Here is a 230,686-nt window from a genome sequence, read left to right as displayed (position 1 = left end):
TAAATGAAGCGCTTAAGCATGCAGGTTTGAAGAACCGTCTTACTGTGAACATTCAATATGTTGACTCACAGGACATCGAAAGCAAAGGCGTGGACTTGCTTAAAGACTTAGACGCAATCTTAGTACCGGGTGGCTTCGGCGGCCGTGGTGTTGAAGGTAAAATTTTAGCTGCTCAGTATGCCCGTGAAAACAAGGTGCCTTACCTAGGTATCTGTTTGGGTATGCAAGTAGCGCTTATCGAATATGCGCGTAACGTTGCTGGTCTTGAAGGTGCGAATTCAACTGAATTCGATGCTAACTCAGCGCACCCAGTTGTTGGTCTAATCACTGAGTGGTTGGATAAAGACGGTAACGTTGAAGTACGTGATGAAGCGTCAGATTTAGGTGGCACAATGCGTCTTGGTGCGCAGCTGTGTCATTTGAAAGAAGGTTCAAAAGTACGTGAGGTGTATGGCAGTGACCAAATCGTTGAACGTCACCGTCACCGCTACGAAGTGAACAACAATTACGTTGAGAAACTTGAGCAAGCGGGCCTAGCATTCACCGGTCTCTCAGAAGATAAAAAGCTGGTGGAAATCATTGAAAACAAAGATCATCCTTGGTTTATTGCGGCGCAGTTCCACCCGGAATTCACGTCAACACCGCGTGATGGTCATCCATTATTTGAAGGGTTTGTGGCAGCTGCACACAGCTTCCAGAAGCAATCTTCGTAATTGATTGAAAAAAGCCGTGCCTTCGCACGGCTTTTTCGTTTTTACACTTGGGACAAGAGGAATCAATCGAGATGTCAGAAATTGTTAAAGTGATTGGCCGTGAAGTTATGGACTCACGCGGCAACCCAACTGTTGAAGCCGAAGTACACTTGGCGAACGGTGCGTGGGGCCGTGCTTGTGCTCCTTCAGGTGCATCAACTGGTACACGTGAAGCACTAGAGCTTCGTGATGGCGACAAGAGCCGCTACCTTGGTAAAGGCGTACTTAAAGCAGTAGGCTATGTAAACAACGAAATCGCTACCGCACTTAAGGGCCAAAATGCACTTGAACAGCGCGCTATCGATAACATCATGCTTGAGCTTGATGGCACTGAAAATAAAGAAAAACTAGGTGCAAATGCTATCCTAGCTGTGTCACTAGCGAATGCTAAAGCTGCTGCACAATTCAAAGGTGTTGAGCTATTCGAGCACATCGCCGACATCAATGGTACATCTGGCCAGTACTCTATGCCTGTGCCTATGATGAACATCATTAACGGCGGTGAGCACGCGGATAACAACGTAGATATCCAAGAGTTCATGGTTCAGCCTGTAGGTGCGCCAAGCTTCCGTGAAGCACTGCGTATGGGTGCTGAAATTTTCCACAGCTTGAAGAAAGTACTCAGCGCACGTGGTCTTAACACTGCAGTGGGTGATGAGGGTGGTTTTGCACCTGACCTTAAGTCTAACGAAGAAGCACTTGAAGTAATTGCTGAAGCGATTGCAGCGGCAGGTTACGAGCTAAACAAAGATGTAACGCTTGCGCTTGACTGTGCATCTTCTGAGTTCTACCACGACGGTAAATACGACCTTAAAGGTGAAGGTAAAGTATTCGATTCTGAAGGCTTTGCTGACTTCCTTGCTGATCTTGCTGCGCGTTACCCAATCGTTTCAATCGAAGACGGTCTTGACGAAAGTGACTGGGCTGGTTGGAAAATCCTAACGGATAAGATTGGCGACAAAGTACAGCTAGTGGGTGACGACTTATTCGTAACGAACACCAAGATCTTGAAGCGCGGTATTGATGAGAACATTGGTAACTCAATCCTTATTAAGTTCAACCAAATCGGTTCACTGTCTGAGACACTTGATGCAATCAAGATGGCGAAAGATGCTGGCTTTACTGCTGTTATCTCACACCGCAGTGGTGAAACCGAAGACGCAACTATTGCTGACTTAGCGGTAGGTACAGCGGCAGGCCAGATCAAGACAGGTTCTCTTTGTCGTTCAGACCGTGTTGCTAAGTACAACCAGTTGCTTCGTATCGAACAGCAATTAGGTGACAAAGCGCTTTACAAAGGTCGCTCTGAAATTAAAGGCCAGTAATTCACATAATTACTAGGCAATAAAAAACCGCGGTTTATCCGCGGTTTTTTTTCGACCAGATAAAACCTAGTTCATGCTGCTCGTTGTTGCGCGATTGCGCTGTTGATTAACATAGTCTTGGCCAGCTTTTTCCTGCTGTGCTTTTTGCTCTGCTGTTAGGCAAACGCGCTTAGGAATATTTGAACCCGTCGGCTTGGTCATTTCACAGAACATACCATCTTCGTTGCTTGCTACTTGATCTTCTGATTGCGACGCACAACCAAATAAAAGCACTGTAGATAGTGCCACTACTGAAATCCTGAGACTCATTATAATTCTCCTTAAAAAACTGAAGCACTCAGCAAGCTCATGCTGAGTGGAGGACCCGTTATAAATAAAAAAAATGTTAGTTACCAGTGATTAATTGTAAGTTCATCGAATATGACTTGAAAATTAACAATTTGTTCATATAGTTAACCTTATGTATTAATCTAGGTTGTTGTATAAACAATCGACTCTATGGATAGGGGATAGAAAGTATGTACTGGTTGTATTTTTATGGGTGCAAAGAGCTGGACGAGCTCAGTACAGATCAAAGGAATATGTTGGTGGAGGCTGCATTCAAAGGCTTCCGAAAGAAGCATCCAGTGGATCGTTTGATGCGTCTATCGCTCATTATGCTAATGATGGTTCCCGCAGTTTTATGTGGTGCAATCTTTGCCGTTGAAGCGGGGTTAGCGATGAGTGTTATATCATTCGTGCTGCTTCATATCATAATCGCACAACACGACAGTAAACTTGCGTGTGCATATTTGCATCAGCATTATCATGAGCTAAGAAGAACCGTTGGTCCTTACTAACGTTTTATTATGGCGCGAATTGCTGGGCTAGAATTTGTCGCGTAAAGTGCGTTTTTAAGTAAAAACCTCGCGGCAGAGTTTGGATTCGCTGGCCATTTTTGCCAATCGCCTCTGTTAAGGCTTTACTGTTCGCTGCTTTGGGGCGCAACTGCAGGACTTCCCCATAATGCCCGTTGACTTGCTCAATTTGCCCAAGCGCAATCATGTCTATAAGCTCTTCCCAATCACGTTTTAGCTGCGCGAATTGACTTTCATTAGGCTGCCACAAAAAACCACTGCCAACGACCCTATCCACAGGAGCTATGTCACGCTCAGCCAGTATAGGTAACCAAAGCACATGCTTGAGCTTTTTGTATACCGTACTTTGTTCAAAAGTAAGGCCGGTCACATCAGTCAGTGGCGCTACACTTATAAAAGTCGTTTCCAATGGTTTACCACTGTTTGAAATAGGCAGTGTTTTCAATTCGATACCTAATTCAACAAAATCAGGCTCGGGCAACGAACCTGCGCTGGCTCCTAGCACATACTCCAATAATTGACCTACCCAGCCTTTTTCCCTGAGCAGGTGCTCAGGGGTTTTAAAACCATGGGATAGGGCGAGATCGCCCAAGGTCATGCCCGCGATGGCATTCACGCGTTCTAGAAGCTGTGCTAGCGTTTTTGGAGGAGTAATCATAGAAATCTAATGAGCGGATTAACAATGGAATTGTAACAAAGAAAAAGAGAATTCCCAGTGCTGTTATTTTGAGCAAAAATAAATGGCTTGTTTTTTGTTCGCTTTATTTTGTCCCTTTTGTTTATAAGGCATTGAAATGTATAGTTTATTTTAAATTTCATTGCTTGAGGTCTATCTATGTCTGTTGTTTTAATCCACAAAATACAGATGTATAAACAATTTTATCCACAGAATCTGTGGAGAAAGTGAGTTTTTAACTATGCGATTGTGGATTTGTTTCAATTTTATCCGCGAATAACAAAACTTATGCACAAGTTGTGAGTAACTTGGTGTTAAATTCGAATATTGTTTGCTGTAACTGAGTGATTGTGGAACAATCGATAAAAATCGACTTACAAAAGAGGCACTAAGGTGATTGATGCCGAGGGTTTTCGTGCCAATGTCGGAATTGTAATTTGTAATAATCAAGGCCAGGTATTTTGGGCTCGTCGCTACGGACAACATTCGTGGCAATTTCCACAAGGTGGTGTGGATGATGGTGAAACGCCTGAGCAAACCATGTACCGCGAGTTACACGAAGAAGTGGGCTTGCTGCCTGAAGATGTAGAAATCATTGCAAGTTCACGTCACTGGTTACGTTATAAGTTACCAAAGCGATTGATTCGTCGCGATTCGACACCGGTTTGTATAGGACAAAAACAAAAGTGGTTCCTACTTAAACTAAAATGCAAAGATGAGGATGTAAACTTACTGAAGACGCATCATCCAGAATTTGATGATTGGCGTTGGGTAAGTTACTGGTATCCGGTGCGTCAGGTTGTCGCATTTAAGCGCGATGTATACCGCCGGGTGATGAAAGAATTTGCTCCATTAGCGATGCCATTTAACCGCAAAGAGCCATCGCAGCAGGGGCAGTGGCGTAACCGCCGATAGGGAGAGTACATAATATGCTTGCCACCATGCGCACAATTGTCGAGCAAGTTGCTCAGCAGCCTAGTTTAGAAAGTGCGCTTATGGTGTTTGTAAGCCAAGTCAAAAAGGCCATGAAGACAGAGTGCTGCTCGATCTACTTTGCAGATTATAGCCGCGATAATTTTGTTCTTATGGCTACCGATGGTCTAAACCCCGCTGCTGTGGGCCAGTTTAGAGTCGGTTTCACTGAAGGTTTGGTCGGTTTGGTAGCACAGCGCGAAGAACCGATAAACCTTGCTTACGCTAAGTCTCACCCACGATTTATTACCTCCGACTTGGTTAAAGAAGAGCAGTACAACGCGTTTTTGTCTGTGCCTGTGGTTCATCAAAAGCGGGTATTGGGCGTGATTGTGGTGCAGCAAAGTGCGGCACGGGTGTTCAGTGAAGACGAAGAGTCTTTTTTAATCACACTTTCAGCACAACTGGCGCCACAGCTGGCTGATGCGCAAATTCAAACCTTGCTGAATCAAGATGATTTAAGTCATCGCTCCACTATGCTCAAAGGGATCTCTGGCTCTGCTGGAATTGCCATTGGTGATGCCTATGTGGTGTTACCAAAAGTGGATTTCTCCTCGGTGGAGATGCGCAAGGAACCTGACAAACTCAAGCAAAAAGAGCTGTTTTTACAAGCCGTTGCTGCGACTAGAAAGGAATTCAGTACGCTTGCGCTGTCAATGCAAGGGCATTTGCCCAGTGAAGCGGTTGCGGTGTTCGAGGTTTATTTGCAGTTGCTTGATGCTCGAAGTCTAGGCCGAGATGTTGAAATAGAAATTGCTGATGGTTGGTGTGCAAAAAGTGCCTTAAAACGTGTTATCGAGCGCTTGGTGCAGCAGTTTAATGCCATGCAAGACCCCTATATAAAAGAGCGAGCTGTTGATGTAAAAGACATTGGCTTGCGTGTTTTGCATCATCTATTAAATACCGAGAAAGCCACTAAGCCATACCCAGAGAATACCATTTTGGTGGCGCATACCTTGACGCCAGCAATGCTCGCTCAAGCTCCAAAAGAGCGGTTAAAAGGGGTAGTGAGTGTCCATGGTGCAGCGAATTCGCATGCGTCAATCCTGACAAAGGCAATGAACATCCCCACCATTTGGGGTATCAACGATATTCCACTGCTGCAATTCGACAATAAAGAATTGATTATCGATGCTTATGCTGGTCGGGTGTATTTGAGCCCCAGTGAGGCGCTTAAGCAAGAATATGCTAAATTGCAACATCGCGATGCCAAGCTACACGACCAATTTGAGTCAGAGTATCACCTGCCTTCAACAACCCCGGATGGTTTTACCGTTGATCTCATGCTCAATGCTGGGCTTGACCCACACAGTGAGCTAGATAGCGCCCGGTATTGTGATGGTGTGGGTTTGTATCGCACTGAATCTTGGTTTATGCAAAAAGGTACTTTCCCGTCGCAGCACGAGCAAGAGCAGTGGTATCGTCAGGTATTAAGTAGCTATCACCCAGCTCCAGTAACCATGCGTACACTGGATATTGGCGGTGATAAGGCGCTCGATTATTTTGATATTGAAGAAGAAAATCCATTTTTAGGCTGGCGTGGTATTCGCGTCAGCTTGGATCATCCAGAGTTATTCTTGGATCAACTCAAAGCCATGATCAAGGCGAATTCTGGGTTAGGGAACTTGCGTATCTTGCTTCCTATGATCAGTGAACTTGGGGAGGTAGATGAATCTTTATCCCTGCTTGAGCGCGCCTATTTCGAGTTACAACAAGACTCTCCAGAAGAGTACAGTTACATCGACAAACCGCTTGTTGGTGTGATGATTGAAGTTCCTTCAAGCATTTATCTGCTAAAAGAGTTTGCCGGCAAAGTTGATTTTTGTTCGGTGGGAAGTAATGACCTCACACAGTACTTATTGGCTGTTGATCGTGCCAACTCTCGCGTTGCAAATTTATTCGACCCATATCACCCTGCTGTTTTGCGCGCCATCAATAGTATTGCTGAGCAATGCCAACAGGCGAACTTCCCATTTAGTTTATGTGGAGAATTAGCCAGTGAGCCCGAAGGGGCAATTTTACTTATAGGTATGGGCTTTGACAGCTTAAGTATGAACTTTAGCTCATTGCATAAAGTGAAGTGGGTGATACGCCGGGTAGGGGTAACAGCATGCCAAGCTTTACTTAAACAATGCTTGTTAGCCAGCAGCGCTAAACAGGTGCATCGTTTAGTGCGTGATTTCATGCTTGAGAACGAGTTGGGACAACTGCTGTATAGTCAAAACAGCGGTGAAGACTGAACATAGTGCATGGGAAGAAAGACCAGAGGAACGCTTGGTGGTTATCACAGTCGTTCCTTGTGAATGAGTATGAAATTCCACTTATAACCTGATATATTAGTCATATAAAAAAACAGAATAAGTAACTTTAATGGCAGATCTGATTTGGCTCTTTGTACTGTGCACACTACTAGGGAGCATCGTTGGCTTTCTTGCTGGCTTGCTGGGTATTGGTGGCGGCCTGCTCATTGTTCCCGCCTTGAGCGCCTTGTTAGTTCATTTTCATGTAACCGATGTTGAACACGTGTTGGTGATTGCAATCGCCACATCCCTTGCCTCAATTTTGTTTACTTCTACCTCGTCAGCCTTGGCTCACCACAGAAACCAAAATGTTCCATGGGAAGTCGCGCCCTGGGTGCTTGTGGGCGTGTCTACGGGAGCGCTGATTAGTGGCTTTATGGCCAGTTACATTCCCCAGCAGGGACTTAAAACTATTTTCGCAGTGTGCGTCATGTTTATTGCGCTACGAATGATTTACTCCACCCATAAGGCTACGAGTACACGCAGTATGCCCTCAGGCGCTGTTGTTGCAGGTTCAACGTCTATTCTTGGTGCGTTGTCGGGGTTAATCGGAATCGGCGGCGGAGCTTTGATTGTGCCTCTGTTAAATTATTTCTCCGTGGATATGAAAAAAGCCATAGGTTGTGCGGCTGTTAGCGGCATTGCCATTGCGCTGTTTGGCTGCTTGGGTTACATTGCCTCGGGGTGGCAAGTGAAGAGTATCAGTGATGGCTTTTTAGGCTTTGTGTACTTGCCAGCACTGGCAGGGATTGTAGCTACTTCTTGGTTTACCGCTCCCTTTGGTGCACGCGCTACCCATTTTTTACCGGTATCACACATAAAAAAAATCTTCGCTTTACTATTGGTGATCATCGCCTTACGTATGGTGTTTAGTTAGGCAAAAATAACATTATGGCTTTAGAGTTTCCGCAGATAGACCCCGTAATTTTTGAAGTGGGTCCCGTTGCCGTTCGTTGGTACGGATTGATGTATTTAATCGGCTTTGCTTTGGCTATGTTCTTAGCAAATCGTCAGGCAGCCAAACCTGGTTCAGGATGGACTAAAGAGCAAGTGAGTGACTTGCTCTTTTACGGCATGCTGGGGGTCATATTAGGCGGGCGTATTGGTTACGTACTGTTCTACCAATTTGGCTATTTCCTCGAAAACCCTTTGTATTTATTTAGAATTGATCAAGGTGGCATGTCATTCCATGGTGGTACGCTTGGTGTACTTACCGCGGTCGCATGGTTCGCTAAGTCTCGTGGTAAATCATTTTTAGAAGTGGGCGACTTTGTTGCTCCTTTGGTACCTTTAGGGCTACTAGCAGGGCGTATCGGTAACTTCATCAATGGTGAGTTATGGGGACGCACGACCGATGTGTCTTGGGGGGTTATTTTCCCAACTGGCGGGCCAGAGCCTCGCCACCCGTCGCAATTATATGAAGCATTTTTCGAAGGCCTTGTGCTGTTTTTAATTTTACAGTGGTTTATAAGAAAACCGAGACCGGCTGGCAGTGTTGGTGGTGTTTTCTTACTCGGGTATGGCGCATTCCGTTTTGCTATTGAATACTTCCGTGAACCTGACGCGCATTTAGGCTTATTTGGCGGCTTTATTTCAATGGGGCAAATTTTATCTTTGCCTATGGTTATTGTTGGTGCTGGGTTATGCTATTGGGCATATCGCACTGCGCCAATCACAGCACAACAGAAGAATTAAACGACGATGAAGCAATATTTAGAATTGATGCGTCATGTGAAAGAGCATGGCTTTAAAAAGGAAGACCGCACAGGCACAGGGACTATAAGCGTATTTGGTTATCAAATGCGTTTTAACCTGCAAGAAGGTTTTCCACTAGTGACTACCAAAAAGTGTCATTTGAAATCAATCATTCATGAATTGTTGTGGTTCCTCAATGGTGATACCAACATCGCTTACCTAAACGAAAATGGTGTGCGTATTTGGGACGGTTGGGCCACAGAGGATGGCGAACTCGGCCCTGTGTATGGTAAGCAGTGGCGCAGCTGGGAAGGCCCCAACGGTGAAGTCATTGATCAAATCAAAGACGTGGTAGAGCAAATCAAAACTAACCCTGATTCGCGTCGTCTAATTGTGAGCGCATGGAACCCAGCACTGCTGCCCGACACGCAATATAGTCCAAGTGAAAATGCAGCCATGGGCAAACAAGCATTACCACCTTGCCACACATTGTTTCAGTTTTATGTGTTAGATGGTAAGTTGAGCTGCCAGTTATATCAGCGCAGTGCCGATATCTTCTTGGGTGTGCCTTTCAACATCGCCAGCTATGCATTGTTGACTATGATGATTGCCCAAGTGTGCGATTTGGAACTAGGCGACTTTGTGCACACCTTTGGTGATGCGCACCTGTATCTAAACCACTTAGAGCAAGTGGATGAGCAGCTGTCTCGCACACCGTATGCCAAACCAACAATGCGTATAAATCCAGAAGTAAAAGACATTTTTGATTTTACCTTTGATGATTTCGAGCTAGTTGATTACCAAGCACATCCACATATTAAGGCGCCAGTCGCTATATAATGAAAAAAACGGCCGTAATGGCCGTTTTTGCTTTCTCAGGGTCATGTATAAAGTCGTACCTAGCCTATCTCTTCAAGTGAGGGTAGAGCACCGAAGGCTCCTTTCCTTTGGCACGTTTTTGCACCACACTGGGCTGCAAATTTCACCGCTTCAAGCATGATGTTTTGAGTAGCGACTGTGTGAGTGAACAGCGAGTCTTTATTGTCCAAGTGTTGGCTCAAGTAAAAAAGAAATGCTCCGATGAAGCTATCGCCAGCAGCTGTTGTATCCACAGGGGTAATAACTGGTACGGGCACATTAGCAGTAAACAGTTTGCTATATAAATGCACTGCACGTGGGCCATCTGTCACAACTATAAGGTTTACGCCATAACCTAATAATCGACTGACATATTTTTCCGCGTCTTCGTTATAGTATTGTGCGAGGTAATTAGCTTCGTCTCGAGACAGTTTCACTATGTTTGCAAGGCGTAAACACTCATCAACACGCGCAGGTAGTAATGCTGCTTCTTGCCAAAGCTGTTGCCGTAAATTCACATCAAAACTCACACAGACTTGGTTGTCTTTGGAGCGGTTGATGGCATGTACGGTGTTTAAATACATACTTTGGGTAGTGAGGGTATTTGAGCAAAAATGAAAGATTCCGATGGTCTGCCAATCTATTAGGTCGATATGTTTTTGCTGATACCGAGTGTCGGCAGTATCGTTACGATAAAAGTTAAAATGGCGCTCACCATCAGGGTCTAAGCTTACCAGTACAATAGCTGTGTTGGCGTCAGCGATACGTGCGGTGTATGTCGCATCCACACCATAACTCTTGAGTTCGTTGTATAGATGCTCGCCAAATGTATCTCTGCTGATACCGCCAGCAAAGTAACTGTGGCCGCCTAGTTTGGCATAAGCAACAGCCACGTTTGCAGGTGCTCCGCCAGCAAGCGGAAGATAAGTTGTGTTGGTGTCATCACCAGGAAGAAAGTCGACTAACACTTCCCCATAACTCAGTAGTGAAAACATCCTGACTCCAAAATCAAATCCCTGTAAAAAGGGGCAGGGGATAAGTGCCATATCCTTGGGTGCAATGACATCGCAACTACCCCCTGCATTTGTTGCTAAAAATTAGAACTCATATCTCAGTGTCAAAGAACTGGTTCTGCCATTGATTGTACGAGCTCTTATAATGCCATTGCCTGGAACTGAACCTTCCTCTGCTTCGGTGATGCCTGTTGTATCGAACAGATTGTTAATGTTCACAGACACTGTCATTGCGTCAGAAAGCATGTACGAAGCAAAGGCATTCACTTGTGTGTAGCCGTCGAATTCAAGATCGTTGTTATCTTGTGCATACGCATCTGTGGTACCCGTTAAGCCAAGACCCGCAGAGCCTTTTTCAAAGTTATAGCGAGCGAGTAAAGAATAGACTAAGTCAGCTTGGCGACGCGGGGTGTTCCCCACAACGTCTGGGTTAATTGCGTCTTTAGTTATCTCGGCATCGGTCCATGTCAGGTTACCGCGAATATCGAAATCGCCGATGAAATACGTGCTTTCTAACTCCACACCATAGGCTTCGTATACACGGTCAAAGAACTTTTGGCTGGTTGCTTCAAAGTTTTGCTCTTCTGTTTCAGCACTAAATGCGGTAGCAAACAAAGAGAAATCATCATGGCGATACTTAACGCCTAACTCGTACTGATCGACCTCGTCCACGGCATCTTGTTTTGCAACGGTGCCATCGGGATTAATTTTACCAAATGCCAAACGATCGGCATTGGCGCGACCACCGTGGCTGGCACGAATAAAGATCGCTAGATTGTCGTCTATCATATAATTGGCACCGACAGACCAAGAAGTGTAGCTCCAGTCATAATTAACAGGTGACGCGTTGGCATTATCAATTGAAGACACACTCAATTCAGCTTGTGAGATTACGCCGTCTCGGTTCATATCAACGCTGGATTGCACCGCGCCTGCGTAATAACCCGTAGCCTCACCACTGTCATGACGAACACTGACATCAATCAAGAAGTCCCCCAACTGGGAGGATACTGCCAGATAAGGTGCGCTGATGTCATATTCAGTGTCGTAATTGCGTTGGCAACAGTTACCCCAATATGGCACACCGTATGCGTATAAGCCGTTGTCGGAGTAAGCAGTACCGTCGGCAGCTGTTACGTCCAATAACGCTGCATTGTCGCCTTTGAGCTCCATTAGATAAGAGTTCCACATCCACGACATACTGATATTTTGCAGCGCTTTATAGTAGCCGAAGGTAATGCTGGTGTCCTCGATGACCTTGGTGAGTTTAAGATCATTGACTAAGGAGTCAAAATCACTCATTTCTACGTCAAAGGTGTGAATTCGCATGATATTGCCACCATTGAAAGTAGCACCTGCAGATGGGCCATTGGCATAGCTGAGCGTAGCCCCTTCTCCGGCGATTGATTCTGCGATACTTGTACCATCTGCAACCTCGGCAGGGAATGGCGATAAGAATGAGCCTTTAACACTCGACTTCCTAAAGCGATTCTCGATCTCCCAGTCATTCCCCAAATCAAATGAGGCTTCAAAGCCTATAGCATTCACTTGAGGATGCATGCCATCGCGCATATCACCACGGCGTAATTCACCGTCAGCGCCTAGCGATAATGTTGATAAGAAATAAGCTGAATGCGGTGTGTCGGTTTGTGAGTCAAATCCTGGTAACGAGCTGCCGTCTGCATACATTGGCATGGGTAGGTAACCAATGGCTTTGTCATCTAAGTGTTTTAGATACAAGCGCACATAACCCGAATCAAATTCCTTGGTAAGGTTTGCTTTGATTTGCCCACCATTGTTGGCTGTGTAACTAGCATCCCGAGGTCCTTCACCTTGACGGAAAAAGCCACCAATATGGAAGTAAGTCGAATCATTGAGCTCGCCGCCATATTCGAAGTCAGTGCGGAAGGTGTCGTAGTCCAAACCAAATGTTGTCGCGATGCTACCCGTATCGCCACCGCCTGTTTTACTGATCACGTTAATAATCCCGCCAGGGGCATTACTGGCCATAGTAGACGCCGAGCCACCTCGAATTGACTCTACCGTTTGCATGGTACTGTCTAAACGCAGGAAAATATCAGCATTACCAAAGGCGATATCGCCAAACTGCATAATGGGCAAGCCGTCTTCTTGTAGTTGCAAGAACTTTGCACCACCTGCCGCAACGGGTAAGCCACGCACCGCAATGTTGGCATTACCTTCACCACCAGAGGATTCCGAGCGCACCCCAGGGATTGCGCGAAATGCTTCAGCGGTCGAGCGTGGCGTGGTCACCTCAAGTTGTTCGTTTGAAAAACTACTTACAGATACACTGGATGCCATAACAGTTGAGTTACGTGGCACGCCGGTAACCATAATGCGTTCAAAGTTAAGGCCTTTTGCCTCTTTGTCTACTTGCTCTGTTTGTTCCGCTTCAGCAGCATTTAAGTTGCTACAAATAGCCATGGCCAGAGAACTTAATAAAAACGTTTTGAATGTTGCACGTTGCATTTACTCACCCCAGATTCTCATTGTGTGTTGTTGATGTTCTTAACCGTACTACAAGTTTAACTTAATCGATTAAGTTAATTAATAATAAAAATTTTGTATCTAGGCAAGCTGTTTTTTACTCAGTTTGCCTAAGGTTCATTTAAGTATTTGGTTATAAAAGGGAATTTAATCTTGTTTTGATTTCAGGTTGAAAGCACTGCCAATAGCGAGCACGGCTGCAAAGGCTGTAGCTAGGTAGAACCCAAAAGAAACATGACCAAATATATCACTGATTAAACCCATCAATAATGGTGCAATTGCTGCCGATGCGGCGGTGAAGAATAAGATTACACCAGCGATTGCACCGTGTTGCGATGGCTGAAAGTGGCTGATGCCTTTTGAATTTAGAGTGGGGTAGATCACTGACATAAACAAGCCGGATAATGGCAGCAATACAACAGCAGCCGCGACGCCAAAGATAGCTGTGCCCAAGTAGCACAAGAATACCGCGGTCGAAAACCAGAATAATACGCTTTGCCAGCTAAGGTGGCGCAGTACCCAGACCCCCAAGAAGCGCCCACCGGCTCGCAATATAAAGAAAATGGTCAGTGCATAAGTGGCGAGCCACATCATGGAACCCTCATAGTCACTCAGTAGTGTAGGCATCCACACGTAAATAGCCACTTCGGTGGCAACGTACAGTGCCACTGCGGCAGAAAATCCCAAAGCATAAGGGTCTTTCATTAACAGCAAAGAGTTCTTAAGGTTAATTTGCCCGCTTAGGCTCTTTTGGGTTATTGGATATTTTGCTTTTAAGGCCATTAGGCTTAATACGACACACAGCGCTCCGGCGCAAAGGTACAAATATTTCCAAGATACGCCGGCAGTTAGCAGGTAGCTGACAACCGCAGGGCCGACAATGGCCCCTACACCGAAGAACCCCTCTACTTTATTCATAGTTGCCGTATGTTCTTGATGGTTTGTGGAGATATCACCAATCAGCGCAAGCGCGCCGGTTTTAAAAAGCCCAATGGCTAAGCCAATGAGCGCCAGCAAGGTAAGGAAGTATAAAAAGGAGCTACCCGCGGCAAATAAGAAACAGGCGACAGAAAACAACACCAAACCGGTGATGATTGTCGCTTTGCGCCCCCACTTATCCGCCAGGTAGCCCAAAAAAAGCCCCCCTAGGGCTATGAAAATCATAGGAATATAATGAAAAGCACTGGCCTGCGTCAGCGTTAGCTTGTAGGTACTGATTAGCTCAGGGATGATCACGCCTACAGCATCAGAGGTCATCGCAAAGACGAAAAACATCATGTAGGTCAGGATTTTTATTTGCGCTACAGAAGTGCTTTCTATGACCGATTGATTTACTTCTGGGTGTGAGTGACTGGATGATTGCATCTGCATTTCCTCTTATCAGAGCGGCCCTAATTACTGCAAACTACGAGCGCCTATCGTCTTATTGTTAATGTCATCTATTTTCAAACACTAGGACCAACAACTTAAAATTATTCTTGATCAAATGTAAATTGTATATAACATATATCTTAATCGATTAAGTTATTCAACCTCTAATTTATGGTCGGCGTATGAAAAACAATGTTCAGCTTATCACCTATGTAGATAGATTAACGGGAGCAGGTGTTCCTGAACTGGCGGCTACCCTTGAAGGGCCCTTGAGTCAGTTATTTTCCGGCGTACATTTGTTGCCATTTTACTACCCCATTGATGGCAGTGATGCAGGGTTTGATCCCATCGACCATACCTTGGTGGATGAGCGATTAGGGACGTGGCACGATGTGAAACAACTTGGCGCAAACACGGAGTTGATGGCGGATCTCATCGTTAATCATATGTCAGCACAATCGCCAGAATTCAAAGACGTGTTAGCGAAAGGGCGTGAGTCGGCTTATTGGGACTTGTTTCTCACTAAGGATAAAGTCTTTCCAAACGGTTTGACCCCCGAATTACAAAGTAAAATTTATCGCCCACGACCTGGAAGCTGCTTCACAGCCTTTACCCTACCTAATGGTGAGGTCGCAGAGTTTTGGACTACTTTTACTGATAACCAGATTGATATTGATGTTCATTCACAAGCAGGTAAGGCGTATTTGCATCGTATTCTTAATACTTTTGCGAACAATAACATTAAGATGATCCGCCTTGATGCGGCTGGATACGCCATTAAAAAAGCAGGCACTAGCTGTTTTATGCTTGATGAAACCTTCGATTTCATCGGCGCCTTATCTGAGTATGCACAATCATTAGGGATAGAAACTTTGGTTGAAATTCATTCCTACTACAAAACGCAGATAGACATAGCTGAGCGAGTAGGCATGGTTTACGACTTCGCCTTACCACCTTTGGTCTTACACAGTATTTTCAATCAAGATGTCACAGCACTGGTAAATTGGCTTACTATTTCTCCGCGCAACTGTATTACCGTGCTCGATACTCATGACGGCATCGGTATTATTGATGTTGGGCCTATGGAAGGGCAACCAGGTTTACTCAGCGATAATGAAATCGATACTTTAGTTGAGACCATTCACCGCAAAAGTCATGGTGAAAGTAAAAAGGCAACCGGTGCAGCGGCAAGTAATGTTGACCTATACCAAGTCAACTGCACCTATTACGATGCATTGGGCAAAGATGATTATGATTACCTCGTTGCTCGGGCGATTCAGTTTTTCAGCCCAGGCACACCACAAGTCTATTATGGCGGCTTGTTAGCACAGCACAATGATATGCAACTGCTCGCGGCCTCCAATGTTGGCCGAGATATTAACCGTCCATATTTGGACAGTGAAAAATTAACGCTCCAGATGCAGCGTCCTGTTGTCCAGGCGCTTATGAAACTGATCGCACTACGCAATGACAGTGCAGCTTTTGACGGTCAATTTGATGTGCAGGGGCAGGGTTCAAGGCTCACTTTGCGATGGCAAAATGAAGCACAAGTGGCGACATTGAACTTAGATTTAGCCAAGCGTAGTGGTGTGATTGAGTTAGAATCAGACGGTCACAGCCGCATTGTGAATTTATCCGATTTAATATCACTTTGATGGCTACTTACTGTTTTTTTTGATCATTTAGTGATAAAAGTGCATGTCATCATCTATTAGTAACGCACCGCTTTTATAGCTGCTTTTTGGGTTTGGCATGGCACAGAAGAAAATATGGACGCTGAAAAGCATCGCTAAAGAGTTAGGGGTATCGAATGCGACGGTTTCCAATGCATTTAATCGCCCCGACCAACTTTCTGAAAAACGCCGAGAAGAAATTCTCGCGTCATGTAAAAAGCTAGGCTATAGCGGACCTAACAGAGCTGCGCAATCACTGCGCAGTGGGCGATTTAACATTGTTGCCTTGGTTTTGCCAGACAGTGTCGAGTACATGATCACTGACCCTGTGGCCAGTGACTTTGTTAAAGGCGTGTCTGCTGTGTTGGAGAAAAACAAAGTCAATATTTTGTTGTTCTCAGGTGCGTCAGACAGCATAGACAGTGTTTGCGACTTTGTTGACGGCTTTATCTGTTATGGTTCCCCACGCAATGCCAATTTGATTGAAGAATTAAAAAGTACTGCCAAAAAGGTTGTTACATCAGACTTTGATATTGACCGCCGTGCCAGCGTTATAGTGAATAACCAACAAGCAGCTTACGAAATTGCTAAACTGGCACTGCATGGCAGCAAGGACCAAGTCGCAGTTCTTGGGCTGCGTTTAATAGACTCCGATGTCACCTGCCGCGTCTATGACCTAAATGATGCGCAAGACAAAGCATCTATTTCACTGCAGCGTTTGCGAGGCTATCAACTCGCGCTGGAAGAGCAAGGCATCACCCTTGCGTCAGATCGTTTATGGAATATTCCTGAAAGTAATTATCACTTTGCCTCTATTGCTGCCAAAGAAGCACTGAACTCACTGCCTAGACCCAACGTTTTATTGTGCATGAGTGATCTGATAGCGCTTGCAGCGATAGCTGAAATTAACGCATTAGGTCTTCGCATTCCTGAAGATATTCGTGTGGTTGGTTTTGACGGGGTAGAGGAGGCGGCGCGCTCGGTGCCACCACTGACAACCATACACCAAAATAGTATCGATAAAGGCATCAAAGCAGCAGAGCTATTTATTGAGCGCGCGACTGATGCTGTGGTGATCCCCTATCAGGTTGAAAAGCGACAAAGCTGCTAAATATTTTCACTGATTAGATCGTTACCTTCTACGAGTAAAGGCTTTGTGGCACTGTTTTTGCTTTTGAATTGCTAATTATTCATTTTGCAAAGCAGCGAGGCTGGTGTGCGTATCATTTCTATCTTAATGGGTTGTGCTCTGTTGCAAGCATGTGCGCCGAGCCAACGGATTGAAGTCGTCCCTAGAGTTGCTGAATCCCACCCTGTACAACAGAATTCGATTCATCAACACAGTGTCCGTTTAGCCAACAGCATGGCATCGTCATTACGCTCAATTCCCTACGGTGCGAAGGTGGCAGTCGGCACATTTTTGCCGCCAAAGACACTAAAAGCAGAATCTGTTCCTTGGCAACAGCAAGATATTGCGCTGCAATTGCAAGAAAGCTTAATGACAATTTATACGCAAATGGGGTTTACGGTTGTTGAATATCGTACCCGCAATCATATTGCTTTGGAGTCTCATGCTGATGTGATGCTTAGCCGAGACGTGGCGCAATTAGCCCAGCGCCAAGAAATCGACTTTTACGTCACTGGCACGCTCACGGAACAAGAAGACGCGTATGTTGTAAACGTACGCATGATCGATTCGGATAATAATCAAGTAGTGGCGGCGGCAACAGACTATTTGCCTAATACAATCTTAATGCATGCCGATAAAGTGCGTATGACCAATGGCCACTTGCAACGCCGAGCCTACTAACGAGGATTCACCATGAACAAACTAACTTTCACATTATCACTGGGTCTTGTTGCAATGCTAAGTGGTTGCTCGGGTACGAATGCATGGTTTTCAGATGAAGAAGAGATGAAACAGTATGTCATTGCCCAAAATGAGCAGGCTAATCAACAAGTACAGTTAATAGGTGCATCTTCTGACGATACTTCAGGGCAAGAAGTAAATGTATACCAAACAATGGCAAGCCCAATTCAAGTGCATGGCCAGCGTGAATTGAACACTAGCCGTAGTGTTAAAAACGTCAACCACTACGTTCAAGCCTTGATGCAAGATATGATCAGTAACATTGATACAGGTGCGTTGATGCAGCCTATGGCTGTGACTAGTTTTGTGTTTTTAGACAGTGATTACCAACAGGGTAATTTATTGGGCAACCAATTAGCTGAAAGCTTTATGCACGAACTGCACGAGTTTGGTGTACCGGTAATCGACTACAAAACCATGGATTACATCCGCGTAACGCCGCAGGGCGATTTTACTTTTAGTCGTGACTTTTTAGAGTTAGAACAAGACCACCCAATGTCGCATGTTTTGGCTGGGACGTTAGTGAAACACCAAGGAGGGGTTTTGGTAAATGCGCGTATCGTCGGTTTGAAGTCAAAAATGGTGATTGCATCGGCGCAAGGCTTGTTGCCACATGATGTGGTCGATTCACTGCTAAGCACCTCAAATTATGCGGGTGTAGAGCTCAAACAAGCGAATTAATCACCCTTAAGCCAGAGAGCTATTATCTCTGTGCTTGCTTAAATGGCATTAAAGTTCCCGCTCAGTTAGCCGATACAGTAAAAAAGCTAATTGAGTAGGGAACATGAGTTTACATTTATTACTTCCTAGCCTGCTTGTGTTGACGGTCAGCGGTTCAGCGATAGGTGCTTCATCGCGTGTTGATATCAATCCACTAGAAATCAAAGTAGACACAAAACTACACAGTGCACATCACAAACAACTGAGTGACTATACGCAACAGTTAGCGCTTAAACTAAGCGACAGCATGACCAGCCAATATGTGAGCCACATTGCTGTTGCAAGCTTTGTCGATTTTGACCACACCCTTCATCATACCAATCCTTTGGGTAACCAACTTGCTCAGGAGTTGCTAGGTGATTTACAGCGTTTCGGCTATTCAACCGTTGAGCACAAACTCACTCCTTATATCGAAGTGAATCAAGGGGGAGACTTTGTACTATCTAGAGATAGCAAAGCGCTCGCAAAAAATATCGGCATCGATCACATCCTGACAGGCACCTTGGTGTATCGTCAAAACGGCGTAGTCGTGCATGCTCGTGTGGTGGGAACGCAAGATCAAGTCGTCAAAGCCAGTGCCCGACAGTTTATTCCCTACTTTGTTATTAGTGAGCTAGTGTCGAACGGGTAGAGCATGACAATTCGCTCATAACTTGTTGCTATTCAAAGTGAATTTAGCTGATAATGGGGGCCAGTGGCCCCTTAGTTAAATGGATATAACAACCCCCTCCTAAGGGGTAGTTGCAGGTTCGATTCCTGCAGGGGCCGCCAGATTAGCCAAAGTGCTGTTCTAAATCGTCTGAACCGCCAATGTGCTCACCATCAATAAAGATTTGCGGCACGGTTGTTCTGCCACACACTGCTTTAAGCGTGGTCATCGTTATCTCATTGCCTAACACGATTTCTTCGTATGCCATACCTCGTTGCTGCAAAAGCGATTTCGCTTTGGTACAGAATGGGCAACCAGGCTTTGTAAAAATGCTTACAGGTTGCGGTTTGGCTTGCTGTGGGTTGATGTACTCGAGCATGGTGTCGGCATCAGATACTTCAAACGGGTCGCCTGGCTTGTTTGGTTCAATGAACATTTTTTCGATGACACCATCTTTGACGAGCATAGAGTAGCGCCAGCTGCGCTTACCAAAACCTAAATCGTTTTTGTCGACTAGCATGCCCATTCCATCCGTAAATTCACCATTACCATCAGGCAGTAAAGTGATTCTCCCAGCTTCTTGGTGTTGTGCCCATGCATTCATTACAAAGGTATCGTTTACCGACACACAAACAATATCATCGACACCATTGCGCTTAAATACTTCGGCAAGTTCGTTGTAGCGCGGCAAATGAGTCGATGAACACGTTGGTGTAAAGGCCCCAGGTAAAGAGAAAACAATGACGGTTTTGCCTTTAAAAATGTCTTCGCTGGTAAGTTTTTTCCATTGTTCGTTATTGCGAATAGCAAACGAAACATCTGGGATGCGCAGGCCTTCGCGATTTTTTAATTCATTCATCATGTCAAACTCCTCTAAATCAATGGGGTAAGTCTGACATGTAATTATCAATCGGTAAAAAGCTATTAATTTATTGTAATAATCTATTTATTGGATTAATATGCAAAAGTTAAGGCGTAATATGCTGCGCCTTAACTTATTGAAATGGCAGGGTGCTTAGTAACCTTTGACGAGTTATTTCACCAGAACGAGATCGTTGAGTTGGATGTTACTCATTGGTCGTTTAGCGGTGTTTACAGCCACAGCACTGTGTTGATAAAGCTGTTTAATCTCAACGCTGTAGAGCGAAGTAACTTGTTTGGGCAAATGCTTACCTTCGTAGGTGATGGCATTACTGCTGTAGGCCAAAGTAAGATGTTGACCTTCGGTTAGTCCATTACTGCGACCCAAGTTTATGATTACTTGGTCACCATCGATGTGTTTTATTTGACCCTTAGCAGGTAAGCATTGAAGCGTTTGATTGAGGTCATACATTACTTGTTCGCTCAGCTCAGAGATAGTTCGGCCATATTTGCTTTGCCAAAACACACCACTGTTTACGTCGACCAGCGCAGTTTTTTCAAACTCCCACAATGCTTGAGTCTGGTAAGCCTTTTGCCAAATTTTTTCGAAGCTTAAACCATCAAATAAAATGAATTCCACATTGAAGTAGCGCTCATAGCTATCGTCTTTCCAAAATGCATAGCCTTTGTCATGTTCGCTTCCCACAGAGGTGTCTGTGATTTGTGAAAACAACACATACTGGCTATTACTGGCATCGCTAATGTAGTCAATGACATTTTCATCATAGGCGAATTGGTTGCTGAAAAAGCTTCTGACAGAAATAGGATCTTCAAAGAAGGGGGTCGGTTGCATGCTAAGGTCTGCTTGGCTCATCAGTGCATAAAGTTGTTTGGTGAAGGCATTAGGGATGTCAAATATTTGACCATCTCGCGCCTGTTGCGGGTTTTCCATGCCTGTGCGGGTTAGTGCAAAGTGATTTATTAAACTGCTTTGGGCGCACTGGGTTTCTTCGTTCAAGACTTCAATTTGCAAGGTGACACTCAGGATTCCATTCTCTTGTTGCTCTTCGAGGACGTGCATTTGACCAACCGCGCCTTGGCTTCGCAAAGAGAGTTCATCTTGGGTGAGGATCCCGTTAGTAAGTGTTTGCACACTTGAGAGAGACAGGCCAGAGTACAGTAATGCTTGCTTTATGGCATCGTTGATAGCATGCGAGCGCGCAGTCTCAGTGGAAATGTCTTCCATAGAAGCGCTGCCCGTTGTTTGTAGCCATTGGCCGTGAACTTGCGCTGTGCTAAAGGCCATTAAAATAACTGCTAAGAATACCATTGGGCGCATAATGAAAAGCCGCTCTTTAATTACATTGGTTTAGAAAAAGCAAAGAGTGTACCAAGTTAGTTGTATCAATTGATAAGTGTGGCATTCATTGTGCATATCTGATGAGTAGTGAAAACGTTTGTCGATGGAGAGAGAAATGCTACGACATACCGCAATAATTTTATTTGTCCTGGTTGGCCTTTCGGGGTGCAGCACTGTGTTTGACAAGCATGTGGAATACGGCGTGCAGCAACCTGATAATTACCCAATTCTTCGTGCCATTGGGTATGCGCCTATCGCGCCGCAGCCAGGACAAAGCTCAGAACAAAAATCAATTATGGCGATGAAAGCGTCAAAAATTGAGGCATATCGTGAATTAGCGGAGCAAGTGTATGGTCAGCAGGTCAAGGGCAATACATCGATTGCGAATGCCGTAGCAGGTGATGACCATCTCCAAGCCAAGGTGCAAGGTATCATTCGAGGCGCCCGTGTTACACGTAGTTATGTCGTCGGCGACAGCTATGCAACCGAGCTCGAGCTGGATATGAAATTAGTGTATGACTTATACATTACTGAAACTAAGCCTCGCAAAGTCAAAAAAGTCACTTATTACTAGTCGAATTAGCCTTGCTCAAAAAACGCGATGTTACCGCTGGTTACATCGCGTCCGCCAAAATGGCCTTAATTCACGTAGTTTTCTGAGGATACTAGTTACTCTCGCTGTGTTAAAAATCGGAAATTTGAGTGTGAAGTAGTGATGTTTCGCTGCTATGCTGTAGTAAAAAACTACAAATAGAATTTTCGACTTTGACCAATTACTTACGTCCGTTGCACAACGCACTCTCCCGTAGTGAACCAAATCCAAGGGCGCCGCTGTTTTCATCATTGGGTTCGATAGATGTTTGCTTGCTAGCAGCGTGGAGGGTGAATGATTGATCTAGACGATACCTCCTCTACACCTCCCCGTTTATCTTTGCACATCTACGTATGGTTAATGATGCTTGTCGTTACATTAGTGAGCTTGCTTATAGGCTATGTAATCGCGAGCGCTAGCCTAAAATCCAGTTTACATGAGCAGTTAACTCAGCAAAGTGATGACCATGCGGCGGTCTTAGCGTTATCCCTTAGCCAATTACAAAAGACCCCACGCAAGTTAGAAGGATTTATTCGACAAACCTTCGATAGCGGCCACTTCAGTTTACTACGATTGGAAGACAATCGAGGGCGAGTCATTATAGAGCGTCGCCAAGGCGATACGGAAAATTCACTGGTGCCACAGTGGTTTCATCGTATGAGTGCATTCGAGTTTGTCCCCAGCAAAGCTGTTATCACCGAAGACGAAGCGCCTTATGGCGTTCTGTATGTGCAAGCGCAGCAGGTGCGTGCTACTCAGGCTTTATGGGGAAATGCTAAGTTATTTATCTGGGTGGCGGTATTGGTTTTACTGTTTAACTGTGTTTTAGCGTCGCTGTTTATACGCTGGTTACTAGAGCCGTTAAAACAGCTCAATAACCAAGTCGATGCGATTGCACAAAAACAGTTTAAACAGCTTCCACCCGCCAAACCAAAAGAAATAGCCAACTTGATGATGGCGATGAATTACATGGCGAAACGCTTGAGTCAAAGTATGAACGACAGCAATGAACGCCTCAAGCGAGCACAATATTTAGCTCAGCATGATGAAGTGACTGGGCTTGCAACTAAACGTTACTTTCTTTCTCGCTTAGAACAACAGATAAAAAAGAGTAACAGTAGTCAGATGATTATTCTTGTTCGCATCCTTAATTATGAACAATTACGTGACAGCATCGACAAGCAAGAATTTATTGAGGCTCAACAACGCTTAGCGAATACCTTGATCCGTTTTGCGCAAACTCATCAGTCGGTTCTGCACGAGTGGCAATTGGCACGCATTGAACAAGATGAGTTCTGTATTTATTTTGATGCAGTAATGGATGGAGAGCAAACCAGCAAAATACTCACTGACTTAAGCACGCAATACAGTAATGATTACCAGGGGATTGTGCAGTTGCGCCACTGTATGTTGTGCGTCTCAGAGGTGGAGTCTTCACAGCAGTTATTTGATGAAGCACACCGATTACTGAAGCTATCAATTGCCTCCGGTCAAAATGTGTTTCGCATCCTTCAACCTACACCAGAAGAGGCGTTCAATGCGGGGAAAGAGCTCGAAATAGCCATAAAAAATGAGCAATTTGAGCTGGCGATGATGAAGGTTGAAAACGAAAATGGTCAGTGCGTTCAATATGAAGTAGGTCTTAACATCATTGTTGGTGGGCAAACCTATTCGCGCGCGTATTTCGGCGCTACACCTGCAAGCTTAGAATTAGACTCACAACTTGATTGGAAAACTGTGAGAACATTATTCAAAGAAAAGTTATGGCTCAAATATCCGCAAAACCTATGTATTCAGTTAAGCGAGCAGACACTCCAAGACGAAGTAGCTTACACCAGCATACTGGCCCTCATCGCCAGTGAACCAGCCTTAAAGCAGCGTGTGACGTTAGAATTTTCCCACCTGATATTACAGCGTGTGTCTGGGCCAGTAATGAGTTTTTGCAAAGAGGCCAAGGCCATAGGTTGCCACTTGGGGCTGTGTGAGGTGAGAGACGCCAATATTGAGCCTCGCATGCTAATTCAATCTGCAATAGACACAGTGAAATTATCGAATGAATTAGTATACAACTTAGAAAATGACCAGCAGACGCAAAATCGGGTTAGCGAAATCAGCGCGCACCTTAGCCCGTTTAATGTAGATATTGTGGTTGAAGAACTTGCGCATAGATTACCTTGGCCGCTACTCAAGCGTCTAGGAATCAAAGCACGAGTAGTGCATGAGTAAGATTCAGTTTACTTAGGCTTTTAAATTGCGAACTAGGGTGTTGTCGCTTCGTTGGATACCGCCATCGGCGGCGTAGGTAATAGAGCTTGGAGCACCAATCAAGATATCTTTAAGTTGTTTAACACTCAGCTGCGCTTGATGCGCTGCATGGGCATTAACTTGGTTTTGCTCTTTACACTCTAGTAGCAAGTTTTGGGCTTGCTCAATTAGTTGTTGCTCAAAGGGGTCAGGCTCAGGTTTGGTAGCTAGCAACTGGGCGATATGTTGATCTTGTTTTTGAATATGATTCAGTGCATCGGCCTTTTTAGGCGTCAACTCCTTCAACTCAGCACCGCTTCGACCTGCTATTGCTGATAGCTCGTCTTTGAGCAAAGCAAGCAAACCCGACAGACTCGAAATCTGTTGATTAAGTGCCAGAGTTAAAGCTGAATCAGCCATACAAGTCGAACTCAAACGCCGCGATATTTTTCGCTAGTTTCTCACCGTCGATCTGATATTTGCCTTCGGCGATAGCTTTTTTCAGCTCAGCGACTTTTTGCTCATCGAATCCTGAAGAGCGTTCAGCTTTTTCTTGCAATGATTTCATTTGACGCGCTTGAGGTGTCAAGCTAACAGAATCTGTTGCTGCTTTAACGTTCGCTGTGCTACCCGCGTCAGTGGATTGCGACTGACTCGTTTTTTGCTGTTCAATTTTATTTTGTGGTGTATTGTACACCGAGCCTTGTTGGCCTTTATTTACTTGATTAACCATCTGTAATACCTGAGCTAGATTGACCTTTGCATAGGTTATCGGCCATTCGCGTCCTAACTTTAGCACAAAATTTAAATATTAACTGTAACAGTTTCAACCGCTGTAACCTGTGCATTCACTTGGCGTCCCGATTTTATATTGCGGACTCGAACATTGTCACCAATAGTACCATCTTCAAGGGCTTCGCCTGTGGTTTTTATGGTTAAACCGTTCACTGTGGCGATGATATTCACATTGTCGCCTTTACACACCATGCACAACTGATTGGCGTTAATAGGTGAGCCCTGACGGATACTGCGCTTACTGCGACTGCCAACAATTAATTGCGGCTCTTCTACATATTGGGCGCGAACAAAATGTTGCGGTCGCATCGCGATAGTTACGCTTTGCGCATCGATCAATTGGCCGCGGCCAATGTTTTCTTTTGCTATCACCACTGGTGAAAGTTTTTCAATGCGAACATGGACATACTGAGTCCATAAAGCCGGAGAATTACATTTAAGTTGTACGGCTACCTGCCGATTAAATGGGGGAGGGGTAGCTGCAACTAGCTCCGGCTGTTGCTCGCAATAGCGCTCGGGGATACGCGCATCCAAATCCACGGCCTGAACTTGGAGTTCCTGATCAGGCTGTATTTTCGCTAAGGTGCTTATATATTGTTCAGCAAGAGTTTGCAGCCGTGCGTGGTCGTATAGAGTATTTTCACCTGTACGAGCCATTGCAACACTGCTCAAACTCAAAGCTAAAAGTAACCATAAGCTCTGGAATAATTGAATTTTTTTGAACATACTCATTGTGTTTCGACTATGCTTATTGGGTAAAACAAGGTATAAGTACGGGGTGTCAATTTACAGGCACACGGCCGTATTTATGCTGATATAGTTTATAAGAAGCAAAAAGCGTTCCCATCTGGCGCGAACACGTAGTAGTAAAGTTAATGCTAGGAGAATCCGATGGCTGGCATATTAGACTCCGTCAATCAACGCACCCAGTTAGTGGGGCAAAATCGCCTTGAACTATTATTGTTCAAATTGAAAGGACGCCAGCGATTCGGTATCAACGTCTTTAAAGTACGTGAAGTACTTCAATGTCCACCGTTGACCAACATGCCAAAGAGCAACCAATATATTCGCGGAGTTGCTCACATTCGAGGCCAAACCATCTCAGTCATCGATTTATCAATGGCGGTGGGTGGTCCGGCAATTACAGATTTAAAAGATTGTTTCGTCATCATCGCTGAGTACAACCGTACTGTGCAGGGGTTTCTTGTCGGTGGCGTTGAGCGTATCGTCAACATGAATTGGGAAAAGATTATGCCACCGCCTTCTGGGGCCGGTCGTTATTCTTACCTTACCGCTGTCACTGAAATTGATGGTGAGCTTGTCGAAATTCTTGATGTTGAGAAAATTCTTGCTGAGATAAGCCCAGTTAATACCGAAGTCAGCGAAGGCATTATCTCCGATGGCGAGATGCAACGAGATATTGGCGAGCGTATTGTATTTATTGCTGATGACTCGGCCGTAGCTCGTAATCAGGTAAAACGAGCGCTGGAGCCATTAGGTGTGCAAACTGAACTTGCTAAGAATGGTAAAGAGGCCTTGATTCGCTTGCGCGAGATAGCTAAGTTGGATTGTCAAAATGACATCACCGAGCGGGTTGCTTTGCTAATATCAGATGTGGAAATGCCGGAAATGGATGGCTACACCCTGACTGCAGAAATCAAAGCTGATCCAAAACTCGCACCTTTGCACGTTATTCTCCATACTTCATTGAGCGGTGTCTTTAACCAAGCCATGATCCAAAAAGTAGGGGCGGACGATTTTATTGCTAAGTTCAATCCAGATGAATTAGCAACAGCAGTGAAAAAGTGGGTTCACTGCGACTAGGTTCCCAGCATATTGGCCTAAGTTAACCTGATTTTAGAGAGTGTAATTTGGAAAATAAGCACCTAGAGCTTAGCGAATACAATCAATTTCGAGCTTTCTTGGAACAGCAGTGTGGTATCGTCCTTGGCGAGAATAAACTGTATCTAGTAAAAAGCCGCCTTGCGCCTTTGATGGCACGTTTTAATGTGGATAGCTTGTCGCAGTTAGTGGTGAAAACCCTCAGCCCCCATGAGCGGCAACTTCGTGCCGCTGTCGTTGATGCCATGACCACCAATGAAACCTTGTGGTTCCGTGATTCCTATCCATTTGAGTTGTTGAAAACCCGCTTATTGCCGGAGTTCAAAGACTTACGTCGCCCTGTAAAAATTTGGTCAGCGGCAAGTTCATCGGGGCAAGAACCCTATTCGATTGCCATGTCGATTGCCGAGTACCAACAAAGCCGTCCGGGTATGTTGGGATCTGGCGCTCAAATTGTCGGCACGGATATTTCTAATACCATGCTCGATATTTGTAAAAATGCAGAATATGACTCGCTGGCACTGGCTCGTGGTCTAAGTGCAGAGCGACGGAAAAAGTTCTTTACTGATAGCGGCAATGGCATGGCGAAAGTCAATGATAACGTCAAGCGTATGGTGAGTTTTCGCCACCTTAACCTGCTAGATTCTTACGCCTTGTTAGGCAAGTTCGATATTATCTTTTGTCGTAACGTATTGATTTACTTTTCACCCGAGTTAAAGTCAAAAATTATCAACCAATTCGCGCAGGCGCTTAACCCTCGTGGCTACCTGTTTTTAGGTGCCAGCGAATCTATGACAGGGTTGAGCGACCAATTCGAAATGATCCGTTGTAATCCGGGGATCATCTACCAAAAAAAGTCTTAAAAACATAGCCTTAAAACCTATGGTACAAGAATTGCTGTAGTCCTCTCCACAGAGTCAAAAAATTGGAGAGGCTATGGCTATCAGTTTCGATAAAGCATTTGGCGTGCACCCGCATGCCATGCTCATACGTTCTCAGCGTGCTGAATTATTAGCATCAAATATCGCGAATGCCGATACCCCTGGGTACAAGGCAAAAGACATCGATTTTGCCTCCGCCTTAAAAGCGGCAAAAACTGGGCAGATGCATGGCAATAGCATGGTCCGCACTCACCCAGAGCACCTCAGCGCAAGTACCAATATTTCCACTAGTGGAACAAAATTTCGCGTTCCAAATCAACCAGATACAGGTGATGGTAACTTAGTAGATATACAAGTGGAACGGAATTTGTATACACAGAATGCAATAGAGTATCAGGCCAGCCTTAGCTTTATGACCTCAAAGATTATGGGTCTTAAGAAAGCGCTAGGCGGTCAAGGAGCATAACCATGAGTTTATTTAACGTATTTGATGTTTCAGGGTCGGCAATGAGTGCACAAAATGTGCGTCTTAATACAACGGCTAGTAACCTCGCAAATGCCAACTCGGTTAGCTCTTCTGTGGAGCAAACATACCGCGCTCGCCAACCTGTTTTTGCTGCAGAGCTACAACAAGCTGTAGGCAAACAACATGGTGAATCTGTTGGTGTGAAAGTGTTGGGTGTAGTGGAAAGTAATAAGCCACTGCAAATTGAATACAACCCAGGCCACCCAATGGCAGACGAAAATGGCTATATCTACAAGCCGAACGTCAATGTTGTTGAAGAAATGGCAAACATGATTTCTGCTTCACGCTCTTATCAGACCAACGTGCAAATAGCTGATTCAGCCAAGCAAATGTTGACAAAGACATTACAGCTTGGTCGTGGATAAAGTGAGGGATAGAGCATGACTACCAATGTGCAATCTACCGCCGGTCTGGGTTCTCTGTATTGGGACAATACAGGGCCTAAAACCGAGGAAAAAAACGATGAGTTAACGCAAGAGGACTTTTTCAGCTTGCTAACTCAGCAATTGTCTTATCAAGACCCCAGTAAACCGGCGGACAATGACCAGATGATTGCGCAAATGACCAACTTCACCATGGCTGAAGGGATTTCAAAGTTAAATGAAAACTTTGCTTCTTTGGCAGCCTCGATGACATCTAACTCAGCATTGCAAGCATCTACCTTGGTGGGCAAAAAAGCGTTGCTTGAGTCAAATACTATCGAGCTTAACAGCGGTGAAGTGAGCAAAGGTACCGTGCTTGCCCCAGAAGCGGTCGATAACTTGACCCTAACTATCAAAGATAAATCAGGGCAAATAGTCGACACGATTGATCTTGGTACGCAGGCAGCAGGAGCGATTCGATTTGAATGGGAAGGGGTAGACAAAGATGGTCAGCCATTCCCACCAGGTGAATACCAAATAGTTGCTGAGGGCAGCGTTAATGGTGAGTTTAACTCATTGCCTTTAGCCACATTTAAGAATATTGAAAGCGTTAATATTAATGGCGCGAATGGGATTATCGTCAACACCAAAGAGGGCGCGGTAAGGCTGTCTGAGGTTGCTGAGATTTCTGTATAAAGACTTTGCCGATAGGCACTTATCGAAGAGGTGAAACATGAGTTTCAATATAGCACTAACAGGGCTTGCGGCAGCCCAGAAAGACCTAGACGTTACAGCGAACAACATCGCTAACGTTAATACAACTGGTTTTAAAGAGTCTCGCGCCGAGTTTGCAGATGTGTACGCAGCTTCGGTATTCAGTGCAGGTAGAACAAAAAGCGGTGACGGTGTGCAAACAACTATGGTTGCACAGCAATTTCATCAAGGATCACTGAAGTTCACCAACAATGCGCTCGATTTGGCAATTACCGGTGACGGCTATTTTGCGATGACAGAAAGCATTGCATCTGCGGATTTAACGTATACCCGTTCTGGTGCATTCAAGTTGAATGACAACAACTTTATGGTAGATGCCAAAGGCAACTTCCTACAAAGTTTCCCTGTTGACCCATCTACCGGTGATACATCTTCGGTTAGTTTGAGCACAGCAAACCCAATTCAGATCCCTGATTCATCTGGTTCACCTCGTGCAACACAAAACTTGTACTTGTCATTTAACCTTGATGCCACAGCAGATTCTCCAGGGTTACAGTTTGATCCGAATGAAAGTGCAACTTACAACTCATCGACTTCAACCACTATCTATGACTCTTTGGGTGAACCGCATATCTTGCAATATTTCTTTGTTAAAAAGGATCCAGCAACAGACCCTAACGAATGGGAAGTGTATGGCACTTTGGATGGCAAAGTAATCGATCCCGCAACAGGTACTGAACAGGCTGCTGCACCTTATACTCCGCTTATTGAGATGGGGTTTGACGCAAGTGGTTTGCCTGCGACTACAAACGGCGCGCCAAACATCAATGCAACCACGTTTGACGAAGTACTGTTGCCAGCAGGTCCTGCGACAGGTTTATCAACCTTACTTGATAATGGCGCAACTTTCCCGGCAACAGGTGTTGAATTGAACTGGCGCGACGAAGGTAACACAGCGAATAAGGTACCTACTCAGTATGCAAGCCGCTTCGAAGTTAAAGCGTTAGACCAAGATGGTTCAACTGTAGGTCGTTTGGCAGGTATTGATATCGGTACAGATGGTAAGGTGGTAGCATCATACAGTAATGGTGACTCTACATTCCTAGGCCAAATTGCGATGGTTCGTTTCCCGAACTCGCAAGGCTTGAATCAAGTAGGTAACACTAGTTGGAAAGAGAGCATCGATTCAGGCGAACCCATTGCTGGTGAGCCAGGTACAGGTACGTTAGGTACAATCAATTCATCGGCACTTGAGCAGTCAAACACCAACCTAACAAACGAGCTGGTTGATTTGATCACTGCACAACGTAACTTCCAGGCTAATTCTCGTGCGTTGGAAGTGAACTCAACGCTACAACAGAACATTCTGCAGATTCGATAATCTGACAAGGTATCAAAAAGGCCACTTCCTCAGTGGCCTTTTTTGTGCGTCAGTTATTTGTTGTTGGACGCAAATCATGAGTGCAAGCGAAAAGCACTTACAATATTTAAAATCTTTTAATTTCAATATCCTGCTGCTTGATTTTACATTGTTAGCTCATCCTAAGATCTTCACATTTCCGCATTGGTATCAATCTTGCTTTTGTATTGCTAGTAAAGAATGATTGGAGCAATCTAATGGACAAAATGCTGTACATAGCAACCTCCGGTGCGAAGCAAAGCTTGATTGGGATGGGGGTTAAAAGTAACAACCTTGCCAATGCGAACACTACGGGCTTTAAAGCGGATATTGCTCAAGCGCGGTCCATGCAGGCATTCGGAGAGGGTTTACCAACTCGAGTGTTTGCGCTGCAAGAGCGCGCGGGTACCAATACCACTGCTGGTGGTATTTCTGAAACTGGGCGCGATCTCGATATAGCTATGAGCGAGTACGCTTGGCTTGCCGTCATGGATGCCAACGGACAAGAGGCTTACACCAAAGCTGGCTCATTAGTCATGACCCAAGAAGGGATACTGCAAGATAGAGATGGCCGCCAAGTTATTGGTGAAGGTGGGCCTGTCATTCTTCCAGTGCCCATTGAAAAAATTAGTTTCAGTGCCGATGGCACTATCCAAGTTCGTCCTCAAGGTGCGCCAGCCAACTTCCTCGAGGAAGTCGATAGGCTGCGTGTTGTAGAAGCAACGGGTCACCAAGTCGAGAAGGGCAATGATGGTCTATTCCGTCCTCGAGATGGTCAAATTGTTGACGTTTCTGAGAACGTGTCCATTGTGCCTGGTGCATTGGAAATGTCTAACGTTAATCCTGTTCACGAGATGGTCGACATGATCAACCATCAGCGTCAGTTTGAATTACAAGTCAAGCTAATGAAAACCGCAGAAGAAAATGATTCGCGTGCGGAATCATTGCTGCGCATTATCTAAGCATTAGCGAGGAGTTAATACCATGAACCCAGCATTATGGATCAGTAAAACGGGGCTTGATGCCCAACAGACCGATATCTCGGTTATCTCTAACAACCTCGCTAACGCGAGTACGGTGGGCTACAAAAAAAGCCGCGCTATTTTTGAAGACTTACTTTATCAAAATATTAACCAGCCGGGTGGACGTACATCTGCGGATACTGAAAGCCCATCAGGCTTGATGTTAGGCGCCGGCGCTAAAGTGGTTGCCAACCAAAAGAACTTCTCGCAGGGCAATATGCTCAGCACAGAAAACTCTTTGGATTGGATGATTCAGGGCCAAGGCTTTTTTGAAGTGCTATTACCAGATGGCAATATTGCCTACAGCCGCAATGGGCAATTCACTACTGATGAAGATGGCCGTATCGTTACCAGTGGCGCAGGTTTCCCAGTGCAACCGGAGATGAACGTACCAGACGATGCACAATCAATCACCGTATCACAAGATGGTGAAGTATCAGTGCGCATTGCAGGCCAACCAGACAATGTGGTGATTGGTCAGCTGGTGATCAGTGACTTTATTAACCCATCAGGTCTAGAGCCAATGGGTCAAAATCTATATACGGAAACAGCGGTAAGCGGTGCACCTGTGCAAGGTAATCCGGGTTTAGATGGCCTTGGCATCATAGTTCAAGGTGCGTTGGAAACCTCTAACGTAAACGTAACGGAAGAATTGGTAAACCTGATAGAAACTCAACGAATTTATGAAATGAACTCGAAAGTGATTTCTTCAGTTGACCAGATGTTGAGTTACATCAATCAGCAACTATAGAGGCAGTTAATTATGGCTAGGTCTGTGACAAAACGAGTGACGAAGTCGTTGACGAAATCCGTAACCGGGTCAATCGCAGTGTTTGCGACCTTAGTGCTGACGAGCGGATGTGTATCAACGCAAAATGAGACTGTGGTTGAAAACGACCCTTATTATGCGCCTATGTATCCGCAAGAAACGCCTCATAATATGACCAGCTCAGGTGGGTTATTTAATCCAATGCTGACCAACGATCTCTATGCAGATCAAAAAGCGTTGCGTACTGGTGACATCATCACCGTGGTATTGCGAGAGTCGACTCAAGCGTCAAAAACAGCAAAAACGGAAACGGATAGGCAAACTGATGTTAGCCTTGACCCAGTGATAGGTTTAGGTGGCAGTCCTGTAAACATTGGCAGCGACAGTATTGAGTTAGGCATCGGCTCGAATAACTCATTCACTGGTGATGCAAAGTCTAATCAGTCCAATAGTTTAGCAGGCAATATATCGGTCAATGTGATGCGAGTTTTACCAAATGGAAACTTAGTGATTCGCGGTGAGAAGTGGCTAACACTGAACACCGGACAAGAGTTTATTCGCTTAGAGGGGATTGTTCGCCCCGCCGATGTTTCCGCCGAAAACACGGTTGAGAGTAGCCGAATTGCCAATGCGCGTATTCAATATTCAGGCAAAGGCGATATCCAAGAAAGTCAAAGTGCAGGTTGGTTATCTCGATTCTTTATGAGTACGTTGTTCCCGTTTTAAGGAGTATGGTTATGCGATGGCTAAAAATACTGTGTCTTTTTGCGCTTAGCGTGACTTCTTCAGCCAGTATGGCTGAAAGAGTCAAAGATGTTGCCATGATTGAAGGTGTACGAAGCAACCAATTAGTGGGTTATGGTTTGGTAGTCGGCCTTCCTGGCACCGGCGAAAAAAGTCGATATACGCAACAAAGCTTTAAAGCGATGCTGAACAATTTCGGTATCACTTTGCCAGCGAACTTACAGCCCAAAATTAAGAATGTTGCAGCAGTGGCTGTGCATGCGGATATGCCTGCTTTTATTAAACCAGGGCAAACTATGGATGTGACTGTCTCATCCATTGGCAGTGCGCAGAGTTTACGTGGCGGTACCTTATTGCAAACTTTCCTCAAAGGTGTGGATGGTAATGTGTATGCGATGGCACAGGGCAGTTTGGTTGTAGGTGGTCTTGGCGCTCAGGGTCTTGATGGCAGCCAAGTGGTAGTGAATACACCGACTGTGGGCCGTATTGCCAACGGTGCGACCGTAGAGCGTGCAATTCCAAGCCCTTTTACACAAGGCGACTTTATCACCTTCAATTTAAATCGTCCTGATTTCACCACCGCCAAACGTTTGTCAGACACCATCAATGATTTAGTGGGTCCAGAAACTGCAATGGCGATGGATGCAGCGTCAGTTCGAGTGATGGCGCCGCGTGATGTTTCTCAACGTGTTGCTTATTTATCCACGCTGGAAAATTTGGAATTCAAACCTGCGGATAATTCGGCAAAGATCATTGTTAACTCACGTACAGGTACCATAGTGATTGGTAAGAACGTGAAGTTACAACCGGCGGCAATTACCCATGGTGGTTTGACGGTGACCATCGCTGAGAACCAAGAAGTGTCGCAGCCTAATGCATTGGCCGGAGGTGATACAGTGGTGACAAATCAAAGCATCATCGACGTGCGTCAAGATGATTCGCGTGCCTTTGTATTTGACCCAGGGGTTAGTTTGGATGATCTCGTTCGCGCTATAAATGAAGTTGGTGCAGCGCCAGGTGACTTAATGGCGATTTTAGAAGCACTGAAAGAAGCTGGTGCCATCAATGGTCAGTTGGTGGTAATTTAAGCCAACGCATCTTTCTATCACATCAAGCCCGCAGCTAGCGGGCTTTTTGGTATATAAATTGCAGCTGTTTTTGCATGTCGTCACAAGATTGTCAGCATGATGGATGCAAATCAATTACAACAGCAAAGTGTTTTTGACCTAACTAGCTTAGATAAGTTGCGTCAAGATGCCCTCAAGCAGCCTAAAGGTAGCGATGGCGAGCGCGCGGCACTGAGGCAAGCAGCGCAGCAATTCGAGTCAATTTTCACGCAGATGCTGCTCAAAAGTATGCGCAAAGCAAACGAAGCATTCGAAGACGAAGACAACCCGTTCAATGCCAGCAGCGTCAAATACTTTCAAGATATGCATGACCAGCAATTATCCAGCGAACTGTCAAAAAATGGCTCGCTCGGTTTGGCCGACCTAATTGTGCAACAGCTCTCACCTGAGCAAAACAATTACATGCCTGCAAATGTGCTTAGAAGCGATTTTAAACCGGGGTCAATCAATAAAACTAAAACGCTTAGTGAGACACAAGACGTGGTCGCTACAAAGCAAAATAAATCGGCTCCCGAGTTTGGTAATAGCAAAGATTTCATTAATGGGGTGTGGGAGTTTGCTAAGCAAGCAGCCGAGAAAATTGGTGTGCATCCTGGTGTTATGGTTGCTCAAGCCGCGTTGGAGACAGGTTGGGGTAAACACATCATTAAAACCAGTCAGGGCGAAAGCTCTAACAACCTATTCAATATTAAAGCACACCGTGATTGGCAAGGTGACAGCACATCAAAAACCACTTTGGAATATGAGCAAGGTGTCGCCGTGAAACGCAAAGAGCCGTTTCGTGTGTATGACTCGTTGCAACAAAGTTTTGACGATTTTGTGTCGTTCCTTAAGTCAAATCCTCGCTACCAGCAAGCCCTTGAGGTTGCTCACAAGCCTGCTGAATTTATTGATGCCATCAGCGAGGCAGGCTATGCCACGGATCCGAATTATGCGAACAAAGTAAAAAGTGTTCTCGCACAACCTGAATTAAAAGCACTGGTAGGTGATCTACTGGGTCTTGGAGACTAAATCATGTCATTTAGCTTACTTAATATTGCAAGCTCTGGCATCCGCGCCAACAGCGAATTACTGAATACCACCAGTAAAAATATAGCGAACGTGAATACCGTTGGCTATGTTCGCGAGCGCACAGAGCATGGCACCACATTTGATAACCAAGTTGGCCGCGGTGAAACGTATCGACTATTGAACGAGTTTGCGCAACAGCAGCTAAACCGTGATGTGTCTAACCGCTCTTTCTTCGAACGCTTTATGGAAGAAGCGCAGCGTGTTGATAGTCAATTCTCTGAGGAATCAAACAGCTTATCGACGCAATTAAATGGTATGTTCAATAATCTGCAAGAAGCACTAAACCAGCCCTCAAGCAGTGTAACGCGCTCTTTATTCTTCACTAACGCGCAAAACTATGTTGACCAGTTAAATCGCTTAGGTGGCATGGTTGCTGAGCAACAAAATGTCGTTAACGATCAATTATCTATCCTTGCTGGTGAGGCAAATCAGCTGATCGAGAAAATCGGTGAACTCAACATTGAAATCGCCGGTATTCATGGCACAGATGGTCAAGACCAAGCGAATTCAGTGTACAACGAACGTGATAAGGCAATAAAAGACCTTTCTGAGTTGATGAACATCGAAACTCTAGACGGGCAAAATGGTGAAAAGCTGGTGTTTATGGGCACCGGCGAGGCCTTAGTAATGGAAAACGGTACCTTTAATCTGTTTTCTTTACGCGGCGATCCAGACCCCAATTTGAAAGAGTTGCGCTTGGATGTCACACGCGGTGATGCGATAAGCCTAGAAGTAGATGCGAGTCTGTTAAAAGGTGAAATCGGTGGTTTATTGGCCTACCGGGATGAGGTGTTGGTACCCGCACAAAACCAATTAGGGCAAATGGCTTTGTCATTGGCTGACGCCTTTAACCAACAAAACCGTCTTGGTATGGATGGCAACGGTGAAATTGGCCAAGATCTGTTTGTATTGCCCACAGCGAACGGTCTTGCACATAGCACCAACACAGGCACTGCGAGTTTAGTCGCTGGGTTAGAGCCGGGGTTAGGCTCTGCTATTCCGGCAACTGATTTCCGCATTACCTACACGTCTGCCACAACAGTAGAGATAGTACCATTAAATAACAAGGGCGAGCCTGTAGGGACACCATCAACAGCTAATGTTGTCGCTGGTGTTATTGACTCAACAACTATCACTAGCGGCGAGTCATATGGTTTGCAAATAAACGTAACGGGCGCAGGCGCAGTAGGTGATGAGTTTGATATTAAGCTAAACGCTGCAGCGGCAACGCAAATGGAGTTGGCAACCATGCGCCCCGAAAAGTTGGCGCTCGCTTCTCCTGTTCGCACTGAAACGTCGATTAATAATATTAGTGAAGCAACAATTTCTGCCGGTTCGGTTACTGATATCGAGAACTCAACTGGCATCACAGTCGGGCCGCCGCCGAGTTTGACTAATGGCCCAATCACGTTAGTGAAAACAGCCAACCCAGACGAGTACACCATTACGGATGGCAGTGGCACAACGACATTTACGATTACGCCGCCAGCTGAAAATATTCTCGCTCAGGCAGGTGCGCCTTATGATACCTATGGTTTTGATTTTAATATCGAAGGCTCGCCTCAAGCGGGGGATGAGTTCTCATTGGAGTTCAATACCGGTGGTTTTGATGACAACCGCAATGGCCAGTTATTGGCAGGTTTACAATCTAAAGAGCTGGTACGAGAAAATGTGCAAACATCAACCACTGCGGATAACTTGAAAACGTTTAACCAAGCCTTTGCTGGCATTGTGACTGATATCGGTATTGTCACTAACCAAGCACAAACAAGCTTTGCTGCTTTTTCAGCATTGGAGCAGAAATCAAACGCATGGTACGAGTCTATGGCAGGTGTAAACCTGGATGAAGAAGCGGCAAATTTATTGCGCTTTCAGCAAAGCTACGCAGCATCAGCGCGCGTGCTGACAACCGCTCAAGCGGTGTTTGACACATTATTAAGTTCAGCGAGGTAATAGCGATGCGTTTATCTAATAATCAAATTTTTCAAAACGGGCTTAGTAGCATTTTAGAGAATCAGGTCAAGGTCTCTCGCTCTCAGGAACAAATCAATACGCAACGAAAGGTGCTGACAGCATCTGATGATCCCTCCGCTATCACTCGTGCTATTTTGTACGGTGATGCTATAGAGGTAAATGAGCAGCTAACCAAGAATCTCAACTTGCTCACTAGTAGGTTGGAGACAGAAGAAAGTGTGCTGACAAACATTAAAAACTCGATTCAGCGTGCGCATACACTCACTATTCAAGCGGGTGACGGTGCATATTCTGTAAAAGATAGAGAGGGTTTAGCTGAGGAGTTATCGGCTTTACAAGAGAATCTGCTTGATTTGATGAACGCTAAATCTGAAGATGGAAAGTTTATCTTTTCAGGCTATCAAGATAATAAACAAAGCTACCAGTTCGATAGTGCTACGGGTCGCTATGTGTATGGTGGTGATCAAGGTCAGCATAAGATTACCGTCGCCGAAGGGGTGAGTATTCGTTCATCCGATAATGGTTTCGACGTATTCGAGAAGGTCCCTGCGCGTTTGAATGTCACGAGTAACACAGCGACTACAGCAGGCGCAGTGACGGGAGCGACGGTCTATGTTAAAGAGCAAAACGCCTTTAATCAGTTCCACCAATCTCTTTATAACTCCGATCCAACTGCGCCAGCAACCGCAAATACCTTAACGGTAGATATCGCAGCTGGTCCACCGGATACCTATCAAGTGTTGCAAGATGGAGTAGCGTTAACACCGCCTGTTACCGGTAACTATGTAGCGGGCGAGCCAATCAAATTCGGTGGCCTAGAAATTAAACTACAAGGGGCTGCTCCGGGCCAAATCAATTTTGACCTAGAAAAGCCTGCGCGTGAAAATGTACTCAATACGCTCGAAGACTTGATTGCAGGCATTACAGCGCCAGGTCTGAGTAATGATGATTATCAGCAAGTGTTGGCAGATGGGTTAGTGCAGTTGAGTAATGCACTGAATCAGGTGTCTTTGACTCAGGCTGGGCTTGGTGGGCGCTTAAACACTGCACAGCGTATTGAGATGTCTAATGCCGATGTAGATATCAACAACAAATCGGCTCGTGCTGATTTAGTTGAAGTGGATATGGCTGAGGCCGTTACCGAATTGACGCGTCACGAAACTGCACTGCAGGCATCGCAGGCTACTTTTAATAGATTATCTAACTTATCTTTATTCGATTATCTAAGATAATAAAACACAATTTGGAAAGGGCCGCTTAGCGGCCTTTTTTTTATTTTTTGTATCCGACCTTATGTGGCAATCGCTGCTTGTTAATAGACTTCACTAATCTTTAATTCCTGTTTTATATATATAAAAAACAATAACTTGAAAAAAAGTTAAAATTTTTACTAAAGGAAAAAATTTACCGCCCGATAACCTAAGTAACTTAGCAAAACGTCAAAAAACAAGCTTTCGCTAAAGATTTGACAGTTTGAGAGTAAATTAACAGTTTACTGGGAGAATTATCATGGCACTTTATGTAAATACCAATGTAAGTTCACTAAACGCTCAACGTCAGTTGATGAACTCAGGTCTTGAGTTGGATACGTCGTTCAAGCGTTTATCTTCTGGTCTTCGTATCAACAGCGCAGCTGACGATGCGGCAGGTCTACAAATCTCAAACCGTTTAGGCTCACAAATCATGGGTCTGAACCAAGGTAACCGTAACGCAAACGACGGTATCTCACTTGCACAAACTGCTGAAGGTGCAATGGACGAAGTAACCAGCATGTTCCAGCGTGTTCGTGTACTTGCTCAACAAGCAGCAAATGGTTCGAACACAGATGAAGACCGTTTGGCATTGCAAGAAGAGATTCGTCAACTTTCATCAGAAGTTAACCGTGTTGCGTCAGACACAACATTTGGTGGTCAAAACTTGCTAGATGGTACTTACTCAGCATTTTTCCAAGTGGGTGCGGACGCGGTACAGACAATTGGTTTTAGCATGCAGAACGTGGGTGGCACAGCTAACTCACTAAGCGCAGCGGGTGGTTTTACATTATCAGGTATTGCTAGTATCGCTTCAGCTGTAACTGGTGCAGCACTATCAGCTAACCTAGCTGGTGTGAGTGACGCAGGTGGTTCGGCAGCAGCAACATCATGGAACTTTGCAGGTGTATTCACTAAGTCGGGCATCAGTGTGTCAAGCCAAGGTAATGCGCAAGCGGTTATGGCGGGTATGGATGCGCTTATCGCAGTGGTTGATAAGAAGCGTGCAGAGCTAGGTGCGGTACAGAATCGTTTCCAATCTACGATTCGTAACCAAGCGAATGTTTCTGAAAACCTTAATGCAGCTAAGTCTCGTATTAAAGATACTGACTTTGCGCAAGAGACAGCTAACTTAACTAAGAACCAAATCTTACAACAAGCTAGCCAAACTATCTTGAGCCAGGCGAACCAGCGTCCTCAGGCGGCTTTAAGTCTACTAGGTTAATTAGGTAGGTTGGCGCCCGTGCTGATGGGGTATTTGCAAGGGCGCCGAATTGGATTTTAAAGCGGAAGCTAATTGCTAAAAAAATCCTTAAGTTGGTCAGACGTCAAAACGTTGACCAACTTCTCTCAGTATAAGCAGTTATTATGCCAATGTAAGCATTTTTACATGGCAGCCAATTTCACTCTCAAACACTAGGGCCTTTTTAGGCCCTTTTTTCATTTTGGCCTACTTATTGCTCAGTTAGTTACATACGCGGCTAGCGCGGGCAAAAACGGCAACGAATTGCCCAGCTCCCTCTGACAGCGGCGTAAAGTTACCGCCAAAGCGTTATTTGGCGAGAGCATATCGCCGCTTACAGCGGTTAATGACAAATTGAGAGTGAAGAGAGGCTACTATGGCTTTATATGTAAATACTAATGTCAGTGCGCTAAATGCACAGCGCCAGTTAATGACTTCTGGAGGCGAGTTAGATACTTCGTTTAAACGTCTATCTTCTGGTTTACGCATCAACAGTGCAGCGGATGACGCAGCGGGTCTACAAATTTCAGACCGACTGCAAACTCAGATCCTGGGCTTAAACCAGGGTAACCGAAATGCGAACGATGGTATTTCACTCGCGCAAACTGCTGAAGGTGCGATGGAAGAATTAACTTCCATGTTCCAGCGCATTCGCGTTCTTGCACAACAAGCGGCGAATGGCTCGAATACGGATGAAGACCGTTTAGCACTTCAGCAAGAGATTCGTCAGTTAGCATCTGAGACCAATCGAGTGGCTTCAGATACTACATTTGGTGGTCAAAACTTACTCGATGGTACCTATTCAGCATTTTTCCAAGTAGGTGCTGACGCAGTCCAAGTTATCGGTTTTAGTATGCAGTACGTTGGTGTAACGGCGAATTCAATGTCAGCGAACGGTGGTTTTACCATCTCTGGTATAGCCAACATTGCTTCTGCAGTAAATGGTGCAGCTTTATCAGCAGATCTCGCAGGTGTAAGTGAAGCGGGCGGCTCAGCGGCGGCTACATCATGGAATTATGCAGGTGTATTTACCGAAACAGGCATTAGTGTATCGACTCAAGGTAATGCACAGGCGGTTATGGCGGGTATGAACGCGATGATCGCTGTCGTAGATAAAAAGCGTGCGGAACTCGGTGCGGTGCAAAACCGTTTCCAATCAACCATTCGTAACCAAGCAAACGTATCAGAAAACGTGAGTGCAGCGAAATCGCGTATTAAAGATGCAGACTTCGCACTTGAGACTGCAAAATTAACGCGAAACCAAATCTTGCAACAAGCGAGTCAGACGATTCTTGGTCAGGCGAACCAGCGTCCGCAAGCGGCACTGAGCTTGTTACAAGGGTAAGAAGTTAATACTTTATTAGTATTTTAAAAATATTTTTAAAAAAATATTCAAGTCTCCGTTTTATCTGTCGATACAAGAGCTAGAGAACTGCAACTCTAGTTCTTATCGTGAATTTAAGCTGAATAGGGGTATTTCGCTTAAGTTCATAAAAACTAAGATAAAGCGGAGGCTAATATGGCTTTATACGTAAACACTAACGTGTCTTCATTGAATGCTCAAAGGCAGTTAATGAATTCAGGTAACGCGCTAGATACTTCTTTCAAGCGTCTATCTTCAGGTCTACGCATCAACAGTGCTTCTGATGATGCTGCGGGTCTACAAATCTCAAACCGCCTAGGTAGCCAAGTAAACGGCTTAAACCAAGGTAACCGTAATGCTAACGATGGTATTTCACTTGCACAAACTGCTGAAGGTGCGATGGACGAAGTAACGAGCATGTTCCAACGTGTTCGCGTTCTAGCTCAACAAGCAGCGAACGGTTCAAACACTGATGAAGACCGTTTAGCGCTACAAGAAGAAATTCGTCAACTAGCTGAAGAAACAAACCGTGTTGCAGCGGATACGACGTTTGGTGGCCAAAACCTTTTAGATGGTACATTCTCAGCGTTCTTCCAAGTAGGTGCTGATGCAGTACAAACCATCGGTTTTAGCATGCAGAACGTGGGTGGCACAGCTAACTCACTAAGCGCAGCGGGTGGTTTTACACTTTCTGGTATCGCAAGTATCGCTTCTGCAGTTACAGGCGCTGCACTATCTGCAAACCTTGCGGGTGTGAGTGATGCTGGTGGTTCTGCTGCAGCAACGTCATGGAACTTTGCAGGTGTATTCACCAAGTCAGCAATCAGTGTTTCTACCCAAGGTAACGCGCAAGCGGTTATGGCGGGTATGGATGCACTTATCGCAGTAGTTGATAAGAAGCGTGCAGAACTAGGTGCTGTGCAAAACCGTTTCCAATCTACAATTCGTAACCAAGCTAACATTTCTGAGAATCTATCAGCAGCACGTTCACGTGTTCGTGATACTGACTTCGCAGCAGAAACAGCAGCGTTAACGAAGAACCAAATCTTGCAACAGGCAAGCCAATCTATCCTAAGCCAAGCGAATCAGCGTCCTCAGGTCGCACTATCGCTACTAGGTTAGTAGAGCGACTATAAGCCATAACTGATCTATAACAGGTTATGGCTTATACTCCTACTTAGTTATGTTGGAGGATTATCATGGTTGAGATTAATTCAAATCAAGATGTGGCAAGCATTTTGCAAAACGTTAAAGTGCAAAATCGTCAGCCAGAAGTAGTGACTGACACATCGAAGCCAGTAGCTCAAAATGATCCGCAAGCCCAAATAAAAACGACTGAGCAGACCTCAGAAGTAGGTAAAGCGCAACAGGGAGAGAGCGTTTCACAGCAAGTGGCTCAGCAACAGCAAGAGCGTATTGAAGAAATCAAAGAGAGTTTAGAAAAGCTCAATGAGTTCATTCCTATTCGTTCTACTAACTTAATCTTTGAGTTTGATGAACTGGGCGAGCCGCCTGTCATCAAAGTTGTTGACCGCGACAGTGAAGAAGTTATACGCGAAATCCCACCTCGAGAATTTCGAGATATGGCTAAAGCTTTAGAGGATTTTGCCGATAAATTAGATAATCGCGGGATGATTTTTAACCAGTCCGCGTAGTAGCAGTTTTTTAGGAGGTTTTATGCCATTAATTACATCAGCCGGTGTTGGTTCGGGCTTAGATTTAGAAAGTATCATTAGTGCTTCTGTTAATGCTGAAAATGCTCCTAAAATGCTGTCTTTCATTGAGAGAGAAGAGCGCCTTCAAGTCGAATTATCTTCTTTGGGTGCGGTTAAGTCTGCACTGTCTCAGTTGAAAGAAACCATGGAAAAGCTGGCTGATCCAGACAACTTCAACAAACGCATTGCCAACATTACCCAACCAGCCAGTGGTGACATTATTTCCGTTTCACCCTCTAGCGACATTTCTCCGGGTGACTTTGACGTACAAGTGACTCAATTAGCTCAGGGCAGTCGTGCAATGTCAACACCAGGAGCCTTTGCAGACTCTTCTGCAGTAGTAAGTGCAAGTGGTGGTACATTGAGCTTTGCTGCGGGTGCAAGTAGCTTCGATTTAACACTAGAAGCGGGCGCGACATTAAGCGACTTACGCGATGCGATAAATAACGCTGATAACAACTTTGGTGTAACGGCGAACATCATTAATACTGGCACAGAAGCTAAGTTAGTTCTTACTTCAAACGAAACCGGTGCGGGAAACGATTTAGTCATCACCAATGACAATGCAGAGCTTGATAGTGTCTCTACGGTAGCGAATGCAGGCGGTGCAGGTGGTATGACAATTGCCGCAGGTGATGAAGCTCAAGATGCGATTATTAACGTTGATGGTATTGAAATCGTCAACGATTCAAATGTATTTAAAGATGCTGTTCAAGGCATGACTATTACGGCGAAACAGGTCAGTGAAACTGGCGAGTCGGCTAAATTGAATGTAGCTGTTGACCGTGAAAGCGTAACTAAACTAATTGATAAATTTATTGAAAGTTACAACAACCTTGTTGGCACTATTGCTTACCACACGAGTTACGATGAGGAACGAGAGGTTGGGCTTCGTGGCGACGCAACAATGCGTTCTTTAAGTGACCAATTGGTTGGTACCTTGTCCTCAACATTAACCGATGCTGGCCCATTTACGAGTATCTTCGATGTAGGTTTAAGCGTTGATAACAAAGGTTATCTAGAAAAATCAAGTTTGGTTCGTAGCTTAAACGAAGCTATGGACACTAATTATGACGATATTGGCAAGGCATTTGCAGGTCCGAATGGAGTAGCAACGAAACTCGATGAGCTGCTGGGTGCGTTTGTTGATTCAGGCGGGATCTTAAAAGACCGAGAGCAAGATTTAAATAACCAGCTCGACGACTTAGAAGATGATGTAGCAAACCATGAGTACAGAATGGAAGAGTTAGAAATTCGCTTGCGTAAGCAATATTCAAACCTTGATGTTCTACTGGCGCAAATGCAATCAACGCAGCAATATTTAGGCGCGCAGTTGGCAAGTTTGCCGGGTTTCAAAACCAATAAATCATCTTCATAAATAAGGCGGTAGATTATGTACAACGCAAAAGTTAAAAATTATCAAAAAGAAGCTTTAAAAACTCGCTTAGCGGGTGCAGATCGCTATGAAGTGATTCAAATTCTAATGGCGGGTGCTTTGGAAAAAATGGTTCATGCTAAGGTTGCCATCGAGCATAAAAACCTTGAAGCAAAAGCTGAACACCTTGGCAAAGCCTCTTCTATTATCGACGCTTTACGCGGTTGCCTAGACTTCGAAGTAGGCGGCGAAGTGAGTGAGAATCTATATGCATTGTATTCTTACATGCTTGACCAATTGATTGATGCTAGTGTGGAGAACAACGCTGCTAAAGTAGAGGAAGTCAGTGTGTTACTTAAAGAAATTAAATCTGCGTGGGATGCAATTCCAGCGGATGTGCGTCATCAAACATTAAATTCTGAGCAGTCTCAGGCAAGTGCTAATGCAGGGTAATTGCCACCCGAGTAAAGCGCTTTTTGCGTCGCTCACCGCCGCACTGGACAACGGTGAGCTTGAGCACGCACAGGACTTACTCCAAGAGCTCACCGACACAATCAAAAGTGTTTCTCCTGAGGAGCTTTCGCAGAACCTTGATTCCTTTTCCACTTTAAATGAACAACTGCTTGAAGCGATTACTACACTTGAAAGTGAGAAAGGTCTAGCGAAAGACCAATTGTCGCAATACAAAGCGAATACCAAAAAGCTCAAAGCCTACACGAAGTAATCAGTAGGCTCTTGGCACTTTCCTTGCTTTACGCTAGTTTATTGTTATAACAGTCAAAAATGGCGAGCGATCAGTATATGGCCAATCAGCAAGACGAATTACAAACGTTGCTTTCCCAAGCCGAAGAATCAATCAAACAAACTCAAGAACACCAGCAACGAGAAGCCGTGTTTGCTGAGCAAGCAAATGAACGTTTTGCGAAAAACCTCGCCGCCTTTGAAAAATTCTATCCTGATATTGCCCAGGCTATTATTGAATTTCAAACACGCGAAGACTTTTGCCTGCACGTTACCAAATCCGGTCACGGCAATTTTGTTCCGCTTGGCGAGAATGTACCGCTGTACGGTGACGATCCTATTGCGCAAACCAAAGAGCAAGTCGATAAATACACCGAAAAAGCGAATTTTGGCCGCACTGACTATTCAGGCACGAAAGAGTGGGAAAGCGATGATCCGCGTATGCATATACAGTATATGCGTCGTTTGAGTTCAGTGCTTTCGCGCATAGAGCCAAAAAATTTTACTGAGTTAAAGAGCCTGCCAAAACATTATCCTACTGCTTTGATATTTGGGATTGGTCTTGGTTATCACATTCCTGAGTTGTTGAGTCGCCACAGCTTTGATTACATGTTCATTTGTGAGCCTGATCTAGAGCTTTTCTTCGCCAGCTTATTTTGTATCGAGTGGTACGATGTAATTGAGAAGATAGACAATCAAGGTAGCTGCCTATTTCTGAGTTTGGGCGTTGACTATGATGAATTCTTTGATGAAATCTATCGCATCTCCAATGATATAGGCCCATTCTCAGCGATTAACTCATTTTGCTACCAGCACTATCCATCCGCCAAGGTAAATGAGCTCATTAAGTCATTTTTCAAGAACTACTACCAGCTCAGGCAAGGATATGGATTCTACGATGACGCAATCACAGGACTTGCTCATGCCGTCAGAAATGTAGAGTCGGGGGCGAATTTTCTGTTTGCTACAGATAAAGCAAAGCAGTTAGTGCAAGATATCCCCGTTTTTGTTGTTGGCAATGGCCCATCGCTAGATGAATCGATAGAGCTTATTCGTGCCAACCAAGACAAGGCCATTATTTTTGCCGCTGGTACGGCGCTACAAAGTTTGTTGAAAGCCGGAATCACACCTGATTTTCATGTATTGGTAGAGCGCCCTAAGCTGACGTATGACATATTGAAGAAGATTGAGCCCGAGCAAGGTTATGGCGACCTCAATTTGTTGACAGTTGATGTTATTTACCCAGATACATTAGACCGCTACAAGTGGTCTGGTATTGGCCTAAAAGGGCCGGAAGCCGCGACTGTATTTTTGAAGTTATTTAGCCATATTTATTGTGGAATGCCGATTACTGAACTAGTGGCTAGTGGGCCGTATGTTTCAAATACCGCGTTCTCCTACGCCGCGATGATGGGTTTTAAAGATATTTATCTTATTGGTGTTGATAACGGTTATAGCTTGAATGGGCAAACACATTCCAAGTTATCTGTATATGAAAATGCCACACTGAAAGCGCCCAAAGGCGCAAACATCCAGCTTGAAGGGAATTTTGATACTGATGTGATGGCAACGCCATTAATGGCTATGTCGAAAAATAGTTTTGATAGATTACTTACAACACTCCAAGGGAAGCTTCACGCGTATAATGTCGGCAATGGCGCTAAACTTCGCCATGCCATAGCCGTGCGGGAAGCTGACGTGTTGCTTGAGCAGACTATCCCAAATAAACAGCAACTTATTGAAGACATCAAGAGTGAGTTTTTCAAACCTGTAAATTTTGGTGATATTGAACAGCTAATGAGCTTTGATGACTTTGATGAGTTGTGCGATTACATTATTGAAGTGGGTCATCGTGAAGTAAAAACACGTGATGAGGCAAATGAAATTCTAAAAGCCCAACAACGTGTTGTTTATGCATATAAAAATTCTAAGTCTCCGCATTTGTTCCAGTTGTTAAAAGGAACTTTATTGTATTTCCATTGCCCGATGGTCTCGTTTTTATATCAATATGAAGATGAAGAGGAAACACTCCGTCACTTCCATGAAGCTCAGTCTTTGTGGTTGGAATTTGTGAAAGATGCGAAGGCAGATTTCCATGCGAACTGGCGCACAAAGTGTAATTGGACACGCCCAGAGTTTGAAAATAACTAACAGTTGCTCACCTTGTTGGGAGTGAAAGTGCTTACTCCCAATAAGGTTACCCATTCATTCAATAAGTTAAATAAGCTTATTTAGCTACCATTTGCCATGTAAGTGCCGTACCGCGTTGAATGTCTTCAGCGGCAACTTTATTGAGGATTCCGTTTAAGTGTTTTGGCGCAATACCATGTCCTGGCCGAATACTGCGTGTGTTTTGTTTCGTAAACTTCTCGCCTTTTTTAATATTTTCAACAACATAAAGTGAGCGATAGTTCTTCCTTGGTGATGAGCAACTGTAATCAGTTTGCCCGCACGCAGCGTAAGCATTTCTAACCGTCGTGACAAAATCAGCCATTTCACTGATAGGCAGTGAAAAAGCTGAATCAATGGCACCATCATCCCGAGAGACAGTAATGTGCTTTTCTACCATGCAGCTTCCCTTTGCTGTAGCTAGCATCGCTGCTAGAGCGTCTATGCTGTGATCGGATAAGCCGATTGGAACATTGAAGGCGTAGATCATGTCATCGATGGTGTTCAAATTGAAGCTACTCGGTGGTGCTGGGTAGTTGCTTATGCAGTGCATAATTCCTACTTGGTAATTTCCGTGTTGGTAGCAAGCTTCGAGGGCTTCGCTGATCTGCTCTTTGTCAATAATGCCGGTAGAGATAATCAAAGGCTTATGTGTTTTCGCAACCGCTTCAATCAAAGGAATATCCATCGCCTCAAACGATGCAATTTTGTATGCGGGGCAGTTAAGTTCTTCGAGAACTCTTAATCCCTGATATGAGAAAACAGAAGAAAACAATGTGATGCCACACTCTTTGGCATAGTTGAACAGAGGAACTAGCCAAGCTTTGGGGGTAGCTGCTTCTTTGTATAAATCAAATAGGGTGCGCCCTTGCCACAAGCCACTTTGTACTACGAAGTCATTCGTTCTCAAGTCGAGCGTCATGTCTTCAGCAGTAAAATATTGAATTTTAACAGCGTCAAACCCTGCTAAATGGGCCTCTTTAATCAGTTGCTTTGCCCGAGAAATTTCATTTTTATGGTTCCCTGAAACTTCTGCAATCAAGTAGGGATCTGCGCCATTGGTGATAAGCTTATCTTCAATAATTAGGTTTTTGTGTGTATCTGTCATAACTTATTTCAACTTAGAACTGAGGTAAAGGCGTAGGTTTTGTTGATGAGAAAGAGCGAAGTTTCCAGATACATCTTCATCAGCCGCTATGCTCTCGATTACCGTACTGCCAAGGCGAATTTTGGCATTGTCGCCAATGTGTAAATGATTCGACAGAGTACTGTTTGCGCCAATCCACACGTTTTCACCTATGGTTGTGCGCCCAGCGATATTGGTGTGGCCACTGATTTCAGTGCGATCGCCAATCACAACATCGTGCGCAATGTTAACGCCAATACCTACATGACACTGCTCGCCAATTTGTGTTAATCCACTAAAATGCAGCGCTCTGGAAACATTCGAATTGGCATGAATATGACTACCAGATTTAATTTTAACGCCGCCAAAATGCTTGATATGGATTTTTTTATCCTTCACCATTTTCGGCAACATCCCCTCTGTACCGATAGTGCAATTAGGACCGATATAGACACCGGATTCTAAAATCGTATTTGCGCCAATATAGGCACCAGCTTCAATGGTAACATCATTATCAATGTGCACTGGCGAGCAAATATGAGCTCTTGGAGATATATTGGCTTGCTCAGAAATGAAATGCTCGACCAGTTGCTCTTCATAAATAAAGTCATTGTGTAACTGGTGGAAAAGCGCACTGGCCTCGCTCGTAATCAATACGGATTTAGTCGTCTCTGTAAACAGCTCTGGGGCAATGATACAGGCGACTTTTGGGTTTTTAGTGGCCTGTACAAAATATTTTCTAGCTGTCGCAAGTACCATGGAACCTGACAGCTCTCCCCACGTAAAATCTGTTCCAGTTATTTCAATTTCGCAGTCAAAATTGTGAAAAGAACAGTCTTTGAACTGCGCTAAAATTGACATGTTTTTCTTTATTTTCATAGGCATGATATCGCCTTCGCAATTCTTTTAGCACCATTTGCATCTAGACATTCACCTTGCTTTAACGCAGTGGCGTTGAGCAAATAGTGTATTAAGGTTGATAGATTAGCATCGCTAAGTGCCTGCTGTAATGACCCAATATACAATCCGACTTCCAACTTTTGCCAAGAGCTGGCTATCTTCACTTGGTTATCTGCGACATAACCATATGCGAACGGCATACCCAAATAACACATTTCATAACTCAATGTGCCAGCAGTGATGAGTGCTGTATTACAATGCTGGATTATACGCAGCAAATTCGACTGATTAATATGAAGTGTTATGCCTTGTGGTTGCTCTTGCGCGTGTAATGCTGCACTGAGAGATTTGTCGCTGCAGGCCAAATGAATAGGATAGGGGTAAACGTGAGAGAGTTGCTTAGCTATTTGATAGCTCGCGCCATTGTCATTACCGCCGCCAAAACAAATAAACAGACCTTTTTCTGTTGGATAAAACGCTTTACCAGCGATGTTAGGATTTAGAACGGCGTAATCAACACCAAGTAACAATTTTACTGATGCTTCAAGGTCACAATCTTGATACCACGAATGGGTGGCCGCTGGGTTTATATTGATAATGAGTTTTGCACTGTACTTCCCTTCACAGCGGTTGTCGTATTGCGCCAAAGCAAGACCACTATCTGTGAGTACTCGTTGATAATCATAATTGCAGTGATAGTGATCAACTAACACTGTGTTGATGCCATTTACTTTGCAATGCGATGCGCTTTGACTAGCGTCTAACAATGGTTCTACAACAAGTACATCGTCAAATTGATGCTCAAGAGGCATATCACACAGCGTGGAAATCAATGCAACAACGTGAGCACCAAGAAGTCGCAGTTCTTTCGCTATTTCATTGCAGCGGGCGAAATGACCTTTGCCTACTTTGGCACAGACATTAAACCTAATTGCGACTGTTTTCATGAGATTTCATGGCTTCGTAAAATAGCTCTGCTCTAGTCCAATCGTCTGGGGTATCGATGTCATGAACAAGGTAACTTGGTAATGTGTGGATAATCGCGTTCGCAGAATTAATTACCGGATTAATCGTCTTGTTGTGTGTAGTTCTATACAAATAAAACTGGCCTGCATCGTGGTATACAGGTTTTAAGTCCTGAGAGCGACTTTTCTGATGCTCAGGGAACATGAGCTCAGGCCCATTGCCTTGATATAAAAAACCTCGATAAGGACTGTAATTAAACTCCGTTGCTGAAAAGCAAGCATGTTTATCTGCGGCATCTTCCAAGGCACTATATGCCGCCCTAAGAATTTCAGCACTTAGAAATGGACTGGTTGCGTAAATACAGCAAATGTAATCAACGTTCATCCCCTGATTTTCGTAGTAGTCCAAGCTGTGCTGGATCACCGATCTAGTAGGGGTATGGTCATCAGCAAGGTCCAGTGGGCGTGTAAATGGTACTTTTGCACCTGAACGTAACGCTTGCTTGGCAATCTCTGGGTCATCGGTTGAGACGATGACTTCATCGAACAAGTTGCTATCAAGCGCTGTTTGTATGGCGTAGTCTATAATTGGCCGGCCGCAAAATGGCTTGATATTCTTATGTGGGATTCGCTTACTTCCACCTCTTGCTGGGATAATCGCTATTTTCATAGTACAGCGCTAACCGTGAAAGTGCATGAGCGTGTCAGCCCTTAGGCCCAGTCTTAATGTCTCTAAGGAAACCACTTCTTCATAAGCTATATTGCCCATATTCACTTCCGCGCCGTATTGTTTGAGCATCCAGACTTGCTGGGCTTTTTTCGGTGTCTCAAAGATTAATTTATTGAATTCAATGCCCGAGTGAATAACTTCATCCACCAGCCCCATACGAATTTCACCGTCGGCTCGATACAAACCTGCAGTGCCACTTTCACGGCCTTCCAATATTACTTTTTGTGCTCCAGCCGCAATTTCACTTTTAATTTGCTCAACCCATTTTGACGGGGAAACAATGACTTTATCGTCTTTGCTGCCGACTTCAGAATACACGGTAAAGTCTTGCGCAAATTGGTTGATGATTTCGTTCTTTTCTTGCTGCGCTAATGTAATGCTACCATCGGAAATCTCAATTAAATTCAGCTCCAATTCTTTAAGTAACTGGGTATATTCATCTAATTTACCTGTGATGTAGGCGTATTCGAACAAGGTGCCACCTAAACAAGGCTCGATATCGAATGATTTAATGAGGTCAATTTTCTCTTTTAATTGAGGTGTGATTAAGGCTGTGCCCCAGCCTAATTTGATCACATCAATGTAACTACCACAGGTTTGCAATGTGTCCTGTAGTTGTGCCAGCCCCATTCCTTTGTCTAGCACATTGGTGCGACCTGAAACACGTGGTTTCTGAGGACGTTGTTGTATTAAAGCCATTGTCGAATCCTAATCACGTCAATAATTTATTGCACAATTTGATGCAGAAACTATGCCTAAGTTTACACAAATTTGTTACGCTTTCTTATTCTAGGGTAGAAGAAATGATTTATACACTAGGTAGATCAGTTCCCTATAGATTAAGTTAGATAGTGTTTGTTTTAAATCAAGGATTTATTAATGACGCAGCTCGACACTGAAATTGTAATTGTCGGCGCCGGATTAGCGGGGTGTACTGCTGCGCTTGAGGCTGCAAACGCAGGCTGTAAAGTCATTTTGTTATCGAAAATACTCCCTATTCATTCTCATTCCGTGAGTGCACGAGGTGGGATGAATGTCGCTGTTAATGAGCAATCAGCCGCTCAACATGTCAATGACACGCTCAAATCAGGTGCAGGCGTTGAAAATCGCGAAGCGGTTGAGTACATGTGCAACCATGCGATTGAGACTTTGCACTGGTTTGAAACGCTTGGTGTGCATTTCGATAAAGCTGAAGATGGTAGTTACAAAACCAAAAAATTTGGTGGTTGTTCGAGTAGTAGGGCATGTTTTGTTAAAGGCAGAACCGGACTAACGCTCATGAATACCTTGCTCAAACACATCCGAAAACATCCCCAAATAACCGTTATTGACCAAATCCATGTGAGTGACCTCGTAAAACAGAACGAGCGGGTTGTCGGCATCTGTGGGTGGCATAAACGTGATGGCGCTGCTGTAAACGTTTACGCTGATGCTGTAGTCCTTGCTACGGGAGGAGGCTTAAATGTTTACAAAGAAACGACCAATGCAGTTGCGACTACAGGAGATGGATTGGCTATGGCCCTGCGTGCGGGGGCCGCGCTCAAAGATATGGAGTTTGTTCAATTTCATCCTCTGGGTTTAGGCCATACTGGAATACAGGTACCAGAGCCCGTTTTAGGTGCTGGTGGCTATTTGCGAAACAGTCTGGGTGAGCGGTTTATGCAGCGCTATGAGCCACAGCAAATGGAATTGGCGGGGCGTGACAAGGTATCTATTGCTATTGAAAGAGAGTTACAGCGTCTAGGTGATGATGTAGTTTATCTCGATTTACGCCATATCGATGAAGAACAACAGTTTGCACTCCAAGAAGCACGGTCTCTTGTCGGTACTTTTTTGGGCTTAGATATTGGCGCAGACCTTATTCCTGTTCGTCCATCTGCACACTACCTCATGGGAGGAATAGCTTGCGATCTGGATGGCCAAGCTGAAAATGCTCAAGGGCAAATAATCCCAGGATTGTTTGCGGTGGGAGAAGCAGCATGTAGCGGGGTGCATGGTGCTAATCGCATTGGTGGTAACTCACTATTAGAAGTCGTGGTGTATGGTCGTCGTGTTGGTCGTGCAGTATGCGCCCAAAGAGGACAAAGTCCAGAGATTGCCTCAGCATATGCGCCCACTATCTTTGTACAGCAATCAGATAGCGCAGCTAAAACTCCCTCAGAAATACTTAACCAATTACAGCTTAGTATGAGTAACTTTGCAGGTGTGATCCGCTGTGAAGCTGGACTGAAAACTCATATTGCATTTTTAAATCAACTGAAAATCACGGCTTTGAATTTGAAGCTTACCGATGACTCAATTACCTACAATCAAGAGCGAGCATCGCGACAGGAGCTGATGAATATGCTGGATGTCGCTTTAGCAATTTCTTTAGCTGCGATGGCAAGGACTCAATCGCTAGGTGCTCATTATCGTGAAGATGATTTAACAGAACATCACCCTATTAAGTACAATACCTGTGTGTATTTAAATGACAAACAACTTCAAGTAATGCAGCGAGTTGCCGATATATGAGTACAGTAACGTTATCGATTTTTCGCTACGATATTAATCACACTAAAGTGTCTCATCAGCAAATGTACCAGGTGAGCTATGAACCTCATGATGTGCTGCTCAATTTGTTGTTTAGAGTACAGAAAGAGCAAGATAGTAGTGTGTGTTTTGACAAAAATTGCCGCATTGGTTTATGCGCTAGTTGTCGTGTAAATGTCAATGGAGAGCAAGTGCTTGCGTGTAGCGAAAATGTCGCCCAACTCGTTGCCAAGTATGGCGATACTCTTATTATTAAACCTTACAATAGTAGTAAGGCGGTGCGGGACCTGATTGTTGACCCTCAGTACGACCGCTTGCATCTAGATAACTCGGAAGATAAGCATGAATAATGGATTCCTAGGCGCTGAAACGCGCTTTAAGAAACCACCTAGTGAAACACTTGTGAACAGCGCTTTCGCGTATGAATTGGAGTGCAGCCGTTATGTGATGAAGGGCTTGAGTATTGCGGATTTGGCGCATGTAATGAACCTTTCTCAAGATGAGGTTATTCAGCCAGATGTTGCCCTTGCCTTAATCAAAGGCCTGCAAGATGTGCACTTACGAGGCACTGACGTCATTCCTTTAGACCCTGCAGTAGGCGACAGCTACAACAATCGTGACAAGTATTTGCAAAGCGAGCTACCCGCACTGAGTGGTTATATCCATATCGGTCGAGCACGTCGCGAGGCAAGTACCTTGGCATGGCAGCTTTGCTGCCGTGAAAAGATGCTAAATGTGCACAAAGCGCTTACTAAGTTGGTAGCAACATTTAATGATGTGATCGCACAACATCACACTACCTACATGGCGGATTTCACGTATTTACAGCACGCTCAACCAACGACTTTGGCTCATTATCTCCAAGGTTTCCAAATGCCATTAACACGTGACTTAGACCGTGTTGAGAATGCGTTGAAAATGGTTAATCAAAGCCCTGCGTGTTCGGGCAGCGTTAATGGCTCGCAGATCCCGATGGACCGCTATCGTATAGCTGAACTGCTTGAATTTCCAGCCGTAATTGAACATACGCGCGATGCGATGTGGGCGCCAGACATGTGTTTGGATCTTATGCTGCCATTGAATTCAATAATGACGACTCTCGACAGAGTTAGTGAAGAATTCATTGTTTGGAATAGTGCTGAATTTGCCTATTTAGAATTAGATGATGCTCATACTCGTACCAGTGTCATAATGCCGCAAAAGAAAAACCCTTACGGGTTGGCGTATATTCGTGGCCAAGCTCGCGCACTAAATGGCACCATGATGTCTTTGCTATCTTGTAACCAAACCATAAGTGGCCAACCGGACAACCGCTTGTATGCCTACGGCGAACTGCCGCGAGCGATGGACTATGTTGAGCAGTGCCTTGCGTTGTTTGAAGAAACTCTTAGAGCGGCACGTTTTGACAAAAGCCAGTTAGCCAAAGCTGCAGCGGACAACTTCATTATTTCCACTGACTTATGTGACATGTTAGTCAAACATGCCGGCTTGGATAACCGCAGTGCCCATAAGATCATAGCCCGAGCGGTGAGAAATGCCCTTGAAAATGCACAAACTAAGCTGACGTTATCCGCAGTAATGACAGCTGCATCCCAACTGGCAATTGTACTTCCTGCTATTTCACAAGATGTGTTCGACGAAGTGAGTAACATACCTTCTTTGATTATGCTGCGACAGGGGGTGGGCAGTGCTCATCCCGATTCTGTGAAATCCCTAGCATCTAAAACAGCGCGGCGTATTTCACTCGCCGAAGACTATGCCAACGAATTGAATTTTGAACATTTTGAACAGCGATTTTTGAATCGCGTTAATGAATATATTGCATTCCTTGAGGGTCAATGTGAGCGCTAATTTATATACAGACATTCAAGGTCATCGTGCTGATAAAGTTTGTCTTCATCAAGGTGATAAATCTCTTACTTATGGTGAGTTTTACCGAGCAATAGAGCATTTTGCGAGGGCTCTTCAAGCGCGTGGCGTAAAACAAGGTGACCGTATTGCAGTCGAACGCTTTTCAGGAAGTGATTTACTTACTGCGTATTACGGCAGTGCATTGCTTGGTGTGAGTGTTGTGCCACTGCCTTTTGTGGACGAAGAGCGCATTATAGGCGCTATGCAAGCCAGCGGAGCGGTATTGAAACTTGATAGTATGCCCAGTGCCGATGAGTCAGTTAAAGATGACTTGAGCTTTGGAAACAATGACGAGGCGATGGTAATTTTTACTTCAGGTACTACGTCATCAAAGCTCAAAGGGGTGCGACTGGCGCACCAAGGTATCAGCGAAATTTGCCACTACATGAATGACACTATGCAGATGAATGCCCAGTGTATTGAGTTGGTATTTGCTTCACTCGACCATGCATTTGGTTTTGGTCGCTGTCACAGCATATTGCAGATGGGAGGCACTCTGGTATTGCCTACCAGCCTAAATAACCCCTTTAGTGTGTTTAAGCTTATTGAGCAACATCAGTGCAATGCTTTTTCATCCGCACCTTCGATGATTGCCGCTTTGTTGCGTTTGGGCGGTGAGGAGCTGTCCTCTTTGGTGGAACGTATTAAGTGGATTCAAACAGGGGCAATGCGTTTTGATCCTCTGTTTAGGAAGCAATTGTGCGAGGCGTTGCCGAAAACACGTATTTTCTTACATTATGGTTTAAGCGAGGCTATGCGTGTTACCTTCTTTGAATTGAACACGCATTTACACAAAGCTGGCACCGAAGGACTTGCATCCGGCTGTTCCAGGATTCGTATCGTCAATGAATGCGGGGAGGTGTTAGCGCAAGGTGAGTCCGGCCGTATTGCCATTCAAGGAAGCAACTTATGTTTGGGTTATTTAGATGACGAATATTGGCAAAGCCAGTTGCTTGATGGTTGGTTCGCAACGTCCGACTTAGGTTATTTAGACGAGGATCAATTTCTCGTGTTTCTTGGCCGCTATGATGATGTCATCAACTATAATGGCGTGCTAGTTCATCCAGATGAAATTGAGTCCAAGTTGGTGTCTTTATTTCCAAAAAATGCTTTTTGTGTTGTTGGTATTCCTGACCCCGGTAAGGTGAAGGATGCCATCGTAACCTTGTGCGTAGAGGGTGAGACCTCCATTTCCATGCGCGATGTGGCTAATCATATGCAAGGTAAAGATGCCAACCTGATGCCGAATAAATTAGTGAAGGTAGATACGCTACCTAAAACTCGCTCAGGTAAGGTCAGTCGAGCAGAATTAATAAAACAGTTAGTGAGTTAAAAATTTACATGAGTTACAAAGAAAAAGTAATTGAATTAGTTGCCAAGCAACACGCTGATATTGAGCTTGATGATGAAGCGCTTGCGTCAAGTTTTGCCGAGATTGGCATCGACTCTATCGATTTGATGACGATTATTTTACTCATCAAAAAAGAGATGGGAGTAGAAGTGAGTGATGATGCGTTGTTGGATATAACTTCTTTACGCGATTTAATTACCTACCTAGATAAACAAGACTAAAGCACGAGGGCCTGCATCTTGGCAGGCCTTAGAGTATTCCTTATTGCCACATCGCTTTGACGTTGACTCGTTACGCCTAACTTTGTTCGAGCGCCTGGCGCACCAAGTGCACAACACTATCTTGTTCTTCAATAGAAAGAGTGGGGTACAGTGGTAAAGAGATGCACTGCGAGTAATAGCTTTGTGTATTTGGAAGCGGCTTAAACCCTAACGCTTGATAGTATGGTTGTTGGTAAACAGGAATATAGTGAACCTGCACGCCAACACCAAGCTCCCTCAGTTTAATAAACACCGTTAAGCGCTTGCTGGGATCCACCTTAATAACATATAGGTGGTAACTACTGACGCCATCGACTTTTTGCACCAAAGGCTGCACGTCAGTGCCAGCAAAACACGCGTCATAATAACGAGCAAGCTCGTTTCTTTTGGTGACCCAAGCGCTTAGGTTTTTGAGCTGGCTGACACCTAACGCTGCGTTTAAGTCCGACATGCGATAGTTAAAACCAAGCAAATGCTGTTCATAGTACCAAGGTGGCATACTAGGGTCATTCTCGACTTTGCGAATACCATGGGAACTGTATAAACGCATAGTGTCAGCGAGTTGTTTATTTTGCGTCAGTGCCATGCCACCTTCTGCTGTGGTGATCATTTTCACTGGGTGAAAGCTAAATACACTGATATCAGAGTACTCACAATAACCTACTGGCTTACCTTGATACTGGCCGCCAAGTGCATGCGATGCATCCTCGATAATTTTTATACCAAACGGCGCAACCAATTCGGCAATACGTTTCATGTCACACGATTGCCCAGAAAAATGCACAGGAATAATAACTTTTGGCAGTGTACTAGAGGCTTTTGCATCAGCGAGTTTATGCGCTAACGCTTCGACACACATGTTGCCGGTATCTGGGTCAATATCGACAAAATCAACATCAGCACCACACATGCGTGCACAGTTAGCAGACGCTACGAATGTGTTGGCGGACGTCCAAACGGTGTCGCCACTTTTTAAACCTAATGCCAGACATGCAATGTGCAGTGCTGAGGTAGCACTGTTCACTGCAACCGCATAATCAGCACCACAGAATGCGGCAACGTTACTTTCTAGTTCTTTGACTTTTGGTCCCTGAGTCAAAAAGTCTGAACGTAAGCATTCAATTATCGCGCGCTCATCCTCCGCGCTGATAGTTTGACGTCCATATGACTTCATAGCATCGCCTTGGTATTAAAGGCGATGATTTCTTCTTGAGTTAAGAAGTGGTCGTTATTAAGTGAGTTGTATTCATATCCCGGTTCAACTGGTTTTCCATGTTCACCAAGAGCATTAACAGTAAAATCATTGTTTCGGCTATGGAATTTAATGCCAGGAGCAATTACGAAGTGGTCATCATACTCGTAAGTGTCGTAGCTAAGCTCCGCTGGGCACATCACCTCATGGACCTTTTCACCTGGGCGAATACCTATGATTTTTTGCTCTAAATTAGGCGCCATGGCAGCAGCTAAATCAGTGATTTTGATGGACGGGATCTTGGGCACGAAGATTTCGCCCCCTTGCATACGTGCAAAATTCTTTAATACGAAATCGACGCCTTCTTGTAAGCTGATCCAAAAGCGGGTCATATCAGGGTGAGTAATCGGGATGTGGTCGCGCCCCTCATCAATAAATTTTTGGAACACAGGCACAACTGAACCACGCGAACATACTACGTTTCCGTAGCGCACGACAGCAAAAGTAGTTTTATGACCACCAGAAATATTATTTGCTGCAACAAACAATTTGTCGGATGCCAATTTTGTGGCACCGTATAGGTTTATTGGGCTCGCTGCTTTATCGGTTGATAACGCGATAACCTTTTCAACGTCGTTGTCCAAAGCAGCATCAATGACGTTTTCGGCTCCATTGATATTGGTTTTGATACACTCCATTGGGTTATATTCAGCTGCAGGCACTTGTTTAAGTGCAGCGGCATGAATGACGTAATCAACACCACGCATTGCTTTGCGTAAACGTTCTTTGTCTCGTACATCACCAATGAAGTAGCGCATACAAGGCTCGTTATAGTCTTGTTGCATCTCAAATTGTTTTAACTCATCTCGAGAATAGATGATGATTTTCTTTGGTTTGTAGCGCGCAAGTAGCGTGCCTACGTATTTTTTACCAAAGGAGCCTGTGCCCCCAGTGATCAAAATGGACTTGTTGTCGAACATAACCAAAACCTGCTTTGGATGAGTTTTTAATAAGTGTTGTTGAAAGTCAAAGCACTTAATTAATAACGTTTATTTGGCGATTTTCATATTACTTTAGCTTACTAAGCACTAACTATGCCAATAAAGTTCAAGGAAATAAGTTACTGACTAGGAGTTGTTTTTTACAGTGCAGTAGTATCTCTGCCACGCAGAGACATATACGGCATGCACTAACTGTGTTCTATAAGCTATAATTGTACAATTCGTGAGCACTAGGCGGAGAGTGAAATGAAAATAGGTCAGCCTTCGAGCGCGTTGAATACGCAAGCACTCAATCAACTGAACAAAAATGACCAACAGCTGGCATCTGGTAAGCGCGTTAATTCTGCGGCTGATGATGCTGCTGCCTTGCAGATTATTGAGCGCCTGACTGCGCAGCAAAATGGCTTTACTCAAGCCAGTCGCAATGCCTATGACGGCATTTCTTATGCGCAAGTGAGTGAATCGGCCTTGGGCAATGTGAACGATGCTGTATCGCGTATTCGCGAACTATCTATTCAAGCTGGGAATGGAGCACTCAATGACAGTGACCGCCAAGCCTTGCAAGAAGAGGTGTCACAATTGCAAGAAGAGATATCATCCACACTCGAGCAAGCAAACTTCGCAGGAAAGCCTTTATTTGATGGGCAAAATGTGGCGTTTCAAATTGGCGCTGATGCCAACCAAACGAACACCCTGAAAGCGCCTAATAGCGACTTTCTTAGTGCCATTAATTCGATTGATATATCAACCCAAGCGGGTGTTGAGTCAGCCTTGCAAATATCAGATGATGCGGCACAATTGGTTAATGAACAACGTTCGCAACTGGGTGCGTTTGAAAACGCGCTTTCAAGTAACATTCGTAACTTGTCGCAGCAAAATGAGAATATCGCCGCTAGCCAAAGCCGGATTGAGGATGCAGATTACGCGCGCATCGTCAGTGAGCGCACTGCCAACGATATTTTGAGCCAAGCATCGATAGCTTTGCGTGGTCAAGCCAACCAAAATGCTGCCTCGATTTTGGGCTTGATCTCCAACTAGAGTTTAATTTAAATCAACAAATCCTAGGAAAAGTGACTGATTTTTGGCATGTACGTCAAAAAAGTGCCACTTTTCCTTGAATCCTCCCCCCACTGCAATACAATCTATTGTTATTACAATCGCTTAGTTTAATGGCGCCGGGATGATCCTGATTCTTGATGATAATAATAATAGAGCCCAAGGCTTAAGTTACGCGTTAACCTTTGTTGGTGAGGCAAATAAAGTCATTCCTCACACAGAGCTAGCACAAGCAGCCAAAACCGCCCAAGAAGCTATTGTGGTGCTTGGTGCATTGAACCAAGGTGAGCACCAGCAGCTAATCAAAGCACATCCGGAATTACCTTTTTTACTTATCGGTGAAACGCTCAAACCACTGCTTGATATTGCCAATGTGATTGGTCTTATCAGTGAGCCATTTAACCAAGATATCACTACTCAACTTTTGCATGATTGCCAGCAATATTTGCGCATGAAACCCTGTGCGGGCGCAGCAAAGAACCCCAAAGCCTTTAATGGTTTGGTGGGAGACACAGAAGCGGTGAATCATGTACGTTTTCTTATTTCGCAAGTGGCGAAAACAGACGCTAATGTATTGATCCTAGGTGAATCGGGTACTGGTAAAGAAGTGGTCGCCCGCAATGTACATCTGTTGTCTGGACGCAACAAAGGGCCCTTTGTGCCCGTGAACTGTGGTGCTATACCAGGTGAGTTACTTGAAAGTGAGTTGTTTGGTCACGAGAAAGGTGCGTTTACTGGCGCTATTTCCGCGCGAAAAGGTCGCTTTGAACTCGCCCAAGGAGGCACACTCTTCCTTGATGAAATTGGTGACATGCCATTACAGATGCAGGTTAAACTACTGCGAGTATTGCAGGAGCGCAGCTATGAACGCGTCGGTGGTACTAAACCGATTCAAGCGGATGTGCGTGTTATCGCGGCAACACACCGTAACTTAGAGGAAATGATTGAAGCGGGCGATTTCCGTGAAGATTTATATTATCGCCTCAACGTTTTCCCAATCGAAAACCCAGCGCTGCGTGAACGAGCGCAGGACATCGGCTTATTGCTCAAAGAACTCACCAAGCGCGTACAACAACAAAGTGGTCAGGGCGTAAAATTCACGGATAGAGCCGTGGAAAGCTTACAAGCCCATACTTGGCCCGGCAATATCCGTGAGCTTGGGAACCTAGTAGAGCGCATGGTGATTATGTTCCCTGATCAGGTGGTAGATGTGCCCGACTTGCCAAGTAAGTATCAGCACGTGGATGTCGAAGCATTTGTACCAGAATACCCAGAAGAGCTGCTCGAGCGCCAAGCGTTGAACGATATATTCGGTGCTGGTTTCGTCGAAGAAGAGGACGATCCAAGTATCAATGAGCACAGTCGCAGCACCGATATGGGCATGTTACCGGATGAAGGTATCGTGCTTAAAGATTACCTTGGCGAACTAGAAATCAGTCTTATTACTCAAGCCTTGGAACGCCATGATTACGTGGTAGCTCGGGCCGCGGAGATCTTAGGTGTTCGCAGAACCACATTGGTGGAAAAAATGAAGAAGTACGACCTTAATCGGGATTGATTGTTTTCGTTTGTAAAAGGCCGCACATTGCGGCCTTTTTTGTACTTAGAACTTGGATTTAGTCAAATGAAACATGGCTAAAATGCGGGTTCTCAACAAGGACTTTAAGTTGTGATATGTCGTCCAACACCACCAGTTGCTCACATTCCTCAACCAGAACTTTGATACACTCTTCGTGCTCAGTGTTCTTGGCTGTATCGAGCGCTATGCCTTTGGTGGTGCATCCCGATTTTAATGTTAGTTCAATCGGGTAGTTAAACATGCACACTATTTCTATGTAGTCATACTGACTGCAACCGATCAAAAGCGATGTCCTATTAAGATGATATTAGCGTTAGTTTAGTCTCAATTTGCAGCTTCTTTCTTGTTTCATCGTTACGTTATTTAAAACTGTGTTTATCCCGACCCACGAGAATACTCATGACCTCATCTTTTACGTCGTGGTTAAAGATCACTGTTGCGGATTCGTCTCTCCACGGCATCTCGCCAATAGTTTTAGAGAATTGTGTCCCCAATAGCATCGCATTACTTTGAGTCGCAGTGATTTTTAATTCACATGCATTGGTTTTGCATTGTAGTTCTTGTATTTCAAATCGGTTATTCGCATCAGCGGCAATCATATCGCGAATATTGTTTTCGTAATCGTAAGCCCAGTAATCATCGATTGCTTCCTTATTGAACCTTGTTCGAAAATTTTCCTCTATGTCAGCGATGCTTTCTCCCTTTTTTATCTTTTTCGCAAGCGCTAAAAGAGCATCTGTATCTGATAGTTCAGTGACTTTTTCAACATCTGCTACTTGCGTCTCTTTAGGAGTTCGTTTTAGGAGGGGAGATGTTGTATCTACAGACGACGTTGATAGAGATTTAAGCGCTGATATTTCAGTATTTAGCGAAGCAATTAATGCTTTCTGGCTTTTTGACTCTTGTTGACTGGCCAATAATTCAGCCTTGATCGCTTGTAACTCTTCGTCTAGCCGAGAGTTTTCCTCGCTAATCGCGATATATTCAACTTTATTTTTGTCGTTGGCTTCTATGGAACTAAGTGCTGCCCAACCACCTCCCAGTGTTGTGGTGGCAAGAATACCAATGATTATGTTTGGTGCTTTCATAAAACTTCCTTGTTTGTTTCGATGGAGCATTAAAAGCTCGTGACTTTATAAAAAGTGGCTGGTTGCACTATAAGTTTTGCGTTGAAAGTAATTGCTTGCGCACAGCATCGCGAATTTGAGTATGTAACTCAAGCACTCGTTCTATGTTATCAAGACTCAGGGCGAGGTTTTCTAGCATCACAACACTCACGTTAAACTCTGGATAGTGCAACGACATCGACATGTAACCTTCTACATAGCCAGTGTGGCTTAACTCAGTGAGGCCATCGTCGAGATTAATACGAAGGCCATAGCCGTAATGCATATTCGGCCAGAAAAATCGCATTTGTGTGTGCGCACGTGTCATGAGTGCATAACTCTTTGGGTCTAGCAATGCACCTGAGTGGAGTAGCTCTTGAAATCGGGCAAAAGCTCTCGCCGACGCTATAAGCCCGCCTGCAGGAAGCAAGGCCTGGTCAATAACAAGGTTAGAAGGTGAAGGTGGTTGTGCTTCGTTCAACCCGGTAGCGAGCGAAGTTAGGCCTTGTTGAATTGTGTCGATTGAACCGGTTTTTGCGTAGAGCGCATTGAGGGTGTTGTCTTTAGCAAATTGGCTTATTTGTTCGCTAAAAGGTTGCTTGTTCACCTTTTCTAAAACTTGTCCAAGCAATGAGTACCCTAGATTAGAATATTGAAATTGACTCCCTGGCGTAAAGCGTACGGGTTTCCCCAGAGCGTCTACCCCTGAAGTATGGCTCAATAAGTGATGCAATGTGATGCGCTCATCATAGCGCTGAGCGTTATCTGCATTAGAAATCCCAGAAAATAGATAGCTGTTTAAAGACTGAGATAAGTCTAGTTTGCCAGCGTCCACAGCTTGCAAAATCAAGGTTGCGGTCACTTGTTTCGACAGCGATGCCACCACAAAGCTCGAATGTGCATTGAGATTTTCGCCAATGCTTAATTCATAAACAGTATTGCCATCTTCCAAGACAATGATGTTGCCGCTAAATGGCACTGAGGATGCGTTCATGATCTCTTGTATTACAGAGCGCATTTTGTGTGGGTATGTGCCGCTATTAGATTGTAGTTGTGTTGATACAGCTCCAGCGCAGGTTAGGTGGCTGATAAATAGCCAACAGCAGGCTAGCAACTTTGAAATCATTTCAATACGCATAAGTCGTCCTATACTCGATTACAGCAACGGATCGTGATGCTTTCTTACTGAAATGTAAAGGAAATGGTCGTTTTGGTTCTTGAGGCCACTAATAAAATCAGTTGCTGCGAAGAACAGATCAAGGCGTATGGTATAGGTTTGCTTTGAGCTGCTCTTCGCAGTGCGGAAAACGTATCGCGTTGTGTGGCTTTGCAAGTGCTTATTTATACATAGCCAAGACTTCTTCTTTGCGATAACAGTCGTCATGATGATCGTTGACCATGCCGCAGGCTTGCATGTGTGCATATACGGTAGTCGGGCCGAGGAACTTAAAACCGCGCTTTTTTAAGTCTTTGGCAAAAGTGTCGGATTGTTCGCTGGTGGCGACATAATCTGCTTTTGAACGAATCGAATTGACACGAGGCTTGTGGCCTACAAACTGCCATTGGTAATCACTGAAACTGCCAAATTCATGCTGAATTTCCAAAAAGCGCTGAGCATTATTGATAGTGGCGAGGATTTTGAGCTTATTGCGCACAATGCCTTCATCTGCGAGTAGTCGCTCAATGTCTTTATCATCAAAGGCAGCAACTTTGCGGGCGTCAAAGTTGGCAAAGGCTTTGCGATAGTTGTCACGCTTTTTCAAAATGGTATACCAGCTCAAGCCTGCTTGGGCTGATTCTAAGGTTAAAAATTCAAACAAAGTGTCATCGTCATAGACGGGTACACCCCATTCTTCGTCGTGATAGGCGACATAATCTGCTTTTGTTAAATCGACCCAATGGCAGCGTTCACACATGTTCTGTTCCTTGAAGTGGTTCTGTTGATTTACCATAGCAGTTAACTGTTTTTATATACAGTGTCATTTTTTTGTTTTTGTATGCGCTGCATGTAAGCCTATGTAAATTAATGAAATAAAAGTTGGTACGCTTTGTGCTTTTGTTAAACAAACCCTGTGTTTAAGAGTGAATAACAATGGCTTTAGCGAGTGTATTAACCCCGCAAATATTTCAACATGGACATTTTGGCTCCTCATTGGCGCACGAAGCCTATGTGGGCGAGCTCAGTGATCTGCGACTCCAAGCGAGTTGGTTGAGTCATCTTGTTGATACCATGCCCGCGGGTGTGGTGGTGCTTGATGGTCAGGGGATGATAGCTAAAGCCAATCAGATCGCTAGTAACATGCTTGGTGAACCACTCGAAGGTGAGAAGTGGTTTAGCATTATCCAGCGTTCATTCCGCCCACAGCAAGATGATGGTCATGAAGTGTCATTACGCGATGGGCGTCGCATTAAGCTAGAGATACGCGCGTTAGCCCCAGAGCCTGGGCAACTGATTCTAATGACAGACTTAACGGAAACACGCCAGCTGCAAGCACGTGTTGCTCATATGCAGCGTTTAAGTGCACTGGGTAAAATGGTGGCTACACTCGCTCACCAAGTACGCACTCCCTTGTCTGCTGCCATGCTTTATGGTGCAAACCTTGGGTCTGAGCGACTTAACAGTGAATCACGCGCCCACTTTCATGACAAGCTGATGTCGCGTTTAAAAGACTTAGAAAGCCAAGTAAACGACATGCTGCTGTTTGCCAAAAGTGGCGAGCAGCAAGTGGTTGAACCTATGTCCCTGGGGCAATTACTGAGTGAAGTTAAACACGGGGCAGATGCCATGCTCTGTGAGAATGGCGCTCAACTACACGTGCAATTACCCGAACCAGATGTGCAAGTGATGGGGAACCGTACCGCTGTTGCTAGTGCGATTAACAATTTAATCCACAACAGTTTGCAAGTCATCGAACAGGATGCGCACATTCACTTGAGCGCAGCTCGTTGCCCTGAGGACGACACCAAAGTCGATATTATTCTGCGCGATAATGGTCCGGGGATCAGCGATGAATTAAAGAACAAAATTTTTGAGCCCTTCTTTACCACCAAACGACAAGGTACAGGTTTAGGGCTTGCCGTGGTTGCGTCAGTAATGAGCTCTCACAAAGGGCAAGTGAGAGTTGTCGATGCACCACAAGGCGGCGCTCAGTTCATACTTAGCTTGCCAGTTTTTGATGCTCACCCACAGGAGGACAAACATGAGTAATTATGTCTTAGTGGTCGAGGATGATCCCGGTTTACGCGAGGCGTTGACCGACACATTGTCATTAGCCAACGTACAGTGTCTCGCTGCCAAAAGCGGTGAAGATGCGATTATGATGCTCAAAGAGCATGAAGTCTCTTTAGTTGTCAGCGACGTACAAATGCCGGGTATCAATGGCATAGAATTATTGAAAAGTATCAAACTCAATTATCCTGAATTACCGGTGTTGATGATGACGGCCTATGCCACCATCGACGATGCGGTTGAAGCAATGCGCCTTGGGGCCATTGATTACATGGCTAAGCCCTTTGCACCTGAGGTGTTACTCAATCTTGTGAGCCGCTATTTACCGGCTGAAACACCTGCGCACAAAGGCCCGATTGTGGCGGACGCCAAAAGTTTGGCGCTTATCGAGTTGGCCAATAAAGTGGCTGACAGTGAAGCCAGTGTGATGGTGATGGGCCCAAGTGGAAGTGGTAAAGAAGTGCTTGCGCGCTATATTCATGATCAATCAGCGCGCGCTAATGAACCCTTTATTGCCATTAACTGCGCAGCTATTCCAGAAAATATGTTGGAATCAACCCTATTCGGTTATGAGAAAGGTGCGTTTACTGGTGCTATCAATGCTTGCCCCGGTAAGTTTGAGCAAGCGCAAAATGGCACCATATTACTCGATGAAATCACAGAGATGGATTTGAGCTTGCAAGCCAAACTGCTGCGTGTACTACAAGAGCGAGAAGTAGAGCGTTTGGGGAGTCGCAAAACAATCTCCTTGAATGTGCGTGTACTTGCTACGTCAAACCGTGATTTAAAAGAGGCGGTGAAAGAAGGCGTATTTCGAGAAGATTTGTTCTATCGCCTTAATGTTTTCCCCTTAAAGTGGTTACCCCTTTGCCAGCGCCCAGGAGACATTATTCCATTAGCTGAGCATTTGCTTGAGCGTCATTGCCAATCGGCGAAAATGCCTATAGCTAGGTTGAACGATGCAGCCAAGCAGCGTTTGTTGGCGCATGCGTGGCCTGGCAACGTGCGTGAACTGGAAAATGTGATCCAACGTGCCTTGATTCTAAAGTCGGGCGATGTGGTTGATGAGCAAGCAATCTACATCGAGGAGCTTGCGAGTGCGCCAAGCCCAGTCGCTCACGTACCTGAGCCAGACGTTCAGGCAATTATGCCTACTGTTGAACATCGTTGTGAGACCAGTGAATTTTCCCTCGATGAACAATCGACCTTTAAAGACGAGCTCAAAAGCAAAGAGCACAAAATCATTTTAGATACGCTCACGCGCTTCAATGGCAAACGTAAAGACGTTGCAGATGCATTGGGTATAAGCCCGCGAACCTTGCGCTACAAGATTGCGCAAATGCGTGAGCAGGGTATTCAACTGCCAGCTTAAACCACTGAAAAGCCCAAACTAGCGTTGGGCTTTTTAGTTCTTCGTCAAATATACGCCAGCCTAAAAACTCATCACCGTCAAAAAAATAAACGCATAAAACACTGTTTTTATTAGATAAATTTATTGGCACGCTTAATGCTTTGTTAATTCTAAGATTTATTTATCCAGTGATGTGCAAAATGAAAGTTGAAGCCAACTCATTGTTCCAAGAAATGCAAATGATTGCGCAAGAAGCGCAAGCGAGAAACCCACTTAAACCTGTGATGCCACAGACTACGTCATCAGCGCAATTTGGTGAGCTACTTACCAATGCAATTGATACCGTTAATGGCTTGCAGCAAGATGCCAAATCAAAAGTGACGGCCGTTGAAATGGGTGACCGTCGAGTGTCTTTGGCAGAAGCAATGATCGCATCACAGAAATCGTCCGTGGCGTTTGAGGCAACCGTGCAAGTGCGAAACAAGCTGGTTGAAGCCTACAAAGACATCATGAACATGCCTGTTTAACGGATAGCGGAGAAGAGTCGTGGCGCAAGCAAACCAATCTACTGATCTCGCCTTAGCCAGTGGCGGTGTTGATATGAACACTGGCGGTGATGATCATCAAGAACAAAAATCGGGAGTCCTCGGCGCATTAAGCGGTGTCGATATGCTGCGCCAAGTTACCCTCATTGTTGCATTGGCTATCTGTTTAGCGATTGCAATCTTCATTATCATTTGGGCACGTCAGCCGGATATGCGTCCGCTAGGAAAAATGCCTACTGAAGAGTTGATTCAAACTCTTGATTTCCTTGATGCACAGAAAATTGATTATCAGCTTGATGGCAACGTCATCATGGTGCCAGAAGATTCGTATCAAGATATCAAACTAAACATGACACGCGAAGGTTTAACCCAAGGCCCAGACTCAGGCACCGACATCCTGATGCAAGACATGGGCTTTGGGGTTTCCCAACGTTTAGAACGCGAGCGCCTTAAGCACTCTCGTGAGCAGCAATTAGCGCGCACCATTGAAGAGCTTAACAAAGTCACACGTGCAAAAGTATTACTTGCGATTCCAAAAGAAAACGTATTTGCACGTATCGAAAAGCAGCCATCTGCCACTGTGGTGCTAACCGTTAAGCGCGGCCGTAACCTCAATAGCGAAGAAATTGATTCTGTAGTTGATATTGTAGCTTCTGCGGTACAAGGTCTTACGCCTGAGCGTGTAACCGTTACAGATCAAAATGGCCGTTTACTCAACTCAGGTTCGCAAAACTCACTGTCTGCGCGTTCACGCAAAGAGTATGAAATCGAGCGTCAGCGCGAGCAAGAATACATTGAAAAAATCGACAGCATCATGATCCCGGTGGTCGGCTTGGGCAACTATACCGCACAAGTAGACTTAGTTATGGACTTCAGCGCAGTGGAAGAAACGCAAAAACGTTTTAACCCAGATTTACCAGCTGTTCGCAGTGAAACAACCCTTGAAGAAAATAATATTGGTGGCTTAGCTGTGGGCATTCCAGGGGCGTTGACTAACCAGCCTCCGGTAAACTCAAACATTCCAGAAAACGCGATGAATGAGCAAAGTGCGCAATCGACTTCGCCTTCTCGCAATCACAAAGAAGCAACACGCAACTACGAGCTCGATACCACTATCTCGCATAAGCGTCAGCAAACTGGTGTGATCCGCCGTATCAGTGTGTCTGTGGCAGTAGATTACTTACCGGGAGCGGGTGCCGATGGTCAACCAGCGCCTCGCACTGAGCAGCAGCTCAATAATATCCGCCGCTTGTTACAAGGTGGTGTGGGTTTTGATTTACAACGCGGTGATGCGTTAGAAGTGGTCAGCGTGCCATTTGTCCGTGAAGATGCCGGCGTTATTGAAGAATTACCTTTGTGGGAGCAAAATTGGTTTCATAAGTTAGTGCGCTTGGGCTTAGGTGCTTTGGTGATTATCGTCTTGATTATCGCTGTAGTTCGCCCAATGCTTAAACGTCTAATCTACCCAGATGACACGCTAGAAGCGTATGACGAAGAATCGCTTACTTCAGGCGTTGATATCGGGGATCATACTTTGGATATGCTCAACACTGAATTTGATTCAGCGTCAGTAGGGTTCTCACCAGATGGAACGCTACAGCTGCCAGATTTACATGGTGATGAAGACTTACTCAAAGCAGTTCGCGCACTGGTGGCAAATGAGCCAGAATTATCATCTCAAGTAGTTAAAGCATGGTTGAACGAAGATGACTGAAGAACAAGAAAAGATCACCACTAAATTCGATGTGGATAAGCTTGAAGGGGTTGAAAAAGCAGCCATCTTACTACTGAGCTTATCCGAAGAAGATGCTGCGCAGATTTTAAAACACTTAGAGCCTAAACAAGTGCAGCGCGTGGGTATGACCATGGCATCATTGGATGATTTAAGCCAAGGGAAAATCAGCGCGGTACATAACTTGTTTATCGAACAAATTCAGCAATTTAGTACGATTGGCTTCCAGTCAGAAGACTTCATTAAGAAAGCCCTTACCGCGGCCTTGGGTGAAGACAAAGCAGCCAGCTTGATAGACCAAATTGTGATGGGGTCTGGCGCTAAAGGCCTAGATTCATTGAAGTGGATGGACTCAAAACAAGTAGCGAATATTATTCGCAACGAGCACCCGCAGATTCAAACAATCGTGCTTTCTTACTTAGAGCCTGAGCAAAGTGCTGAAATCTTGGCGCAGTTCCCTGAAAAAGTGCGTTTAGATTTAACGATGCGTATCGCCAACTTGGAAGAAGTACAGCCAGCGGCATTGCAAGAATTGAACGAGATCATGGAGAAACAGTTTGCTGGTCAAGCGGGTGCACAAGCCGCGAAGATGGGCGGCCTCAAAGCTGCGGCAGATATCATGAACTACCTCGATACCAACATCGAAGGTCAGTTAATGGATTCAATCCGCGAGCACGACGAAGAAATGTCGCAACAAATCCAAGACTTAATGTTCGTATTCGAGAATCTAATGGATGTCGACGATCGTGGCATTCAGGCTATTTTGCGTGAAGTACAACAAGATGTACTGATGAAAGCAATTAAAGGTGCGGACGACGGCCTTAAAGATAAGATCCTTAATAACATGTCTAAACGTGCCGCTGAAATGCTCCGTGATGATCTTGAAGCAATGGGTCCTGTGCGCGTTAGTGAAGTTGAAGCAGCACAAAAAGAAATTCTATCAACCGCGCGTCGTCTTGCTGATTCGGGCGAGATCATGCTTGGTAGTGGTGGTGGCGAGGAGTTCTTATAAGCCATGAGCGAACCTAAATTGCACCGTGGAAGACCGCTTGATGCCAGTGAAGCTGCAGAAGAACTGCTTGAAAACTGGCCTATTCCTAATGTCTCAGCAAAACCTGAGTCATTACGCGGTCGTTCTACTGCGTTTGGTACTCCGTTGGAAGAACTGTATCGCACTCACGTAGATAGTGAAGACATTGCAGAAGATGACGATGCTCAGGTGCATGCTCCTCAGGAGCAAGATTTTCCAAAGCTTACTATGGAAGAACTTGAGCAAATTCGCCAAGACGCCTATGAAGAAGGCTTAAAGCAGGGTCATGAGCAAGGTTATATTGACGGCTTTGAAAAAGGTGTCAGTGAGGGCAAAGAAGCTGGTTTCAAAGAAGGTGTTAAACAAGGAAATGAGCAGGGCTTAGAAGACGCTAAGCCATTGATTGATGAGCAGCTAACAGTGCTCAAATCTATGCTGGAGTCGCTCGATGAGCCAGTTAAACACCTCGACCAACAAGTAGAAAATGAAGTGCTCTTTTTGGCAAGTGAACTGGCCAAGGCCATTACCTTGCATGAATTAAAAACACATCCCGAAATCATCTTAAACGCCCTAAAAGCGGCCACCGATGCCTTGCCTAGTAACGAAGCTCAGTGTCAGATTTATTTGCACCCTGATGATTTAGAGCTTGTGTCTGCACATTTTGATGAGCAAGCGCTTGCCAATCGCCACTGGCAATTACTCGCAGAGCCTACGCTCGAGCGCGGTGGTTGTCACATCAAACAGCAACGTTCATCTATCGATATGGGCTTATCCTTGCGCATGACGCAAGTAATTGACAGCTTTTTACAAGATGCGGGTGTGCATGTTGAGGGTAAGGAGTAAGTTATGTCCTTACCTTTACTTGAACGCTTACAAGAGAAACGCAAATACATTCACCAACCCACAGTGGCCGTCGCTGGCAGTTTGACTCGCGTAGTGGGTCTTACTCTGGAAGCAAAAGGGCTGCACGCCCCTGTTGGCAGCCAATGCTTGGTGGAAACCAATCAAGGTATGGTGGAAGCGGAAGTGGTGGGCTTCAACGACGACATTTTGTACCTCATGCCCAATGACCGTATTTCGGGGGTGTTACCTGGAGCACGCGTTATTCCTCAAGCGAAACAACCTGGTTTACCTGTGGGTATGAGCTTACTTGGGCGCGTTGTTGATGGTTTAGGACGACCATTAGACGGCCTTGGCCCTGTGCGTGCCGAAAGTCATGTGCGCTTTGCGCAAAACAATATCAATCCACTTGCCAGACGACCTATCAGCCAGCCGATGGACGTGGGGGTGCGAGCGATCAACTCTGTGATCACGGTAGGCCAAGGTCAACGCATGGGCTTGTTTGCAGGCAGTGGCGTGGGTAAATCTGTGTTGCTTGGTATGATGACACGTGGCAGTGCAGCTGATGTGATTGTGGTTGGTCTGGTGGGTGAGCGCGGCCGTGAAGTAAAAGAATTTATAGAAGATATTTTAGGTGACGAGGGACGAGCGCGTTCTGTCGTAGTTGCTGCTCCAGCTGATGCCTCGCCTCTGATGCGTCTTAAAGGCTGTGAAAGTGCGGTGACCATCGCCGAGTATTTTCGCGACCAAGGGCTTAATGTGCTGTTGCTGCTCGATTCGGTGACGCGTTACGCCATGGCGCAGCGTGAAATTGCCCTTGCGGTGGGTGAACCGCCAGCGACGAAAGGGTATCCGCCTTCGGTCTTTGCAAAATTGCCGGCTTTAATTGAACGTGCGGGTAACGGTGGTGAAGGGCAAGGCGCAATCACGGCGTTTTTTACTGTGTTGTCCGAAGGGGATGATTTGCAAGACCCTATTGCAGATGCAGCGCGAGCAATCTTAGATGGTCATATTGTGCTATCGCGCGAGCTGGCAGACGGTGGTCATTACCCTGCGATTGATGTGGAAAAGTCGATTAGCCGAGTGATGCCACAAGTTGTATCTCAGATGCATATGCAACAAGCACGCTTGCTCAAGCAAGTCATGGCGATGTACTCCGAAAACAAAGACATGATCACCCTAGGTGCGTATCAAAAAGGCACAGATCAAATGCTCGACCAAGCAATTGATATGATGCCGATGATTAATAACTTCTTGCGCCAAGGCATGAAAGATGTAGTGCCGTACGACGAATGTTTGAATACGTTGGCAAGACTCTTTGGTCAAGGAGGCAACCATGGCTAAGTTAACTGTTTTACTGAAACTTGAAAGTGACAAAGAAGAAAAGCTCAGAGGGGATTTCCTAACAGCTCAGCAGCACCAAAGAATGCATCAGCAAAAACTGGACGGTCTTAGTCAGTTCAGAGGCGAGTATATGACCCAGCTAATGAGCAAAGCACAAGGCGGTTTATCTAGTGCGGGTTTTAGTCATTATCAGAAGTTTATCAGTAAGATAGACCAAGCCATCGAACAACAAACTCAGGTGGTGGACACGGCTAAAAAAGTCGCTGAGCAGCGTCAAGTTTTGTGGCAAACGCAGCGCATTCGCAAAGAAGCAGTTGCAAAACTGATAGAGAAGCAAGAGCAAAAGAAACAAGCCTTGCTGGCCAAAGCAGAACAGAAGATGCTGGACGAGTTTGCAACCAATCAATTCTTTGCCCGCCGCGCGATACAAAACACTGGTACATAATTTGCAGCCAAGATAACAGATAGATATTTTTGTGGTGAAGCGGCAGTGCTTTGCCACCTACAAGGGGTTTTCTGATGTCATACATTGAACCAGCGATTTTGCTTGGCGGCCGCGCTCCAGAAGCTGATAACCGCAACGATGCCAGTGCATCGCAAACACCAGAAACAGCGTCCAGCTTTGCCCATGCGTTTACACAAGCTCAGTCTGATTCCAATAGCGAAGAAAAGGCATCTGCTAAAGCACAAGCGCGTGAAGTGGAGCGTAATGATGTATCAACTGTGGCTGTGGAGAATACACAAGAGCAAGATAGCTCGGGCTCCCCAATGCCCGCCCCGGATAGTCAAGAAGACCCGCATACTGTCGAGCTTGCTGATAAAGACATCGACGCACGTAACTCAGATATCGAAAATGAGTCAGAGCTTCAACTCTCAGCAGCTGATGTTGTTGAACTAAACTCACAGACAGATGAAAACACTGACTTTTTTGCTCAGTTGTTTAACCAGGTTAATTTCCAGACAGAGTTGAAACCGATAGCAAAAGAAGTGAATCAGCTGCTCAATACTGGCGATGATGTTAACGTGAATGTGTCGCAGGAAATGCGCGCCATGTTAGCTGAGCTAACACCACAGCAACTTAAGCAGCTTAACGCCTTGGTACAGCAAATGGGTAAAGAGCAAGGCGTTTCACCCGAGTTATTGAAACAGCTTGATGTTGATCTCAAGCAGCTTATCCAACAAGGCAGCACAGCAGGTGATGATAGTGATGTGCTTATGCCTGTCAAAGAGAAAGCTGCGCCACAATGGCTTGCTGGGGCTGCACAGGTAAAATCAAACAACGCGACCATGGCACTACCTCAAGACACGCCTGACGAACTTGCAGATGACTTGATTCCTGCTGTAGTGGTTGGCAAAGAGCAAGGCAAATTGGGTGAGTGGGTGAGTTCGCAAGCGCAAGATAAAAATCAGCTAAAAGCACCTGACAATGCGCAAACAAACAAACTAGCAGCGGCGATAAACAGCGCTAAAGTGACAGAGTCAGATGACGTGTCAAATCAAGCAAAAACCGATGCACAGAGCACTAGCCAAAGCCAAAAGTTACCGCCTCTTGATATCGAATTAGTGATTCAAAAAGGCCAACATGAAGGCGGCAAAGTTGTGCAAACAGCCGCCTCTGCGGTCGCACTCGATGCGCTCAGTGCTGAGCAAAAGAATCAGGTTACAGTGGGCGATAAAGTTCTTGAGCGAGTCAGTCGCACACCACCTATTAGTGAAGTCAAAGAAATGACTATGGCCGATGAGCTATCAGCAGCACGAGTGATATTGTCAAAAGGAGAGGGCACGGTTTCAACATCACCGCAAGCTCCTTTATCCGCAACCCCTAGCGCGAGCTCAGTAATTCAGCAGACACAAAACTCAACATCCGCTGCCCGCGCAGAAGCAGCATTAAAAGAAGTTATTACTCCACAAACTCAGTTATCTGAAAACTTAGCAGAACAGATGCCTGCAGCTGATAGTGCACGAAACGAATCAAATCAGGCTCTAGGTGCAAAACTACAGCAGTTTGCACAAATGTTATTAGGCCAAGTGCAGACGAGTGCAAACGCGGGCACAACCACTGAATTAAATGCAGCGATCGAAGCGGATCTAGTGCATTGGCAACACACACAAAGCGTATCGCAAGTGGCCACTCAAAGCGCACAAAACGCTCAAAAGCAATCTCTGCCATTGGACCCTGCGCTGATGCAGGCTATTAACATCACTAAAAGCGACGCCGCGCAGCAGTTGCATCAACGTGTGAATATGCTGCTTAATTTAAGTAACCAACAAGCTGAAATTAGACTCGATCCTCCTGAACTTGGCAGCATGCAAGTGCGCGTACGCAGCGAAGGCGAGCAAGCGCATGTGAATTTTGTGGTGCAAAACCAGCAAGCAAAAGAGGCGCTGGAACAAACGATGCCGAGGTTACGCGAGCTGCTAGCGCAACAAGGGTTAGCGTTGGGGGATACCAATGTTGAACAACAAGGGCAACAGCAAGAATTTGACGGTAATGAGTCGCAGTTTGCAGGGCAACAGCAAAACGCCAAAGACGAGGAAGTAGCGCAAGACGAACAGCTGATTGCTGCGCAGCAGAAAAACGCTTCGTCTAAGCAAGGAATTGATTTCTATGCTTAATAACAATTGCTATCATAATCTGGAAAAGGGCTAATTAGTGCGACATAAAGCAACTTGTTACCCTAAGATTAGGTTACTATAAATTTAACTACGTTTATTCGAGGCACCCGATGGCCGATGACAATCAAGCTGACCTGCAAATAGAAGAAGGCGGCTCTAAGAAAAAACTAATCATAATTATCGCCGTTGTTGTGTTACTCGCTGCTGGTGGTGGCGGTTATTTCATGTTTGCAGGCGGTGGTGATTCTGCACCTGCTACCTTAGATCAAGAAGCCGGCGCAAGTGGCGAAGCCTTGCCTGCTGGGCCAAGTGCACAACTTGGCAGCGCCCTATACGTTGCGATGCCAAGACCATTCGTGTTCAACGTTCCTGGGGCTGCGCGCGACCGCGTTGTACAAATTAAAGTACAACTACTGGTACGCGGCGAAGGCAACGAGGAAGCTGCGAAAAAGCACATTCCTCTAATAGAAAGTACGTTACTGAGTGTGTTTGCTGGAACAAATGCAGATGAACTCAGCACAGCGGCAGGTAAAGAATCGCTTCGTGATGAAGCTGTAGTGAAAGTACAAGAAGCATTGGAAGGCGTTGAAAGCTCAAAAGTGGTTGAGCGAGTGTTGTTTACCGGCTTTGTAATGCAGTAACGAGGTGAAGCGTGAGTGATTTATTATCTCAAGACGAAATTGACGCGCTCTTACACGGCGTTGATGAGGTCGAAGAAGAAGATGTAGCTGACGGTGCCGGTGGCGGCGGCGACACTGCGCTTCAATACGACTTCTCGTCGCAAGACCGTATTGTGCGTGGTCGCATGCCGACCCTTGAGATCGTTAATGAACGTTTCGCTCGTCATATGCGCATTAGTCTTTTCAATATGATGCGCCGCACCGCTGAAGTGTCTATCAACGGTGTGCAAATGATCAAATTTGGTGAGTACATCCACACCTTGTTTGTACCGACCAGTTTGAACATGGTGCGTTTTCGTCCGCTAAAAGGCACAGGCCTTATCACCATGGAAGCGCGTCTGGTTTTTATCCTTGTAGATAACTTCTTTGGTGGTGACGGCCGTTACCACGCCAAAATTGAAGGCCGTGAGTTCACGCCGACCGAACGCCGTATCGTGCAAATGCTACTGAAAATCATCTTTGAAGATTACAAAGAAGCATGGGCGCCAGTAATGGATGTGTCGTTTGAGTACCTCGACTCAGAGGTAAACCCAGCGATGGCCAACATCGTGAGCCCCACCGAAGTGGTGGTAATTAGTTCATTCCATATCGAACTTGATGGCGGTGGCGGTGATTTCCATATCGCTCTCCCTTATTCAATGCTCGAGCCGATACGTGAGCTGCTTGATGCCGGTGTGCAATCGGATACCGAAGACACCGACTTGCGTTGGTCGAAGGCGCTTCGCGATGAAATCATGGATGTACAAGTTGAGTTATCGACACGCTTGTTAGAGGTTGATTTATCCCTTGAGCAAGTCATGGAACTCAAAGCGGGTGATATCATCCCTGTAGAAATGCCAGAACACATCACCGTATTTGTTGAAGACTTACCGACCTACCGCGCAAAAATGGGTCGGTCTCGCGATATGGTTGCGCTGCAAATCAGTGAGAAAATCAAGCGTCCTGAGTCAGTTAAATCGGAGCTTCACGTCTTTACCAAAGGCGGCAAAAAGCTAGACTCAGATGCGGAATTAGCAGAATTAGAAGAAGACCTTCACTTGAGTGAAGGGGTAGACTTAGATTGGTAAAAGGCGCACATTGAATGGGCGTAGCAACAGAGGTTGTATGTAATGAGTGATGATCAAGATACCATGGACGAATGGGCAGCAGCCCTCGCCGAAGCAGAAGAAAGCGAAAGTGGTGGTGACCAAGGCGATGAAGCACAAGTTGCGGAACTCGATGAGCTGTCAGCCAGTTCTGAGGTAACACCTGAGGATAAGCGTAAGCTTGATACTATCTTAGATATTCCAGTGACCATCTCAATGGAAGTAGGGCGCTCGAAAATCAATATTCGTAACTTGCTGCAATTAAACCAAGGTTCTGTTGTTGAGCTTGACCGAGTCGCAGGTGAGCCGCTGGACGTGTTAGTCAATGGCACCTTGATTGCGCATGGCGAAGTGGTCGTGGTCAATGACAAGTTCGGTATTCGTTTGACCGATGTTATCAGCCAAGTTGAGCGTATCAAGAAGCTACGATGATCCGTTTTATTGCTTTGTCACTGGTAACGCTTTTTCCTGTGTGGGCACGAGCGAATGTGGACTCCGGGGCTGCAGGTAATGCATTGAACCTTAATGTGGTTTCTATGCTGCTGTCATTGGCTTTGGTGGTAGTGACCATAATCGCTTTAGCATTTTTAGTGAAACGTTTTAACCCGCACATGACCACCAGTGAGGACTTCAAAGTTGTTCGCTCTTTGGCGCTTGGCACCAAAGAGCGTTTGCTGGTGGTGGAGATCGACAATAAGCAACACTTGCTTGGCGTCACTCCCAACGCTATTAATTATTTATACGAACTACAAAAGCCATTGCCAGAGCGTGAAATGACGCCTTTGGCAAAACAATTCAGCCAACTACTCAATACTAAAAATAAGACATAACACTATGAAATACTGGCTAATACTTCTTATTGCCGCGCTTGTGAGTCCCACTGCATTTGCAGAGCAAGGATTGCCCGCAATTACCGTGACTACCAATGCCGATGGCACACAAGATTACTCCGTAACCTTACAAGTATTAGCCATCATGACGGCGCTGAGCTTTATTCCAGCAGCTGTGATTATGATGACCTCCTTTACCCGTATCATCGTAGTGCTGGCAATTCTGCGCCAAGCTATCGGCTTGCAACAAACCCCTTCCAACCAAGTGTTATTAGGGATGTCGCTGTTTTTGAGTATCTTTATTATGGCGCCGATTTACAATCAGGTTCATGATCAAGCGATAGCGCCTTATCTTGATGAAAAAATGACGTCTATGCAGGCATTAGAGGCGGCGAAAGAGCCGATGAAAGCCTTTATGTTGTCGCAAACGCGTATCAAAGATTTGGAAACATTTGCGCAAATCGCGGGATACGACAAGCTAGATTCACCCGCGGACACACCGCTGATAGTGGTGATCCCAGCCTTTGTAACCAGTGAACTGCAAACCGCATTTATCATCGGTTTTATGTTCTTTATTCCATTTCTTATCGTCGATTTGGTGGTTGCCAGTGTCCTGATGGCGATGGGTATGATGATGCTATCGCCGATGATAGTGTCACTGCCGTTTAAGATCATGTTGTTCGTATTGGTTGATGGCTGGTCATTGGTGATGGGCACCTTGGCACGCAGCTTTGGCTTGGGGACGTAACTATGGAACCGGGAGTATTTGTCGACATTCTCAGTGACGCATTGTTCCTTGTGATCAAGCTCGTTTCGGCAATCATTGTTCCGAGTCTTATTGTCGGTTTGATTGTGGCCGTGTTCCAAGCTGCCACTTCAATCAACGAACAAACACTGAGTTTTTTACCGCGTTTATTGGTAACGCTAACCGCGTTAATCATCGGTGGCCACTGGTTTACTCAGCAGTTAATCGACTTCTTTAATCGCTTAGTGATGTCTATACCAGAAATAGCGGGTTAGCGATGGAATACCCCTTTGCCATCATTATTCAGTGGCTGAGTGACTACTTACTTCCGCTGATCCGTGTACTTGCAATGCTGATGGTTATGGCGGGGATTGGTGCACGAAATGTGCCCTCGCGTATTAAGCTTGGATTGGCCTTGGTGATTGTTCTGGTTGCTGTTCCGGTGTTACCTCCGGTGCAATTCACTAATCTGTTTTCTTTCGAAATGATCCTCGTTGTGTTGCAACAGATACTCATAGGTGTTGCCATGGGATTTGCATCACAGCTGTTACTCAATACGTTTATTTTGGCTGGTCAAATCTTGGCAATGCAAACTGGTTTAGGTTTTGCGTCGGTGGTTGACCCGAGTAATGGTTTAAATGTACCCGCGGTGGGTCAGTTCTACCTTATCTTAACCACGATATTGTTCTTTGTGCTCGGTGGACATTTGATGATGATTCAAATGATAGTGCACAGTTTCATTGCATTGCCGATTGATGGAACTTGGTGGGTGGTTGACCACTACTGGGATATTGTCACCTGGGGTGGATGGATGTTTACCAGTGCTTTAGTGTTGGCATTGGCACCGCTCACTGCGATGTTGGTTATTAACTTATCGTTTGGGGTTATGACTCGAGCGGCTCCACAACTTAATATTTTCTCCATAGGCTTCCCCTTTACCTTAGTGGCGGGTCTAACTATTATTTGGGCGACCTTGAGTAACTTTATGGCGCAGTTCGAAGCGCAGTGGTTACGCATGGTGGAGCTGATGTGCTCCATGGTCGGTTGTGCACCGTAGGAGTGACTGATGGCTGAAGATTCAGGTCAAGAACGCACCGAAGAACCCACGCCCAAAAAGCTCCAAGAGGCGAAAAAAAAGGGGCAAATAGCACGTTCCAAAGAATTGGGCACCACCTTCGTGCTTATCATGTCGGCGGTATCACTGTTGATATTTGGTCCAGGGATTGGTTATGGCCTTCATACTGTTATGGAGCGCATGCTCAGCCTCAGCCGCAATGAAACCTACGACACCACCAAAATGTTCGCAGCATGGGGAGCCGTGGCTGAGTCGTTAACTTACCCACTGGCCATGTTTGTGTTGGTCATTATTATCGCAGCATTTGTTGGTAACACCTTGCTTGGTGGCTTTAATTTCTCATGGCAAGCGATGGCACCCAAAGGCAGTAAAATGTCGCCTCTTAAGGGCTTCAAGCGGATGTTTGGGCCGCAGGCGGCAGTAGAACTCATCAAAGCTATTTTGAAGTTTGGATTGGTGGCTGCATGTGCATTTTTACTCATTAAAATGTACTTTTTTGAAATCTTACACCTGAGCTTAGAAACCACACCAGGTAACATTGCTCACGCATTGGAAATTCTTGCATGGATGTTTCTCGCACTTAGTTGCACCATGGTAGTGGTGTCGTTAATTGATGTGCCATATCAAAGCTATAACCACCACAAACAATTAAAAATGACGTTGCAAGAGGTTAAAGACGAGTACAAAAACTCCGAAGGTGACCCGCAAATTAAAGCGCGGATCCGCCGCACGCAAAGGGAAATGTCGCAGCGTCGTATGATGCAAGAAGTCCCAGATGCTGACGTAGTGGTAACCAACCCGACGCACTATTCCGTGGCGCTGAAATACGACACTGAACGCGCAGGCGCACCAATTATGGTAGCCAAAGGGGGCGATGAGCTGGCGCTGCAAATTCGTAAGATAGCCAAAGGGAATGATGTGCCAATTGTTGAATCACCGGTATTAACAAGGGCGCTTTATCATACCACCGAAGTGGGAGAACAAATCCCAGAGCAACTGTTCACAGCGGTGGCACAGGTGCTGGCCTATGTTTATCAGCTGAAACGTTTCCAAAAAGGCCGCGGTCGCAGGCCGACTAAATTGGGTAATTCCTTACCTATTCCAGATGATTACCAATACTAAGTAGCTAAATTTTAAAAGAAATAACTAATCCTAAAGCTGGCCTAGTCTTTGCAATATCCCCTGCAGTGTCAATTTTTTGCTGACTGCATTGTATGGATTTTAAGGCCGTTCTAACCCAGCTAAATCGAGATAAAAAAGAATATGCCAAAGGCGTAGGCACCCCCTTATTGGTGCTTGCAGCATTGGCTATGGTGGTACTACCCATGCCACCATTTTTACTCGATGTTCTGTTTTCCTTTAATATCGCGCTTGCACTCGTGGTGCTATTGGTCACCGTATACACCATGAAGCCACTTGAATTTGGTATGTTCCCCGCAGTGCTTCTGGTCGCTACCATTATGCGCTTGGCATTGAACGTTGCCAGTACTCGAGTGGTGTTATTAGAAGGTCATCAGGGCGGAGATGCCGCAGGTAAAGTGATTGAAGCGTTCGGCTCGGTTGTAATTGGTGGTAACTATGCCGTCGGTTTAGTGGTGTTCTTAATCCTTATCATTATCAACTTTGTGGTAATCACCAAAGGTGCAGGGCGTATTTCTGAAGTATCCGCACGTTTCACACTTGATGCGATGCCGGGTAAGCAAATGGCTATTGATGCCGACCTCAACGCCGGTTTCATCAGTGCAGAGCAAGCCCGAGAACGTCGCGAGGAAGTGACCCGTGAAGCGGATTTCTACGGTTCAATGGACGGTGCAAGTAAATTCGTAAAAGGGGATGCGATTGCCGGTATCGTGATTCTGGTTATCAACATCGTCGGCGGCTTGTTCGTGGGCATGATTCAACACGACTTAAGCTTTAGCAACGCGATGGAAGTGTACACTTTGCTGACCATTGGTGATGGCCTAGTTGCACAGTTACCTTCGTTGCTTCTTTCCATTGGCACCGCGATTGTTGTAACGCGTCAAAATGAATCACACAACATGGGTGATAAAGTTAAGGCGCAGCTGGGTAACGAAAAAGCGTTGTGGATCGCCAGTGGTATTTTGATCACTATGGGTTTGGTCCCAGGTATGCCACATGTCGCCTTCCTAGGGCTGGGCATACTGATTGGTTTTGTTGCTTACTACACACAAAAACAAGCGCGTATAGCTGAGCAAGAAGAACAGGAAAAAGCAGCCGGCGGCGGTAACACCAATGTGGCTACTCGTGACGAACCTAAAGAGCTTGGCTGGGATGACGTGCAACAAGTTGATGTGATTGGCCTTGAAGTGGGTTATCGCCTTATTCCACTCGTTGACCAAGCTCAAGGTGGTGAATTGCTTAGCCGTATTAAAGGCGTTCGTAAGAAGCTATCGCAAGAGTTCGGTTTCCTTGTGCCTCCTGTGCATATCCGAGATAACTTAGAGCTCGACCCTAACGCCTATCGCATTACGCTGATGGGAGTGGGCAGCGGTGATGGTGAGCTTAGCCATGGTGACGAGCTTGCAATCAATCCGGGGCAAGTATTTGGTCCAGTCAATGGCGTCGCAACGAAAGATCCCGCGTTTGGTTTGGATGCGGTATGGATTAAACCAGATCAAAAAGACGAAGCGCAGTCACTCGGTTACACAGTGGTTGATGCCGCGACCGTGGTGGCAACTCACATCAGCCAACTGCTAACCAATAATGCATCGTTATTGCTTGGTCATGAAGAAGTACAAAGTTTGTTGGATATGTTGGCAAAGAGTCATCCACGTCTAGTAGAAGGCTTGGTGCCAGACGTACTGCCGCTAACAACCGTGGTAAAAGTATTGCAAAACTTACTCAATGAAGGTGTCGCCATTCGTGATATGCGCACCATAGTACAAACCCTTGTTGAGTATGGCCCTCGTAGCCAAGACCCTGACGTATTAACCGCTGCGGTAAGGATCTCTTTGCGTCGACTCATCGTCCAAGATGCCGTTGGCGCGAGCCCTGAAATCCCTGTCATAACATTGGCACCTGAGTTGGAACAGATGTTGCATCAGTCACTTCAGAATGCGGGAGATGAAGGTGCGGGCATTGAGCCTGGCCTCGCAGAGCGACTACAAATGTCACTGAGCGAAGCCCACCAAAGCCAAGAAATGGCGGGTGAACCTTCCATCTTACTGACCTCGGGAATGTTAAGAACAGTGTTATCACGATTCGTGAAATACACCATTCCGGGCCTTAAGGTAATGTCTTACCAAGAGGTACCTGATGAGCGTCAGATTAAGATTGTAAGCTCCGTAGGACAGCAATAAACAAACGGCGATGCCAATGGCTTAGCCAACTGAAATAGCCGTAAAGCTAAGCCATGTGGTGGCACCGATTGTGTAGAGGGTGAAGTTATGAAAATTAAACGTTTTTTTGCAAAAGACATGCGTACAGCGCTTAAAGAAGTGAAAGATGAACTCGGTGCAGATGCAGTCATCATGTCGAATAAGAAGCTTGCTGATGGTGTTGAAATTGTCGCTGCAATTGATCACGAGCGTCCGGCCCCTGCGAAAACGCACGCACCTCAAACTAAGACTGCGCCAGCGCAAGCAATGAATGCGCAGCAAGTTGCTCAACCGCAATCACAGCCTAGTCGAATTGTGCAGCCACAAACACGCTTTAATCGCCCTCAACCGCAAGAATCAAATCAAGGTGTTGCAGATTCTTTGCAAGCACTGCTTGAGCGCCAAAACCCACAGCCTAAAAATGCCGTGTTGGCGGATATGTTCTCGCAATCGGGTATCGACCTAAATGCCGCTCAGCAAACGCGTGCAGCACAGCATCCGCACCAAGAAACGCCAGCCTATGCGCAACCTGAGCCTCGCGCATACGCACAACAGCACAGCACTCGCCCTGAGCAGCAAATGGCGGCATCTATGCAGCTTGATGATGACTTAGATGGTGATGATTTCGCTGACTTCGCAGCGTCGAAGCCACACAGCAATGAACGCGCCCGTGCAGCTCACATGAACAATGATGAAGTGAGTGCGATGCGCGATGAGATGAATGCCATTCGTCAGCTTTTAGAGCATCAAGTCTCAGGTTTATTACATCAAGACCGCGCGCGCCGCGACCCGACCCGTGCATGCTTCATTGAACGCCTGCAAGGTATGGGTATTGAGGAATCAGTTGCCGAGCAACTAGTTCGCTATGTGCCTGACGATTTGTCACGCAAAGAAGCATGGCAGGTGGTGCTGGAAATGATGCACAAACAAATGCACACCACGGGCAATGAAATTTTGCGCCATGGCGGTGTGTATGCGTTGGTAGGCCCAACGGGTGTGGGCAAAACCACTACAGTCGCTAAGCTTGCAGCATTGGGTGCGCAAAAATACGGCGCAGATAATGTCGCGTTGATCACCACAGACACCTACCGTATTGGCGCGTTTGAGCAGCTCGCAACCTATGGCCGCATTATTGGTTGTCCGGTTAAACAGGTAAAAGATGCCAATGAACTGGCCGATGTGCTTTATCAACTTCGCAATAAGCGTCTAGTATTAATTGACACGGCGGGGATGAGTCAACGCGATTTACGCTTGAGTGAACAGTTAAATACGCTTATGCGCAATGCTTCAGTGGACATCAGAAGCTATTTAGTTTTAAGTGCCACGGCACAGCGAGAAGTGTTGCAAGAGTCAATTAAACACTTCCAAAAAATTGACTTAAGTGGCTGTATTTTCACCAAACTTGATGAAAGTCTAAGTTTGGGCGAGATTATGAGTGTAGCGATTCAAAATCGTCTCCCAATAGGGTATCTTACTAACGGTCAGCGTGTTCCAGAAGATATTCGAGTGGCGAACTCAGAAAAAATGGTTAGAAAGGCTGAACAATTGTTTATTAAACGTCAAAAAGCAAAACAAACAGCGGCTCCAGTGGGGCGTCAGGCAGTGGCGTCTCAAGCAGTAGGAATGTATGATTAACACAGTGCACGATCAAGCAAGCGGCCTTCGTAGAATGAATCAGAATAATAATCAAGGCGTTAAAGTCATCGCCGTCACAGGCGGCAAAGGTGGCGTAGGTAAAACTAATGTATCGCTCAACTTGGCTATAGCCATGGGACAGCAAGGTAAACGTGTACTCGTACTCGATGCCGATTTAGGGTTAGCCAACTGTGACGTAATGCTTGGTCTGCGTGTTGAAAAAAACCTTTCTCATGTACTCAGTGGCGAGTGTGATCTGCGTGATATTCTCGTTACGGGTCCTGCGGGTATTCGCATTGCACCTGCAACATCCGGCTCCCAATCTATGGTTGAGCTTAGCCCTGCTGAACATGCAGGGCTTATTCGCGCGTTTAGCGAACTTGATAATGACTTCGACGTACTCATTGTTGATACCGCAGCAGGTATCTCTGACATGGTGCTTAGTTTTTCTCGCGCTTCTCAAGATGTGGTTGTGGTGGTGTGTGACGAACCCACGTCTATCACAGATGCGTATGCGCTGATCAAAATCCTAAGCCGCGAGCACGGTGTTTATAAATTCAAAATTGTTGCCAATATGGTTCGCAGTTTACGTGAAGGCCAAGACCTTTTTGCTAAGCTTTCTAAAGTAACAGACCGATTTTTAGATGTGGCTTTGGAGTTGGTAGCAACCATTCCTTACGATGAGAACATGCGTAAATCAACACGTCGTCAAAAAGCCGTCGTTGACCTGTTTCCTAATTCACCTGCTTCTGTGTCACTTAAAAGTTTGGCCAGTAAAGCAGTGAAATGGCCCGTACCGAATCAGCCTTCGGGCCACCTAGAGTTTTTTATTGAGAAGTTAGTCAATAACTAGCGGTTAGAGCAACTATGAATAGAGTCGCCGGGTATCAGCACCAACAGCAATTAAACTCTCTTGTAGAGCGCCATGCTTCACTTGTAAAGCGTGTTGCGTGTCATCTTTTAGCGCGTTTACCGGCCAGTGTTCAACTCGACGATTTAATTCAATCCGGCATGATTGGCCTGATCGAAGCCTCGAAAAGTTTCGATGCTTCAAAAGGGGCGAGCTTTGAAACCTTTGCAGGTATCCGTATTCGCGGGGCAATGCTGGATGAGATACGCCGCGGTGATTGGGCGCCTCGTTCCGTACACAGAAATAGCCGTTCGGTCGCGCAAGCGATAAACGAGCTTGAAGGCGTTTTAGGGCGCGAGCCTAAAGATGTTGAAGTAGCTGAAAAACTTGATATTTCCCTTGATGAATACCATCATATTTTAAATGATGTAAATTGTTCTAAGGTGTTAGGCATCGAGGACTTGGGTGTGGATGAAGATGTCATCGTCACCCATAGCGATCAATCAGACACAGGCAAACCTTTTGCCAGTGTCCAAAATGAACGCTTTAACAGTGCATTGGTTGAGGCGATCAAGTCGCTACCTGAACGTGATGCATTGGTATTATCGTTGTATTACAACGATGAAATGAATTTAAAAGAAATAGGGCAAATACTGGACGTAAGCGAGTCCCGTGTGAGCCAAATCCATGGTCAGGCAATGATTAAGCTCAAAGCGAAAGTCAGTGACTGGGTCAATTAGTAGTAAGTAGAAACAGGTTCATACCTCACTGGAGGATACTTTGGATAAGAACATGAAAATTCTTGTGGTTGATGACTTTTCAACGATGAGAAGAATCATTAAAAACCTTTTGCGTGATTTGGGCTTCACCAACGTGCAAGAAGCGGACGACGGTAGCACGGCATTGCCAATGTTACAGAATCAAGAGTTCGATTTCGTTGTCACTGATTGGAACATGCCAGGTATGCAAGGCATCGACCTTCTTCGTGCCATCCGTGCAGACGATAACCTAAAACACATTCCAGTATTGATGGTGACGGCTGAAGCAAAGAAAGAACAAATAATTGCAGCAGCTCAAGCGGGTGTTAATGGCTACATTGTTAAACCATTTACCGCAGCGACACTGAAAACAAAACTGGATAAAGTGTTCGAGCGTTTAGGTTAACAGATTAAGGAGAGGCATATGTCAGCTCCCGCTGCACCTCATATTACCCTAGAACAGGCTAAGCAGCTTGTTTCCTTTCTTGAACAAGGTGAGCAGGAAAAAGCTGACCAGCTGATCCTAGATGCTGCTTCTAAAGAGCAGTCTGAATTATTTGCCGAAGTGGGAAAACTCACTCGGCAGCTTCATGAGTCACTGAAAAACTTCCAATTGGATACCCGCCTGACTGATTTGACTCATGAGGCGATACCTGATGCCAAGCAACGCCTCAATTATGTAATGGAAATGACTGAGCAGGCCGCTAATAAAACCATGGATGCGGTCGAGGCAAGTCTTCCTATTGCAGAACAATTGTCTACGGACTTACACCAAATCAAACCTTCTTGGGACAAACTGATGCGCCGTGATTTAGAGATCGGCGAATTCAAACAGTTGTGTCACCAACTCGATGGTTTTATGGGTCGTTCACAAGAAAGTACTTTGGAATTGCATGATTTGCTCAATAACGTGTTGATGGCTCAGGACTATCAAGACCTCACGGGACAGGTGATACGCCGTGTAATTGAGTTGGTACGAGAAGTTGAAGACAGTTTGATTAACTTACTGACTGTGTTTGCAGGTGAAGACGTTGATGTAAGTGCTATTGAGCGCGAGAAAACAACCTCTTCATTCGGTGGTGAAGGTGCTGAAGGCCCAATCATAGATTCGGAATCTAGAGATGACGTGGTATCAGGGCAAGATGAAGTAGATGACTTGTTGTCGAGCCTAGGATTCTAAGAGGAGAGCGGTTGCATGAGCTTTGAAGTAGATGAAGATATTTTACAAGACTTCTTGGTAGAAGCAGGTGAGATATTAGAACAGCTCTCTGAACAATTGGTTGAGCTGGAAAATAACCCGGACGACAAGGATCTACTCAATGCCATCTTCCGCGGTTTCCATACCGTGAAAGGCGGTGCAGGGTTCCTCGCCATGAACGAGCTGGTAGATGCGTGCCACGGTGCTGAAAACGTGTTTGATATACTCCGTCAAGGGCAGCGCAGGGTAACGGCTGAACTGATGGACGTGATCTTGCAAGCGTTGGACACCATTAATGAGATGTTCGCGCATATCAAAGCACGTGAAGAGCCTGAACCTGCAGACCCGCACCTACTCGAAGTTTTGCACCAACTCAGTGAACCTGAAGTGGAGGGCGAACAAATTGCTGCACCTGCACCTGTCGAAGCCGCGACGCCCGAGCCTGTCGAGTCAGAATCAGCTGATGATTTTGATATGGGCTTTGGTGACGATATCCTGTTCGATATGGATGGTGGTGATGTAGCCGATGAAAGTATCGATGAAATCACCGAAGAAGAATTTGAGCACTTGCTTGATGAATTGCACGGTGCCGGAAAAGGCCCCTCCGCGGATGCGCAGGGTGGCGATACATCTGCTCATGGTGGTGATGACATTACCGATGATGAGTTTGATTCATTGTTGGACGAATTACACGGAGCGGGTAGCTTCGGCGTAATTAGCGATAAATCAGCGCCCGCAACGCCGAGCACACCAGCACCAGAACCAGTTAGTGAAACCCCCGCTGCAACTGGCGATGACGAAGAAATTACCGAAGACGAATTTGACGCTCTGTTGGATGAATTGCACGGTAAAGGCAATGCACCGTCGGTGACCGATAGTGGTGATACTGCAGCGAATGAGCCAGCGAAAACACCGGCTCCTGCAGCTAAAGCGCCAACACCGAATCCAGCACCTGCGGCCGCACCTAAACCCGCACCTGCAGCCAAACCTGCTGCCAGCGCTGCGCCCGCAACCGAAGCGAAAAAGCCAGCTGCAAAAGCAGCGCCTGCGCCGCAGGCAGAAACGACAGTGCGCGTGGATACCAAGCGTTTAGACCAAATCATGAATATGGTAGGCGAGCTAGTATTGGTGCGTAACCGTCTAGTTACCTTGGCGAACAACACCAATAGCGAAGACATGGGCAAAGCCATTTCTAATCTTGATGTGGTCACGGCTGACCTCCAAGGTGCGGTGATGGCAACGCGCATGCAGCCCATCAAAAAGGTATTTGGTCGTTTCCCTCGCGTAGTACGCGACCTAGCCCGTAGTTTACAAAAAGACATCTCTCTTGTACTTGAGGGTGAAGAAACAGATTTAGATAAGAACCTCGTTGAAGCACTAGCCGATCCGCTTGTGCACTTAGTTCGCAACTCAGTGGATCACGGCATTGAAATGCCAGATGTTCGCGAACAAGCTGGTAAATCGCGTACAGGTTTAGTGACCCTCTCAGCGTCGCAACAGGGCGACCATATTCTCCTAAGCATCCAAGATGACGGTGCGGGTATGGACCCTGAAAAGCTCAAAAAGATAGCTATTGGCAAAGGCGTTATCGATCACGATCAAGCGGCAAGACTTAGCGATACCGAGGCATATAACCTTATTTTTGCCCCTGGCTTCTCAACCAAAGAAGAAATCTCCGACATCTCAGGTCGAGGTGTGGGCATGGATGTGGTTAAAACCAAGATTAGCCAACTCAATGGCACCATCAATATTGAGTCACAGCTTGGAGTTGGTACGCGTTTAGATATTAAAGTGCCGCTGACACTGGCGATTCTACCTACGCTGATGGTGATTGTTGGTTCGCAAACCTTCGCTTTACCTTTGGCTGCGGTTAGCGAAATTTTCCACTTAGACTTAACCAAAACCAATGTTGTCGACGGTCAGTTGACTATTATTGTGCGCCAAAAAGCAGTACCGCTGTTTTACCTTGAGCATTGGTTAGTCAAAGGTGCTGACCGCTCTGTTCGCAAAGCACAAGGTCATGTTGTTATCGTTCAATTGGGCACCCAGCAAATTGGTTTTGTGGTTGATTCATTGATTGGCCAAGAAGAAGTTGTAATTAAGCCGCTTGATGCCTTATTGCAAGGTACTCCCGGTATGGCAGGCGCGACTATCACTTCAGACGGTGGTATTGCGCTTATTCTGGATGTGCCTAGCATGCTTAAACACTATGCTGGTCGCTCAAGTGTTAACTAATTAGAGTAACCCATGGCTGTAAAAGTATTAATTGTTGATGACTCCAGTTTCTTTCGCCGTCGTGTCACCGAGATTCTTGAAGGTGACAGCCAAATAGAAGTCATTGATACCGCGGTAAACGGTGCCGATGCCGTTGAAAAAGCCGCAGCTTTGCGTCCAGATGTTATCACCATGGACGTGGAAATGCCTGTTTTAGATGGTATTTCTGCGGTGAAACAGATCATGGCGAAGACACCAACACCGATTTTGATGTTTTCTTCGCTGACCCGAGAGGGGGCCAGTGCCACCCTTGATGCGCTTGACGCAGGGGCGTTGGATTTCCTGCCGAAGAAATTTGAAGACATCGCCCGCAACAACCAAGATGCAGTGGAAATACTGCGTCAGAAAGTCAAAGAGCTTGGCCGCAGACGCCTAGCACGTTTCAGCCGACCGGTGTCTACCGCATACACGCCAGTTAGGCCACTTACAAACGCCAAGACAACAGCTCAACCAGACAAAACGTTTCAGCGCACCAGCACTGAAACGAGTGCTCCTGCGACCCAGTATCGTGCATCCGGTAAAAAGTATCGTTTGGTGGTCATTGGTACTTCTACTGGGGGGCCAGTGGCGCTGCAAAAAATTCTGACGCAACTACCAGCCGATTTTCCATTGCCGATTTTACTCGTGCAACATATGCCCGCCGCGTTTACGCCAGCATTTGCACAGCGCCTTAACAATTTGTGCAAAATTGAAGTCAAAGAAGCGCAGCAAGGCGATAAATTAAAACCAGGTGCTGCGTATTTAGCTCCTGGTGGCCAGCAAATGATGTTTGATGGCCGCTCGTCACAACCGACATTGAAAGTGTTCATGGACGATAACCCAAGAACTACTTACAAACCCAGTGTGGATATCACCTTCGCCAGTAGCGCCAAGCAATTTGGCGGTGACGTGTTGGCGATTGTCTTAACTGGCATGGGCGCAGATGGCAGAGAAGGGGCGCGTATGCTCAAGCAAAGTGGCTCAAAAGTATGGGCTCAGGATGAGCAGTCGTGTGTTGTTTATGGCATGCCGCAGGCGATAGCTAACGCCGGTTTACATGACCATCAAGCCGCGTTAGACGATATTGCCAACCACCTAATAAAGGAAGTGGGCCGTGGATAAACTCTCGGTAGTTGGATTAGTTGTTGCGCTTGGAGCCATCTTATTGGGCTTCGGGATGGAAGGTGGAGTGATTTCAGGGCTGTTTCATGGGCCCGCATTCATTATCGTTTTCGGTGGTACAATCGGCGCGGTGATGCTGCAATCACAATTACCAACCTTTAAAAAATCATTAGAAATCTTCAAATGGGTGTTCACCCCACCACACTATGATGCGCCTGCGGGCATTGAGCAAATTAAGAATTGGACCAGCACAGCACGTCAAAAAGGTTACCTTGCTCTTGAAGAAGAAGCACTGACTACCGAAGATCCTTACGCGGCGAAAGGTTTGAGTTTGCTTATCGATGGCTCTCAAGAAGAGCGCTTGCGAGACACCTTAGATATTGAGCTCACCTTAGAGCGGGAACGATTATTAGATGCAGCGCGTGTCTACGAGGCCATGGGCGGTTATGCACCGACGATTGGTATCTTAGGCGCGGTATTGGGGTTAATCCAAGCGATGGCTTATATCACTGAGCCAGAAAAGCTAGGTGTCGGGGTTGCCACTGCATTCTTGGCAACTATTTATGGCGTAGGTTTAGCCAACTTGGTGTTTCTCCCAGTGGCTAACAAACTTAAGCAAGTCATTGAAGACAAGATGCTTTATCACGAGCTTATTGCAGAAGGGATCATCGCAATGCAAGTTGGTGAATCGCCAGCAAATATTGAGCTCAAACTTGAGGCCTATATTGCTGATCGCCATGTAAGCTCAGGGTACTAGTTGTATGCGTCTTCGCCATCGTCGTGGTCATGCTAAAGAGTCACAACATACCCATCGTTGGCTGGTTTCCTATGCCGACTACATGACCATTATGTTTGCGTTTTTTGTAGTGATGTATGCTATTGCCATTAACAACAAAGACGAGCAATTTGCTGTATTTTCTCAAACTCTTGAGCAAATCTTTGATAAAGCAACGAATATCACCGCCGCTGATGGCAATAATGTATCTACTAACGGTTTATTGACACAGCCTTTACCGCCTACAGAAGATCTGCTCCATGGTGAAAGCGTGCAACCTGAATCCCCCGCCAGTAGCAAAATCTTGCCAGAGCACACAGATGTTAGCTTGGTGGCACAGCAAGAAATGGGTGAGCCACTTGAGAGCTTATTGGATAAATTTACTGGCGCGCTGTTGAATGAAATTCGCCAAGGCGATGCGCAGATAGAATTGAATGACGACTGGCTGACCATTGAAATGAGTTCTGGCATGTTATTCCCAAGTGCGAGTGCCACGGTTACCAATCAAGCAAAAGACGTCATCGCCAGAGTGTCTGATATTATTCGCCCAATGCGAAATTACTTGCGTATTCGCGGCTACACTGATGATTTGTCTATTCGTAATGAGTTGTTTAATTCAAACTGGCAGTTAAGTGCAGCTCGCGCAGCAGAAGTGGTTAAACAACTACAAGATCAGAATATCAACCCTTCACGTATGGCGTTAGAAGGCTATGGTCAGTACACCCCCTTTGCTGACAACGACACCCCAGAAGGGCGGGCACAAAATCGCAAGGTGGTCATTGCCATCTCCAAATACGCGCTGCCAGAAGAATCCCTAGTTGCCTCACCAACAACAGACGTGGAGCAGGTGACTCCGGCGCCGGAAGTCGAAATACCCAGTGAAGACAACACCATAAAAATAATACAGTTACCACACGGTGGTATAAGAATAACGACGCGCAATGAGGATAACAGGTAATGAAGGTTTGGACTGTGGCCAACCAAAAAGGTGGGGTAGGTAAGACCACCACAACGGTGACATTAGGCGGATTACTTGCTGCTCAAGGCAAACGTGTTCTGCTTATCGATACCGACCCGCACGCCTCACTGACCTACTATTTTGGTATCGATTCAGAGCAAGTTGAAATCAGTGCATATGATGTTTTTGCCCGTGGCAAGAGTATGCAGGCAGAGGAAATATTACAGGCGCTGTGTCCAAGTGGTGTGGAAAATATTGATATTCTCCCAGCCACGATGTCTATTGCTACGCTCGATAGAAGCATGGGTAACAAAAATGGCATGGGCCTGATTTTAAAGAAGGTGCTGGCAAAAATCAGTGATTATTATGATTATGCTCTGCTCGATTGCCCACCTGTTTTAGGCGTGTTAATGGTCAATGCCTTAGCAGCGAGCGAACGTGTGCTCATCCCAGTGCAGACCGAGTTTTTGGCGCTCAAAGGCCTAGACCGCATGATGCGCACGATGGAACTGATGCAGCAAAGTACCCAAGGCAACGCCTATCAATATACCGTGGTTGCGACCATGTATGATAAGCGTACCAAGGCCTCGCTGGAGGCATATAAAAAATTGCGCGCGACCTACAACGAAAGCGTTTGGCCTGGTGTGATCCCCGTTGATACTAAGTTTCGCGATGCCAGTTTAGCGCAGCAGGTACCTAGTGAACATTGTCCGAAAGCACGTGGGGTGCAAGCTTATCGCGCATTACTTGATTACCTACAAAATAAACATTTGGGTGGCTCATGAGCGGTATTAACGACAGAGTAATGCGCCAATACCTCGATGCCCTTCTTAATGAAGATGCGCCGAGCCCCAAAGCTGTTAAGGCAACGCAAACAAAGGCCAAGCCAGTTGCGCTCAAAGAGCAAGCACCAGCTGTTAATGTGCAGCCAATTGAACAACTGCTCGCACAAGTGCCTGATGAAGATGTGGCACAGCAAGTTGAAGCAAGCCCACAACCCGCTGAGGTGCAACAGCAGCATATTGCACAGCAGGCCGAGAAGTTGCTGGCGGATGAGCAAAAGCAGCAGCAAAATCAAAGCAAACAAGCTGTGCCATTGCGTGCGCCGCAAGCAGCCCGTGAACAATACATGGAAGGCGAATTCCAAGCGCTGTTCTTTGATGTAGCGGGATTAACTTTGGCGGTGCCGCTAAAATCACTTGGCGGCATACATCAGATCACTGAAGTCAATCAATTGTTCGGTAAGCCAGCTTGGTTTAAAGGTGTGATGCTCAACCGAGAAGAGAAAATAAACCTAGTTGATACCGCTCGCTGGGTGATGCCAGAAAAATATGACAAAAATTTGGAACAGGCATTAAACTATAAGTATGTGATTATGCTCGGAGAATCCCAGTGGGGGTTGAGTGCCGAGAACTTGATCAATAATGTCACCTTGAAAGCTGAAGATGTGAAGTGGCGTCAAAGTCACGGTAAGCGTCCGTGGCTCGCCGGTGTCATCAAAGATAAAATGTGTGCCTTGATAGATGTTGAAAACCTGCAATTGTTATTAGAGCAGGGCTTTGATAGTCAAGACCACTAAGATTAAACAATATTGCAACCCAAACCGCAGCAGTACAGCGGTAATACGGAGCTAAGTATGAGCGAAGAGAGAAAAGTGTCAGCACATGATGTCGATAGCAGCGATGAAGTTTTGCAATGGGTCACCTTTCGCCTAGAGCAAGAAACCTATGGTATCAATGTAATGCAGGTACAAGAGGTACTTCGTTATACTGAGATTGCTCCTGTTCCCGGCGCGCCAAGTTATGTGCTAGGAATTATTAACCTGCGTGGCAACGTGGTTACCGTGATTGATACGCGTGCACGTTTTGGTTTGATTGATGCTGAGGTAACAGACAATTCTCGTATCGTCATTATCGAAGCGGAAAAGCAGGTAATTGGTATCTTGGTGGATTCAGTAGCTGAAGTAGTTTATCTACGTAGCTCAGAGATTGATAGTGCACCAAATATTGGTACTGAAGAAAGCGCTAAGTTTATCCAAGGCGTATCGAATCGTGATGGCGAACTACTTATCTTGGTTGATCTAAACAAACTGCTCAATGATGATGAGTGGGATGAGTTGAGTAACCTATAAGTAATGAAAGATCCGAATATTTTACTATTGATAGCCGTGGGCGTAGTGGTATTGCTCGCGGTTTTCGTCGTTATTGCCTTGGCTCGTTTAAGCCGCCTCGCCGCGTCTCATTCTGAGTTACAAAAGCAAATTAAAGATGCTGAACAGACACAGAATCAGAGCCAAATCCTGAGAGCGGAAGTGGCCGAAGTGCGAAATGCGCTAGAGAATATGGCAAGTCACGTACAACAATTACGTGAGCGAACCCAAGAGCTGGCGCAATTGCAGGACAACATCAAAGAGGCTGATCCTCAAGCGCGATTATATTCACGTGCGGTGAAGATGATTGAATTGGGGGCGCCGATGGATGAAGTAATGCAAGAGTGTGAGTTGCCTCGTGCCGAGGCTGAGCTACTGTTCTCTTTGCACGGTAAATCAACTAGCTAGCGCTTCGCTAGTAAGGTCAGGCCTTAATATTGAGCTTGTTGCTAAAATTCTGCCACCCAGGTGGAAACTTCCCTCTTAACACATAAGAAAAAGCAATAAGCTCAGCGATAACATAATAGAGTTCCCTAGGGATCTCTTGCCCTTGCTCTAACATCTCTAATGTTCTCGCTAAATCAGCATCTTGGTGAATCAAAATCCCTTGTTCTTGAGCTGCCTCGATAATGTGCTCAGCCAGCTCACCGTATCCTTTGGAGCTGACGGTTGGCGCACTACCTGGTTCATAGAGCAGGCCAATTGCGCTGCGTTGCGTGTTGTTTGTCATCTCGGTTACACCTTCAAATTCACAATACTGTGGCGTTTATAAAACTTTTGCCATTGTTGCGCTTGTTGCTCAGAGACCTTTTCAACTTTAATTTGCGCAACACCAAGACCGTGCTGTTGTAAATTACGACGCAAATCATCACTGTGTTGTTTGGCAAGGTTTGCTAACTGTGAGGTGTTTGCACGTAATTCACAGTTGAGTGTTTGTTTGCATAAATGGGCTTGAACACTGAGCTCTCCGAGCTTGGCATAATCAAATTGCATGCGCACAAACCACACATCTTGATACTCCCCTTTGTTGTTCTTTTGCTTGTAGCGCCCAAGCGCCAGATGTGTTTGACCAACATCGGGAGGTAATCGCATAGGCAAAAATAACTGCACCAATGGATTAGAGTCCTGCTGGTTTAGCGCCTGCTGTGCGCTTGCTTGTGGACTCATACTTTGTTGTAAGAAGTTTAAATCAGCTAATAAGGCTTGTGCTGCAGGGCTCTGCAGCTGTTGCATCAGGGTGTCAGCAGCTGGTGCGGTGGGAGATTGCCCCAACAATAAGTTTATAAGAGGCATTAATGCGGTGTTGGCGGCGCTTTGACTGAATTGTGGCTGTGCCGAAATTATAGCGCTGCTGGCGAGTGTGCTCACGAGCGCGTCAATTTGTCCTGCAAAACTCATTTGATATTGCCCCGCGCTCAGGCTTTGTGGTTGCAGATGTGCCATCACTTGAGCCGACATCATAGGCGCAGGCATGGCCACGTTCATCATGCGTGAAAATGCCTGATTGACCATGTTCTTGAGCTCGACGGGGGCGTTGTTGAGTGCTTTGTCTAAGTTGCTGATGTGCTGCGATAATTGCTGCGCAGGCGCAAATTGTTTTATAAGCGGTGCCATTAATCGAGCTGTTAAGGGTAATGGCGTCAAAGCTTGGCTCAATGATGAGTTAATGTTCGTTGGTAACGTTAATAAATTAGGTGATAGCGTTTTAGCCTCGCTGGCAGTAATTAAAAGCGGGCTATTTAGTAATGGAGCACTTTGGTTTGGGGCCATTGATGCCACTTTGGTCGGCACTACAGTGCCTTTAAGCACATTTTGCATCTGCACGATTAACGCTAGTAGCGGCGCCTTGGTTTTAATCGCTGTGGGAATTGCGTCTAAAAGAGCTGTTGCTGCATGTTGTGGTGTGAGCACCCTAGTTTGCGCCAATGGATGTTGTACTTTGGTGGTGAGCGCTGCACTTTGGCTCATACTTGGCTCGCTAACGGCGAATTGGTTTTTGAGCGCCAGCAACTGAGATACTTGGCTTGGTAATATCATTTTATCGCCCATGATGTGTGTTGTTGGGCGGGCCAATGAAATCTGTAAAAGCGGTGACAGTAATGCGCTAACGGGACTTTTTAGTAACAGCTGTGACGTCGATAAGGGCAGGCTTTGGCTTGGGAAGCTCCCTGATTTATTTGCTAGGGACGTTTGCCATATTTGCAAATGTTGTTGTGCTCTTTGCCACAGACTATTGCTCTGTGAGGAAGTCGTTTGGCTTCCTTCTTGGGGCTGCAAAAGTTGATTGGCGGTGACCGTATTAGTCAGTACTTTGGTATTGAATGGCTGATTTGGGGCTACAGGAGCGGCTTGGGGGCTATTAGCCTTAGTGCCGCTAAGAAGCGTTAATGAGCCAGCAGCTTTGGTATCAAGGGCGGTTTTGAGATTAATCGCCACTGGTGGCACTTGTAGTTGCAGCTGCCCTTGCGTTCCGACTTGTAAGTTGGCTGGTGTTGGCGGACCTGCCAGCAAGGCGAACTGAGAACGAGTTAATGGCACGCTAAGTATTTTCATAAGTGCCGCAACAGCACCTTGTTCCTTAGTTAACGAAATATCTGCTTGCGGTTGCGAAGGCGGCACGGCGATTTGCAATGCTGGTGATGCTTTTATCAGTGCTTGAGATAGTTTATCTGTGGTCAAAGGTGCCGGTATACGAGCACCATTGCTTAACAGTAGCTGCGAAATTAACTTACCTTGTTGGACGCTCAACTCCAATGCTACAAGTTGGGATGCATTTTTGAGTAATTGGGCTGTGCCCTTATCGATATGAAAAGAAGCGCTCAACTGTGCCAAGCTGATTGTTTGTGCGCCTTGCAGTTTTGCCTCAAGCTGAACGGGGTTCGAGGGGGTCTTAAGAGCGCTTTGCTGCCCTGTTACAGAGGCCAGTAGCGTCATTAATTGTTGTGCTTTGTCCAAGGGCAAGTTGATAGGCGCAGGTTTGATAGACACCGAACCATCCGCTTTAATTTGCAGGTTTGCCGCGTCAATTTCGAGACCAATTAAGGCACTTTGTGGTGATTTAAGTGGCACAGACACATTTTGCCAACGCCCTTGAATATTGACTTCCATCGACAGCTGTTGTGCTTGAATGTGTATATTTCGTGCAGCAATTGGGCGTTCAACAGGCAGTTCGATACTTTGCTGATTTTGACCAGATGAACCGGCTATTTGCAGCTGTATGGATAAGTTATTTAAAGGGGCAAATGGACCCGACATATTCCCCCCTGAATGAGATCAAAGTTTTGCCTGCATTTTTTCGCATTAGCTTAGCATTATGGTAGACTATCGCCCAATTTTAAGCATTGAGAATGCCTGTTCGTGTTACACGTTGACGCAGTCACTTGCATAAAGCAAGAGCGATGTTTGTTCGAAGACCTGAGTTTTGAATTAAATTCCGGTGAGATCATGCAGTTAGAAGGCCCTAATGGGGCTGGTAAAACCTCGCTATTACGTATTTTAGCGGGCTTCGCTGAGCCTATGCAGGGGCAAGTAAAATACAAACAACAATGTATTCGTCGCTACCATGATGAGTACGCGCAAGATGTTTTGTTTATCGGTCATAAAACTGGCGTTAACACGCAACTCAACGCTTTGGAAAATTGTCAGTTTTGGTTAGCGACCCACGGTCTTGAAGCACAGGTCGACCTTTATGATGTGCTCGCTGATTTAGGGTTAGTCGGCCTAGAGGATGTGCCTGTCCGCCAGCTCTCCGCAGGTCAGCAGCGCCGCGTAGCCTTGGCTCGCTTGTGGTTAAACCGCGCCCCCCTGTGGTTACTCGATGAGCCATTCACCGCTGTTGATAAAAAGGGCGTGAATTTTCTCCAAGCTCGTTTCGCTGAACACCTTGCAAGTGGTGGGGCGATTTTATTGACTAGCCATCAGGATTTGACGACACAGTTCGACAACCTCAGTAAGTTGCAGCTGGAGTACCGCATTTGATAGCGCAAAATCAATCTTACTGGCGAGTTTGGGCCAGTGTGTACACAAAAGATGTTCGTCTGGCCTTTCGCCAACGTAGTGACATTATCAATCCACTACTGTTTTTTTTGATTGTGATTACCTTATTTCCACTCGGTATTGGTCCTGAGCCTAATTTGTTAGCGCGCATGGCGCCGGGCATTATTTGGGTCGCGGCTTTGCTCGCCACCATGCTTGGCCTAGATAAAATGTTCCGCGATGATTACCTTGATGGTACGCTTGAGCAATTAATGCTGTCGCCATTTCCACTGTCGCTTACGGTGTCTGCTAAAGTCGCTGCGCATTGGACAATAACTGGCTTGCCAATGGTATTACTGGCGCCGTTGTTCGCGTTACTTATGAATCTACAAACGCAAAGCTTAACCGCGATGATGTTAACTTTGCTAATCGGTACCCCATTATTGAGTCTTATTGGCGCAATTGGCGCGGGTCTTACAGTGGGTTTACAAAAGGGTGGTGTGCTATTAAGCCTGCTGGTTCTGCCGCTCTATATTCCGGTCCTAATTTTTGCAACTTCCGCTATCGATACAGCCAGCATGTCACTGGCGTATGGCGGACAGCTTGCGATCCTAGGTGCATTTCTAGCCGTAGCTAGTGTATTGGCACCTATTGCCGTTTCATCAGCATTGAAAGTGAGTATTAACTAATGTGGAAGTGGTTACATCCCTACGCTAAGGCCGAACGAGCCTACAAGTTGTGTAACACCCTGCTACCTTATTTTGCGGTAGTGGCCGTCGTCGGTATTGTTGTTGGATGGGTCTGGGGCTTAGCCTTTGCGCCTGCCGATTATCAACAAAAAGACAGTTATCGCATCATCTTTATTCATGTTCCTTCTGCAATTTGGTCAATGGGTGCCTACTCATCGATGGCGATTGCGGCGCTTATTGCGTTGGTGTGGCAAATTCGTAACGCCCAGTTGGCGGTTATCGCAATTGCACCTGTTGGTGCCGCGATGACTGTTATTGCCTTGTTAACCGGAGCGGCTTGGGGCAAGCCAATGTGGGGTGCTTGGTGGGTGTGGGATGCACGCCTAACCTCTGAACTTATTCTCTTGTTTTTGTATTTGGGTGTAATCTCTCTTTATCACGCCTTTGAAGACAAACGTGCTGGCGGCAAAGCAGCGTCAATTTTGGCTCTTGTGGGCGTGGTGAACTTACCCATTATTCACTTCTCTGTAGAGTGGTGGAATACCCTTCACCAAGGTGCCACTATCACTAAATTTGATACCTCGGCAATCGATCCAAGTATGTTTTGGCCGCTTATGGTCAATCTTGCTGGCTTCCTAGGCTTTTTAGGTGCCGTGACCTTGATCCGCTTGAAAACTGAAATCTTAAAAAGTGAGCAACATCGTCCTTGGGTGAAAGAATTGGCAGGGAGTAAGTAATATGCAGTTTGACAGTCTTTCTGATTTTTTTGCGATGGGCGGTTATGCGTTTTATGTTTGGTTGTCGTTTGGCAGCTGCGCACTAATCCTTATCGGTTTGCTAGTTAGTTCCCTACGCGAAAAACGCGTGTTGTTAGCTCAAGTAGCCGCACAAAGTGCGCGCGAGCAACGTATTGAAAAGGCCAAAAAGGCCCAGCAGCAGGAGATGTTGTAATGAATCCGAGACGTAAAAAACGTTTGTTAACCATTATCGCCTTATTGTTTGGTCTATCGAGTGCTGTAGGTCTGACCCTGTATGCACTGCAAGAAAACATCAATTTGTTTTACACCCCCAGTGAGCTAATCAATGGCAAGGGGCCTGACCTTGAGAAACCACATGTCGGCCAAAAGCTTCGTATCGGTGGTATGGTGGTACCTGGGTCTGTAAAACGCGACGAAAATTCGCTGTTTGTGGAATTTAAGCTCATTGATACAGGTCCACTTGTAACGATTCGCTACAAAGGCATCTTGCCGGACTTATTCCGCGAAGGACAGGGCATCGTAGCGCAGGGTACCCTAGTAGAAGCTGACGTTATTGAAGCGTTTGAAGTGCTAGCGAAACACGATGAAGAGTATATGCCAGAGGAAGTGGCAGAAGCGGTGAAAGGTATCAAACACCAAAAACCAACTTACAATAACAACAGCGGCAACTAAGTATGATCCCAGAGCTCGGTTACTTTTCTTTAACCATAGCAATGGTACTGTGCGTACTGTTGTTTATTTTCCCAATTTGGGGCGCACATACGGGTAATTTACGCCTAATGCGCGCGGCCCCATCTTTGGCGGTCGGTCAGTTTATCTTTGTGTTACTGGCCTTTGCTGCTCTCATATATGCGAGTTTGACTGACGATTTTACAGTCGCTTATGTCGCTTACCACTCAAGTAGCACCTTGCCATGGTATTACAAAATCACCTCGACTTGGGGTGGTCATGAAGGTGCTATTTTACTTTGGTTGGTGATGCAAGCAGGCTGGACAGCTGCAGTTGCATTGCTTTCTAAGTCTTTACCTTGGCCACTGCGCGCACGCGTATTGGCGGTGCTTGGCTTCCTTGCGGTTGGCTTTATGCTTTATACGCTGTTGATGTCGAGCCCGTTTGACCGTTTGTTGCCTTATTACCCAGTGGAAGGGCGTGACCTTAATCCATTGTTACAAGATCCGGGCATGATCATTCACCCACCGCTTCTATACATGGGCTACGTGGGCTTATCGGTGTCTTTTGCGTTTGCGATTGCGGCATTGCTCACAGGGCAACTTGATAACCTCTGGGCGAAATGGTCTCGTCCATGGACTATGGCGGCGTGGGGCTTTCTGACTCTGGGAATTACCATCGGTAGTTGGTGGGCCTATGCTGAACTTGGCTGGGGTGGCTGGTGGTTCTGGGATCCTGTAGAAAATGCTTCACTGATGCCTTGGTTAGTTGCCACAGCCCTGCTGCACTCATTGGCCGTCACTGAAAAACGCGGCATCTTTAAGTCGTGGACAGTGTTACTTGCGATCGCCGCATTCTCATTAAGCTTACTCGGTACCTTTATTGTGCGCTCGGGCATTATTGTCTCAGTGCATGCATTTGCGTCTGATCCAGACCGCGGTATGTTTATCCTTGCATTCCTGGCGATTGTAGTCGGCGGCGGTCTGACTTTATATGCACTGCGTGCTGGGCAAGTGAGCAGTGAAGGTCGCTACAGTTTGTTCTCACGTGAGGTCGCGTTGTGGTTAAACAATATTCTATTAGTAGTGGCTACCTTGATTGTATTACTGGGTACTTTGCTACCTATGGTGCACAAGGAGTTAGGGCTGGGCTCTATCTCGATTGGTGAGCCGTTCTTCAATCAAATGTTTACGTATCTCATCGTGCCATTTGCCTTGTTACTCGGTGCTGCTCCATTGTTACGCTGGAAGCAAAATAAAGCGAAGCAACTGGTAGGTAAGTATGGCTTGGGCATAGTTATCGCTGTGGTGGCGACGGCTGCTTGGCTTTACGGTAGTTACGACGTAGTGAAACCAGTGACCTATATGGCGACGGCGTTAGCAGTGTGGATTATCGTCATGAGCGCGCAGGACCTACTATTGAAAACCTCGCAAGCAGGTTCAATGAAGCGCCTCGGGCTAAGTTACTGGGCCATGTTGCTAGGTCACGTTGGTTTAGCGTTAGTAATTATGTCGGTGGCACTGACTTCGGCCTATTCAACTGAGCGAGATGTACGTGTGTTACCGGGCGAGCAAGTATCACTTGGCGGTTATGATTTCCGCTTTGATGGCGTTAAGGTGATCCGCGGTCCTAACTACACAGGCCATGCTGGCGTTGTTACCGTGTTCAAAGAAGGTGAACAGGAAACTGTGCTGCACGCTGAAAAACGTCGCTACGATATTGGTATGCAGTTTATGACTGAAGCAGCGGTGGACGGTGAACTTTCTCGCGACTTGTATCTGGCATTGGGCGAGCAATTAAGCGGGGGGGCTTGGTCACTGCGCATTTATCACAAGCCATACGTACGTGTTATGTGGTTAGGCGGTATTCTCATCGCTTTGGCCGGGTTTGTTGTACTGTTTGACCGTCGCTATCGTCGTCGCAGTGTCAAGGAGGCGCAAGCATGAACAGGAAATGGTTAGTATTAACACCGCTGGCAGTATTTTTACTGCTGTGTGTGTTTCTTTTCAAAGGGCTATTCTCAGACCCGCGTGAGCTACAAAGTGGTCGTGTAAACCAAGCGCTACCGGCGTTTGATTTGCCTGATTTAATGGAGCCGCAAAAGCGCTGGACCAACGCCGAAATGCAAGGCCAAAAATACTTGATAAATGTGTGGGGCACATGGTGTCCAACCTGTATCGCTGAGCTTGGTTACTTAACAGAACTGCGCGAGCGAGGCGTTACGATCGTTGGCTTGTATTACGAACAAGGTTATGACCCTGATTTTGGCGATAGCTTTAATTTGGGTGATCTGCAACAAGAAGTGACCGACATGTTAAATCGAGCAGGTAATCCTTATGTGTTCAACATGCTCGACTTAGACCGTCAATTTATCCTCGATTTAGGCGTTTCCGGCGCACCGGAAACCTTCTTGGTAGATGAAAATGGCACTGTGTTAGTGCATCACACTGGTGATGTTAACCCACGCGTGTGGCGCGCTAAATTTGCGCCACTAATGGGGGAATAAAATGCGTATTTTAGTTATTGCTCTTTCTATCTTTTTTGCCGCTAACGTATTGGCTGTAGAAGAAAAATATGACTTCGAAACAGCTCAGCAGGCTGCTCTATTCACTGAGTTGACTAAGGAGCTTCGCTGCCCTAAATGCCAAAACCAAAATATTGCTGACTCGGATGCTGTGGTCGCCAAGGACCTGCGTGACAAGGTGGAAGAATTAGTCAAAGCAGGGCAGAGCAAAGACGAAGTAATCGATTATATGATTGATCGTTACGGTTATTTTGTTCATTACCAACCACCTGTGACGCCAGCGACTATTTTCTTATGGATCCTGCCTGGTTTTATCGTTGTAGCTGGATTCGCATTTATTATTGTGCGCCAGAAAAAAGCGGCACAAAAAGCAACATGGTCTGACGCTGATGAGCAGCAGCTACAAGGCTTGATTAAGCAGTACAAGCGTAAGGAGTCAGCATAATGTTGTCATTGTGGGGAGCCTTTGCTGGCTTAACGTTATTAGCCTTATTATTTGTGTGTTGGCCGTTTATTAGAAATTTCAAAGCAGTGGCAAATCCAAGTGTCAACGCTGAACGTATCGATATCTTCGAGCAACGTCAGCAAGAGTTGGCGGATGACTTGGCGTTAGAGCGCATCTCTAAGCAAAGCTACAATGAGTCATTGCTGGAACTCAAGCGCCGATTACTTAATGACTTGTCACCTGAGCAGCAATTACAGAGCCGCGGCAATAACCGCATTTTGGCGCTGACAGGCGCTAGTTTCGTTGTCTTACTTAGCGCTGTGTTCTATTACTTTACAGGTAATCAAGCACAGCTTGCTGGCTGGGAAAAGGCGATGCAGGAGCTGCCTGCACTGGGTGAGCGTGCTGTTATGGGCAAGGGTGAGCCACTTGATGCCAACGAACGTCAGGCCCTGTTGTTAGGTTTGCGTACGCGTTTAGCACAAGACGGTGACGATGCGGTGGCATGGTTGATGTTGGGACGTGTTGCTATGACCCTCAACGACTATGAAATGGCCATGCAGGCGTTTGATAAAGTGCTTGTAATGGACCCAGAGAACATTTCAGCCAAAGTCAGCTACGCCCAGTCTTTACTGGTACAAGGCGATGATTCAGGTATGAATCAAGCGGCTAAGCTGTTGTCGCAAGTGTTGCAGGTGCAGCCACAAAATATCGATGCGATTTCAATGCTGGCACTGATTGCTTATGAGCGTAAAGATTGGCTGGAGGCGAAAAGCGCATTTGAGTTGATCCTTTCGACCATGAACGAGTCGGACCCACGTCACGCCATGGTTGCTCAACGTATCGCTGAAATAGATGCACGTATGGCACAAAGTGATGATGCAGAGCCTATGCATCAAGTTACTGTTTCCGTAAGCATCGCCGAGCCAGTTGCTGATCGAATTCCGCTAAACAGTGTGCTGTTTGTGTTTGCCAAAGCTGCGTCAGGCCCACCAATGCCGCTTGCAGTAAAGCGCTTTGAGGAATTTTCACTGCCGCTAACGGTGACTTTAAGTGAGGCAGATGCGATGATGGCTGAACTTAGTTTGACGCAATTTGACCAAATTCAAGTATTTGCCCGCATCTCAAAAGACGGCGACGTGGCCGTGGATTTAGGTGAGTTAGAGGGCAAATCAGCAGTGTTTAATCATCAAGAGCAACAACAGGTAGATGTTGTGATTAATACTTTGATTCAGTAGGAAGAAGAATGCTTAAAAAGACGTTTATTACGTTAACAGCGGTGCTACTGAGCGCCTGTGCACAAGTACCGCCAGAGAAAGAAGACCCGCGTGACCCATTGCAAAGCATTAACCGTCCGTTGTATGACTTCAATATGGACGTGCTCGACGCCTATATTTTGCGTCCCGTGGCTGTAGGTTATGTGGAAGTAACACCTGCACCAGTGCGTCGCTCGGTTGTTAACTTCACCAACAATATCGTGGCACCCACCGATGCTGTGAATGCAGCATTGCAAGGTAAAGCGGATAAAACCGGTATTGCTGTGGCGCGCTTCTTAGTGAACACCACAGTCGGGATTGGCGGCTTGTTTGATGTGGCGACTAGCCTTGGTCTTGACTACGTCGATGAAGACTTTGGCCAAACTCTGGGAGTGTGGGGCGTAGGTGATGGTGCCTATGTGATGCTACCAGGTATGGGACCGAGCACAGTGCGTAATTTCACAGGCGACATGGTTGATAACTTTGTATTGCCAGAGATTGCATTGACTACGCCGCAGACGATTTTAGTGTTCGCCCTTCGTGTAGTCGAAACTCGTGCGTCACTGATCCCGCAAGAGAGTTTATTGAATGAGTCGCTCGACCCATATACTTTCGTAAAAGATGTGTATTATCAGCGTCAGCTCTATGAGGTCTATGATGGTAATCCGCCGATGCAGGAAGAACCAGAAGCTGAAGACTATGATGATGACTTCTTAGAGAACCTCTAGGGTCTGTTGACCTTTGCTGTGTTTTTGCAGCAGTCATTGGGATATTTTGGCAAGGCAGAGCCTGCGTCACATAGTCATTCTATGTAAGTCAGGCGATAACGCCGAAGAAATACCCCAATGGCACTGCCCTAAGGGTTCAACCAAAGGCTTATACTGCGTTGTCATGGGCTATTAACATAGCTCACTATGCAACATAATCCTTTCCTTGCATCGAAAGCCTTTGATTTGAACAAAATTCATATTTCAAAGGTTAACAGACCCTAGTAGTCAGCAACAAAAAAAGCCGGTAAAGTTACCGGCTTTTTTAATGTTTAAACGCGCTTACATAATCGCTTGGATTTGCTCTTGCGCCCAATGAATTGCTTCATGATACGCATCAGGAACGGTTGTCGCATCTAGCTTCATTTCTTCCATGGTTTTATTAGCATCTTGCCATTTTGCTTGTTCATATTGCTCTACAAGCGTGATGTATTTCGCTAAATCGCCTTCGCGGTCACGTAGGGCTACTTTGATGTCATTTGCCAGCGGCAAACGCTCCACTACTTCTGCCATGTCTTGGTCGAGGATAGCATCCAGTAGCGACATCATAGACGTTAAAAAGGCACGGCCTGAATCCACAGAACCAGGGTGCTTTTCTGCCAGTACTTCAGCGAAGCGCGCACGCGTTAGTGACAACAGCATCAGTTCTGCTGGTTTATCTGACGACAACTGCGCGGTGAACAGCAGGGATAGAAACTTCTTAATCTCTGCCGCACCCAATACGACCAAAGCTTGTTTGATAGTCGAGATTTCAGCGCGACGTTTGAACATGGCTGAGTTTGAATAGCGCAGTAACTTATAAGATAAGTTCACATCGCGTTCGAACACTTTGGTGATCTTTTCCAAATCCATGTCGGTGGTTGATGTTTCATACAACAACTCGGCAAGGGTTAACTCAGATGGGGGCAATGCTTTACTTTGCACCATTTCTGGTTTTGAAAAGAAAAACCCTTGGAAGTACGTAAAGCCCAAGTCCATCGCTTGCTGATACTGCTCATACGTTTCAACTTTCTCGGCAAGGAGTTTGATATTTGGGTAAGGCTTTACTGCATCGATGATCTCCTGAATGTCCTCAAGACTGGATTCAAGGTAATCAACTTTGATGATATCGATGTGTGGGAAAAAGTGACGCCATACATTCTGGTGCTTGTAGTCATCAAGAGCAATGGTGTATCCCTGCTCTTTAAGCTGCTGAGTAAGCGCTAAAAGGCGTTTTCCCGGTTGTACTGTTTCGAGAATTTCCACGACGATTTCATTAGTACCCATCATGGATGCATAACCTTTCACTAAGGTATCCAAAGTGAAATTGATAAACGCAGGCTTGTTGCCTGTTAGTTCTTCTAAACCAAAGGTAAATTGGCTTCCTTCGATCAGACGAGAGGTGGCTTCATCGCCATTAATTTGTGGAAATACGTTATCCAGGCCGTCACGAAATAGGAGCTCGTAGCCCACCAGTGACTTTTCCCTATCTAAAATGGGTTGCCGAGCAGCGTAGAAATTCATTATTCACATCCAAACACGTTGCTTATTACCTAACAATATATGAGAAAATCGTTGCTCTTTCATCAAGTATCGAAAAATTTTGTTGTAGTTTTAGCGTTATTATTACTTTAAAACAATACCATAGCGCAATTTAGCAGCACTTAAGCACCCTTAACGCACCAAGTGGAGTTGGTCACTGTGAGCATGCTATAGTGATGTGACTAAAACTGCACTAAGTGTAGTTTAATCTAGGGCTTGTTGAACTGTCCGCGTTAATTTTATTCGTGCACAGATCATTATCGCCACATAATAACAACATAATTTGCCGGTAAAGACTCTTTACCGTGCCTTTTAGCGCTAACTTGGAGGCTAGTTTGGAATTAGGAACAATTGTATCCCTCGCCATTTATTTTATTGTCATGTTGGGAATTGGACTCTACGCCTATAAGCAGTCGACCGACGATGTTTCGGGCTATATGTTAGGCGGGCGTAATCTTCCTCCGAGTGTCGCAGCACTCTCAGCCGGTGCGTCAGACATGAGTGGCTGGATTTTAATGGGGTTGCCAGGCGCCATGTTTGTTAGCGGTTTCAGTGCAACATGGATTGCTATTGGCTTGGTCATTGGTGCTTGGGCGAACTATTTTCTTGTTGCACCACGCCTTCGTGTTTATACCGAACGCGCGAATGACGCTATAACCATCCCAGATTATTTTGCCAACCGTTTTAATGATTCAAAAAATGCGCTGCGCGTTGTGTCAGCCTTGGTCATCATCTTATTCTTCACTTTATACACCTCTTCGGGCGTGGTTGCTGGCGGCAAATTATTTGAAGAATCTTTCGGCCTTTCATATGAAACGGGTTTGTATGTCACCACGGGCGTGGTGGTGTTGTATACCTTGTTTGGTGGATTCCTAGCGGTGAGTCTGACTGACTTTGTGCAAGGGTGTATTATGTTCCTCGCACTTATCATTGTGCCTTTAGTAACATTTACACTGCTTGATGAGCCGCTACCTGCGACGCTCGAGCAAATTAATCCAACTATGCTCGATTGGGTAGGTACTGGGTCTGTCATTGGTATTATATCGGCAATGGCCTGGGGTCTTGGCTATTTTGGCCAGCCACATATTATTGTGCGCTTTATGTCAGTGCGAACAGTGAAAGACATTCCGACCATGCGTCGTATTGGTATGTCGTGGATGATAGTAGCCGCTTTGGGCGCTGTTGCTACCGGTTTATGTGGTGCCGCTTACAGCTTTGAGAAGGGCATTGACGTAGCCGATCCTGAGACCATTTTCCTTATCTTATCACAGTTACTGTTCCACCCCCTTGTGGCGGGTTTCTTATTGGCTGCTATTCTAGCGGCCATCATGAGTACGATTTCTTCGCAGTTACTAGTGAGCTCAAGCTCATTGACCGAAGACTTCTATAAAATCTATGTTAAGCGTGACGCAAGCGAAAAAGAGTTGGTGTTTGTTGGTCGTATCAGCGTGTTACTGGTTGCGCTTTGCGCTATCTACCTCGCCTATGACCGCGATAGCTCTATTCTAAGCTTAGTGAGTAACGCATGGGCTGGATTTGGTGCTGCATTTGGTCCGTTGATTCTATTTAGCTTGTACTGGCGTCGAATGAATTTAGCAGGTGCTTTGGCAGGTATGATTGTGGGTGCGGCGACAGTGCTGTTTTGGATTTACGCGCCTATCGAAATCGACGGTCAATCTCTGAGCGGTTGGATGTATGAAATCGTCCCTGGGTTTATCTTCTCAAGTATCGCTATTGTGGTTGTGACTTTGTTGAGCAAAGAACCGAACGAAGAGTTAACAGCGACGTTTGATAAAGTTGAAGCCGAGCTTAACTAACTAATAAGAAGCCACCTTTAAGGTGGCTTCTTTCATTATATGGAGGGCGCTAAAGCCATTGTATTGACTCGTTAATACGGCTTTGGTATTCGTCCAAAGGCGCTTTAGCTGAAGCGACTAAAATGGTGTCTCCTTGCGGGAAGTGTGACACACGTCCTGCGAAATGATCATCAGAAAAATAGTTATCGCCCAAATACTTGTTCTCTGAGGGCACCACAAACACCGTCATAGGGCCAAAGTCAGATTCAAAGACTAAGTGCAGCCCTCGTTGGCCTTTAAAGTTACAGAAACGCGCATATTTTACTTCACCTGGCAGAGACTTAAACTGGCCACCAAGCTGTGCGAGTCGGTTATTAACTTCTGCAATATTAAAGCGCTCAGTAGACTCCAGTGATCCCATCTCATGATAAACATGTGCCAGTGCGTGTTCACCGATAGACAAAGGCGGTGCCACTAGTTGATAAGTGACGACGCTAAAGGCAATGGCAACTGATGCAGCTGCAGCCAAATACCAAGATTTGCGTTTGCGATTAACAGACAAGGCTTTAATTTTGTCTGGCTGTTCTGACATGGTTTGCTTCAAGATAATTTTATCAGCAAGGTTCTCGGGCACGTCAATGTTCATCGCTTGGTGCAACTCTTTATCAAAGGCTCTTAGCTCTTTGAGTAGTGCCATTCGCTCAGGACTTTGCTTAGCAAATTCTAACAGTTCGTCGTCCTTGTCTGTAGGCTGAGCAAAAAGGCGCCGACGAAATTCTAATTCATCCATTTGGGGCCTCTTTAAGTTGTTTGTCATTACTGGTTAGGGCATCTTTAAGCTGATTTCTCGCCCGGAACAAGCGTGTCATAACCGTGTTTTTGTTGAGATTGAGGATGCTGGCGATTTCATCACCGCTGCACCCAGCCATAACTTGTAGCAATAGCGGTTCTTTGTATTCATGCGGCAGGGCCATAATGTGCCGCTGTAATACAGTAAGCTCCATTTCATCATCTAATGATGTGCTTCTAGTATCGACCAAGGTGTCTTGCTCAACATCGCTGTAGTCAAACTGTTTACGTTCAAATCGACGTGCATTTTCTCTGCGCAAGATGGTGAGTAGCCAAGATTTTGCGGCACCATGATCTTGCAAGGAGTCTAATGAACGCCATGCTCTTAAGAATGTTTCTTGGACCAGATCTTCTGCCACCGCTGCATCTTTACTTAGCCAATAGGCAAAGCGATATAGCTCTTTGTGATAGACCTGCACCAACGCTTCGTAGCGCTTTTGTTTATCTGCCATGCTCACTAAGACCGCAGTGGTTCAAATTAAATTTCTTATGAAGTGTAATATTTTGCGACCAGCATCATTTTTGATACTGGTCGCAAACATATTAATACAGAGAGTCTAGCTTAGATTTGCTCTGGGCGTCTGCCGCGCGAGTATTTGTGGCTGCCTGCGCAATCTGCGCAAAGTCAACAGCGGCACTGTTGGCGCTGTACAAAGATTGTCTCAGTTTAGCGAACTCTTGTTGAGCTGCCTCAGGCCAAAGCGCTAACCAACGCTCAATTGAACCATGGTGTGCTTTAGCAAAGCCATCAATTGCATGATAAAGCGCTTTTGCATCTTGAGCTTTCGCTGCGCGGGCAATGTCGCTTACATTATTGATTGGCTGTGCACGCTGAATTGGTGCATGTGCCTGAGGCTTCTTCTGTTTGTTGCTCAACCACCATAGCAACATGGTAACAATCCACAGCACATAACCTGGGACAATAAGCCACCATGGCACAGTGCCACTGTCATCGGTTGTGCCTAATTGCTCAGCTTGCGGTGGCGTCTCTATATTCGGGGTATTTGTAGACGAAGACGCGCTGGGGGGAGGTGTTGGTGTATTCGCATTGCCAACTACAGTGATGGTTTGCTCAGGAACACTGGCAATTTCCGCACGGCCCGTCACGGTATTAAACCAATTTACTTCAATTGCAGGCAGGGTGAAGGTGCCCGGACGCTGTGGCACATAAGCAATAGAGGTTTTGGTTTGCGAGATTAATCTGCCATTTCTGACAAGGTGAGTGCGGTCAGACTGATCAGGATAACTACGTACATCAGGCACATCGATATTGGGAAGATCAGGCAATTGCTCTTTGGTCACGTTCAAAGCGGTCAAAGTTAGGGTGCGAGTGATTGGCGTGCCTACTTGCACTTCGTCTTCTAAACCTTGCCATTGCTCACTTAAGTCCACGAGCTCACTGGGCAGCCAAGCACCAGCAAATTGCGGCGGTGTTGGTTTGACCTCGACCAGTTGATCTGTAGCCTTGGCCGAAATACTCACCGCCCGATAGTTTTTGCGTGCTTTACCGTTGAGCATTGGCGCTTTGAGTTCAAACGTGCCACTTTTTTGCGGCTGAATTAGGTAGTCACGTTGGATAACTTGATAACGACGGCCATTGACGACTTCTTGTGACTCAGAGTTTTTACCCATTTGTGAGATATTGGCATTTTCCAACTCAGGTGCGGACAGCGCACCATCTATTAAATCAACACCTAGATAGAGCTTCACTGTGTAAATACCAGCTTGCTGCACATACAAAGTTGATGGCGTCAGCTCAGTTCTAATAAAGGCGTTATCCGCATCCATTTGCGCGCTGGTGTTGGCGACCACTTTCATCGTGAACGGAGCGGAGCTCACATTCTTAATTCGAAAAGCAGGGATGTCATATTCGCCTGGGTTTCGGGCCATTAACTCGATGCGCCATGTTGTTTGACGCGATACCGAGCCATTAATTATTTGTGTTTGGTTGCTGCGCGATGTTGGGCCAACCACAAAATGTTTGAGCAAGGCGGAAGTATCTGGCTGCTCAGAATTAAGGGTGTCATCAGCGCTCAACGTGAGATAAAAATACTCACCCGCGAGCACCGGGTTTTTATCAACACTGGCGTCCAATTTTGTTAGTGCTAACGCGGGTAGGGATAACCACACTAAACAAAAAATAATGAAATTTCTTACCATGACTTATCTACTCCTTGTGGTAAGCGACGACTTGAATGTTGGCGTTGTTGTGCTTCTAATTGCATTTTGTTGCGCAGTAAAATCTCTGGGTCATCCGGAATTTTGCGCAGTAACTGGTTTAGTTGTTGGGCGCGTTCCTTTTCTTCAGCAGTCAGCTCTTCAACTTGTTGAGCTTGTGCGACAGCTTGTTGCTGTTGCTTGCCCTTATCACCTTGCTCATCGGAATTTTCCTGTGACTGCTGTGCTGATTCTTCATCGGCTCGTTCTTGCGACTCTTTGCCTTCTTGAGATTGCTTTTTACTGTCCTTTTTAGGCTGCTCATCAGCTTGCTCGCTTTGTTTTTCTTGCGCAGGATCCGCAGACTGCTCTGCTGAGTCCTGTTGTTGTGGGTCGGCACTGTTTTGCGGGTTGTTCTGCTGTGAGTCATTACGCTGATTCTCACCTTCAGAGCCGCTATTTTGTTGCTGCGTATCTTGCTGCTGTTGAGTGCTTTGCTGTTGGTTATCCCCTTGTTTCTGTTCGCTATTTTGCTGTTCAGAGTCTTCCTGCTGCTGGTTTTGATCGTCACTTTGCTGCTGGTTCTGCTGCTGATTTTTGAGTTGTTCCAAAATCGCCTTATTAGCGGCCGCCGCACTCAAGTTCGGGTCTTTATCCAGTGCTTGTTGATAGCGCTCAAGCGCCTCATCGACCTTGCCTAACTGCGCAAGTGCATTACCTTGGTTATATAAACCTGTTGCAGAGGAGTCTTTATTAAATTCCTCAAGTGCTCCTTGATAGTCTTGTTGCTGGTATTTAGCCGAGCCGCTCAAGAGGGCATTACCTGATGTTGCTGCTTGCGCGTACTCTTGTTGCTGATAAGCATCGAGGGCATTTTGCTGCTCGTTTTTGAACCAAGATTGCCATGTTGCTGCGTGAGCGCTTTGCCAAGGAACTAACACCAGCGCCGCACATAACATAATGGCATTGCGGTGAATTTGCACCAGTAGCAAAATGGCGGCAACCATGGCCAAGTAGATGCCTGCGTCAATGCGCCATAAGGTTTGCTGACTTTTTGACTCAACTTGTGTGGCTGTGACCTTGATGTCAGTGAATGCTTCTAGATTGTCACTGCTTGGTTGATAGCGAATGAGTTGACCACCACCGAGCTTAGCGAGTCTGTTGAGGCGATCAAAGTTCGTCTTCGGAATAACGATTTGCCCTTGGCTGTCTTTTAAGAAACCACCGTCAGGCAAACTAATCGGCGCACCTTGTGATGAACCAATGGCATAAATAGAGAGGTTATAGGGCGACTTTGATAGCCAGTTACGAACATCTGTTTCATCTTCGCTGTCAATGCCATCAGTCAGCAGGATGATGTCACCTTCGTAATAGCCCGCTTGCTCTAACAGCTCTTGTGCTTGCACTAAACCTGCTAACACGTTGCTGCCTTGCGAAGGCATGATCTCTGGACTCAAGCTCGGAATAAGATTGGTGAGCGTATTGCTATCAGAGGTAAGAGGTGAAATGGTGAATGCATCGCCAGAATAGGCCACTAGAGCGGTTTCACCTTCTTTGAATAACTCCACCATATCTAGCGCTTTAAAACGTGCCTGTTGTAAGCGGTTTGGACTGATGTCCGTCGCGAACATAGAGCGTGACATGTCCATCACCATGACGCGGGCTAATTTCGCTTCAAATACAGGCACTTCTTGCTTGCTAAAGCTCGGTCCTGCGAGGGCAAAGACGATAACCGTCATCAATATTGTATTAGTCAGCCCCAGACTTTGGCGTTTGTTAGCATGCGCACCCTCCATAACTTGATTCGCAAGGTGAGGGGCAATAATCTGGCTTTGTTGCACCACAGTGGCTTTCGCAAACAAGCGCCAGATAAAATAGGCCGCTACTGGGATCAGCAAGTATAACGCTGGCGCACGGAGAAAAACGAAATCGCTCATGCTTGCCTCTTTTTAACTACATAGGTTAATGCTCTAAGCTTGCGTCTGAAGATAGCCAGCGCAATCACTCCAAGTGCGATACTCAAGGGGATATAAAATAAGGCCTTCTTCGGGCGCACCGTTTGCTCTTCTTCCGCTAATGGTTCAAGTGCATCTAGCTCTTGGTAGATATTGGCTAAGCTTTGCGTATCTGTGGCACGGAAGTATTTACCGCCGGTTTGCTCTGCAATCTGTTTAAGTAGTGTTTCATCGAGCATGCTGCTGCCTGACATGGAAAACAGACCCATGCTCATAGATGCATTGGCACCGACACCCACAGTGTAAACTTTGACTTTTGCATCTTTGGCCAGAATCAATGCCTCTTCTGGCGTCAGATTACCCGCAGTGTTCTGCCCGTCGGTGAGGAGAATCACCACCTTATTCGACTGGCTTTTATCATTAAATCGTTTAACCGATAATCCTAGCGCGTCGCCGATTGCTGTGGCGCGACCAACCAAACCAATTTGCGCTTCTTTGAGCATTTGCGCGACGGTATCGAGGTCGCGGGTAAGCGGTGTTTGTAAAAACGCTGTGTCTGCAAACAGGATCAAACCAAGCTGATCACCTTGTCGCTCGGTGATGAAATTAGCCAACACACTTTTAACTACACTTAATCGGTCAACATAGCGCCCCTGGTAAGCCATATCTTGTTCGCGCATTGAGCCGGATAAATCCACCGCAAGCATGATGTCGCGGCCTTCATTCTCCAAGGTAATAGGTTCACCTTGATGCACTGGATTTGCAATTGCGATAACAGTACAAATCCATGCCACTGACATTAACCAATGGGGCCAACGCCCACCGCTTAATGCTCGCTCATGTTGCATATCAACATGGCTCAATGAGGGAATATGTAGCTTCAAGGTCGCATTATGTTTGCGTTTAGGAGTGATTAATACCCACAGCCAAGGTAAGGGGAGCAGTAATAACAGCCAAGGCCATTGCAACTCATACATCGAGTATCTCCTTGGTTTTAAATTGGTTTATAGCTGAACTCAGCTTTAAAGAAAGATCAGTATGATCTGCTTTGTCACGGTAAATCGCTAATAACTCGTCTTCTGAAAAGCTCATAGCGCTCAGTTGCGATAATACCTGTGCCCACTTTTTGCCTGTGAGCGCACTAATGTGATCACCGTAATAGTGCTTACATAAACGTTTTAGCAGCTGATGTAAGGCCAGCGCACCTTCGGTATTGGTTGCATGCGAAATTGCTTCGCGCTTTGCTTCAAGGTGTTGTGCGCGCTGGCGCCACATAATAATTAAGGTGATCAGTATACCCAATACTAATGCGGCAACGAGCCACCATGCTGGACCTGGAGGCCAAGCACTCACCTCAGTAGGGGCAATGACATCTTCTAATTGTGGAATAGGCACTGACTGCATTTATGCGCTCCGTTGATAAAACTGCTGCTCCAGTGCTTTTGCAGCACTGATTTCCACGATTGAATGGCAATAACGTGCCAGTATCTCTAGGCGCTGCGAACCCAATGCTTGCGCGCGTTTGTTAAAACGACTGCGAAAGTTAGCATCATCCAGTGCCAAGCTGATTTCAGCACGCCCAGTGCTCACATTAATTGCCTCAGAGTAGCTGGGGAGTTTTTTCTCGAAAGGGTCACTGACAATACAGGCCACGACTTCACAATGTCGCGCTAAATGTTGTAGTTCACGTTCAATGCTGGCACGGTCTTGATCGTTCAAGGTCACAAAATCACTGATCAGATACACCGTACTACCCGGCTTGGCGAGTTGGTTTAAGCGCTTGAGTTGCGTTACCAAGCTCACGGGTGAAGTTGACTGAGTTGCCACAGTTTGTTGTTCACTGTGGCAGTCCAGCATGCCGTGAAAGACACGCAGTACTGCTTTATCGCGACTTTGTGGACGAAACTCATGGTGATGATGGTCATTAAAAATGAGCGCACCGAGCTTGTCGCCCCTTTCGCATGCAGACCACGCAATTAGCGCCCCCAAGTGGGCGGCTTGCACTGACTTAAATACAAACTGAGAGCCGAACTGCATGCTGGCACTGAAATCTGCCATGATCAGTACAGGTCGCTCTTTTTCCTCTTGAAACAACTTGGTGTGCGCTTCGCCTGTACGTGCGGTCACCCGCCAATCGATACTGCGAACATCGTCGCCATTTTGATAGTGGCGTACTTCTGCAAACTCCATCCCACGGCCTTTATGCGGCGCGAGGTACTGACCACTGAGCGGACTGCGGATACGTCTGCGCACTGCTAAATCAAGCAACTTAGTTTTGCTTTTATAATAGGTGAGCTCTTTAAGCGCCAACGCATGACCGCTACAGTGGAGTTGTTTTAGCCAGTCATTGACACTCAAAGGTGGTGATGACATTCGACTCATTAAGGTACAGCCACTCGTTCAAGAATACGGGTTAATACATAATCTTTAGTGATGCCTTCTGCTTGCGCTTCGTAGCTTAAGATAATGCGATGACGCAAGACATTGTGGAAAACAGCTTGGATGTCTTCTGGGCTGACGAAATCGCGGCCATTAAGCCATGCATGCGCGCGCGCTGCTTTATCAAGGGCAATGGTTGCACGCGGACTGGCGCCGTATTCAATCCAATTTGCTAAATCGTCGTCGAAGCGAGTGCCATCACGCGTGGCAATAATAAGTTGCACTAAATACTTTTCAAGTGGCTCTGCTAAGTGCAGTGCCAGCACTTCTTTGCGGGCGCTAAATAAATCAGCTTGCGAGATTGGCTCTATGTGGGCTTGCTCGCCCTCAAGTGCTTCGCCTCGGGTCAGACGCAAGATTGCTAATTCAGAATCAGCGTCAGGGTAGTCGATATTGAGATGCAACAAGAAACGGTCAAGTTGTGCTTCGGGCAGTGGGTAGGTGCCTTCTTGTTCCAACGGGTTTTGTGTAGCCATTACCATGAACAGCTGTTCAAGAGGGTAGGTGTTCTTGCCTACCGTGATTTGTCTTTCTGCCATTGCCTCAAGTAGTGCTGATTGCACTTTAGCTGGAGCGCGGTTGATTTCATCGGCAAGCACTAAGTTATGAAACAACGGCCCTTGCTCGAACACAAACTCGCTGGTTTGCTGGCGATAAATGTCTGTACCCGTTACATCGGATGGTAATAAGTCTGGTGTAAACTGAATGCGCTGGAAACTGCCTTCTAAGCCTTTAGCTAATGCGTTCACTGCACGTGTTTTTGCCAATCCTGGAGGGCCTTCAACCAATAGGTGGCCATCGGCTAACACCGCGATTAGCAAAGATTGAGTAAGATGAGGTTGACCAATAATTTGCGTATCGAGATACGTTTTTAGCTGTGCAAACTTAGAAACTGCCATAAGTGTACGTGTCCTTGCCGGCATTTAATTTAGGGAATTCATAAAATACAAAGGTCGAATCAGAGCGAACGACCCAACTAACAAGCCTGTTAGGCACTGGTAGTTTGATTTAGTTCATTTGATTTTACTTACTATTGTTTAGTTTTAAAGTCTTGTTTTTATTTTAAATGCCATCAGTTATTAACTATTGTTGTAGGGGCTGGTGGTTTTTGCAGTGTGTGTACAACCTAACATGAGAATTAAGCCGCACAGGATGAGCCGCAGGCTATGCCAATGACTCACCCAATAGCTAAGCCTTTATTTCGACTTCACTATTGGCAACGCGCGTGGGGTTGTTTAGAATCGAGGAAATATTAACAGGTCAGACCTGTCAGCAGGAGAAGCATTTTATGTCTGAGCAATTAAAACTAACAACTCGAAACGGGGAGCGCATCGCGATTGTCAGCGGCCTGCGTACACCTTTTGCCAAGCAAGCAACCGCTTTTCACCATGTTCCAGCTTTAGATTTAGGTAAGCTCGTGGTCAATGAGATGCTGGAGCGTCTCGATTTTGATCGCAGTGAAATCGATCAACTCGTGTTTGGCCAAGTGGTTCAAATGCCTGAAGCGCCAAACATTGCTCGTGAAATTGTACTGGGTACGGGCATGCCAGTGAACATTGATGCCTATTCGGTATCACGCGCATGTGCAACCAGCTTCCAAGCTATTGCCAACGTTGCTGAGTCAATTATGGCAGGTCACACTCAAGTAGGTATCGCTGGTGGTGCTGACTCATCATCTGTATTGCCAATCGGTGTGAGCAAGAAATTAGCCGGTAGCTTGGTTGATTTAACCAAAGCCCGCACACTGGGACAACGTCTCAAGATTTTTTCAAAGCTGCGCCCGAAAGATTTACTCCCTGTACCGCCTGCCGTTGCAGAATATTCAACGGGGCTGTCTATGGGGCAAACTGCTGAGCAGATGGCGAAAACGCATAACATTAGTCGTGCCGACCAAGATGCCTTAGCGCACCGCTCGCATACGCTTGCTAGCCAAGCGTGGGCTGAGGGCAAACTAGCACAAGAAGTAATGACGGCACACGTACCGCCATACAAATCATTTATTGAACAAGATAATAACATCCGTGGTAATTCAGAGTTGGCTAGCTACGCCAAACTAAAGCCTGTATTTGACCGTAAATACGGCAGCGTTACAGCAGCTAATGCTACGCCGCTAACGGATGGTGCTGCAGCTGTGTTATTAATGAACGAAAGCAAAGCCAAAGCGCTTGGATACGAAATTTTAGGTTATATCCGCAGCTACGCGTTCACTGCAATTGGTGTTCATGAGGACATGCTAATGGGTCCTGCGCATTCTACTCCTCTGGCCTTAGACAGAGCGGGTATCACCCTTGGTGATCTTGACCTGATTGAAATGCATGAAGCGTTTGCGGCGCAAACCCTAGCCAACATGAAGATGTTTGCATCTGACAAGTTTGCTAAAGAAAAACTCGGTCGAGATAAAGCAATTGGTGAAATTAACATGGACAAATTTAACGTCAATGGCGGTTCACTTGCTTATGGTCACCCATTCGCGGCAACGGGCGCACGTTTGATCACGCAAAGTATTCACGAACTAAACCGCCGTGGTGGTGGCTTGGCATTAACAACAGCCTGTGCGGCTGGTGGCCTAGGAGCTGCCTTTGTATTGGAGAGCGCATAATGACGGAATCTGTATTTAAATTCGAGCTCAACGACGAGCAGGTTGGTATTGTTACCATTGATGTGCCTGGCGAGAAGATGAATACCTTGCGTGCAAGCTTTGCAGCGCAATTGGATGAGGTAATCAAAACGGCTAACGAAAACAAGGTCAAAGGCCTCGTTTTTGTGAGTGCAAAACCTGACAACTTCATTGCTGGTGCCGACATCAATATGTTGGATAATGCGAACTCTCATGAAGAGGCGTTAGCACTGTCTACCACATGTCACGACGCATTTTTTGAGCTGGCAAAACTGCCATATCCAACGGTTGCTGCGATTCACGGTGCCGCGCTTGGTGGTGGTCTCGAGTTTGCATTGGCGTGTGATTATCGTGTTTGTAGCGACAGCGATATCACGAAAATGGGTCTGCCTGAAGTGCAGCTAGGCTTATTACCCGGTGGCGGTGGAACACAACGTTTACCGAAATTAGTGGGTATCCAAAAAGCCCTTGAGTGGATGCTAACAGGCAAGCAAGTACGCGCTAAACAAGCTAAAAAAGCTGGTTTAGTGAATGAATGTGTACCGCAATCAATCTTGCTGGAAGTGGCTATTAAATTTGCCCTCAAGGGCAAAGCCAAAGCGACTAAACCTCAGATCGATAAAATGTCAGCATTGCTTGAGTCGAATCCGTTTGGCCGTAATTTGATTTTCAAAAAAGCGGCTGAAAATGTTGCTAAGAAAACCGGCGGTCACTACCCAGCACCAGAGCTCATTATCAAAGCGGTACGTGCGAGTGTTGAGCTCGATACCCTAAAAGCATACAAAACCGAAGCAGAAGGTTTTGCCAGCCTAGTAATGAGTGAAGTGTCGAAGCAGCTTCGCGGCATTTTCTTTGCAACCACACAAATGAAAAAAGAATGGCGTGCCGATGATGCCCCAAGCACCAACAAAGTGGCGGTGTTAGGCGGTGGTTTAATGGGGGCAGGTATTACCCATGTAAGCGCCATTAAAGCGGGTGTTCCAACGCGTGTGAAAGACGTTGCTCAGCAAGGTATTGCCGGTGCAATGAACTACAGCTACAAGATTCTCGATAAGAAACATAAACGTCGTATCTTGTCTAAGGCTGAGCTGCAAGAGCAAATGAACCGTATCACGGGTACCACAGATTACAGTGGCTTTAAACACGTTGATATGGTGATTGAAGCGGTATTTGAGGATTTAAAACTCAAGCAAGCTATGGTGGCGGACGTTGAAGAAAACGCACAAGAGCACACCATTTTTGCAAGTAACACGTCTTCGTTACCTATTTCGCAAATTGCAGAGCAAGCGCAACGTCCAGAAAACGTTATTGGTTTACATTACTTCTCGCCGGTAGAGAAAATGCCATTGGTGGAAATTATTCCTCACGAGAAGACCAGTGAACAAACAATTGCACGCACGGTCAGCTTCGCTCGCAAACAAGGTAAAACGCCAATCGTCGTTAAAGACAAAGCGGGTTTCTTCGTAAACCGGATCCTTGCTCCTTACGTAAATGAAGCTGCAAACCTATTGCTTGCGGGTGAGCCTATCGAGAAAATCGACAAAGCGCTGGTGGAATTTGGCTTCCCAGTTGGACCACTAACCTTGCTTGACGAAGTTGGTATTGATATCGGTTCGAAGATTGCGCCTATCTTGGATGCTGAATTAGGTGAACGCTTCAAAGCACCTGATGCGTTCAATCGGTTGATCGATAGCAAACGACTTGGCCGCAAATCAGGTCGTGGGTTCTACGATTACTCGAAGAAAGACAAAAAAGTTGATGAGTCGGTGTATGAGTTACTGGGTGTTACTTTGGCACCTAAACTCAATAAAGAAGAAATCGCTGAGCGCTGTGTAATGCAAATGCTCAATGAGGCTGCCCGCTGTCTAGATGAAGGGATTATCAGTAATGCTCGAGATGGCGATATTGGCGCTATCTTTGGTATCGGCTTCCCACCGTTCTTGGGTGGTCCATTTAGCTACATGGACAAACTAGGTGCGAGCGAAGTGTCCTCTAAACTGGCAACTTTCTCTCAGTACAACAGCGCATTTGAACCGGCTCCACGCTTGGTACAAATGGCTGAAAATGGCGCCAAGTTTTACGACGAAGCGCAAGAAAAAGCGCAAGAGCCTGTTGCGGATGAGACTGCTGACGCAGAGTAGCTCACTCTGTTAATGCAATCGAAAAAGCGCAAGTCATAACTTGCGCTTTTTTCATACAAAAATTTGACTCACTACTTAGCCTAAAGTGGTTGATGTAACCCCCTTATTTTAAATTGATTTATCAAATTAATGGACGTCAAACATGTCCTAGCTTCACAACCTTGATACTTTTGTATGGTTAATAAATAACCTCGCATGTGTTAAAGTCCCGCCGATTTCAGTTTTTGGGGGTAGCATGTTCGTTGTTTTGAGTCTGATTTTTGCCACGTTATTGTTTTTTGTTGCTTCAGCTAAAGGGATGCCAGCAAAACGTTGGGCTTTTCTAGGTGGCCTGTTTGGTCCGTTTGCGTTGGCATTATTTAATGTACACTACCGCCGAGCGCTTATGCGTTCCATCGCGCAATGTGGGATTATTTGGCGCCCATAACTGTGCAGCCACAATTGGGGCTATTGCACTAAGCTAAGGTGCTGGCCTTGCGATTTGTCTTTGATATGTTTACTCAGGAATGCTTCAAACTGCTCACTTGAAAGCGGTTTGGAGTAATAATAGCCTTGCATTGTTTCACAGCCTAACTTCTGCAATTGCTGTAATTGTTCGATTTCTTCTACTCCCTCGGCGACTACGTGCAAGCCCAAGTTTTGGGCCATGGTGATGATAGAGTCCACCATGTTTTTACCACGCTCATTTTCCATATCCACAATAAATGCTCGATCAATTTTCAGCGTGTGCAGCGGAAAACGTTTCAAATAGGATAATGACGAATAACCCGTGCCAAAATCATCCATAGCGAGATGAATACCTTTGTCGACAAGCGCGTGCATAATGGCGATGGCATGTTCAGGGTTGTCCATTACCGTCCCCTCAGTAATTTCCAATTCAAGGGCACTGGCTGGCAGTTGAGTTTGGGTGAGTATGGTATCAATGCGCAGCGTTAAATCAGCGAGCGCAAATTGTTTGGCTGATAGATTGACTGCTACTCGTTGGTTAAACAACCCCATATCTCGCCATTTTTTTACATCAGCACAGGCCTTTCGCAGTACCACTTCACCAATCTCAATAATTTGCCCAGTTTCTTCTGCGATGGGGATAAATACACCAGGACTGATCAAGCCCTTTTTGGGAGTGATAAAGCGCACCAATGCTTCCATACCGGCAATCTCGCCCGTTTTTATGTCCATTTTGGGCTGATAGAAAACTTCAAAGTGGTCTTTTTTCAACCCAAAACGCATTAGGTTTTCAATTTGCAGACGCTTAACCGCGGCATGGTTCATGGCATCGTTGAAAAAGAGGTAACGGTTGCCCTGTTGTTTAGCGTGATACATCGCGGTGTCGGCGTTCTTCAACAGTACTTGCGGGGTCATACCATCCTCAGGGCTGAGCACTATGCCTATGGATGCGGTGATCGCCAGCTCATGACCTAGCATGCGAAAGGGCGTGGCAATGGTTTTGAGGAATTCTTTACTGGTTGCTGTAATGGTATGAATGTCATTGGTGCCACGCATAACTAGGGCAAACTCATCGCCACCTAAACGATAAAATGAGTCTTGTGATCGTTTGCGTTCAACGAGTCGTTGAGCCAGTTTTATCAACAACTTATCACCTAATTGGTGTCCTAACGAGTCATTGATCTTCTTAAAGTTGTCCAAGTCCATTACCAGTACGGCATGTTGGTTGTCTTTTTCCATGAGCACATCGAGATCAGCAAAAAATTGATTACGATTTGCTAAGCGCGTCAACGAGTCTTGGTTTGATAGGTCATTGAGCGCTTGTTCTGCATTTTTACGTTCACTGAGATCTGAGAACACCATAATGTAGTATTCAACGTTACCTTCTTGGTCGAGTACCTTATCAATGCCTAGCTCCATGCATAGTGTTTGCCCGGTGATCACTGGCATATTGAGTTCGTGTTGAACATGATGCGCTTGGGCGATTGATTTCTTAATGGCGTCACTGCGCTGCACCGTGTGACCGGGCAGGGAAAAAGGATGGCCGTGATGATGTGCACGTGAGAGTCCAAAAAGCTGGGTAAACGCAGGGTTGGTGTCAATGAGGTTGAACTCACTATCATAGATAACCATGGCGTCGGTTAAGTTCTCTACGCAGGTCGCGAACAAGTTTAATCTTTGCTCTGTGGTTTTGATATCGTGAATATCTTTGACTGTGCCCGTCATTCTCACCGGCTGCAGTTGAGCGTTCTTTTCTACCACCTTCCCGCGGTCAAGCACCCAGCGCCATTGACCTTGCTCATCCAACATGCGATAGCTAGCTTCAAAAAATACGGTTTTTTGTGCAAGGTGAGCACGAATTAGCGACTCAACAGTGGGTAGATCTTGCGGGTGGATTCGAGCGCGGTTGGGCGGAAAAGTATGAGCTTCAACACGCGTAGGTTGAGAATGTCGCTCGTCGTTAATGCGAACAACTTCGCCTGTGACAATATTCCAATCCCAGAGAATGTCGCCGCTGCCTTCTAAGGTCGACTTAAGCAACTGTTGCGAATGCCTGAGGTGTTGACGCGAACGCCTAAGCGAAATAATGGCCCAGCCCATGATCACAAGCACGCCAACAAAAATGACCACAGTCGCAATGTACGATGGGCTGTCTATTAAAGATTGGTGAAATTCATCTGCTATGGCCGGATAGCTTGAAACACATGCGAACGCACACAGCACTGAAAGAATCTTGTTGAACACGTTTTGGTACTTTAATCTGGGTTTCATCAAGACTAATTCATGGCGCTTGCAGAGTAAAGCTCGGCGTCGTCTGATGCGTTGCTGTGCGGCAAACTGAGCCACTCCATACGTCTTCTGTGCGGTGCGAATAACTCACCGAGGTAGGCGTGCACTTCATCAAACTCAATCGTCTCTAAGGTACTCAACAAGTTAGCTTGTAATGTGAAATCGACATCAGGATTACTAATAGCTAACCAAAAACGCTGTGAACGCAGGCGTAGATTCTTATCTTTTTCAGCGATTTGACGATATAAGCTCTGTTTGGCTTGTTGCCATACTTCAGTCGGCATGTCGGCAAATTCATTAAAGTAAGCTTTCACAAACGCGTTGTGGTGCTTTAGTAAATCTTTTCCTGCTACCGTAGGTGATTGCACGTAAAAAGCGAGACCTGCGCGAGAATTGAAGGGGGCGTAGCCCGCGCCCACCAGATAGCCAAGCTGTTGTTCGGTGCGCAATGCGTTGAAATAGGGCTGATTGATCAAGTGATTAACCACCATCATTAGCACTTTTTCGCGAATATCATTACTGGTTGCTTGATAGTAAATAACCATCGCATGATCACTACTTGGCAGCGTTACTAGCTGTTGATCAACACTGCTGATTTCATTAAGTGGGCGTGATATTGCTTCAATATTCGCTCGGTGTTGCAAGTGCGCTTGTACCAAACGCAAAAAGTCATAGGCATCCGCAGGGCGCCAATTGCCGTGCAAAAATGCTTCGATATGAATGCCTTCAAAAAATGCTTTTCTAAACTTCTTAAATTGAATATAGCTGGTGCTCTTTAGCGCTTGCGCAAGGGCACTCGGAGTGGGATTCCAAGGCATAATTTGCGCACCGATTCGGCTAAAAATTTCGCTAACGGGCTTATTTTGATTGCTGGACTCCCAGTGACGAACTAGCTGTTTTTTATATTCAGCAAAGCGTTTTGCACAGATATCGGCATTGAACAAGGCATCCAATAGTCCTTGCGCTAACTCAAGTTGGCTCGACGATAATCCGGCTGTGTGCAGTGTGAGTCCGCCTTGGTGCGAAGAAATATGGTAGTTCAAACCAGCCAATTCTGCGGGGTAGAAGCGTTCTGCCACGCAATCGATAAACAAATCGGCGAACAAACGTGTTAATGCCATGTGCTGCACATCTCTTACTGCCAACTTGGAGTCAAGAGCGAGATAAAAGTGGCCTTTAGCGACGCGGTAGGTCGCATCTTGTTTAAACCAAAAGTTGAAACCAGGATGCGAGGCGAGCTTTTCCGGTATTCTGCTCGGAGCAACAAGTTCGTGTAGTACACACGGACGCTGCAAATAGGGGTTCACCGAAGGCAAAGACATGGTGCTTAGTGGCGTGTCTATCGCCGCTAATGCTTTGAGCCACGCCTTGTCCAAATATTTGGTGTAATAGGGGGTGTTGTACCACTGTGTGGTCTTGGTTGAGCTTACACCTGGGTGAATTAAAACTAAGCGCATATTCTCTGGCGTTAGCCAGCCTAGCACCTGAGAAAACTGTGCTTTATCGTACCCAGCCATGAGGTAATCACCGTAGAGATAGTGATCACTGGGGTAATGATGCATGTTTACACTAACACCACTGACCCAATCAAGAAGACGTGCTTTTTCTTGGTTATCAAAGGCGATTTGCAGCAAGGTTTGCTTATCGCGATATAAGGCCTGTAACGAGTCTGTGTTTTGTTTGATGAGGGTGATGTAGGCAAACACCATCTCGACGATGTCTTGATAGTATTCGATACCTTCGTCGGTCAGCGCTAAGCTAATATTGAAGTCTTTAAAATTGCTGCCGTTAATGCCACCGCCTGCTGATAATGCATTGATCCAGCCCTGATTTTTGAGAATTGAGTGCAAAGACCCTTCGCCTTCGTAACCCAAAAGATGGGCGAGAAAGCTCACAGTTTTATGTTTATAAAACTCGTCAATGCTAGGCATGGCAAAACTGATGATCAGCTTTTGCAGATGCTTGTGTGGCTCGATGTGTAACTCAAGCGCTAAATCTTCTTGACGATATAAAGGCTCAGCAATCGGTGGTTTCTTTTCACCGGTGGTAGCAATAGCGCAAAACAAGTCTTGCGCCCATTGTTTTAATTGCGCCAGTGGCTGCGGGCCACATAATACTAGGGTCATCCACTGCGCTTGATAATGATTACTAAAAAACGCTTCCAACTCCGTTTTCATAGGGCCTTTATCATCGCTGAGGGTATTCATATTTCCCACAGAGAATTTTGCAAATGGATGCTTTGGATTCACGGTTTCTTTGTGCGCTTGGTATATACGACGACCATCGTCCTTAATTTTTAATTTAAATTCGGCATCAATGGCATTGCGCTCTTTTTCAATTTCTTGCTCATTAAATAAAGGCGAAACAAAGAGCTGGCTGAACCTTTCGAGCGCTGGGAAAAAGTATTGTTGCGTAATATCGAAGTAGTAACAGGTATGCTCAGTGCCAGTCCAGGCATTGCTCGTGCCACCGTGATGGCTAATGAAATCGTGAAATTCTCCGGCTTCAGGGTATTGCTTTGTACCTAAAAAAAGGAGATGCTCAACAAAGTGAGCAAGACCCTGGCGATGCCAAGGATCGTCAAAATGACCAGTGTTGACTGTAAGTGCAGCCGCTGCTTTTGGGCTTTCTTTGTCTTCGACAAGCAGCACTCTTAGACCATTGTGCAGTGTCAGTGGTTGGTACAGTCTGTTATCATTGCGGCTGATATTCAATTATTGCTCCTGAAACTAAAAAGTAACAAGATGTTCAGGGCCAGCGGTTACGGCAAAGTGCCTACCTGAATATCGATTGTAAAGCTAAACTATAGCGAATATAGCGCCTTAATGGCTAGCTTTTGTGGCAAAACTTTTTCTCTAATTAGTTGATTTCACACAAATGAAAACAATTTTAATCATGCGTCATGGCGACGCACAGCCACAGCAAGGACCCGATCACTTGCGTGCGCTTACAGCCATCGGAAATCAACAGGCCGATGAAGTCGGTGAGTGGTTGGCACAGCGCTTTAACCCAACAGGTTTGTTGGTGAGCCCTTATGTCCGAGCACAACAAACAGCTGACGGGGTGAAAAAACATTGTCGCCAGTTTGCCTTTGAAGAAACGACCAGTGACATAATCCCCAGTGCCGACGCGCAGCGAGCCATCGATTATCTTCGTGCATTAATTGAAGTGCATCCTGATGTGGATACGTGGTTATTGGTTGCGCACATGCCAATCGTTAGTTACATGGTTGCGCAGTTATGCCCAGAAAAAATGCCTATTTTCCCGACTTGTGGGGTGGCGGATATCGGCTATGACGAAGAGTCAGGTAAGGCGCAGTGGCGGGCTCTATACAGCCCGCAAGAACGGGTTTAACCGCCAGCAATTTTAACTTTAAAGCCTGCGGTCTCTAACAGCCCTTTCAGTTTGTCGCGATCGTCGCCTTGAATTTCAATGACGCCGTTTTTTACTGCGCCGCCTTGACCCATTTTTGATTTTAGCTGCTTGGCCAGTTGCTTCAGGTCATGTTGTTCAGGGTCGATACCTACAACTAACATCACCCCTTTACCTTTACGCCCTTTGCTTTGGCGTTCAATGCGAATCGCACCATCTTTGAATAGTTTAACGTCTAATGGCTGAGTTTCAGCTGGAGCTTTGATACGCCCCGTGGCTGTTGAGTACACAAGATTGTTATCACTCATACATAACACTCCTATAAAAATATCCGCCAAGTTTAACATATTTCATGTTTGGATATTGCTAAATAACAATGGCGGCCTATATTTTAAACACGTACATAATTCAGCAGCTTAGGAAGAGGTAATGAGTTTAAATCAGCATTATGATCAAAGTAGTAACACGCTGGTAATAGCTATAAAGGACAAGTTTGATTTCAATCTAGTACAAGACTTTCGCTCAGCGTACGCAGAAATTAATCCGCAAGCGAAAAGCGTGGAAATTGACTTGAGAGAGACCAGCTACATGGACAGTTCAGCACTGGGTATGTTGCTGAATATGCACAAAGCGTTAAAAGGGCAGGTTGAAGCGATTTCTATTCGCAATGCTAACGCCCAGTTAAAGAAAATTCTGCAAATTTCTCGATTCGATAAGAAGTTCACGATTGATTGAGAACTTACCAAACGAGTTAAGCGAAGTAGAAGACTGTGCGCCTCCATTGGTGTTAGTGGTTGATGATGAGGCGCTTAATCGACAACTACTTCGCATAATGCTCGAGCGCGAGAACTATCGCGTTATCGACGCAGAAAATGGCGCACAAGCCGTTGCTATGATGGCTGAGTATGAGGTTGATATCGTGCTACTCGATATCATGATGCCGGTCATGAACGGTTACTTAGCAGCGCCAAAAATCAAAGAATTCTCCAAATCAGGTTACCTTCCGATTATCTTTATTACTGCGTTAGAAGATGGCGCAGCGCTGGCCAAATGTTTGGATGTCGGTGGGGATGACTTTATGCCCAAGCCCTTTGAACCGCAAATCCTCAAGGCAAAATTACGGGCCCACTTAAGAATTAGGCAGTTGTTGGCTCAGTCTGTGAAACAGACACAAGCCCTAACTTATTACCAAAACCAAACCGAACGAGAGCATGAGTTGGTCGAGCATATATTTGCCAATGCCCTCAAGCGCTCTGCTAAAACTCCGAAGGGGTTGGACTCGCATTTATCGCCAGCAGCGATGTTTAACGGCGATGTATTCTTAAGCGCTGTAGCGCCAAATGGATCCCAATATTTTATGCTCGGTGATTTCACGGGGCATGGTTTAGCTGCTGCCACAGGAGCTTTGCCCGTTTCACGTATTTTCTACACCATGGCCGAGAAGAATCTGTCGGTGAGCGATATTGCCAGGGAGATGAACCGCTGTTTGGATCAACTGCTACCTTCACACATGTTTTGTGCCGCGACCATATTCGAGATAAATGCATCTGCTAATAGCGCGACATTTTGGATGGGAGGGCTTCCCGATGGCTTTCTTATCAGCCAAAATGGCGATGTGCAGTTAAGCCTTGAATCCATGCATATGGCACTGGGCGTACTTGAAGATGATGAGTTTGAGCGAGATGTGGTGCACGTTTCATTGCACGAAGGGGCTCGGATTGTCCTATACACTGACGGTATCACAGAAGCAGAAAACCGCCATGGAGAGCAATTCGGTTACGACCGACTTACTGAGGCATTCAGTGCGCAGCATAAGGTGACGACTGAGCAAATAATCGAGCGTGTGCGTAACTTTACCCAGTGTGAGTTACAACAGGATGACTACAGTGTGGTGCTGGTTGACCCAATACCTCATGAAGTTGATTCATCGCGCAATAAGGCGATTAGTCCGCTTCCTGTATCATTGAATTTAGCGCTCGATGCGCAGCAATTAAAAACTTTAGATCCCGTTGCTCAGCTTATCGACTTGGTTGCTAACCTGCCAGGTTTGAACTCCCACAAGTCATCACTTTTCATCCTTTTATCAGAAGCCTATAACAATGCTTTGGAGCATGGAATCTTAGGGTTAGATTCACAAATGAAGCTCTCGGATGATGGCTTTGTCGAATACTATTCGCTGCGTGAAACTCGGCTCAGTGAGCTCGTTGAGGGGGAGATCAGCATTAATATTGAGTATCAGCCGCATAATCGCTCTCTTATCTTGAGTGTCACTGACTCTGGAGAAGGGTTTAAAGTAAAGAGCCAACAACGAGACCAAAGTTACCGAAGTTTTGGCCGAGGCATTACCTTAATGCATGAAATTGCAGAACAAGTTCGCTATAACCAAAGCGGCAACCAAGTGTTCGTTACCTACCGTATTCAATAGTCTCTCACGATCGCCTAACTAATTATTGCGCGTTGTATTTCCCCTATGTTAGCATCCATCTGAAGTTTTAGATGTTTGGACGGCTAAATGGCTTTTTCATATAACGACGCGGCGCAACTACAAAGTGATGCGCACTACACACAAAATTATCAAACTCAGTTGCGTGACTACCTAGGTGAAGCTGCGCCCCAGGTGCAATGGCAATACTTGATCCCAGAGTTGGGAGAGGGCGGTGCATGCAGTTTATTTGGTCATCTACAAGACGAGCCATTTAGCCTAACAGAGCACCTAGATACAAATGCACAACCGCAGTTGTCCAAACTTCAGGCGATAGTCGATTTTGTCGTTGAGCAAAGTGGTGTGGATTGGTTTGGTATTTATCAGTCTCGCGATGTCGACGGTGAACCACAATTACTAAAATTAGCCTATCATGGTGCGCCGAGCCGTCCATTGTTTCCAATTAACGAAGCCTTCGCTGCCACCAGTAACAATGTACAGGTCGTCATGTCTGGAAAAGCGCGCATTATCAATGATGTGGAAGACTATGTTGCCAAGGGTGGCGAATACTATACATGCGACCCTAAAGTGAAGTCAGAATCCTGCTTGCCGCTTTATTCGCAGCAGGGTAAAGTAGTGGGCATAGTCGATGCGGAAGCATTCAGCAAAGATTTTTTTACCCCCGAACGTATTGCCCTATTAGTTGCCGCTTGCCAGGAAATTGTCGAGCACTTACCAGCGTAATGTGTACCGGGATCTACGCTAACCACAGAGATAAATAAAGAGAGTTCCATGTTCTCACAATTAAAACCATTACCGACTGATCCTATCCTTGGACTGATGGCTGCGTTTAAAGCTGATACCAATGCAAACAAAATTGACTTAGGTGTTGGCGTTTACAAAGATGAGCACGGTGATACCCCCGTGCTACGTGCAGTAAAAAAAGCGGAAGAATTTCGTTTAGCGAATGAAACTACCAAGACCTACATTGGTCTGGCAGGTAATTTGGATTATTGTCAGAAGATGGAGCAATTGCTGCTAGGTGATGCGCACCCAGCGTTGCTTGCTAACCGCGTACGCACGGCTCAAGCACCAGGTGGTACTGGCTCGTTGCGTGTAGCGGCTGAATTTATCAAACGCTGTAACAATGACGCGACGGTTTGGGTAACAACGCCAACATGGGCCAATCATATCAGCCTATTTGAAGCGGCAGGTTTAACAGTAAAAGAATACCCTTACTACGACTACGAGAATAAGGGTTTACTGTTTGATCAAATGGTCAACGCTCTTAGCCAAATCCCAGCGGGTGATGTGGTACTTCTACACGCATGTTGCCACAACCCAAGCGGCATGGATCTTAATGCTGAGCAGTGGAAAACCGTGACCGAAATCGCGAAAGCACAAGGTTTCACAGTGTTAGTTGATATTGCATACCAAGGTTTTGGTACTAGCTTAGACGAAGATGCTGCAGGTCTACGTCACCTTGCTTCGCAAGTGGAAGAATTGATCATCTGTTCTTCTTGTTCGAAGAACTTTGGCCTGTACCGTGAACGTATTGGTGCGTGTTCAATCATATCTAAGGATGCGGCGGCTGCGGATGTTTCTAACTCAGTGATGCTAAGCGTAGTTCGTAGTATTTACTCAATGCCACCTGCACACGGTGCTGATATCGTAAATACCATTCTTTCTAGCTCTGAGCTAACCACTATGTGGCATGAAGAGCTGGATGAAATGCGCTCTCGTATCAATGGCTTGCGTTCGTTACTAAAAGAAAAGCTAAATGCCAAGTGTGAAGGCATGGATTTCTCATTCATTGAGAACCAACACGGTATGTTCTCGTTCCTTGGTATTAACAAAGAGCAAATCGATCGTCTGCAAAAAGAATATTCAATTTACATCGTGGGCTCTAGCCGAGTAAACGTTGCGGGTATTAGCGAAGCGAACATTGATTACTTCGCAAATGCAGTTGCTGATGTAACTAAATAACCTAAGTAATTAGGCACAGAAAAAGCCAGCATTGATGCTGGCTTTTTTGTACGTAAACAAAAGGTGTTAGGCTTCTTTTGTTTTTAACTCAGTGACGTTTTCATCGTTTTTAACCGCTTTTGATTTTTTTGCGGCTTTCTCTGATGATGGTACTGAGCCTTTAAGTACTTGCATAAAGTCTTCTTTTTGCTTAGCAATTTGTAGCGCTAGGCTTTCAACTTGTTGCTCACTCAATGGCACGTCTACCGCGCTGATCAAGCTTTCTAAGTTTTCTGCAATATCGAGCATCTTGTCATAAGCATCGGCTTCTTTCTTACTAGTAAAGGTCATGCGCTCGACTCCATCTCTTTCTACTACGTACTTAACCACAACAGCCATGGGATCTCCTAACTATACTGTTTTTTTATACAGTGAGATTAGAGGTTAGTACTGTAATCGTCAAGGAGTTTTTGATTTATAAAAACTCTAGTTCCTAATTTGACAACAATTGCATTATCAACTTTATTTATAAAAGCGGTACAAAGGAAGACTCATTACTTTAAGGAGAGAAGTATGAAACTAGCTACAGCTACAGCCCTTTCATTACTATTAAGTATTTCAACACCACTGATTGCAAAGCCAGTGGACACAGTAAATGTTGAAAATAAAGTAATGGATAAAGTGAGTATCAATAAGGCGTCGGTGGAACAACTGCAGTCATTACCAGGGATTGGTCCGTCAAAGGCTGCTGCGATTGTTGATTATCGTCAGCAAAATGGAAAGTTCACTGCCATCGAACAATTGCAAAATGTGCCAGGGATAGGGAGTAAGCTATTGGCAAAAGTAAAAGATCGGATCACGCTTTAATGCGTAGGAAGTGAGAGTAAGCCAAGGCAGCGTTAGCTGCCTTTTTTGTACTGACTGATAGCTTCATCGAGGTGTAAGCACGCAAAATAATGGCGTACGGGCAGCACCAATATGGGATAAGCTATACCGGCTAGCAGCAACCAAGGCAGCATGCTCCAACCTTCGAATCGCACCAAGAGTAAAAACAGTGGCGTGATCAGTAAGAGTTTCAAAATATTCATGAAAATTCTTTGTTGAGGCTGCAACAATGCTAACGCATCAGCCACCAAAGCGAGACGCTCACGGTGGCTAAATGATTGCAAAGCTGGAATTTGACTGGCGAGAAAATAAATCATGCGTTTTTAGGTTTAAATAGCAAACTAGCAATAGTCACTATGATAGCAGCAGCGGCCAGTGCAGCGAAGATTACTTGCATCCAACCAGGCATAGATAAGCCTAAAAATTGCCAATCAATGTTGCCGCAGTCACCTGTTGCAGCGAAAAAGCTTGGGATCCATTCATGTAGGGGCATAAAGCTTGGGAAGTTAGGTTCAAACTCACAAACAAATGCAAACGGGTCGGTGGTGGTTTGCATCATGATGTGCTCCCTGGCGATGAGCAGACCCCAGATACTGGCCACCAACCAAGTGGCAAAGCCAAGCAAACGTGACCACATTTGCGCTGGGTTTATAGCGCCCAGTAGGCCTGCTGCAAGCACGCCCAATACCGCGGTACGTTGATAAATACACATGATACAAGGCGCTAAGTCCATCGCGTATTGAAAATACAAGGCAGTTGCCTCGAACAAAAAAGCAATCAATGCCAATAACAACCAAGGAGCACGTGTGCGCGAGATGCTACTTAACCAACTCATAATATTCTCTTTTTAATTTTTATTCAGGGGATTATGCCCACGCTATCTAGGCTATGCAAGTGCATACGCTGATACCACTCAGCGCTTCTGATGCTAGTGTTCGTCGGTTGCGTTGTCATCTTGCAAGGCGAGTCGACAAATAAGCCATTCCTGCACTATTATTTTTATATAGTTATCAATAATTCATGCCAAATTGAGGCTGTATTTGTATTTTGAACTGTCAGAGGATAGCTTGATTATAGGGACATAATTCTACCAGAGTGTGTTGGGTTGATTTTGTAGCGATATGAAGTGGCCTCCCAAGCAAAGAGGGAACGATGAAATTGAAAATGGTATTAGCAACAGCCTCACTATTAATCGCAGGTCATTGCATTGCATCTCAACAAGAACAAGACAAAGAGCCTGCTCCCACGCCTCAAAAGGAACAAAGCGCAGAGTCTTCAAGCACGTCTACTTTAGAAGAGACCGCTGATTATCTTAGGGGCAATCTCGATGTATTTATGCAAGATACCGCCGCTTGGTTGGACGGTTTATCTATGTATGAATCTGATACCCATAGAGCGAGGGCGAAAGGGTATGTGCAACTGTCTTGGTTACCACAAAGAGCTAATCTAGGCGAATTTGACGCTAAGTTTAAGGTTAAATTTTATCTTCCCAAATGGGAGAACCGCATATCCCTTGTATTAGATAATGACGATGAAGATGATTTGAAGCTTGATTATGAAGCAGAGCCGATTATTCAAGAGGACTCAGATAGGTTAAATATCGCATTACAATCACTAACAGAGTTTGAAAACTTACTGTCATTAAAGTATCGATTGGGGCTATCTCGTGGTCAGCTTTACGCTCGAACAGAGCTAAAGAAAAGTTTCGTTTTCAGTAACTTTGAATTCAGTGTCAGTCCTCGAATTGACTACTTTTCTTCTGATGGTTGGGCACCGGGCCTTAAATCGGCAGTAACCTATCCAATGGGCAAGGACCTAATTTCCGCGTCAGTGAGCTGGCAAAAATTTCAGTTTGAGCCTTACGCAGAAGAAAAGGCTGGCATTTATTGGGTAAGAAACCTCGAAGATGAAAAGTTATTGGTCAGTGGTGTGCAGTACGTTAAATATTCCGATGGGATCGATGCATACTTAACATCGGTTCGCTATCGCGAAAAGATCTACAAAGATTGGGCATACCTTGAAGTCGAGCCTTTCGTTCTGTTTAAGAAACCTTTGGACTACCGTCGAGAATTTGGCATAGGCTTGAGGCTCATCTCTACATACGGCGAATAGGCGAGGGGTGTCAGTTTCATGGCATTCATTATACAAACCACCACACCAAATTTTCATCGCTTTTGTTAGCGCTCATTTCGCCAGTGGCTCCTGCAACTAAACAGGGTATGCTACCAAGAAGACCTCGCTAACTAGCTATTTGGGTGGACAGAAGGAACCATTTGTAATGGTAAAAATTTTTATTTTCGTTTTATTGATGCTTTTTACAAGCTACGGATTTGCGAACGCTCAACATGAATATGATTCTGACACTGCTGAGTACATACAATCTATTTATTGGCTAACGAATACTGAAGATAGCGCTATCGTATACTCACGATTTGAAGGTTTCTTCGAACTCAGGGATTTAATCGACCAGACAATTCTGGCTGGTATCGCATCTTCACAAATTGATGGGACGTCAAATAGTGCAGACAAGCTACTTCTAATGATGCCAGAGCAGGAGAATATTTTAGAGATACTCATAACTGATAACCATCTCATTTTTAAAGGCCTAAAATATCAGGTGGATAGTGATTTGATAAATAGAATAAAAGCCATGAATGACTATCGTATTGAGAAAGGTGATTTAATCTCAGAGAGTATGCTAACCATTGCCAAGGAAAGGTTTGGTAGCAAACTCTAAGCTACCCCGAGAAGCAGGTATTATTGCCAGCGAACAGCATTGGCTGCGCTATCCACGTATAATTTGGGCGTACCGCCGTACAATAATGACATAAAGCACAGATTCGCCCTAACTCATTTTTGCCCCTAAACGAGTTAACGTAAATACTCTAAGGGTGGCTTTGAGCTAAGCTCGTACAACAAAGGGCTAATGTGTAGCATCGACATGATCAATCAACAATTCGTTAAAGGTACAATAAGACTAGCCAGCGAACAGCAAAGCAAAAGGTGGACAATGCGCCGTGAGCTTTTAAGTCCTCGATATACAACTCAGTGGCGTGATACTCCGAGGATTTTATGTTGAATTAAAGAAAGTCACCGAGACTCTCTATGAATACATAACAGGCCAACCAGAGGAGTTACTATTCAGAGGTAGTGTTGAACATATTCCATACAAAAGATAAGGTAATCCAAAAGCATAATAAAATGAAGGGAAATATGATTGAGGGAATAGACATACACGCTTACCTATGGGCGTTATTTTGCGGAGCCATAATTGTTCTCGCCATCAAAGCGAAATCTAATCACACGAAACGAATTGAGCAAATTGCTGAAACTCAGCGTCAAAAGGAAAACCTTGAAAAGGAATCTGTTGAGAGTCAGGTTTCCAAGCTTGAAGACGAGTTTGATGAAATTGAAAAGAAAATAACGTCTGGCCAAGAAAGCTTTAAAACTCTCGAGAAAACTAATTCTAAGCTTGAGCTAGAGAGAGAGTACATCGAAGTTGGATTGCTTCCACCTGTTTATCGCTTTGATGACAGAGAAGAGCTTAAAGCTCAAATCAATAAATGTTATGCGGATCAGTACCGTGCCATAAGCAGAGGCTTGGCAACAGACGCATACTCAAAATGGGAGTGGTTTGGCTGCGAAAAAACTGGTGCGCGAATGGTCGAAGATTACCGGTATCTTTCGCTCAAAGCATTCAATGCAGAATTTGATGCCATACGGAAAACAATGCGCCATTCAACTTACAATACGGCAGTTAATAAACTACATCGTGTAAACGAACAACTTGGTAAACTGGGCGAGACGGCTAATGTAACCATCTCAGCAGAATTCTTTAATCTGAAAATCGATGAGTTAAACGCTTGGCATCGAGAACTCTTATACAGAGAAAGACAGAAAGCGGAGAGGAAAAAACAACAAGCTATCCTCCGTGAGCAAAATAATCAATCCGAAGATGAAACCGATGACCTTGAAGACGAAATATCTTATCGGAGCTCTGATCTGAAAAAAGCCCAAGCCTTAGCTTTAAAACTCCACGGGGCAAGCGCTAAAGCCATGGAAGAAAGAATCCAAAAGATGAAATCTGAAATTGCCAAGTTAGAAAATAAATTTCAACGCGCAACCTCGCAAGCACAGATCACAAAGGTCGGCTACATATATGTCATTTCAAACCTAGGTAGTTTTGGAGAGGGTGTTGTTAAAATCGGAATGACTCGAAGACTCGAACCGATGGATCGCATTAATGAACTCGGTGACGCAAGCGTACCGTTTAAATTCGATGTGCACACGATGGCATTTGTACAGAATGCTCCAGAAATAGAGAAGAAACTTCATAGAAAGTTTGACGAACAACGAGTGAATGTGGAAAACAATCGAAAGGAGTTTTTCAAGGTAAGCCCCCAGGAAGTAAAAGCTGCAATGGACGAACTGAATGTGTCAAGCGACTGGTACTTTGATGTAGAAGCCAAGGAATACAGAGAAAGTATTTTGATTCGTGAAGCAATGAACAAGCAATCGCACGAAAACCTAACTGGGTCACTTCCAGCATCAATATAAGGATATAACCATGCTCATAACAATTATATTATTCATTTGTGCATTAGGTGCATTTTTCTTGTGGAGGAAATCATGTGCAGCGCTTGAAATGGCCGAAGCAGATGGTAAGAAAGTTAGAGATGCTTACTTCCCTGTATCGAGAGCAGAAGACAAGCTAAAACAAATTAAAGAGAAATATTCAGACTTACAGATAAAGTACAGGAAGACATTCAGCAGGCTACGTGACAACAAAAAAAAGCTTTCATTGTACAACCTTGGCGTGGGTACCTCTGATGATACTTCTTACGCATTTATATCGGAAACGAAAGAAGTCAGAAAAATTGAAGCAGAACTTGCTCAAGTTAAAGAAGACTTAAAGGAAATGGTAAAAAACAAAACAGCTTGTATCTGCAGTATGAGTAAAGACGTAAGAGTTAATGGTCGCAAGGCTGGCGCTACAAAACTATTCAATCGTGAAATAAAACTCCGGATCCGCTGTTTAGATAATGAGTTTAAAGCGGCGTCTTCAATGGTTGATTGGAACAACATCAATAGACTATCTCAACGCGCCCGAGAAACATTCGACGATATAAATAACTCAGGCCGTATAGTTAAGACACAATTGTCTGAAAGTTATTTCAGGTTAAAAAATAAAGAGCTCCGACTAACATATGAATTGAACCAGATTAAAGCTGACATCAAAGAAGAACAACGTGAAGAAGCACGTATCGCGAAAGAAGCAGAGCGAGAAGAAAAGCGTATAATTGATGCTGCGAATAAAGCTAGGAAAGAGCGTGAGATTATGGAGAAGCTGGTTGCGCAGGAGTTGAGCAAACTAGAATCCAGCTCTGATGAGCAAAAGGAACTCTACGAGCTGCACAAATTGGAACTGGAAGTGTTGAAGAAAAGAGAAGTTCGCGCACAATCGCTCGCTCAACAAACACGAGCAGGTTACGTTTATATAATCTCTAATAGGGTGTCATTTGGAGATGGGATGGTAAAAATTGGCATGACTCGAAGAGCAGATCCAGATGAGAGAGTCAAAGAACTCGGAGATGCTTCTGTACCAGAGCTGTTTGATGTCCACGCATACATATATTCGGAAGATGCGCCGAGTTTAGAGAAATTTCTACATAACGAATTCAGCAAACAAAGAGTCAACCTAGTAAATCATCGCAAAGAGTTCTTTAAAGTGGATGTTCAAAGCGTTGTTAAGGCACTCGACAATTACCAAGAAGAGTTTGAGCTCGAGTTGGAGCCGCATAAAGACACTGACACTTTAGCAGTGGCATATACATAATGACAAGCTGCTGTGCGGTGGCTTTTGTATTGCGTTACTCACACCTTAGCAAGGCGTTGCCAACATCTTCCTCTCGCACAGAGCGGCCCTTCGGCTCTAACTCATAAATGTCCAAATATGCGTTATGCTCAATGTTTGCTTACACTCAATGATAGCCTTAAGACCGCAAGTGGCACTTATGCGAATTCGGCCACTAACACAAAGCTACCTCCCACCTCATACGTTAATTTCACAACATAGAAACTATCAAACAAACTTCTTCAGCACATTTTCATCGCTTTTTGTTAGCGCTCATTAAGCCAGTGGCTCCTGCAACTCGAATTTCTAACATCAATGAATAAGGGCTCTGCATTGGCGTTACTCTATAACCAAAATCTCGTCATGCCGCAGATTCTCATTTTGAATGGCACTCGCCACAAAATCATTACGGCGAAGTTTTCTTGTTAGTTGCTAATCATCTGGTACAATCAGTCTGATAACTAGAATGAATTAATCCCGTAGTGAATTGGACGTTGAATGAGAATTTTTAAAGCAAAAAGCCCAGCTGGATTCGCTGAGGAATACATAGTTGAGTCCATCTGGAATGGTGAGTTTCCGCCAGGCTCGATTCTACCGGCCGAGCGAGAATTATCTGAATTGATCGGTGTAACTCGCACGACACTACGTGAAGTATTGCAGCGTCTAGCCCGCGATGGGTGGTTAACGATTCAACACGGTAAACCTACACGTGTAAACAACTTTTGGGAAACTTCAGGTCTTAATATTCTAGAAACGCTAGCTCGTTTAGATGAAGACAAAATGCCTGAATTGACCGACCAATTGCTATCAGCACGCACAAACCTCAGTGCTATTTATATGCGTGCAGCGATCAAAATTAATCCCGAGCGTGTAAAAGAAATTGTTGCAGACCGAGAGACGGTTGAAGACACAGGTCAGGCGTTCGCTGATTACGATTACTGGGTGCACCACCAACTAGCAAGTGCTGGTAACAACAAAATTTATGTGTTGATCCTCAATGGTTTTAAAGGGTTTTACTCTAAAATCGGTAGCCATTATTTCTCTGACCCGCGCACACGTGAATTAGCGCGCCAGTTTTATTTAGACTTGGCTGAGTTAGCAGACAAGCATGATCATGATGGTGCTATCTCGTTGATGCGTCGATACGGTCATCAAAGCGGCCAAATCTGGCAAGAGATTCGCTCTGATATGCCAGAAAATATTATGGATTAATAAGAAGCCTGCGTAAGCGGGCTTTTTTGTGCCTCACAATCCAAGAATTTCATCATCATTTTTATCGATTGCTGCTATCGTTAAATGCGATTGTTCTTTTGCGCGCTAGCTCAGTAACATAGCGTCCAAGAATAAATGCATGTTTTTTTTAGTTGAGGGTTGTTTTTCAACGGCTCAGCACTATATCTATGTGCAGGAAAAAATACAGACGAGGCGATGTCGTCGTCTCTGTCGCAAAGTACGATAAACTCAAACTATTTTGGAGAATAAAATGGGTGTATTAGTAGGCCGCAAGGCACCAGACTTTACAGCTGCAGCAGTGCTAGGTAATGGCGAAATCGTAGACGCTTACAACCTTCACGAGACAATCAAAGGCAAGAAAGCAGTTATCTTTTTCTACCCACTTGATTTCACTTTCGTTTGTCCATCAGAGCTAATCGCTTTCGACAAGCGTTATGAAGAGTTCCAAAAGCGTGGCGTTGAAGTAATCGGTGTTTCTATCGATTCACAATTCTCACACAACGCATGGCGTAACACTGCTGTTGCAGACGGTGGTATCGGCCAAGTTAAATATGCACTAGTTGCTGACGTTAAGCACGAAATCTGTCAAGCGTACGATGTTGAGCACCCAGAAGCAGGCGTTGCTTTCCGTGGTTCTTTCCTAATCGACGAAGAAGGCACAGTACGTCACCAAGTAGTTAACGACCTACCGCTAGGCCGTAACATCGACGAAATGCTTCGTATGGTTGACGCGCTAGCGTTCCACAGCGAGCACGGTGAAGTATGTCCAGCTGGTTGGACTGAAGGTAAAAAAGGTATGGACGCAAGCCCTGAAGGTGTTGCTAAGTTCCTATCTGAAAACGAAGGCGACCTATAAGGTTTACCCTCGTTTGAAAAACCGCGCTTAGGCGCGGTTTTTTTGTGCCTAAGTATTTGCGAAAAGCTGAGATACCCAGCAAGATGATTCGTAGATATAACACTAAGGAACAACGTCATGCGCTGGTTAAGGTGGCAAATAGGACGCCAGTTGTCTGGATACGATAAGATGTTTTTAGCGGGCGCGTTGTGGCCGATAAAATTTGATTGTTACTTACTGCGCTTCAAACAAGGCAGCTTTATAAAGCGCCATACAGACACAGTTGCAGCAGGCCGCCATTACCGCCTTAATGTAGTCTTAAAAACGGCTAAGAAGGGCGGTGAGTTTGAATGCGAGCAAGCTATCTATGCCAGTAAGCGTATCAAGCTATTTCGACCAGACATTAATGCTCATGCCGTTACCTTGGTGGAAGAAGGTACGCGCTATGTATTTAGCATCGGTTGGATACGCGGCGATAAGACATAAAAAAAACCGCCCTTGGGCGGTTTTTCTAATTTTGCTTATTGAAAGCTTACAGCGCGACGCTCTTTGCGTGGACCACGGCTTTTAGCATTTGGGTCACGGAAGCTACGCTTTTTACCTTCGTTGCGGTCAGTGCGCTCGCGTGAAGGGCGTGAATCACGCTGCTCACGAGGAGCACTAGCTTCACTTGGGCTTAACGTTAGCTTCATTGGGCGCTTACAGATATATACTTTCTGGAAGTGCGCAACTTTCTCAGCAGGCATGCCCTGTGGCAGTTCTACCGTGCTGTGTGCGTCAAACAAACGGATATCGCCAATGAACTTGCTAGAGATATCAGCTTCGTTGGCAATCGCGCCAACAATGTTCTTAACCTGAACACCGTGCTCGCGGCCAACTTCGATGCGGTATGTATCCATCGGAGTGTTTGACTCACGACGCTCGCGACGTGGCTTATCACCGTCACGACGACTACGGTCACCGCGATCGCCACGCTCAGAACGCTCACCACGACGGTCATTACGCTCACCGCGCTCTGAACGTTCTTTCGCTTGGATTTCTTCAACTTTAAGCGGAGTTTGTTGCTGTGCTAAACAAAGTAGTGCAGCAGCTAGCTCGCTTTGGCTCAATTGCAGCTTGTTACCGATAGAGCTTGCAACTTGTGCAAAGAACTCGCTGTCTTTGTGCTCAAGTGCCGCTGCAATCTTAAGTTCCAGTGCATCGATACGCTTTTGCTCAACCATTTTCGCGCTAGGAAGTTGTACTTCAGCAATATCGCTCTTAGTGTGACGTACGATGTTCTTAAGCAAGTAACGCTCGTTACCTTTAACGAACAAAATCGCTTTACCTTGGCGGCCAGCACGACCTGTACGACCGATACGGTGAACGTATGCTTCGCTGTCTTGAGGGATATCGTAGTTAACAACGAGGCTAATGCGTTCTACGTCAAGACCACGTGCAGCAACGTCAGTTGCGATAACGATGTCTAGTAAACCATTTTTCAAGCGGTCAACTGTGCGCTCACGCGCTTGCTGATTCATATCACCGTTAAGTGGTGCAGCAGAGAAGCCTTCGCGCTCTAGTAGCTCAGCAAGCTGAACGGTATCGTTACGAGTACGAACGAATACGATAGCCGCATCAAATGTTTCCGCTTCTAGGAAGCGAACAATTGCTTTGTTCTTGTGAACGCGTGCTTGCCAGTATACTTGCTCAATAGTTGATACTGTGCTGTTACGCGGAGTAATGCGTACTTGCTCAGCATTTTGCAAATAAGTGTTACAGATTGACTGGATCTGTTTTGGCATAGTTGCAGAGAACAAACAGGTTTGTTTGCTTTCTGGTGTTTGTGCCATGATGCTTTCAACATCATCGATAAAGCCCATGCGTAGCATTTCGTCAGCTTCGTCAAGCACAAGCGCGCTTAGACGAGATAAGTCGATTGACTTACGGCTGATGTGGTCAAGTAAACGACCAGGTGTTGCTACGATGATTTGCGCGCCACGACGAAGTGCGCTCAGCTGGATACCGTAGCTTTGACCACCATATAGCGCTAGTACTTCAACGCCTTTGGTGAATTGAGCATACTGCTCGAACGCTTCAGCTACCTGAATAGCAAGCTCACGAGTTGGAGTAAGTACAAGGATTTGCGGGTACTTAGCATCAGCATCGATGTTGTTTAATAAAGGCAATGCAAAGGCAGCAGTTTTACCTGTACCTGTTTGCGCCATTCCCAAGACATCCTTTTTGTCGAGTAAAAGGGGGATACACTGGGTCTGGATCTCGGAAGGAGTCTCATAACCCAACTTATCCACTGCTTTCAAGATTGCAGGAGAAAGGTTCAACGACTCAAAGGTGACTTGTTCTGACATTAAAACGCCTTAAGGAATTCAAAGAGGCGCGCATTGTACAGGAATGAAGCAGTAATTGCTTGTATAAATTGAAACTATTTCCTATGTACTTGGTTTTGTATGAAATTTAATCAGCGCCAAAATCGGTAATTAACGCTTTATTGACAAAAGTGTTTGTTTTTAACGATTTTTAAGTTGTAAAAAAGGGTCGTAAAAACGCAAAAATGCCGGGAAAAAGCCCGGCATTTTTCTGCTTATTCTTGGTACAAGCCAAGGTTTGCTTTGGCGTATGCTTCGAACTCTGTGAAGCCACCAATATGTGTTTGGTCGATAAAAATTTGCGGCACCGTTTCACATGGTTTGCCAGCAGATTTCTCTAGATCAGCTTTGCTGATCCCTTCTTTAATGATATCGACGTAGCGGAATTTAAAATCATCGCGTTGCTCGGTCAGTTTTTCAGCAACTTCCTTTGCACGAACGCAGAAAGGACACCCATCACGACCAAAAATTACAGTTAGCATATTCTCTCCAGTGCTTTACTTAAGTGTATGCATTGCAGTGTAGCGAGGTTCCAGTACGAGGTAAAACAATGAAAACCGATTCCCTCATTCGTAAAAAGCGATTAACTGCGATACACGGTTTTGATTAAGTGATAACCAAACTGGGTTTTAACTGGCCCATGCACTTCAAACAGTGGCTTTTTAAACACTACGTCTTCAAAGGCTTTGACCATAGTACCACGTTGGAATTCGCCTAAGTCGCCACCACGCTTTTTAGAAGGGCAGGTAGAATATTGTTTCGCTAACTTATTGAAATCGCCACCCTTGTCTAACTTTGCTTTGATAGCTAAACACTCTTCTTTGCTTTTAACCAAGATATGGTAGGCACATGCTTTGGCCATTTCTTAACTCCTAAAATGTATATCGATAGGGGGTCACAACATCGAGTACTTGTTGCTTTTCACCCATGCCGCCGATGCGATAAGCCACGCCTTCATACTCGAGCAACCCACGGTGATCCATGGTCGCTTTAAGCGCGTGCTCTTGGCGTTGCCATTTGTTGCTGTCTACATCAAAGCGCCAAACCTGGCTCGACGGTGAACTTGGCTTGCCATTATACCCGATACCATCGTAGTTGTATGGATTCGGTGAGCCGCCGATAAACACGATGTGACCGTTGATTGTGCCTGCAGCCATTCGGTAATGCGCTTTACCTGTTGGGTGCGCAAGGCTGTGCCATGACACTTTGGTTGGGTTCTGTGGGTCAATAATGCCCTTTAGGCATTGGGCTTTAGCATCGAAACCACGGCGTTTATCAGCAAAGGCGATGGTTTTTACACCATCACATACCACCATGGTATTACCGGTGATGGCACCGGCTTGGCCAAATACAGCATCGCCTAAAAATGGTGACGCTTGTGACCAGCTATTGTTGGCAATGTCGTACACTTGCACCAAGTTCACATTGCCATCATTGTGCCAGCCGCTGATGAGGTAGATGTATTGGTTGTTGTAATTCAGGGCGACACTATCATCAACAGGCACAGGCATACTGGCTAGTTTGAGGTATTCATCTTTTTGCACATCGAAACGATATACATCGGGTACTGAGATTTCAGTGTGATCTTGCGCCACGGTGTAACCACCAAAAATATAGGCATATTCACCTACACCCACAGCTGTAGCAGCAAGGCGTCCCTTGATTTCGGTGGACGCGGGCACGGTTTTCATCGCTTTCCAATCGCCTTTACCAACGTTCAATGCCCACACTTTGTTGTGCACATCTGCGTGTGTTTTGCCGCTGCCCAAACCCATAAAGCTTAAAAAGAATTGACCGTCAGGAGTATCCACCTGCGCGACTGCGTTATTACTTACCGGTTCTGGAAGTGCAGGGAGTTCGAGTGCGAGTACGGGATACGATGCTGCGACGAAAACATTTACACACAGCCCTTTAATCAATCTTTTTAGCATTTATCTTGCCTCTAAATTTAATGCCGAGTTCGCTTGAATAGCCCATTGAACGGGCGGTGATTGATAGCGATTCATCTATTACATAATAGGTAGGAAACGCAGATATTTTATATTGCTTCGCGGTATTTGTGCTACCTAAAAGTATAGGCATGTTGAGCTGCATTTGAGACACAAAATCAGCGACTTGCTCTTTTGATTCATAATCCAGCGCGATGGCAATCGCGTTGATGTCACCGTCATCCATCGCTGCTTGTAAATTGGGCATAGACAGTTTGCAAATTGAACACCAAGGCGCAAAGAAATACACCACCGTCGTTTGTCCTTGCAGGGATTTAATCGTAAATCGTTGCTCGCCATTGAGCTGCTCAAGTGAAAAATATGGGGCCGGGGAGTCGTCAACAGGCAGCATATTGCGCTGTTGGAATGCACTCACACCGTAAAACACGATGAGGATGATAAAAATTTGAAAAAAAGTTTTCTTCATTAATTTCTTTATATTCATGTGGTTATTTTAAATAGACCGAATTTCTTTAAAAATAATTTGGCAATTTCTCTTGAAAAGAATTTGCCCGTCCATACATATGATTATGAGGACGCCATAAAGGGTCCCAGCCAAACTAAAGTTATTGATATTTATACATAAAAGTTGTTTGTTCAAGAGAAAAACAACGACCAATATTGCTTAAAATTTGAGGATATTATTATGCGTACAGTAGACCTATCTCCACTATATCGTTCATTCATCGGTTTTGACCACCTTGCATCATTAATGGATGCGGCGGCACGCACCGACAAACAACCTAGCTACCCTCCATATAACATCGAGGCGTTGGGTAAAGACCAATACAGAATTACCATGGCAGTAGCGGGCTTTAGTGATGAAGAGCTGACCATTGAGTCAGAGAATAACACGCTAAAAGTCACCGGTACTAAAGCCGATAAAGACGCTACAGAAGAGCGCAAATTTATTCACCAAGGTATTGCAGAGCGCAACTTTGAGCGCAAGTTCCAACTTGGTGACCACGTTAAAGTGCTCGGCGCAGACCTAGCCAATGGCCTGCTTGTTATCGACCTAGAGCGTGAAATTCCAGAAGCCTTAAAGCCACGCAAAATTGAAATTGGCAAAGGCAACTTACTAGAAAGTAAGTAATCAGTTAAGATATCTCCCTGTGATGCGCCGCCCTTTTTGGGCGGCTTTTTTGTGTTTAATACTCATACAGGGAAGGGTGTAATCACATAATTTAGCCCGCTAGAGTGACTAGCGAGTGAAGTGAATGGGTAAAGTAGGGGCGTACATTGACGAAAACAGATAAAAAGCGTGATAAGCAGCTGCGTGAGCAATTAACTGAGCTGTGTGAACAGCACGGTAAAATGATTACAGGTTTTAGTTGGTTAACGCACCACATTGACTGGAAAAATCCGCAAGCAAGCCTCACTATCACCGTCATTTTCGAGCAAGATGCTGAACTAGAAGCGTTTATGGGTTCTCGCGAGCGCAGTCAGCTTGAACGTGAGATTCAAGGCTGTTTAAAGTCAGTAGGGCTTTGCCTGAAAAATACCACCAAACAGCTCAAGTACGACACCGAAGAGCAGTGCCAGTTACATCATCAGGGTAATTGGGCAAAGCGCCTGCGCTGAGAGTGCCCTTAATTAGTTGTTGGTGCCTTGGCCTATTGTTGCTCAAATTCGTGTGCGCTGCAGTAGGCGACAAGCGCTGCTTTGTATCTTCTAATTAGTCAGGTATTCCTATCTCCTTGTGTTACAGTAGCGCCTGTTTCCGGTTAACTTCGCCCGAGCAACCCAACTTATTCGAACAAGGACAGTGATCATGACCTCGTCAAAACCAACAGCTGCTATTTTTGTGGACGTGCAAAACATCTATTACACCTGCCGCGAAAGCCACAGACGTAACTTTGATTACAATGCGTTTTGGCGTGAAGTGAGTAACCAATACGACATTCAACATGCTTTTGCCTACGCCATTGACCGAGGGGATGCCAAGCAAATGGAATTCCAAAATATCCTGCGTGCGATTGGTTTTGAGGTGAAGCTCAAACCGTTTATTCAACGTGCCGATGGTTCAGCCAAAGGTGACTGGGATGTTGGCATTACCCTCGATGCCATTGAGTACGGAAGCCAAACCGACGCCACTATTTTACTCTCAGGGGATGGCGACTTTGACTTACTTGCTAAAAAACTGCGTGACGAAAAAAGCAAAAGAGTAGAAGTGTACAGCTGCGAAAAACTCACCGCAGCGTCATTAATTAACGCTGCAAGTTACTTTCGCGCGATTGACGAGACGTTATTGCTGGGTTGAATAACTTGGAACGCATAACGCTGTGGTGCAACCTCGATGACAATGTGCTGGCGTGAACCACCACATATTATGTGCCGTATTTTACACTTTGGTGGTGACTTTCTTATCCTTGGCGAATATAGCAAAGTACATAAAGTATGACCCCAACCCTGTATAGAGCAAAACAAGGGTGTAATACATAAATGAATCTTCTTCCCTTGTATACTTTTGGCTTTTTCCAGCAATTACACCGTCCAGATAACCCGTCACACCTAAGTAGAAAATAATAGCCGCTATTGCAAAAACGAATATCCGCCCGCCAGTGCCCAACTTTTTTTGCTCACGTGATTTACTTTGCTGTTCACTGGGCTTTGGGTTTTGACTTGAACGTTTTTGTATTTCATTCTGAATCGTCACTAAGCGCTCAGGATGGGCATTTTTATCTATCGTTGCTAACGCTTCATGAAGCTCTTCGAGTGAGTAACTCGGGTAATTTGGTTCCATTTAATACTTCTCCTTGTGGGTGAACGCGTGTTTCTTGCGTGGCGTTATCGAGTTGAGTTACTTAGTTGTGTGTTGATGGCGCATTTATTAATTTCTTCCCTTTGCAGTAGCAGCCTATAAAGGTCAAAGCACAGGCTGTTTTAAGCACTAAGAGTTCAAACGGTTTCCACCACGCGCCAGTCTCAGCTTCGATAATGTCAGATATTCCGAATAGAATAAACGCGACGCTCGCAATGAGAAGAACTTTTAACCACTGACTCTCCGTGCGTTTATTAAACGCCGCAATGAGCATTCCCAGACCAATGATGAACCACAAGCCAGCTTCAAAATAGTTGAATGTTTCTATTGTCATAGTTAACGCTGCGCTCAGTTGCTAGATATACTTGGTAGATTGATCACGAGGCTTTCAAAAACAAAGTCAAAAATATGAAGCTCCGCTGTTACGTTTTATCAGTTACTTCTTTAATCATGTTTATCAACGTTTCTGCTTCTTGTTTTGAGAGTCTTATGGGTGTCATACTTGCTGCTAGCTTTGCATTATCAGAAAGCTCTATACCAACTTGCTTAGTGCCACTCTTTGTCTCGATTAAATGTACGCGAATTGCGGTCTTTTTTATTCCTTGAGTTTGAGTGATTTCGTCATTTGCTGTATGCACAATTTTTCCACCAAGCATTAGCCCTTTGCCAGTTTTGGAGAACATTGACCAAAGAACAAACCCCATAAATCCAAAGAATATCGATAATAAAATAGTATCCATCTAAATTTCTCGAGTTCTCAAAACGCCTCGTTAAGAGCCAGTAAATTAACGGGTTATACTTTAGCGAAGAAGCGGTTATAGATTAACTATTTTTATCTTTATCGCTTCATCGGCTTGTTTAGTGACGACTATTTACTTTGCAAATCTTGAAGCCTTTCCCACAACGACCTTGCTTGTTTTAAGTCCTCTTCACAAGGCAATGATATCGGATGCTCAGGGTCTTCATATTTTTTCTTCAAATGTCTAAACGTTTCTAATCCTAAATAAGACGGATGAAGATTATGGAAGTTTCTACCGATGAGTTCCTGTAATTCGAAGTTACTTGAAATTAGCTCCTTCAACATTGAAGTGTATAGTTTTCTGTCTTCAACCTTAACCAATCCACTAAGAATTCGAGAAAGGTTTTCAATTGCGACTAAATTTCTCGCAATCTGTTCAAGTATTTTTTTGGCATCTCTATTATCCAATGTAACTCCAACACCTTGTTGAGCTTGCTAAAATGTCTTCCGAAGGCTCGAGCAAGCGATTAGGAGATCTTCTTATACTTCTTGTTAGGTTTACTTTTATAAACAAAAATAAAGACAAGAACAAAGTGAATAAGTAACAACCACAACAAAATCAAATCAAATGCGCTGTAGAACTCAATCGTCGCATCTAAAACTTCGGTATTCTTATATTGTTCCGACTTGATATCCTTAAGCATCATTTTGGTTAAACTTCTAAGTGTATCAGTGTCTGCTGAGTCTAAGTTGGCTTCAACATCAGTCAATATGGAATGGTCAACTGATATCGTTGTCGCATCTTTAACTATACTTGGTAAGTACAATGAAAAAAGAGAATATCCAATCAGAGATAAACTAGAGATTATGACCAACCATTTATGCACAATACTTCCTGTAAATCTAACGCCCAGTTTATGGGCTGATTAATGTTTGGCTAAACTGTTTAGCGTAGCGGAACCAACAGTTACGAGTTCCATTTCAGTGGCTTGTTAAAAGCCGCCTCTTCGTTGTTCCTTTGAGGGATCATGTGGCTTTACATTACCCCCTTGAGTAGCTTTATTTACGTAACCTAAATCAGTTTTAATTTCTACTTGTACCAAGTAAGGTTTGCCTAATGCAGAGCGCCAGTAGTGATATTTTTCCTGGTATTCTTGATTAAAGCTAAACTTAGCTGAAACTGATTCAACCCATTCATTTGGGAGTTTATGTGCGTTAAGCATTCGATTTATTTCAGACTTCATCGACTGGCACATATCTACCAGTAAAGGTGAACTGATGTCGCCCTTACAATTTATTAAGTCTAGCGAAATTGCATCAACTCCATGCTCTTGCGCTAAAGTGAATAACTGACCTACGGCCCAATAGCCTTGATAATCATTATTTCGACCACTCAGCAATTCTGAGAGATTTCTCACAATCCCTTTAAATTCTCTACGACGAGGCATAAGTTCTCATAAGCTTCTAACGCTTGCCTAACCGGCGCGAAATAGCAGGCTAAAGTTGGTGACGAAGGAGCGCAAGCCTGCTGTTTTGCGTCCTTTGCTTTAGACACTTGTTATTTGAACTATTTACCGTGAATAATAGACCAAAAGGTTTCTCTGGCTTTATGTAGACTCGTTAAATTTTCACTTTTTGAAATACAAAGTGCTGCCCCAGCGAATATTAAGATTAAAGGTAAAATCAAACTGAACATTTTGGTTTCAGCATCATTCCTTTCAACACCATTTAAATTAATGGTTACACTAGGGTCAAATAATGTTTCAAAAGCTGAGTAACCCAAGAGCATTCCTACACATATAAATAAAACACCAATTAGGCGTAATGTATTTCTATAAAAACTAATTGGTAAATACACTCAGACCTCCAAGTTCATGGAACGCCCGGTTATGGGGCTAAAGTTAGCGACGAAGGAGCCCAAGTCAAGCTTTTTGCGTCCCATCCATAAACCGTTTGTTATGTGTTGTTTGCACTTACTAGCAGAAATTCACTGATTTCTTTACGTAACTCAAGGTTACTGCACCTAAGAGCATTTTCATCAGCCTTATTTGCCCATGATATTGCTTCATATTTATTACCTGCTTCCAACAAGCGCTCAGCAATGGCAAGTTGGGAAGAAGCAACATATTCACTTAAATTTAAGTTTGTTGCGACCTCTATTGCAATTAAATAGATATTTAAAGCTTGCTTGTTATTTCGGGTGTAATCGGCAAGAGCTTCCCATTGAAGGGGATGATCCTTGCTTGTTCCCTTATGCATTTCACATAATTCATTTAGTTTTTGATAAGCATGCCAATAGTTTTGAGTTAACTCAGCACTGGAAGAATTAACCAATTCACACGCTAAATCTAAAACTGAATTATAAATTGATTGATTAACCATAAAAACACATAACGCCCCACTAAGGTGCTAGTAATAGTTGGCCAAAATGTGTAGCGAAGCGAAACTGAGCCAACTGTTACGAGTCCCGCTTTAGTGGTTTGTTATGTGTAAACCTACACCAAGATTTAATAATTAATATAAAAACAACAACATAAGAAGTCCACTGTAAAAGAAATGATATTATAAGCTGCGTAATTCCTAAGTGGGCTACACCACTAAATTCAATGTAAAGCTTTACAGGAAAACAAAGAGGCTTAGTGATATTTTCAGGTAGCAATCCTACAAAAAGAAGATCTATCAGTATTAAACATCCAATAACACCCGAAGCTAATGTGGTGCGAACTAACAAGCCTAACTCCCTTTACACATAACGCCCTGTTAAGGGGCTGATAATGTTTGGCTAAAATGTGTAGCGAAGCGAAACCGAGCCAAACATTAGCAGTCCCGCACTTAAACAGCTTGTTAGTTGCACCGACTCTTGGCTTCTACTTTATCCCAATCGGTTGAGTCTACAAGTAAGCTCCATGTCTGGAAGTGCTTATAGATCCAAATAAATTCTTGAATCTGAGCTCCTGCAACAATGCCGATAAATAAAAACTTAATCTCACTTGGTAATGGCTGAGGTATAAAAAAGTCACTATAAATTACAAATAGAATTACCACTAAACGGAAAAGCATTAATGGTATATGCCTTCTGTACTGCCCTGCGAGCGTAAAGCCATTTTCCCTATACTTTAAGAGTCTTGCGTACATATTTATTTTCATCAACGGCTCGATCGTAGCTGTGCAACTAACAGCTTATTAGCGAGAATTTCGGATAAAGGAAGTTATCCACAAGCTCAAAACTCTGCGCTAATAAGTTTTTTATTTAATAATACCAATAACTTATCAGGGGTTTTATCAGTGAGCAAGCCAATATGCGCGGCGCAAAAACGAGCCATTACTTATTCGCGCCTTACTGGGCACGCTATGTAATTTATTTTATCTTTGTATATCAGATTGTTAGGATTAGAATCTACATAATCGAGCCATTTCTATCCGTTACATAGCGTGCCAAATCGCAAGCAATTTGCAGAATATTACTTATACGTATTTTGGGTGTGTAACCTTCGCCTTGCCAACGAAGGGTGAGTCTACAAACCAGTCTGAAGGCGTTTTTAACTACCCCATGTACTATATGAAACGCACTTTTTATAAAGTTTCTCTCGACTGTTTTGCCTAGAACGCCTGCTGAGCTTTAGCGACTGCAAATGGGAGAGTGGCAATTCCTTTAGTGCCTGTTTTGTTATCTGCAACTTTGCAACAATCCTTATAACGACTCGATGTTGTCGATGCACCACTGTGCTCTATCTAACACGGCTTGGCGCGCTTCGTCGCTTTGCTTATCCCAGTTGCGGTAGATCATACCAATACGATGATTATTGCCAAATTTATCTCTGTGTCTGTCCATAAAATGCCAATACAAGCTATTCATAGGGCAAGACGAGGATGAGGTTTTTTCGCTCACTTTATAGTGGCAGTGTTTGCAGTAATCGCTCATCTTATTGACGTAGTTGCCGCCACCACAATAGGGTTTGGTGGCGATAATGCCGTTATCTGCAAATTGGCTCATGCCACGTGTGTTCGGCATTTCTACCCACTCAATGGCGTCTACGTAGATGCCTAAGTACCAGGCATCGACCTCGTCGGGGTGCACGCCTAACAACAAGCAAAAGTTGCCGGTGATCATCAAGCGTTGAATGTGGTGGGCATAACCATGATCTAGGCTTTGGCCGATTGCTTGCTCAAGACACTTCATCTTTGTTTTCGCGTTCCAAAAGAATGCGGGAAGTGGGCGCTGAGCATCTAAGGAATTGCGCGAGGCGTAGTTGGGCATATTTGCCCAGTAAATACCTCTGACGTATTCACGCCAACCGAGAATTTGCCTTACAAAGCCTTCGACTTGGGCGAGGGTGATACCACCGTCTGATTCATGGTAAGCCTCAATCGCCGCGTTAATGACTTGCAGCGGATGCAGAATCTTGGCATTGAGTACAAACGACAAACGGCTGTGGTACAAAGTCCACTTGCTGTCGGTTTGGCAGGTCATCGCATCTTGAAAGGTGCCGAACAGCGGCAGCAAGTGAGCGCAAAAGTGATCCAGCAACTGTAATGCTTGTTTGCGGGTAACAGGCCAAAGTAGGGTGTCACCACTATTCCCTATGGTGGTTATCTGATGGCGTTCGATACGGTCGTTTATAGCACTCACATCATTTTCAAAACAAAGTGGTGGTGGCACCAATTCGATGTCTTGAGGTTTGAGTTTATTGCGGTTGTCTTTATCAAAATTCCATTGCTCGCCCTGAGGTTTACCGTTATCCATCAGCACGTTAAAGCGCTTGCGCATCTTGCGGTAAAATTGCTCCATGGTGTGATGCTTGTCGGCTTGAAAATAATCGCTTAATTCCTCAAAGCCCAACATAAAGTGTTCACTGTCGTAGCCTGAGACGGCGACATCACCTAAATCCAGTGAGCTCATCTGTTCACGTAATCTAAATTCATCAGCGAGCTGATAACTAAAGCGCTGCGCGTTGAAATGCTGAACGTAGTGCTTGATGAGGTTAGCAAGAGAATCAAAGTCTTGGGTGTCATCAAGGGTCAGGTGCAGCACTTCGTGCCCTGCTTGGCTCAAGGCTGAAGCGAAACGTTCCATCGCCGCAAAGAAGCACTGTATCTTTTGAATATGGTGCTTGGTGTAATGCATTTCTTGATGCAGCTCGGCGATAATGTAGAGCACATCTTCTTGTTTGGTTTTGAACCATGAATGGTTGGCATTGAGCTGGTCGCCCAGAATGAGGCGTATTTCTTTGTAGTGTGTTTGCGTCATATATAAATTCTATTTTTGTGGCCAACTAACATAGTCTGGCTCAGATAGCGCTAAGCTTTCACCGCCGTAATACTCTATAAACTCGCCGTCTGGGTCGAACATCTCGGTTTGCTTGGTTAAATTAAAATGTCTACCACCGCGTGGATCTGCACCTACGCCGGCAATGTACTGCCAATTTCCGTAGTTACTGGCAACGTCGTAATCAATTAACTGATGTTCGAAATATGCCGCGCCGTAGCGCCAATCGAGCTGAAGTTCATTGACAAAACAGCTGGCGACAATCTGCCGGCCACGATTGGACATCCAACCGGTAGTGTTGAGTTGTTTCATCAATGCATTGACCAAAGGGTAGGGGGTATTGCCATTACACCAAGCCTGATACCTTTGCGGGTAAAAACTGGTTTGTGGCGGTGTGTCACTCATCCCTTTAAAAGTGAATAACGACGCGCCTTGTTTCAGTGCTAGCCACTGAAAATATTCGCGCCACAGTAACTCAAAGTAAATCCAATAGGTGGATTCATTTGCGCCACATTTGTGTTCGTATTTAATTAGCGCTGTATACATTTGTCGCGCGCTGAGCGAACCGTTAGCAAGCCAAGGTGACAATGCGCTAGAGAATTTATCTCCCCACAACGCATTACGAGTTTGTTTGTAACGACTCGGCGCGCTACCACTAAAATAATGTGTTAGTGCGGTTTGAGGGGGCTGTGAGAACCAAGGCGTCAACTGCTGTGAGTCTTTAAGGATGTCTGTGCACAGGGGTAAGTCACATTGCACAGAAGCAGGAAAGTGCAGCGGCGTTCCCAGTGTCGGATGAACTCCAACGCTTGATTCAACCTGTTTCCTAAAGCGGCTGAAGGTGGTTGGAATGTCGTCAATTTGAAACGCAAATTGGTCCTTATCAAACAGCGTATGGTTTGATTTATGCCAAAAATTGACCCCACGCAATTGCCGTTTAAGCTCACAGATTGTTGTGCGCTCATTCCAACCGAATTGATCAGCGATGGCGATATCTACAACCTTGTGTTCCTCCGCTATGCGAACGAGTTGTTCTAGATTGTTGGCTAAATACAGCGCATGCCCGTGGTGGCTTAACTCCTGTGCAAGTTGCTTCAGCGTTTGTCCCGCAAAAGCGCGAACACACTTGGACGTTGCCTGCTTTACATAGCCATTTTGACTATTAACTAGTAGCGAGTTCAGTGGTGCATAGATAAAAATAAGTCGCTCACTGTGCTGGCAAAGCCGCTGTAACAGTGCGTTGTCTGAAATTCTGAGATCGTTGCTGAAAAGGTAAAGGCCCGTAGACATAGCAAGTAGTAGCAAGTGTGTTGTAGTGAGTGATACGCACTACACTGTGAGTTCGATCGGTTTAGCCTTTATCGCAATGATCCATAGGCTACAATTAGAGGTAATTAAAGGATGCATAAGGAGTAGTAAGATGTTTATAAGGATTTTCGCGATAACGCTATTAATATCGAGCGGTCAGTTAGCTGCTCAGACTTCAGTATACAAATGTGTTGTTGATGGGGTGGTGAGTTACTCACAACTACCTTGCGGCGATGATGCGCAAAAAGTAGATGTTAAAGAAATAGTCAACAAACAGCAGGTGATGCCATCAACACCGGCTGATGACAGCATCGATAGCTACATCGACAATCGTGCTATCTCGCGTGAACTGGCGCAAAGCCAAGATAAAATAGATACATACTCTATGCAGATGCGCAAAGAATTATCACGGCTGGAAGTACAGGCCGCGAGCCAGCGGAAGAACCTCGCAGGTGCACAGCGTGATGAGGCGATTGCAACGCAAATGCAATCAACCATTGAGCAATATCAATCACTTATCAATAGAGAACAACTCAATATTGACCGTCTACTTCTCAAGCAACAGATGACTGCGCCCTCTGAAGGTGACAATGTCGACCACTACATTAGAGCCAAGCAAATTGAACGCGAAATGCGCGAGCATGAAGATAAAATCGAAACCTATCATCAGCGTTTGGATTCCGAGCTCAATGCCTTGAAGATTAAATCGCCTAGCCAGTCTTCAAGCTTGGTAGCGGCCAAGTTTGACAGCGCTAATGCCCAGCGAATGTCTGCAACCACCGCTAAATATGCGACTCTTATCGATATTGAGCAAAAGGCGCTGCAACGCTTAACAAACGAGTACGCAAGCCTAAAAGTTAAGTAAACTTGGCGAATACAAAAACGGTGCCTTGGGAGCACCGTTTTTTATTTAACCAACTTCAGCGACAAGCATGCTGGAATTGAGGCTGATAAGTTGTGCTTTAGCAAAGAAGTTGAAATCTGTGCTGGTGGTCCAACTGTATGCTCCCATGTTTTGCGTGAACACTAAATCACCATCTTGCAGCGCAGGTAGCAATACATTGTCACCGATTACATCAATGCTGTCGCACGTTGGGCCTGCTAACACGCTTGGCTCGCCCGCGGCAAATTCTGTGCTGTATTGAGTGTAAAAACGTTGTTCTGGCTCACCGTACACACGGCCGCTAAACGCACCATATACACCGTCGTCCATGTAATACCAACGTAAGCTACCACGCTGGCTTTGGCCCATCACACTCATTACGTGCGTCATCGCAGAAGCAACGATAAAACGTCCTGGTTCTGCAATAAAATGTGTGGTGTCTGGCCACTGCGCAAGCGCTGCGCGGATCGGTGCGCAAAACTCATTGATGTCGATTGTGTTGCCTGTGTAACTAACAGGGAAGCCACCACCAATATCCAAGGTATTCATGGTGCCAACGCCTTGCGCTAAGGCCATTTCGAATACGGTTTTGCATTGCTCAATCGCATACACATATTTCTGCGGGTCCATCGTTTGCGAGCCCACATGGAAAGATAAGCCACGAACACGAATGCCCAGTTCTTTTGCCTTCTTAAGCAAAGGCAATGCATCAGCAACCGTCACACCAAACTTCTTCGACAGGTCTGCTGCCGCATCCTTGTTAGGGAAGCTCAGACGTAAAAGTAGCTCTACTTTGTCACTGTATTTTTCAAACTTGTACAGCTCATTCTCGCTGTCAAACACGAATGTAGAACAGCCATAGGCAACGGCATGTTCAATGTCGCTAACGCGCTTAATTGGGTGCGTGTGGATGACTTGAGAAGGCATTACACCCGCTTGTGCGACCAAATCTACTTCGCCATTGGTTGCTAAGTCAAAGCATCCACCTAGCTCATTCAGCGCGTTGACTACATCGATATGAGGCAATGGCTTAAGTGCATAGTGCAGCGCTACGTTTGGTAGTGCGTTGGCAAGTGCTAAATAGTTTTCACGAACTTGGTTAACATCAAGAACCAATAGCGGCGTGCCGTGCTGCTTTGCAAGCGCAGTGCATAAAGAAAAGTGTTCGTTGTTTGTAGTAACAGGCTGAACAAAGGTAGAAACCGACATCATAACTCCAAAAGTTAATTTGGATAGTTACTCTTTCGCCTTGGCAAGGATTGCTGTACTAGGATTGGCTATCTAATAAAAGTGGCGCAATAATATTCAAATTATTGCGCCACGCAAGTAAAATTTTTAAAAATTTTAACTTTTTTATAGGTGCTTATTCAGCCACTGCGATATCGAAAGTCACAACTGAATCTTCACCTGCTACAACCGATACAGGTTCGATGCTTTCAAGCGTGAATAATTCGTCCATCACTTCTGGATCGTCAATGTGTGCAGCACAGGTATAACCTAGTGTGTACTCACCTGCAGCAACAAAGCCAATCTCAAATTCGTAAGCGCCGCTTTCTTCGTTCATCACTACGTTAGCTGTCGCAATTGGTGCATCTGCTGGAACAGTTTCACCGTCGACGTAAAGGTCTTTTTGACCTTCAGCTACTGAATACAAGTATACAGCGTGACCGAAAGCACCTGTCTCAGGCACGATATCCATGTTGTCTGTTTCACATTGATTGAACAATTCTTCAGACACGGTACCTAGGATATTTTCAACATCAGCTAGGTTCTCTAGGCGGATGCCAGTAGGTTTAAGGTTTACTTCATCGCTGTTAGACGGGTTTACCAAAGACTTTTTAAGGTCGAATTCAAGTACGAATTGGTTTTCACCTACAGCGAGTGTGAAATCGTTAATTTGGATTTCGCCAATGCCGTCGTTTCCTTTGCGGTTCACAGCAAGAGGTACGATAGTGTCGTCGTTATAAACAACGTGAGAAGTAAACTCGATGTTTGCCATGTCGCCATTTACTACGTTGGCACGTAACCACTCATACTCACCAGGCGCAACTACTTCATCGTTGATCAGTGCGAAAATATCACTACCGGTGTAGTCAAGTAGGTTTACCATTACTGGTTGGTCTGGATTGTCAGCATCACGCGTTTCAAATGTTGGTTGCTCACCGCCACCATTGATGATGATGCTGTCAAATGCAACCCACACTTCTTTTACGTTGCTAACAGGTGCATCAGATATTCCAAGGGAAAAAGACGCTGAAGAGGGTTCTGGGGTAACTGTTACCTTGTCATCACTACCTGAACCACCACCACAACCAGCTAATAAGGCCATGGATATTGCGCTTGTTAGAATTAACTTGTTCATTACATTGTTCCTCTAGATTGCATAGGGGCAAGCTTAGCAAACGAGCCTGAACATGGATTTAACAAGCATTAGTCAGAGATTTATAGATGTGGCTAAAGTAGGTTTTGTGTTGTTCAAACAGATATTGCCGCAACTGACTCTTATTGTCATTTGATACGAAGGTTACCGCCACAAAGTTTTCTTGCTGGCGCATCTTCTTAAGTTTCAGTGGTAGAGGATCATACTTGGGCAGAATTAAGTTCGCTATCGCACTTTGAGGTGGATTATCAATCTTAGTTGCGTCGACAACGGCGCCAGTTGATGACAGTGACACAACTGGCAACTCTAGACCCGACTCACCTTTGATAACAATATCTTTGGGATTATCAAATCGCCAACTACGGTGTGAACCCTGTGCTTCACAGATCTCAGGTGCACCTAGTTGGGGTTGTAGGTCGTGATTTTCATTGAGTGTGAGTGTTAGAGGAAACCACAGTTCAAAATGCCCAACTTCAGCGAGCATAAACAAACCGGGATTATCGAATAGTGGGGCGACGTATTCAGGAAGATGAGAGCGTAAAGACAACCCAGCGCCAGCGACGTTTTCGCTGCCCAGCGGTTGCTCACTAAAAAGCTGCTTAAAGAAAGCTAACTCCTGCTCAGAAAACTCCATCTCTTTTCCCCAGATACTTCAAACTGCGCTGATTTGTACACCCGTAAAATGCTGGCGCAATCTATCATATTATTATTAGTGTTTAAATATTAAACAGATACAACGTTTCCGATATGGGTATTAGTCTAGAGGAAGGCGAATAAAGTAGCAACTGATGATGTGAAGATAATGCCGTGTTCAGTAGTAATGAACACGGCTAGCAGGTTAGTTAGGGGTTACTTAACCTCTTTTCCAGCCGCTTGTTGATCTGCATGGTAGCTTGAACGAACAAACGGGCCACAAGCTGCATGAGAGAAGCCAATTTCATCGGCGTACTCTTTCAGCGCGTCAAATTCTTCAGGTGGCACGTAGCGTTTAACCGGTAAGTGGTGCTTTGAAGGTTGTAGGTATTGACCCACAGTGAGCATATCGACGTTGTGTTCACGTAAATCACGTAAAACCTCTTCGATCTCACTCATTTCCTCGCCTAAACCAACCATAAGACCTGATTTAGTGCGTACTTCAGGGTGCGCTTCTTTGAAGCGACGAAGCAACTCAAGTGACCATTTGTAGTCAGCACCTGGACGAGCAAGCTTGTATAAACGAGGTGCCGTTTCTAGGTTATGGTTGAATACATCTGGCGGTGTCTCGCTCAGGATTTCAAGCGCTCTATCCATGCGACCACGGAAGTCCGGTACCAAGATTTCGATAGTGATACCTGGATTGTGTTTACGAATTTCACGGATACAATCGGCAAAGTGTTGTGCTCCGCCATCACGCAGATCATCTCGGTCCACAGAGGTAATAACCACGTAGCTTAGCTTCATGTCCTTGATGGTTAGCGCTAACTTTTCTGGCTCTTGGGCATCAGGCTTCAAAGGGCGGCCGTGAGCAACGTCACAGAATGGACAACGACGAGTACAAATTGCGCCCAAAATCATAAAGGTTGCTGTGCCGTGATTAAAACACTCAGACAGGTTAGGGCAACTTGCTTCTTCACATACTGAGTGCAAACCGTGCTTACGCATCGCTTGTTTGATACCGTCGATACGCTCGTTCGATTTTGGAAGACGAATCTTGAGCCACTGCGGCTTGCGCAGCATTTCATTTTTCTCGGTAGGGAGCACCTTAACCGGGATCAATGCCATTTTTTCAGCATCGCGAAGCTTTACGCCAGGCTCCATACGTACAGATGATTTTGTCATTATTCCGCCAAACCTTGTTGGTACTCAACCTGTTCGGGATTGAGTCGTTTAATTAATTGCTGAACCAGACCTTGCCCTGCGGCTTCCACAGTTTGTGGACCATTGAGGTCTTTACATTGCACCATTTCCATTCCGGCATACCCGCATGGGTTGATGCGCAAAAAGGGGCTTAAGTCCATGTTGACGTTTAATGCCAGACCATGGAACGAACAGCCACGGCGAACGCGCAGGCCAAGAGAGGCTATTTTGGCGTCATTAACATATACGCCCGGTGCATCTGCCTTAGCATACGCGTCGATATCATATTCTTTTAAGCAGTCAATAATACTTTGCTCAAGCCAAGTGACTAGCTCGCGCACGCCGATTTTTAATCGACGTAGATTGAACAACACATACAGCATTTGCTGGCCAGGGCCGTGATAAGTTACCTGACCGCCTCTATCTACCTTAACAACAGGAATATCACCAGGCATAAGCACGTGTTCTTCTTTACCTGCTTGGCCTTGGGTGAAAACCGGTTCGTGTTCAACCAACCAAATTTCATCGGCGCTTTGTTCATCACGGGTGTCGGTGAACTCTTGCATAGCATGCCAAATTGGCATGTATTCTTGGCGCCCCAGTTGGCGAACAATTAAATTACTCACTATGTGCTTCCTTAACTGTGCGATTAAAGCACGTGGCGAACATCGTCTAGGCCGCCCAGCTCAGTGTAGATAATCTCGATATGCTCTTTTGAAGTCACGGTTGCCACAATAGTGACAGACTCGTAGTTACCTTTGCTGCTAGCCTTGGTTTTTGGCGCATAATCGCCAGGTGCATGCTCTTGCATGACCGTAAGTACTTGCTCAGTTAATTCGACGTTCGCAAGGCCCATCACCTTGAAGGTGAACGGACAAGGAAACTCTAGAAATTCATCAAACCTGGTATCTTTAACCTGCTTGACCATAATACTTGACCCTCTTTTACAGCACAGGACGCAGACAAACTAATGGGTTCATTAGTCCACTTTGGTGCGCATTCTATCATTTTTTAGCGCAAAAAAAACGCCCCTAAGTAGGAGCGTTTGTTCTAGGCAATGCCATTTCGGATGCCAGTATTTAAGTGCGACTAAGCGCTTTGTTGCTTACTCGATGATTTGTAGACGTAAATAGTCGTAAATCTTGCTGAAAAAACCACCTTCTTGCACACTTTCTAGTGTCACTAGTGGGTAACTAGCGATGTCTTCACCAGCTAAACGTAGGTATAGCGTGCCCACTTTTGTGCCTTTCTCTAGAGGTGCTTCTAGTGTTGTATCTAACTCGAAGTTCGCTTCTAAATTCTTTTGCTGGCCACGAGGGATTGTGATTGGTGTATCTTCTAAAATACCCAACGATACATTTTCCTTATCGCCCATCCAAATGCGCTGATCAGCGAATTTATCACCCGCTTTATACGGCGTTACTGTTTCGAAGAAACGGAAGCCATAGTTAAGTAGTTTCTTACTCTCTACTTTACGCGCACGCTCTGAGCTTGTGCCCATAACCACTGCAATTAAGCGCATATCGCCTTTTGTCGCTGATGACACAAGGCTGTATCCAGCTTCGCTAGTGTGGCCAGTTTTAATGCCGTCCACGTCTAGACCTTGGTCCCACAGTAGGCTATTGCGGTTAAACTGCTTAATACCGTTGTATGTAAAGTCTTTTTCTTTGTAAAGAGCGTACTCATCAGGTACGTCGCGAATCAGTGCTGCACCTAAAGTCGCCATATCGCGTGGTGTAGTGTAGTGCTCATCAGTATCTAGGCCGTGGCTGTTGATAAAGTGAGTGTTAGTCATGCCAAGTTTATCAGCATGAGCATTCATTAGGTCCGCGAATGCTGATTCGCTGCCGGCAATGTGCTCTGCCATTGCCACACAGGCGTCATTGCCTGATTGAATAATGATGCCGCGGTTTAAGTCTTCAACGCTGACTTGCTTACCGACTTCGATGAACATTTTTGATGATTCAGGGAAATTCTTTGCCCATGCGTTTTCACTTACGGTGACCATGTCTGTAGGTGAGATATTGCCCGCGGCAATCTCTGTACCAATCACATAACTGGTCATCATTTTGGTTAGACTTGCAGGTGCTAGTTTGGTGTCAGCTTCGCCCTCGGTGATCACTTTGCCAGTGGTAAAGTCTACAAGGAAGTAACCCTTAGCATTGATTTCAGGTGGGGTTGGAATAATCTGGGCGTTCGCAGCAAAAACGGCGCTAGCGCATAGCAAACCACTTAGGCCTTTTAGAAGAGAATGTTTTATTGATTTCATGATGCTTTATAAATCTGTTTTTAGAGTGAAAATGCGGTTCTACCGATATCTTAAAGGGCTTGGTCGTCATAAAGCAAGAACGCTTGCGCGAACTGTCTACTTTTTAACTGCTCTAATAACGACTTAGCCTGATGCTCGTCAGCTATTGGACCTAATCGCAAGCGAAAAATTCCATCATTTTGCGATTTTATATCGGTTGGGACGTGAAAGTCCTGTTCAAGCTGGCGTGCAAGGGCTTGGATATTTTCCAATTTAGAGCCAGCCGCAACTTGAATGTACTTTGTACGAGGCTTTGAGTCGGCTAGGGTAACTGCTTCAAGCTTAACCCTTGCTGTACCCTTTAGGTGATAACCTAATTTGTATGCCGCAGCGTAAGACAAGTCGATTATTCGGTCTTCATGGAATGGTCCACGGTCATTAACACGGACGATGACGCTTTGGCCGTTATCCACATTGGTGACTCTTACAAAGCTTGGTAATGGCAGTGTTTTGTGTGCAGCAGTCATCGCAAACATGTCGTAGGTCTCACCGTTTGAGGTGTGGTAGCCGTGAAATTTTCTACCGTACCATGAAGCAATCCCTTCTTCGGTGTAACCACTTTCGTCAAACATAGGCACATATTGCTTACCTCTGACGACATAAGGGCGATTTGCCGCAGCACTTTTTGGCTCATCGGTGACGACGGCATCTGCTAGCTCAAGATTATTCGGGTGGCGCAGGGGAGCTGCATCATGCTGCATTGAGTAACGATCGCTTTGAGATGTGGGCGCACGAGATGTACTACAGGCAGTAATAACCAAGCACATTAGGGTAAGAATAATCTTGCGAGTCATCATTACTTATTCAACATCCTTTTTTCTGTGGCAATACTCATGATGATGCCAAAACCAGCTAATAACGTCACCATGGAGGTACCCCCATAACTGATAAGTGGCAGAGGCACACCCACAACGGGGAGTAAACCGGAAACCATGCCAATATTTACGAAAACATAAACGAAGAAGGTAAGCGTTAGTGCGCCGGCTAGCAATTTACCAAACGCTTCTTGCGCATTGACCGCGATAAATAAGCCGCGTGCAATAATAAACAAATACACGCCAAGTAGTATCAGTACTCCAACTAGGCCAAATTCTTCACTCAATACTGAGAAGATAAAGTCAGTGTGGCGTTCAGGTAAGAACTCTAGCTGAGATTGAGTACCTTGCAACCATCCTTTGCCCTCAACACCACCAGAGCCGATGGCAATTTTTGACTGAATAATATGGTAGCCAGACCCAAGGGGATCGCTTTCAGGGTTTAAGAAAGTCAAAACACGCTGTTTCTGATATGCGTGCATACCATAGTGCCAGAAAAGGGGGGCTCCAGCGCCAACTAAAATACTGAGTCCGCCTATGAGGCGCCAGCTTACACCGGCTAAAAACAACACGAAAATACCTGAACTTGCAATCAAAATTGAGGTGCCTAAATCGGGTTGTTCTTTGATTAATAAGGTTGGCACCATAACAATCGCTAGACCAACCCCAAGGTGGCTCAACCTCGGTGGTAAATGATTTCGGCCTATGTACCACGCGACACACATAGGCACAGCGAGCTTCATAATTTCTGATGGTTGAAAACGAATGCCAATATCAAGCCAGCGCTGTGCACCTTTGGAACTGACGCCCACAAACAACACAGCGATGAGCATTAAGGTGCCTACAACATAGGCAGGGATAACGACGCGCTTGAGTGTAGTTGGTGAGATTTGTGCGCAGATAAGCATGGCTAAAATCGCACCACCCATGCGGGTACTGTGGCGCATCATCATGCCCATATCCTGACCGCTGGCGCTGTATACAATGGCCAAGCTACCCGCCATCATTGCCATAATCGCGAGGAACAAGGGGAGGTCTATATGGACGCGCTGCCAAATCGATTGTTTTGCAGTAACAGGGATCATGATTTGGGCGCCTCTTTTTTACCTTCAAGCGGATTAGCAATGAAGTAATAATCCATCACTTTACGCGCAACTGGGGCTGCTACGGAACCGCCACCACCGGTGTTTTCAACAATGACAGTTACGACTATTTGCGGATCGTCGAATGGCGCAAAACCAACATAAATAGCATTATCGCGATGACGTTCCTTCAACTTCTCTGCATCATAGCGCTCTCCTTGAGCGATACTGACAACCTGAGCCGTTCCCGTTTTGCCCGCCGAGTCATAGTTCGTATCTTTAAACGCCTTGTGTGCTGTCCCGGTGGTCTTTTTTACCGTGTTGTGCATGGCGTCTAAAGCGATTTGCCAATGACGCGGGTTCTTGAGTACTACGGGTGGTTTTTCATCGTTATTGATGTCTTCACTTACCCCATCGTGACTAAGCTTTTGCACTAAATGTGGCGGATTATTTTTACCTTTGTTGACCATGATATTCACAGCGTTGGCAATTTGTATGGGTGTTACTGTCCAATATCCTTGGCCTATACCCACTGAAATCGTATCCCCAGGATACCAAGATTCTCTAAAGCGGCCGCGCTTCCAATCAGCTGTAGGTAGGATCGCCGTAGCTTCCTCTTTGATATCGATGCCCGAGAGGTCGCCAAAGCCAAACTGCGCCATAAAATTACTGATCTTGGTGATCCCAGCACGATAGGCGATATCGTAAAAATAGGTATCACAGGATTCTTCGATGGCTTTGTACACGTCAACATGGCCATGTCCCCAGCGTTTCCAATCGCGCCATCTGTGATCAACATTCGGAATTTGGAAAAAGCCGGGATCCCACATTTCGGTGGTTTCACTTACCAATCCCTCTTCTAGACCAAAAATCGCCATGTGCGGCTTGATGGTAGATGCAGGAGCATAACGACCTTGCGTTGTTCGGTTGATCAAAGGACGGTCAGGATTGAGTAACTCTTTGTAATCTTTAGAACTAATACCATGCACGAAGAGGTTAGGGTCGTAGCTTGGATTTGAGTAAAGCGCCAATACACCACCGGTTTTAGCATCGAGTGCAATCACGGCACCACGCATATCTTGCAATGCCAATTGAGCAATTTGCTGCAACCCGATATCCAAAGTTAAGGTCAAGTCTTTGCCGGGCACTGGTGCGGTTTCATCTAGGGTTCTTAGTACTCGCCCACGGTTGTTGATTTCCACCGATTGAGAGCCGACTTCACCGTGCAGTTGTGTTTCATAGAATTTTTCTAAGCCTAACTTGCCGAAGTCGCGTGTTGCACGATAGTTGGTGGCTAAGTCTTCCGCTTCGAGTATCGCCAGCTCCTTTTTGTTGAGCTTGGCGACATAGCCCAAAGCGTGGGTCAGGGTGTCACCGTAGGGGTAATAGCGCGCCAAACGAGCCTCAATATTGAAGCCTGGAAACTTATGCTGGTTTACTGAAAATAACGCGACTTCTTTGTCGTCAAGGCGGCTTTTCAACACCTGACTGTTGAATCGACGGTTGTTGCGAATATCGTCTAAAAACTCTTGGCGTTGTTGTTCTGTGATGTCAATTAAGGCACTGATCCGGTCTAACGAATCATTGAGATCATCGACTTCCTCAGGAATAACTTCAAGGTTGTATATTGGCTTGTTTTCGGCAAGCAAATTGCCGTTGCGATCGTAGATTAAGCCGCGGTTAGGTGCGATTGGAATAACTTTAATGCGGTTATCGTTCGAGCGCGTTTGGTAAGTTTGATGCGCAACAATCTGTAAGTTATAGAGATTTGATACCAGTATCGCAACGAGAATAAGAACAAATATAAAAGCGGTGAAAGCGCGACGCGCAAACAAGTTGGCTTCGGCAGAATGGTCGCGAATAGGAGTGCGTTTGCGCAGCATTTTTCGTTATTATTCTCGGTGATAAGGGTGATTGTTATTTAAGCTCCAGCCTCGATAAAGGCTCTCCGCTACAATAATGCGCACTAATGGGTGTGGCAAGGTCAAATTCGATAAAGACCACTTCTGCTCCGAACGAGCAATACATTCCGGTGCCAAACCTTCTGGACCACCAATCAACAAGCTCACATCTCGGCCATCTAGCTGCCATTTTTCCATCGCTTTAGCTAGTTGGTGGGTGTCCATTGCTTTGCCTGTCACTTCTAAGGTTACAATGCGGTTGCCTTTTGGGATAGCTGCGAGGGTACGCTCACCTTCTTGTTGCAAAATACGCTTTATATCGGCATTTTTGCCACGTTTACCTGCGGGAATTTCGATGAGCTCCAGCGCCATATCTTTGGGGAAACGGCGTTGGTATTCGCTAAAGCCTGCTTCAACCCAAGCAGGCATTTTGGTGCCAACAGCAACCAATTGAATCTTCAAAGGTTAACCCCAAAGTTTTTCTAATTGGTAAAAGTCGCGGGTTTCGTCTTGCATCACGTGTACAACCACGTCACCCAAATCTACCAGCACCCATTCACCTACGTCTTGGCCTTCTTGACCAATCACATGCAAATCATGCTCTTTGGCTTCCTTAGCTAAATGTGCAGCGATAGATTGGACTTGGCGTTTTGAGTTACCTGAGCACACCACCATGTAATCTGTAATACTTGAAGTCTCGCGTACGTCTAATGTGATCACGTCGCGGGCTTTCATGTCATCAATTTTGTCTAATGCAAAGTCAAGAAGTTCGTTGGTTTGCAAAATTAACTCTCTGTCTAATTAAATGTCTTAAGCAGCGAATATTATCACTTTTGTGAGCCCATATACAGACGCTTATCAAGGATATATTGATTCACTGCATCTGGTAATAGGCTGGTGCAATCTAAGCCGTTGAGCAGTCGCTCACGCACATGCGTTGACGATTCATCGCGCTGAGGACCTTCTAGAAAGTACACTAGCCCTGCAACGTTAGACTGCAACTGTGCTGGTTTGTTGCACTGGTTAGTGTGTAAATATGCGCGTAACTCTTGTGATGGTGCCAAATTCTCGTGCGGACGTTGGTAAACCACAAGATGGCACAAAGTCAGAATTTCCTGCCAGTGATACCAGGTATCGAAGCTATTGAATGAGTCCATCCCCATCAAAAATAAAATAGGTTCGTGCTGTTGGTCTTTGCCGTCGAGTTCAGCTCTTAGCTCTTGCAAGCTTAACAATGAATATGACGGGCCTTGACGGTGCAATTCGCGCTCATCGATCACAAATGCGTCGTTATGCGCCGTTGCCAGTTTAAGCATGGCTAACTTGTCTTCGTTACTTATGCCGCTGGCTTGCTTGTGAGCTGGCACACGGTTGGGCATAAAATGCAGCCTTGTTTCGTGAAAATGAGCAAGGCACTGCTGCGCCATATTGATGTGGGCATTGTGCACGGGATCAAACGTGCCACCAAATAACAGCATGTTTACTCCTCAAAGCAAGGGGCAGGGAATGGCAAACTACGGCAAAAACTAATGCTAATGTGCGCGAGCATAGGAAAAGGCGAAGCTAAACGGCCGCGTTTATAGGCACCGTCGAAATCGGCCAATAAATCTAAGATATGAGTAACGTGGTGCCCGTTTATACGATGTAGAGCTTGGCTGTATAGACCTTGCTGATTCTTCCAAATAGCTAACTGCTTACACGCGTTGGCGAAGTCTACACCACTATTTTGCAAGGCTATGAGCTTTTGTAACTGCTGTGCTTCTTTAGTTAACGCCCACGCTATGGCTGTTGGTTCTGTATTGTCATTCTGCAGACGCTGTAACACCTGCATGGTTTTGTCACTATCACCACTGAGTACCGCATTAGCTAAATCGAAAATATCGAAGCGATTTTGGTTCAATAGGATGCGCAGCAAAGTACGACCATCAATCGCCTTTTGGCCAAACAACAACGATAGCTTTTCCAACTCTTGATGACAGGCAAGTAAATTGCCTTCAGTGGTGTCTAGTAGCACCTGTTTGGCGTCATTCTCGAGATTGAGCGTTAATCGACGACAATGGCCATCTAGCCAACGTCTAAGGTGAGGGCCTGTAAGCGGATAACAGGGAACAAACATTCCTTGTTTATCGAGTGCTTTAAACCACGCGCTGCGTTGAATTTCTTGGGACGCCTTTGCCCCATGCAATACGATGACACAATCGGGATTCGGTGCGTCAACGTACCTTTTGAGATGCTCAGAACCCGTCTTTCCAGGCTTATGACCATTGAGGTCTAGTTCAATGAGGGTTCGTGCACTGAACAGTGACATACTTTGATAATGCGCATCGACCTCTTGCCAGTCGAATTGGGCACCAGCGGTCAGTTTGATAACTTCATCAAAACCTTGTTGTTTTGCGCTGTGCTTAATTTGCGCCACACACTCATTGACCTGAAAGGGTTCTTCACCAAACACCATATAAAAGGGCGCTAGGCCTTTTTGTAATTGCTGTGGTAATTGGTTAGCGTAGATGCGCATTAGAGTTGAGCTAGCTCCCGAACAATTCGGCGGCTTGCTTGTTTACGCAGCTCTTGCAGTAAGATGTTCATTTCATTGGCTTTAGCCAAGGCGTTATCAGGGTCATCCTGATAGTTGCGATACAACTCAAAGTACTGCTCAACAGGCTTATCGCCTGCACGTTCTAGGGTATACGACACAGAGTATATGAGCTCGTACTCGGCAACCTGACCGTTTTTAAACAAGGATAATGCGCGTCTGTCGAGTGAATCTGACACCAAGGTTAGCGTTGGTGAATTGGCGCGAAGGTTATCATTCACTTGCACATTACTGATTTCAAGTTCATTGATCAGTTGCGCATACAGAGCTGAGTTAGTATCGGTGGCCGTCACTTCCATGATCATGAGATCGCTAGGTAAGTCAGAGGCACGTTTCAGGTGAAAGCCGCAGCTGCTTAGTACCAAGACTAAGCAGCTAAGCATCACTGTTTTTAACAGGCGTGATGCGGCGAACATCTTAGTTCGCCACCACGTTAAGGACTTTGCCTTTGATGTAAATTACTTTACGCACTGTTAGGCCTTCCGTGAATTTCTGTACGTTAACGTCGTCAAATGCTGCTTTTTCAACCGCTTCTTGGTCAGCATCTGCAGCTAGAGTTAGCTTAGCACGTACTTTACCATTTACTTGAACAACAACGAGTTTTTCACTTTCAACCATAGCTGATTCGTCAGCAACAGGCCATTTAGCGTCAAGTACATCGCCTTCCTTACCTAGGTCTTGCCATAACTGGTGAGATAGGTGCGGAGTAATAGGTGCAAGCATGATTAACATCGCTTCTAGCGCTTCGTTAGCAACTGCTTTGTCACCATCGTTCTCTAGCGGCGCTTTAATCAACTTATTCGATAACTCCATTACCGCAGCAATCGCAGTGTTGAACGTTTGGCGACGCTCTAGGTCATCGGTGATCTTAGCAATCGCCTTGTGTAGTTCACGACGAAGTTCTTTTTGCTCTTTCGATAAACTTGCAACATCAAGTGCTACGAAGCCTGCGTTATTTACATCAACGGCATATTTGTATACACGCTTGATGAAACGGTGCGCACCTTCAACGCCTGAGTCAGACCATTCAAGTGTTTGCTCTGGCGGCGCAGTAAACATCATAAATAAACGCACGGTGTCTGCACCGTATTGGTCGATTACCTGTTGCGGGTCGATACCATTGTTTTTCGACTTAGACATCTTGCTCATACCAGCGCTTTGTACTGGCTGACCATCGTCTTTGTGCCACGCTTTAATAATGCGGCCTTTGTCGTCTTTTTCTGTTTCAACGTCAGTTGGTGAAATCCAGATGTCACCGCCTTTTTCGTCTTTACGGAAATAAGTTTCAGCTAGCACCATACCTTGGCACAGTAAGCGCTCAAATGGCTCATCAGAGTTCACTAGACCAAAATCACGTAGCAACTTATGGAAGAAACGAGCGTACAACAAGTGCAAAATAGCGTGCTCGATACCACCGATGTACTGGTTTACAGGCAACCAGTAGTTGGCAGCGCCTGGCTCAAGCATACCTTCATCGTAGCGTGGGCTACAGTAGCGCGCGTAGTACCAAGATGACTCCATAAAGGTGTCAAAAGTGTCTGTTTCGTGGAATACCGTTTCACCGTTAATCGTCGCCTTCGCCCATTCTGGGTCTGACTTGATAGGTGAGGTTACGCCATCCATTACTACGTCTTCAGGAAGACGCACTGGCAGCATATCCGCAGGTGCCGCAAGCTCTGAACCGTCTTCTTTGTTCAGCATTGGGATTGGTGAACCCCAATAACGTTGACGGCTTACACCCCAGTCGCGAAGACGGAAGTTTACTTTACGCTCACCTACACCAAGCTCAGTTAGCTTGTCGGCGATGGCGTTGAATGCAGCTTCGAAGTCAAGACCATCAAACTCACCAGAGTTAACTAGTGTGCCTTTTTCTGTGTATGCCGCTTTTGATAAGTCGCACTCATCGCCTTCGTTTGCAGCGATAACTTGTTTGATTTCAAGACCGTATGCTGTGGCGAATTCAAAGTCACGTTGGTCATGTGCAGGTACAGCCATTACCGCACCTGAACCGTAATCCATTAATACGAAGTTGGCGATCCAGATTGGTACTTCTTGGCCAGTTAGAGGGTGTACAGCAGTTAGGCCAGTCGCGATACCTTTTTTCTCCATGGTAGCGACGTCAGCTTCGGCCACTTTGGTGTTTTTGCACTCTTCAACAAATGCCGCAACCTCTGCGTTAGCAGCCGCTGCTTCTTGTGCGATTGGGTGAGCAGCTGCAACAGCAACATAGGTCACACCCATGAAGGTGTCAGGACGCGTGGTGTATACGCTGAATTCACCTTTGCCATCAGCACGTTTGAAAGTGATATCAACACCTTCAGAGCGGCCAATCCAGTTACGTTGCATTGTGCGTACTTGCTCAGGCCAATGCTCTAACTTATCTAAGTCGTCAAGAAGCTCTTGTGCATAGTCAGTGATCTTGATGAACCATTGTGGAATTTCTTTTTGCTCTACAACGGCACCTGAACGCCAACCTTTACCGTCAATTACTTGCTCGTTGGCAAGTACTGTTTGGTCAACTGGGTCCCAGTTAACGGTCGACATTTTTTTGTATACAAGGCCTTTTTCATAAAGCTTGGTGAAGAACCACTGCTCCCACTTGTAATACTCTGGGTGACAGGTTGCGATTTCACGATCCCAATCATAACCAAAACCTAATAGTTTTAATTGGTTACGCATGTAATCGATGTTTTCGTAAGTCCAGCTAGCCGGCGCTGTGTTGTTTTTAATCGCCGCGTTTTCTGCTGGTAGGCCAAACGCATCCCAACCCATAGGTTGCATTACGTTTTTACCTTGCAAGCGCTGGAAGCGAGACACTACATCACCGATGGTGTAGTTACGCACGTGACCCATGTGCAGTCGGCCACTTGGGTAAGGGAACATTGAGAGACAGTAAAACTTCTCTTTTGAGTCGTCTTCTGTGACTTTAAATACCTTGTTTTCGTCCCAGTACGACTGGGCCTTCGCTTCGATTTCCTGCGGGTTATATTGCTCTTGCATCTACTCTTCCAGACTTCTTGCAAAATGATGACAAATTTGCCCGATAGCATACCCCAAATCAATGCTTAATCACAGCAAGCAACGGGCTTTTTTATTATCAAGGTTTGTTAACCTTTGGAGGTTGAATTTTGTGCAAATAAGGGCCGCTTACCCGCAGTGCGAGATTTGTAAGCTAGTGGGCTTAATGAAAGTTGCACAAGACTTACATGTCTGTTCACAGCCATTCGCTAAATCAGTATCGGTAATAAAGAGTTAATCGCCGCTAGGCAGAGGTCTTTGGCCCGCTTGAGCTTGGTATTTAAGCCGAGTTATCACCTAATCACCAGTAGTAATCACACTGCGAATGCTCTTGCTTGCCTTTAGATTAAACGCACTGCTAAAAACTTGCGTTGAAAGATAAACAGACCCGAGTATTGAATTGTCCACAAGCAGACTATAGTTAAGATATAAGGTCTTAATTTTCACAAGGATTTCAAATGACAGATTATCGTCAGTGGTTATCGCAGTTGAGTGATTGGCTCAAAGATGTGAACGAACATGAAGTCAAAGAGATGGTAACGACTTTTCTTGAGTCCAAAAAGGCGCTCAAAGACTTGAGTAAAGATAAGTACGACGAGTATAAACGTTACCTGCAACGTGACATCGACCATTTCATTGAACATGAAAGCTACTACAACTCCCTCGCTTGGCAAGAACTCAAAGAATCTCTGTGGTATGAACTTGCTCACATCGAAGATAAATCGCAACTTGAATGGCAGGCGTTGAGCCAAGATTTCAAGCACAAAGGCGTGTACCACAGCGGAGAATGGATAGCCATGGGCACCTTAGTGTGCCAGAATTGTCATCACCAAGAAGACGTTTACCACGCCAGTGAAATAAAGCCCTGTTCAGAATGCGGCGGCATTCACTTTAATCGTCAAGCGTTGCAGCCTTAAGGGTCGTGTAACGGGTAAAATAACAAGGGCTCACGAAGAGCCCAACATAAGACGTGTTGTATGACTAAAAAGACATCGGGTGTTACTGACACCCTTAGCGCAAGCGCGCTTGCGCCGCAAATTTCCGACAATCACATTCGTACTTGTCTGGCTCATCCTTATCCAGAAGAGTTGCAGTTTATCGGCCAAAAGCGCGCTGATAGTGCGCTAGACTTTGCTTTAGGCATGCAGTTGCCGGGCTATAACGCTTATGTGATGGGCGAGCCGGCGCTAGGGCGTTTTACGCTTGTGCAGCATAAACTGCAACAACACGCCAAAGACCGCGAAACGCCCAGAGAGTGGTTGTATGTAAATAACTACCAAGATCACCGAGAGCCTATTGCGCTGCTGATGAATCCTGGTGAAGGCCAAGTACTTGTGGATGACATTGACGCAGTACTTGAAGAAATTCTTGATACATTCCCTGCTGCATTTGATAACCCGGGGTATCAGCGTAAGAAAAAGTCTATCGACCGTGAGTTCGAAGACAAATACGAAGATGCACTCGCAGCTGTGGAAGAATTAGCGAACCAGCATAGCGTTGAACTTATTGAAGACGACAACAATGTTGGCTTTGTGCCAATTGTTGATAATCAGCGCCTCAGTGACGAGCAATTTGGTGCCTTGGATGAGCAAACACAAGAGCGCTTTATTGAAGCGATTGGTGAGTTAGAAGATGCCTTAATCGATTCACTTATTGAATTACCTAAATGGAAACGAGAGTCCAGCGAAGCACTGCGCAAACTGAAAAAAGCAACCGCAGAAGCTGCTATTAAACCGCTTTTACGTGAACTTGAACACAAGTATGCCACCCATATTGGTGTGTTGCGTTACCTCAAAGACTTGCGCTCAGAGCTAGTAGATACCGTGCTCGAATGGTTAGATGAAGAGCAAAGTAACGATAAAAGCGAAGAAGAATACGATCGCAAAGAGATGCTTACTGAGTTTTTTGCGCCTAACCTACTCGTGCCATACAAAGAAAATGATGCAGCACCGGTTATTTATGAGCCAAATCCTACGTTCGGTAATTTATTCGGTAAAATCGAGTACTCAACCTCGCAGGGCTCATTAGTTACAAGTTATCGCAGTATTCAGCCAGGCGCCTTGCACCGCGCAAATGGTGGTTATTTGATTATGGATGCTGAGAAAGTGATGGCAAGCTCTCAAGTCTGGGACGGCTTGAAACTGTCACTTAAAACGCACCAAATAAAGAACGATTTACCCTTCCAAGACAGCTCAGTGGGTAGTAGCTTCACGTTGCGCCCTCAGTTGATCCCACTGGATGTAAAAATCATCCTGCTAGGCTCGCGTGATTTGTACTACACACTCAATGAATACGATGAAGAGTTTGCAGAGCATTTTCGCGTTTTGGCGGATTTCGATTATTACCTGCCAGGCACTGACAAGTATCAATACCAATTCATTACCAAGGTACAAGAATATTGTCGAGAAACGCTGAAAACAGAGCTTAACTGTGATGCTATGGTGCTGCTATTACGCTTTAGTCATCGCCAAGCGGAGCATCAATTGAAGCTATCGGCGCGTTTTGCAGATGTACTTGAGTTGGTTGCTGAAGCAAGCTTCTATGCACGCCAAGATAACAGCGAAGAAATCCACGCCAGCCATGTTCAAGAAGCACTCGCGGGGAAAGAATACCGTACCGGGCAGATGAGTGAGAATATGCTCAGCGATATCCGTGAAGGGCACATTCTTATTGCCACAGAAGGACACGCCGTGGGCATGGTTAACGGTTTAACCGTATTACACGTCGGAGATACTTCATTCGGTACACCTGCTCGTATTAGTGCCTCAGTGTATGCCGGCAGTGACGGTGTTATAGACATTGAACGTGAAGCAGAGCTAGGCAAAGCGATTCACTCTAAAGGGGTGATGTTGTTAACGGGCTATCTGGGCAGCAAATATGCGCAAGATTTCAGCTTAACCTTGAGTGCAAATATCGCGATTGAACAAAGCTATGGCTATATTGATGGCGACAGCGCATCGTTGGCAGAGTTGTGTGCATTGGTATCGGGTATTACTCAGGTGCCTATTGATCAAGGCATAGCCATGACAGGTTCAATTAACCAACGCGGTGAAGTGCAGGCAATTGGCGGCGTAAACGAGAAAATAGAAGGCTTCTTTAAGCTGTGCCAAATGCGTGGACTAACTGGCCAACAGGGGGTGATTATCCCGCGTTCCAACTGCGTTAACCTGGTTTTAAATCAGGATGTAATAGATGCTGTCGACAGTGGCCGCTTTAACATTTATCCAGTGTCGAGTGTTGACGAAGCTTTGAGCTTATTAACGGGTAAAGAATGTGGAGAGCTCAAAGATGGCGCCTATCCAAAAGGCAGTATTCATGATTTAGCAATGGAGCGCTTACGCGCAATTGCGGCGATAGTGGGCGGTGAGGAGAACGATGATGCTTAACACTATTTTGCTCGTTATTATTGCTGTGCTCGTTGTGCTGACAATCCGTGGTCATCTAAAGAACCGTCAGGTTGCAGCTTTGAACAAGCAAAGAGAGGCCGAGTTCTTTGCGCAAAACCATGATAAGGAAGGCGTTGAAAAGCTTGAAAGTGGCGTACACATGCTGTGGCACACTCGCAATGAAGACGCTGAGCAACCTACAGCTACATCCAAAGTACGCGTTCACTACCGTGGCACCTTGTTGGATGGGCGTGAATTCGACAGCTCGTACAAGCGAGATAAGCCAATCGATTTTCGATTAAATCAAGTCATTGCTGGGTGGCAACAAGGCCTGCAGCAAATGCATGTGGGCGATAAGGCTACATTGTATATCCCGGCACGTTTGGCCTATGGCGACAGACGAGTGGGCATTATTGAACCCGCGAGTCCGTTGATATTCGAGGTCGAACTACTCAGTATCGAGCGATAACCCATTGATGAAGACCACCGCATTGCCGGTGGTTTTTTTATGCCTTTCGTCGCATTGTGCTTTTTAAGCATGTTCGGTTACCTTAGTTTGAAAAGAGGTAAACGCAACAAATGTGTTCTTGGACGCTATTCAACAGGGGATAACAATGAAGAAAATAAAAAGTGCATGCAGCTTAGCTGTGTTAGGCGTGCTTTCAAGTCTTACGTTTAATGCACAGGCAGCTTCTGCGACGCAAATTGAAAAAGCCAATCAACAGGTACAAGAAAAACTTATTGAGTGGCGACGTCACTTACATGAATATCCTGAATTAAGTAATCGTGAATTTGAAACCGCTAAGTATGTGGCTAAGCATTTAAAGTCACTCGGTTTGGAAGTACAAACTGGGGTTGCGCATACGGGCGTGGTTGCCAAGCTCAAAGGTGATAAGCCTGGGCCATTAATTGCGCTACGTGCAGATATGGATGCACTGCCAGTGACTGAACAAGTCGATATTCCGTTTGCTTCAAAGCAAAAAGCAACGTTCCGTGGCCAAGATGTGGGGGTAATGCATGCATGTGGTCATGATGCACATGTGGCTATTTTGATGGCGGTTGCCGAGTCGTTGGTTAAGCTCAAATCGGAATTGGCAGGCGAAGTCCTCTTTATCTTCCAGCCAGCAGAGGAAGGCGCCCCAGCGGGTGAAGAAGGTGGCGCTGAATTGATGCTCAAAGAAGGCCTATTTGCGCAAATGCCTGAAGCAGTATTTGGCTTGCATGTGACTTCGTCATTGAATGTTGGCAAAGTAGGCTTGCGTTCAGGCCCATTGATGGCAAGTTCAGACAAATTCACTATCAAGGTTAAAGGCCGTCAAACGCACGGTTCGCGCCCTTGGAATGGGGTTGACCCTATTGTTGCGTCCAGCCAAATTATTATGGCCACGCAAACTATCGCATCGCGTCAGGTGGATGTGACCAAAGCGCCGTCGGTGATTTCATTTGGCGCCATCAAAGGTGGTGTACGCAACAATATTATTCCAGATGAAGTCGAAATGGTGGGGACTATTCGTACCTTCGACCAAGATATGCGTGCAGATATCAAAGACCGTATTAAGCACACCGCGGAACTAACAGCACAAGCGGCTGGTGCCCAAGCTGATGTGCATATTGACCATGGCTATCCAGTGACGGTTAATAACCCTGAACTGACAGCGGCTATGATGCCTACATTAGAAGCGGTGGCGGGTAAAGATAACGTCGTCATCACCGACTTAATTACTGGTGCAGAGGACTTCTCTTACTATGCACTGGAAACACCTGGACTGTTCTTCTTCTTGGGGATTACACCACAAGATCAGGATGCGAAATCGGCACCGAGTAACCACTCACCGCATTTCTACATTGATGAGCAAGGTTTACCACTTGGCGTTTCAGCATTAACCCAGCTGGTATTTGATTACCTTGAGAGATAAATAAAAGGCGCGTTAAGCGCCTTTTTTACGATAACTCCAGATCACACTGGCAAGTGTGAATATCACTAATATCGTCCACCAAGGCCAAGTGCCATGGCGAGCATAAAAACTGTTGCCGCCTATCAGGTGCACATCTGTAACCAATACATCGTCAGTAAATTGCGCTAGGCTTATTTGCTTTTCAGACAAAGGGTCATACACAGCGGTCACGCCAGTGTTGGTTACGCGTACAAGCGGGCGCATCAGCTCAAGAGCACGCATTCGCGAGATTTGCATATGTTGGTGGGGGCCATGAGAATCGCCAAACCACGCATCATTACTCACGGTAAAAAGAATATCCGAGTCACTGCGGTAATTTGCGCGCACTAAGTCCGGAAATGCAATTTCGTAGCAGATAGCAGGCAAGATATGGTAACCGTTCGCAACCAAGTTTTGCTGCACGCGCTCGCCGCGAGTAAAGCTCGACATCGGTAGGTCGAACAAGGGGGCGAGGGGACGCAGCCAGTCTTCAAAGGGTACGAACTCACCAATAGGTAACAACTGATGCTTACGATAACGGTTACGATGTAGGTACTTGTATTGCCCCTCGCTGCTGTCAGCCTGCTCTTTGCCTACAACCACTAGGGTGTTGTAGATAGTACGGGTATCGTATTGATAGTCGACAATGCCGGTTATCAACGCCGTGTTATTAAACACCGCGGCAGCATCTAACGACTGTAAAAACTGATTTGCATGTACTTCGAGCTCTGGAATTGCGGCTTCGGGCCAAACAACCAAATCCGCGTTCCAATGCTTTCGCGTCATATCTTGGTATTTGAGCATAGTTGGCCAGAAATTCTCGGGCTCCCAGCGCATACTTTGCTTGATGTTACCCTGCACCAAGGCAACACTTAAGTGTTTACCTGTGTGGCTATTGGGATGCCACCACTGCACGAATAACGCAGCTAATGCCAGCACTAGGCTAATACTGAACATAGGCGCCCAGCGGCGTTCACGCACAAGGGTACATATGCCATAACTCAGTGCAATGACAATGAGCGAAAGCCCAAATTCTCCAGTCAATGATGCGAATAAATTTAAGGGGGAGTCTGTTTGCGTGTAGCCAAAAGACAACCAAGGAAATCCAGTAAGCAATTTACCTCGTAACCACTCGGCACACGCAAAGCTCAAAAGTAAGGGGGCAAACCAACTCCCTGTGCGCTTGTATGCCCAGCCAGTCATGGCCAACGCTAGAGCAGGGTAAAGTGCTAAATAACACACCAATAGCGCCATCAGTGCTATTGACGCGATTATAGGTAAGCCACCAAATTGCGAGATGGATACATGCACCCAGCTGATGCCCGCACCGAACCAACCTAAACCAAAAACCAAGCCATACCAAGCGGCTGTTTTAGTCGGTTGTTTGTATGTCAGGGCGCACAGTGTAGCAACGCTGACAAAGGCGAGTGGCCAAAAGCTAAAAGGGGCGTAGGCAAATGTCAAAACAAGGCCAGCGACGAGCGCCAGCCAAGTTTTAATATCTTTGAGAGAGTGTTTAAGCCGCGTCAGAATCTTCGCCATCGCTTGATTTGGGCAGAGTTACTTGCAGCTGCAAAATACGACGGTTGTCCGAGTTGGTAACCTTAAACTGCAAAGGTTCGATTTCGATGATTTCACCACGCCCAGGCATGTGACCAAAGGCATGTAACACAATTCCGCCTATGGTATCGGCTTCATTGGTGCTGAAATCTGTGTTGAATTTATCGTTGAACTCCTCAATAGGCGTGAGGGCTTGCACCGAATAAACATGCTTAGAGATTTGTTTGATTTGCAAGCTGTCTTCTTCATCGTCATGTTCATCTTCGATTTCACCCACGATAATTTCGAGAATGTCTTCGATGGTTACAAGTCCAGATACACCGCCATATTCGTCGATAACGATGGCCATGTGATAACGCTGCTGACGGAATTCGTTAAGTAAGGTGTCTACACGCTTACTTTCCGGCACCACCACTACGGGACGCAACAATTCGCGTAATTCGGGAAGATCCGCTTCTTTGTCCATAAGCAAAGGGATAAGGTCTTTAGCCAGTAAGATCCCTTCTATATGGTCTTTATCTTCACACACTACCGGGAAACGTGAGTGCGAAGACTCAATCATTACAGGTAGTTGATCAGCCAAAGGTTGGTCTACATCAAGTGTGATGATTTGTGAGCGAGGGATCATGATGTCGCGTACTTTGAGTTCAGAGACTCCGAGTACACCTTCAATCATTTCCTTGGTCTCTGGATCGATCAGGTCGCGTTCTTGCGCGTCTGAGATCACTTCGGCCAGCTCTTCCTTATTTTGGGGTTCTCCCTGAAACATCTGGGCTATACGATCTAACCAAGATTTTCCTGAAGAACCCTCTCTACTATGCGAGTTTTCGTCGCTCATTAGCTTTATGCGCTCCAAGTTGAATTAATTCCGATAGTGAGACTTTGCACACTATTGGGATTAACACTCATCATCCCTGTATGGGTCGCTAATATTAATGCTGGCAAGAAATTTCTTTTCCAGCGCTTCCATGATTTGGGCATCATGCTCATTGATATGGTCATAGCCGAGTAAATGCAAGCAGCCGTGAACAACCATATGAGCGAAGTGATCATGGAACGTTTTTTCTTGCTCCAGCGCTTCACCATATACTACTTGGGGGCAAATAATCAAATCCCCAACAAGTGGTAATTCCACCCCCGGCGGGGCATCGAATTCAAACGACAACACATTGGTTGGCTTGTCTTTACCACGATAGCTGTGATTCAGAGTTTGACTCTCATGCTCATCAGCGATACGAATAGTGAGTTCAGAATCTGGCTTTAATTCATCCAGTACCAAAGAGGCCCACTGCTGGAATTGTTCTTCACTGGGAAGATTATCAAATTCGCAGGCTAGTTGCAGATCGACAAAGGTACTCATGAGTTAGATTCTCTTTTTTCTTGCTCTTTTTGCGCACGCTTAGCTCGTTCTGCTTCCTCATGATACTCGTAGGCTTCTACAATGCGCGCAACAACAGGGTGGCGCACAACATCATGAGATTGGAAGAAGTTCATGCTGATTTCGTCAACTTCGCCCAAGACTTCAATAGCGTGGCGCAAACCAGAGCGCGCACCTCGAGGTAAGTCTACCTGGGTAATGTCACCAGTGATCACTGCCTTTGAGTTGAAGCCAATACGGGTTAAGAACATCTTCATTTGCTCGACCGTGGTGTTTTGGCTTTCGTCCAAAATGATAAAGGCATCATTGAGTGTGCGACCACGCATGTAGGCAAGAGGCGCGACTTCAATAACGTTCTTCTCAATTAAACGCTCAACTTTCTCGAAGCCTAGCATTTCAAATAAGGCGTCATATAGAGGGCGCAGATATGGGTCGATTTTTTGGGTTAAATCTCCGGGTAAGAAACCCAGCTTTTCACCTGCTTCTACCGCAGGGCGGGTCAGCAAAATTCGGCGAATCTCTTGGCGTTCAAGGGCGTCGACAGCTGCGGCAACGGCAAGATAAGTCTTACCTGTACCTGCTGGACCAATGCCAAAGCAAATATCGTGATTAAGGATGTTGGCAACATACTGGCTTTGATTTGGGTTGCGAGGCTTGATTACGCCACGACGAGTTTTGATAAAAACTTCTTTACCCCAAACGCTCGGTGCTTCTTGTTCAAGCACATCGGCTTCGATAATAGCGAGGTGCACGTGCTCAGGCTCGATTTCTTTTTCTTTGCCTTTGAGTGGAGCTGTTTCTACATAAAGGCTTTTTAATATCTCGCCGGCCGCTTTAGCAGTATGCGGTTTACCAGTGATTTTGAAGAGATTTTCACGGTGTGCAATTTCAACTCCCAGTCGACGTTCGATGTGTTTAATGTTCTCATCAAAAGGACCGCATAAAGAAGAAAGGCGGGCGTTGTCAGAGGGTTCTAAATAGATATCGATGTTTTTCAGCTGGTTACTCAAAGTTGCTTCCTGTTGTATTGCGCCAAAGTCAGTCACTGAGTGGCTTTGGCGCATTTTATTTTTTAGTTAGGGGTAAACGTACCCACCCCAATTTCATTTGTTTGTTCTTCAACTGGCGCTTTTGCAAGAATTTCACTTGGCGCAGTGTCGCGGCGAAGGTTCATTTCGCTTTCTGTGCGAATAAGCTCACCACGTAATGAGTTTGGTAGTGCTTCTGTGATACGCACGTCAACGAATTGGCCGATCACTGAATGTGGACCTTCGAAGTTAACCACACGGTTATTCTCTGTACGTCCACGCAGCTCCATTGGGTTCTTCTTAGAAGGACCTTCAACAAGAATACGCTGCTCAGTACCAAACATATCACGGCTAATCTTCTGTGCCATCTGGTTTATGCGATCTTGTAAGATGTAAAGACGCTGCTTTTTCTCTTCTTCGCTGACATCGTCTGGTAAATCTGCTGCTGGCGTACCTGGACGTGCACTGTAGATGAAGCTGAAGCTCATATCGAAACCGATATCGTTGATTAGCTTCATGGTTGCTTCGAAGTCTTCTGTTGTTTCACCTGGGAAACCGATGATGAAGTCCGAGCTCATGCTGATATTTGGACGTACTTTACGCAGTGCACGAATAGTCGATTTATATTCCATCGCCATGTGGCCACGTTTCATCAAGTTAAGAATACGGTCTGAGCCGCTTTGCACTGGTAGGTGCAAGTGGTCTACAAGTTCTGGTACATCAGCATAGGCTTCAATGATGTCTTGGGTAAATTCAACCGGGTGAGACGTGGTGTAACGAATACGGTCAATGCCATCAATAGCGGCAACGTAACGCAGTAAATCAGAGAAATAACAAATTTCGCCATCGTGTGTTGCACCGCGGTACGCATTTACGTTTTGACCAAGTAGGTTAACCTCACGTACGCCTTGCTCAGCAAGTTGTGCTACTTCCAAGATGACATCATCCAGTGGACGGCTTACTTCTTCACCACGAGTGTAAGGTACCACGCAGAAAGTACAGTATTTAGAGCAGCCTTCCATGATAGAGACGAATGCGCTTGGGCCTTCAGCCTTAGGCTCTGGCAGGCGGTCAAACTTTTCAATCTCAGGGAAGGTGATATCAACAACAGAACCTTCTTTGTTCTGAACTTGCTGGATCATCTCTGGTAAACGGTGCAGCGTTTGTGGACCAAAAACGATGTCTACAAATGGCGCGCGTTGACGGATGGTGTCACCTTCTTGAGATGCAACACAACCGCCTACACCAATCACTAGATCAGGATTTTTCTCTTTTAGAGGCTTCCAGCGACCCAGTTGGTGGAATACTTTTTCTTGTGCTTTTTCACGGATAGAACAGGTGTTAAGCAAAATAACATCCGCATCTTCGGCCTCTTCAGTAAGTTGATAACCATTTGTATCATCTAGAAGATCCGCCATTTTCTGAGAGTCATATTCATTCATCTGACATCCCCAGGTTTTAATATGCAGCTTTTTGCTCATTGAAATATTGCCTCGTTTTCAATCCGGTACTGACTTTGCACGACTAGGCCAAGTTAAAGCCATTGGCTCGAGCTTCGCCTAAAGGACGCGTATTTTATATGCTATCGGCCTATGAGCCAAGTATAGTTTTGATATTTGCCTATGCTCAGTGCTGTAAATCAAACATTGGCGATAAGTTATTTCCATCCACTGCCAATTGCACAATGAACTAGGTTACAATTATCTCAGCACGAAAATAATTAGAGACAAGGCCCAATGAGTATAAACAAGGTAGTCATTGTAGGTGGCGGTATGGTGGGCGCAGCATGTGCGCTAAAGCTTGCCAAACAAGGTAAGTCGGTCACTGTTATAGAGCAGCATATCATTGATCCTGAACGTGTATTAGCAAGCGAACAAGTAGATATCCGTGTTTCGGCAATCAATCGCTTTTCTGAGCAATTGCTGGATGACTTAGGCGCGATGGCGTTGTTGCGTCAATCTCGTGTCGCCCAGTACACCCAACTGGAAGCGTACGAAGAGGTACCTGAGCAGCTGCTATTTGATAGCGCTGAGCTTGGTAGCACTCATTTGGGCCACCTCGTCGAGAATAAACTCATTCAAGCCGCCTTATGGGCACAGTTTGACCACCATGGTATCGAAGTACATTCCCCAGCAGGGCAGGCGAAGCAACTTATTGAAACCGATACAAGCGCTACCTTGGTGTATGAGGATAGGCAATTTGAAGCAGATCTTGTGATTGCTGCAGACGGTGGCCGCTCTCATATTCGCCAGCTCGCGGGTATTGGCGTAACTGGTTGGCAGTATCAGCAACACTGCATGGGAGTCTTGATTAAACTCGATGCACCGCAGCAGAGTAAAACATGGCAGCAATTTAAGCCCTCGGGGCCTATTGCTTTCTTACCGATGCACTATCCGTACGCAAATCTCATTTGGTATGACGAAGGCACCAAACTAAAGGCGATGCAGCAATTAGACAAAGACGCACTTAAAACGCAGATCATTGATCATTTCTTTGCCTTACCCGGGGAATTTGAAATCGTTGAATCTGCGGTGTTTCCATTGACTCGTCAGCACGCCAATACTTATATCGCTAAGCGCCTTGCGTTAGTCGGAGATGCTGCACACACAATTAACCCATTAGCGGGGCAGGGTGTGAATTTGGGCTTTAAAGATGTCGTAGCACTGGCACACGCGTTAGAAGAATCTGAGGTTCTTGCCACGGCACTAAAGCGCTACCAGCGCCGTAGACGTGGTGATAATTTACTGATGATGAGCATGATGGATGCGTGCTACTTTGGCTTCTCGAATAGTGTATCACCACTTAAAACGCTGCGTAATGTGGTGTTATCGGCTGCAAATAAGGCTGGGCCACTTAAACAGCAAGTATTAAAGCACGCGATGGGTGGCATCACCTGAGCGTTCAAAAAATACAAATGAATTATTAGAAGCTGCTCAATCGAGTGGCTTTTTTTAGCTAACGAGAAAAGAAAAAATAAATAGTGTTTGAAAGAGAAGATATGAGAATTTAAAGAAAATGATTGAGAAGAAATCTAAGAAGGTTAATACATGGTGCGGAAGGTGAGACTTGAACTCACACATCCGAAGATACTGGAACCTAAATCCAGCGCGTCTACCAATTCCGCCACTCCCGCAATGTATTATTTACATTTTGATATGGAACCTAAATCCAGCGTCTAATTCAAGACATCTGCCAACTCCGCGCTATCGCAATGTATTTTTTTCGGCATATTCACATTTTCTAGATTGGTTCTAGATAATGGCTGGAGTACCAGGATTTGAACCTGGGAATGGCGGGATCAAAACCCGCTGCCTTACCGCTTGGCGATACTCCAACGATACACCAAAAAGAGCTGATTATTTTAGTTCTTATCGAGAACATGGTGCGGAAGGTGAGACTTGAACTCACACATCCGAAGATACTGGAACCTAAATCCAGCGCGTCTACCAATTCCGCCACTCCCGCATTTTCGCTTCAGTATTTATGGAACCTAAATCCAGCATCTAATTAAAGACATCTGCCAATTCCGATACTTTCGCATTTTGTTTTCACATTCTCTTATTGGTAGAAAGAGAATGGTGGCTACGCCCTGATTTGAACAGGGGACCCCATCATTATGAGTGATGTGCTCTAACCAACTGAGCTACGTAGCCATGGCTGGAGTACCAGGATTTGAACCTGGGAATGGCGGGATCAAAACCCGCTGCCTTACCGCTTGGCGATACTCCAACTAAAGGGTCGATAATTTTAGTTCTTATCAAGAACATGGTGCGGAAGGTGAGACTTGAACTCACACATCCGAAGATACTGGAACCTAAATCCAGCGCGTCTACCAATTCCGCCACTCCCGCAATGTTGGCTGGAGTACCAGGATTTGAACCTGGGAATGGCGGGATCAAAACCCGCTGCCTTACCGCTTGGCGATACTCCAACTAAAGGGTCGATAATTTTAGTTCCTATCAAGAACATGGTGCGGAAGGTGAGACTTGAACTCACACATCCGAAGATACTGGAACCTAAATCCAGCGCGTCTACCAATTCCGCCACTCCCGCAGTGTTGGCTGGAGTACCAGGATTTGAACCTGGGAATGGCGGGATCAAAACCCGCTGCCTTACCGCTTGGCGATACTCCAACTAAAGGGTCGATAATTTTAGTTCCTATCAAGAACATGGTGCGGAAGGTGAGACTTGAACTCACACATCCGAAGATACTGGAACCTAAATCCAGCGCGTCTACCAATTCCGCCACTCCCGCATATTTGCTTAAGTATTTTATGGAACCTAAATCCAGCGTCTAATTCAAGACATCTGCCAATTCCAACACTTTCGCATACAAACTAGCTTCCATTCTCCTTGGTAGTGGAAAATGGTGGCTACGCCCTGATTTGAACAGGGGACCCCATCATTATGAGTGATGTGCTCTAACCAACTGAGCTACGTAGCCAACTTTTGTTTGTCATCATCGCTGATGCGGGGCGTATTATGCTGATATGCCGAAACCGCGTCAACACCTTTTTGCGAAAAACATATTCAGGATGAATCGTTTGCCTGAAAAACAAGCTAAGAGCTTAAAAAACAGCTTCAGTTGTTGTTTTATTCAACAAAAAAGCCCGCATCTAGCGGGCTTTTAAAGATAGTAATTTTTTATACGTTGAACAAGAAGTTCATCACATCGCCATCTTTAACGATGTATTCTTTACCTTCTTGGCGCATTTTACCGGCTTCTTTCGCGCCGTTTTCGCCTTTAAACGCGATGTAATCATCAAACGCAATCGTTTGTGCACGAATGAAGCCGCGCTCAAAGTCAGTGTGGATTTTACCAGCGGCTTGCGGTGCAGTTGCCCCTACAGGAATCGTCCACGCACGTACTTCTTTTACACCAGCGGTAAAGTAAGTTTGTAGTTTAAGAAGCTCATATCCACCGCGGATCACACGGTTTAGACCCGGCTCTTCAAGGCCCAAATCAGCCATGAACTCGTCGCGGTCTTCATCATCAAGTTCAGAAAGCTCAGCTTCAATTGCTGCACAAACAGGGATTACTACTGCATCTTCTGCTGCTGCAATTTCACGTACTTTGTCTAGATGAGGGTTGTTTTCAAAACCATCTTCATTGACGTTAGCAATGTACATTGTTGGCTTGATTGTAAGGAAGTTTAAGTAGCTAATTGCTGCTTTTTCTTCTTTTTCCAAGCTTAAAGAGCGAAGCGTCAAACCTTCATCAAGGTGTGCTTTCACTTTTTCTAAAACTTGAATTTCAAATTTAGCGTCTTTTTCGCCGCCTTTTGCTTTCTTAGCTTGGCGGTGAATAGCGCGGTCAGCAGTATCCATATCAGCTAGAACAAGTTCAGTGTTGATAACATCGATGTCATCAGCTGGATCGATAGTGCCTGCTACGTGAACGATATTTTCGTTTTCAAAACAGCGAACTACATGACCAATTGCGTCAGTTTCACGAATATTTGCTAGGAATTGGTTACCTAGACCTTCGCCTTTTGATGCGCCTTTCACAAGACCTGCAATGTCCACAAACTCCATCGTTGTAGGTAGGATGCGTTGTGGGTTTACAATTTCCGCCAACTGATTAAGGCGAGCATCTGGAACAGGCACTACACCTGTGTTTGGTTCAATCGTACAAAACGGGAAGTTTTGTGCTTCAATACCTGCTTTGGTAAGTGCATTAAATAGCGTTGATTTACCAACATTTGGTAAGCCAACGATGCCACATTTAAAACCCATATTATCTATACCTATTTAATATTTAAGCCTAAGGCTTAAATGAATGGAGTCTGTTTTGTGCTTTGAGCACACCATCTTTCGCCAAAATTTCCATACAGCGTACAGCCTCATCCACTGCGGCATCGATCTTTTCTTGATCTGCCGCTGGGGCCTTACCCAGTACCCAGCCTGTCACTTTATCTTTGTGTCCAGGATGGCCAATACCTATGCGCAGACGCATGAATTCTTTATTGTTCGCCATTTTGGAAATAATGTCTTTTAGACCGTTATGTCCACCATGACCACCGCCTTTTTTCAATTTAGCAATTCCCGGGTCGAGATCCATTTCATCATGGGCGACCAAAATATTTTCTACAGGGATTTTATAAAAATTCGCTAAACTTGCCACAGCTTTACCGCTGAGGTTCATGTAGGTAGTGGGAATAAGTAGTTTGAATTCTGTACCACCAATGACAACCTTGCCGGTTAATCCATGGTGTTTGCTGTCAAGCTTGAGTGTGCAGTTATATCGCGCGGCTAGCTCTTCGATGAACCAGGCACCTGCATTATGGCGTGTGTCTTTATATTCGGGGCCTGGATTAGCCAGGCCCACAAGCATTTGAATAGTATTCAAGGTGCTAACACCTTAAATCTTATTCTGCGTCGCTTTCAGCAGCTTCTTCTGAATCGTCAGCAGCAGCGCCTTTAGGAGCAGCAACAGTAACAACCGCTTGGTCGTGGTCTGCACCTTTAGCAAGCTCAACTGAAGTTACGCCAGCTGGAAGTTTAACGTCAGATAGGTGAAGCGTGTCGCCTACATTTAGAGCAGCAACGTCAACTTCGATGAACTCAGGAAGCGCTTTAGGAAGACACGTGATTTCGATTTCAGTTAGTTGGTGAATAACTGTCGCGCCTTTCTTCGCTACTGCTTCTTCGTTGATGAAGTGTACAGGGATATTAGTGTGGATCTTAGAGTTAGCATCTACACGTTGGAAGTCTAAGTGAGTGATCTTAGGCTTGTACGGGTGACGTTGAACGTCTTTAAGGATAGCTTCAACTGACTCACCAGCGATGTTAAGAGTAAGGATATGCGTGTAGAAACCTTCGTGCTCTTGCGCTTGGATGATCTTGTTGTGATCAAGAGTTAGTGATACAGCTTCTTTGTCTGCGCCGTAAAGGATTGCAGGAACTTTGTCTGCACGACGTAGGCGGCGGCTCGCACCAGTACCTAGCTCAGCACGTAATTCTGCATCAAATGTGTAAGTAATGTTAGACATGAATGTCTCCAATTAAATTAGTTTAAGTTTTAAGACCTTCGCGACCAAAAGTCTTAGCCGATTGACCGACGATTAACCGTCTATCAATCAAAAAAGGCGCGCTATAGTACCACCGCCCCTAGGCAAAAGAAACATAAGAAACAAAAAAACACCACAAATGTGGTGTTTTTGGTGGCGGGAAAGTATGGCTTATCCCGTCGTTTATTCTCGCAATTGTTTGCTTAGTGCTCGAACATCGCAGAGATTGACTCTTCATTGCTAATGCGGCGAATTGTTTCCGCCATCATATCAGCGAGGGTCAACACTTTAATGTTGTCTAGCGCTTTAAGCTCGTCCGATAGAGGGATTGAGTCAGTTACAATCACTTCATCGATTACTGAGTTACGTAGGTTTTCTGCAGCAGAACCTGAAAGTACAGGGTGAGTTGCATACGCAAATACGCGTTTTGCGCCGTGTTCTTTAAGCGCTTCAGCAGCTTTACACAGTGTGCCGCCAGTATCGATCATGTCATCTACGATGATACAGTCACGACCTTTAACGTCACCAATGATGTGCATGACTTGTGATACGTTTGCTTGCGGACGACGTTTGTCGATAATCGCAAGGTCTTTATCATCAAGTAGCTTAGCAATAGCACGAGCACGCACTACACCACCGATATCAGGTGATACAACAACAACATCTTCAAAGTTACGTTGCTTCATGTCTTCGATAAGTACTGGGCTACCAAATACGTTATCTACTGGCACATCAAAGAAACCTTGGATTTGCTCTGCGTGCAGATCAACTGTCAATACGCGGTCAACACCTACGCTTGAAAGGAAGTCTGCAACTACTTTCGCTGTGATTGGAACACGAGCAGAACGTACACGACGGTCTTGGCGCGCATAGCCGAAGTATGGGATTACGGCTGTAATACGGCCAGCTGATGCACGGCGAAGTGCGTCAACCATTACGATCAATTCCATCAAGTTGTCGTTAGTCGGTGCACAGGTAGACTGGATAATAAAAACGTCCGATCCACGGACGTTCTCATTAATAGATACACTGATTTCACCGTCGCTAAAACGACCAACCACGGCATCGCCTAGTTCGATATATAAACGTTTTGCAACTTTTTGAGCAAGTTCAGGCGTTGCATTACCAGCGAAGAGCTTCATGTCTGGCACGGTAGGGGTCCTCGGGCACTGAAATTTTGGACTAACATGTAAGTGAAGCACAGAAGCTATAACAATGCACTATAAGTGTACTACTACAGCGTGTATGCGTTACTACAGGCTAACTTAAACACTTTACTTCTAATTAGGCTAAACCAAGCGCTGTATGAGCGGGCGACTTGTTTCGGCTCTTGGCAACAAAGCCTTGCCATTGGTTTGGCAGCTTTTCTAGGACATCTTGTGCAGCTTGTTCGTTTTCGAACGCAGCAAAACAACATGCCCCAGTGCCAGTCATTCTCGACGGGGCGTATTTTAGCAACCAGTCCAGTGTTTTTTCAACCTCGCTGTAGAGCTTTTTAACGAGCGGCTCACAGTCATTGCGATGTGGCGCGTCTTGCCAATGCTCTGGAAGCTTCGCGCTATCGCGCGTCAGGTCTGGGTGTGTGAACACTGCAGCAGTACTAATGTGTACTTGTGGATGCACTACTAAGTACCAGCATTGTGGAACGTTTACGGTCTGTAATTGCTCGCCAATACCTCGGGCTAGGGCACTTTGACCATAAATAAATACGGGAACGTCGGCCCCAAGCTTAATACCTAGCTCGGCTAACTCTGCAAAAGTGAGGTGTTCGCCCCACATCTTGTTCAGTGTTAACAAAGTGGTTGCTGCATCAGAAGACCCTCCGCCAACACCGCCGCCCATAGGTAAGCGTTTGTCTATTGCAATGTCGACACCATAAATTGGTAAACCACGGTAAAGATACTGCTGCTGCAACGCCATCGCGGCGCGATAAATCAGATTGTCTTCATTGGCGACTCCTTCCATCGCAGCCACAACAAGGTGTTCATCAGTGCGAGGCGTAAAGTGTAAGGTGTCACCGAAGTCTAAAAACGTAAACAGGGTTTCTAGCTCATGATAGCCGTCCGCTCGACGACCTGTAATATGCAGAAATAGATTTAGCTTAGCCGGGGCTATGATGCTCAAAGAATCAGCGTTCATTTAATTTGCCATTGATTAATCATGAGTTTTACCTTGAGTGAATCGTGTTCCAAGGTGATGCGTGTGGGTAACCAAATACCATATTCGGCTCGGTATTCATCATATCGAATACGCCATTGTCGGGTATCTGGGCTGACCCAAGTAGTTGACACAACGCGGTTGAGTTCATCCACTTGAGAACCTGTTTCGAGTTTGCCAAGTAACCAAGCATCAGGTTGCGACAAAGGCAGAAGCCAGCCAGTAAGTTCGTAAACGAGTCGCTGAGCATCATCACCTTGGTAGTGTTTGCCATCAACTTCGAGTTCTACGCCTGAGACTTCATTCTTTAAACGCAGCACATTAGTGCCAATGAATGTGTTAAGGTCCAAAGAATATTCGGATGCGTGTTGGTCCCAGACAAAGTTTGCAGACTGGCGTTTTTGTATCGAGATAAATGCCATTTTTCCTTCTGCGCTGAATTTTTCAACAGCTTGAAGTTGGTCTCGCCAATTGTCATTAGGTGGTGTGGATTTTTGGATTTGTTGAGCACAGCCGGTGATAAACAAAAAAAACACCAGCAAAATCAATCGAAAGTTAATCAAATGTCTTTCCTGTCTTTTCTTATTCGCTTGATTTTCGTAAAATTATTCGCTTGTAGCAGGTTTAGACCAATATTAATTGCAAGCGATTTGCATTTAGCGTCGAATTATTCGCACGCGGTCATCGGAAAATTCCATTTGGCAGCGAATTGTGATGTGTGCGCTAATGCACACATTGGTAAGTATTTAATAAATTGGGTTGTTAAGCAATAGTTGTCACCATGACCATAGTCGCACTGGGTATTAATCACAAAACGGCCTCCGTTGATTTACGAGAGAAAGTCGCTTTTTCGGCGGAGCAGTTAGATCGTGCACTACAGCAACTCACCATGCAGGACGAGTTTGCTGAGTCCGTGATTGTTTCAACCTGTAATCGCACCGAAATTTACTGTTCGCTTGAAAGTGGCACACCGGAGCAAGTGTTGCACTGGTTGGCTGAATTCCACCACCTCGATATCGAAGAGCTTAGCGACAATGTATACAGCTATGCTCATAACGAAGCGATTCATCACTTAATGAAAGTTGCGTGTGGGTTAGATTCCCTCGTTTTGGGTGAGCCACAAATATTAGGGCAAATCAAACAAGCCTATGCCAGCGCTAAAAGAAATGGTGGCGTAGGGGTGTTGTTTGAGCGCTTGTTTCAGCGCACCTTCTCTGTGGCAAAGCAGGTCAGAACAGAAACCAATATAGGTGCAAGTGCCGTATCTGTGGCTTACGCTGCAGTGAATTTAGCAAGGCACATTTACGGACAGTTAAATAACACCAGCGTATTATTAATCGGGGCGGGAGAAACCATTGAATTGGTTGCTCGTCACATTCACCAGCATTCTCCAAAGACGATGACGGTGGCCAACCGTACGCTCGACAGAGCCCGTAACCTTGCTGATGAGTTTGCCGCTGGGGTTATCTCTCTGGCTCAGTTGCCAGAGCAACTAGCCAAAGCGGATATTGTCATCAGTTCTACCGCCAGTACGCTACCCATTATTGGTAAAGGGGTGGTGGAACAGGCGCTGCGAACCCGTAAAAACAAGCCTATGCTGTTTATTGATATCGCGGTTCCTCGTGATATTGAGAGCCAAGTTGCTGAATTAGATAACGCCTACCTTTACTCGGTAGACGATTTACAAGCCATCGTTAATGAAAACATGGCGACGCGAGAGCAAGCGGCAGAAGAAGCTCAGGGCATTATTGCCCAAAAAGTAGATGAATTTTCAAACTGGCTCAAGTCGCTTGATTCAGTTGATATTATCCGCGACTACCGTAACGATGTAGCGCAAACCAAAGAACAACTTCTTGAAAGAGCGTTAAGCCAGTTAGCAAGCGGCAAGGAACCAGAAAAAGTGATGGTTGAACTTGCCAATAAGTTAACAAACCGTTTGATGCATGCACCGACTAAGGCAATTAAAGATGCCGCTGAAAAAGGTGAGATTGGCCAATTGGCGCAAATGAAGAAGATGTTAGGAATTAATCAGGAATAACAAATAGATGAAAGAGTCTGTATACCGTAAGTTAGAGTCCTTAGTAGAGCGTTATGAAGAAGTTCAAGCGCTGCTTAGCGATCCAGAAGTGATTGGTAATCAGGACCGATTCCGAGCTCTATCAAAGGAGTATTCGGAGCTTGAGCAAGTTGCAAAGACGTTCACTGCGTACCAACAAGCGCAAGAAGACGTGGCGACTGCTGAAGAAATGTTAAAAGACTCAGACCCTGACATGCGCGAAATGGCGCAAGAAGAGTACAAAGAAGCAAAAGCGCAAATCACAACCCTTGAAGATGATTTACAAGTGCTGATGCTTCCTAAAGATCCAAAAGACAATAACAACGTCTTCTTGGAAGTACGTGCCGGAACAGGTGGTGATGAAGCGGCTATTTTCGCTGGTGACTTATTCCGCATGTATAGCCGTTATGCCGAGTCACAAAAGTGGCAAGTTGAAATTGTCAGTGCGAATGAAGGCGAGCACGGCGGTTACAAAGAAGTGATCGCTAACATTAAAGGTGATGGTGTTTACGGCAAGCTGAAATTCGAATCAGGCGCACACCGTGTACAACGTGTACCAGAGACTGAATCGCAAGGCCGAGTGCACACATCAGCGTGTACCGTTGCGGTCATGCCTGAAATTCCTGAAGCAGAAGCGATTGAGATTAATCCAGCAGATATTAAGGTTGATACTTTCCGTGCGTCAGGTGCCGGTGGTCAGCACGTTAACAAAACTGACTCAGCGATTCGTATTACGCACTTACCAACGGGTGTTGTAGTTGAATGTCAGGACGAGCGTTCACAGCATAAAAACCGCGCTAAAGCGATGTCAGTACTTGCCGCTCGACTAGAGCAAGCTGAGGCTGAAAAGCGTCAAGCTGCAGAAGCTACGCAACGGCGCAACCTAGTCGGTAGCGGTGACCGTTCAGAGCGTATTCGTACTTACAACTATCCACAAGGCCGAATCACAGATCACCGTATCAACCTAACCCTATATCGCCTGAATGAAATCGTTGCGGGTGAACTAGGATCGGTGATTGATCCCTTGTTGCTTGAGCACCAAGCAGATCTCCTTGCGGCGATGGGAGACGAATAACTTGTCAACAATGCCATCAATTGATGCCGCATTGAAAGCAGCAACAATACAGCTTCAGGCTCTCAGCGACTCACCCAAATTGGATGCCGAAGTATTGTTGCTCCATGTTCTCGATAAACCACGCAGTTACCTTTTCGCTTGGGGGGATACCCCCCTGAGTGATGAGCATCATCACCAATTCCAACAGTTAATAGCTCAACGCCTCCAAGGGCACCCAGTTGCTCACCTCACTGGAATACGCGAATTTTGGTCGCTGCCCCTGTTTGTAAACAACAGCACATTAATCCCTCGCCCAGATACCGAAACACTGGTGGAACAGGCTCTTGCACTGCCATTACCGGACAATGCGCGAGTCTTGGATTTAGGCACCGGCACGGGCGCCATTGCGTTGGCTCTGGCATCCGAACACCCGCAGTGGTGCGTGCATGCAATTGATGCCAGTGCAGATGCGGTGGAGCTTGCTCGGAAAAATCAGCAAAATCTAGCGCTCAGTAATGTAGAAATCATTCAAAGCGACTGGTTTAATGCCCTCAATGATGTTAAATATGAGTTAATAGTTAGCAACCCTCCGTATATTGATGAGCACGACCCTCATCTTCAACAAGGCGACGTTCGTTTCGAACCTCTGAGCGCACTTGTTGCCGGCGATAATGGGCTTGCTGATATCGAACACATTATTTGCAATGCTAAAGCGTATCTCGTTGAAGGTGGCGTATTGATGTTTGAGCATGGTTTTGAACAAGGCGAAGCAGTGCGCAACCTCTTCACTAAGCATGGCTATAAAAACCCGCGCACTGAGCGTGATTTGGGCCAAAATGACCGAATTACCTTGGCTGAACTAGCATCTTAAGCCTATGCTTAGTGAGTGACTTTGGTTGTTGATTTTTAAAAGGAACTAACATGTCCGAAGACTTTTTATTCAGTGATGAAGAGACTGAAGAAGTCGAGCAAGAGCCTTCTGGCAGCTGGAAAATACTCATCGTTGATGATGAACCAGAAGTCCATGCTGTGACCAAGCTGGCGTTGAGTGACTTTGAGTTCCAAGATAAAAAGCTTGAATTTATTAGCGCTTATTCCGGTGAAGAAGCCAAGCGGTTAATCGAGCTGCACAACGATGCAGCAATTGTTTTGCTCGACGTGGTCATGGAAACAGACGACGCGGGTTTGCGTGTGGCTGAGTTTATTCGTACCCAAGCAAATAATCAGCATGTGCGCATCATATTGCGTACCGGGCAACCTGGCCAAGCTCCAGAGCGTCAAGTCATCATCAATTATGATATCAACGACTACAAGTCTAAAACTGAGCTTACCGCACAAAAGCTATTCACAGTTGTGATGGCGAGCTTACGCTCCTACCGTGACATTCTCGCGATTGAACAATCGCGACAAGGTCTGGAAAAGATCATCACCGCGTCTCGCGATCTATTTTCTGTTCATTCATTAGAGAATTTTATTCAAGGCGTGATGCAGCAACTGACCTCATTACTGGGCTCAGTTGAGGAAGCGATGTATGCCACGACTTTAGTTGCCAGCACGCCTCAAAACAATGGCACTAAAGCGCACGAACTCGTAGTGTTTGCTGGGCGAGGCGAATTTGAACAGTGCGAAGGCAAGCCCTTAAAAGAGGTGCTTAATGACGAGCAATATGCAGCGTGTACGCAGGCCTTATCTGAGCAAGGCATTGTTTATAAAGACAATTACTTATTTGCGCATTGCCTGAGTAAGTACAACAATAACGCCATGCTGTATATGTCAGGCGTACCAAAAGAGCTCACTCCAACGCAGCGCAATTTAATAGAGATATTCACACAGAATGTGCAAATTGCATTTGAAAATGTGCAGTTGCAATCTGAAATCGAAAACACTCAGCAAGAACTTGTTTGGCGATTAAGCGAAGCGCTTGAGCAGCGCAGTAATGAAACAGGCAACCACGTTCGCCGTGTTTCTCATATTTGTTATGAGTTGGCTAAGGGCTATGGCTTGAGCGAGCTCGAAATGGACTTGGTCCGTGACGCTTCCCCTTTGCACGATGTGGGCAAAGTGGGTATTCCCGACGCTATCTTACATAAGCCAGGAAAGCTTGACGACGATGAGTGGGTGGTGATGAAAAGCCATGCTCAACGTGGTTACAATATCTTGGCGAACTCTAAACGCCCATTGGTTGAAGCTGGCGCTATTATCGCCAAAGAACATCATGAGTGGTGGGATGGTAGTGGTTATCCTGAGGGTAAGAAGGGTGATCAAATCCATATTTATGGCCGTATAGTTGCCCTTGCAGATGTCTATGACGCGTTGAGGCATAAGCGCTGTTATAAAGAAGCATGGGGTGTTGAAGAGGTCGTCGCTGAAATAAAACGCCTCAGCGGGGTGCAGTTCGACCCTAAACTTGTCGAAATTTTTGAAAGTAAATTGGACGTGTTTGAACAAATACTTGCACGTTTACCAGATTAAGGAAATATATGGATTACATGGCATTGAAGCACACTCATGTGTTGTTTGTAGTTTTGAGTGTAGTGCTGTTTTATACCCGCGCATTTTCGCGTTTAGGCAGTGGAAAAATTGCCGCTAACAAAGGTGTGTTCATCACCAGTCACATAGTTGATACCTTACTTTTGCTCAGTGCCGTTGGCCTATTAATCGTCGCGAGTATGAATCCACTGACAATCCCATGGTTGTGGCAAAAAATCATCTTGGTGGTTGGGTATATCGTCATTGGTTTTAAACTATTAAAAGCGCAAACCAAGCAACAGAAATTATTATGGTTGGCTGTGAACACCGCTATATTGCTTGCAATTGGCTATTTAGCAGGCACTAAATCTGCATTTTTCTGAGCCTAATCAATAGCAAAAAAAGCGCGGCTGGTATGCTGCGCTTTTTTGTTTGGCACTGTGGTTAGAATGTGAATCTAGCTCAAGCAGTATAACGGGCTTTACTATGGTGCAAAATGACCCGAAATCTTCCTTTAATGATGTTCAAATTGGTATCTTTGTCTGATCCTAGGTAAACTAGGCGCCAATTTACAGTGCGTGAGAATGACCTATCTATGTCTGATGTTTGGTTAGATGACCAATTTGATTTAGAACACAGCTACAGCGTGAGTGCGATTAAGCGATGCGTTGCAGCGCAATCGCAATGGCAAGCACAAGCTAAGGTGCAAGACGCGTATGATCAACTAGCGCAATTCACTCAAGAAGCGGTATCAATTAGCCAACGCTTTGATGACCAACACCAAGCGCTTAACGCTGTAGTTGACTGTTTTTACACCCATTGGGGGTTTAGTGGTACGCAGCAAGATGTGCCCGAGTTTCGTTTGAACAGTGTATATTTCACTTTGCTTTATCGCACTGGAAACTCACTGGCGTTAGGGATCGTGTTGCATGGTATTTTAAGTGATATCGGTTTTGATGCAGAGTTAGTATTAGTTGACCAAGCCGTGATGGTTCAAGTTAACTTTAGCGAACAAGAACATTACCTTATTGAGCCTGCATCTGGGCAGCAGCAATGGTACTTACAGCCAGAAAATGAAGAAGCAGATCACAGCCCAGAACTTCTTGTAGAAGAAGAGATTTATAAGCTATATCTGGCACACCAAAAATGGGCATTTATTGCTGCTGAGCGTTTTGGTAGCGCACTAGCGTGTGCGGATTTATTGCTGGACTTAATTGGCGACGATCCTTATGAACGTCGTGACCGTGGCTATTTGCTTAACCAAATAAATCGTCCTGAATTGGCAAAGGAAGATTTGAGCTTCTTTGTCGACGAATGTCCGGATGACCCCGGCATTGAAATAGTGCGTCATCAAATCGACGAACTTGAAAATAACAATAATACGCTTCACTAAGTTAGGAAGGAATTTTTATGACTCAACCTCATGAGGGTTTGATCACCAACCCTGCGGTGACCATGGGCTTGCTGGCCATCATACTTGGGCTGATTTTTAAAACAGCACATAGCCAAAATCACTTCTGGCGTAAGTTTTACAAGTATGTACCGGCATTGCTACTGTGCTATTTCATCCCGTCGTTATTGAATACCTTCGGTATTGTTGATGGCAAAAGTGCAGATGCTGTTTACCACGTTGCATCACGTTATTTACTGCCTGCATGTTTGATTTTGTTAACAATTAGCATTGATTTAAAAGCCATTTTGAACCTAGGCCCAAAAGCACTGATTATGTTCTTAACCGGTACTGTGGGTATCGTTATCGGTGGCCCTTTGGCGATCCTCGTTACCAGTGCAATCAACCCTGACATTGTTGGTGGTCATGGTCCTGATGCCGTATGGCGAGGTATGACGACTATTGCTGGTAGCTGGATTGGTGGTGGTGCCAACCAAGCGTCGATGAAAGAGATGTTTGAGGTGGGCGGCGATATCTTCTCCGCTATGGTAACGGTGGATGTCATCGTTGCGAACCTATGGATGGCTGTTTTGCTGCTTATGGCGGGTAATCACAAAGCCATTGATGCGCGCACGGGGGCTGACACCTCAGCCATCGAAGATCTGAAAAAACGCGTAGAAGCCTACCATGCAGAACATGCACGTATGCCAACACTCAATGACTACATGACTATTATTGCCATTGCCTTTGGTATCACCGGCCTTGCGCACTTCTGTGGTGATATTCTTGCGCCGTATTTCAACCAATTTGCGTGGGCTCAAGAATACAGCCTCAACAGCAAGTTTTTCTGGCTAATTGTCATTTCAACCACTATTGGTATTAGCTTATCCTTCACTCGTGTACGTCATATTGAAGCATTTGGTGCCTCAAAAGTGGCATCAAGCTTCTTGTATATCTTGGTAGCGTCAATCGGCTTACACATGAATATCACTGCAATTCTAGACACACCTTGGTATTTCTTTATTGGTGTGGTGTGGATGCTTACACACGCCGCCCTAATGTTAATTGTGGCTAAATTTATTAAAGCGCCGCTGTTTTATATGGCTGTTGGCTCACAAGCTAATGTGGGCGGTGCTGCTTCAGCGCCTGTGGTGGCATCAGCATTCCACCCATCACTTGCCCCAGTGGGTGTGCTATTAGCCGTGCTAGGCTATGGTGTGGGTACGTACATGGCCTATATTTGCGGACTGATCATGCAATCAGTTGCTTCTTAAGGATATCAAAATGACGATTAAACAAATCAACATCGGTGCCATTGAACTGGCCAATGATAAACCGTTCGTACTGTTCGGTGGCATGAACGTGCTTGAGTCTCGCGATCTCGCGATGCGCATTGCAGAGCATTATGTAGAAGTAACAACCAAGCTCAATATTCCTTATGTATTCAAGGCCTCTTTTGATAAGGCGAACCGCTCGTCTATTAGTTCTTACCGTGGCCCGGGTATGGAAGAAGGTCTAAAGATTTTTGAGGAAATCAAAAACACCTTTAATGTGCCTTTGATTACCGATGTACACGAACCATATCAAGCTGCGCCCGTTGCCGAAGTAGTGGATGTGATTCAATTACCAGCGTTTTTGGCGCGCCAAACTGATTTGGTAATGGCGATGGCAAAAACAGGCAATGTGATTAATGTGAAAAAGCCACAGTTTTTAGCGCCACATGAAATGCGTCACATCATCAATAAGTTTGCAGAAGCAGGAAATGAAAAAGTGGCGCTTTGTGAGCGCGGTACCAGCTTCGGTTACAACAACCTTGTGGTTGATATGTTGGGTATGGATGACATGAAGACTATGGCGCCAGTTATTTTCGATGCGACACACGCGTTGCAACGCCCAGGTGGTCGCAGCGATAGTGCTGATGGTCGTCGAGCGCAAGCAGCTGAGTTGGCTCGCAGTGGTATGGCACTTGGCATTGCTGGCTTATTCATTGAAGCGCACCCTAATCCAAATGAAGCCAAGTGTGATGGCCCGTGTGCATTACCATTAGCTAAACTGGAAGGCTACTTAGCGCAGATGAAAGCGATTGATGAGTTGGTAAAGAGCTTTGCGCCCCTTGATACCAGCGCAAGCGATTTGTAATTACTATAATTACTTTGTTTCTTTATCTAAACCAGCGCCATGCGCTGGTTTTTTATTGAGTAATTGTTCGTCATAAAGACGAGGGTAATCAGAGAAGTAATGCCCTAACCAGTCATTCTGGTGCTGTTTATACTGCTCACTGGGCAAAATGTCATTGATGAGTATCTTATTAATCTGCTCTAAAAATGTCTTTGCGAAGTCATCAGGAGCTTGTTCGGAGCAGCCTATCGCGCCGAGGACAAATTCATTTTCTGTGCCTGAAATCATCGTACTTGCGAGTAGGTTTTTTCCTTTTAGTTTATTGTAGTAATCAGCGATAAAAGGGTAGTCAATGCCGTAGTCTATACGGTTGTTTATTAACATATCACCGAGCACAGCGGCTTGATCTGTTGAGCGGTAATTGAACGACACGGTGTCTATATCCTTGATGTTGTCCAATAAGCTTTGCACCCAATGCGTGTACTTTCTACCTCGGGCCTGTCCATAACGAAACTCCTCATCTGCTAATAGTGACTGTAAAACGATAGGATCATGAAATTTATCGGTCAGACTACGCTTGGTTTTAACTGTACTCACTACGGATAAAGGAGGATATACATTGGTACTGACCGAAAATCTCACCACTGGGCTATTGGTGCGTTTAATCAGGCATGGCGCACATACATTCTCGCCCTGCTCGAAAAAAGCGCGCAACCGCACTTGAGGCAGGGTAATGACTTTGTGATTGTAGTCGGGTGTTCGTGCAATAAGCTCATCCATAAGAACATCACAAATGCCGCTTTGATCTTCACCTTGGGCAATTGAAAAAGGTGGCGCATCCATCTTAAGCCACGTCACATTGGCGCTTTGTGCAAACCCAGAAAAGACAACAAACAACACTGACAATGTAAACTTCATACAACCAGACTAAGCGCTTGGAGGGATTGAGTCTATAAATTATAGCTCTGACCAGCGCTAAGGTATCAATTCGATTCATATATTGGCGGCTTAATAAATAAGGATGAGAAACAATCTCCCGCGGTCCACTTACTTCTATTCGTGTTCGGTGCTTGGAAGGAGCTTCTCTTGGTATACCCCATCAAAGTCCTTGAAGTATTTTTTCAACCAATGCTGTTGATGAGCTTGATATCTTTGGCTTGGGAGGATCTCATTAATGATGATGGGATTGATGGTTGCTAATACGCTCTCAGCGAAGTCATTAGGCGCTCTGGTAGCACAACCTACGGCACCTAAAATGATGCCACTGTGACGTTCATTAACGAGCGTAGATGCTAGTAGCTGTCGGCCGTTTATTTGGTTGTAGTAATCAGCAATAAATGGGTAGTCGATTCCATAGTCAATGCGATCGTTGATTAACATATCTCCCAACGCGGCAGCTTGGTCATCCGCCCTATAGTTAAGAGCGACCTCTTGTTCAGAGCGAATGTTGCGTTTGAGCGATTGAATTGTCTCGCTGTACCGCCGCGCGACACTTTGACCATAGCGCAATGTTGGGTCAGCGAATAAGGAGGGCAGTGAAATGGGATTGCCGTGCTTTCTTATCAATTCGGATTGCTTTTCTACTTTGCTGATTACGCGGTATGGCGGATAGATACTTGTCGCAACCGAATATTTATATAGGAAATTATCAGGCTTTTTTATCATGCAGGGATAACAAAGGTTTTTCCCTTGCTCAGAGTATCTATTGATACGTGCTTGAGGCAACGCTATAACTTCGTGTTTGATGTTAGGTGTTCTTTTTATGATTTCATCCACGAATAAATCGCACACACCCAAGGGTTCACTGTCTGCAGGCATATTAAAGGGAGGTGCATTCGTTTTGACCCAAGTAATACTAAGACTTTGGCAAGAAAAAGAGAGGATAAAACAAGTTATTAAAGCGAATGTTCTCATTAACAAATGTGGTAACTACTGTATCAATTCAAAGGTAAATCAATAATAGCCGCATTTTAAAAAAATATGCGTTAAGCACTTCAATTGGCTTATAAAGTTCCTTTGTATATAATCAATTCAAATAAAAAAATCTAATGTGTAGAACATGGCTCGTCGACTCCCCCCACTTAATTCACTTAAGGCATTTGAAGCCGCTGCACGGCACTTAAGCTTTACTAAAGCAGCGGAAGAACTCTATGTCACTCAGGCTGCGGTGAGCCATCAAATTAAAACCTTAGAAGAGCACCTTGGATTAAAGTTATTTTTACGAAAGAATCGCTCGCTATTACTAACAGAAGAGGGGCAGGGTTACTTTCTCGATATAAAAGAAATTTTTGCTCAGCTTGTGGATGCAACCGACAAGCTGTTGGCACGGGGTGCTAAAGGGTCGTTGACGGTAAGCCTGACGCCAAGCTTTGCCATTCAATGGTTGGTACCTCGACTGAGCTTATTTCATGAAAAGCACCCCGACATCGATGTACGAATCAAAGCCCAAGACCAAGACGAGAACTCACTACAAGACGATGTTGATGTGGCGATTTACTACGGTCGAGGTCATTGGAGTGGCGTAGAAACCCACAAGTTGCACACCGAGTATTTAGTGCCTTTGTGTAGCCCTATGCTGCTAACGGGACCAAAGCCATTGAATGAGCCGCAAGATTTGCAAAACCACATCCTCCTGCACGACACCACTCGACGCCCATGGAAAGTGTGGATGAAAACGGCGGGTGTTAGAAATGTGCAAGTAAATCAAGGGCCAATCTTCTCACACTCTTCCATGGCGATGCAGGCTGCGGCGCACGGACAAGGGGTGGCGCTAGGTAACTTAGTTTTGGCTAAACCTGAGATTGACGCGGGTCGTTTAATTGTGCCTTTTAATCACTCTTTAGAGAGTAAAAATGCCTATTACTTGGTGTTTAGAGAATCACAATCAGAGCTGGGCAAAATTGTGTCCTTTAAAGAGTGGATGCTTGGGCTCGTTGAAAAAGAACAGGAACAGTATTAAATGCAGTGGATTCAAGCAGACAAACCGGCCGCTCAATTTATTTTTGCACACGGAGCCGGAGCAGGAATAGACAGCGACTTTATGCAGGAAATCGCCAAGTTAATGGCACAGCAGGGGGTATCGGTAGGGCTGTTTGACTTCCCATACATGCAAAGAGCGAAAGCTGAAAACAAGCGCCGACCTCCTGATCGTGCCGACAAGTTATTGGCAAGCTTTAATGATGCTTTGTCATCGGCTATGCAAGGTCTGCCGCTATTTATTGGCGGCAAGTCAATGGGTGGGCGTATGGCGAGTATGCTTGTTGCGCAGTCTGATAGTGAGATGGTTGCGAGTGTTGGCGGTATTATCGCGTTTGGCTACCCGTTTCATCCGCCCGGTAAAAAAGACAAACTCCGCGTTGCCCATTTTGGTGATATCAATGTGCCGTTTTGTGTTATTCAGGGAGAGCGAGACACCTTTGGAAAACAAGATGAACTTAGCTTACTCGCCGATACATCTCCGGCGGTCATTCATTGGTTAGCTGATGGCGATCACTCTTTGGTGCCACGTAAAAAGAGTGGAATTAGCCAAGAACAAAATTGGCAACAAGCAGCAGATATTGCCGTGGCATTCATTAAGGAGCAGGTGTGAGTCAGATATTTTTGATAGTAGGCGCGATTTTCGCCGGTCTCAGTGTTATACTCGGCGCCTTTGCCGCTCATGGCTTAAAAAGCCGTCTCAGTGAATATGCCCTTGGGGTCTTTCAAACCGCGGTAGAATACCAAATGTATCATGCACTTGGCCTCATATTAATTGGTCTCCTAGGAAAAATGGGAATGCAATTAAACATCAGTGGCTACTTTATGATTGTGGGTGTTCTATTATTCAGTGGTAGTTTGTATGCCTTAGCTTTAACAGGTATCAAATGGTTTGGGCCAATTACACCAATTGGCGGCGTGTGCTTTATTGTCGCTTGGGCGGCGATGGTTGTTAAACTCTTACAGATGAAATAAGTCATTACCATGTCCTGTATCGTTATTTATTGTCGCGCTGGTTTCGAAAACGATGCCGCTGCAGAAATTACTCATCACGCTGCCAACCTAGGTGTTGGTGGTTATGTGAAGACCAAGCCAAATTCTGCGCTGGTGGCTTATCACTGCTATAGCCATGATGAAGCTGAATATCTTTTGAAAAAGATCCCATTCAAGGACATGGTGTTCGCACGTCAGTGGTTTGTGGGTAAGCAAATTTCAAAAATGCCTATCGATGATCGAGTGGGCAGCATTTGTGAGGCTGCGAAGGAATTCCCTTTATGTGGTGAACTTCGCGTTGAGACACCCGATACCAATGAAGGTAAAGAGCTGTCTAAATTCTGTAAGAAGGTCAGTAACCCGCTTGCTAAGGCGCTGGAAAGCCAAGAAACTTTATTGCGTCAGCAGGTGAAAAACCGTCCAACATTACATGTGCTATTTATTGCAAACGACACAGCTTATGTGGGTTATTCATTTAGCTTTAACAACTCGCCATTGTTTATGGGTATCCCGCGTCTACGTTTCCCTAAAGATGCGCCAAGTCGCTCAACGTTGAAGCTAGACGAAGCATTTATGACTTTTGTGCCGGAAAGCGAGCGCGAAGATCGTGTTGCATCGGGCATGAGAGCGGTGGACTTAGGTGCTTGCCCTGGCGGTTGGACATACCAATTAGTCCGTCGAGGCATGTTTGTGCAAGCAATTGATAATGGCCCAATGGATCAGGCGTTGATGGAAAGCGGCCAAGTAAAACATTATCGCGAAGACGGCTTTAAGTTCCGTCCTGAGCGTCGCAATATCAGCTGGTTAGTGTGTGACATGGTAGAAAAACCAAGTCGTGTAACCGAGCTAATGATTGATTGGGCGGTGAATGGTTTTGCCAAAGAGCTTATTTTCAACTTAAAGCTGCCAATGAAAAAGCGCTTTGATTGTGTGTATGAAAACATGCAGCGCATTCGTGACGAATTGCACGAGTATGGTGTGAAGTTTAATCTACAGGCTAAGCACCTATATCACGACCGTGAGGAAGTGACGGTGCACCTAGAAGTACTACGCGTGCCACAAAACGTGTACAGCTAAATAGCATAGTCAAAGAAAAGCCAGAGTTAGCTCTGGCTTTTTTTATGCCATAACATCAGCTTGCTCACAAGCCAGCTCGCTGCGCAAATGCCAAGGACATCGGCACTTAAGTCGATCAAATCAAAGGTGCGAGTAGCAACGAAGGCTTGGCTAATTTCCTCACCCAATGCAAATGCAAAAACAGCTATTGCGCCCCAGTAAAGTCTGACTTTGTTGGCAATGAAAAAGTGTTTCGCCTTAAGCGCTAAACTTGCTAGTAAGGTTAAGGTGCCGAACAGCACGAAGTGGCCAATTTTATCGCCATAAGGCAAGGCCTTAACCAAATCAAAAAACACACTCGATTGGCCAGTATTGGCTAGGTAAATGATCCACAGCAGGAAGCTAAAAAAACTCACTGCTGCGATGGTCATAAACGGATAAAACTTCCCTTTCATCAAATTCCTTGAGTAGCTTAGCGATAGTTGGTGCGGTAGTTCTCGACCCAAAGCTTGGTGGCACCACATACTGCGACTGGCATTACTATCATGTTTAAAATAGGGATCATGGCGCACAGCATAACCCCAGCACCGAAGCCGTAAGATAACCCTTGATGTGCTTTTAAGTCGCGTTTCATGTCACGAAAGCTGACTTTGTGGTTATCAAAAGCGTAGTCTTTGTATTGAATGGCGAACATCCAACAGGTGAACAATGCCCACAAAATTTGCCCAATTACCGGCAGGATCCATAGCAGAATAAAAAAGCCCAAGGCGCGCGGCAAGTAATAGCATAACTTGGTCCACTCTCGACCTAGCATGCGAGGCACATCACGCATGGTATCTAATAAACCATCATCATTGACTCTTTGGCCAGTTAAGTGCAATTCCACTTTTTCACTCAGAATGCCGTTGAATGGGGCAGCGATGAAGTTAGTGATCACCGTGAAAATCATGGAATAACTAAACAATACGACTAACAATGCTAATGGCCATAATAGCCACTCCAGCCAGCTAAGCCATTCAGGGAGTTGAGAGTTCACCCACCCAAAGGCGTCGGTGAGCCAGCCGTAAATAAAAAACAGTGAAGTGCCGAAAATGACAAAGTTAATCAATAGCGGGATTAAAACAAAACGTTTTAGACCTTTTTCAGTGATCATTGAGAAGCCACTGAAGAAGTATTCAAATCCACGACCTAACTGCATGGTTTACCTCTAAGTTTGGTACTTTACTGTCGCTAGTATATCGAAGGTGCGGGTTAATTAAAGAGTTAAGTAGTAAACAAATATTGCAAAAAAAAGCCCCGCGGTGCGGGGCTGGATGCGATTTACTTGTCTTCTAGTAACTCATCCCTTTGCTGTTCACGCTCTTTGTAAGCACCCGCTTGCTCAGCTTCTAAGGCTGGCGTGTGTGTCTGTGCGCGTGACACCTGATTCATTTTCAGAATGTTTTCGGCATTTTGTAAATCAGAGGTATTACTAAACCCTGCAATGTTTTCACGCGCTTTCAAGAAGCTGTGAATTTCATCAACAATGGTATTAAGCTCTTGCTCGTTCTTTTTCATGGTCATGACATAACGAGGCATCTCAACGTTGTCTGCACCACTGGTTGCAAACGTACTTGAGTTGATACGCGAACTGATAATCCAGGGAGTGATTGACGATTTGATCACCACGTTCTCGCTGCGCGTTGAATCATGGATTGACATACCTGTAGAAACTTTAGACTCGGTAAACGTGCCTTCGGTTTTAAGGTATAGCAGTAGCGAGCTAAATTGCATTTCCGCCCAAAATACATGGCTGAAATTTTCCAACATACGGCCAATAGTGCTAAAGATTTGCCACATGAAGAAAGTGCTCAGCAGGGCTACAACGAAGGTAGATAATTCACCTAACCAGTTTTGCAATGGCTCAATAACACCACGATTGGCAGCGCGAGTTAAGTCGTTTAACTGTCCGCCTTGATCTGCTAAAAAGTGATAGAGCGCGACAATGTCGCCAGCGAGTGAATACAGGAGGGCGGCACCAATTAACAAACAAATCTGTGCTGCGAAGGTGCTGACCAAGCGGGTGATTTTAAAGCCCTTGTTGTCGTTGCGAGGGTTGTATTCGGGTTGTGTTTCAATCAAGAGTTCACCGCGAAAATCGCCTTTGCCATTGCTTTGCTCGTTTAAAACTGGGTCAAAATCAATGTACGTACGGTTTGGGATCTCTTTGTAACGTCGGTTTGCAAGGACAATGCTCTCGATATTGATAAAAATCTCATTAGGGTGCACTTCCTCTTGCAAGTTAGCACGGTACTCACTGACTTCAGTCGCAACTTCAATTTGCTTTGAACGCGCATTAATAAGATAAAAAACAGCCACACAACACAGCGCCCCAAGTACCAATAGCGTCAGCAAGCTAGGCCAAGCAGAGAACACGCTCACTTGGTTAGTTAGTTCGCCCCATTTCGCAAGCTCGCTTTGGTTCGGCGCAAACACATGGTGGTAAACTAAGCCAATGGTGACAGGAAAGATAATTGAAAAGGCAATGATTTTGGCCAGCGACGCAGCTCCTACGTCTTTGAGCTTTTTCACACTTTTTAGACTGACTGCATTGGCAGCACTGCGCCAGCAAAGTAGCAGATAAACAAGGATAAGCGCTGAAAATACCGGCACAATAATGTGGCCTGCTTGGCCAGCAAGACCTGAAGAAGAAACAAAGTAAGTTAAACCAAAAGCCACAAATGCCAAGATTGTTTGCAGAATAACGGAAATCACTTCTTGAGCCACATTGCGCATTGGGTAAGGCAAGAAAATAAGCTTAGGCAACACAGAGTGCGCAAAGCGACCAACCCAACCTTTAGGCTCAGTGAAGGTAGCGTTTTTGCGGCCCATCAACATAGATTCAAGGGTTTTAGAGCTGTACGCTAATGAGCCTTTCTTTTGTTCCAGAGCTGAGTTTTCTTGTTCGCTCTTTGTTAAGTTCGGCGCCAGCGAGCTTGGTACTGAGCGACCAACGAAAAACTTAAACAGTTGGAACAGACCACTACCGCAGCGTTTTAGGCCAATGATCATAAGAATCAAACCAACACCGGCATAAACCCATGCCGATACCATGTCGGTTTGTGTCAATGATGTAACCTTGAACAAGCTAAACAGACCTAATAGCGCAATAATCGCGCCGCCCGCGGTACGCATCGTACCTTCAATTTTAAATGGATTAGAAATGCCTAGCCCTTTGGAGCCAAAATCATAAGCCATATTGAGTATTTCCTCGGTGTTTAAAATTCGTTATTGAGCTTGTTTTGCTCTTTCTATCCGTTCCGAAACGGATGGGTGGGATGACATGTACTGAAGCAGTGTGTTACCCAATTCGCTATCCATTTTGTGTTCTTCTGCAAGTGCCTGCATGGCCTCAGCAAAAGCAGTCGGCGAATAGCCTAAATTGGATAATTGCTCAAGCGCGTAACTGTCGGCCTCGCGTTCCATATCTCTGGAGAATTGTTGTTGCAACAAGGTAGAACCCGTACCCAACACGATTTCTGCAAACCCTTCTAAATCGCCAAACATAAGGGCCAGCGCAACTGATGCCCCCGCCGATTGTGCGGCGAGGGTGATGCCGTGTTGATGTTCAACATGACCAATCTCATGAAGCAATATCGCTAGCAAGGCGGTATCGTTGTCTTTGAGCAATTCAGCTAGTTCATCTGTTAACACCACTTGCCCATCAGGTAACGCGAAGGCATTGGCGCCAATTTCAGGTGCTTGGTAGTGATGCAGAATGAGATTCGGCGGTGGGTTATCAATACGTTTAATGTGACTTTGCCACAAAGATTGAATATGTTGCTGCTGGTCAGTGGCGAGCTGCGTTGGCTCCAGATAAATCAGCTCAATAGCCTTGAGTGTTTGTTCTGACGTCGCTTGTTTCACCGAGTCAGGCAGTGCTTTGGCTGCTGCTGCGGCACCACTAGGAATAATTTTAAAGAATAATAGCCACACGAATACGGCGCTCATTACCACACAGCACAACAATGCCAGTTTATGGCGCTCAACTTTCTCCACCCACGCATCCCATGTTGACTGCGAGGGCCAACGATGTGCGGTGCTATGGGGCACAAAACGGCTGCCGTCCTCAAAACTGATTTCGACAGGCAGTCCAGTTATTTGCTGACCTTGTTGATATTCTGAGTACTGCGCCAGTACTGAACCATATTCATAGAGCGTCACGCCGAGCTCGCTTAAGCGCAGCTCGACGTCTTTACTCTGACTTTGGTTTTGAGGGTAGTAAATACCACTGACATGCATGTGATTAGCCCAGTGATAAATCGATATCGAACATACCGGCTGCCTCTTCAGCAAACGACGAGTCCTGCTCACCGAGCTGATCATGCAGCTGTTGAGGATCGCATAAAATGGTAATTTCAGTCGCCTGTGCCAACATGCGTGTTTTACGCACCTTAGTCCACGGATATGCGAGCCCCAAAGAAAACACTAACGCCAATGAGTTAGTGAAGATGAGTAAGGTGTAATCAATCATTTGTAAATCAGATTTGAAATCAACGATGCCGTCAATTTCACTGCTATTTAGAATGTGGTTACGGATATGGGTTTGATAAATACCTGTACCAACTGCCAATGCGACCATATACACCACAGAGATCATTACCAAAGCCACAACGCCTGCTACGGTTGCTGCTGCTTCTGTTGATTGGTCCACTTGGGCAAGTGCCTCAAGACCGAAGCCAAACACGCCAGCAACAGCGAGCAGAACAACACCGACGATGGCTGCTGCGACATACGCCATCAGCGCTGCTAAATAATACTCACCACCGCGAGTTTCAACGGTAATAGGCGTGCCTGCAAATTCTATGTTGCTGTGCAAGTACTGATCGATGCGTTTAAACACGTACGGCAGGAGCAAATACAGCGTAAAGACACTTAAAAAAGGCAACAATAAGAACACCACAAAGGCTTCGCCATAACTACCTTGGAAATTAAAGCGTATGTTGCGATAGCGACTCATACGCATATTGAAACGCATACCTTGGTTGACAATCCAAGGTATCAAAAACATTAAAACGAACACCGCGAGAATACCAAGCAAAGGTATAAAGTTGACGAAAAACATATACAAAGCGAAACAGATAAACGCGAGTATGCGGCCTTTTAGAATTTGTATGGGTGTGGCGAGGTAATCGAAGCGATGGCCGTCGAGTTGGGTGTGGCCATAAAAATAGCGGTAGGTACGAACCTTTGCCCACGCCGAATAGATGCCCAAGGTTAGCAGTGTGAGCACAATATTCACAATCCAAATCGAGAAAAATTCGCTGGCATTACCACTGAATTCGACACGTCGTGAATAGGGCTGAAACTGGTTATTAAACTGTTGAGATGGGTCGTTTGAATGTAAGTCCATTTAAAGCATTCCAATTATTTTTATTTTGCATTCATTAATTTAACGTTAAGGAAGCAGTAATGCAACTAAACAGGGAGTTGTAGGCATGTTCGCGACAAATTTACGTTCTTTACGTATAAAAAACGCGATAAGCGCGAAACATGTATTTTATGTGGTTTGCGTATACAATAGCGCCAACTCCATTTTCTCAGCTAGGTCAGCGCTTCATGCTATCGAAAAATCAGCAAAAGTATTTGCGTCAATTGGGTCAGAAAAAATACCGCAAGCAACATCAAGAGTTTTTGGTTCAAGGAACAAAGAACGTATTGGAGTTACTGCAAAGCGAACACCCCGTTGCCCAACTTTTTGCTAGTGACGCGTTTATTGCCCAGCACCGCTCCCTAATTACCTCGCGTTTGAATGCTCGAGACATTCATGAAGCGGATGAGACTGAGCTATGTAAAGTGAGCACGTTAGTGACCAATAACGATGCAATTGCTGTGGCCCCCATGGCGCACACTGAGATCGTTCCCACCCCTTGGCAACTGGCACTGGATGGTGTTGGCGACCCGGGCAACTTGGGCACAATTATTCGCTTAGCGGATTGGTATGGATTTGAGCATGTGTTGTTGTCGGCAAATTGTGCCGATCCATACAACCCAAAAGTGATCAGCGCTACGATGGGGTCATTTACGCGTGTAACCTGCCAAGAAGTGAATCTTCCTGAATATTTGTCACAGGCCAACAAACCAATTTATGGCGCATTTTTGGGCGGTGAAAACCTCCATTCTACAAATTTTTCTGAGCAAGGTATTTTGGTGATGGGCAGCGAATCGCACGGTATCAGTGAAGCGGTTGCTGAGCATATCACTCAACGCATTACCATCATGGGGTACGGGGGCGCTGAGTCCCTAAATGTAGCTATTGCCAGTGGCATAATTTTAGATAATATAAAACGTTGTCGCGGTTAATTCTTTCGTACTAAATCTCAGCCGCTCATAAGAATAATCATAATAATGAGGCGTGGATGCGCTTAAGCAGCATAAAACTGGCAGGGTTTAAATCATTCGTTGATGCCACAAAAATACCATTCCCAGACGCAATGACCTGCGTTGTCGGGCCAAATGGCTGTGGTAAATCAAACGTGATCGACGCTGTACGTTGGGTGCTTGGGGAAAGCTCCGCTAAAAATCTGCGTGGCGATGCCATGACAGACGTTATTTTTAATGGCGCCGCCACACGTAAACCCGTTTCTCAAGCTTCTGTGGAGCTTGTTTTTGATAACACCCAAGGGCGTTTGCCCGGTACCCTAGCGTCGCGTAACCAAGTTGCGATTAAGCGCGTGGTAACCCGTGACGGCCAATCGCTGTATTACCTCAACGGCAGTAAGTGCCGCAAACGAGACATCACAGACATTTTCCTCGGCACCGGCCTAGGGCCGCGCAGTTATGCAATTATCGAGCAGGGCATGATCTCACGCCTCATTGAGAGTAAGCCGCATGAGCTGCGAGTGTTTATCGAAGAAGCCGCGGGTGTATCAAAATACAAAGAACGTCGTCGAGAAACACAAACGCGCATTAAAAGTACAAAAGAAAACTTAGAGCGTTTGCTGGATGTGCGTGCTGAATTACAAAGCCAGCTAGATAAACTCGAGCGCCAAGCGCAACAAGCGACGGACTACCGCACGCTTAAAGCACAACAGCGCAAGCTCAAAAGTGAATTAGCGGTACTCAAATGGCAAAAGTTGCATCAGCAGCAATTGGCACAGTCCGAACAACTCGCCAAACTCAAAGAAGAGCTAAGTTTCTTTAAAGACGCCCATCGTGGCGAACAAGATGTTCTTGGCGCTTTCCAACAACAGTTGGATGACACCAATGCTGCACTGCAATCAACGCAACAACGCATTTTCCAAACCGATAATCAACTGGCTCGCTTGGAACAACAGCAAATACACGCCAAACAACGCGCTCATCAGTTACAGACATTGATTGCACAAAACCAACAGCAAATAGAGCAATTAAAAGAAGCACAAAGCCAACAGGCAGAGCATGTGCAAAGCCATGAAATGAGATGCGAAGAGCAGCTTATTATTCGTGAACAACTACACGAAGCCTTACTTGAGGCGCAGGCGGTGCATGATGAAGCCAGTGAGTATTTTGAGCTATTACAATCGCAGCAGCACGAAAGTCGTGAAAGATTATTCCTAGGCCAGCAACAGTTGCAGCAAAGTCGCCATGAACACCAAGCGATTGCCGCTAAATTGCAAAGTGCACAGCAATTACTCAGTGATAACGCTGCGGCCTTGACGCGTCACAATAGTGCGACCATCAAACAACAATTGCTTGAGAGTGAATCGCAAAGTAAAGAGCTGACTGCACGCTTAGCGAAAGCACAAAGCGAACAGCTTCTGCAGGAGCAAGCATTACAGGCCAACAGCGAAGATCTCGCGCATGCGAATGAGAACTACCAGCGCGCCGTGCGCAAACGCCAAGAGCTCATGGCGAAACGTGATGCCATTGAATCAGTATTGCACGGTGATGACGATGAAAAGGTTGATAATGTGCTGTTCCAACTGGATGTTCAAAAAGGGTATGAACACCTAGTAGAAGTTGCTCTGATGCAACTAAAAAACCTGAAAGTGAATGAGCAGCAACAAGGTAGTTGGCTCAGTGCATCCAAAGACGATGTACCACAGCACAGTGTGGCGCAGTTCATAAGTGCTGGCGTATATCCAGATCTGTTGCATCGTATTGCCTATAACGAAAAAGGTGATATCTCCTTGCTCAGTGACCCGCTTTGGATTGGTGTGATTGATAAAGCCGGAACGCTTCGTGGGCGTCATTGGTGTTTGCAAGCTAGCCAAGAGCAAGTAGGTGTGCTGGCTCAGCGCCAACAGTTGCAAGAGTTGGAAAGTGCATTCCAGACACTGGAGCAACAGTTTCCCGGTTTTGAACAGGAACTACATGAGCTTGAGAGCGAACGCGTTGAGATACAGGCTGCGTTAGAAATCGCCAAGCAGGCAGTGCACGAACATTCAAAAGCGTACGCCAGCATGCAAACACGCCAAGAGCTACTTAAAGAGCAAGCGCAGCAATGGCAACAAGAACTCACACGCTTAGAGCATCGCCAGCAAATGTTGCAAGCTCAAGTTGAGGATGCCGAAATAGCATTAGAGCAACAGCAAGCATGTATCGAGCAAGCGCAAGAACAACTTGAAACGATTGAAAATAGCAGTGCGCAAGAAAGAAGTACTTTTGAGCAAGCGCAGCAAGCACTTAAGCAGGCGCAACTGCGTGCCCAAGACCAGCAAGCTCAGCTAAACGATGCCAAAATAGCAACCGAACGTCTGCAAAGTGAATTAAGCCTCAGCCTCAACAAGCAAAGTAACCTTAGCCGAGAATTGCAGCAGCTAGAACAAGCCCTCGATGAAGCTGTTGCCCAGCAGCAAGAGGCCGCTGAACCAATTGCTGAGCAAGCTCAGCAAATAGAAGACCTGCTTGAACAAAAAGAGCATCTCAGTGCTGAGCAGAGCGAATTGCAGCAACAGTTAGAACTCGCCCAAGAACAATACCAACAAAATAAAGAAAAGTTGGCGCAAGGCGAGGAGCAACGCGAACAGTTGCAAGAGCAAATTCAACAAGCGCTGCTGGAAGAGCAAACACTGACGCTCAAAGCGCAACAAGCACTCGCACCGCTTGACGAGCTAAATGTAACGCTCAAAGCCGTGCTGGAGACTTTAACGGATGATGCGGCTATTGGCCGCTGGCAAGCACAACTAACAACAATCGACAAGCAGTTAAATGATTTAGGGGCGGTGAACCTTGCTGCTATCGATGAGTTTACCAGTGCCAAAGAACGCAAGCAGTACCTGGATGACCAGTTGGATGATTTAACTGCGGCGTTGGATACCTTAGAAACAGCTATCGCCAAAATAGACCGACAAACGAAGGCGCAATTCAAAGCGACCTTTGAGCAAATCAATGAAGATCTCAAAGAGCTGTTTCCAAAAGTATTCGGAGGTGGCTCTGCTTATCTTGAATTGACCAGTGATGACTTGTTAGAAAGCGGTGTTGCCATCATGGCCAGACCGCCAGGTAAGAAAAATTCCACAATCCATTTGTTAAGTGGTGGAGAAAAAGCGCTGACCGCATTATCATTGGTGTTTTCGATATTCAGGCTCAATCCAGCCCCGTTTTGTATGCTTGACGAGGTTGATGCCCCGTTAGATGATGCCAATGTCGGACGATTTTGTCGTTTGGTGGAAGAAATGTCGCAAACGGTGCAATTTGTCTATATCAGCCATAATAAGATTGCCATGGAAATGGCAGGTCGATTGACCGGTGTAACAATGGCTGAACCAGGTGTGTCACGCATGGTGGCTGTGGATATTGAGCAAGCAATGGAAATGGCTCAGGCCAGTTAATTGAACAAACTAAGAATAAAGGTGAGGGGATGGCCGAAGATCTCAGATGGGTATTAATTCTAATCAGTGCGCTAGTGATTGGTGGTTTATTGATACATGGCCTATGGTCAGTGCGCAAGCGCGCCAACGGTGTTGACAATAAACCCGCACCAAAGCCAGAGGCCCACGCTGTGGAGCCTACGGCGAGTGCGCAACATGACGCTACAGCAACAACAGAATCTAAGCCTGAGTCAGTTCGTGAAGAGCCAAGCTTCAGTGCCTTAGATGACGATGAGCCGAATATGGGCAGTTTTGACATCGACGAGGATGACAGCACCACTGATGACAACCTCGACGCTGATGCGCCAGAACAAGAACAGCAAGCACAACCAGAAGACTTTGTGATTATTCACGTGCACATGCCTGAAGGTCTGCAAATGCAGGGTGCGAAATTATTGCCATTAGTGCTCACGTTAGGTTTTAAATACGATGACGATGGTTTCTTCCATCGCCATGAACAAACCAGTGGCCAAGGTCCAGTTTTATTCCGCATGGTGAATATGTATAACCCAGGTACGTTCGATATCGACAACATGGAGCAGTTTGCAACAGCGGGTGTGAGCTTATTCATGACGCTTCCTAATGAAGGTGAGGCGATGTCCACGTTCAATATGCTGCACAGCGCTGCGAAGAAGTTAGCGGATGAGTTCGGTGCCGAATTGTTGGATCACAAACGCGAACCACTGAGTGTGAACACTGTACGCGAGTACGTGGAGAAAGTTCGCGAATACGCTTAACCAGTGATGTTATCTCGGCATCGCTGAGTGCTAAATAATCGTTTTTAATGAAGCCACCACTCGGTGGCTTCTTTATCGAGGTAGATATGAGTCTTACGCCTGAGCAACAAGTTGCACAATTACGCGCCAGTTTAGAAGAGCACAACTACAACTATTACGTGCTGGATAATCCAAGTATTCCTGATGCCGAATACGACCGTTTAATGCGTGAGTTACAAGCTTTAGAAACTGCACATCCGCAGTTATTAACTCCTGACTCGCCAAGTCAGAAGGTCGGTGGTGAAGCACTGAGTAAGTTTTCGCAAGTCACCCACCAAGTGCCAATGTTGTCGTTAGACAACGCGTTCGATGAAGACGAGTTCTACGCTTTCAATAAGCGTATCCAAGACCGTTTAGCCGCCAATCAAGAGCAAGTATTCTGCTGTGAACCTAAGCTCGATGGCCTTGCTGTATCGATTTTGTATCGCGATGGGGTGCTGGTACAAGCAGCCACTCGAGGTGATGGCCAAGTAGGTGAAAACATCACTGAAAACGTAAAGACTATTCGTAACATTCCGCTGAAATTACGTGGCGATTTCCCGCAAGAACTGGAAGTGCGCGGCGAAGTGTTTATGGATCTAGCCGGTTTCCACCGTTTAAACGAACAAGCCAAAGAAAATGACGCCAAGGTGTTTGCTAATCCACGTAATGCGGCAGCAGGGAGTCTGCGTCAGTTAGATTCAAAGATCACCGCTAAACGTCCTTTGATGTTCTATGCCTATTCCATGGGGCAGGTAACTGGTGCCGAGTTGGCAGATGGGCACTATGAGCAACTACACCAATTGAAAGATTGGGGATTGCCGCTTTGTCCTGAAACCAAGTTGGTTAATGGGGCAGGTGAAGCAATTGCTTATTATCAGGATATTTTGACTCGCCGTGGTGATTTGAAATATGAAATCGACGGTGTGGTCATTAAAGTTAATGACAAAGACGCACAGGAACAACTCGGGTTTGTTGCTCGAGCGCCGCGTTGGGCCATCGCTTTCAAATTTCCAGCACAAGAAGAAATTACCGTATTACAAGACGTTGAATTCCAAGTGGGCCGTACTGGTGCAATCACGCCTGTTGCTCGTTTGGCGCCCGTGTATGTGGGCGGTGTAACCGTATCCAATGCGACTTTGCACAATGGCGATGAAATCGCCCGCTTGGGAGTAAAGGTTGGCGACACTGTGGTCGTTCGCCGCGCAGGGGACGTGATCCCACAGATCACTCAGGTAGTGCTGGAGCGCCGCCCTGATGATGCGAAAGACATCGTGTTTCCAGAGCATTGCCCAGTGTGTGACTCGCACGTTGAGCGCATTGAAGGCGAAGCCGTGGCACGTTGCAGCGGCGGTCTAGTGTGCGCAGCGCAACGAAAAGAAGCCATTAAGCATTTTGCTTCGCGCAAAGCGATGGACATTGACGGTCTAGGTGACAAAATTGTTGAGCAGCTGGTGGAGCGTGAGCTTATTCACACGCCAGCTGAGCTATTCCAGTTGCGTCAGGGACATTTTGAAAGTCTAGAGCGCATGGGGCCTAAATCTGCCGCAAACCTCGTCACTGCTTTAGAGGCTGCTAAAACTACTACGCTGGCAAAGTTTATTTACTCATTAGGTATTCGCGAAGTGGGCGAAGCTACGGCACAAAACCTCGCGAACCACTATCAATCGCTCGAAGCAATTATGGCGGCCAGCATCGACAACCTGCAAGAGGTGAGTGATGTGGGTGAGATTGTGGCCAAACACATTCATAGTTTCTTTAACGAAGAGTCTAACCAAAAAGTGGTTGCAGCGTTGCTCGAAGAAGGCATCAATTGGCCAGCTCTAGAAGTGAAAAGTGAAAGTGAGCAACCGCTCAGTGGCCTGACCTATGTAGTCACGGGCACGCTGAGTAACATCAGCCGCAATGACGCGAAAGCGCGCTTGCAGGCGCTAGGCGCGAAGGTGGCAGGGAGTGTGTCGGCTAAAACTCATGCACTAATTGCCGGAGAAAAAGCGGGCTCAAAACTCACTAAAGCCACGGAGTTAGGTATTGATGTGCTCAGCGAAGACGATTTAATCGCGCTACTAGAGCAACATGGGGGCTAACATGGAGTCCTTTGTTACATGGATGGAGTCTGGGTTATATCGACTCGGACAGTGGCTTTCACCGTACCTTGGGGACATTGCACTGGTGTTCGTGGTGTGTATTATCGGCTTGTACGCCGGTGATGTGATTAAAACCGTCAAGCGCATTGTCGCCGGTAAGCACTTTTTGCTGCGTACTCTGGTGTTTGTGCTGGTGAGTGCTTTTGGGCTGGGGTTACTTACTTTGTGGGTTAGCCCTTTGATGGCGAAAGCATTAATGCTATTTGGCACCACTTATTTGCCTGTTACCGCGCTCGTTGCGTTTTTACTTGTCGGTGTGCTGGCAGATAGGAAATCACAACTGTGAAGGTATTCGGCCCTGAGTATTGGGATAAGCACGGTGTTTATAGGACGCCCATTGGCTTTAGTTTGACCTTAATTGTGCTGCTAAGGCCTTATCTCATCTGGGTGTTTGCTGCAATTTCTCGGCGCCCTGAAATGGACTTGGTAGCCTTGGTTTATGCTCAAAAGCATGACTTTTTTGTGGCGCTTGGCATTGGGGCGTTGGCCTTGCTGCCCGCCACTATTTATTCATTGCGACGTCCCGGAAGTAGTCAGAAACTCAAGCCGATTTGGGCAAAGATGCGCTGGCCGCTGATTTTATGTGCCTTACTCGATTTGTCTTGGCTTATCTTTCAAGCCGCGGGCCAGTATTATAAGTTTTCCTTTTATATTGCGATTCAAGCTGTTGCGGTAGCTTGGGTGCTACTTTACTTACTCCGTAGCCGGTACCTGAAAGTGTTTTTAGCGGATTGGCCGGATGAATTAGAGAGCAAAACATCCAGCGACAATGACAAGGGCAAACAGTGAAAAACAGTAGAAGCATTGATAAAACCTTATTGAAGGTTTCGCTTGGCGCTATGCCACTCGTTATTGCCCTAGTTTGGGCATTATCATCTTGGCCATTATTGGTTGTGACTGTAATCAGTGTGTATGCCTTGGCGCTCGGTTCTGGCGTTTATCGTTTGAGTGAATACTTTGTGCGCCGAAACCCAGTTGATAACTTTGTTATTCGAGAGCAAGGTCAGTTGCGTGTGTGTTCACTTGCAGGTTTTTTTGACTTGCGCGGAGAATGGCAAAGCGTAGCGCTGGGAGATATAAAGAATGTTGAGGTAGATGAACACAGCATTGTGATTCACACCCAACAGGATTGCATCACGTTGAGCGTTGTTGGTAGCGCTCAGGGTCTTTTTGAATATATGTGTTCAGTACTTAAGGACACGTCAGTGATAGTGACGTTGAAAGAGGCAGAGTAGGCCCGCTATATCGGGCCCATCCAAAGTACTTAGGCCTTTTTCACAAATGCCGCTGTTACCATCATTTCACCAATGCCATCGACTTTACAGTCAAGTTCATGGTCTTTCTTATCAAGTACGCGGCGAATAACGGCTTTCGTACCAATTTTGATCACTTGCGAGCTGCCTTTAATTTTTAGGTCTTTCGCCACCGTTACTTTGTCACCATCGTGCAGCAATGTGCCATTTGCATCTTTTGCTGTAATAGTATCCTCATCTGAATTATCAGCGGGGTTCCACTCATGAGCGCATTCAGGGCACACCAGTTGAGTACCATCTTCGTATACATATTCTGAGCTGCATTTAGGGCAAGGAGGAAGTGACATATCAATAATCTCGGTAACGGTATAAAACCAGCATGATAATCGTATCGGCCCAAGATTTATAGCCTGTCACCAGATAATAAGCAAAATAGACGCACAAAAAGTGCGTCTATTTACAAATTGGCGATTTAGTAAGCGCCTTCGCTATAAATGAGCTCATAGCTGTGACTATAAATTTCAAGAATGTTCCCAAATGGGTCTTCCATATAAATCATGCGGTAGGGTTTTTCTCCCGGATAATAATAGCGGGGCTTTTCCATGCGCTTTTTACCACCTGCGGCGACAATGCGTTCAGCTAATCCTTCTACATCTGGGTCTTGCACACAGAAATGAAATACCCCTGTTTTCCAATATTCAAAGTTGTTCTCTGGGTTGGTTTGATTATTAAATTGAAACAGCTCCACGCCAATGCGATCTCCGGTTGATAGGTGAGCAATACGAAAGCTATTCCAACCCGCACCGAACACGTCTGTACACATCTGTCCAATAGCGCTGTCGTCTTCTTCAATCAGCGTAGGCTTCATAATTTGATACCAACCCAATACTTGGGTATAGAACTCAACAGCTTTTTCAAGATCAGGCACGGAGATGCCAATGTGCGAGAAATTGCGTGGATATACATGACTCATAGATAAACTCCTTTATTGCGATACCCACACCTTACAAATCGCTTATCATCATGTAAAATTATTAATAATCATAGTTATGAGTATAAAACGTTATGGTGAACCTGAATTGGTTACGCACTTTTTGTACCTTGATTGATGTGGGCCAGTTCACGCGAACTGCTGAGCGTTTACACATGACTCAATCAGGCGTCAGTCAACATATTCAAAAGCTAGAACAACAACTAGGCGTCACCCTTTTGGCTCGCTCGAGCAAACAATTTGAATTAACCGAAGCCGGGCAGCGTCTTTATAACAGTGCTGACTCCGTGTTTATGGCGATGACCAACTTAGAACAAAGTGTAGTCGCAGATCCTGAGTTTGAAGGACAAGTGCGTTTAATGTCCCCTGGTAGTATCGGATTGAAACTGTACCCACAGCTGTTGGACATGCAATGTCGCCATCCAAAACTGTCGATTGATTATCGATTTGCTCCGAATTCCAGTGTTCAGCATGCTATCGAAAATGGTGAAGCTGATATCGGCCTGATGAGCCGTGCATCAAGCTCTGCAAAGGTGAGAAGTGAAGCGATTGCGGACGAACCCTTGCTCCTCGTTACCCCTGAGCGAGTCAAAGACCCTAGTTGGCAACAGTTATGCGCGCTTGGCTTCATTGACCATCCAGATGGTGCACATCATGCTCAGTTGTTACTGAGCGCCAACTATGCGCAGTTTCAGCATAGCGATTTATTTATCCGAAGTGGCTTTTGTAATCAAGTACACTTAATTTTAGAACCTGTAAGCCGAGGGCTGGGTTTTACTGTTTTACCCGCCTATGCGGTGGAGGCTTTCCCTGATCATCAAGGGATCCGTAGCCACACTCTAGCGACGCCTGTCAGTGAAACATTGTTTATGTGTTGGCAACGTGACAAAGTGATGGCAAATCGGGTGAGATCGGTTGTTCGTGAAATACGTACGTATCTTAGATAACGCTAATGAAGCGTAACGGATGGACTAACTTAGCTGCAAATTTTCCAAGAGGTATAAACCATGCTCAAGTGGCAAGATATTTTAGAAATGAGCGCAAAGGGCACCCCAGAGTCTGAACGTAGGGTAGAAAAATCGCTGGAACAATGGCGAGAGCAACTTGGTGAACAAGCGTTTTACGTAACGCGCATGCGCGGAACTGAGCGGCCATTTAGCAGTGATTCGTGCACCTTGTTCGAGCCGGGGCGGTATCAGTGTGTGTGTTGCGACAATGTGTTGTTCGAGGGGGATGAAAAGTTTGATAGCGGCAGTGGTTGGCCGTCGTTTACGCAACCCGCTGCAATTAATGCTATTGCTTACATAGCCGATAGCAGCCATGGTATGAGTCGCATTGAGACTGTCTGTAACGTGTGTGATGCACACTTAGGACATGTCTTCCCAGATGGCCCACCTCCATCACACCTGCGCTACTGTATTAATGCGGTGGCAATCAAAAAGGCTGACGATTAGTACAGCCTTAACTTAAAGCGGGATCCTCTTTGATGACGAGGCAATTGCGCCCTGACGCTTTGGCCTTGTAAAGAGCTTTGTCTGCCAGATTCAATGCGTGTTCAAAAGAGGTGCTTTTTTCATTGATGTGTGTAATGCCAATACTCAAGGTGATGCGTAGTTGGGTACTGTCATCCAAAACGATATCTTTGGTGGCGATGTGCTCGCGAAAGGCGTCCAGTTTCTGTTTGCTGTCTTGTAGGCTAGCGTTGGGCAGCAACACCACAAACTCCTCACCACCATAGCGGCAAATAAGGTCAGTTTCTCGAAATGAGGACTTTAGCTGTTGAGCAATTAATTTAAGTGTTTTATCGCCACATTCATGTCCATAGGTGTCATTTACTTCCTTAAAATGGTCTAAATCAATCATGGCAATGGTCGCATCACTATGAATGGGGTGAGTGCCCACTAGCTTGTTTGCTGCATCATAAAAGCCACGACGATTGAGTAAATCGGTGAGCTGATCTTTAGCGGCAATTTCTCTGAGCTCCGCTTCCATTTGTTTTTGCTCGGTCACATCACGTTCTACCGCGGCGAAGTGAGTCACTTCGCCGATGGCGTTACGCAGAGGGAAGATGTTCATATCGAGCCAATAAGGTACGCCTGACTTGGAATAATTGAGAATGCACTCTCTGATCGGCTGATTATTTATAATAGCTTGGCGCACTCGAGCTCTGGTTTCTTGGCAGGTATCTTCGCCTTGGAATATGTTCGGACTTTTGCCAATGACTTCGTCTGGTAGATATCCTGTTAGTGTTGTAAAGGCATGATTAACGTAAACAATTCTTGGGGCTTCGTGGTTATTTTGAACTGCTTCAGTGATGATGATTACATCGTTGGCATTAGCGAAGATAGCTTCAAAAGGCAGCATATATTTGTCCGTCGCTAATTCCCAAAAGGTAACGATGACGTGCTCTACATTGCCTTGCTTATTACATTGTGGATAGGCATTACATAATACCCAAGTGATCCTCTCGCTTGAGCTATCTGTAATACCTATTTCGATGTTGGACACCGCTTCTTGGCTTTGCAACACGCGGTTTACGGGATAAGCTGCCGGTGGCATTGGGATTTGTTCGTTATCAACAAAACGCCATTGAGGGTCGAGTGCATCTTTTCCAAACGCTTGATCTAAAGTGAGCCTTAGGATCTGTAACGCTCTTGGGTTGGCATATATGATTTCAGTTTTCGCATTATGGACAACGACGCCTTCTTCGAGCGAGTCAATCAATTTGGATGCGTCGATGTCTTTTAGTTTCATGCTGACTCTGGGTTAAATAAATCACCGAAATGGCCGCACACAACTGCACGGAACACTGCCTTTATATCCCTAAATTATGAAAATTAACAAGTGTATCCCTCTGATAAAAATAGCATAAATTGGTATTTTTGAGAGCCTCAGAGAACTTAACGGCAAAATTTATTTTAAGTATCAGTCTTTATTATTACTTTCGTTCATCCTTGGGCGAAGCCATAACTACATGCGAGGTGATGGTGCGTACTTGCGGGATGGAACCTAACACATCACCGTGGAATGCTTTGTAAGCTTGTATATCTGCGGTCTCAACCCGCAACAGGTATTCGAAAGTGCCCGTGACGTTATGGCATTCTTTTACTTCTTCCACATACATCAAGGCTTGTTCAAACGCATGTTGTGATGCCAGTGAATGCTCGTTAAGCCCAACGCTGACATAGGTTGTAAAACCTTGTCCAATCGCATTAGTGTTGATAATCGCACGGTAACCGCTGATGACGTTTGCTTTTTCTAGCTCTTGAACACGACGCAGGCAGGCGGAGGCGGACAGACCGACCCGATCTGCAAGCTCAGTATTGGATAAGCGACCATTGCTTCGAAGCTCTTGCAATATTCTTTTGTTAATCCTGTCAATTTTCACAATATGTTGTTTTGGTGTTGTTATTGATGAAAATAAAGCGCAAAAATTGCTTAAAGTAAAGATTATAATTGCGTTAGTGGTTGTTTGGAGGAACTATCTAACATGAATTTTGATCTGATCCCTGCACTGATGTTGTTTGCATTGGTGTCTTCCATAACTCCAGGGCCCAATAATTTGATGTTGATGAGTTCTGGGGCAAACTTCGGTTTTCGTCGCACGTTACCACATATGATAGGCGTTTCAGTCGGCTTCCTTGTCATGCTAGTACTGGTCGGTATTGGCGTAATGCAGTTATTTGACATTATCCCATATAGCTTTGAGGTGCTGCGCGTAGCGTGCTTATTGTACTTATGTTATCTAGCCTACCGTATTGCAACTAGCTCCCATGTAGTGAGGGAACAACAGAGCTCACAGGCTAAGCCTTTTTCCTTTGTACAAGCGGTGTTGTTTCAGTGGGTGAATCCTAAGGCCTGGACCATGGCGTTGAGTGCTATCAGTGTTTATGCACCTTCTAGAGATGTAGCAGCGGTAGTCATTGTGGGCGTAGTATTTGTACTGGTCAATTTACCTTGTATCGGCTCTTGGACTATAGCGGGACAAAAGCTCAGCGGGTGGTTACATTCAGCTGCGCGCCTGCGCATTTTCAACATGATCATGGCAACACTTTTAGTGTGTTCAGTGTTACCAAGCTTGCTGAGTTAAACCTAAAAAAAGGGCCTGTTTGGGCCCTTTTTTCATCTTCACTGTATGAATTTAACAGTAGTTATTTTTGCTTGGCAATCCAGGCGTTAACATCTTGCTCAACGGTTACCATAGGGCGAGCGCCAGGAAGTAAGATAACATCATGGAAGGCTTTGATATCGAACTTTTCACCTAACGCTTGTTTTGCGCTGTCTCGTAACTCGACCAATTTTAACATGCCAAGTTTATAGCCCAGAGCTTGACCAGGCCATGCGATATAACGGTCAATCGCTGGTACGACATCGCCCATAGGGCTGCCCGTTGCTTCTGCGAAATAGTCAATAGCTTGTTGGCGTGTCCATTTCTTGAAGTGTAGGCCGGTATCAACAACAAGGCGTGCAGCTCGGTATACTTCAGCTTGCAAACGACCAAGGTCACCGAATGGATCGTTCTCGTACATGCCCATTTCATACGCTACTAGCTCTGAATACAGTGCCCAGCCTTCAACATAAGCATTGAACGGTGCATTTTGACGCATCAAGCCAATATCCTGTTGCAACATATTCAGGGCGATTTGGAAATGGTGACCCGGAACAGCCTCGTGATAAGTCAGTGTTTTCAATCCAAAGCTTGGCACTGCTTTCATGTCTTTGAGGTTGATGTAGAACACGCCAGGGCGAGAACCATCGAGCGATGGGCCATTGTAGTAGCCGCCGGCAGAGCCCGCTTCGACTGCAACTGGAATACGGCGCACTTCTACTTTTTGCGGCGGCAATGTTGAGAAATACTCAGGTGCTTTCGCCATAATGGTGGTAATTTCACCGCGTAGAAAAGCTAATAGTTCTTCGCGGCCTTCATCACTGTCTGCGTACAAGAAGCGAGGATCTTCGTTGAGCTGCTCCATACGCTCTCTGACACTCCCTTCAGTATAACCATTTGCCTTTAAGATTTCGTCCATGCGCGCGGTAATGCGTTTAACTTCATCAAGGCCAACTTGGTGAATTTGCTCAGCAGTCATATCTGAATCACCTAAATACGTGATTTCGTGTTGATAGAATGCTTCACCATTGGGTTGTGCCCAAATGCCTACGTCTTCGGGAGCGTCTTTTTCAAGAGCTTGCATATCGTTTAACACTGACGCGAATGCAGGGTAGATTTTGCTCTTAACAATTTCTTCAGCTTGCATGATGTAGCTTTGCTTTTCTTGCTCGTTAAGCGCCTCTAGAGCTGTTAGCTTTTCTTTGAAAGAGCTAACAAGTGGGTGTTCACTTACTTCTGGGGCTGTGAAGTTTTCAAGATAACCGAGAGTATTAGGGAACAGGGCTTTTGGCAGTACAACGCCAAGTTTAGCATCTGCGTTTACTTTTTCTTGTACTTGTTTTACGACATCGCTAAATGCATTTAAACGTGCAAGGTAATCTTTGGCATCCGCTTCACTGGTAATTTCATGCTGATCCTTTAGCACAGCAGGCAGGTCAATGAGTGGGCCTGAAAGCTGGTTTACGATATAGGGTAGGTGGCCTCCCCAAGTATCGATGTAACCTGCTGCAAATTCTTCATCACCCGCATAGTAGCTAGCGATGACTTCGTTCACTTTGAGGTGCAATGAATCATCATAAGATAATGCATCATTTTGCAGAGCTTGAAGGCTTTGAGCTGCCTTTTTCATATCTTTTTGTAAGCGTTGCATGCCCGCGACGGAGTAGTCTGGCAATTTCGCACTGTAGTGGCCATATTGGTCAACTGGTAGCTTTAGTGATGTGGCCAGCGCACTTTGGTGACCAATAAAAGTATGGGTGTATTCATCAACTGCAGCATTGATTTGTGCCTGCGTAGGAACTTGTTGCGCTACTTCTTGAGTTGGTTGAGTTGTTGGCGCTTCCTGACAGCCAGCCAAAGCAAGGGCTACCCCGAGCGCGAGAGCATTTAATTTTTTCATGTTGGACTCGCTTGTTATTAATTATGACATCAATATACAGGCTTTAGTCACGAATGCTAGGTACGTAAGCACTTACCATGTATTTGGTAAGTGCTTGATTAGCTTGCTTGTGGATGCTTGTTTATGTACTTATCTTTAATTTTGTTGTAGCGCGATGTCATTTCATCACCCAGTGATGCATGGTCGAGCAACTCAGTACATTTCTTGGCGAGTTGTTGATTGAAGGTCATGCCTTGTCGCACACTGCCTTCGTATAAACACTGTAATAAATTCAATGCAATGCTGCGGTTTTTGGGCATGACTCTGAACGCTTGTGTAAAAGCCTCGAGAGCCAACAGATAATTTCCTTGCTTAAACTTCTCAACAGCATGATTGTTAAGTTCGCGTGGACCCATCCGTAACTCTTTACGTTCAGTTTGTTGTTGGATGACCGTTTTCAACTGCAATTCAGAGCTTCTTTCTGGGTAACGTTCGCAATGTTCGATTATTTTGTTGTACAAAGCTTGTGCTTGAGAGTGAAAACCGACTTCGTGGTAGGCCTTGGCTTGGTCCAGTGCAGCATCAATCGAGCGAATAGGGGCATCATCAATAGTTAGCTGTTCGAGCAGCATTTTTGCCTTTTGGTGCTCGTCTTTTAAGTAATAGAGTCGGGCATTTAAAACATCGACTTGAGCTTGCTGTTGAGCATCTGGAAACTGCTGTTTTAGGTCGTTTAAGTACTGAAGTGTTTGTCGTGCGACCCGAGATACGTGATCACTCTGATCTGTAGTGAGTGCGTAATCAATACTGGCGCGAGCGGCGTTTAAGTAGATCTCAGGACAATCATGAATGGAGTGTTGGGCAAATTTCGCGATATCTCTGCAGGTTTGATAATTTTGTTCGTAGTCATGATTAATTTGTGCCACCTGAGATAGGTTTTCTTGGCGTTCAATATTACGCGGCGCCATACTTGTTGCAGCTTCGAGATATTCTTGTGCTTTTTCGTATTGGTTTAACTTTATTTCCAACTGTCCAAGTAAATCATAAGCAACAAGGCGCGTTTCTGGGCGCTCTAACATGGTTTTAAGCATACGATGAGCAAGGTTATGCTCGTTGTTGCCGATCAATGCCTGTACCATGCCAATGCGAGCCCAGGTAAACTTTTGAATGTCCAACACAGATTTAAAAAACTCTTTGCTTTGCTCCCATTGGTTTTGCAACAACAGTACTTCACCTTTGAGTCGCAATAGCACTGCCGCGTAACCTTGATTCGCCACCAATTTTGTGTCGATAGCTTTGAGTGCTTTGGAGTAATTTTCGTCGTCTATTAGTTGATAAATTGCTTTAAGTGCCTGTTTACGCTTAACAATGCGCTCGATACGGCTTTTTAGCTCAAGGGTGTTAAACGGCTTAACCAAAAAGTCGTCTGGATGCAGCTCTAAAACACTGTGTACTAATGCACCAGAAGTTTCCGCAGAAATAAAAATGAATCCCGTTGCGCCCCGTATCAGCTTTTTGACTTTCAATTCTTCGTATAGTTGATAGCCATCTTGGTGCTTGCTTAAGTTGAACGCGCAGATTATGAGGTCAAAACTGTTCTCAGTGCAGAGCTCTTTAGCGGATATCGCATTTTCCGCAAAGCGAAGAGAGCGGTACCCTAAACGCTCAAGGGACTGCTTCATGTAACTCAGTGCTAAAGGTTGCTCTTCAACAATAAGGATATGTGCTGAACTGGTAACTTGCTGGGACATACTTTGATTAAGCGATCATCATTTGATTTGACTATATAAACTAGTCTAGCCGCTGACAAGTAAATCGCGAGTAATACGACTAATTGATTGTTTTGCGAACTCTTTTTTGGTGTATTGATGTAAATTTAATCGTTTTTAGAACGTCACAAACGTCTTGAATTTTAAATAAAAATGTCGAGTTAGGATCCATTAGCAATATCGCTAATAGCTAAAAGTGAGACACATTAAATTAGACAAAGTTAACCTGATAGAGCTTGGACTTAATTGCTTACAAGGGGAATACGACGATAGTGAACATCGTGGAATAGAATTCAGAGTAGATGGTGGGTTGTACTGGACTTGAACCAGTGACCCTCGCCTTGCTAAGGATAATAGTGCGATGCAGAGCATCGATTTTACCTTAACTTCATCGAAGTGATGGTGGGTTGTACTGGACTTGAACCAGTGACCCTCGCCTTGTAAGGGCGATGCTCTCCCAACTGAGCTAACAACCCGCAGAACTTTACGTTTTAGTAGATGGTGGGTTGTATTGGCTTGATACCAATAAACCTCGGCTTGTTAAGGATAATAATGCGATGCGAGCATCGATTTTACCTTAACTCCATCAAAATGATGGTGGGTTGTACTGGACTTGAACCAGTGACCCTCGCCTTGTAAGGGCGATGCTCTCCCAACTGAGCTAACAACCCAAAACGTAATTTTGCTTTCTATATGGTGGGTTTTACTGGATTTTACCAATAACCCTCGCCTTGCTAAGGATAATAGTGCGATGCAGAGCATCGATTTTACCTTAACTCCATCAAAATGATGGTGGGTTGTACTGGACTTGAACCAGTGACCCTCGCCTTGTAAGGGCGATGCTCTCCCAACTGAGCTAACAACCCATATAGAAAAATAGATGTGTCACTTAAAAATGATGCTTGGCAATACTGGACTTAACCAATAAACCTCGCCTTGCTAAGGATAATAGTGCGATGCGAAAATCGTTTTTACCTTAACTCCATCAAAATGATGGTGGGTTGTACTGGACTTGAACCAGTGACCCTCGCCTTGTAAGGGCGATGCTCTCCCAACTGAGCTAACAACCCGAGTCTTGTCAATTCTATATGTTTGGTTCTATTGGACTTAGCCAATATACCTCGCCTTGCTAAGGATAATAGTGCGATGCGAGCATCGATTTCCTTAATCTCCATCAAAATGATGGTGGGTTGTACTGGACTTGAACCAGTGACCCTCGCCTTGTAAGGGCGATGCTCTCCCAACTGAGCTAACAACCCATATAGAATTTTCAGATGTGTCACTTTTAAAGTGGTGGGTTGTACTGGACTTGAACCAGTGACCCTCGCCTTGTAAGGGCGATGCTCTCCCAACTGAGCTAACAACCCACATCTGTACAACGTTGCTTTTTAACTTTGTTAAATCACCGCGTTGCTGTGGGGCGCTATTATAGATAGAGTGAAAAGACTGTCAACACTTGAATCATACATTTTGTTTTGTGTGGGGGATTTATAGCCAATCAGGTGCTGATTTAATCAGATTTAAGGTGGTTCGCACGTAAATTCCCGCCTAATTATGCACTCCTGCATCTTATCACAGCGTCTGTGCACAAAGCGCATGGCATTGGAAGGTGATTAGCTTAATAATGAGCTTTAACATGAACAGCAAATTTTAGCGGGTAGGTTATGAATTACAGTGCGTTTATATCTCACGGAGGAGGGCCGTTGCCTTTATTAGGGCATGAAGGTCACATCGATATGGTGAGTACATTACAAAAGCTTGCGGCTTCTATAGCTAAGCCAACAGCAATCATTGTTGTTAGTGCGCACTGGGAAACCCCAGGTATTTTTGTAAATACACAAAAGCACCCTGAGCTACTCTATGACTATTATGGATTTCCAGAACAAGCCTATGCAATTGAGTACCCTGTTCTTGGTGAGCCTCAACTTGCCCAGCTAGTTATAGATGCGCTTAATAATCTCGATGTGCCTGTGGTGGCTGAAACACACCGAGGTATTGACCATGGTGTATTTGTTCCTCTTGCTATTATGTATCCTTCAGCAGATATTCCCTGTGTGCAAGTGTCTTTGCATCAAAACTACGACCCACAATTACATATAGAAGTAGGTAAACGAATCGGCAAAGCTATTTCCCATTTAGATAATGTGCTTGTTTTAGGTTCTGGATTTTCATTTCATAATATGAAAGCGTTCTGGCAACCAAACGATCCAGAAGCGAATAAAATGAACGGTGAGTTTGAAGCATGGTTAGCTGAGGTACTGACTGCGACTAAAAATGAGCAGGAGCGAGAAGGGCAGTTTGTAAACTGGTTAGAGGCACCGGGTGCAAGATATTGTCATCCGACGGAAGAGCATCTTTTACCTTTGCATGTAGCCTATGGGGCTGCACAATCATCGCCAACAACTATTGAACAGGTTTCTGTCATTGGTAAATTAGCGACATTTGCACTTTGGGCAATGCCTAATTAGTTCGTTTTTGAACAATAAAAAGCCACAAATACCAGTGTCTTGGATAAGGTTTGTTCGCTTTGGCTAAAATTGCTGCGGTCGGTAAAAAGTTACCTAAAAAGTGTTGACTTTGTTTGGGGGGCTGCATAGAATGCGCCCCGCACTAAGCGAGATGGCAGCGATAAGTTGTGCATCTTCGTAAGCTAGGTTTGGGGCTATAGCTCAGCTGGGAGAGCGCTTGCATGGCATGCAAGAGGTCGGCGGTTCGATCCCGCCTAGCTCCACCAAATAGCTTGGTGCGAACGCTGTTCCACTTTGTGGGCTAAACTTCGAATGTTTATACGCGTAGCTCGTATGGTAAGAGTTTAAATAACCAGTCCTAGTGACACACTTTGTGTCCCCTTCGTCTAGAGGCCTAGGACACCGCCCTTTCACGGCGGTAACAGGGGTTCGAATCCCCTAGGGGACGCCACTTTAACTCATATGGTAAGAGTCTAAATAACCAGTCCTAGTGACACACTTTGTGTCCCCTTCGTCTAGAGGCCTAGGACACCGCCCTTTCACGGCGGTAACAGGGGTTCGAATCCCCTAGGGGACGCCACTTTAACTC

226 protein-coding genes and 21 tRNA genes (1 of these 247 cut by a window edge) are annotated in these 230,686 nt (G+C 45.5%); 138 read left to right on the top strand and 109 right to left on the bottom strand.

Translation table 11 applies throughout. The features are described from left to right. Together pyrG and eno are read left to right on the top strand one after the other, a co-directional pair. A protein-coding gene (gene pyrG, locus V1358_RS06620; protein ID WP_347391802.1) for a CTP synthase crosses the window boundary here: on the top strand, positions 1 to 713 show its final stretch. 922 nt of this gene lie to the left of the window's left edge; only the last 713 of its 1,635 coding nucleotides appear in the window; its start codon lies off the left edge, out of view; it ends in the stop codon at positions 711 to 713. A gap of 71 nt (positions 714 to 784) precedes the next feature. Further along, positions 785 to 2,077, top strand: a complete 1,293-nt coding sequence (gene eno / locus V1358_RS06615) for a phosphopyruvate hydratase (protein WP_347391803.1) — start codon at positions 785 to 787, stop codon at positions 2,075 to 2,077. A 66-nt stretch (positions 2,078 to 2,143) separates the two neighbouring features. Here eno and V1358_RS06610 read toward each other — a convergent pair whose 3' ends face one another. After that, on the bottom strand, positions 2,144 to 2,386 hold the full coding sequence (locus V1358_RS06610) for a hypothetical protein (RefSeq protein WP_347392979.1): 243 nt from the start codon (positions 2,384 to 2,386) through the stop codon (positions 2,144 to 2,146). Between the two features lie 209 nt (positions 2,387 to 2,595). On the opposite strand from V1358_RS06610, the gene V1358_RS06605 reads away from it, so the two are divergent. Further along, positions 2,596 to 2,916, top strand: coding sequence for a hypothetical protein (locus tag V1358_RS06605; RefSeq protein WP_347391805.1), 321 nt, complete (start codon positions 2,596 to 2,598; stop codon positions 2,914 to 2,916). A 7-nt stretch (positions 2,917 to 2,923) separates the two neighbouring features. On the opposite strand, the gene mutH is transcribed toward V1358_RS06605, so the two are convergent. Next, positions 2,924 to 3,592 carry a DNA mismatch repair endonuclease MutH gene (gene mutH, locus V1358_RS06600; RefSeq protein WP_347392978.1) on the bottom strand — a complete coding sequence of 223 codons (669 nt, stop codon included), beginning with the start codon at positions 3,590 to 3,592 and terminating at the stop codon, positions 2,924 to 2,926. Between the two features lie 411 nt (positions 3,593 to 4,003). Between mutH and rppH the strand changes: the two genes are divergently transcribed. The 5 genes from rppH to V1358_RS06575 all read left to right on the top strand — a co-directional run bounded on the left by rppH (position 4,004) and on the right by V1358_RS06575 (position 9,417). Then, the gene (gene rppH, locus V1358_RS06595; protein WP_347391807.1) at positions 4,004 to 4,525 is read left to right on the top strand and encodes an RNA pyrophosphohydrolase; all 522 of its coding nucleotides are present in this window, start codon (positions 4,004 to 4,006) and stop codon (positions 4,523 to 4,525) included. Positions 4,526 to 4,539: 14 nt separating this feature from the next. Then, complete coding sequence (ptsP, locus tag V1358_RS06590) at positions 4,540 to 6,822, top strand: phosphoenolpyruvate--protein phosphotransferase (RefSeq protein WP_347391808.1); 2,283 nt, start codon at positions 4,540 to 4,542, stop codon at positions 6,820 to 6,822. Between the two features lie 130 nt (positions 6,823 to 6,952). Next, positions 6,953 to 7,759 (top strand): sulfite exporter TauE/SafE family protein, encoded by an 807-nt coding sequence (locus V1358_RS06585; protein ID WP_347391809.1) that lies wholly within the window; start codon positions 6,953 to 6,955, stop codon positions 7,757 to 7,759. 14 nt (positions 7,760 to 7,773) lie between these two features. After that, the gene (lgt, locus tag V1358_RS06580) at positions 7,774 to 8,577 is read left to right on the top strand and encodes a prolipoprotein diacylglyceryl transferase (protein ID WP_347392977.1); all 804 of its coding nucleotides are present in this window, start codon (positions 7,774 to 7,776) and stop codon (positions 8,575 to 8,577) included. A 6-nt stretch (positions 8,578 to 8,583) separates the two neighbouring features. Further along, on the top strand, positions 8,584 to 9,417 hold the full coding sequence (locus V1358_RS06575; RefSeq protein WP_347391811.1) for a thymidylate synthase: 834 nt from the start codon (positions 8,584 to 8,586) through the stop codon (positions 9,415 to 9,417). Positions 9,418 to 9,476: 59 nt separating this feature from the next. Here the strand turns inward: V1358_RS06575 and V1358_RS06570 are convergent, their stop codons facing one another. The 3 genes from V1358_RS06570 to V1358_RS06560 all read right to left on the bottom strand — a co-directional run bounded on the left by V1358_RS06570 (position 9,477) and on the right by V1358_RS06560 (position 14,321). Beyond that, positions 9,477 to 10,430: a carbohydrate kinase family protein gene (locus V1358_RS06570; protein ID WP_347392976.1), complete on the bottom strand. Its 954-nt coding sequence runs from the start codon at positions 10,428 to 10,430 to the stop codon at positions 9,477 to 9,479. 102 nt (positions 10,431 to 10,532) lie between these two features. Next, positions 10,533 to 12,938 (bottom strand): TonB-dependent receptor domain-containing protein, encoded by a 2,406-nt coding sequence (locus tag V1358_RS06565; RefSeq protein ID WP_347392975.1) that lies wholly within the window; start codon positions 12,936 to 12,938, stop codon positions 10,533 to 10,535. 165 nt (positions 12,939 to 13,103) lie between these two features. Then, positions 13,104 to 14,321 carry an MFS transporter gene (locus V1358_RS06560; protein WP_347392974.1) on the bottom strand — a complete coding sequence of 406 codons (1,218 nt, stop codon included), beginning with the start codon at positions 14,319 to 14,321 and terminating at the stop codon, positions 13,104 to 13,106. A gap of 188 nt (positions 14,322 to 14,509) precedes the next feature. Between V1358_RS06560 and gtfA the strand changes: the two genes are divergently transcribed. The 6 genes from gtfA (at position 14,510) to V1358_RS06530 (ending at position 19,361) form a co-directional block, all read left to right on the top strand. Continuing rightward, positions 14,510 to 15,982: a sucrose phosphorylase gene (gene gtfA / locus V1358_RS06555; protein WP_347392973.1), complete on the top strand. Its 1,473-nt coding sequence runs from the start codon at positions 14,510 to 14,512 to the stop codon at positions 15,980 to 15,982. A 97-nt stretch (positions 15,983 to 16,079) separates the two neighbouring features. Beyond that, entirely contained in the window at positions 16,080 to 17,111 is a 1,032-nt protein-coding gene (locus V1358_RS06550) for a LacI family DNA-binding transcriptional regulator (RefSeq protein WP_347392972.1), read from the top strand. 105 nt (positions 17,112 to 17,216) lie between these two features. Further along, positions 17,217 to 17,810 (top strand): FlgO family outer membrane protein, encoded by a 594-nt coding sequence (locus V1358_RS06545; RefSeq protein WP_347392971.1) that lies wholly within the window; start codon positions 17,217 to 17,219, stop codon positions 17,808 to 17,810. Positions 17,811 to 17,822: 12 nt separating this feature from the next. Next, on the top strand, positions 17,823 to 18,551 hold the full coding sequence (locus tag V1358_RS06540; protein ID WP_347392970.1) for a FlgO family outer membrane protein: 729 nt from the start codon (positions 17,823 to 17,825) through the stop codon (positions 18,549 to 18,551). A 103-nt stretch (positions 18,552 to 18,654) separates the two neighbouring features. Then, positions 18,655 to 19,221, top strand: coding sequence for a FlgO family outer membrane protein (locus V1358_RS06535; protein WP_347392969.1), 567 nt, complete (start codon positions 18,655 to 18,657; stop codon positions 19,219 to 19,221). A gap of 65 nt (positions 19,222 to 19,286) precedes the next feature. After that, positions 19,287 to 19,361: transfer RNA gene (locus tag V1358_RS06530), tRNA-Arg, on the top strand. A 2-nt stretch (positions 19,362 to 19,363) separates the two neighbouring features. On the opposite strand, the gene V1358_RS06525 is transcribed toward V1358_RS06530, so the two are convergent. Beyond that, positions 19,364 to 20,098, bottom strand: coding sequence for a glutathione peroxidase (locus tag V1358_RS06525; RefSeq protein ID WP_347393172.1), 735 nt, complete (start codon positions 20,096 to 20,098; stop codon positions 19,364 to 19,366). 174 nt (positions 20,099 to 20,272) lie between these two features. Continuing rightward, the gene (locus V1358_RS06520) at positions 20,273 to 21,439 is read right to left on the bottom strand and encodes a flagellar assembly protein T N-terminal domain-containing protein (RefSeq protein ID WP_347392968.1); all 1,167 of its coding nucleotides are present in this window, start codon (positions 21,437 to 21,439) and stop codon (positions 20,273 to 20,275) included. A 136-nt stretch (positions 21,440 to 21,575) separates the two neighbouring features. Here V1358_RS06520 and V1358_RS06515 point away from each other — a divergent pair, with 136 nt between their 5' ends. Then, the gene (locus V1358_RS06515) at positions 21,576 to 22,034 is read left to right on the top strand and encodes an LPP20 family lipoprotein (protein ID WP_347392138.1); all 459 of its coding nucleotides are present in this window, start codon (positions 21,576 to 21,578) and stop codon (positions 22,032 to 22,034) included. Positions 22,035 to 22,346: 312 nt separating this feature from the next. After that, positions 22,347 to 24,278, top strand: coding sequence for a LapD/MoxY N-terminal periplasmic domain-containing protein (locus V1358_RS06510; protein ID WP_347392967.1), 1,932 nt, complete (start codon positions 22,347 to 22,349; stop codon positions 24,276 to 24,278). A gap of 12 nt (positions 24,279 to 24,290) precedes the next feature. On the opposite strand, the gene flgN is transcribed toward V1358_RS06510, so the two are convergent. The 3 genes from flgN to flgA form a co-directional block, all read right to left on the bottom strand. After that, complete coding sequence (gene flgN, locus V1358_RS06505; RefSeq protein ID WP_347392966.1) at positions 24,291 to 24,716, bottom strand: flagellar export chaperone FlgN; 426 nt, start codon at positions 24,714 to 24,716, stop codon at positions 24,291 to 24,293. Beyond that, positions 24,709 to 25,029, bottom strand: coding sequence for a flagellar biosynthesis anti-sigma factor FlgM (flgM, locus tag V1358_RS06500; RefSeq protein ID WP_347392141.1), 321 nt, complete (start codon positions 25,027 to 25,029; stop codon positions 24,709 to 24,711). The genes flgN and flgM overlap by 8 nt, the downstream gene beginning before the upstream one ends. A gap of 71 nt (positions 25,030 to 25,100) precedes the next feature. Then, positions 25,101 to 25,748, bottom strand: coding sequence for a flagellar basal body P-ring formation chaperone FlgA (flgA, locus tag V1358_RS06495; protein ID WP_347392965.1), 648 nt, complete (start codon positions 25,746 to 25,748; stop codon positions 25,101 to 25,103). 234 nt (positions 25,749 to 25,982) lie between these two features. On the opposite strand from flgA, the gene V1358_RS06490 reads away from it, so the two are divergent. The 21 genes from V1358_RS06490 (at position 25,983) to V1358_RS06390 (ending at position 47,360) form a co-directional block, all read left to right on the top strand. Continuing rightward, on the top strand, positions 25,983 to 26,915 hold the full coding sequence (locus V1358_RS06490) for a chemotaxis protein (protein WP_347392143.1): 933 nt from the start codon (positions 25,983 to 25,985) through the stop codon (positions 26,913 to 26,915). Positions 26,916 to 26,962: 47 nt separating this feature from the next. Further along, on the top strand, positions 26,963 to 27,796 hold the full coding sequence (locus V1358_RS06485) for a CheR family methyltransferase (RefSeq protein WP_347392144.1): 834 nt from the start codon (positions 26,963 to 26,965) through the stop codon (positions 27,794 to 27,796). A 73-nt stretch (positions 27,797 to 27,869) separates the two neighbouring features. Further along, positions 27,870 to 28,280 (top strand): flagellar basal body rod protein FlgB, encoded by a 411-nt coding sequence (gene flgB / locus V1358_RS06480; protein ID WP_347392964.1) that lies wholly within the window; start codon positions 27,870 to 27,872, stop codon positions 28,278 to 28,280. A 2-nt stretch (positions 28,281 to 28,282) separates the two neighbouring features. Beyond that, positions 28,283 to 28,705 (top strand): flagellar basal body rod protein FlgC, encoded by a 423-nt coding sequence (flgC, locus tag V1358_RS06475; RefSeq protein WP_347392146.1) that lies wholly within the window; start codon positions 28,283 to 28,285, stop codon positions 28,703 to 28,705. 15 nt (positions 28,706 to 28,720) lie between these two features. After that, positions 28,721 to 29,398 carry a flagellar hook assembly protein FlgD gene (locus tag V1358_RS06470; RefSeq protein WP_347392147.1) on the top strand — a complete coding sequence of 226 codons (678 nt, stop codon included), beginning with the start codon at positions 28,721 to 28,723 and terminating at the stop codon, positions 29,396 to 29,398. A gap of 37 nt (positions 29,399 to 29,435) precedes the next feature. Continuing rightward, complete coding sequence (gene flgE, locus V1358_RS06465) at positions 29,436 to 30,797, top strand: flagellar hook protein FlgE (RefSeq protein WP_347392963.1); 1,362 nt, start codon at positions 29,436 to 29,438, stop codon at positions 30,795 to 30,797. A gap of 236 nt (positions 30,798 to 31,033) precedes the next feature. Continuing rightward, positions 31,034 to 31,777: a flagellar basal body rod protein FlgF gene (locus tag V1358_RS06460; protein WP_347392962.1), complete on the top strand. Its 744-nt coding sequence runs from the start codon at positions 31,034 to 31,036 to the stop codon at positions 31,775 to 31,777. 22 nt (positions 31,778 to 31,799) lie between these two features. Further along, a complete protein-coding gene (flgG, locus tag V1358_RS06455) occupies positions 31,800 to 32,588 on the top strand; it encodes a flagellar basal-body rod protein FlgG (RefSeq protein WP_347392150.1) in 789 nt (262 codons plus the stop codon). A gap of 12 nt (positions 32,589 to 32,600) precedes the next feature. Further along, positions 32,601 to 33,332: a flagellar basal body L-ring protein FlgH gene (flgH, locus tag V1358_RS06450; RefSeq protein ID WP_347392151.1), complete on the top strand. Its 732-nt coding sequence runs from the start codon at positions 32,601 to 32,603 to the stop codon at positions 33,330 to 33,332. 11 nt (positions 33,333 to 33,343) lie between these two features. Next, positions 33,344 to 34,438: a flagellar basal body P-ring protein FlgI gene (locus tag V1358_RS06445; RefSeq protein WP_347392152.1), complete on the top strand. Its 1,095-nt coding sequence runs from the start codon at positions 33,344 to 33,346 to the stop codon at positions 34,436 to 34,438. Between the two features lie 99 nt (positions 34,439 to 34,537). Beyond that, a complete protein-coding gene (gene flgJ / locus V1358_RS06440) occupies positions 34,538 to 35,488 on the top strand; it encodes a flagellar assembly peptidoglycan hydrolase FlgJ (protein ID WP_347393171.1) in 951 nt (316 codons plus the stop codon). Positions 35,489 to 35,491: 3 nt separating this feature from the next. Beyond that, positions 35,492 to 37,501, top strand: a complete 2,010-nt coding sequence (gene flgK / locus V1358_RS06435; protein WP_347392961.1) for a flagellar hook-associated protein FlgK — start codon at positions 35,492 to 35,494, stop codon at positions 37,499 to 37,501. Positions 37,502 to 37,506: 5 nt separating this feature from the next. Beyond that, positions 37,507 to 38,754 carry a flagellar hook-associated protein FlgL gene (flgL, locus tag V1358_RS06430; RefSeq protein WP_347392154.1) on the top strand — a complete coding sequence of 416 codons (1,248 nt, stop codon included), beginning with the start codon at positions 37,507 to 37,509 and terminating at the stop codon, positions 38,752 to 38,754. A 277-nt stretch (positions 38,755 to 39,031) separates the two neighbouring features. Then, positions 39,032 to 39,997, top strand: coding sequence for a flagellin N-terminal helical domain-containing protein (locus tag V1358_RS06425; RefSeq protein WP_347392960.1), 966 nt, complete (start codon positions 39,032 to 39,034; stop codon positions 39,995 to 39,997). A 394-nt stretch (positions 39,998 to 40,391) separates the two neighbouring features. Beyond that, positions 40,392 to 41,360: a flagellin N-terminal helical domain-containing protein gene (locus V1358_RS06420; RefSeq protein ID WP_347392959.1), complete on the top strand. Its 969-nt coding sequence runs from the start codon at positions 40,392 to 40,394 to the stop codon at positions 41,358 to 41,360. A gap of 174 nt (positions 41,361 to 41,534) precedes the next feature. Further along, positions 41,535 to 42,500: a flagellin N-terminal helical domain-containing protein gene (locus V1358_RS06415; protein WP_347392958.1), complete on the top strand. Its 966-nt coding sequence runs from the start codon at positions 41,535 to 41,537 to the stop codon at positions 42,498 to 42,500. Positions 42,501 to 42,577: 77 nt separating this feature from the next. Beyond that, a complete protein-coding gene (locus tag V1358_RS06410; protein WP_347391107.1) occupies positions 42,578 to 43,033 on the top strand; it encodes a flagellar protein FlaG in 456 nt (151 codons plus the stop codon). A gap of 22 nt (positions 43,034 to 43,055) precedes the next feature. After that, positions 43,056 to 44,471 (top strand): flagellar filament capping protein FliD, encoded by a 1,416-nt coding sequence (fliD, locus tag V1358_RS06405; protein ID WP_347392957.1) that lies wholly within the window; start codon positions 43,056 to 43,058, stop codon positions 44,469 to 44,471. Between the two features lie 15 nt (positions 44,472 to 44,486). After that, entirely contained in the window at positions 44,487 to 44,921 is a 435-nt protein-coding gene (gene fliS, locus V1358_RS06400; RefSeq protein ID WP_347391105.1) for a flagellar export chaperone FliS, read from the top strand. Continuing rightward, on the top strand, positions 44,911 to 45,192 hold the full coding sequence (locus V1358_RS06395; protein WP_347392956.1) for a hypothetical protein: 282 nt from the start codon (positions 44,911 to 44,913) through the stop codon (positions 45,190 to 45,192). Before fliS ends, V1358_RS06395 begins: the two co-directional genes overlap by 11 nt. Before the next feature lie 59 nt (positions 45,193 to 45,251). Continuing rightward, positions 45,252 to 47,360, top strand: a complete 2,109-nt coding sequence (locus tag V1358_RS06390) for a motility associated factor glycosyltransferase family protein (protein WP_347392955.1) — start codon at positions 45,252 to 45,254, stop codon at positions 47,358 to 47,360. 76 nt (positions 47,361 to 47,436) lie between these two features. On the opposite strand, the gene pseI is transcribed toward V1358_RS06390, so the two are convergent. The 5 genes from pseI to V1358_RS06365 are packed head-to-tail and all read right to left on the bottom strand — an operon-like array spanning position 47,437 to position 51,798. Next, positions 47,437 to 48,486, bottom strand: coding sequence for a pseudaminic acid synthase (gene pseI, locus V1358_RS06385; protein ID WP_347392954.1), 1,050 nt, complete (start codon positions 48,484 to 48,486; stop codon positions 47,437 to 47,439). 3 nt (positions 48,487 to 48,489) lie between these two features. Continuing rightward, positions 48,490 to 49,389, bottom strand: a complete 900-nt coding sequence (locus V1358_RS06380; RefSeq protein WP_347392953.1) for a DapH/DapD/GlmU-related protein — start codon at positions 49,387 to 49,389, stop codon at positions 48,490 to 48,492. Then, positions 49,380 to 50,351, bottom strand: a complete 972-nt coding sequence (locus V1358_RS06375; protein WP_347392952.1) for a hypothetical protein — start codon at positions 50,349 to 50,351, stop codon at positions 49,380 to 49,382. The genes V1358_RS06380 and V1358_RS06375 overlap by 10 nt, the downstream gene beginning before the upstream one ends. Further along, positions 50,332 to 51,039, bottom strand: coding sequence for a pseudaminic acid cytidylyltransferase (gene pseF / locus V1358_RS06370; protein WP_347392951.1), 708 nt, complete (start codon positions 51,037 to 51,039; stop codon positions 50,332 to 50,334). The genes V1358_RS06375 and pseF overlap by 20 nt, the downstream gene beginning before the upstream one ends. A 9-nt stretch (positions 51,040 to 51,048) precedes the next feature. After that, entirely contained in the window at positions 51,049 to 51,798 is a 750-nt protein-coding gene (locus V1358_RS06365; protein WP_347392950.1) for a phosphosulfolactate synthase, read from the bottom strand. Positions 51,799 to 51,978: 180 nt separating this feature from the next. Between V1358_RS06365 and V1358_RS06360 the strand changes: the two genes are divergently transcribed. Genes V1358_RS06360 through V1358_RS06340 form a run of 5 tightly spaced genes read left to right on the top strand, consistent with a single transcriptional unit; the run spans position 51,979 to position 57,114 of the window. Beyond that, positions 51,979 to 53,613: an L-aspartate oxidase gene (locus V1358_RS06360; protein WP_347392949.1), complete on the top strand. Its 1,635-nt coding sequence runs from the start codon at positions 51,979 to 51,981 to the stop codon at positions 53,611 to 53,613. Beyond that, on the top strand, positions 53,610 to 53,981 hold the full coding sequence (locus V1358_RS06355; protein WP_347392948.1) for a 2Fe-2S iron-sulfur cluster-binding protein: 372 nt from the start codon (positions 53,610 to 53,612) through the stop codon (positions 53,979 to 53,981). Before V1358_RS06360 ends, V1358_RS06355 begins: the two co-directional genes overlap by 4 nt. Further along, entirely contained in the window at positions 53,974 to 55,482 is a 1,509-nt protein-coding gene (locus V1358_RS06350) for a lyase family protein (RefSeq protein WP_347392947.1), read from the top strand. The genes V1358_RS06355 and V1358_RS06350 overlap by 8 nt, the downstream gene beginning before the upstream one ends. Then, positions 55,472 to 56,875, top strand: coding sequence for a class I adenylate-forming enzyme family protein (locus V1358_RS06345; protein ID WP_347392946.1), 1,404 nt, complete (start codon positions 55,472 to 55,474; stop codon positions 56,873 to 56,875). The genes V1358_RS06350 and V1358_RS06345 overlap by 11 nt, the downstream gene beginning before the upstream one ends. 8 nt (positions 56,876 to 56,883) lie before the next feature. Then, complete coding sequence (locus V1358_RS06340) at positions 56,884 to 57,114, top strand: acyl carrier protein (protein ID WP_347392945.1); 231 nt, start codon at positions 56,884 to 56,886, stop codon at positions 57,112 to 57,114. Between the two features lie 76 nt (positions 57,115 to 57,190). On the opposite strand, the gene pseC is transcribed toward V1358_RS06340, so the two are convergent. Next, positions 57,191 to 58,327: a UDP-4-amino-4,6-dideoxy-N-acetyl-beta-L-altrosamine transaminase gene (gene pseC, locus V1358_RS06335; RefSeq protein WP_347392944.1), complete on the bottom strand. Its 1,137-nt coding sequence runs from the start codon at positions 58,325 to 58,327 to the stop codon at positions 57,191 to 57,193. After that, positions 58,324 to 59,325, bottom strand: coding sequence for a UDP-N-acetylglucosamine 4,6-dehydratase (inverting) (gene pseB, locus V1358_RS06330; RefSeq protein WP_347392943.1), 1,002 nt, complete (start codon positions 59,323 to 59,325; stop codon positions 58,324 to 58,326). The genes pseC and pseB overlap by 4 nt, the downstream gene beginning before the upstream one ends. A 267-nt stretch (positions 59,326 to 59,592) precedes the next feature. On the opposite strand from pseB, the gene V1358_RS06325 reads away from it, so the two are divergent. Together V1358_RS06325 and V1358_RS06320 are read left to right on the top strand one after the other, a co-directional pair. Then, entirely contained in the window at positions 59,593 to 60,384 is a 792-nt protein-coding gene (locus V1358_RS06325; protein ID WP_347391093.1) for a flagellin N-terminal helical domain-containing protein, read from the top strand. Positions 60,385 to 60,526: 142 nt separating this feature from the next. Continuing rightward, positions 60,527 to 61,960 carry a sigma-54 interaction domain-containing protein gene (locus V1358_RS06320; RefSeq protein WP_347392942.1) on the top strand — a complete coding sequence of 478 codons (1,434 nt, stop codon included), beginning with the start codon at positions 60,527 to 60,529 and terminating at the stop codon, positions 61,958 to 61,960. 58 nt (positions 61,961 to 62,018) lie between these two features. On the opposite strand, the gene V1358_RS06315 is transcribed toward V1358_RS06320, so the two are convergent. The 4 genes from V1358_RS06315 to V1358_RS06300 all read right to left on the bottom strand — a co-directional run bounded on the left by V1358_RS06315 (position 62,019) and on the right by V1358_RS06300 (position 65,003). After that, positions 62,019 to 62,264: a Rho-binding antiterminator gene (locus V1358_RS06315; protein ID WP_347392941.1), complete on the bottom strand. Its 246-nt coding sequence runs from the start codon at positions 62,262 to 62,264 to the stop codon at positions 62,019 to 62,021. Positions 62,265 to 62,340: 76 nt separating this feature from the next. Beyond that, entirely contained in the window at positions 62,341 to 63,069 is a 729-nt protein-coding gene (locus V1358_RS06310) for a hypothetical protein (protein ID WP_347392940.1), read from the bottom strand. A gap of 67 nt (positions 63,070 to 63,136) precedes the next feature. Continuing rightward, on the bottom strand, positions 63,137 to 64,225 hold the full coding sequence (locus V1358_RS06305; RefSeq protein WP_347392939.1) for a serine hydrolase domain-containing protein: 1,089 nt from the start codon (positions 64,223 to 64,225) through the stop codon (positions 63,137 to 63,139). 199 nt (positions 64,226 to 64,424) lie between these two features. Then, complete coding sequence (locus V1358_RS06300; RefSeq protein ID WP_347391088.1) at positions 64,425 to 65,003, bottom strand: DNA-3-methyladenine glycosylase I; 579 nt, start codon at positions 65,001 to 65,003, stop codon at positions 64,425 to 64,427. Between the two features lie 176 nt (positions 65,004 to 65,179). On the opposite strand from V1358_RS06300, the gene V1358_RS06295 reads away from it, so the two are divergent. The 31 genes from V1358_RS06295 (at position 65,180) to V1358_RS06145 (ending at position 95,633) form a co-directional block, all read left to right on the top strand. Then, on the top strand, positions 65,180 to 66,295 hold the full coding sequence (locus V1358_RS06295) for a sensor histidine kinase (protein ID WP_347391087.1): 1,116 nt from the start codon (positions 65,180 to 65,182) through the stop codon (positions 66,293 to 66,295). Then, positions 66,288 to 67,688, top strand: coding sequence for a sigma-54-dependent transcriptional regulator (locus V1358_RS06290; protein WP_347392938.1), 1,401 nt, complete (start codon positions 66,288 to 66,290; stop codon positions 67,686 to 67,688). The genes V1358_RS06295 and V1358_RS06290 overlap by 8 nt, the downstream gene beginning before the upstream one ends. A 179-nt stretch (positions 67,689 to 67,867) precedes the next feature. Then, positions 67,868 to 68,194, top strand: a complete 327-nt coding sequence (gene fliE, locus V1358_RS06285; RefSeq protein ID WP_347391085.1) for a flagellar hook-basal body complex protein FliE — start codon at positions 67,868 to 67,870, stop codon at positions 68,192 to 68,194. Positions 68,195 to 68,213: 19 nt separating this feature from the next. Further along, complete coding sequence (gene fliF, locus V1358_RS06280; protein ID WP_347391084.1) at positions 68,214 to 69,926, top strand: flagellar basal-body MS-ring/collar protein FliF; 1,713 nt, start codon at positions 68,214 to 68,216, stop codon at positions 69,924 to 69,926. After that, positions 69,919 to 70,956 (top strand): flagellar motor switch protein FliG, encoded by a 1,038-nt coding sequence (gene fliG / locus V1358_RS06275; protein ID WP_347391083.1) that lies wholly within the window; start codon positions 69,919 to 69,921, stop codon positions 70,954 to 70,956. The genes fliF and fliG overlap by 8 nt, the downstream gene beginning before the upstream one ends. A 3-nt stretch (positions 70,957 to 70,959) precedes the next feature. Further along, positions 70,960 to 71,817, top strand: coding sequence for a flagellar assembly protein FliH (fliH, locus tag V1358_RS06270; protein ID WP_347392937.1), 858 nt, complete (start codon positions 70,960 to 70,962; stop codon positions 71,815 to 71,817). Between the two features lie 3 nt (positions 71,818 to 71,820). Then, positions 71,821 to 73,158 carry a flagellar protein export ATPase FliI gene (fliI, locus tag V1358_RS06265; RefSeq protein WP_347392936.1) on the top strand — a complete coding sequence of 446 codons (1,338 nt, stop codon included), beginning with the start codon at positions 71,821 to 71,823 and terminating at the stop codon, positions 73,156 to 73,158. Further along, positions 73,151 to 73,603, top strand: a complete 453-nt coding sequence (fliJ, locus tag V1358_RS06260) for a flagellar export protein FliJ (RefSeq protein WP_347392935.1) — start codon at positions 73,151 to 73,153, stop codon at positions 73,601 to 73,603. Before fliI ends, fliJ begins: the two co-directional genes overlap by 8 nt. Positions 73,604 to 73,677: 74 nt before the next feature. Beyond that, entirely contained in the window at positions 73,678 to 75,774 is a 2,097-nt protein-coding gene (locus V1358_RS06255; RefSeq protein WP_347392934.1) for a flagellar hook-length control protein FliK, read from the top strand. A 110-nt stretch (positions 75,775 to 75,884) separates the two neighbouring features. Then, positions 75,885 to 76,415 (top strand): flagellar basal body-associated protein FliL, encoded by a 531-nt coding sequence (fliL, locus tag V1358_RS06250; protein WP_347391078.1) that lies wholly within the window; start codon positions 75,885 to 75,887, stop codon positions 76,413 to 76,415. An 11-nt stretch (positions 76,416 to 76,426) separates the two neighbouring features. Continuing rightward, complete coding sequence (gene fliM / locus V1358_RS06245; protein WP_347391077.1) at positions 76,427 to 77,521, top strand: flagellar motor switch protein FliM; 1,095 nt, start codon at positions 76,427 to 76,429, stop codon at positions 77,519 to 77,521. Between the two features lie 42 nt (positions 77,522 to 77,563). Continuing rightward, positions 77,564 to 77,971 carry a flagellar motor switch protein FliN gene (fliN, locus tag V1358_RS06240; RefSeq protein ID WP_347391076.1) on the top strand — a complete coding sequence of 136 codons (408 nt, stop codon included), beginning with the start codon at positions 77,564 to 77,566 and terminating at the stop codon, positions 77,969 to 77,971. Further along, entirely contained in the window at positions 77,968 to 78,369 is a 402-nt protein-coding gene (gene fliO, locus V1358_RS06235; protein WP_347392933.1) for a flagellar biosynthetic protein FliO, read from the top strand. The genes fliN and fliO overlap by 4 nt, the downstream gene beginning before the upstream one ends. Before the next feature lie 4 nt (positions 78,370 to 78,373). Continuing rightward, the gene (fliP, locus tag V1358_RS06230; protein WP_347392932.1) at positions 78,374 to 79,117 is read left to right on the top strand and encodes a flagellar type III secretion system pore protein FliP; all 744 of its coding nucleotides are present in this window, start codon (positions 78,374 to 78,376) and stop codon (positions 79,115 to 79,117) included. A gap of 2 nt (positions 79,118 to 79,119) precedes the next feature. After that, entirely contained in the window at positions 79,120 to 79,389 is a 270-nt protein-coding gene (gene fliQ, locus V1358_RS06225; RefSeq protein ID WP_347391073.1) for a flagellar biosynthesis protein FliQ, read from the top strand. Between the two features lie 2 nt (positions 79,390 to 79,391). Further along, positions 79,392 to 80,171 (top strand): flagellar biosynthetic protein FliR, encoded by a 780-nt coding sequence (gene fliR / locus V1358_RS06220; RefSeq protein ID WP_347392931.1) that lies wholly within the window; start codon positions 79,392 to 79,394, stop codon positions 80,169 to 80,171. Between the two features lie 9 nt (positions 80,172 to 80,180). Continuing rightward, positions 80,181 to 81,311, top strand: coding sequence for a flagellar biosynthesis protein FlhB (flhB, locus tag V1358_RS06215; RefSeq protein ID WP_347391071.1), 1,131 nt, complete (start codon positions 80,181 to 80,183; stop codon positions 81,309 to 81,311). 92 nt (positions 81,312 to 81,403) lie between these two features. Beyond that, on the top strand, positions 81,404 to 83,509 hold the full coding sequence (gene flhA, locus V1358_RS06210) for a flagellar biosynthesis protein FlhA (RefSeq protein ID WP_347392930.1): 2,106 nt from the start codon (positions 81,404 to 81,406) through the stop codon (positions 83,507 to 83,509). A gap of 87 nt (positions 83,510 to 83,596) precedes the next feature. Next, on the top strand, positions 83,597 to 85,162 hold the full coding sequence (gene flhF / locus V1358_RS06205; RefSeq protein WP_347392929.1) for a flagellar biosynthesis GTPase FlhF: 1,566 nt from the start codon (positions 83,597 to 83,599) through the stop codon (positions 85,160 to 85,162). Beyond that, positions 85,155 to 86,015 carry a MinD/ParA family protein gene (locus tag V1358_RS06200; RefSeq protein ID WP_347392928.1) on the top strand — a complete coding sequence of 287 codons (861 nt, stop codon included), beginning with the start codon at positions 85,155 to 85,157 and terminating at the stop codon, positions 86,013 to 86,015. The genes flhF and V1358_RS06200 overlap by 8 nt, the downstream gene beginning before the upstream one ends. 14 nt (positions 86,016 to 86,029) lie before the next feature. Next, complete coding sequence (locus V1358_RS06195) at positions 86,030 to 86,752, top strand: RNA polymerase sigma factor FliA (protein WP_347391067.1); 723 nt, start codon at positions 86,030 to 86,032, stop codon at positions 86,750 to 86,752. Between the two features lie 40 nt (positions 86,753 to 86,792). After that, positions 86,793 to 87,176: a chemotaxis response regulator CheY gene (gene cheY, locus V1358_RS06190; RefSeq protein ID WP_347391066.1), complete on the top strand. Its 384-nt coding sequence runs from the start codon at positions 86,793 to 86,795 to the stop codon at positions 87,174 to 87,176. An 18-nt stretch (positions 87,177 to 87,194) separates the two neighbouring features. After that, positions 87,195 to 87,950, top strand: a complete 756-nt coding sequence (locus V1358_RS06185) for a protein phosphatase CheZ (protein WP_347391065.1) — start codon at positions 87,195 to 87,197, stop codon at positions 87,948 to 87,950. Between the two features lie 15 nt (positions 87,951 to 87,965). Then, positions 87,966 to 90,203, top strand: coding sequence for a chemotaxis protein CheA (locus V1358_RS06180; RefSeq protein WP_347392927.1), 2,238 nt, complete (start codon positions 87,966 to 87,968; stop codon positions 90,201 to 90,203). Between the two features lie 12 nt (positions 90,204 to 90,215). After that, positions 90,216 to 91,343, top strand: a complete 1,128-nt coding sequence (locus tag V1358_RS06175; RefSeq protein WP_347391063.1) for a protein-glutamate methylesterase/protein-glutamine glutaminase — start codon at positions 90,216 to 90,218, stop codon at positions 91,341 to 91,343. Next, on the top strand, positions 91,336 to 92,100 hold the full coding sequence (locus V1358_RS06170) for a flagellar motor protein (RefSeq protein WP_347391062.1): 765 nt from the start codon (positions 91,336 to 91,338) through the stop codon (positions 92,098 to 92,100). Before V1358_RS06175 ends, V1358_RS06170 begins: the two co-directional genes overlap by 8 nt. 4 nt (positions 92,101 to 92,104) lie before the next feature. Next, complete coding sequence (locus V1358_RS06165; RefSeq protein ID WP_347392926.1) at positions 92,105 to 93,076, top strand: OmpA family protein; 972 nt, start codon at positions 92,105 to 92,107, stop codon at positions 93,074 to 93,076. Continuing rightward, the gene (locus V1358_RS06160; protein WP_347391060.1) at positions 93,076 to 93,861 is read left to right on the top strand and encodes a ParA family protein; all 786 of its coding nucleotides are present in this window, start codon (positions 93,076 to 93,078) and stop codon (positions 93,859 to 93,861) included. Before V1358_RS06165 ends, V1358_RS06160 begins: the two co-directional genes overlap by 1 nt. Continuing rightward, complete coding sequence (locus V1358_RS06155; RefSeq protein WP_347392925.1) at positions 93,858 to 94,655, top strand: chemotaxis protein CheW; 798 nt, start codon at positions 93,858 to 93,860, stop codon at positions 94,653 to 94,655. The genes V1358_RS06160 and V1358_RS06155 overlap by 4 nt, the downstream gene beginning before the upstream one ends. A gap of 57 nt (positions 94,656 to 94,712) precedes the next feature. Continuing rightward, complete coding sequence (locus tag V1358_RS06150) at positions 94,713 to 95,207, top strand: chemotaxis protein CheW (protein WP_347391058.1); 495 nt, start codon at positions 94,713 to 94,715, stop codon at positions 95,205 to 95,207. Positions 95,208 to 95,210: 3 nt separating this feature from the next. Then, positions 95,211 to 95,633, top strand: a complete 423-nt coding sequence (locus V1358_RS06145) for a DUF2802 domain-containing protein (RefSeq protein WP_347392924.1) — start codon at positions 95,211 to 95,213, stop codon at positions 95,631 to 95,633. A 16-nt stretch (positions 95,634 to 95,649) separates the two neighbouring features. Here V1358_RS06145 and V1358_RS06140 read toward each other — a convergent pair whose 3' ends face one another. Beyond that, positions 95,650 to 95,955 carry an EscU/YscU/HrcU family type III secretion system export apparatus switch protein gene (locus V1358_RS06140; protein ID WP_347392923.1) on the bottom strand — a complete coding sequence of 102 codons (306 nt, stop codon included), beginning with the start codon at positions 95,953 to 95,955 and terminating at the stop codon, positions 95,650 to 95,652. 5 nt (positions 95,956 to 95,960) lie between these two features. Further along, positions 95,961 to 98,480 (bottom strand): flagellar hook-length control protein FliK, encoded by a 2,520-nt coding sequence (gene fliK / locus V1358_RS06135; RefSeq protein ID WP_347392922.1) that lies wholly within the window; start codon positions 98,478 to 98,480, stop codon positions 95,961 to 95,963. Positions 98,481 to 98,582: 102 nt separating this feature from the next. On the opposite strand from fliK, the gene ccmA reads away from it, so the two are divergent. From ccmA to V1358_RS06085, 10 genes are read left to right on the top strand one after another with little or no spacing between them, the layout of a single operon-like run. Then, positions 98,583 to 99,203 (top strand): cytochrome c biogenesis heme-transporting ATPase CcmA, encoded by a 621-nt coding sequence (gene ccmA / locus V1358_RS06130; RefSeq protein ID WP_347391054.1) that lies wholly within the window; start codon positions 98,583 to 98,585, stop codon positions 99,201 to 99,203. Next, positions 99,203 to 99,889 (top strand): heme exporter protein CcmB, encoded by a 687-nt coding sequence (ccmB, locus tag V1358_RS06125; protein WP_347393170.1) that lies wholly within the window; start codon positions 99,203 to 99,205, stop codon positions 99,887 to 99,889. The genes ccmA and ccmB overlap by 1 nt, the downstream gene beginning before the upstream one ends. Then, entirely contained in the window at positions 99,889 to 100,626 is a 738-nt protein-coding gene (locus V1358_RS06120) for a heme ABC transporter permease (protein WP_347391053.1), read from the top strand. Before ccmB ends, V1358_RS06120 begins: the two co-directional genes overlap by 1 nt. Before the next feature lies 1 nt (position 100,627). Further along, positions 100,628 to 100,840 (top strand): heme exporter protein CcmD, encoded by a 213-nt coding sequence (gene ccmD / locus V1358_RS06115; RefSeq protein ID WP_347391052.1) that lies wholly within the window; start codon positions 100,628 to 100,630, stop codon positions 100,838 to 100,840. Beyond that, positions 100,840 to 101,319: a cytochrome c maturation protein CcmE gene (gene ccmE, locus V1358_RS06110; protein WP_347391051.1), complete on the top strand. Its 480-nt coding sequence runs from the start codon at positions 100,840 to 100,842 to the stop codon at positions 101,317 to 101,319. The genes ccmD and ccmE overlap by 1 nt, the downstream gene beginning before the upstream one ends. A gap of 2 nt (positions 101,320 to 101,321) precedes the next feature. After that, the gene (locus tag V1358_RS06105) at positions 101,322 to 103,262 is read left to right on the top strand and encodes a heme lyase CcmF/NrfE family subunit (protein WP_347392921.1); all 1,941 of its coding nucleotides are present in this window, start codon (positions 101,322 to 101,324) and stop codon (positions 103,260 to 103,262) included. Further along, entirely contained in the window at positions 103,259 to 103,822 is a 564-nt protein-coding gene (locus tag V1358_RS06100) for a redoxin family protein (RefSeq protein ID WP_347391049.1), read from the top strand. The genes V1358_RS06105 and V1358_RS06100 overlap by 4 nt, the downstream gene beginning before the upstream one ends. 1 nt (position 103,823) lies before the next feature. Beyond that, positions 103,824 to 104,285, top strand: a complete 462-nt coding sequence (locus tag V1358_RS06095) for a cytochrome c-type biogenesis protein (RefSeq protein WP_347391048.1) — start codon at positions 103,824 to 103,826, stop codon at positions 104,283 to 104,285. Then, a complete protein-coding gene (ccmI, locus tag V1358_RS06090; RefSeq protein WP_347392920.1) occupies positions 104,285 to 105,523 on the top strand; it encodes a c-type cytochrome biogenesis protein CcmI in 1,239 nt (412 codons plus the stop codon). The genes V1358_RS06095 and ccmI overlap by 1 nt, the downstream gene beginning before the upstream one ends. Before the next feature lie 8 nt (positions 105,524 to 105,531). Beyond that, positions 105,532 to 106,269 carry an MlaA family lipoprotein gene (locus tag V1358_RS06085; protein WP_347391046.1) on the top strand — a complete coding sequence of 246 codons (738 nt, stop codon included), beginning with the start codon at positions 105,532 to 105,534 and terminating at the stop codon, positions 106,267 to 106,269. Positions 106,270 to 106,590: 321 nt separating this feature from the next. On the opposite strand, the gene V1358_RS06080 is transcribed toward V1358_RS06085, so the two are convergent. Beyond that, the gene (locus V1358_RS06080; RefSeq protein ID WP_347391045.1) at positions 106,591 to 107,811 is read right to left on the bottom strand and encodes an EAL and HDOD domain-containing protein; all 1,221 of its coding nucleotides are present in this window, start codon (positions 107,809 to 107,811) and stop codon (positions 106,591 to 106,593) included. Between the two features lie 353 nt (positions 107,812 to 108,164). Between V1358_RS06080 and putP the strand changes: the two genes are divergently transcribed. After that, positions 108,165 to 109,646: a sodium/proline symporter PutP gene (putP, locus tag V1358_RS06075; RefSeq protein WP_347392919.1), complete on the top strand. Its 1,482-nt coding sequence runs from the start codon at positions 108,165 to 108,167 to the stop codon at positions 109,644 to 109,646. 49 nt (positions 109,647 to 109,695) lie between these two features. Here putP and V1358_RS06070 read toward each other — a convergent pair whose 3' ends face one another. From V1358_RS06070 to V1358_RS06035, 8 genes are all read right to left on the bottom strand, one after another. Beyond that, the gene (locus V1358_RS06070; RefSeq protein WP_347392918.1) at positions 109,696 to 110,415 is read right to left on the bottom strand and encodes a DUF3379 family protein; all 720 of its coding nucleotides are present in this window, start codon (positions 110,413 to 110,415) and stop codon (positions 109,696 to 109,698) included. Further along, positions 110,408 to 110,932: a sigma-70 family RNA polymerase sigma factor gene (locus V1358_RS06065; protein ID WP_347391042.1), complete on the bottom strand. Its 525-nt coding sequence runs from the start codon at positions 110,930 to 110,932 to the stop codon at positions 110,408 to 110,410. Before V1358_RS06065 ends, V1358_RS06070 begins: the two co-directional genes overlap by 8 nt. An 85-nt stretch (positions 110,933 to 111,017) precedes the next feature. Then, positions 111,018 to 112,634 carry a BatD family protein gene (locus V1358_RS06060; protein ID WP_347392917.1) on the bottom strand — a complete coding sequence of 539 codons (1,617 nt, stop codon included), beginning with the start codon at positions 112,632 to 112,634 and terminating at the stop codon, positions 111,018 to 111,020. After that, a complete protein-coding gene (locus V1358_RS06055; RefSeq protein ID WP_347392916.1) occupies positions 112,628 to 114,568 on the bottom strand; it encodes a VWA domain-containing protein in 1,941 nt (646 codons plus the stop codon). Before V1358_RS06055 ends, V1358_RS06060 begins: the two co-directional genes overlap by 7 nt. Next, positions 114,565 to 115,563 carry a vWA domain-containing protein gene (locus V1358_RS06050; protein ID WP_347391039.1) on the bottom strand — a complete coding sequence of 333 codons (999 nt, stop codon included), beginning with the start codon at positions 115,561 to 115,563 and terminating at the stop codon, positions 114,565 to 114,567. Before V1358_RS06050 ends, V1358_RS06055 begins: the two co-directional genes overlap by 4 nt. Further along, a complete protein-coding gene (locus V1358_RS06045) occupies positions 115,556 to 115,990 on the bottom strand; it encodes a DUF4381 domain-containing protein (RefSeq protein ID WP_347392915.1) in 435 nt (144 codons plus the stop codon). Before V1358_RS06045 ends, V1358_RS06050 begins: the two co-directional genes overlap by 8 nt. Beyond that, on the bottom strand, positions 115,991 to 116,959 hold the full coding sequence (locus tag V1358_RS06040; RefSeq protein ID WP_347392914.1) for a DUF58 domain-containing protein: 969 nt from the start codon (positions 116,957 to 116,959) through the stop codon (positions 115,991 to 115,993). A gap of 8 nt (positions 116,960 to 116,967) precedes the next feature. Further along, positions 116,968 to 117,924, bottom strand: a complete 957-nt coding sequence (locus V1358_RS06035) for an AAA family ATPase (protein WP_347392913.1) — start codon at positions 117,922 to 117,924, stop codon at positions 116,968 to 116,970. 389 nt (positions 117,925 to 118,313) lie between these two features. On the opposite strand from V1358_RS06035, the gene fadI reads away from it, so the two are divergent. The 3 genes from fadI (at position 118,314) to V1358_RS06020 (ending at position 122,210) form a co-directional block, all read left to right on the top strand. Then, a complete protein-coding gene (gene fadI, locus V1358_RS06030) occupies positions 118,314 to 119,624 on the top strand; it encodes an acetyl-CoA C-acyltransferase FadI (RefSeq protein ID WP_347391035.1) in 1,311 nt (436 codons plus the stop codon). After that, entirely contained in the window at positions 119,624 to 121,783 is a 2,160-nt protein-coding gene (gene fadJ / locus V1358_RS06025) for a fatty acid oxidation complex subunit alpha FadJ (RefSeq protein WP_347392912.1), read from the top strand. The genes fadI and fadJ overlap by 1 nt, the downstream gene beginning before the upstream one ends. Positions 121,784 to 122,018: 235 nt before the next feature. Further along, on the top strand, positions 122,019 to 122,210 hold the full coding sequence (locus V1358_RS06020) for a hypothetical protein (RefSeq protein WP_347392911.1): 192 nt from the start codon (positions 122,019 to 122,021) through the stop codon (positions 122,208 to 122,210). 20 nt (positions 122,211 to 122,230) lie between these two features. Here V1358_RS06020 and V1358_RS06015 read toward each other — a convergent pair whose 3' ends face one another. Both V1358_RS06015 and V1358_RS06010 read right to left on the bottom strand, forming a co-directional pair. Beyond that, complete coding sequence (locus V1358_RS06015; protein ID WP_440589870.1) at positions 122,231 to 124,501, bottom strand: putative bifunctional diguanylate cyclase/phosphodiesterase; 2,271 nt, start codon at positions 124,499 to 124,501, stop codon at positions 122,231 to 122,233. 5 nt (positions 124,502 to 124,506) lie between these two features. Beyond that, complete coding sequence (locus tag V1358_RS06010; protein ID WP_347392910.1) at positions 124,507 to 127,233, bottom strand: insulinase family protein; 2,727 nt, start codon at positions 127,231 to 127,233, stop codon at positions 124,507 to 124,509. A gap of 163 nt (positions 127,234 to 127,396) precedes the next feature. Between V1358_RS06010 and sixA the strand changes: the two genes are divergently transcribed. Continuing rightward, on the top strand, positions 127,397 to 127,873 hold the full coding sequence (gene sixA, locus V1358_RS06005; RefSeq protein WP_347391031.1) for a phosphohistidine phosphatase SixA: 477 nt from the start codon (positions 127,397 to 127,399) through the stop codon (positions 127,871 to 127,873). Here the strand turns inward: sixA and V1358_RS06000 are convergent. Next, on the bottom strand, positions 127,870 to 128,199 hold the full coding sequence (locus V1358_RS06000; RefSeq protein ID WP_347392909.1) for an SUI1 family translation initiation factor: 330 nt from the start codon (positions 128,197 to 128,199) through the stop codon (positions 127,870 to 127,872). The two genes, sixA and V1358_RS06000, sit on opposite strands and share 4 nt — an antisense overlap. A 121-nt stretch (positions 128,200 to 128,320) precedes the next feature. On the opposite strand from V1358_RS06000, the gene V1358_RS05995 reads away from it, so the two are divergent. The 4 genes from V1358_RS05995 (at position 128,321) to V1358_RS05980 (ending at position 132,299) form a co-directional block, all read left to right on the top strand. Next, entirely contained in the window at positions 128,321 to 128,626 is a 306-nt protein-coding gene (locus V1358_RS05995) for an STAS domain-containing protein (protein WP_347391029.1), read from the top strand. Beyond that, the gene (locus V1358_RS05990) at positions 128,619 to 130,316 is read left to right on the top strand and encodes a SpoIIE family protein phosphatase (protein WP_347392908.1); all 1,698 of its coding nucleotides are present in this window, start codon (positions 128,619 to 128,621) and stop codon (positions 130,314 to 130,316) included. The genes V1358_RS05995 and V1358_RS05990 overlap by 8 nt, the downstream gene beginning before the upstream one ends. A gap of 87 nt (positions 130,317 to 130,403) precedes the next feature. Continuing rightward, entirely contained in the window at positions 130,404 to 131,057 is a 654-nt protein-coding gene (locus V1358_RS05985) for a GAF domain-containing protein (RefSeq protein ID WP_347391027.1), read from the top strand. Positions 131,058 to 131,105: 48 nt separating this feature from the next. Then, a complete protein-coding gene (locus V1358_RS05980) occupies positions 131,106 to 132,299 on the top strand; it encodes an amino acid aminotransferase (protein ID WP_347392907.1) in 1,194 nt (397 codons plus the stop codon). A 66-nt stretch (positions 132,300 to 132,365) separates the two neighbouring features. Here the strand turns inward: V1358_RS05980 and V1358_RS05975 are convergent, their stop codons facing one another. Next, positions 132,366 to 132,677, bottom strand: coding sequence for a YebG family protein (locus tag V1358_RS05975; protein WP_347391025.1), 312 nt, complete (start codon positions 132,675 to 132,677; stop codon positions 132,366 to 132,368). Positions 132,678 to 132,851: 174 nt separating this feature from the next. On the opposite strand from V1358_RS05975, the gene V1358_RS05970 reads away from it, so the two are divergent. Further along, entirely contained in the window at positions 132,852 to 133,145 is a 294-nt protein-coding gene (locus V1358_RS05970) for a ComEA family DNA-binding protein (protein ID WP_347392906.1), read from the top strand. A 32-nt stretch (positions 133,146 to 133,177) separates the two neighbouring features. Here V1358_RS05970 and V1358_RS05965 read toward each other — a convergent pair whose 3' ends face one another. Next, positions 133,178 to 133,480: a DUF6170 family protein gene (locus tag V1358_RS05965; RefSeq protein ID WP_347391023.1), complete on the bottom strand. Its 303-nt coding sequence runs from the start codon at positions 133,478 to 133,480 to the stop codon at positions 133,178 to 133,180. Then, positions 133,477 to 133,998 carry a disulfide bond formation protein DsbB gene (gene dsbB / locus V1358_RS05960; RefSeq protein ID WP_347391022.1) on the bottom strand — a complete coding sequence of 174 codons (522 nt, stop codon included), beginning with the start codon at positions 133,996 to 133,998 and terminating at the stop codon, positions 133,477 to 133,479. The genes V1358_RS05965 and dsbB overlap by 4 nt, the downstream gene beginning before the upstream one ends. A gap of 317 nt (positions 133,999 to 134,315) precedes the next feature. Here dsbB and V1358_RS05955 point away from each other — a divergent pair, with 317 nt between their 5' ends. The 8 genes from V1358_RS05955 (at position 134,316) to V1358_RS05920 (ending at position 141,571) form a co-directional block, all read left to right on the top strand. Then, a complete protein-coding gene (locus V1358_RS05955) occupies positions 134,316 to 135,275 on the top strand; it encodes a hypothetical protein (protein WP_347392905.1) in 960 nt (319 codons plus the stop codon). 166 nt (positions 135,276 to 135,441) lie between these two features. After that, positions 135,442 to 135,900 carry a hypothetical protein gene (locus V1358_RS05950; RefSeq protein WP_347392904.1) on the top strand — a complete coding sequence of 153 codons (459 nt, stop codon included), beginning with the start codon at positions 135,442 to 135,444 and terminating at the stop codon, positions 135,898 to 135,900. Between the two features lie 189 nt (positions 135,901 to 136,089). Beyond that, on the top strand, positions 136,090 to 136,242 hold the full coding sequence (locus tag V1358_RS05945; RefSeq protein ID WP_347392903.1) for a DUF4113 domain-containing protein: 153 nt from the start codon (positions 136,090 to 136,092) through the stop codon (positions 136,240 to 136,242). 122 nt (positions 136,243 to 136,364) lie between these two features. Continuing rightward, entirely contained in the window at positions 136,365 to 137,720 is a 1,356-nt protein-coding gene (locus V1358_RS05940) for an SNIPE associated domain-containing protein (RefSeq protein WP_347392902.1), read from the top strand. Between the two features lie 10 nt (positions 137,721 to 137,730). Continuing rightward, positions 137,731 to 138,999, top strand: a complete 1,269-nt coding sequence (locus tag V1358_RS05935) for an SNIPE associated domain-containing protein (RefSeq protein WP_347392901.1) — start codon at positions 137,731 to 137,733, stop codon at positions 138,997 to 138,999. Between the two features lie 516 nt (positions 139,000 to 139,515). After that, positions 139,516 to 140,229, top strand: a complete 714-nt coding sequence (gene fadR / locus V1358_RS05930) for a fatty acid metabolism transcriptional regulator FadR (RefSeq protein ID WP_347391018.1) — start codon at positions 139,516 to 139,518, stop codon at positions 140,227 to 140,229. A gap of 271 nt (positions 140,230 to 140,500) precedes the next feature. After that, positions 140,501 to 141,106, top strand: a complete 606-nt coding sequence (locus tag V1358_RS05925; RefSeq protein WP_105255000.1) for a peroxiredoxin — start codon at positions 140,501 to 140,503, stop codon at positions 141,104 to 141,106. A 117-nt stretch (positions 141,107 to 141,223) separates the two neighbouring features. After that, positions 141,224 to 141,571: a 2OG-Fe(II) oxygenase gene (locus V1358_RS05920; protein WP_347392900.1), complete on the top strand. Its 348-nt coding sequence runs from the start codon at positions 141,224 to 141,226 to the stop codon at positions 141,569 to 141,571. Positions 141,572 to 141,606: 35 nt separating this feature from the next. Here the strand turns inward: V1358_RS05920 and V1358_RS05915 are convergent, their stop codons facing one another. The 5 genes from V1358_RS05915 to V1358_RS05895 form a co-directional block, all read right to left on the bottom strand. After that, on the bottom strand, positions 141,607 to 143,433 hold the full coding sequence (locus tag V1358_RS05915) for a DEAD/DEAH box helicase (protein WP_347391016.1): 1,827 nt from the start codon (positions 143,431 to 143,433) through the stop codon (positions 141,607 to 141,609). Positions 143,434 to 143,666: 233 nt separating this feature from the next. Continuing rightward, positions 143,667 to 143,933, bottom strand: a complete 267-nt coding sequence (locus V1358_RS05910) for a GrxA family glutaredoxin (protein ID WP_347391015.1) — start codon at positions 143,931 to 143,933, stop codon at positions 143,667 to 143,669. Between the two features lie 101 nt (positions 143,934 to 144,034). Continuing rightward, the gene (locus tag V1358_RS05905) at positions 144,035 to 144,313 is read right to left on the bottom strand and encodes a peptidylprolyl isomerase (RefSeq protein WP_347391014.1); all 279 of its coding nucleotides are present in this window, start codon (positions 144,311 to 144,313) and stop codon (positions 144,035 to 144,037) included. Positions 144,314 to 144,323: 10 nt separating this feature from the next. Then, on the bottom strand, positions 144,324 to 145,382 hold the full coding sequence (locus V1358_RS05900; protein ID WP_347392899.1) for a Kelch repeat-containing protein: 1,059 nt from the start codon (positions 145,380 to 145,382) through the stop codon (positions 144,324 to 144,326). Beyond that, on the bottom strand, positions 145,363 to 145,866 hold the full coding sequence (locus V1358_RS05895) for a TlpA family protein disulfide reductase (protein ID WP_347392898.1): 504 nt from the start codon (positions 145,864 to 145,866) through the stop codon (positions 145,363 to 145,365). The genes V1358_RS05900 and V1358_RS05895 overlap by 20 nt, the downstream gene beginning before the upstream one ends. A gap of 219 nt (positions 145,867 to 146,085) precedes the next feature. Here V1358_RS05895 and V1358_RS05890 point away from each other — a divergent pair, with 219 nt between their 5' ends. The 3 genes from V1358_RS05890 to V1358_RS05880 all read left to right on the top strand — a co-directional run bounded on the left by V1358_RS05890 (position 146,086) and on the right by V1358_RS05880 (position 147,699). After that, entirely contained in the window at positions 146,086 to 146,532 is a 447-nt protein-coding gene (locus V1358_RS05890; protein ID WP_342677983.1) for an Hsp20 family protein, read from the top strand. Positions 146,533 to 146,678: 146 nt separating this feature from the next. After that, a complete protein-coding gene (locus V1358_RS05885) occupies positions 146,679 to 147,020 on the top strand; it encodes a Fis family transcriptional regulator (protein ID WP_347392897.1) in 342 nt (113 codons plus the stop codon). Between the two features lie 190 nt (positions 147,021 to 147,210). Beyond that, complete coding sequence (locus tag V1358_RS05880) at positions 147,211 to 147,699, top strand: LabA-like NYN domain-containing protein (protein ID WP_347392896.1); 489 nt, start codon at positions 147,211 to 147,213, stop codon at positions 147,697 to 147,699. A gap of 81 nt (positions 147,700 to 147,780) precedes the next feature. Here the strand turns inward: V1358_RS05880 and V1358_RS05875 are convergent, their stop codons facing one another. From V1358_RS05875 to V1358_RS05835, 9 genes are all read right to left on the bottom strand, one after another. Beyond that, entirely contained in the window at positions 147,781 to 148,182 is a 402-nt protein-coding gene (locus tag V1358_RS05875) for a hypothetical protein (protein ID WP_347392895.1), read from the bottom strand. Positions 148,183 to 148,243: 61 nt separating this feature from the next. Beyond that, a complete protein-coding gene (locus tag V1358_RS05870) occupies positions 148,244 to 148,534 on the bottom strand; it encodes a hypothetical protein (RefSeq protein WP_347392894.1) in 291 nt (96 codons plus the stop codon). Between the two features lie 88 nt (positions 148,535 to 148,622). Continuing rightward, entirely contained in the window at positions 148,623 to 148,940 is a 318-nt protein-coding gene (locus V1358_RS05865) for a hypothetical protein (protein WP_347392893.1), read from the bottom strand. A 128-nt stretch (positions 148,941 to 149,068) separates the two neighbouring features. Further along, positions 149,069 to 149,407 carry a hypothetical protein gene (locus V1358_RS05860; protein WP_347392892.1) on the bottom strand — a complete coding sequence of 113 codons (339 nt, stop codon included), beginning with the start codon at positions 149,405 to 149,407 and terminating at the stop codon, positions 149,069 to 149,071. 524 nt (positions 149,408 to 149,931) lie between these two features. Then, on the bottom strand, positions 149,932 to 150,387 hold the full coding sequence (locus V1358_RS05855) for a hypothetical protein (protein ID WP_347392891.1): 456 nt from the start codon (positions 150,385 to 150,387) through the stop codon (positions 149,932 to 149,934). A gap of 119 nt (positions 150,388 to 150,506) precedes the next feature. After that, positions 150,507 to 150,797, bottom strand: coding sequence for a hypothetical protein (locus V1358_RS05850; RefSeq protein WP_347392890.1), 291 nt, complete (start codon positions 150,795 to 150,797; stop codon positions 150,507 to 150,509). Positions 150,798 to 150,895: 98 nt separating this feature from the next. Then, positions 150,896 to 151,321, bottom strand: a complete 426-nt coding sequence (locus V1358_RS05845; protein ID WP_347392889.1) for a hypothetical protein — start codon at positions 151,319 to 151,321, stop codon at positions 150,896 to 150,898. Between the two features lie 1,309 nt (positions 151,322 to 152,630). Beyond that, the gene (locus V1358_RS05840; RefSeq protein WP_347392888.1) at positions 152,631 to 154,187 is read right to left on the bottom strand and encodes a cryptochrome/photolyase family protein; all 1,557 of its coding nucleotides are present in this window, start codon (positions 154,185 to 154,187) and stop codon (positions 152,631 to 152,633) included. A 9-nt stretch (positions 154,188 to 154,196) separates the two neighbouring features. Beyond that, positions 154,197 to 155,495 (bottom strand): DASH family cryptochrome, encoded by a 1,299-nt coding sequence (locus tag V1358_RS05835; protein ID WP_347392887.1) that lies wholly within the window; start codon positions 155,493 to 155,495, stop codon positions 154,197 to 154,199. Between the two features lie 130 nt (positions 155,496 to 155,625). On the opposite strand from V1358_RS05835, the gene V1358_RS05830 reads away from it, so the two are divergent. After that, complete coding sequence (locus V1358_RS05830) at positions 155,626 to 156,378, top strand: DUF4124 domain-containing protein (RefSeq protein WP_347392886.1); 753 nt, start codon at positions 155,626 to 155,628, stop codon at positions 156,376 to 156,378. 45 nt (positions 156,379 to 156,423) lie between these two features. Here the strand turns inward: V1358_RS05830 and V1358_RS05825 are convergent, their stop codons facing one another. The 16 genes from V1358_RS05825 to leuS form a co-directional block, all read right to left on the bottom strand. After that, positions 156,424 to 157,605, bottom strand: coding sequence for a type III PLP-dependent enzyme (locus tag V1358_RS05825; protein ID WP_347392885.1), 1,182 nt, complete (start codon positions 157,603 to 157,605; stop codon positions 156,424 to 156,426). A gap of 154 nt (positions 157,606 to 157,759) precedes the next feature. Then, positions 157,760 to 158,758 (bottom strand): DUF4382 domain-containing protein, encoded by a 999-nt coding sequence (locus V1358_RS05820; protein ID WP_347392884.1) that lies wholly within the window; start codon positions 158,756 to 158,758, stop codon positions 157,760 to 157,762. A gap of 58 nt (positions 158,759 to 158,816) precedes the next feature. Beyond that, on the bottom strand, positions 158,817 to 159,410 hold the full coding sequence (locus V1358_RS05815) for a hypothetical protein (RefSeq protein ID WP_347392883.1): 594 nt from the start codon (positions 159,408 to 159,410) through the stop codon (positions 158,817 to 158,819). A gap of 215 nt (positions 159,411 to 159,625) precedes the next feature. Beyond that, on the bottom strand, positions 159,626 to 160,594 hold the full coding sequence (lipA, locus tag V1358_RS05810; RefSeq protein ID WP_347391000.1) for a lipoyl synthase: 969 nt from the start codon (positions 160,592 to 160,594) through the stop codon (positions 159,626 to 159,628). Continuing rightward, positions 160,594 to 161,196 carry a lipoyl(octanoyl) transferase LipB gene (lipB, locus tag V1358_RS05805; protein ID WP_347391126.1) on the bottom strand — a complete coding sequence of 201 codons (603 nt, stop codon included), beginning with the start codon at positions 161,194 to 161,196 and terminating at the stop codon, positions 160,594 to 160,596. Before lipB ends, lipA begins: the two co-directional genes overlap by 1 nt. A 65-nt stretch (positions 161,197 to 161,261) precedes the next feature. Next, entirely contained in the window at positions 161,262 to 161,540 is a 279-nt protein-coding gene (gene ybeD, locus V1358_RS05800; RefSeq protein WP_347392882.1) for a DUF493 family protein YbeD, read from the bottom strand. Positions 161,541 to 161,717: 177 nt separating this feature from the next. Next, a complete protein-coding gene (locus V1358_RS05795; protein ID WP_347390998.1) occupies positions 161,718 to 162,881 on the bottom strand; it encodes a serine hydrolase in 1,164 nt (387 codons plus the stop codon). Positions 162,882 to 162,931: 50 nt separating this feature from the next. Further along, entirely contained in the window at positions 162,932 to 163,717 is a 786-nt protein-coding gene (locus V1358_RS05790) for a septal ring lytic transglycosylase RlpA family protein (protein WP_347390997.1), read from the bottom strand. Further along, the gene (rodA, locus tag V1358_RS05785) at positions 163,717 to 164,820 is read right to left on the bottom strand and encodes a rod shape-determining protein RodA (protein WP_347390996.1); all 1,104 of its coding nucleotides are present in this window, start codon (positions 164,818 to 164,820) and stop codon (positions 163,717 to 163,719) included. Before rodA ends, V1358_RS05790 begins: the two co-directional genes overlap by 1 nt. Further along, on the bottom strand, positions 164,817 to 166,700 hold the full coding sequence (gene mrdA, locus V1358_RS05780; RefSeq protein ID WP_347392881.1) for a penicillin-binding protein 2: 1,884 nt from the start codon (positions 166,698 to 166,700) through the stop codon (positions 164,817 to 164,819). Before mrdA ends, rodA begins: the two co-directional genes overlap by 4 nt. Before the next feature lie 9 nt (positions 166,701 to 166,709). Continuing rightward, complete coding sequence (gene rlmH / locus V1358_RS05775) at positions 166,710 to 167,180, bottom strand: 23S rRNA (pseudouridine(1915)-N(3))-methyltransferase RlmH (protein WP_105190439.1); 471 nt, start codon at positions 167,178 to 167,180, stop codon at positions 166,710 to 166,712. Between the two features lie 3 nt (positions 167,181 to 167,183). Beyond that, positions 167,184 to 167,501, bottom strand: coding sequence for a ribosome silencing factor (rsfS, locus tag V1358_RS05770; RefSeq protein ID WP_347390994.1), 318 nt, complete (start codon positions 167,499 to 167,501; stop codon positions 167,184 to 167,186). Between the two features lie 44 nt (positions 167,502 to 167,545). Next, positions 167,546 to 168,196 carry a nicotinate-nucleotide adenylyltransferase gene (gene nadD / locus V1358_RS05765; protein ID WP_347392880.1) on the bottom strand — a complete coding sequence of 217 codons (651 nt, stop codon included), beginning with the start codon at positions 168,194 to 168,196 and terminating at the stop codon, positions 167,546 to 167,548. Between the two features lie 2 nt (positions 168,197 to 168,198). Beyond that, positions 168,199 to 169,233, bottom strand: a complete 1,035-nt coding sequence (gene holA / locus V1358_RS05760) for a DNA polymerase III subunit delta (protein ID WP_347392879.1) — start codon at positions 169,231 to 169,233, stop codon at positions 168,199 to 168,201. Further along, positions 169,233 to 169,727, bottom strand: a complete 495-nt coding sequence (locus V1358_RS05755; protein ID WP_347390991.1) for an LPS-assembly lipoprotein LptE — start codon at positions 169,725 to 169,727, stop codon at positions 169,233 to 169,235. The genes holA and V1358_RS05755 overlap by 1 nt, the downstream gene beginning before the upstream one ends. A 1-nt stretch (position 169,728) precedes the next feature. After that, a complete protein-coding gene (gene leuS / locus V1358_RS05750; RefSeq protein ID WP_347392878.1) occupies positions 169,729 to 172,311 on the bottom strand; it encodes a leucine--tRNA ligase in 2,583 nt (860 codons plus the stop codon). A gap of 476 nt (positions 172,312 to 172,787) precedes the next feature. On the opposite strand from leuS, the gene V1358_RS05745 reads away from it, so the two are divergent. From V1358_RS05745 to V1358_RS05730, 4 genes are all read left to right on the top strand, one after another. Then, a complete protein-coding gene (locus V1358_RS05745) occupies positions 172,788 to 173,246 on the top strand; it encodes a zinc ribbon-containing protein (RefSeq protein ID WP_347390989.1) in 459 nt (152 codons plus the stop codon). 60 nt (positions 173,247 to 173,306) lie between these two features. Continuing rightward, complete coding sequence (locus V1358_RS05740; RefSeq protein WP_347392877.1) at positions 173,307 to 175,715, top strand: Lon protease family protein; 2,409 nt, start codon at positions 173,307 to 173,309, stop codon at positions 175,713 to 175,715. Further along, on the top strand, positions 175,705 to 176,184 hold the full coding sequence (gene bamJ / locus V1358_RS05735) for a BamJ family beta-barrel-assembly machinery protein (protein ID WP_347392876.1): 480 nt from the start codon (positions 175,705 to 175,707) through the stop codon (positions 176,182 to 176,184). The genes V1358_RS05740 and bamJ overlap by 11 nt, the downstream gene beginning before the upstream one ends. A gap of 145 nt (positions 176,185 to 176,329) precedes the next feature. Beyond that, on the top strand, positions 176,330 to 177,631 hold the full coding sequence (locus V1358_RS05730; protein ID WP_347392875.1) for an amidohydrolase: 1,302 nt from the start codon (positions 176,330 to 176,332) through the stop codon (positions 177,629 to 177,631). Between the two features lie 12 nt (positions 177,632 to 177,643). On the opposite strand, the gene lnt is transcribed toward V1358_RS05730, so the two are convergent. The 5 genes from lnt to miaB all read right to left on the bottom strand — a co-directional run bounded on the left by lnt (position 177,644) and on the right by miaB (position 183,096). Beyond that, positions 177,644 to 179,191 (bottom strand): apolipoprotein N-acyltransferase, encoded by a 1,548-nt coding sequence (gene lnt, locus V1358_RS05725; protein ID WP_347392874.1) that lies wholly within the window; start codon positions 179,189 to 179,191, stop codon positions 177,644 to 177,646. Continuing rightward, positions 179,166 to 180,047 (bottom strand): CNNM family magnesium/cobalt transport protein CorC, encoded by an 882-nt coding sequence (corC, locus tag V1358_RS05720; protein WP_347390984.1) that lies wholly within the window; start codon positions 180,045 to 180,047, stop codon positions 179,166 to 179,168. The genes lnt and corC overlap by 26 nt, the downstream gene beginning before the upstream one ends. A 60-nt stretch (positions 180,048 to 180,107) precedes the next feature. Beyond that, on the bottom strand, positions 180,108 to 180,569 hold the full coding sequence (gene ybeY / locus V1358_RS05715; RefSeq protein WP_347390983.1) for an rRNA maturation RNase YbeY: 462 nt from the start codon (positions 180,567 to 180,569) through the stop codon (positions 180,108 to 180,110). Beyond that, positions 180,566 to 181,597, bottom strand: a complete 1,032-nt coding sequence (locus V1358_RS05710) for a PhoH family protein (protein WP_347392873.1) — start codon at positions 181,595 to 181,597, stop codon at positions 180,566 to 180,568. The genes ybeY and V1358_RS05710 overlap by 4 nt, the downstream gene beginning before the upstream one ends. Positions 181,598 to 181,659: 62 nt before the next feature. Next, positions 181,660 to 183,096 carry a tRNA (N6-isopentenyl adenosine(37)-C2)-methylthiotransferase MiaB gene (miaB, locus tag V1358_RS05705; RefSeq protein ID WP_347392872.1) on the bottom strand — a complete coding sequence of 479 codons (1,437 nt, stop codon included), beginning with the start codon at positions 183,094 to 183,096 and terminating at the stop codon, positions 181,660 to 181,662. Between the two features lie 255 nt (positions 183,097 to 183,351). Between miaB and V1358_RS05700 the strand changes: the two genes are divergently transcribed. Continuing rightward, complete coding sequence (locus V1358_RS05700; protein ID WP_347392871.1) at positions 183,352 to 184,512, top strand: FAD-dependent oxidoreductase; 1,161 nt, start codon at positions 183,352 to 183,354, stop codon at positions 184,510 to 184,512. 151 nt (positions 184,513 to 184,663) lie between these two features. Here V1358_RS05700 and V1358_RS05695 read toward each other — a convergent pair. From V1358_RS05695 to lolB, 17 genes are all read right to left on the bottom strand, one after another. After that, positions 184,664 to 184,748, bottom strand: a tRNA-Leu gene (locus V1358_RS05695). A 126-nt stretch (positions 184,749 to 184,874) separates the two neighbouring features. Next, positions 184,875 to 184,949: transfer RNA gene (locus V1358_RS05690), tRNA-Gln, on the bottom strand. Positions 184,950 to 184,995: 46 nt separating this feature from the next. Next, a tRNA-Leu gene (locus V1358_RS05685) sits at positions 184,996 to 185,080 on the bottom strand. A 111-nt stretch (positions 185,081 to 185,191) separates the two neighbouring features. Then, positions 185,192 to 185,268, bottom strand: a tRNA-Met gene (locus V1358_RS05680). Between the two features lies 1 nt (position 185,269). Beyond that, positions 185,270 to 185,344 (bottom strand) — tRNA-Gln (locus V1358_RS05675). Between the two features lie 37 nt (positions 185,345 to 185,381). Further along, positions 185,382 to 185,466: transfer RNA gene (locus V1358_RS05670), tRNA-Leu, on the bottom strand. A gap of 5 nt (positions 185,467 to 185,471) precedes the next feature. Next, positions 185,472 to 185,546: transfer RNA gene (locus V1358_RS05665), tRNA-Gln, on the bottom strand. 37 nt (positions 185,547 to 185,583) lie between these two features. Further along, positions 185,584 to 185,668 (bottom strand) — tRNA-Leu (locus tag V1358_RS05660). 5 nt (positions 185,669 to 185,673) lie between these two features. Then, positions 185,674 to 185,748, bottom strand: a tRNA-Gln gene (locus V1358_RS05655). Positions 185,749 to 185,785: 37 nt separating this feature from the next. After that, positions 185,786 to 185,870 (bottom strand) — tRNA-Leu (locus V1358_RS05650). Between the two features lie 112 nt (positions 185,871 to 185,982). Beyond that, positions 185,983 to 186,059: transfer RNA gene (locus V1358_RS05645), tRNA-Met, on the bottom strand. A 200-nt stretch (positions 186,060 to 186,259) separates the two neighbouring features. Continuing rightward, the gene (ychF, locus tag V1358_RS05640) at positions 186,260 to 187,351 is read right to left on the bottom strand and encodes a redox-regulated ATPase YchF (RefSeq protein WP_347390980.1); all 1,092 of its coding nucleotides are present in this window, start codon (positions 187,349 to 187,351) and stop codon (positions 186,260 to 186,262) included. A 28-nt stretch (positions 187,352 to 187,379) separates the two neighbouring features. Next, a complete protein-coding gene (gene pth / locus V1358_RS05635) occupies positions 187,380 to 187,964 on the bottom strand; it encodes an aminoacyl-tRNA hydrolase (protein ID WP_347390979.1) in 585 nt (194 codons plus the stop codon). Positions 187,965 to 187,983: 19 nt separating this feature from the next. Further along, positions 187,984 to 188,607, bottom strand: coding sequence for a 50S ribosomal protein L25/general stress protein Ctc (locus tag V1358_RS05630; RefSeq protein WP_347390978.1), 624 nt, complete (start codon positions 188,605 to 188,607; stop codon positions 187,984 to 187,986). A gap of 221 nt (positions 188,608 to 188,828) precedes the next feature. Beyond that, on the bottom strand, positions 188,829 to 189,776 hold the full coding sequence (locus V1358_RS05625; protein WP_347390977.1) for a ribose-phosphate pyrophosphokinase: 948 nt from the start codon (positions 189,774 to 189,776) through the stop codon (positions 188,829 to 188,831). A gap of 133 nt (positions 189,777 to 189,909) precedes the next feature. Next, positions 189,910 to 190,764 (bottom strand): 4-(cytidine 5'-diphospho)-2-C-methyl-D-erythritol kinase, encoded by an 855-nt coding sequence (ispE, locus tag V1358_RS05620; RefSeq protein ID WP_347392870.1) that lies wholly within the window; start codon positions 190,762 to 190,764, stop codon positions 189,910 to 189,912. Then, positions 190,761 to 191,345: a lipoprotein insertase outer membrane protein LolB gene (gene lolB / locus V1358_RS05615; protein ID WP_347392869.1), complete on the bottom strand. Its 585-nt coding sequence runs from the start codon at positions 191,343 to 191,345 to the stop codon at positions 190,761 to 190,763. Before lolB ends, ispE begins: the two co-directional genes overlap by 4 nt. Positions 191,346 to 191,563: 218 nt before the next feature. On the opposite strand from lolB, the gene hemA reads away from it, so the two are divergent. From hemA to kdsA, 8 genes are all read left to right on the top strand, one after another. Next, positions 191,564 to 192,820 (top strand): glutamyl-tRNA reductase, encoded by a 1,257-nt coding sequence (gene hemA / locus V1358_RS05610; RefSeq protein ID WP_347390974.1) that lies wholly within the window; start codon positions 191,564 to 191,566, stop codon positions 192,818 to 192,820. A 7-nt stretch (positions 192,821 to 192,827) separates the two neighbouring features. Further along, positions 192,828 to 193,913, top strand: a complete 1,086-nt coding sequence (gene prfA / locus V1358_RS05605) for a peptide chain release factor 1 (RefSeq protein ID WP_347390973.1) — start codon at positions 192,828 to 192,830, stop codon at positions 193,911 to 193,913. Positions 193,914 to 193,923: 10 nt separating this feature from the next. Further along, positions 193,924 to 194,763 carry a peptide chain release factor N(5)-glutamine methyltransferase gene (prmC, locus tag V1358_RS05600; RefSeq protein ID WP_347393168.1) on the top strand — a complete coding sequence of 280 codons (840 nt, stop codon included), beginning with the start codon at positions 193,924 to 193,926 and terminating at the stop codon, positions 194,761 to 194,763. A 50-nt stretch (positions 194,764 to 194,813) separates the two neighbouring features. Beyond that, positions 194,814 to 196,364, top strand: coding sequence for a DUF3369 domain-containing protein (locus V1358_RS05595; protein ID WP_347390972.1), 1,551 nt, complete (start codon positions 194,814 to 194,816; stop codon positions 196,362 to 196,364). A gap of 8 nt (positions 196,365 to 196,372) precedes the next feature. Further along, positions 196,373 to 196,744, top strand: coding sequence for a SirB2 family protein (locus tag V1358_RS05590; RefSeq protein ID WP_347390971.1), 372 nt, complete (start codon positions 196,373 to 196,375; stop codon positions 196,742 to 196,744). A 212-nt stretch (positions 196,745 to 196,956) separates the two neighbouring features. Further along, positions 196,957 to 197,754, top strand: coding sequence for a tetratricopeptide repeat protein (locus tag V1358_RS05585; protein ID WP_347392868.1), 798 nt, complete (start codon positions 196,957 to 196,959; stop codon positions 197,752 to 197,754). A gap of 17 nt (positions 197,755 to 197,771) precedes the next feature. Then, complete coding sequence (locus tag V1358_RS05580) at positions 197,772 to 199,025, top strand: DUF819 family protein (RefSeq protein WP_347392867.1); 1,254 nt, start codon at positions 197,772 to 197,774, stop codon at positions 199,023 to 199,025. Positions 199,026 to 199,035: 10 nt separating this feature from the next. Then, complete coding sequence (kdsA, locus tag V1358_RS05575) at positions 199,036 to 199,890, top strand: 3-deoxy-8-phosphooctulonate synthase (protein WP_347390968.1); 855 nt, start codon at positions 199,036 to 199,038, stop codon at positions 199,888 to 199,890. Positions 199,891 to 199,899: 9 nt separating this feature from the next. On the opposite strand, the gene V1358_RS05570 is transcribed toward kdsA, so the two are convergent. Together V1358_RS05570 and V1358_RS05565 are read right to left on the bottom strand one after the other, a co-directional pair. Continuing rightward, positions 199,900 to 200,787, bottom strand: a complete 888-nt coding sequence (locus tag V1358_RS05570; RefSeq protein WP_347392866.1) for a hypothetical protein — start codon at positions 200,785 to 200,787, stop codon at positions 199,900 to 199,902. A 135-nt stretch (positions 200,788 to 200,922) separates the two neighbouring features. Then, positions 200,923 to 201,534, bottom strand: coding sequence for a hypothetical protein (locus V1358_RS05565; protein ID WP_347392865.1), 612 nt, complete (start codon positions 201,532 to 201,534; stop codon positions 200,923 to 200,925). A 394-nt stretch (positions 201,535 to 201,928) separates the two neighbouring features. Here V1358_RS05565 and V1358_RS05560 point away from each other — a divergent pair, with 394 nt between their 5' ends. The 4 genes from V1358_RS05560 to rlmM are packed head-to-tail and all read left to right on the top strand — an operon-like array spanning position 201,929 to position 204,915. Then, positions 201,929 to 202,828 carry a transcriptional regulator GcvA gene (locus V1358_RS05560; RefSeq protein WP_347392864.1) on the top strand — a complete coding sequence of 300 codons (900 nt, stop codon included), beginning with the start codon at positions 201,929 to 201,931 and terminating at the stop codon, positions 202,826 to 202,828. Further along, positions 202,829 to 203,458 (top strand): alpha/beta family hydrolase, encoded by a 630-nt coding sequence (locus V1358_RS05555; protein WP_347392863.1) that lies wholly within the window; start codon positions 202,829 to 202,831, stop codon positions 203,456 to 203,458. It abuts the gene before it with no gap. Beyond that, complete coding sequence (locus tag V1358_RS05550) at positions 203,455 to 203,820, top strand: DUF423 domain-containing protein (RefSeq protein ID WP_347392862.1); 366 nt, start codon at positions 203,455 to 203,457, stop codon at positions 203,818 to 203,820. Before V1358_RS05555 ends, V1358_RS05550 begins: the two co-directional genes overlap by 4 nt. Before the next feature lie 9 nt (positions 203,821 to 203,829). After that, positions 203,830 to 204,915, top strand: coding sequence for a 23S rRNA (cytidine(2498)-2'-O)-methyltransferase RlmM (rlmM, locus tag V1358_RS05545; protein WP_347390962.1), 1,086 nt, complete (start codon positions 203,830 to 203,832; stop codon positions 204,913 to 204,915). Between the two features lie 26 nt (positions 204,916 to 204,941). Here rlmM and V1358_RS05540 read toward each other — a convergent pair whose 3' ends face one another. The 5 genes from V1358_RS05540 to V1358_RS05520 form a co-directional block, all read right to left on the bottom strand. Continuing rightward, the gene (locus V1358_RS05540) at positions 204,942 to 205,349 is read right to left on the bottom strand and encodes a VanZ family protein (RefSeq protein WP_347392861.1); all 408 of its coding nucleotides are present in this window, start codon (positions 205,347 to 205,349) and stop codon (positions 204,942 to 204,944) included. 17 nt (positions 205,350 to 205,366) lie between these two features. Further along, positions 205,367 to 206,092, bottom strand: coding sequence for a sulfate transporter CysZ (cysZ, locus tag V1358_RS05535; RefSeq protein WP_347392860.1), 726 nt, complete (start codon positions 206,090 to 206,092; stop codon positions 205,367 to 205,369). A 122-nt stretch (positions 206,093 to 206,214) separates the two neighbouring features. After that, on the bottom strand, positions 206,215 to 208,131 hold the full coding sequence (locus V1358_RS05530) for a hypothetical protein (RefSeq protein ID WP_347392859.1): 1,917 nt from the start codon (positions 208,129 to 208,131) through the stop codon (positions 206,215 to 206,217). A gap of 30 nt (positions 208,132 to 208,161) precedes the next feature. Continuing rightward, complete coding sequence (locus V1358_RS05525; RefSeq protein ID WP_347392858.1) at positions 208,162 to 209,175, bottom strand: M48 family metallopeptidase; 1,014 nt, start codon at positions 209,173 to 209,175, stop codon at positions 208,162 to 208,164. Positions 209,176 to 209,179: 4 nt separating this feature from the next. Next, entirely contained in the window at positions 209,180 to 210,286 is a 1,107-nt protein-coding gene (locus V1358_RS05520) for a YjgN family protein (protein ID WP_347392857.1), read from the bottom strand. A 206-nt stretch (positions 210,287 to 210,492) separates the two neighbouring features. On the opposite strand from V1358_RS05520, the gene V1358_RS05515 reads away from it, so the two are divergent. The 7 genes from V1358_RS05515 to V1358_RS05485 all read left to right on the top strand — a co-directional run bounded on the left by V1358_RS05515 (position 210,493) and on the right by V1358_RS05485 (position 218,864). Further along, positions 210,493 to 211,236 (top strand): RNA methyltransferase, encoded by a 744-nt coding sequence (locus V1358_RS05515; protein WP_347391123.1) that lies wholly within the window; start codon positions 210,493 to 210,495, stop codon positions 211,234 to 211,236. Between the two features lie 56 nt (positions 211,237 to 211,292). Then, on the top strand, positions 211,293 to 214,688 hold the full coding sequence (locus V1358_RS05510; protein WP_347392856.1) for a chromosome segregation SMC family protein: 3,396 nt from the start codon (positions 211,293 to 211,295) through the stop codon (positions 214,686 to 214,688). Between the two features lie 29 nt (positions 214,689 to 214,717). Then, positions 214,718 to 215,464 carry a cell division protein ZipA gene (zipA, locus tag V1358_RS05505; RefSeq protein ID WP_347392855.1) on the top strand — a complete coding sequence of 249 codons (747 nt, stop codon included), beginning with the start codon at positions 214,718 to 214,720 and terminating at the stop codon, positions 215,462 to 215,464. Positions 215,465 to 215,550: 86 nt separating this feature from the next. After that, the gene (ligA, locus tag V1358_RS05500) at positions 215,551 to 217,569 is read left to right on the top strand and encodes an NAD-dependent DNA ligase LigA (RefSeq protein WP_347393167.1); all 2,019 of its coding nucleotides are present in this window, start codon (positions 215,551 to 215,553) and stop codon (positions 217,567 to 217,569) included. Position 217,570: 1 nt separating this feature from the next. Continuing rightward, positions 217,571 to 217,915 carry a DUF3392 family protein gene (locus V1358_RS05495; protein ID WP_347392854.1) on the top strand — a complete coding sequence of 115 codons (345 nt, stop codon included), beginning with the start codon at positions 217,571 to 217,573 and terminating at the stop codon, positions 217,913 to 217,915. Next, the gene (locus V1358_RS05490) at positions 217,912 to 218,418 is read left to right on the top strand and encodes a DUF2919 domain-containing protein (RefSeq protein WP_347390953.1); all 507 of its coding nucleotides are present in this window, start codon (positions 217,912 to 217,914) and stop codon (positions 218,416 to 218,418) included. Before V1358_RS05495 ends, V1358_RS05490 begins: the two co-directional genes overlap by 4 nt. Beyond that, complete coding sequence (locus V1358_RS05485; RefSeq protein ID WP_347392853.1) at positions 218,415 to 218,864, top strand: hypothetical protein; 450 nt, start codon at positions 218,415 to 218,417, stop codon at positions 218,862 to 218,864. The genes V1358_RS05490 and V1358_RS05485 overlap by 4 nt, the downstream gene beginning before the upstream one ends. Before the next feature lie 29 nt (positions 218,865 to 218,893). Here the strand turns inward: V1358_RS05485 and V1358_RS05480 are convergent, their stop codons facing one another. Together V1358_RS05480 and V1358_RS05475 are read right to left on the bottom strand one after the other, a co-directional pair. Then, the gene (locus V1358_RS05480; protein WP_347390951.1) at positions 218,894 to 219,229 is read right to left on the bottom strand and encodes a zinc ribbon domain-containing protein YjdM; all 336 of its coding nucleotides are present in this window, start codon (positions 219,227 to 219,229) and stop codon (positions 218,894 to 218,896) included. Between the two features lie 125 nt (positions 219,230 to 219,354). Further along, entirely contained in the window at positions 219,355 to 219,855 is a 501-nt protein-coding gene (locus tag V1358_RS05475; RefSeq protein ID WP_347390950.1) for a lactoylglutathione lyase family protein, read from the bottom strand. A gap of 92 nt (positions 219,856 to 219,947) precedes the next feature. Between V1358_RS05475 and V1358_RS05470 the strand changes: the two genes are divergently transcribed. Together V1358_RS05470 and msrB are read left to right on the top strand one after the other, a co-directional pair. Continuing rightward, positions 219,948 to 220,820, top strand: a complete 873-nt coding sequence (locus V1358_RS05470; RefSeq protein WP_347392852.1) for a LysR family transcriptional regulator — start codon at positions 219,948 to 219,950, stop codon at positions 220,818 to 220,820. Positions 220,821 to 220,880: 60 nt separating this feature from the next. Next, on the top strand, positions 220,881 to 221,327 hold the full coding sequence (msrB, locus tag V1358_RS05465; protein WP_347392851.1) for a peptide-methionine (R)-S-oxide reductase MsrB: 447 nt from the start codon (positions 220,881 to 220,883) through the stop codon (positions 221,325 to 221,327). A gap of 7 nt (positions 221,328 to 221,334) precedes the next feature. On the opposite strand, the gene V1358_RS05460 is transcribed toward msrB, so the two are convergent. Continuing rightward, positions 221,335 to 222,627: a sensor domain-containing diguanylate cyclase gene (locus tag V1358_RS05460; RefSeq protein WP_347392850.1), complete on the bottom strand. Its 1,293-nt coding sequence runs from the start codon at positions 222,625 to 222,627 to the stop codon at positions 221,335 to 221,337. A 184-nt stretch (positions 222,628 to 222,811) separates the two neighbouring features. Continuing rightward, positions 222,812 to 223,255, bottom strand: coding sequence for an Lrp/AsnC family transcriptional regulator (locus tag V1358_RS05455; protein WP_440589875.1), 444 nt, complete (start codon positions 223,253 to 223,255; stop codon positions 222,812 to 222,814). A 108-nt stretch (positions 223,256 to 223,363) separates the two neighbouring features. Here V1358_RS05455 and V1358_RS05450 point away from each other — a divergent pair, with 108 nt between their 5' ends. Further along, a complete protein-coding gene (locus V1358_RS05450; protein ID WP_347392849.1) occupies positions 223,364 to 223,963 on the top strand; it encodes a LysE family translocator in 600 nt (199 codons plus the stop codon). Between the two features lie 61 nt (positions 223,964 to 224,024). Here the strand turns inward: V1358_RS05450 and V1358_RS05445 are convergent, their stop codons facing one another. From V1358_RS05445 to V1358_RS05410, 8 genes are all read right to left on the bottom strand, one after another. Beyond that, complete coding sequence (locus tag V1358_RS05445) at positions 224,025 to 225,881, bottom strand: DUF885 domain-containing protein (RefSeq protein WP_347390945.1); 1,857 nt, start codon at positions 225,879 to 225,881, stop codon at positions 224,025 to 224,027. A gap of 98 nt (positions 225,882 to 225,979) precedes the next feature. After that, positions 225,980 to 227,611 (bottom strand): response regulator, encoded by a 1,632-nt coding sequence (locus tag V1358_RS05440; protein WP_347392848.1) that lies wholly within the window; start codon positions 227,609 to 227,611, stop codon positions 225,980 to 225,982. A 418-nt stretch (positions 227,612 to 228,029) separates the two neighbouring features. Beyond that, positions 228,030 to 228,105, bottom strand: a tRNA-Val gene (locus tag V1358_RS05435). 119 nt (positions 228,106 to 228,224) lie between these two features. Beyond that, positions 228,225 to 228,300 (bottom strand) — tRNA-Val (locus tag V1358_RS05430). Positions 228,301 to 228,419: 119 nt separating this feature from the next. Further along, a tRNA-Val gene (locus V1358_RS05425) sits at positions 228,420 to 228,495 on the bottom strand. Positions 228,496 to 228,623: 128 nt separating this feature from the next. Next, positions 228,624 to 228,699 (bottom strand) — tRNA-Val (locus V1358_RS05420). Between the two features lie 113 nt (positions 228,700 to 228,812). Beyond that, positions 228,813 to 228,888, bottom strand: a tRNA-Val gene (locus V1358_RS05415). A gap of 32 nt (positions 228,889 to 228,920) precedes the next feature. Beyond that, positions 228,921 to 228,996 (bottom strand) — tRNA-Val (locus V1358_RS05410). Positions 228,997 to 229,332: 336 nt separating this feature from the next. Between V1358_RS05410 and V1358_RS05405 the strand changes: the two genes are divergently transcribed. The 4 genes from V1358_RS05405 (at position 229,333) to V1358_RS05390 (ending at position 230,677) form a co-directional block, all read left to right on the top strand. Beyond that, on the top strand, positions 229,333 to 230,097 hold the full coding sequence (locus tag V1358_RS05405) for a DODA-type extradiol aromatic ring-opening family dioxygenase (protein WP_347392847.1): 765 nt from the start codon (positions 229,333 to 229,335) through the stop codon (positions 230,095 to 230,097). A gap of 190 nt (positions 230,098 to 230,287) precedes the next feature. Next, a tRNA-Ala gene (locus V1358_RS05400) sits at positions 230,288 to 230,363 on the top strand. 109 nt (positions 230,364 to 230,472) lie between these two features. Beyond that, a tRNA-Glu gene (locus V1358_RS05395) sits at positions 230,473 to 230,548 on the top strand. Positions 230,549 to 230,601: 53 nt separating this feature from the next. Next, a tRNA-Glu gene (locus tag V1358_RS05390) sits at positions 230,602 to 230,677 on the top strand. Positions 230,678 to 230,686: the final 9 nt, after the last annotated feature.

Source organism: Pseudoalteromonas pernae (genome assembly GCF_039831865.1).
Classification (GTDB): domain Bacteria; phylum Pseudomonadota; class Gammaproteobacteria; order Enterobacterales; family Alteromonadaceae; genus Pseudoalteromonas; species Pseudoalteromonas pernae.
This window is presented reverse-complemented; position numbering and strand designations above follow the sequence as displayed.

Bases quoted from the DNA above. Each gene is read 5' to 3' on its own strand.
- eno (WP_347391803.1), top strand. From the start codon at position 785: ATGTCAGAAATTGTTAAAGTGATTGGCCGTGAAGTTATGGACTCACGC.
- V1358_RS06610 (WP_347392979.1), bottom strand. From the start codon at position 2,386: ATGAGTCTCAGGATTTCAGTAGTGGCACTATCTACAGTGCTTTTATTT.
- V1358_RS06605 (WP_347391805.1), top strand. From the start codon at position 2,596: ATGTACTGGTTGTATTTTTATGGGTGCAAAGAGCTGGACGAGCTCAGT.
- mutH (WP_347392978.1), bottom strand. From the start codon at position 3,592: ATGATTACTCCTCCAAAAACGCTAGCACAGCTTCTAGAACGCGTGAAT.
- ptsP (WP_347391808.1), top strand. From the start codon at position 4,540: ATGCTTGCCACCATGCGCACAATTGTCGAGCAAGTTGCTCAGCAGCCT.
- V1358_RS06585 (WP_347391809.1), top strand. From the start codon at position 6,953: ATGGCAGATCTGATTTGGCTCTTTGTACTGTGCACACTACTAGGGAGC.
- lgt (WP_347392977.1), top strand. From the start codon at position 7,774: ATGGCTTTAGAGTTTCCGCAGATAGACCCCGTAATTTTTGAAGTGGGT.
- V1358_RS06575 (WP_347391811.1), top strand. From the start codon at position 8,584: ATGAAGCAATATTTAGAATTGATGCGTCATGTGAAAGAGCATGGCTTT.
- V1358_RS06570 (WP_347392976.1), bottom strand. From the start codon at position 10,430: ATGTTTTCACTACTGAGTTATGGGGAAGTGTTAGTCGACTTTCTTCCT.
- V1358_RS06565 (WP_347392975.1), bottom strand. From the start codon at position 12,938: ATGCAACGTGCAACATTCAAAACGTTTTTATTAAGTTCTCTGGCCATG.
- V1358_RS06560 (WP_347392974.1), bottom strand. From the start codon at position 14,321: ATGCAATCATCCAGTCACTCACACCCAGAAGTAAATCAATCGGTCATA.
- gtfA (WP_347392973.1), top strand. From the start codon at position 14,510: ATGAAAAACAATGTTCAGCTTATCACCTATGTAGATAGATTAACGGGA.
- V1358_RS06550 (WP_347392972.1), top strand. From the start codon at position 16,080: ATGGCACAGAAGAAAATATGGACGCTGAAAAGCATCGCTAAAGAGTTA.
- V1358_RS06540 (WP_347392970.1), top strand. From the start codon at position 17,823: ATGAACAAACTAACTTTCACATTATCACTGGGTCTTGTTGCAATGCTA.
- V1358_RS06535 (WP_347392969.1), top strand. From the start codon at position 18,655: ATGAGTTTACATTTATTACTTCCTAGCCTGCTTGTGTTGACGGTCAGC.
- V1358_RS06525 (WP_347393172.1), bottom strand. From the start codon at position 20,098: ATGAATGAATTAAAAAATCGCGAAGGCCTGCGCATCCCAGATGTTTCG.
- V1358_RS06520 (WP_347392968.1), bottom strand. From the start codon at position 21,439: ATGCGCCCAATGGTATTCTTAGCAGTTATTTTAATGGCCTTTAGCACA.
- V1358_RS06515 (WP_347392138.1), top strand. From the start codon at position 21,576: ATGCTACGACATACCGCAATAATTTTATTTGTCCTGGTTGGCCTTTCG.
- V1358_RS06510 (WP_347392967.1), top strand. From the start codon at position 22,347: ATGATTGATCTAGACGATACCTCCTCTACACCTCCCCGTTTATCTTTG.
- flgN (WP_347392966.1), bottom strand. From the start codon at position 24,716: ATGGCTGATTCAGCTTTAACTCTGGCACTTAATCAACAGATTTCGAGT.
- flgM (WP_347392141.1), bottom strand. From the start codon at position 25,029: ATGGTTAATCAAGTAAATAAAGGCCAACAAGGCTCGGTGTACAATACA.
- flgA (WP_347392965.1), bottom strand. From the start codon at position 25,748: ATGGCTCGTACAGGTGAAAATACTCTATACGACCACGCACGGCTGCAA.
- V1358_RS06490 (WP_347392143.1), top strand. From the start codon at position 25,983: ATGGCTGGCATATTAGACTCCGTCAATCAACGCACCCAGTTAGTGGGG.
- flgB (WP_347392964.1), top strand. From the start codon at position 27,870: ATGGCTATCAGTTTCGATAAAGCATTTGGCGTGCACCCGCATGCCATG.
- flgC (WP_347392146.1), top strand. From the start codon at position 28,283: ATGAGTTTATTTAACGTATTTGATGTTTCAGGGTCGGCAATGAGTGCA.
- V1358_RS06470 (WP_347392147.1), top strand. From the start codon at position 28,721: ATGACTACCAATGTGCAATCTACCGCCGGTCTGGGTTCTCTGTATTGG.
- flgE (WP_347392963.1), top strand. From the start codon at position 29,436: ATGAGTTTCAATATAGCACTAACAGGGCTTGCGGCAGCCCAGAAAGAC.
- V1358_RS06460 (WP_347392962.1), top strand. From the start codon at position 31,034: ATGGACAAAATGCTGTACATAGCAACCTCCGGTGCGAAGCAAAGCTTG.
- flgG (WP_347392150.1), top strand. From the start codon at position 31,800: ATGAACCCAGCATTATGGATCAGTAAAACGGGGCTTGATGCCCAACAG.
- flgH (WP_347392151.1), top strand. From the start codon at position 32,601: ATGGCTAGGTCTGTGACAAAACGAGTGACGAAGTCGTTGACGAAATCC.
- V1358_RS06445 (WP_347392152.1), top strand. From the start codon at position 33,344: ATGCGATGGCTAAAAATACTGTGTCTTTTTGCGCTTAGCGTGACTTCT.
- flgJ (WP_347393171.1), top strand. From the start codon at position 34,538: ATGGATGCAAATCAATTACAACAGCAAAGTGTTTTTGACCTAACTAGC.
- flgK (WP_347392961.1), top strand. From the start codon at position 35,492: ATGTCATTTAGCTTACTTAATATTGCAAGCTCTGGCATCCGCGCCAAC.
- flgL (WP_347392154.1), top strand. From the start codon at position 37,507: ATGCGTTTATCTAATAATCAAATTTTTCAAAACGGGCTTAGTAGCATT.
- V1358_RS06425 (WP_347392960.1), top strand. From the start codon at position 39,032: ATGGCACTTTATGTAAATACCAATGTAAGTTCACTAAACGCTCAACGT.
- V1358_RS06420 (WP_347392959.1), top strand. From the start codon at position 40,392: ATGGCTTTATATGTAAATACTAATGTCAGTGCGCTAAATGCACAGCGC.
- V1358_RS06415 (WP_347392958.1), top strand. From the start codon at position 41,535: ATGGCTTTATACGTAAACACTAACGTGTCTTCATTGAATGCTCAAAGG.
- V1358_RS06410 (WP_347391107.1), top strand. From the start codon at position 42,578: ATGGTTGAGATTAATTCAAATCAAGATGTGGCAAGCATTTTGCAAAAC.
- fliD (WP_347392957.1), top strand. From the start codon at position 43,056: ATGCCATTAATTACATCAGCCGGTGTTGGTTCGGGCTTAGATTTAGAA.
- fliS (WP_347391105.1), top strand. From the start codon at position 44,487: ATGTACAACGCAAAAGTTAAAAATTATCAAAAAGAAGCTTTAAAAACT.
- V1358_RS06395 (WP_347392956.1), top strand. From the start codon at position 44,911: ATGCAGGGTAATTGCCACCCGAGTAAAGCGCTTTTTGCGTCGCTCACC.
- V1358_RS06390 (WP_347392955.1), top strand. From the start codon at position 45,252: ATGGCGAGCGATCAGTATATGGCCAATCAGCAAGACGAATTACAAACG.
- pseI (WP_347392954.1), bottom strand. From the start codon at position 48,486: ATGACAGATACACACAAAAACCTAATTATTGAAGATAAGCTTATCACC.
- V1358_RS06380 (WP_347392953.1), bottom strand. From the start codon at position 49,389: ATGCCTATGAAAATAAAGAAAAACATGTCAATTTTAGCGCAGTTCAAA.
- V1358_RS06375 (WP_347392952.1), bottom strand. From the start codon at position 50,351: ATGAAAACAGTCGCAATTAGGTTTAATGTCTGTGCCAAAGTAGGCAAA.
- pseF (WP_347392951.1), bottom strand. From the start codon at position 51,039: ATGAAAATAGCGATTATCCCAGCAAGAGGTGGAAGTAAGCGAATCCCA.
- V1358_RS06365 (WP_347392950.1), bottom strand. From the start codon at position 51,798: ATGGCTTTAATACAACAACGTCCTCAGAAACCACGTGTTTCAGGTCGC.
- V1358_RS06360 (WP_347392949.1), top strand. From the start codon at position 51,979: ATGACGCAGCTCGACACTGAAATTGTAATTGTCGGCGCCGGATTAGCG.
- V1358_RS06355 (WP_347392948.1), top strand. From the start codon at position 53,610: ATGAGTACAGTAACGTTATCGATTTTTCGCTACGATATTAATCACACT.
- V1358_RS06350 (WP_347392947.1), top strand. From the start codon at position 53,974: ATGAATAATGGATTCCTAGGCGCTGAAACGCGCTTTAAGAAACCACCT.
- V1358_RS06340 (WP_347392945.1), top strand. From the start codon at position 56,884: ATGAGTTACAAAGAAAAAGTAATTGAATTAGTTGCCAAGCAACACGCT.
- pseC (WP_347392944.1), bottom strand. From the start codon at position 58,327: ATGAAGTCATATGGACGTCAAACTATCAGCGCGGAGGATGAGCGCGCG.
- pseB (WP_347392943.1), bottom strand. From the start codon at position 59,325: ATGTTCGACAACAAGTCCATTTTGATCACTGGGGGCACAGGCTCCTTT.
- V1358_RS06325 (WP_347391093.1), top strand. From the start codon at position 59,593: ATGAAAATAGGTCAGCCTTCGAGCGCGTTGAATACGCAAGCACTCAAT.
- V1358_RS06320 (WP_347392942.1), top strand. From the start codon at position 60,527: ATGATCCTGATTCTTGATGATAATAATAATAGAGCCCAAGGCTTAAGT.
- V1358_RS06310 (WP_347392940.1), bottom strand. From the start codon at position 63,069: ATGAAAGCACCAAACATAATCATTGGTATTCTTGCCACCACAACACTG.
- V1358_RS06305 (WP_347392939.1), bottom strand. From the start codon at position 64,225: ATGCGTATTGAAATGATTTCAAAGTTGCTAGCCTGCTGTTGGCTATTT.
- V1358_RS06300 (WP_347391088.1), bottom strand. From the start codon at position 65,003: ATGTGTGAACGCTGCCATTGGGTCGATTTAACAAAAGCAGATTATGTC.
- V1358_RS06295 (WP_347391087.1), top strand. From the start codon at position 65,180: ATGGCTTTAGCGAGTGTATTAACCCCGCAAATATTTCAACATGGACAT.
- V1358_RS06290 (WP_347392938.1), top strand. From the start codon at position 66,288: ATGAGTAATTATGTCTTAGTGGTCGAGGATGATCCCGGTTTACGCGAG.
- fliE (WP_347391085.1), top strand. From the start codon at position 67,868: ATGAAAGTTGAAGCCAACTCATTGTTCCAAGAAATGCAAATGATTGCG.
- fliG (WP_347391083.1), top strand. From the start codon at position 69,919: ATGACTGAAGAACAAGAAAAGATCACCACTAAATTCGATGTGGATAAG.
- fliH (WP_347392937.1), top strand. From the start codon at position 70,960: ATGAGCGAACCTAAATTGCACCGTGGAAGACCGCTTGATGCCAGTGAA.
- fliI (WP_347392936.1), top strand. From the start codon at position 71,821: ATGTCCTTACCTTTACTTGAACGCTTACAAGAGAAACGCAAATACATT.
- fliJ (WP_347392935.1), top strand. From the start codon at position 73,151: ATGGCTAAGTTAACTGTTTTACTGAAACTTGAAAGTGACAAAGAAGAA.
- V1358_RS06255 (WP_347392934.1), top strand. From the start codon at position 73,678: ATGTCATACATTGAACCAGCGATTTTGCTTGGCGGCCGCGCTCCAGAA.
- fliL (WP_347391078.1), top strand. From the start codon at position 75,885: ATGGCCGATGACAATCAAGCTGACCTGCAAATAGAAGAAGGCGGCTCT.
- fliN (WP_347391076.1), top strand. From the start codon at position 77,564: ATGAGTGATGATCAAGATACCATGGACGAATGGGCAGCAGCCCTCGCC.
- fliO (WP_347392933.1), top strand. From the start codon at position 77,968: ATGATCCGTTTTATTGCTTTGTCACTGGTAACGCTTTTTCCTGTGTGG.
- fliP (WP_347392932.1), top strand. From the start codon at position 78,374: ATGAAATACTGGCTAATACTTCTTATTGCCGCGCTTGTGAGTCCCACT.
- fliQ (WP_347391073.1), top strand. From the start codon at position 79,120: ATGGAACCGGGAGTATTTGTCGACATTCTCAGTGACGCATTGTTCCTT.
- fliR (WP_347392931.1), top strand. From the start codon at position 79,392: ATGGAATACCCCTTTGCCATCATTATTCAGTGGCTGAGTGACTACTTA.
- flhB (WP_347391071.1), top strand. From the start codon at position 80,181: ATGGCTGAAGATTCAGGTCAAGAACGCACCGAAGAACCCACGCCCAAA.
- flhA (WP_347392930.1), top strand. From the start codon at position 81,404: ATGGATTTTAAGGCCGTTCTAACCCAGCTAAATCGAGATAAAAAAGAA.
- flhF (WP_347392929.1), top strand. From the start codon at position 83,597: ATGAAAATTAAACGTTTTTTTGCAAAAGACATGCGTACAGCGCTTAAA.
- V1358_RS06200 (WP_347392928.1), top strand. From the start codon at position 85,155: ATGATTAACACAGTGCACGATCAAGCAAGCGGCCTTCGTAGAATGAAT.
- V1358_RS06195 (WP_347391067.1), top strand. From the start codon at position 86,030: ATGAATAGAGTCGCCGGGTATCAGCACCAACAGCAATTAAACTCTCTT.
- V1358_RS06185 (WP_347391065.1), top strand. From the start codon at position 87,195: ATGTCAGCTCCCGCTGCACCTCATATTACCCTAGAACAGGCTAAGCAG.
- V1358_RS06180 (WP_347392927.1), top strand. From the start codon at position 87,966: ATGAGCTTTGAAGTAGATGAAGATATTTTACAAGACTTCTTGGTAGAA.
- V1358_RS06175 (WP_347391063.1), top strand. From the start codon at position 90,216: ATGGCTGTAAAAGTATTAATTGTTGATGACTCCAGTTTCTTTCGCCGT.
- V1358_RS06165 (WP_347392926.1), top strand. From the start codon at position 92,105: ATGCGTCTTCGCCATCGTCGTGGTCATGCTAAAGAGTCACAACATACC.
- V1358_RS06160 (WP_347391060.1), top strand. From the start codon at position 93,076: ATGAAGGTTTGGACTGTGGCCAACCAAAAAGGTGGGGTAGGTAAGACC.
- V1358_RS06155 (WP_347392925.1), top strand. From the start codon at position 93,858: ATGAGCGGTATTAACGACAGAGTAATGCGCCAATACCTCGATGCCCTT.
- V1358_RS06150 (WP_347391058.1), top strand. From the start codon at position 94,713: ATGAGCGAAGAGAGAAAAGTGTCAGCACATGATGTCGATAGCAGCGAT.
- V1358_RS06145 (WP_347392924.1), top strand. From the start codon at position 95,211: ATGAAAGATCCGAATATTTTACTATTGATAGCCGTGGGCGTAGTGGTA.
- V1358_RS06140 (WP_347392923.1), bottom strand. From the start codon at position 95,955: ATGACAAACAACACGCAACGCAGCGCAATTGGCCTGCTCTATGAACCA.
- fliK (WP_347392922.1), bottom strand. From the start codon at position 98,480: ATGTCGGGTCCATTTGCCCCTTTAAATAACTTATCCATACAGCTGCAA.
- V1358_RS06120 (WP_347391053.1), top strand. From the start codon at position 99,889: ATGTGGAAGTGGTTACATCCCTACGCTAAGGCCGAACGAGCCTACAAG.
- ccmD (WP_347391052.1), top strand. From the start codon at position 100,628: ATGCAGTTTGACAGTCTTTCTGATTTTTTTGCGATGGGCGGTTATGCG.
- ccmE (WP_347391051.1), top strand. From the start codon at position 100,840: ATGAATCCGAGACGTAAAAAACGTTTGTTAACCATTATCGCCTTATTG.
- V1358_RS06105 (WP_347392921.1), top strand. From the start codon at position 101,322: ATGATCCCAGAGCTCGGTTACTTTTCTTTAACCATAGCAATGGTACTG.
- V1358_RS06100 (WP_347391049.1), top strand. From the start codon at position 103,259: ATGAACAGGAAATGGTTAGTATTAACACCGCTGGCAGTATTTTTACTG.
- V1358_RS06095 (WP_347391048.1), top strand. From the start codon at position 103,824: ATGCGTATTTTAGTTATTGCTCTTTCTATCTTTTTTGCCGCTAACGTA.
- ccmI (WP_347392920.1), top strand. From the start codon at position 104,285: ATGTTGTCATTGTGGGGAGCCTTTGCTGGCTTAACGTTATTAGCCTTA.
- V1358_RS06085 (WP_347391046.1), top strand. From the start codon at position 105,532: ATGCTTAAAAAGACGTTTATTACGTTAACAGCGGTGCTACTGAGCGCC.
- V1358_RS06080 (WP_347391045.1), bottom strand. From the start codon at position 107,811: ATGAATTTCTACGCTGCTCGGCAACCCATTTTAGATAGGGAAAAGTCA.
- V1358_RS06070 (WP_347392918.1), bottom strand. From the start codon at position 110,415: ATGGATGAATTAGAATTTCGTCGGCGCCTTTTTGCTCAGCCTACAGAC.
- V1358_RS06060 (WP_347392917.1), bottom strand. From the start codon at position 112,634: ATGGTAAGAAATTTCATTATTTTTTGTTTAGTGTGGTTATCCCTACCC.
- V1358_RS06055 (WP_347392916.1), bottom strand. From the start codon at position 114,568: ATGAGCGATTTCGTTTTTCTCCGTGCGCCAGCGTTATACTTGCTGATC.
- V1358_RS06050 (WP_347391039.1), bottom strand. From the start codon at position 115,563: ATGTATGAGTTGCAATGGCCTTGGCTGTTATTACTGCTCCCCTTACCT.
- V1358_RS06045 (WP_347392915.1), bottom strand. From the start codon at position 115,990: ATGCAGTCAGTGCCTATTCCACAATTAGAAGATGTCATTGCCCCTACT.
- V1358_RS06040 (WP_347392914.1), bottom strand. From the start codon at position 116,959: ATGTCATCACCACCTTTGAGTGTCAATGACTGGCTAAAACAACTCCAC.
- V1358_RS06035 (WP_347392913.1), bottom strand. From the start codon at position 117,924: ATGGCAGTTTCTAAGTTTGCACAGCTAAAAACGTATCTCGATACGCAA.
- fadI (WP_347391035.1), top strand. From the start codon at position 118,314: ATGTCTGAGCAATTAAAACTAACAACTCGAAACGGGGAGCGCATCGCG.
- fadJ (WP_347392912.1), top strand. From the start codon at position 119,624: ATGACGGAATCTGTATTTAAATTCGAGCTCAACGACGAGCAGGTTGGT.
- V1358_RS06020 (WP_347392911.1), top strand. From the start codon at position 122,019: ATGTTCGTTGTTTTGAGTCTGATTTTTGCCACGTTATTGTTTTTTGTT.
- V1358_RS06015 (WP_440589870.1), bottom strand. From the start codon at position 124,501: ATGAAACCCAGATTAAAGTACCAAAACGTGTTCAACAAGATTCTTTCA.
- sixA (WP_347391031.1), top strand. From the start codon at position 127,397: ATGAAAACAATTTTAATCATGCGTCATGGCGACGCACAGCCACAGCAA.
- V1358_RS06000 (WP_347392909.1), bottom strand. From the start codon at position 128,199: ATGAGTGATAACAATCTTGTGTACTCAACAGCCACGGGGCGTATCAAA.
- V1358_RS05995 (WP_347391029.1), top strand. From the start codon at position 128,321: ATGAGTTTAAATCAGCATTATGATCAAAGTAGTAACACGCTGGTAATA.
- V1358_RS05985 (WP_347391027.1), top strand. From the start codon at position 130,404: ATGGCTTTTTCATATAACGACGCGGCGCAACTACAAAGTGATGCGCAC.
- V1358_RS05980 (WP_347392907.1), top strand. From the start codon at position 131,106: ATGTTCTCACAATTAAAACCATTACCGACTGATCCTATCCTTGGACTG.
- V1358_RS05975 (WP_347391025.1), bottom strand. From the start codon at position 132,677: ATGGCTGTTGTGGTTAAGTACGTAGTAGAAAGAGATGGAGTCGAGCGC.
- V1358_RS05970 (WP_347392906.1), top strand. From the start codon at position 132,852: ATGAAACTAGCTACAGCTACAGCCCTTTCATTACTATTAAGTATTTCA.
- V1358_RS05965 (WP_347391023.1), bottom strand. From the start codon at position 133,480: ATGATTTATTTTCTCGCCAGTCAAATTCCAGCTTTGCAATCATTTAGC.
- dsbB (WP_347391022.1), bottom strand. From the start codon at position 133,998: ATGAGTTGGTTAAGTAGCATCTCGCGCACACGTGCTCCTTGGTTGTTA.
- V1358_RS05955 (WP_347392905.1), top strand. From the start codon at position 134,316: ATGAAATTGAAAATGGTATTAGCAACAGCCTCACTATTAATCGCAGGT.
- V1358_RS05950 (WP_347392904.1), top strand. From the start codon at position 135,442: ATGGTAAAAATTTTTATTTTCGTTTTATTGATGCTTTTTACAAGCTAC.
- V1358_RS05945 (WP_347392903.1), top strand. From the start codon at position 136,090: ATGTGTAGCATCGACATGATCAATCAACAATTCGTTAAAGGTACAATA.
- V1358_RS05940 (WP_347392902.1), top strand. From the start codon at position 136,365: ATGAAGGGAAATATGATTGAGGGAATAGACATACACGCTTACCTATGG.
- V1358_RS05935 (WP_347392901.1), top strand. From the start codon at position 137,731: ATGCTCATAACAATTATATTATTCATTTGTGCATTAGGTGCATTTTTC.
- fadR (WP_347391018.1), top strand. From the start codon at position 139,516: ATGAGAATTTTTAAAGCAAAAAGCCCAGCTGGATTCGCTGAGGAATAC.
- V1358_RS05925 (WP_105255000.1), top strand. From the start codon at position 140,501: ATGGGTGTATTAGTAGGCCGCAAGGCACCAGACTTTACAGCTGCAGCA.
- V1358_RS05920 (WP_347392900.1), top strand. From the start codon at position 141,224: ATGCGCTGGTTAAGGTGGCAAATAGGACGCCAGTTGTCTGGATACGAT.
- V1358_RS05915 (WP_347391016.1), bottom strand. From the start codon at position 143,433: ATGTCAGAACAAGTCACCTTTGAGTCGTTGAACCTTTCTCCTGCAATC.
- V1358_RS05910 (WP_347391015.1), bottom strand. From the start codon at position 143,933: ATGCTAACTGTAATTTTTGGTCGTGATGGGTGTCCTTTCTGCGTTCGT.
- V1358_RS05905 (WP_347391014.1), bottom strand. From the start codon at position 144,313: ATGGCCAAAGCATGTGCCTACCATATCTTGGTTAAAAGCAAAGAAGAG.
- V1358_RS05900 (WP_347392899.1), bottom strand. From the start codon at position 145,382: ATGCTAAAAAGATTGATTAAAGGGCTGTGTGTAAATGTTTTCGTCGCA.
- V1358_RS05895 (WP_347392898.1), bottom strand. From the start codon at position 145,866: ATGAAGAAAACTTTTTTTCAAATTTTTATCATCCTCATCGTGTTTTAC.
- V1358_RS05890 (WP_342677983.1), top strand. From the start codon at position 146,086: ATGCGTACAGTAGACCTATCTCCACTATATCGTTCATTCATCGGTTTT.
- V1358_RS05880 (WP_347392896.1), top strand. From the start codon at position 147,211: ATGACCTCGTCAAAACCAACAGCTGCTATTTTTGTGGACGTGCAAAAC.
- V1358_RS05875 (WP_347392895.1), bottom strand. From the start codon at position 148,182: ATGGAACCAAATTACCCGAGTTACTCACTCGAAGAGCTTCATGAAGCG.
- V1358_RS05870 (WP_347392894.1), bottom strand. From the start codon at position 148,534: ATGACAATAGAAACATTCAACTATTTTGAAGCTGGCTTGTGGTTCATC.
- V1358_RS05865 (WP_347392893.1), bottom strand. From the start codon at position 148,940: ATGGATACTATTTTATTATCGATATTCTTTGGATTTATGGGGTTTGTT.
- V1358_RS05855 (WP_347392891.1), bottom strand. From the start codon at position 150,387: ATGCCTCGTCGTAGAGAATTTAAAGGGATTGTGAGAAATCTCTCAGAA.
- V1358_RS05845 (WP_347392889.1), bottom strand. From the start codon at position 151,321: ATGGTTAATCAATCAATTTATAATTCAGTTTTAGATTTAGCGTGTGAA.
- V1358_RS05840 (WP_347392888.1), bottom strand. From the start codon at position 154,187: ATGACGCAAACACACTACAAAGAAATACGCCTCATTCTGGGCGACCAG.
- V1358_RS05835 (WP_347392887.1), bottom strand. From the start codon at position 155,495: ATGTCTACGGGCCTTTACCTTTTCAGCAACGATCTCAGAATTTCAGAC.
- V1358_RS05830 (WP_347392886.1), top strand. From the start codon at position 155,626: ATGTTTATAAGGATTTTCGCGATAACGCTATTAATATCGAGCGGTCAG.
- V1358_RS05825 (WP_347392885.1), bottom strand. From the start codon at position 157,605: ATGTCGGTTTCTACCTTTGTTCAGCCTGTTACTACAAACAACGAACAC.
- V1358_RS05820 (WP_347392884.1), bottom strand. From the start codon at position 158,758: ATGAACAAGTTAATTCTAACAAGCGCAATATCCATGGCCTTATTAGCT.
- V1358_RS05815 (WP_347392883.1), bottom strand. From the start codon at position 159,410: ATGGAGTTTTCTGAGCAGGAGTTAGCTTTCTTTAAGCAGCTTTTTAGT.
- lipA (WP_347391000.1), bottom strand. From the start codon at position 160,594: ATGACAAAATCATCTGTACGTATGGAGCCTGGCGTAAAGCTTCGCGAT.
- lipB (WP_347391126.1), bottom strand. From the start codon at position 161,196: ATGCCAATTTGGCATGCTATGCAAGAGTTCACCGACACCCGTGATGAA.
- ybeD (WP_347392882.1), bottom strand. From the start codon at position 161,540: ATGGTCAAGCAGGTTAAAGATACCAGGTTTGATGAATTTCTAGAGTTT.
- V1358_RS05795 (WP_347390998.1), bottom strand. From the start codon at position 162,881: ATGAAATCAATAAAACATTCTCTTCTAAAAGGCCTAAGTGGTTTGCTA.
- V1358_RS05790 (WP_347390997.1), bottom strand. From the start codon at position 163,717: ATGATGACTCGCAAGATTATTCTTACCCTAATGTGCTTGGTTATTACT.
- rodA (WP_347390996.1), bottom strand. From the start codon at position 164,820: ATGATCCCTGTTACTGCAAAACAATCGATTTGGCAGCGCGTCCATATA.
- mrdA (WP_347392881.1), bottom strand. From the start codon at position 166,700: ATGCTGCGCAAACGCACTCCTATTCGCGACCATTCTGCCGAAGCCAAC.
- nadD (WP_347392880.1), bottom strand. From the start codon at position 168,196: ATGCTGTTATTTGGTGGCACGTTTGATCCCGTGCACAATGCCCACATC.
- holA (WP_347392879.1), bottom strand. From the start codon at position 169,233: ATGCGCATCTACGCTAACCAATTACCACAGCAATTACAAAAAGGCCTA.
- V1358_RS05755 (WP_347390991.1), bottom strand. From the start codon at position 169,727: ATGTTCGCCGCATCACGCCTGTTAAAAACAGTGATGCTTAGCTGCTTA.
- leuS (WP_347392878.1), bottom strand. From the start codon at position 172,311: ATGCAAGAGCAATATAACCCGCAGGAAATCGAAGCGAAGGCCCAGTCG.
- V1358_RS05745 (WP_347390989.1), top strand. From the start codon at position 172,788: ATGACAGATTATCGTCAGTGGTTATCGCAGTTGAGTGATTGGCTCAAA.
- V1358_RS05740 (WP_347392877.1), top strand. From the start codon at position 173,307: ATGACTAAAAAGACATCGGGTGTTACTGACACCCTTAGCGCAAGCGCG.
- bamJ (WP_347392876.1), top strand. From the start codon at position 175,705: ATGATGCTTAACACTATTTTGCTCGTTATTATTGCTGTGCTCGTTGTG.
- V1358_RS05730 (WP_347392875.1), top strand. From the start codon at position 176,330: ATGAAGAAAATAAAAAGTGCATGCAGCTTAGCTGTGTTAGGCGTGCTT.
- lnt (WP_347392874.1), bottom strand. From the start codon at position 179,191: ATGGCGAAGATTCTGACGCGGCTTAAACACTCTCTCAAAGATATTAAA.
- corC (WP_347390984.1), bottom strand. From the start codon at position 180,047: ATGAGCGACGAAAACTCGCATAGTAGAGAGGGTTCTTCAGGAAAATCT.
- ybeY (WP_347390983.1), bottom strand. From the start codon at position 180,569: ATGAGTACCTTTGTCGATCTGCAACTAGCCTGCGAATTTGATAATCTT.
- miaB (WP_347392872.1), bottom strand. From the start codon at position 183,096: ATGAGCAAAAAGCTGCATATTAAAACCTGGGGATGTCAGATGAATGAA.
- V1358_RS05700 (WP_347392871.1), top strand. From the start codon at position 183,352: ATGAGTATAAACAAGGTAGTCATTGTAGGTGGCGGTATGGTGGGCGCA.
- ychF (WP_347390980.1), bottom strand. From the start codon at position 187,351: ATGGGTTTTAAATGTGGCATCGTTGGCTTACCAAATGTTGGTAAATCA.
- V1358_RS05630 (WP_347390978.1), bottom strand. From the start codon at position 188,607: ATGTCTAACATTACTTACACATTTGATGCAGAATTACGTGCTGAGCTA.
- ispE (WP_347392870.1), bottom strand. From the start codon at position 190,764: ATGAACGCTGATTCTTTGAGCATCATAGCCCCGGCTAAGCTAAATCTA.
- hemA (WP_347390974.1), top strand. From the start codon at position 191,564: ATGACCATAGTCGCACTGGGTATTAATCACAAAACGGCCTCCGTTGAT.
- prfA (WP_347390973.1), top strand. From the start codon at position 192,828: ATGAAAGAGTCTGTATACCGTAAGTTAGAGTCCTTAGTAGAGCGTTAT.
- prmC (WP_347393168.1), top strand. From the start codon at position 193,924: ATGCCATCAATTGATGCCGCATTGAAAGCAGCAACAATACAGCTTCAG.
- V1358_RS05595 (WP_347390972.1), top strand. From the start codon at position 194,814: ATGTCCGAAGACTTTTTATTCAGTGATGAAGAGACTGAAGAAGTCGAG.
- V1358_RS05590 (WP_347390971.1), top strand. From the start codon at position 196,373: ATGGATTACATGGCATTGAAGCACACTCATGTGTTGTTTGTAGTTTTG.
- V1358_RS05585 (WP_347392868.1), top strand. From the start codon at position 196,957: ATGTCTGATGTTTGGTTAGATGACCAATTTGATTTAGAACACAGCTAC.
- V1358_RS05580 (WP_347392867.1), top strand. From the start codon at position 197,772: ATGACTCAACCTCATGAGGGTTTGATCACCAACCCTGCGGTGACCATG.
- kdsA (WP_347390968.1), top strand. From the start codon at position 199,036: ATGACGATTAAACAAATCAACATCGGTGCCATTGAACTGGCCAATGAT.
- V1358_RS05570 (WP_347392866.1), bottom strand. From the start codon at position 200,787: ATGAAGTTTACATTGTCAGTGTTGTTTGTTGTCTTTTCTGGGTTTGCA.
- V1358_RS05565 (WP_347392865.1), bottom strand. From the start codon at position 201,534: ATGATAAAAAAGCCTGATAATTTCCTATATAAATATTCGGTTGCGACA.
- V1358_RS05560 (WP_347392864.1), top strand. From the start codon at position 201,929: ATGGCTCGTCGACTCCCCCCACTTAATTCACTTAAGGCATTTGAAGCC.
- V1358_RS05555 (WP_347392863.1), top strand. From the start codon at position 202,829: ATGCAGTGGATTCAAGCAGACAAACCGGCCGCTCAATTTATTTTTGCA.
- rlmM (WP_347390962.1), top strand. From the start codon at position 203,830: ATGTCCTGTATCGTTATTTATTGTCGCGCTGGTTTCGAAAACGATGCC.
- V1358_RS05540 (WP_347392861.1), bottom strand. From the start codon at position 205,349: ATGAAAGGGAAGTTTTATCCGTTTATGACCATCGCAGCAGTGAGTTTT.
- cysZ (WP_347392860.1), bottom strand. From the start codon at position 206,092: ATGCAGTTAGGTCGTGGATTTGAATACTTCTTCAGTGGCTTCTCAATG.
- V1358_RS05530 (WP_347392859.1), bottom strand. From the start codon at position 208,131: ATGGCTTATGATTTTGGCTCCAAAGGGCTAGGCATTTCTAATCCATTT.
- V1358_RS05525 (WP_347392858.1), bottom strand. From the start codon at position 209,175: ATGCATGTCAGTGGTATTTACTACCCTCAAAACCAAAGTCAGAGTAAA.
- V1358_RS05520 (WP_347392857.1), bottom strand. From the start codon at position 210,286: ATGGACTTACATTCAAACGACCCATCTCAACAGTTTAATAACCAGTTT.
- V1358_RS05515 (WP_347391123.1), top strand. From the start codon at position 210,493: ATGCTATCGAAAAATCAGCAAAAGTATTTGCGTCAATTGGGTCAGAAA.
- V1358_RS05510 (WP_347392856.1), top strand. From the start codon at position 211,293: ATGCGCTTAAGCAGCATAAAACTGGCAGGGTTTAAATCATTCGTTGAT.
- zipA (WP_347392855.1), top strand. From the start codon at position 214,718: ATGGCCGAAGATCTCAGATGGGTATTAATTCTAATCAGTGCGCTAGTG.
- ligA (WP_347393167.1), top strand. From the start codon at position 215,551: ATGAGTCTTACGCCTGAGCAACAAGTTGCACAATTACGCGCCAGTTTA.
- V1358_RS05495 (WP_347392854.1), top strand. From the start codon at position 217,571: ATGGAGTCCTTTGTTACATGGATGGAGTCTGGGTTATATCGACTCGGA.
- V1358_RS05480 (WP_347390951.1), bottom strand. From the start codon at position 219,229: ATGTCACTTCCTCCTTGCCCTAAATGCAGCTCAGAATATGTATACGAA.
- V1358_RS05475 (WP_347390950.1), bottom strand. From the start codon at position 219,855: ATGAGTCATGTATATCCACGCAATTTCTCGCACATTGGCATCTCCGTG.
- V1358_RS05470 (WP_347392852.1), top strand. From the start codon at position 219,948: ATGGTGAACCTGAATTGGTTACGCACTTTTTGTACCTTGATTGATGTG.
- msrB (WP_347392851.1), top strand. From the start codon at position 220,881: ATGCTCAAGTGGCAAGATATTTTAGAAATGAGCGCAAAGGGCACCCCA.
- V1358_RS05460 (WP_347392850.1), bottom strand. From the start codon at position 222,627: ATGAAACTAAAAGACATCGACGCATCCAAATTGATTGACTCGCTCGAA.
- V1358_RS05450 (WP_347392849.1), top strand. From the start codon at position 223,364: ATGAATTTTGATCTGATCCCTGCACTGATGTTGTTTGCATTGGTGTCT.
- V1358_RS05445 (WP_347390945.1), bottom strand. From the start codon at position 225,881: ATGAAAAAATTAAATGCTCTCGCGCTCGGGGTAGCCCTTGCTTTGGCT.
- V1358_RS05440 (WP_347392848.1), bottom strand. From the start codon at position 227,611: ATGTCCCAGCAAGTTACCAGTTCAGCACATATCCTTATTGTTGAAGAG.